General features: G+C 67.0%; 210 protein-coding genes and 1 tRNA gene (2 of these 211 cut by a window edge). 104 read left to right on the forward strand and 107 right to left on the reverse strand.

All coding sequences use genetic code 11. The annotated features are described in order from the left end of the window. Positions 1-1,404, forward strand: the 3' portion of a protein-coding gene (locus DM450_RS15045; RefSeq protein ID WP_142636092.1) for a bifunctional metallophosphatase/5'-nucleotidase. The gene continues 363 nt to the left of window position 1, outside the view; only the last 1,404 of its 1,767 coding nucleotides appear in the window; its start codon lies beyond the left edge, outside the window; it ends in the stop codon at positions 1,402-1,404. 214 nt (positions 1,405-1,618) lie between these two features. Here the strand turns inward: DM450_RS15045 and DM450_RS26255 are convergent, their stop codons facing one another. The 4 genes from DM450_RS26255 to lgt are packed head-to-tail and all read right to left on the reverse strand — an operon-like array spanning position 1,619 to position 4,104. Beyond that, positions 1,619-1,861 (reverse strand): hypothetical protein, encoded by a 243-nt coding sequence (locus tag DM450_RS26255; RefSeq protein WP_260609899.1) that lies wholly within the window; start codon positions 1,859-1,861, stop codon positions 1,619-1,621. Then, positions 1,858-2,127, reverse strand: a complete 270-nt coding sequence (locus DM450_RS26260) for a hypothetical protein (RefSeq protein ID WP_260609900.1) — start codon at positions 2,125-2,127, stop codon at positions 1,858-1,860. Before DM450_RS26260 ends, DM450_RS26255 begins: the two co-directional genes overlap by 4 nt. Positions 2,128-2,143: 16 nt before the next feature. Next, entirely contained in the window at positions 2,144-3,196 is a 1,053-nt protein-coding gene (locus tag DM450_RS15055) for a class I SAM-dependent methyltransferase (protein WP_260609901.1), read from the reverse strand. Further along, the gene (gene lgt / locus DM450_RS15060) at positions 3,193-4,104 is read right to left on the reverse strand and encodes a prolipoprotein diacylglyceryl transferase (RefSeq protein WP_142636094.1); all 912 of its coding nucleotides are present in this window, start codon (positions 4,102-4,104) and stop codon (positions 3,193-3,195) included. Before lgt ends, DM450_RS15055 begins: the two co-directional genes overlap by 4 nt. A gap of 185 nt (positions 4,105-4,289) precedes the next feature. Between lgt and DM450_RS15065 the strand changes: the two genes are divergently transcribed. From DM450_RS15065 to DM450_RS15075, 3 genes are all read left to right on the forward strand, one after another. Next, positions 4,290-7,040: a [protein-PII] uridylyltransferase gene (locus tag DM450_RS15065; protein ID WP_142636096.1), complete on the forward strand. Its 2,751-nt coding sequence runs from the start codon at positions 4,290-4,292 to the stop codon at positions 7,038-7,040. A 96-nt stretch (positions 7,041-7,136) separates the two neighbouring features. Further along, on the forward strand, positions 7,137-8,345 hold the full coding sequence (locus tag DM450_RS15070; RefSeq protein ID WP_142636098.1) for a patatin-like phospholipase family protein: 1,209 nt from the start codon (positions 7,137-7,139) through the stop codon (positions 8,343-8,345). Continuing rightward, complete coding sequence (locus tag DM450_RS15075; protein WP_142636100.1) at positions 8,342-9,124, forward strand: 3-hydroxybutyrate dehydrogenase; 783 nt, start codon at positions 8,342-8,344, stop codon at positions 9,122-9,124. Before DM450_RS15070 ends, DM450_RS15075 begins: the two co-directional genes overlap by 4 nt. A 159-nt stretch (positions 9,125-9,283) precedes the next feature. On the opposite strand, the gene gltX is transcribed toward DM450_RS15075, so the two are convergent. Then, positions 9,284-10,615 (reverse strand): glutamate--tRNA ligase, encoded by a 1,332-nt coding sequence (gltX, locus tag DM450_RS15080; RefSeq protein WP_142636102.1) that lies wholly within the window; start codon positions 10,613-10,615, stop codon positions 9,284-9,286. A 190-nt stretch (positions 10,616-10,805) separates the two neighbouring features. Here gltX and DM450_RS15085 point away from each other — a divergent pair, with 190 nt between their 5' ends. Both DM450_RS15085 and DM450_RS26265 read left to right on the forward strand, forming a co-directional pair. Then, positions 10,806-12,371, forward strand: coding sequence for a S10 family peptidase (locus DM450_RS15085; RefSeq protein ID WP_142636103.1), 1,566 nt, complete (start codon positions 10,806-10,808; stop codon positions 12,369-12,371). Positions 12,372-12,552: 181 nt separating this feature from the next. Continuing rightward, entirely contained in the window at positions 12,553-13,197 is a 645-nt protein-coding gene (locus DM450_RS26265) for a homogentisate 1,2-dioxygenase (RefSeq protein ID WP_260609902.1), read from the forward strand. Here the strand turns inward: DM450_RS26265 and DM450_RS15095 are convergent. From DM450_RS15095 to DM450_RS25875, 3 genes are all read right to left on the reverse strand, one after another. Continuing rightward, the gene (locus DM450_RS15095; protein WP_142636106.1) at positions 13,194-13,583 is read right to left on the reverse strand and encodes a winged helix-turn-helix domain-containing protein; all 390 of its coding nucleotides are present in this window, start codon (positions 13,581-13,583) and stop codon (positions 13,194-13,196) included. The genes DM450_RS26265 and DM450_RS15095 overlap by 4 nt on opposite strands. A gap of 16 nt (positions 13,584-13,599) precedes the next feature. Next, positions 13,600-15,255: an NAD+ synthase gene (locus tag DM450_RS15100; RefSeq protein WP_142636108.1), complete on the reverse strand. Its 1,656-nt coding sequence runs from the start codon at positions 15,253-15,255 to the stop codon at positions 13,600-13,602. Positions 15,256-15,456: 201 nt separating this feature from the next. After that, positions 15,457-15,633: a hypothetical protein gene (locus tag DM450_RS25875; protein ID WP_185928626.1), complete on the reverse strand. Its 177-nt coding sequence runs from the start codon at positions 15,631-15,633 to the stop codon at positions 15,457-15,459. 180 nt (positions 15,634-15,813) lie between these two features. On the opposite strand from DM450_RS25875, the gene DM450_RS15105 reads away from it, so the two are divergent. Genes DM450_RS15105 through metH form a run of 5 tightly spaced genes read left to right on the forward strand, consistent with a single transcriptional unit; the run spans position 15,814 to position 22,026 of the window. Then, positions 15,814-16,860 carry a metalloregulator ArsR/SmtB family transcription factor gene (locus DM450_RS15105; protein WP_142636110.1) on the forward strand — a complete coding sequence of 349 codons (1,047 nt, stop codon included), beginning with the start codon at positions 15,814-15,816 and terminating at the stop codon, positions 16,858-16,860. After that, positions 16,857-17,774 carry a methylenetetrahydrofolate reductase [NAD(P)H] gene (gene metF / locus DM450_RS15110; RefSeq protein WP_142636112.1) on the forward strand — a complete coding sequence of 306 codons (918 nt, stop codon included), beginning with the start codon at positions 16,857-16,859 and terminating at the stop codon, positions 17,772-17,774. The genes DM450_RS15105 and metF overlap by 4 nt, the downstream gene beginning before the upstream one ends. Further along, the gene (locus DM450_RS15115) at positions 17,774-18,838 is read left to right on the forward strand and encodes a homocysteine S-methyltransferase family protein (protein ID WP_142636114.1); all 1,065 of its coding nucleotides are present in this window, start codon (positions 17,774-17,776) and stop codon (positions 18,836-18,838) included. Before metF ends, DM450_RS15115 begins: the two co-directional genes overlap by 1 nt. Positions 18,839-18,845: 7 nt before the next feature. Beyond that, positions 18,846-19,379: a GNAT family N-acetyltransferase gene (locus DM450_RS15120; protein WP_142636116.1), complete on the forward strand. Its 534-nt coding sequence runs from the start codon at positions 18,846-18,848 to the stop codon at positions 19,377-19,379. Between the two features lie 22 nt (positions 19,380-19,401). Next, positions 19,402-22,026, forward strand: coding sequence for a methionine synthase (gene metH, locus DM450_RS15125; protein WP_142636118.1), 2,625 nt, complete (start codon positions 19,402-19,404; stop codon positions 22,024-22,026). 73 nt (positions 22,027-22,099) lie between these two features. On the opposite strand, the gene DM450_RS15130 is transcribed toward metH, so the two are convergent. After that, positions 22,100-22,375, reverse strand: a complete 276-nt coding sequence (locus DM450_RS15130; protein WP_142636121.1) for a hypothetical protein — start codon at positions 22,373-22,375, stop codon at positions 22,100-22,102. A gap of 346 nt (positions 22,376-22,721) precedes the next feature. Between DM450_RS15130 and DM450_RS15135 the strand changes: the two genes are divergently transcribed. Next, positions 22,722-23,915 (forward strand): cation:proton antiporter, encoded by a 1,194-nt coding sequence (locus DM450_RS15135; protein WP_142636123.1) that lies wholly within the window; start codon positions 22,722-22,724, stop codon positions 23,913-23,915. A gap of 65 nt (positions 23,916-23,980) precedes the next feature. Here DM450_RS15135 and DM450_RS15140 read toward each other — a convergent pair whose 3' ends face one another. Continuing rightward, positions 23,981-24,826 (reverse strand): SDR family NAD(P)-dependent oxidoreductase, encoded by an 846-nt coding sequence (locus DM450_RS15140; protein ID WP_142636125.1) that lies wholly within the window; start codon positions 24,824-24,826, stop codon positions 23,981-23,983. Positions 24,827-24,973: 147 nt separating this feature from the next. On the opposite strand from DM450_RS15140, the gene recQ reads away from it, so the two are divergent. Next, positions 24,974-26,761 (forward strand): DNA helicase RecQ, encoded by a 1,788-nt coding sequence (gene recQ / locus DM450_RS15145; RefSeq protein ID WP_260609903.1) that lies wholly within the window; start codon positions 24,974-24,976, stop codon positions 26,759-26,761. 3 nt (positions 26,762-26,764) lie between these two features. Here recQ and DM450_RS15150 read toward each other — a convergent pair whose 3' ends face one another. After that, on the reverse strand, positions 26,765-27,481 hold the full coding sequence (locus tag DM450_RS15150; RefSeq protein WP_142636130.1) for a glutathione S-transferase family protein: 717 nt from the start codon (positions 27,479-27,481) through the stop codon (positions 26,765-26,767). A gap of 92 nt (positions 27,482-27,573) precedes the next feature. Here DM450_RS15150 and DM450_RS15155 point away from each other — a divergent pair, with 92 nt between their 5' ends. After that, positions 27,574-28,026 (forward strand): YaiI/YqxD family protein, encoded by a 453-nt coding sequence (locus tag DM450_RS15155; RefSeq protein ID WP_142636132.1) that lies wholly within the window; start codon positions 27,574-27,576, stop codon positions 28,024-28,026. 202 nt (positions 28,027-28,228) lie between these two features. Here the strand turns inward: DM450_RS15155 and DM450_RS15160 are convergent, their stop codons facing one another. From DM450_RS15160 to DM450_RS15175, 4 genes are all read right to left on the reverse strand, one after another. Continuing rightward, positions 28,229-28,540 carry a GIY-YIG nuclease family protein gene (locus tag DM450_RS15160; protein WP_017503794.1) on the reverse strand — a complete coding sequence of 104 codons (312 nt, stop codon included), beginning with the start codon at positions 28,538-28,540 and terminating at the stop codon, positions 28,229-28,231. Positions 28,541-28,675: 135 nt separating this feature from the next. Next, complete coding sequence (locus DM450_RS15165; RefSeq protein ID WP_260609905.1) at positions 28,676-30,076, reverse strand: sensor histidine kinase; 1,401 nt, start codon at positions 30,074-30,076, stop codon at positions 28,676-28,678. Further along, entirely contained in the window at positions 30,073-30,759 is a 687-nt protein-coding gene (locus DM450_RS15170) for a response regulator transcription factor (RefSeq protein WP_142636134.1), read from the reverse strand. The genes DM450_RS15165 and DM450_RS15170 overlap by 4 nt, the downstream gene beginning before the upstream one ends. A 44-nt stretch (positions 30,760-30,803) precedes the next feature. Continuing rightward, the gene (locus DM450_RS15175) at positions 30,804-31,295 is read right to left on the reverse strand and encodes a PDZ domain-containing protein (RefSeq protein ID WP_142636136.1); all 492 of its coding nucleotides are present in this window, start codon (positions 31,293-31,295) and stop codon (positions 30,804-30,806) included. 176 nt (positions 31,296-31,471) lie between these two features. On the opposite strand from DM450_RS15175, the gene DM450_RS15180 reads away from it, so the two are divergent. From DM450_RS15180 to mprF, 3 genes are read left to right on the forward strand one after another with little or no spacing between them, the layout of a single operon-like run. Then, a complete protein-coding gene (locus DM450_RS15180) occupies positions 31,472-32,290 on the forward strand; it encodes an AcvB/VirJ family lysyl-phosphatidylglycerol hydrolase (protein ID WP_142636139.1) in 819 nt (272 codons plus the stop codon). Beyond that, positions 32,287-32,757, forward strand: a complete 471-nt coding sequence (locus tag DM450_RS15185; RefSeq protein ID WP_142636141.1) for a DUF2147 domain-containing protein — start codon at positions 32,287-32,289, stop codon at positions 32,755-32,757. Before DM450_RS15180 ends, DM450_RS15185 begins: the two co-directional genes overlap by 4 nt. After that, positions 32,754-35,342, forward strand: a complete 2,589-nt coding sequence (gene mprF / locus DM450_RS15190; protein WP_260609906.1) for a bifunctional lysylphosphatidylglycerol flippase/synthetase MprF — start codon at positions 32,754-32,756, stop codon at positions 35,340-35,342. Before DM450_RS15185 ends, mprF begins: the two co-directional genes overlap by 4 nt. A gap of 146 nt (positions 35,343-35,488) precedes the next feature. Here mprF and DM450_RS15195 read toward each other — a convergent pair whose 3' ends face one another. After that, positions 35,489-35,770, reverse strand: coding sequence for a hypothetical protein (locus DM450_RS15195; RefSeq protein WP_142636143.1), 282 nt, complete (start codon positions 35,768-35,770; stop codon positions 35,489-35,491). A 237-nt stretch (positions 35,771-36,007) separates the two neighbouring features. Then, the gene (locus DM450_RS15200; protein WP_142636145.1) at positions 36,008-37,462 is read right to left on the reverse strand and encodes a L,D-transpeptidase family protein; all 1,455 of its coding nucleotides are present in this window, start codon (positions 37,460-37,462) and stop codon (positions 36,008-36,010) included. 414 nt (positions 37,463-37,876) lie between these two features. Between DM450_RS15200 and DM450_RS15205 the strand changes: the two genes are divergently transcribed. The 3 genes from DM450_RS15205 (at position 37,877) to DM450_RS25880 (ending at position 42,707) form a co-directional block, all read left to right on the forward strand. Continuing rightward, positions 37,877-38,767, forward strand: a complete 891-nt coding sequence (locus DM450_RS15205; RefSeq protein WP_142636147.1) for a DMT family transporter — start codon at positions 37,877-37,879, stop codon at positions 38,765-38,767. A gap of 174 nt (positions 38,768-38,941) precedes the next feature. Further along, positions 38,942-41,614: an aconitate hydratase AcnA gene (gene acnA / locus DM450_RS15210; protein WP_142636149.1), complete on the forward strand. Its 2,673-nt coding sequence runs from the start codon at positions 38,942-38,944 to the stop codon at positions 41,612-41,614. 259 nt (positions 41,615-41,873) lie between these two features. Beyond that, on the forward strand, positions 41,874-42,707 hold the full coding sequence (locus DM450_RS25880) for a hypothetical protein (protein ID WP_185928627.1): 834 nt from the start codon (positions 41,874-41,876) through the stop codon (positions 42,705-42,707). 485 nt (positions 42,708-43,192) lie between these two features. Here the strand turns inward: DM450_RS25880 and ruvB are convergent, their stop codons facing one another. Genes ruvB through ruvA form a run of 3 tightly spaced genes read right to left on the reverse strand, consistent with a single transcriptional unit; the run spans position 43,193 to position 45,584 of the window. Continuing rightward, positions 43,193-44,236, reverse strand: a complete 1,044-nt coding sequence (ruvB, locus tag DM450_RS15220; RefSeq protein ID WP_142636153.1) for a Holliday junction branch migration DNA helicase RuvB — start codon at positions 44,234-44,236, stop codon at positions 43,193-43,195. A gap of 58 nt (positions 44,237-44,294) precedes the next feature. Next, entirely contained in the window at positions 44,295-44,915 is a 621-nt protein-coding gene (locus DM450_RS15225; RefSeq protein WP_142636155.1) for a hypothetical protein, read from the reverse strand. Positions 44,916-44,975: 60 nt separating this feature from the next. Continuing rightward, positions 44,976-45,584 (reverse strand): Holliday junction branch migration protein RuvA, encoded by a 609-nt coding sequence (ruvA, locus tag DM450_RS15230; protein ID WP_142636157.1) that lies wholly within the window; start codon positions 45,582-45,584, stop codon positions 44,976-44,978. Between the two features lie 116 nt (positions 45,585-45,700). On the opposite strand from ruvA, the gene DM450_RS15235 reads away from it, so the two are divergent. Continuing rightward, entirely contained in the window at positions 45,701-47,257 is a 1,557-nt protein-coding gene (locus tag DM450_RS15235) for a hypothetical protein (protein WP_142636159.1), read from the forward strand. Positions 47,258-47,298: 41 nt separating this feature from the next. Here the strand turns inward: DM450_RS15235 and ruvC are convergent, their stop codons facing one another. From ruvC to DM450_RS15250, 3 genes are read right to left on the reverse strand one after another with little or no spacing between them, the layout of a single operon-like run. Continuing rightward, positions 47,299-47,775 (reverse strand): crossover junction endodeoxyribonuclease RuvC, encoded by a 477-nt coding sequence (gene ruvC, locus DM450_RS15240; RefSeq protein ID WP_086492366.1) that lies wholly within the window; start codon positions 47,773-47,775, stop codon positions 47,299-47,301. 4 nt (positions 47,776-47,779) lie between these two features. Next, positions 47,780-48,130 carry a DUF3147 family protein gene (locus DM450_RS15245; RefSeq protein ID WP_142636161.1) on the reverse strand — a complete coding sequence of 117 codons (351 nt, stop codon included), beginning with the start codon at positions 48,128-48,130 and terminating at the stop codon, positions 47,780-47,782. A gap of 1 nt (position 48,131) precedes the next feature. Beyond that, positions 48,132-48,896 (reverse strand): YebC/PmpR family DNA-binding transcriptional regulator, encoded by a 765-nt coding sequence (locus DM450_RS15250; protein WP_142636163.1) that lies wholly within the window; start codon positions 48,894-48,896, stop codon positions 48,132-48,134. A gap of 211 nt (positions 48,897-49,107) precedes the next feature. On the opposite strand from DM450_RS15250, the gene DM450_RS15255 reads away from it, so the two are divergent. After that, on the forward strand, positions 49,108-49,842 hold the full coding sequence (locus DM450_RS15255; protein WP_142636165.1) for a type II CAAX prenyl endopeptidase Rce1 family protein: 735 nt from the start codon (positions 49,108-49,110) through the stop codon (positions 49,840-49,842). Positions 49,843-49,898: 56 nt separating this feature from the next. On the opposite strand, the gene DM450_RS15260 is transcribed toward DM450_RS15255, so the two are convergent. The 3 genes from DM450_RS15260 to DM450_RS15270 all read right to left on the reverse strand — a co-directional run bounded on the left by DM450_RS15260 (position 49,899) and on the right by DM450_RS15270 (position 52,049). After that, positions 49,899-50,135: a DUF2312 domain-containing protein gene (locus tag DM450_RS15260; protein ID WP_142636167.1), complete on the reverse strand. Its 237-nt coding sequence runs from the start codon at positions 50,133-50,135 to the stop codon at positions 49,899-49,901. A 139-nt stretch (positions 50,136-50,274) separates the two neighbouring features. Then, complete coding sequence (locus DM450_RS15265) at positions 50,275-51,534, reverse strand: methyl-accepting chemotaxis protein (RefSeq protein ID WP_260609909.1); 1,260 nt, start codon at positions 51,532-51,534, stop codon at positions 50,275-50,277. A 203-nt stretch (positions 51,535-51,737) separates the two neighbouring features. Then, on the reverse strand, positions 51,738-52,049 hold the full coding sequence (locus tag DM450_RS15270; protein WP_142636169.1) for a DUF1244 domain-containing protein: 312 nt from the start codon (positions 52,047-52,049) through the stop codon (positions 51,738-51,740). A gap of 77 nt (positions 52,050-52,126) precedes the next feature. Between DM450_RS15270 and pyk the strand changes: the two genes are divergently transcribed. Beyond that, on the forward strand, positions 52,127-53,602 hold the full coding sequence (gene pyk / locus DM450_RS15275; RefSeq protein WP_142636171.1) for a pyruvate kinase: 1,476 nt from the start codon (positions 52,127-52,129) through the stop codon (positions 53,600-53,602). 8 nt (positions 53,603-53,610) lie between these two features. Next, positions 53,611-54,240 carry a LysE family translocator gene (locus DM450_RS15280; RefSeq protein ID WP_142636173.1) on the forward strand — a complete coding sequence of 210 codons (630 nt, stop codon included), beginning with the start codon at positions 53,611-53,613 and terminating at the stop codon, positions 54,238-54,240. A 43-nt stretch (positions 54,241-54,283) separates the two neighbouring features. Here the strand turns inward: DM450_RS15280 and DM450_RS15285 are convergent, their stop codons facing one another. Further along, the gene (locus tag DM450_RS15285; protein WP_142636175.1) at positions 54,284-54,952 is read right to left on the reverse strand and encodes a YggS family pyridoxal phosphate-dependent enzyme; all 669 of its coding nucleotides are present in this window, start codon (positions 54,950-54,952) and stop codon (positions 54,284-54,286) included. On the opposite strand from DM450_RS15285, the gene DM450_RS15290 reads away from it, so the two are divergent. From DM450_RS15290 to DM450_RS15310, 5 genes are all read left to right on the forward strand, one after another. Further along, positions 54,951-55,514, forward strand: coding sequence for a thiamine phosphate synthase (locus tag DM450_RS15290; RefSeq protein WP_142636177.1), 564 nt, complete (start codon positions 54,951-54,953; stop codon positions 55,512-55,514). The genes DM450_RS15285 and DM450_RS15290 overlap by 2 nt on opposite strands. 86 nt (positions 55,515-55,600) lie before the next feature. Further along, positions 55,601-58,045: an FtsK/SpoIIIE family DNA translocase gene (locus DM450_RS15295; protein WP_142636179.1), complete on the forward strand. Its 2,445-nt coding sequence runs from the start codon at positions 55,601-55,603 to the stop codon at positions 58,043-58,045. A 178-nt stretch (positions 58,046-58,223) separates the two neighbouring features. Continuing rightward, positions 58,224-59,978: a cation:proton antiporter gene (locus DM450_RS15300; RefSeq protein WP_142636181.1), complete on the forward strand. Its 1,755-nt coding sequence runs from the start codon at positions 58,224-58,226 to the stop codon at positions 59,976-59,978. A 302-nt stretch (positions 59,979-60,280) separates the two neighbouring features. Beyond that, positions 60,281-61,288: a hypothetical protein gene (locus tag DM450_RS15305; RefSeq protein WP_142636183.1), complete on the forward strand. Its 1,008-nt coding sequence runs from the start codon at positions 60,281-60,283 to the stop codon at positions 61,286-61,288. Next, positions 61,255-61,998, forward strand: coding sequence for a GGDEF domain-containing protein (locus DM450_RS15310; protein WP_142636185.1), 744 nt, complete (start codon positions 61,255-61,257; stop codon positions 61,996-61,998). Before DM450_RS15305 ends, DM450_RS15310 begins: the two co-directional genes overlap by 34 nt. Here DM450_RS15310 and DM450_RS15315 read toward each other — a convergent pair. Next, complete coding sequence (locus DM450_RS15315; RefSeq protein ID WP_142636187.1) at positions 61,985-62,383, reverse strand: acyl-CoA thioesterase; 399 nt, start codon at positions 62,381-62,383, stop codon at positions 61,985-61,987. The genes DM450_RS15310 and DM450_RS15315 overlap by 14 nt on opposite strands. A gap of 188 nt (positions 62,384-62,571) precedes the next feature. Further along, entirely contained in the window at positions 62,572-64,665 is a 2,094-nt protein-coding gene (locus tag DM450_RS15320) for a S9 family peptidase (protein WP_142636189.1), read from the reverse strand. A gap of 51 nt (positions 64,666-64,716) precedes the next feature. On the opposite strand from DM450_RS15320, the gene DM450_RS15325 reads away from it, so the two are divergent. Together DM450_RS15325 and DM450_RS15330 are read left to right on the forward strand one after the other, a co-directional pair. Next, a complete protein-coding gene (locus DM450_RS15325) occupies positions 64,717-66,576 on the forward strand; it encodes an aminopeptidase P family protein (RefSeq protein ID WP_185928628.1) in 1,860 nt (619 codons plus the stop codon). 81 nt (positions 66,577-66,657) lie between these two features. Continuing rightward, complete coding sequence (locus tag DM450_RS15330; protein ID WP_142636191.1) at positions 66,658-67,059, forward strand: cupin domain-containing protein; 402 nt, start codon at positions 66,658-66,660, stop codon at positions 67,057-67,059. A gap of 6 nt (positions 67,060-67,065) precedes the next feature. On the opposite strand, the gene DM450_RS15335 is transcribed toward DM450_RS15330, so the two are convergent. Further along, positions 67,066-67,470, reverse strand: a complete 405-nt coding sequence (locus DM450_RS15335; RefSeq protein ID WP_142636193.1) for a hypothetical protein — start codon at positions 67,468-67,470, stop codon at positions 67,066-67,068. Positions 67,471-67,755: 285 nt separating this feature from the next. Here DM450_RS15335 and DM450_RS15340 point away from each other — a divergent pair, with 285 nt between their 5' ends. From DM450_RS15340 to DM450_RS15355, 4 genes are all read left to right on the forward strand, one after another. Further along, complete coding sequence (locus DM450_RS15340) at positions 67,756-68,493, forward strand: EF-hand domain-containing protein (RefSeq protein WP_142636195.1); 738 nt, start codon at positions 67,756-67,758, stop codon at positions 68,491-68,493. Between the two features lie 21 nt (positions 68,494-68,514). Continuing rightward, positions 68,515-69,252, forward strand: coding sequence for a response regulator (locus DM450_RS15345; protein WP_142636197.1), 738 nt, complete (start codon positions 68,515-68,517; stop codon positions 69,250-69,252). Positions 69,253-69,263: 11 nt separating this feature from the next. Further along, positions 69,264-70,742, forward strand: a complete 1,479-nt coding sequence (locus tag DM450_RS15350) for an ATP-binding protein (protein ID WP_260609914.1) — start codon at positions 69,264-69,266, stop codon at positions 70,740-70,742. Between the two features lie 74 nt (positions 70,743-70,816). Further along, on the forward strand, positions 70,817-71,998 hold the full coding sequence (locus DM450_RS15355; protein ID WP_142636199.1) for an ATP-binding protein: 1,182 nt from the start codon (positions 70,817-70,819) through the stop codon (positions 71,996-71,998). A 7-nt stretch (positions 71,999-72,005) separates the two neighbouring features. On the opposite strand, the gene DM450_RS15360 is transcribed toward DM450_RS15355, so the two are convergent. Next, complete coding sequence (locus tag DM450_RS15360; RefSeq protein ID WP_142636201.1) at positions 72,006-74,690, reverse strand: M1 family metallopeptidase; 2,685 nt, start codon at positions 74,688-74,690, stop codon at positions 72,006-72,008. A gap of 4 nt (positions 74,691-74,694) precedes the next feature. Then, the gene (locus DM450_RS15365) at positions 74,695-76,293 is read right to left on the reverse strand and encodes a helicase HerA-like domain-containing protein (RefSeq protein ID WP_142636203.1); all 1,599 of its coding nucleotides are present in this window, start codon (positions 76,291-76,293) and stop codon (positions 74,695-74,697) included. 162 nt (positions 76,294-76,455) lie between these two features. Here DM450_RS15365 and pabB point away from each other — a divergent pair, with 162 nt between their 5' ends. From pabB to arfB, 4 genes are read left to right on the forward strand one after another with little or no spacing between them, the layout of a single operon-like run. Beyond that, a complete protein-coding gene (gene pabB, locus DM450_RS15370) occupies positions 76,456-78,252 on the forward strand; it encodes an aminodeoxychorismate synthase component I (protein WP_142636205.1) in 1,797 nt (598 codons plus the stop codon). After that, entirely contained in the window at positions 78,252-79,421 is a 1,170-nt protein-coding gene (locus tag DM450_RS15375) for a pyridoxal phosphate-dependent aminotransferase (protein WP_142636207.1), read from the forward strand. Before pabB ends, DM450_RS15375 begins: the two co-directional genes overlap by 1 nt. A 1-nt stretch (position 79,422) precedes the next feature. Then, entirely contained in the window at positions 79,423-80,076 is a 654-nt protein-coding gene (locus DM450_RS15380) for an RluA family pseudouridine synthase (protein WP_142636209.1), read from the forward strand. Further along, positions 80,073-80,489, forward strand: coding sequence for an alternative ribosome rescue aminoacyl-tRNA hydrolase ArfB (gene arfB, locus DM450_RS15385; protein ID WP_142636211.1), 417 nt, complete (start codon positions 80,073-80,075; stop codon positions 80,487-80,489). Before DM450_RS15380 ends, arfB begins: the two co-directional genes overlap by 4 nt. A 96-nt stretch (positions 80,490-80,585) precedes the next feature. On the opposite strand, the gene DM450_RS25885 is transcribed toward arfB, so the two are convergent. The 5 genes from DM450_RS25885 to dksA form a co-directional block, all read right to left on the reverse strand. Continuing rightward, the gene (locus DM450_RS25885) at positions 80,586-80,759 is read right to left on the reverse strand and encodes a hypothetical protein (protein ID WP_185928629.1); all 174 of its coding nucleotides are present in this window, start codon (positions 80,757-80,759) and stop codon (positions 80,586-80,588) included. Next, a complete protein-coding gene (locus DM450_RS15390; RefSeq protein WP_142637989.1) occupies positions 80,759-81,148 on the reverse strand; it encodes a DUF4112 domain-containing protein in 390 nt (129 codons plus the stop codon). Before DM450_RS15390 ends, DM450_RS25885 begins: the two co-directional genes overlap by 1 nt. Positions 81,149-81,217: 69 nt before the next feature. Next, positions 81,218-82,822 (reverse strand): ABC transporter substrate-binding protein, encoded by a 1,605-nt coding sequence (locus DM450_RS15395; RefSeq protein WP_142636213.1) that lies wholly within the window; start codon positions 82,820-82,822, stop codon positions 81,218-81,220. Positions 82,823-82,899: 77 nt separating this feature from the next. Beyond that, positions 82,900-83,268, reverse strand: coding sequence for a PilZ domain-containing protein (locus tag DM450_RS15400; protein ID WP_142636215.1), 369 nt, complete (start codon positions 83,266-83,268; stop codon positions 82,900-82,902). Positions 83,269-83,568: 300 nt separating this feature from the next. Next, on the reverse strand, positions 83,569-84,027 hold the full coding sequence (gene dksA, locus DM450_RS15405; protein ID WP_142636217.1) for an RNA polymerase-binding protein DksA: 459 nt from the start codon (positions 84,025-84,027) through the stop codon (positions 83,569-83,571). 303 nt (positions 84,028-84,330) lie between these two features. On the opposite strand from dksA, the gene DM450_RS15410 reads away from it, so the two are divergent. Beyond that, positions 84,331-84,666, forward strand: a complete 336-nt coding sequence (locus DM450_RS15410) for a sel1 repeat family protein (protein WP_142636219.1) — start codon at positions 84,331-84,333, stop codon at positions 84,664-84,666. Here the strand turns inward: DM450_RS15410 and DM450_RS15415 are convergent. Genes DM450_RS15415 through DM450_RS15435 form a run of 5 tightly spaced genes read right to left on the reverse strand, consistent with a single transcriptional unit; the run spans position 84,663 to position 87,958 of the window. Then, positions 84,663-85,799 (reverse strand): GNAT family N-acetyltransferase, encoded by a 1,137-nt coding sequence (locus DM450_RS15415; RefSeq protein WP_185928630.1) that lies wholly within the window; start codon positions 85,797-85,799, stop codon positions 84,663-84,665. The two genes, DM450_RS15410 and DM450_RS15415, sit on opposite strands and share 4 nt — an antisense overlap. Further along, entirely contained in the window at positions 85,796-86,536 is a 741-nt protein-coding gene (locus DM450_RS15420) for a glycerophosphodiester phosphodiesterase family protein (protein WP_312846147.1), read from the reverse strand. The genes DM450_RS15415 and DM450_RS15420 overlap by 4 nt, the downstream gene beginning before the upstream one ends. Positions 86,537-86,546: 10 nt before the next feature. Next, complete coding sequence (locus DM450_RS15425; protein ID WP_142636224.1) at positions 86,547-87,020, reverse strand: RidA family protein; 474 nt, start codon at positions 87,018-87,020, stop codon at positions 86,547-86,549. Between the two features lie 27 nt (positions 87,021-87,047). Continuing rightward, a complete protein-coding gene (locus DM450_RS15430) occupies positions 87,048-87,680 on the reverse strand; it encodes an HAD family hydrolase (protein ID WP_142636226.1) in 633 nt (210 codons plus the stop codon). Further along, positions 87,677-87,958: a DUF3572 domain-containing protein gene (locus DM450_RS15435; RefSeq protein WP_312846179.1), complete on the reverse strand. Its 282-nt coding sequence runs from the start codon at positions 87,956-87,958 to the stop codon at positions 87,677-87,679. The genes DM450_RS15430 and DM450_RS15435 overlap by 4 nt, the downstream gene beginning before the upstream one ends. A gap of 57 nt (positions 87,959-88,015) precedes the next feature. Between DM450_RS15435 and DM450_RS15440 the strand changes: the two genes are divergently transcribed. From DM450_RS15440 to DM450_RS15455, 4 genes are all read left to right on the forward strand, one after another. After that, the gene (locus DM450_RS15440) at positions 88,016-88,378 is read left to right on the forward strand and encodes a response regulator (protein ID WP_142636230.1); all 363 of its coding nucleotides are present in this window, start codon (positions 88,016-88,018) and stop codon (positions 88,376-88,378) included. 168 nt (positions 88,379-88,546) lie between these two features. Beyond that, positions 88,547-88,786, forward strand: a complete 240-nt coding sequence (locus tag DM450_RS15445; protein ID WP_142636232.1) for an acyl carrier protein — start codon at positions 88,547-88,549, stop codon at positions 88,784-88,786. A gap of 11 nt (positions 88,787-88,797) precedes the next feature. Then, complete coding sequence (spt, locus tag DM450_RS15450) at positions 88,798-90,036, forward strand: serine palmitoyltransferase (protein WP_142636234.1); 1,239 nt, start codon at positions 88,798-88,800, stop codon at positions 90,034-90,036. Positions 90,037-90,070: 34 nt separating this feature from the next. Then, positions 90,071-90,856, forward strand: coding sequence for a GDSL-type esterase/lipase family protein (locus tag DM450_RS15455; protein ID WP_142636236.1), 786 nt, complete (start codon positions 90,071-90,073; stop codon positions 90,854-90,856). Between the two features lie 103 nt (positions 90,857-90,959). Here DM450_RS15455 and DM450_RS15460 read toward each other — a convergent pair whose 3' ends face one another. From DM450_RS15460 to DM450_RS15485, 6 genes are all read right to left on the reverse strand, one after another. Beyond that, positions 90,960-91,508 (reverse strand): NADPH-dependent FMN reductase, encoded by a 549-nt coding sequence (locus DM450_RS15460; protein WP_142636237.1) that lies wholly within the window; start codon positions 91,506-91,508, stop codon positions 90,960-90,962. Positions 91,509-91,611: 103 nt separating this feature from the next. Then, the gene (locus DM450_RS15465) at positions 91,612-92,682 is read right to left on the reverse strand and encodes a VOC family protein (RefSeq protein ID WP_142636240.1); all 1,071 of its coding nucleotides are present in this window, start codon (positions 92,680-92,682) and stop codon (positions 91,612-91,614) included. Positions 92,683-92,787: 105 nt separating this feature from the next. Further along, entirely contained in the window at positions 92,788-94,059 is a 1,272-nt protein-coding gene (locus DM450_RS15470; RefSeq protein WP_142636242.1) for an MFS transporter, read from the reverse strand. 174 nt (positions 94,060-94,233) lie between these two features. Next, a complete protein-coding gene (locus tag DM450_RS15475) occupies positions 94,234-94,470 on the reverse strand; it encodes a hypothetical protein (RefSeq protein WP_142636244.1) in 237 nt (78 codons plus the stop codon). After that, positions 94,470-96,053 (reverse strand): phytoene desaturase family protein, encoded by a 1,584-nt coding sequence (locus tag DM450_RS15480; protein ID WP_142636246.1) that lies wholly within the window; start codon positions 96,051-96,053, stop codon positions 94,470-94,472. The genes DM450_RS15475 and DM450_RS15480 overlap by 1 nt, the downstream gene beginning before the upstream one ends. After that, positions 96,050-96,862 (reverse strand): SDR family NAD(P)-dependent oxidoreductase, encoded by an 813-nt coding sequence (locus tag DM450_RS15485; protein ID WP_142636248.1) that lies wholly within the window; start codon positions 96,860-96,862, stop codon positions 96,050-96,052. The genes DM450_RS15480 and DM450_RS15485 overlap by 4 nt, the downstream gene beginning before the upstream one ends. A 96-nt stretch (positions 96,863-96,958) precedes the next feature. Between DM450_RS15485 and DM450_RS15490 the strand changes: the two genes are divergently transcribed. After that, positions 96,959-97,435 carry a helix-turn-helix domain-containing protein gene (locus tag DM450_RS15490; RefSeq protein ID WP_260609915.1) on the forward strand — a complete coding sequence of 159 codons (477 nt, stop codon included), beginning with the start codon at positions 96,959-96,961 and terminating at the stop codon, positions 97,433-97,435. 450 nt (positions 97,436-97,885) lie between these two features. Here DM450_RS15490 and DM450_RS15495 read toward each other — a convergent pair whose 3' ends face one another. The 4 genes from DM450_RS15495 to DM450_RS15510 all read right to left on the reverse strand — a co-directional run bounded on the left by DM450_RS15495 (position 97,886) and on the right by DM450_RS15510 (position 103,969). Then, on the reverse strand, positions 97,886-98,896 hold the full coding sequence (locus DM450_RS15495; RefSeq protein ID WP_260609916.1) for a LysR family transcriptional regulator: 1,011 nt from the start codon (positions 98,894-98,896) through the stop codon (positions 97,886-97,888). Positions 98,897-98,910: 14 nt separating this feature from the next. Then, entirely contained in the window at positions 98,911-99,831 is a 921-nt protein-coding gene (locus tag DM450_RS15500; protein WP_142636250.1) for an NAD-dependent epimerase/dehydratase family protein, read from the reverse strand. A gap of 276 nt (positions 99,832-100,107) precedes the next feature. Next, entirely contained in the window at positions 100,108-101,514 is a 1,407-nt protein-coding gene (locus DM450_RS15505; protein WP_142636252.1) for a sulfatase-like hydrolase/transferase, read from the reverse strand. Between the two features lie 4 nt (positions 101,515-101,518). Then, the gene (locus tag DM450_RS15510; RefSeq protein WP_260609917.1) at positions 101,519-103,969 is read right to left on the reverse strand and encodes a TonB-dependent receptor; all 2,451 of its coding nucleotides are present in this window, start codon (positions 103,967-103,969) and stop codon (positions 101,519-101,521) included. A 137-nt stretch (positions 103,970-104,106) separates the two neighbouring features. Here DM450_RS15510 and DM450_RS15515 point away from each other — a divergent pair, with 137 nt between their 5' ends. After that, complete coding sequence (locus tag DM450_RS15515) at positions 104,107-105,246, forward strand: FAD-dependent monooxygenase (protein WP_142636254.1); 1,140 nt, start codon at positions 104,107-104,109, stop codon at positions 105,244-105,246. Positions 105,247-105,302: 56 nt separating this feature from the next. Here the strand turns inward: DM450_RS15515 and DM450_RS15520 are convergent, their stop codons facing one another. The 3 genes from DM450_RS15520 to DM450_RS15530 form a co-directional block, all read right to left on the reverse strand. Further along, positions 105,303-106,016, reverse strand: coding sequence for an SDR family NAD(P)-dependent oxidoreductase (locus DM450_RS15520; protein ID WP_142636256.1), 714 nt, complete (start codon positions 106,014-106,016; stop codon positions 105,303-105,305). Continuing rightward, entirely contained in the window at positions 106,009-107,235 is a 1,227-nt protein-coding gene (locus DM450_RS15525) for an MFS transporter (protein ID WP_142636258.1), read from the reverse strand. Before DM450_RS15525 ends, DM450_RS15520 begins: the two co-directional genes overlap by 8 nt. A gap of 693 nt (positions 107,236-107,928) precedes the next feature. Continuing rightward, positions 107,929-109,956, reverse strand: coding sequence for a M3 family metallopeptidase (locus tag DM450_RS15530; protein WP_142636260.1), 2,028 nt, complete (start codon positions 109,954-109,956; stop codon positions 107,929-107,931). Positions 109,957-110,157: 201 nt separating this feature from the next. On the opposite strand from DM450_RS15530, the gene DM450_RS15535 reads away from it, so the two are divergent. Beyond that, positions 110,158-110,553, forward strand: a complete 396-nt coding sequence (locus tag DM450_RS15535; protein ID WP_260609918.1) for a hypothetical protein — start codon at positions 110,158-110,160, stop codon at positions 110,551-110,553. Between the two features lie 19 nt (positions 110,554-110,572). On the opposite strand, the gene DM450_RS15540 is transcribed toward DM450_RS15535, so the two are convergent. Then, positions 110,573-111,631, reverse strand: coding sequence for an LD-carboxypeptidase (locus DM450_RS15540; protein ID WP_142636262.1), 1,059 nt, complete (start codon positions 111,629-111,631; stop codon positions 110,573-110,575). A 97-nt stretch (positions 111,632-111,728) separates the two neighbouring features. On the opposite strand from DM450_RS15540, the gene DM450_RS15545 reads away from it, so the two are divergent. Further along, complete coding sequence (locus DM450_RS15545; protein WP_142636264.1) at positions 111,729-112,604, forward strand: TIGR00730 family Rossman fold protein; 876 nt, start codon at positions 111,729-111,731, stop codon at positions 112,602-112,604. A gap of 7 nt (positions 112,605-112,611) precedes the next feature. Continuing rightward, positions 112,612-113,115 (forward strand): GNAT family N-acetyltransferase, encoded by a 504-nt coding sequence (locus tag DM450_RS15550; protein ID WP_142636266.1) that lies wholly within the window; start codon positions 112,612-112,614, stop codon positions 113,113-113,115. A 4-nt stretch (positions 113,116-113,119) separates the two neighbouring features. Here DM450_RS15550 and thiD read toward each other — a convergent pair whose 3' ends face one another. The 3 genes from thiD to glmM form a co-directional block, all read right to left on the reverse strand. Continuing rightward, the gene (gene thiD, locus DM450_RS15555) at positions 113,120-113,869 is read right to left on the reverse strand and encodes a bifunctional hydroxymethylpyrimidine kinase/phosphomethylpyrimidine kinase (protein ID WP_142637999.1); all 750 of its coding nucleotides are present in this window, start codon (positions 113,867-113,869) and stop codon (positions 113,120-113,122) included. 80 nt (positions 113,870-113,949) lie between these two features. Continuing rightward, entirely contained in the window at positions 113,950-114,177 is a 228-nt protein-coding gene (locus tag DM450_RS15560; RefSeq protein WP_142636268.1) for a DUF1272 domain-containing protein, read from the reverse strand. Continuing rightward, positions 114,177-115,517 carry a phosphoglucosamine mutase gene (glmM, locus tag DM450_RS15565; RefSeq protein WP_142636270.1) on the reverse strand — a complete coding sequence of 447 codons (1,341 nt, stop codon included), beginning with the start codon at positions 115,515-115,517 and terminating at the stop codon, positions 114,177-114,179. The genes DM450_RS15560 and glmM overlap by 1 nt, the downstream gene beginning before the upstream one ends. Before the next feature lie 133 nt (positions 115,518-115,650). Here glmM and DM450_RS15570 point away from each other — a divergent pair, with 133 nt between their 5' ends. After that, positions 115,651-116,937 carry a dicarboxylate/amino acid:cation symporter gene (locus DM450_RS15570; protein ID WP_142636272.1) on the forward strand — a complete coding sequence of 429 codons (1,287 nt, stop codon included), beginning with the start codon at positions 115,651-115,653 and terminating at the stop codon, positions 116,935-116,937. A 12-nt stretch (positions 116,938-116,949) separates the two neighbouring features. Here DM450_RS15570 and DM450_RS15575 read toward each other — a convergent pair whose 3' ends face one another. After that, positions 116,950-117,558, reverse strand: coding sequence for an HNH endonuclease (locus tag DM450_RS15575; protein ID WP_142636274.1), 609 nt, complete (start codon positions 117,556-117,558; stop codon positions 116,950-116,952). Positions 117,559-117,800: 242 nt separating this feature from the next. Between DM450_RS15575 and gluQRS the strand changes: the two genes are divergently transcribed. The 5 genes from gluQRS to DM450_RS15600 all read left to right on the forward strand — a co-directional run bounded on the left by gluQRS (position 117,801) and on the right by DM450_RS15600 (position 120,842). After that, entirely contained in the window at positions 117,801-118,646 is an 846-nt protein-coding gene (gene gluQRS, locus DM450_RS15580; protein WP_142636276.1) for a tRNA glutamyl-Q(34) synthetase GluQRS, read from the forward strand. Continuing rightward, positions 118,643-118,876, forward strand: coding sequence for an HIG1 domain-containing protein (locus DM450_RS15585; RefSeq protein WP_142636278.1), 234 nt, complete (start codon positions 118,643-118,645; stop codon positions 118,874-118,876). The genes gluQRS and DM450_RS15585 overlap by 4 nt, the downstream gene beginning before the upstream one ends. Before the next feature lie 59 nt (positions 118,877-118,935). Continuing rightward, the gene (locus DM450_RS15590; protein ID WP_142636280.1) at positions 118,936-119,517 is read left to right on the forward strand and encodes a cob(I)yrinic acid a,c-diamide adenosyltransferase; all 582 of its coding nucleotides are present in this window, start codon (positions 118,936-118,938) and stop codon (positions 119,515-119,517) included. A 34-nt stretch (positions 119,518-119,551) separates the two neighbouring features. Next, a complete protein-coding gene (locus DM450_RS15595) occupies positions 119,552-120,421 on the forward strand; it encodes a 3-hydroxyacyl-CoA dehydrogenase family protein (RefSeq protein WP_260609919.1) in 870 nt (289 codons plus the stop codon). Positions 120,422-120,521: 100 nt separating this feature from the next. Continuing rightward, a complete protein-coding gene (locus tag DM450_RS15600) occupies positions 120,522-120,842 on the forward strand; it encodes a hypothetical protein (RefSeq protein WP_142636284.1) in 321 nt (106 codons plus the stop codon). A gap of 10 nt (positions 120,843-120,852) precedes the next feature. On the opposite strand, the gene DM450_RS15605 is transcribed toward DM450_RS15600, so the two are convergent. Both DM450_RS15605 and mutS read right to left on the reverse strand, forming a co-directional pair. Beyond that, positions 120,853-121,074, reverse strand: a complete 222-nt coding sequence (locus DM450_RS15605) for a hypothetical protein (RefSeq protein WP_142636286.1) — start codon at positions 121,072-121,074, stop codon at positions 120,853-120,855. Between the two features lie 24 nt (positions 121,075-121,098). Continuing rightward, a complete protein-coding gene (gene mutS / locus DM450_RS15610) occupies positions 121,099-123,696 on the reverse strand; it encodes a DNA mismatch repair protein MutS (protein ID WP_142638001.1) in 2,598 nt (865 codons plus the stop codon). A gap of 211 nt (positions 123,697-123,907) precedes the next feature. On the opposite strand from mutS, the gene DM450_RS15615 reads away from it, so the two are divergent. Then, positions 123,908-126,109, forward strand: a complete 2,202-nt coding sequence (locus DM450_RS15615; protein WP_409529365.1) for an NADP-dependent malic enzyme — start codon at positions 123,908-123,910, stop codon at positions 126,107-126,109. Positions 126,110-126,177: 68 nt separating this feature from the next. On the opposite strand, the gene DM450_RS15620 is transcribed toward DM450_RS15615, so the two are convergent. The 4 genes from DM450_RS15620 to DM450_RS15635 form a co-directional block, all read right to left on the reverse strand. Then, a complete protein-coding gene (locus tag DM450_RS15620; protein ID WP_142636290.1) occupies positions 126,178-126,894 on the reverse strand; it encodes a tRNA (guanosine(46)-N(7))-methyltransferase TrmB in 717 nt (238 codons plus the stop codon). 164 nt (positions 126,895-127,058) lie between these two features. Further along, positions 127,059-127,754 (reverse strand): response regulator transcription factor CtrA, encoded by a 696-nt coding sequence (gene ctrA, locus DM450_RS15625; protein WP_054441077.1) that lies wholly within the window; start codon positions 127,752-127,754, stop codon positions 127,059-127,061. A gap of 175 nt (positions 127,755-127,929) precedes the next feature. Next, entirely contained in the window at positions 127,930-129,351 is a 1,422-nt protein-coding gene (locus DM450_RS15630; RefSeq protein WP_142636291.1) for a putative O-glycosylation ligase, exosortase A system-associated, read from the reverse strand. Beyond that, on the reverse strand, positions 129,344-129,595 hold the full coding sequence (locus tag DM450_RS15635) for a hypothetical protein (protein ID WP_142636293.1): 252 nt from the start codon (positions 129,593-129,595) through the stop codon (positions 129,344-129,346). The genes DM450_RS15630 and DM450_RS15635 overlap by 8 nt, the downstream gene beginning before the upstream one ends. 66 nt (positions 129,596-129,661) lie before the next feature. On the opposite strand from DM450_RS15635, the gene DM450_RS15640 reads away from it, so the two are divergent. From DM450_RS15640 to DM450_RS15665, 6 genes are all read left to right on the forward strand, one after another. After that, the gene (locus tag DM450_RS15640; protein ID WP_142636295.1) at positions 129,662-130,900 is read left to right on the forward strand and encodes a TIGR04063 family PEP-CTERM/XrtA system glycosyltransferase; all 1,239 of its coding nucleotides are present in this window, start codon (positions 129,662-129,664) and stop codon (positions 130,898-130,900) included. Positions 130,901-130,939: 39 nt separating this feature from the next. Beyond that, positions 130,940-133,327 carry a hypothetical protein gene (locus tag DM450_RS15645; RefSeq protein ID WP_142636297.1) on the forward strand — a complete coding sequence of 796 codons (2,388 nt, stop codon included), beginning with the start codon at positions 130,940-130,942 and terminating at the stop codon, positions 133,325-133,327. Positions 133,328-133,594: 267 nt separating this feature from the next. Further along, positions 133,595-138,232: a glutamate synthase large subunit gene (gltB, locus tag DM450_RS15650; protein WP_142636299.1), complete on the forward strand. Its 4,638-nt coding sequence runs from the start codon at positions 133,595-133,597 to the stop codon at positions 138,230-138,232. A gap of 16 nt (positions 138,233-138,248) precedes the next feature. Then, positions 138,249-139,682, forward strand: a complete 1,434-nt coding sequence (locus DM450_RS15655) for a glutamate synthase subunit beta (RefSeq protein WP_142636302.1) — start codon at positions 138,249-138,251, stop codon at positions 139,680-139,682. Between the two features lie 188 nt (positions 139,683-139,870). Beyond that, positions 139,871-141,643 carry a methyl-accepting chemotaxis protein gene (locus tag DM450_RS15660; protein WP_185928631.1) on the forward strand — a complete coding sequence of 591 codons (1,773 nt, stop codon included), beginning with the start codon at positions 139,871-139,873 and terminating at the stop codon, positions 141,641-141,643. Between the two features lie 82 nt (positions 141,644-141,725). Further along, the gene (locus DM450_RS15665; RefSeq protein WP_142636306.1) at positions 141,726-142,034 is read left to right on the forward strand and encodes an antibiotic biosynthesis monooxygenase; all 309 of its coding nucleotides are present in this window, start codon (positions 141,726-141,728) and stop codon (positions 142,032-142,034) included. Here the strand turns inward: DM450_RS15665 and DM450_RS15670 are convergent. After that, a complete protein-coding gene (locus tag DM450_RS15670; protein ID WP_142636308.1) occupies positions 142,026-142,745 on the reverse strand; it encodes a uracil-DNA glycosylase in 720 nt (239 codons plus the stop codon). The two genes, DM450_RS15665 and DM450_RS15670, sit on opposite strands and share 9 nt — an antisense overlap. A 94-nt stretch (positions 142,746-142,839) precedes the next feature. Here DM450_RS15670 and DM450_RS15675 point away from each other — a divergent pair, with 94 nt between their 5' ends. From DM450_RS15675 to DM450_RS15695, 5 genes are all read left to right on the forward strand, one after another. Beyond that, complete coding sequence (locus tag DM450_RS15675) at positions 142,840-143,463, forward strand: ribonuclease D (protein WP_142636310.1); 624 nt, start codon at positions 142,840-142,842, stop codon at positions 143,461-143,463. A gap of 18 nt (positions 143,464-143,481) precedes the next feature. Continuing rightward, on the forward strand, positions 143,482-144,129 hold the full coding sequence (lptC, locus tag DM450_RS15680) for an LPS export ABC transporter periplasmic protein LptC (RefSeq protein WP_142636313.1): 648 nt from the start codon (positions 143,482-143,484) through the stop codon (positions 144,127-144,129). Beyond that, positions 144,126-144,635: an LptA/OstA family protein gene (locus tag DM450_RS15685; RefSeq protein WP_142636315.1), complete on the forward strand. Its 510-nt coding sequence runs from the start codon at positions 144,126-144,128 to the stop codon at positions 144,633-144,635. Before lptC ends, DM450_RS15685 begins: the two co-directional genes overlap by 4 nt. A gap of 109 nt (positions 144,636-144,744) precedes the next feature. After that, positions 144,745-145,176, forward strand: a complete 432-nt coding sequence (locus DM450_RS15690) for a hypothetical protein (protein WP_142636317.1) — start codon at positions 144,745-144,747, stop codon at positions 145,174-145,176. A 45-nt stretch (positions 145,177-145,221) separates the two neighbouring features. Continuing rightward, the gene (locus DM450_RS15695; RefSeq protein ID WP_142636320.1) at positions 145,222-146,988 is read left to right on the forward strand and encodes a right-handed parallel beta-helix repeat-containing protein; all 1,767 of its coding nucleotides are present in this window, start codon (positions 145,222-145,224) and stop codon (positions 146,986-146,988) included. 49 nt (positions 146,989-147,037) lie between these two features. Here DM450_RS15695 and DM450_RS15700 read toward each other — a convergent pair whose 3' ends face one another. From DM450_RS15700 to DM450_RS15720, 5 genes are all read right to left on the reverse strand, one after another. Continuing rightward, positions 147,038-148,438 carry a sugar transferase gene (locus tag DM450_RS15700; protein ID WP_142636322.1) on the reverse strand — a complete coding sequence of 467 codons (1,401 nt, stop codon included), beginning with the start codon at positions 148,436-148,438 and terminating at the stop codon, positions 147,038-147,040. Positions 148,439-148,579: 141 nt separating this feature from the next. After that, positions 148,580-149,638, reverse strand: coding sequence for a DNA polymerase III subunit delta (gene holA, locus DM450_RS15705; RefSeq protein ID WP_142636324.1), 1,059 nt, complete (start codon positions 149,636-149,638; stop codon positions 148,580-148,582). Between the two features lie 24 nt (positions 149,639-149,662). Beyond that, positions 149,663-150,157 carry an LPS assembly lipoprotein LptE gene (gene lptE / locus DM450_RS15710; protein ID WP_142636326.1) on the reverse strand — a complete coding sequence of 165 codons (495 nt, stop codon included), beginning with the start codon at positions 150,155-150,157 and terminating at the stop codon, positions 149,663-149,665. After that, complete coding sequence (leuS, locus tag DM450_RS15715; RefSeq protein WP_142636328.1) at positions 150,154-152,685, reverse strand: leucine--tRNA ligase; 2,532 nt, start codon at positions 152,683-152,685, stop codon at positions 150,154-150,156. Before leuS ends, lptE begins: the two co-directional genes overlap by 4 nt. A 136-nt stretch (positions 152,686-152,821) precedes the next feature. After that, positions 152,822-153,298, reverse strand: coding sequence for a DUF3576 domain-containing protein (locus DM450_RS15720; RefSeq protein ID WP_142636330.1), 477 nt, complete (start codon positions 153,296-153,298; stop codon positions 152,822-152,824). Positions 153,299-153,528: 230 nt separating this feature from the next. Between DM450_RS15720 and DM450_RS15725 the strand changes: the two genes are divergently transcribed. Together DM450_RS15725 and phbB are read left to right on the forward strand one after the other, a co-directional pair. Then, complete coding sequence (locus DM450_RS15725; RefSeq protein ID WP_260609920.1) at positions 153,529-154,392, forward strand: hypothetical protein; 864 nt, start codon at positions 153,529-153,531, stop codon at positions 154,390-154,392. A 202-nt stretch (positions 154,393-154,594) separates the two neighbouring features. Further along, positions 154,595-155,317, forward strand: a complete 723-nt coding sequence (phbB, locus tag DM450_RS15730) for an acetoacetyl-CoA reductase (protein WP_142636332.1) — start codon at positions 154,595-154,597, stop codon at positions 155,315-155,317. 55 nt (positions 155,318-155,372) lie between these two features. Here phbB and DM450_RS15735 read toward each other — a convergent pair whose 3' ends face one another. Together DM450_RS15735 and DM450_RS15740 are read right to left on the reverse strand one after the other, a co-directional pair. Next, positions 155,373-155,807, reverse strand: coding sequence for an HIT family protein (locus tag DM450_RS15735; protein WP_142636334.1), 435 nt, complete (start codon positions 155,805-155,807; stop codon positions 155,373-155,375). Positions 155,808-155,832: 25 nt separating this feature from the next. Next, positions 155,833-156,993 (reverse strand): CDP-alcohol phosphatidyltransferase family protein, encoded by a 1,161-nt coding sequence (locus DM450_RS15740; protein WP_142636335.1) that lies wholly within the window; start codon positions 156,991-156,993, stop codon positions 155,833-155,835. Positions 156,994-157,365: 372 nt separating this feature from the next. On the opposite strand from DM450_RS15740, the gene DM450_RS15745 reads away from it, so the two are divergent. The 3 genes from DM450_RS15745 to DM450_RS15755 all read left to right on the forward strand — a co-directional run bounded on the left by DM450_RS15745 (position 157,366) and on the right by DM450_RS15755 (position 160,200). Further along, the gene (locus tag DM450_RS15745; RefSeq protein ID WP_142636337.1) at positions 157,366-158,412 is read left to right on the forward strand and encodes a diacylglycerol/lipid kinase family protein; all 1,047 of its coding nucleotides are present in this window, start codon (positions 157,366-157,368) and stop codon (positions 158,410-158,412) included. A 106-nt stretch (positions 158,413-158,518) separates the two neighbouring features. After that, on the forward strand, positions 158,519-159,433 hold the full coding sequence (locus DM450_RS15750) for a hypothetical protein (RefSeq protein ID WP_142636340.1): 915 nt from the start codon (positions 158,519-158,521) through the stop codon (positions 159,431-159,433). Continuing rightward, entirely contained in the window at positions 159,430-160,200 is a 771-nt protein-coding gene (locus DM450_RS15755) for a nucleotidyltransferase family protein (RefSeq protein ID WP_142636341.1), read from the forward strand. The genes DM450_RS15750 and DM450_RS15755 overlap by 4 nt, the downstream gene beginning before the upstream one ends. 25 nt (positions 160,201-160,225) lie before the next feature. On the opposite strand, the gene DM450_RS15760 is transcribed toward DM450_RS15755, so the two are convergent. Next, positions 160,226-160,750, reverse strand: coding sequence for a DUF2141 domain-containing protein (locus DM450_RS15760; RefSeq protein WP_142636343.1), 525 nt, complete (start codon positions 160,748-160,750; stop codon positions 160,226-160,228). 323 nt (positions 160,751-161,073) lie between these two features. On the opposite strand from DM450_RS15760, the gene rpe reads away from it, so the two are divergent. The 6 genes from rpe to DM450_RS15785 all read left to right on the forward strand — a co-directional run bounded on the left by rpe (position 161,074) and on the right by DM450_RS15785 (position 166,522). After that, positions 161,074-161,736, forward strand: a complete 663-nt coding sequence (gene rpe, locus DM450_RS15765; RefSeq protein WP_142636345.1) for a ribulose-phosphate 3-epimerase — start codon at positions 161,074-161,076, stop codon at positions 161,734-161,736. A 135-nt stretch (positions 161,737-161,871) separates the two neighbouring features. Next, positions 161,872-163,713: a heparinase II/III family protein gene (locus tag DM450_RS15770; protein WP_142636346.1), complete on the forward strand. Its 1,842-nt coding sequence runs from the start codon at positions 161,872-161,874 to the stop codon at positions 163,711-163,713. Between the two features lie 111 nt (positions 163,714-163,824). After that, positions 163,825-165,417 carry a bifunctional phosphoribosylaminoimidazolecarboxamide formyltransferase/IMP cyclohydrolase gene (gene purH / locus DM450_RS15775; RefSeq protein WP_142636347.1) on the forward strand — a complete coding sequence of 531 codons (1,593 nt, stop codon included), beginning with the start codon at positions 163,825-163,827 and terminating at the stop codon, positions 165,415-165,417. A gap of 22 nt (positions 165,418-165,439) precedes the next feature. Beyond that, positions 165,440-165,649 (forward strand): hypothetical protein, encoded by a 210-nt coding sequence (locus tag DM450_RS15780; RefSeq protein WP_142636348.1) that lies wholly within the window; start codon positions 165,440-165,442, stop codon positions 165,647-165,649. 191 nt (positions 165,650-165,840) lie between these two features. Next, the gene (locus tag DM450_RS25890; RefSeq protein ID WP_185928633.1) at positions 165,841-165,990 is read left to right on the forward strand and encodes a hypothetical protein; all 150 of its coding nucleotides are present in this window, start codon (positions 165,841-165,843) and stop codon (positions 165,988-165,990) included. A 70-nt stretch (positions 165,991-166,060) separates the two neighbouring features. After that, a complete protein-coding gene (locus DM450_RS15785; RefSeq protein ID WP_142636350.1) occupies positions 166,061-166,522 on the forward strand; it encodes a Fur family transcriptional regulator in 462 nt (153 codons plus the stop codon). 46 nt (positions 166,523-166,568) lie between these two features. On the opposite strand, the gene DM450_RS15790 is transcribed toward DM450_RS15785, so the two are convergent. Continuing rightward, on the reverse strand, positions 166,569-167,051 hold the full coding sequence (locus DM450_RS15790) for a GNAT family N-acetyltransferase (RefSeq protein ID WP_142638005.1): 483 nt from the start codon (positions 167,049-167,051) through the stop codon (positions 166,569-166,571). A 527-nt stretch (positions 167,052-167,578) separates the two neighbouring features. Between DM450_RS15790 and dxs the strand changes: the two genes are divergently transcribed. Genes dxs through DM450_RS15805 form a run of 3 tightly spaced genes read left to right on the forward strand, consistent with a single transcriptional unit; the run spans position 167,579 to position 171,647 of the window. Continuing rightward, positions 167,579-169,501, forward strand: coding sequence for a 1-deoxy-D-xylulose-5-phosphate synthase (gene dxs, locus DM450_RS15795; protein WP_142638007.1), 1,923 nt, complete (start codon positions 167,579-167,581; stop codon positions 169,499-169,501). Positions 169,502-169,503: 2 nt separating this feature from the next. Beyond that, positions 169,504-170,826 carry an MFS transporter gene (locus DM450_RS15800; protein WP_142636352.1) on the forward strand — a complete coding sequence of 441 codons (1,323 nt, stop codon included), beginning with the start codon at positions 169,504-169,506 and terminating at the stop codon, positions 170,824-170,826. A 38-nt stretch (positions 170,827-170,864) separates the two neighbouring features. After that, a complete protein-coding gene (locus DM450_RS15805) occupies positions 170,865-171,647 on the forward strand; it encodes an alpha/beta hydrolase (RefSeq protein ID WP_142636354.1) in 783 nt (260 codons plus the stop codon). Positions 171,648-171,688: 41 nt separating this feature from the next. Here DM450_RS15805 and DM450_RS15810 read toward each other — a convergent pair whose 3' ends face one another. The 3 genes from DM450_RS15810 to DM450_RS15820 all read right to left on the reverse strand — a co-directional run bounded on the left by DM450_RS15810 (position 171,689) and on the right by DM450_RS15820 (position 176,070). Continuing rightward, complete coding sequence (locus DM450_RS15810) at positions 171,689-173,002, reverse strand: amidohydrolase (RefSeq protein WP_142636356.1); 1,314 nt, start codon at positions 173,000-173,002, stop codon at positions 171,689-171,691. Continuing rightward, positions 172,999-174,384, reverse strand: coding sequence for an amidohydrolase (locus DM450_RS15815; protein WP_142636357.1), 1,386 nt, complete (start codon positions 174,382-174,384; stop codon positions 172,999-173,001). Before DM450_RS15815 ends, DM450_RS15810 begins: the two co-directional genes overlap by 4 nt. 63 nt (positions 174,385-174,447) lie before the next feature. Next, a complete protein-coding gene (locus DM450_RS15820) occupies positions 174,448-176,070 on the reverse strand; it encodes a peptide MFS transporter (protein ID WP_142636358.1) in 1,623 nt (540 codons plus the stop codon). A gap of 293 nt (positions 176,071-176,363) precedes the next feature. Between DM450_RS15820 and DM450_RS15825 the strand changes: the two genes are divergently transcribed. From DM450_RS15825 to DM450_RS15835, 3 genes are all read left to right on the forward strand, one after another. Beyond that, entirely contained in the window at positions 176,364-176,645 is a 282-nt protein-coding gene (locus DM450_RS15825; RefSeq protein ID WP_142636360.1) for an integration host factor subunit beta, read from the forward strand. 201 nt (positions 176,646-176,846) lie between these two features. Further along, positions 176,847-176,931, forward strand: a tRNA-Leu gene (locus DM450_RS15830). Between the two features lie 225 nt (positions 176,932-177,156). Continuing rightward, on the forward strand, positions 177,157-177,822 hold the full coding sequence (locus DM450_RS15835; RefSeq protein WP_142636365.1) for a PilZ domain-containing protein: 666 nt from the start codon (positions 177,157-177,159) through the stop codon (positions 177,820-177,822). Between the two features lie 7 nt (positions 177,823-177,829). Here DM450_RS15835 and msrB read toward each other — a convergent pair whose 3' ends face one another. Genes msrB through DM450_RS15850 form a run of 3 tightly spaced genes read right to left on the reverse strand, consistent with a single transcriptional unit; the run spans position 177,830 to position 180,629 of the window. Then, on the reverse strand, positions 177,830-178,318 hold the full coding sequence (gene msrB / locus DM450_RS15840) for a peptide-methionine (R)-S-oxide reductase MsrB (protein WP_142636367.1): 489 nt from the start codon (positions 178,316-178,318) through the stop codon (positions 177,830-177,832). 41 nt (positions 178,319-178,359) lie between these two features. Further along, entirely contained in the window at positions 178,360-179,613 is a 1,254-nt protein-coding gene (locus DM450_RS15845; protein ID WP_260609922.1) for an ABC transporter permease, read from the reverse strand. Further along, the gene (locus tag DM450_RS15850; protein WP_142636369.1) at positions 179,610-180,629 is read right to left on the reverse strand and encodes an ABC transporter ATP-binding protein; all 1,020 of its coding nucleotides are present in this window, start codon (positions 180,627-180,629) and stop codon (positions 179,610-179,612) included. The genes DM450_RS15845 and DM450_RS15850 overlap by 4 nt, the downstream gene beginning before the upstream one ends. A 77-nt stretch (positions 180,630-180,706) precedes the next feature. On the opposite strand from DM450_RS15850, the gene queG reads away from it, so the two are divergent. Then, complete coding sequence (gene queG, locus DM450_RS15855; protein WP_260609923.1) at positions 180,707-181,780, forward strand: tRNA epoxyqueuosine(34) reductase QueG; 1,074 nt, start codon at positions 180,707-180,709, stop codon at positions 181,778-181,780. Between the two features lie 176 nt (positions 181,781-181,956). Here queG and DM450_RS15860 read toward each other — a convergent pair whose 3' ends face one another. From DM450_RS15860 to DM450_RS15875, 4 genes are all read right to left on the reverse strand, one after another. Beyond that, entirely contained in the window at positions 181,957-182,949 is a 993-nt protein-coding gene (locus DM450_RS15860; RefSeq protein ID WP_142636372.1) for an LLM class flavin-dependent oxidoreductase, read from the reverse strand. Next, positions 182,949-183,836 (reverse strand): hypothetical protein, encoded by an 888-nt coding sequence (locus DM450_RS15865; RefSeq protein WP_142636379.1) that lies wholly within the window; start codon positions 183,834-183,836, stop codon positions 182,949-182,951. The genes DM450_RS15860 and DM450_RS15865 overlap by 1 nt, the downstream gene beginning before the upstream one ends. Positions 183,837-183,854: 18 nt before the next feature. After that, the gene (locus DM450_RS15870; RefSeq protein WP_142636381.1) at positions 183,855-184,607 is read right to left on the reverse strand and encodes an alpha/beta fold hydrolase; all 753 of its coding nucleotides are present in this window, start codon (positions 184,605-184,607) and stop codon (positions 183,855-183,857) included. 135 nt (positions 184,608-184,742) lie between these two features. Beyond that, positions 184,743-185,051 (reverse strand): 1-deoxy-D-xylulose-5-phosphate synthase, encoded by a 309-nt coding sequence (locus DM450_RS15875; RefSeq protein WP_142636383.1) that lies wholly within the window; start codon positions 185,049-185,051, stop codon positions 184,743-184,745. A 712-nt stretch (positions 185,052-185,763) separates the two neighbouring features. Between DM450_RS15875 and DM450_RS15880 the strand changes: the two genes are divergently transcribed. After that, on the forward strand, positions 185,764-187,098 hold the full coding sequence (locus DM450_RS15880; protein WP_142636394.1) for a glycosyl transferase: 1,335 nt from the start codon (positions 185,764-185,766) through the stop codon (positions 187,096-187,098). A gap of 329 nt (positions 187,099-187,427) precedes the next feature. On the opposite strand, the gene DM450_RS15885 is transcribed toward DM450_RS15880, so the two are convergent. The 3 genes from DM450_RS15885 to DM450_RS15895 are packed head-to-tail and all read right to left on the reverse strand — an operon-like array spanning position 187,428 to position 188,233. After that, positions 187,428-187,616 carry a hypothetical protein gene (locus DM450_RS15885; RefSeq protein ID WP_142636396.1) on the reverse strand — a complete coding sequence of 63 codons (189 nt, stop codon included), beginning with the start codon at positions 187,614-187,616 and terminating at the stop codon, positions 187,428-187,430. Positions 187,617-187,622: 6 nt separating this feature from the next. Then, positions 187,623-187,814, reverse strand: a complete 192-nt coding sequence (locus DM450_RS15890; RefSeq protein ID WP_142636398.1) for a helix-turn-helix transcriptional regulator — start codon at positions 187,812-187,814, stop codon at positions 187,623-187,625. Next, entirely contained in the window at positions 187,811-188,233 is a 423-nt protein-coding gene (locus DM450_RS15895) for a hypothetical protein (RefSeq protein ID WP_142636400.1), read from the reverse strand. Before DM450_RS15895 ends, DM450_RS15890 begins: the two co-directional genes overlap by 4 nt. Before the next feature lie 373 nt (positions 188,234-188,606). On the opposite strand from DM450_RS15895, the gene thrS reads away from it, so the two are divergent. Both thrS and DM450_RS15905 read left to right on the forward strand, forming a co-directional pair. Further along, complete coding sequence (thrS, locus tag DM450_RS15900) at positions 188,607-190,619, forward strand: threonine--tRNA ligase (protein ID WP_142636402.1); 2,013 nt, start codon at positions 188,607-188,609, stop codon at positions 190,617-190,619. Next, entirely contained in the window at positions 190,616-191,290 is a 675-nt protein-coding gene (locus tag DM450_RS15905; RefSeq protein WP_142636404.1) for a spermidine synthase, read from the forward strand. The genes thrS and DM450_RS15905 overlap by 4 nt, the downstream gene beginning before the upstream one ends. Before the next feature lie 172 nt (positions 191,291-191,462). Here DM450_RS15905 and DM450_RS15910 read toward each other — a convergent pair whose 3' ends face one another. The 7 genes from DM450_RS15910 to DM450_RS15935 form a co-directional block, all read right to left on the reverse strand. Then, positions 191,463-191,681, reverse strand: coding sequence for a hypothetical protein (locus DM450_RS15910; RefSeq protein WP_142636406.1), 219 nt, complete (start codon positions 191,679-191,681; stop codon positions 191,463-191,465). 30 nt (positions 191,682-191,711) lie between these two features. Further along, entirely contained in the window at positions 191,712-192,053 is a 342-nt protein-coding gene (locus tag DM450_RS15915; protein ID WP_142636408.1) for a hypothetical protein, read from the reverse strand. Between the two features lie 29 nt (positions 192,054-192,082). Beyond that, the gene (locus DM450_RS15920; protein WP_142636410.1) at positions 192,083-192,970 is read right to left on the reverse strand and encodes a bestrophin family protein; all 888 of its coding nucleotides are present in this window, start codon (positions 192,968-192,970) and stop codon (positions 192,083-192,085) included. Further along, positions 192,967-193,209 carry a hypothetical protein gene (locus tag DM450_RS15925; protein WP_142636412.1) on the reverse strand — a complete coding sequence of 81 codons (243 nt, stop codon included), beginning with the start codon at positions 193,207-193,209 and terminating at the stop codon, positions 192,967-192,969. The genes DM450_RS15920 and DM450_RS15925 overlap by 4 nt, the downstream gene beginning before the upstream one ends. A gap of 210 nt (positions 193,210-193,419) precedes the next feature. Further along, on the reverse strand, positions 193,420-193,545 hold the full coding sequence (locus DM450_RS26270; RefSeq protein WP_260609924.1) for a hypothetical protein: 126 nt from the start codon (positions 193,543-193,545) through the stop codon (positions 193,420-193,422). 73 nt (positions 193,546-193,618) lie between these two features. Next, positions 193,619-194,599 carry an agmatine deiminase family protein gene (locus DM450_RS15930; RefSeq protein ID WP_142636413.1) on the reverse strand — a complete coding sequence of 327 codons (981 nt, stop codon included), beginning with the start codon at positions 194,597-194,599 and terminating at the stop codon, positions 193,619-193,621. Next, the gene (locus DM450_RS15935) at positions 194,596-196,305 is read right to left on the reverse strand and encodes a M28 family metallopeptidase (RefSeq protein ID WP_142636415.1); all 1,710 of its coding nucleotides are present in this window, start codon (positions 196,303-196,305) and stop codon (positions 194,596-194,598) included. The genes DM450_RS15930 and DM450_RS15935 overlap by 4 nt, the downstream gene beginning before the upstream one ends. A gap of 118 nt (positions 196,306-196,423) precedes the next feature. Here DM450_RS15935 and glnE point away from each other — a divergent pair, with 118 nt between their 5' ends. The 9 genes from glnE (at position 196,424) to DM450_RS15980 (ending at position 206,161) form a co-directional block, all read left to right on the forward strand. Further along, complete coding sequence (gene glnE / locus DM450_RS15940) at positions 196,424-199,144, forward strand: bifunctional [glutamate--ammonia ligase]-adenylyl-L-tyrosine phosphorylase/[glutamate--ammonia-ligase] adenylyltransferase (RefSeq protein ID WP_142636422.1); 2,721 nt, start codon at positions 196,424-196,426, stop codon at positions 199,142-199,144. Further along, positions 199,144-199,617 carry a peroxiredoxin gene (locus DM450_RS15945; protein WP_142636424.1) on the forward strand — a complete coding sequence of 158 codons (474 nt, stop codon included), beginning with the start codon at positions 199,144-199,146 and terminating at the stop codon, positions 199,615-199,617. Before glnE ends, DM450_RS15945 begins: the two co-directional genes overlap by 1 nt. 2 nt (positions 199,618-199,619) lie before the next feature. Next, on the forward strand, positions 199,620-200,426 hold the full coding sequence (locus DM450_RS15950) for a ferritin-like domain-containing protein (RefSeq protein ID WP_142636426.1): 807 nt from the start codon (positions 199,620-199,622) through the stop codon (positions 200,424-200,426). A gap of 146 nt (positions 200,427-200,572) precedes the next feature. Next, on the forward strand, positions 200,573-201,283 hold the full coding sequence (locus tag DM450_RS15955; RefSeq protein ID WP_242526310.1) for a M23 family metallopeptidase: 711 nt from the start codon (positions 200,573-200,575) through the stop codon (positions 201,281-201,283). A 172-nt stretch (positions 201,284-201,455) separates the two neighbouring features. Continuing rightward, positions 201,456-201,707 (forward strand): ribbon-helix-helix domain-containing protein, encoded by a 252-nt coding sequence (locus tag DM450_RS15960; protein WP_142636428.1) that lies wholly within the window; start codon positions 201,456-201,458, stop codon positions 201,705-201,707. A 118-nt stretch (positions 201,708-201,825) separates the two neighbouring features. Next, positions 201,826-203,187 (forward strand): M48 family metalloprotease, encoded by a 1,362-nt coding sequence (locus DM450_RS15965; RefSeq protein WP_142636430.1) that lies wholly within the window; start codon positions 201,826-201,828, stop codon positions 203,185-203,187. A 152-nt stretch (positions 203,188-203,339) separates the two neighbouring features. After that, complete coding sequence (locus tag DM450_RS15970; protein ID WP_142636432.1) at positions 203,340-204,038, forward strand: DsbA family protein; 699 nt, start codon at positions 203,340-203,342, stop codon at positions 204,036-204,038. Between the two features lie 73 nt (positions 204,039-204,111). Next, entirely contained in the window at positions 204,112-205,275 is a 1,164-nt protein-coding gene (locus DM450_RS15975; RefSeq protein ID WP_142636434.1) for a sensor histidine kinase, read from the forward strand. An 88-nt stretch (positions 205,276-205,363) separates the two neighbouring features. Next, on the forward strand, positions 205,364-206,161 hold the full coding sequence (locus tag DM450_RS15980; protein WP_142636436.1) for a LytR/AlgR family response regulator transcription factor: 798 nt from the start codon (positions 205,364-205,366) through the stop codon (positions 206,159-206,161). Between the two features lie 148 nt (positions 206,162-206,309). On the opposite strand, the gene DM450_RS15985 is transcribed toward DM450_RS15980, so the two are convergent. Then, entirely contained in the window at positions 206,310-207,116 is an 807-nt protein-coding gene (locus DM450_RS15985) for a 3'(2'),5'-bisphosphate nucleotidase CysQ (protein ID WP_142636438.1), read from the reverse strand. A gap of 189 nt (positions 207,117-207,305) precedes the next feature. Here DM450_RS15985 and sucC point away from each other — a divergent pair, with 189 nt between their 5' ends. The 5 genes from sucC to DM450_RS16010 all read left to right on the forward strand — a co-directional run bounded on the left by sucC (position 207,306) and on the right by DM450_RS16010 (position 211,532). Then, positions 207,306-208,508: an ADP-forming succinate--CoA ligase subunit beta gene (sucC, locus tag DM450_RS15990; protein WP_142636440.1), complete on the forward strand. Its 1,203-nt coding sequence runs from the start codon at positions 207,306-207,308 to the stop codon at positions 208,506-208,508. A 336-nt stretch (positions 208,509-208,844) separates the two neighbouring features. Beyond that, positions 208,845-209,591: an electron transfer flavoprotein subunit beta/FixA family protein gene (locus DM450_RS15995; protein ID WP_142636442.1), complete on the forward strand. Its 747-nt coding sequence runs from the start codon at positions 208,845-208,847 to the stop codon at positions 209,589-209,591. 28 nt (positions 209,592-209,619) lie between these two features. Continuing rightward, entirely contained in the window at positions 209,620-210,549 is a 930-nt protein-coding gene (locus DM450_RS16000; protein WP_142636443.1) for an electron transfer flavoprotein subunit alpha/FixB family protein, read from the forward strand. 95 nt (positions 210,550-210,644) lie between these two features. Beyond that, positions 210,645-211,208: a hypothetical protein gene (locus DM450_RS16005; RefSeq protein ID WP_142636445.1), complete on the forward strand. Its 564-nt coding sequence runs from the start codon at positions 210,645-210,647 to the stop codon at positions 211,206-211,208. Between the two features lie 78 nt (positions 211,209-211,286). Then, the gene (locus DM450_RS16010) at positions 211,287-211,532 is read left to right on the forward strand and encodes an energy transducer TonB (protein ID WP_185928634.1); all 246 of its coding nucleotides are present in this window, start codon (positions 211,287-211,289) and stop codon (positions 211,530-211,532) included. A 9-nt stretch (positions 211,533-211,541) separates the two neighbouring features. Here the strand turns inward: DM450_RS16010 and DM450_RS16015 are convergent, their stop codons facing one another. The 6 genes from DM450_RS16015 to DM450_RS16040 all read right to left on the reverse strand — a co-directional run bounded on the left by DM450_RS16015 (position 211,542) and on the right by DM450_RS16040 (position 219,326). Continuing rightward, a complete protein-coding gene (locus tag DM450_RS16015; protein ID WP_312846149.1) occupies positions 211,542-212,084 on the reverse strand; it encodes a GNAT family N-acetyltransferase in 543 nt (180 codons plus the stop codon). Continuing rightward, positions 212,081-213,301 (reverse strand): DUF445 domain-containing protein, encoded by a 1,221-nt coding sequence (locus tag DM450_RS16020; protein ID WP_142638015.1) that lies wholly within the window; start codon positions 213,299-213,301, stop codon positions 212,081-212,083. Before DM450_RS16020 ends, DM450_RS16015 begins: the two co-directional genes overlap by 4 nt. A 96-nt stretch (positions 213,302-213,397) precedes the next feature. Then, on the reverse strand, positions 213,398-216,847 hold the full coding sequence (locus DM450_RS16025) for an efflux RND transporter permease subunit (protein WP_142636449.1): 3,450 nt from the start codon (positions 216,845-216,847) through the stop codon (positions 213,398-213,400). A gap of 13 nt (positions 216,848-216,860) precedes the next feature. Beyond that, positions 216,861-218,078: an efflux RND transporter periplasmic adaptor subunit gene (locus DM450_RS16030; RefSeq protein WP_142636451.1), complete on the reverse strand. Its 1,218-nt coding sequence runs from the start codon at positions 218,076-218,078 to the stop codon at positions 216,861-216,863. 613 nt (positions 218,079-218,691) lie between these two features. Beyond that, complete coding sequence (locus DM450_RS16035; RefSeq protein WP_142636453.1) at positions 218,692-218,991, reverse strand: DUF1153 domain-containing protein; 300 nt, start codon at positions 218,989-218,991, stop codon at positions 218,692-218,694. Next, positions 218,991-219,326, reverse strand: coding sequence for a hypothetical protein (locus DM450_RS16040; RefSeq protein ID WP_142636455.1), 336 nt, complete (start codon positions 219,324-219,326; stop codon positions 218,991-218,993). Before DM450_RS16040 ends, DM450_RS16035 begins: the two co-directional genes overlap by 1 nt. A 173-nt stretch (positions 219,327-219,499) precedes the next feature. Here DM450_RS16040 and mnmA point away from each other — a divergent pair, with 173 nt between their 5' ends. Then, positions 219,500-220,684, forward strand: a complete 1,185-nt coding sequence (mnmA, locus tag DM450_RS16045) for a tRNA 2-thiouridine(34) synthase MnmA (protein WP_142636457.1) — start codon at positions 219,500-219,502, stop codon at positions 220,682-220,684. A gap of 46 nt (positions 220,685-220,730) precedes the next feature. On the opposite strand, the gene DM450_RS16050 is transcribed toward mnmA, so the two are convergent. After that, positions 220,731-221,624: an SPFH domain-containing protein gene (locus DM450_RS16050; RefSeq protein WP_185928635.1), complete on the reverse strand. Its 894-nt coding sequence runs from the start codon at positions 221,622-221,624 to the stop codon at positions 220,731-220,733. Positions 221,625-222,051: 427 nt separating this feature from the next. After that, entirely contained in the window at positions 222,052-222,423 is a 372-nt protein-coding gene (locus DM450_RS16055; protein ID WP_142636459.1) for a hypothetical protein, read from the reverse strand. A gap of 31 nt (positions 222,424-222,454) precedes the next feature. Between DM450_RS16055 and DM450_RS16060 the strand changes: the two genes are divergently transcribed. Beyond that, positions 222,455-223,636, forward strand: a complete 1,182-nt coding sequence (locus tag DM450_RS16060; RefSeq protein WP_142636461.1) for a serine hydrolase domain-containing protein — start codon at positions 222,455-222,457, stop codon at positions 223,634-223,636. 83 nt (positions 223,637-223,719) lie between these two features. On the opposite strand, the gene DM450_RS16065 is transcribed toward DM450_RS16060, so the two are convergent. Then, the gene (locus DM450_RS16065; protein WP_142636463.1) at positions 223,720-224,649 is read right to left on the reverse strand and encodes a cation diffusion facilitator family transporter; all 930 of its coding nucleotides are present in this window, start codon (positions 224,647-224,649) and stop codon (positions 223,720-223,722) included. A gap of 10 nt (positions 224,650-224,659) precedes the next feature. Continuing rightward, positions 224,660-224,897 carry the 3' portion of a pyridoxamine 5'-phosphate oxidase gene (gene pdxH / locus DM450_RS16070; RefSeq protein WP_142636465.1) on the reverse strand. 380 nt of this gene lie beyond the right edge of the window, so the window shows 238 of its 618 coding nt (coding positions 381-618); its start codon lies off the right edge, out of view; the stop codon is at positions 224,660-224,662.

Raw genomic sequence — 224,897 nt, forward strand, 5'->3', positions numbered from 1 at the left:
ATGAACCGCATCGGCCTCGAATTCAACGCGGTGGGCAATCACGAGTTCGACCGCGGCTGGCAGGAACTGAAGCGCCTCCAGGACGGCGGCTGCGCCAGGAACACCCGCTTCCAGCCATGCCAGCTCGAACAGTTCGAAGGCGCCCGCTACAAGTACCTCGCCGCCGCCACGGTGATGCCGGACGGTTCGACGCTGTTCCCCGGCACCGGGCTCAAGACCTTCGGCAGCGGCGATCGCAAGATCACCATCGGCTTCGTCGGCCTCTCGCTGAAGTCGATCCCCACCCTCGTCGCGCCGGACCGCGTGGCGGGCCTCAGGTTCGAGGACGAGGCCGAGACCATCAACCGCGCCGTGCCCGCGCTGAAAGCCGCCGGGGCCGATGCCGTGGTCGTGCTGATCCACCAGGGCCTGCGCTCCAAGGGCGCGGGCGATCCCAATGGATGCAACGAGGCAGCTGGCGACATCCAGCCGATCCTCGACCACCTGAACCCCGGCGTCGACGTGGTCGTCTCGGGCCACACCCACTGGGCCTATGTCTGCAACTATACCGCCAATGCCGCCGCCGGCCCGATCCTGCTGACCAGCGCGGGCGTCTACGGCAAGCTCGTCACCGACATCACGCTCGACTTCGACCCGGTCACGCACAAGCTGGTGAACCGCAAGGCGCACAACGTGATCGTCCAGTCGGAAGGTTATACTTCGGGCAAGGGGCCGGTTGCGACCACCACGGCCTTCCCGCAGTTCCAGCCGCGCGCCGATGTCTCGGCCTATGTGAAGCGCTACAAGGACGCCTCGCTGCAACTGGTCGAACGCCCGGTCGGCCATGTTTCCGGCCCGATGGAGAAGGAAAGCGAAGGCGGCGTCGGCGCCGGTGGTTCGCTGGGCGCGCTGATCGCGGATTCGCAGCTGGCCGCCACCCGCCAGTACGGCGCGCAGATCGCCTTCGTGAACCCCTTCGGCATCCGCACCTCGCTGGTGCCCGCTGCCGACGGCACTGTGACCTTCGGCCAGATCTACGCCGTCACGCCCTTCAACAACCAGGTGGTGACGATGACCCTGACCGGCGCCCAGATCCGCGCCACCGTCGAGCAGGGGCTGGACGATACCGGCGACAAGCAGGTCCTCGCGCCCAGCGAGGGGATGAAGATCGCCTTCGACATGCACCGGCCTTCCGGCGCGCGCGTGACCGCGATCACCCTCGGCGGCAAACCGCTCGATCCGGCGAAAAGCTACCGCGTCTCGGTGGTGAACTTCCTGGCCGAAGGCGGCGACGGCTTCGCGGGCTTCAAGGACGGCACCGAGCGGGTGAACGGTCCGATCGATATCGAGGCCTTCGAGGACTGGCTCTCGGCCGTGCCGATGCGCAAGGTGCCTGCGGAGGATCGGACGTCTCAGGCGAAGTAAAAGGGAAAAGCAGGGGGTTAATACCCCCTGCACCCCCAATACCGTCCAGGTCACGCGGACCAACAGCGTTGCGCGCCCATGGTGGCGCGGGGAGACTTATTGGCTGCGCCGCCAGGAGCGCACTACGGATAGGCGAGGCGCAACGAAGACGCTCCGAGGGTCTGGGGGATCTCCTGAGCTTGTCGCAGGGCCCCAGGACTTTCCTCTTTCCCTCTTAAGCCCCGAACAACCACCGCCCCAGCAACCGCCCAAAGGGAAACGTAAAGATCCCCGCGACCAGCAACGCGCCGATGACAAGACCCCGCACCGTGCGGCGATGGCGGGCAACGCGGTGGCTGCGAGCCGAAAGCACCAGCACCGGCACCATCACGATCACGAAGGCCGAGAGCAAGTGGATCACGCTGAACTCGCCGTTCCTGCCGCGAATGAACAGGCTGTCGATCGCGGTCGCCATCATCGCCCCGCTCCACACGTAGCCGAGCACGCGGTGCCGCCCGTCGCCGCGCCGCCGCCAGAGCACATCGGCGTCAGCGCCAGCGCGGTCAGCATCGTTGCCAGATGAAGCCAGACGATGCCGGGGATCTGCGCCCATTCCGCCCTGCCACGCATGACCGCGACGAGGATCACCGCCAGCATCACCAGCGAGAGAAGGCCCAGCATGCGTTCGAGCCGGTCGGGTCCTTTGAGTTGCTGTGCGGTTACGCCCTTGACCGTGTCGTGCATGATGCCCCCTGCTATTTCAGAACCCGGCGCCCTGCGGCCAGCCGGGCCCGGCGAGGCCCATCACCTTGAACAGACTGCCCATCTGCTCATCGCCGACCAACCGCTCCAATGCGGTCCTGATAGCATCGCCGTGCTGCGGCGCCGAAGCGGCAAGTTTCTCGGCCCGCATCGCGATGCCTAGCGCGTTCAGGAAAGCACCCTGGCTGATGGTACCGAGCCAGCGCGCACCACTCGCCTCCGCCACTTCGGCGGCCGTGGCGAAATCGACCAGGCAGGTGAGATCCGCCTCGCCGGGGCACAGGAAAGGATCGACCTTTTCGTGCGCGCGCAGCGCCTGCAGCGTCGATCCGGTCTGCTTTTGGGTGAAGCCATAGTCGATCAGCAGCGCGGTGCCGCCCTGCGCGGCAAGCCGGTGACCGATTTCCTGCACCGCCGCCGCCGCGCCCGGACAGGTCTCGAGGATCGTGCCTTCGGCGGCGTCCTGCCATTCCTCCGGCACCGCCGCATCCATCGGCTTGTCACCGGCAACCGGACGGAAGCGGTCTTCGGCCCAGTCGACCATGCGCTCGCGCCAGCCGTTTTCCGCTTTGACCAGCTGGCGCACCGGCAGCGCGTCGAGGAACTCGTTGCCGACCAGCAGCAGCGGCGCATCGGCCGGCAGGGTGCCGAGATCGTCGTGGAACTGCGCCTGGGGCACTGCCTCGCGCTGGAGCGCGCGCAGGGCGGTGGAGCCCTCGACGAAATGGACCTCGGGCGTCAGCCCGAACCGGGCCATCGTGCGCAGCGCATCGCGCGCCAGCGTGCCGCGGCCGGGGCCAAGCTCGACGTAGTGGACCTTGGGACTGCCCGCCCGGCTCCACATGTCGGCCAGCCAGAGGCCGATCAGTTCGCCGAACATCTGGCTGATCTCGGGCGCGGTGATGAAGTCACCCGCACTGCCGAGCGGATCCTTGCCCGCATAGTAGCGCGCGTTGGATTCGCCCATGTAGTGCAGCAGCGAGATCGGTCCGTAGGTCTGGATCAGCCGCCGGAAGATCTCGCCCAGCGGCTCGCCGCGATGCCGCGTCACGCCGCGACCGGTCGGCCGCTGGCGAGCGCCGGGCGCATCAGCGCGCGGGCGATCAGCATCAGGCCCAGCACGATCAGCGGGATCGTCAGCCACTGGCCCATCGACAGGCCGGTATGCTCGGCAAATTCGCGCAGCTGGGCATCGGGCTCGCGGAAGAACTCGACCGTGAAGCGCGCCGCCGCGATGCCGGTGGTGAAGACGCCGACCATGAGGCCCGGACGGAAGCGTGCGCGCGTCTTCCAGTACAGCGTCAGCATGATGATCATCATCGCCAGGCCTTCAAGCCCGGCCTCGTAGAGCTGGCTGGGGTGGCGCGGCAGCGGTCCGCCGTCGGGGAAGACCATCGCCCAGGGCAGGTCCGGATTGGTGACGACCCGGCCCCAGAGCTCGCCGTTGACGAAGTTGGCAAGGCGCCCGAACATCATGCCGAAGGGCACGCAGACCGAGATGTAGTCCGCCACGCGGATGAGGTTGAGCTTGCCGCGCCACGAGACCCAGGCCATCGCCAGCAGCACGCCGATCAGCCCGCCGTGGAAACTCATGCCGCCGTTCCACAGCGACATCAGCGCCTTGGGATCGGCCCAGAGGCTGGGAATGCCGGTATCGCCGCCGGTGTAGAACGTGGCGTAGCCAAGGCGTCCGCCGAGGATGATGCCGATCGTGCAGTAGAAGAACAGGTCGTCGGCGTGGCGCTGGGCGAGCGGCGCGCCGGCCCCCTTGATCATCCGCGTCAGGTGCCAGTAGCCCAGCATGATCCCCGCCAGATAGGCCAGCGAGTAGTAGCGCAAGGTGAAGAAACCGAGATCGATCCCCTTCCGCAGTCCCAGATTGACCCAGTAGATCGGCTGGTGCGCCGGAGTGCCGGGCACGGCCTGCGCGGCATCGGCGAGAAGGGAAATCAGCGACAAGTGCTCGACCTCGTATCTTGTGGCGCGTTCGGCCAGGCGGCGCGAACGGGTGCATTGCCGCGCCTTCTGGCATAGCCTTGGGGCGGTTGGTAGGCTCGTTTTAGGAACTTGCCGGCAAAATCGACGCTTGCGCCGCGCTGCGCTGCCTTTCCCTGCCCCTTTGGAACGACTAGATACCGCCTGACATGAGCGTGATCCGCATCCCTTCGCCCCGTTCCGTGATCGACCGCCGCGCGCTGGTCGAGGCCATCGAAGCCGTTGTCGCCAGCGAAAGCGCCGCCAAGGGCCGCAGGCAGATCGTCGAACTGCTGCGCACCGCACTGGAGGATGGCCGGGCCGAGATCGCCCGCCGCCTCGTCGCCAAGCCTTCGGCCGGGCACGAAGTGGCCGAGGCGCAGGCCTATCTGGTCGACCAGCTGCTGCGCATCATCCACGATCACGTCTCCACCCATGTCTATCCGGCGATGAACCGTTCCACCGGCGAGCGCCTGACGATCATCGCCGTGGGCGGTTACGGGCGCGGCGAGATGGCGCCGCATTCGGACGTCGATCTCGCCTTTGTCACCCCGATCAAGCAGACCGCCTGGTGCGAGCAGATCATCGAGGCGATGCTCTATTTCCTGTGGGATCTCGGGCTCAAGATCGGCCACTCCAGCCGCTCGGTGGACGACATGGTGCGCATGAGCCGCTCGGACCTGACGATCCGCACCGCCATGCTCGAAGGCCGCTACGTCTGGGGCGACCAGCATCTCTACGAGGAAGTGCGCGCGCGCTTCTGGCGCGATGTCGTTGCCGGGACCGAGCGGCAGTTCGTGGTCGAGAAACTGGCCGAGCGCGAGGAACGCCACAAGCGCATGGGCGACAGCCGCTATGTCGTCGAGCCCAACGTCAAGGAAGGCAAGGGCGGCCTGCGCGACCTGCACACGCTCTACTGGATCGGCAAGTACATCCACAAGGTGCGCGATCCCAGCGAACTCGTCGATGTCGGCCTGCTCACCCACAAGGAATACCGCGCGTTCCGCCGCGCCGAGAACTTCTTCTGGGCGGTGCGCTGCCACCTCCACACCATCACCCGCCGCGCCGAGGACCGGCTGACCTTCGACCTCCAGCGCGAAGTGGCGATGCGGATGAACTACGCCGATCGCCCCGGCAAAAGCGCGGTCGAGCGCTTCATGCAGATGTTTTTCCTGCAGGCGAAGGTGGTCGGCACCCTGACCGGCGTGTTCCTGGCCCAGCTCGACGAGCAGATCGCGAAGAAGCAGCCGCGCGGGCTGCTGGCGGGTTTCCGGGCCCGGCCGCGCATGGTCAAGGGATACAAGGTATTCGGCGGCCGCATCATGGCCCCGGCCGACACCTGGTTCGAGGCCGATCCGGTGCGCCTGATCGAGATCTTCGTGCTGGCCGACCGCGAGGGGCTCGAAATCCATCCCGAGACCATGCGCCTCGTCTCGCGCGATGCCGCCCTGATCAAGGATGAAGTCCGCCGCGACCCGCGCGCCAATGCGCTGTTCATGGAGCTGCTCACCAGCCGCAACAATCCCGAAACGGCGCTGCGTTCCTTCAACGAGGCGGGCGTGTTCGGCCGCTTCGTCACCGAATTCGGCCGCGTCAACGCGCAGATGCAGTTCGACATGTACCACCACTACACGGTGGACGAACACACGATCCGCGCCATCGGCCTGCTCTCGCGCATCGAGAAGGGCGAGCTCAAGCAGGACCATCCGCTCAGCCACGAGATCATCCACAAGGTCCGCTCGCGCCGCGCGCTCTATGCCGCGGTGCTGCTGCACGACATCGCCAAGGGCCGCGGCGGCGACCATTCCGAACTCGGCGCCGAGATCGCGCTCAAGCTGTGCCCGCGCTTCGGGCTGGACGAGGAGGAGACGGAACTTGTCTCCTGGCTGGTGCTGCGCCACCTGCTGATCTCCGCCACCGCGTTCAAGCGCGACTTGTCGGACGCCAAGACGATCAGCGACTTCGTCGCCGTGGTGCAGTCGGTGGACCGGTTGCGCCAGCTGACGGTCCTCACCATCGTCGACATCCGCGCGGTCGGTCCGGGCACCTGGAACTCGTGGAAGCGCCAGCTCATCACCGAGCTGTACGGCGCCGCCGAGGAACGCCTGCGCCTCGGCCACGTGGAATTCGGGCGCGAGAAGCGCGTCGCGGCGAAGAAGGCAATGGTGATCGCCCGCGACCCCGCCAACCAGGCACTGATCGAGGAGCTCGGCCCGCAGTTCGCCGATGCCTACTGGATCGCCGAGCCGGACGATGTGATCGCCCGCAACCTCGCCCAGTTCAGCGCCTCGCGCAACGAGCCGCTGTCGATCCTCAGTGAATACTATCCGGCGCGCGGGGCGACGCTGGTGACGGTGATCGCCTCCGACCACCCCGGCCTGTTCTACCGCATCGCCGGGGGCATCCATCTGGCCGGCGGCAACATCATCGACGCCCGCATCCACACGACGCGTACCGGCCGCGCGGTCGACAACTTCCTGATCCAGGACCCGCTGGGCCGCCCGTTCAGCGAGGATACCCAGCTCGCCCGCCTCAGCGCCTCGATCGAGAATGCCCTGGCCAACCGCATCAAGATCCTGCCCCAGCTGGTCGCCAAGCCCGATGCCCGGCCGCGCGCCGATGCCTTCGACGTGCGCCCGCGCGTGCTGGTGGACAACAAGGCCTCGAACCGGCTCACCGTGGTGGAAGTCAACGCCCGCGACCGCCCGGCGCTGCTCAACCGGCTGGCCCACGCCCTGTTCGAGAGCAAGCTGATGGTCCATTCCGCGCATATCGACACCTACGGCGAGCGCGCGGCGGACACGTTCTACGTCACCGACCTCTTGGGCGAGAAGCTGACCTCGACGAGCCGCATCAAGGCGCTGGAACGGCGCCTGCTGGAAGCGGCGAGCGAAGGTAACCTGACCGAGGTCGCCGCCTGACTTCGCTATAAAATTCATGCTTGAAAGGAACCGCGCGCGGGCCCACTTGTTGCCCACTTATTGCATCGCAACATCCCCATGCGCAGGACCCTGCCCATGAATGCCAGCAAGACCACCGCTTCCTTTGACGATCTGGGTGATCACCAGTCGGTCCTCGTCTTGCAGGGAGGCGGGGCGCTGGGGGCCTATCAGGCCGGTGTCTACGAAGCCCTGAGCGAAGCCGGTCACACACCGGACTGGGTGGCGGGCATCTCCATCGGCGCCATCAATGCCGCGATCATCGCGGGTAATGCGCCGGAAGACCGCGTCGGGCGGCTGCGCGATTTCTGGCAGGGCGTCAGCCGGGAACTGCTCTACAAACTGGACGTCGGCAACGGCTTTGCCCGCCGCGCCTTCAACGAGACGTCCTCCGCCTGGGCCTCCACTTTCGGCATTCCCGGTTTCTTTACCCCGCGCATTCCGACGCCCCTGCCCGAATGGCCCAGCGATATCGGCCGCCTGAGCTTCTACGACACCACGCCGCTGCGCCAGACCCTGCTCGATCTGGTCGATTTCGGCCGCATCAACCACGGCGAAACCCGCTTTGCGGTCGGCGCCGTCCACATGATGACCGGCAACTTCATCTACTTCGACAACCAGAGCGAGCGCCAGATCGGCCCCGAACACGTGATGGCCAGCGGCGCCCTTCCCCCCGGTTTCCCGCCGGTGGAGATCGACGGCGAATGGTACTGGGACGGCGGCCTCGTCTCCAACACCCCGCTGCAATACGTGCTCGACAACCGCAGCCCCTGCGAGATGACGGTGTACCAGGTCGACCTGTTCCCCTCGCGCGGGGTCATGCCCAAGACGATGGCCGACATCGCCCAGCGCGAGAAGGACATCCGCTTTTCCAGCCGCACGCGCATGAACACGGACCTGTCCAAGCAGCTCCAGAAGATGCGCGCCGCCGCCCAGCGCCTCTACCGCAAGCTGCCCGAAGAGCTGCGGGACGATCCCGACCTTGCCCACCTGCTCGGCTGCCGCCCGGCAGGGGCGGTCGCGGTCATGCACCTGATCAACCGCCCGCGCGGTTATGAAACCATGTCGAAAGACTACGAATTTTCACGAATGACGGTTACCGAGCACTGGGAGGCAGGCAAGGCCGACGCGCTCTGGTCGCTGGGCAAGCCGGACTGGACCGGGCGCCACCTGAAGCCCGACGAGATCATGACGTTCGACCTGGCGGCCGACCGCCCTGTCAACGGACACGGAACAAGAATGCCGAGGGTGCGGCCCGAGGGCACACAAGGAGAAGAGGTCACATGAAGCTGAAGGACAAGTCCTGCATCGTCACCGGCGCCGCCAGCGGCATCGGCAACGCGATCGCCCACAAGTACGCATCGGCAGGCGGCAAAGTGGCGATCGCCGACCTCAATCTGGACGCCGCGCAGAAGGCCGCCGACGATATCAAGGCCAGGTACGGCACCGAGGCCTTGGCCGTCGCCATGGACGTGACCAGCGAGGAGCAGGTGAACGCGGGTGTCGCCAAGGTGGTCGAGGCCTGGGGCACGGTGGACGTGCTGGTCTCCAACGCCGGAATCCAGATCGTCAACCCGGTGGAGCAGTTCGCCTTTTCCGACTGGAAAAAGATGCTGGCGATCCACCTCGACGGCGCCTTCCTCACCTCCAAGGCGGTGCTGCCGCACATGTATGCGCAGAAGTCTGGATCGATCATCTTCATGGGATCGGTCCACTCGAAGGAAGCCAGCCCGCTGAAATCCGCCTATGTCACCGCCAAGCACGGGCTGCTCGGCCTCAGCCGCGTGATCGCCAAGGAAGGCGGCAAGAAGGGCGTGCGTACCAACGTGATCTGCCCCGGCTTCGTGCGTACCCCGCTGGTGGACAAGCAGATCCCCGAACAGGCCAAGGAACTGGGCATTTCCGAAGCGGAAGTGGTGAGCCGGGTGATGCTCGGCCAGACCGTGGACGGCGAGTTCACCACCGTCGACGACATCGCCGAAGTGGCGCTGTTCTTTGCAGGCTTCGAGACCAATGCGCTGACGGGGCAGTCGCTGATCGCCTCGCACGGCTGGTTCATGGAGTAGGCGGGCCCGCGAGGCTCGAATCCACGGCTTTCAAAAAACCACTCCGTCGCCCCCGCGAAGGCGGGGGTCCCGCTTTCTTTCCGCGACCTTTCGTATGCCGCAAGAACAGCGGGATCCCCGCCTTCGCGGGGATGACGGGGTGGTTTATGTCGGGTTGGATCAAGCCACCGAACGCAGCCGCACCAAAGCCGCATCCCGGCCGATCAGCGGCAACAAGGCGCCCATATCCGGCCCATGCTCCATCGCTGTCAGCGCCAGACGCAGCGGCAGGAACAGCGCCTTGCCCTTGCGGCCGGTCATGTCCTTGAGCGCGCCGGTCAGCGCCTTCCAGATGGCCTGATCCCATTCGAGCCCGGCCAGCACATCGGCCGCCTGCGCAAGATAGGCCCGGTCTTCCTCGCCAAGGTCGGGCACCGCGACCGGCCCGGTCACGACGCTCCACCAGTCCGCCGCCTCGTGCACATGCGCAAGGTTGGGGCGCACCGCTTCCCAGCCCGCCGCGTCCATGCCCTCAGGCAGACGCGCCGCAACGGCCTCGAATGGCAGGGCGTGCACGACAGCGGCATTGACGCGCTCCAGTTCCGCCTCGTCGAAACGGGCGGGCGCGCGGCCGAAGCGGGCAAGATCGAAGGCCGATGCCAGCGCCTGTGCATCAAGCGACGGATCGACCGGATCGCTGGTGCCGAGGCGCCCGAGCAGCGCGACGACCGCCTGCGGCTCGATGCCCTGCTCGCGGAAATGGGCAACGCCCAGCGAACCAAGGCGCTTGGAGAGCTTGCCCTCGCTGCCGACCAGCAGCGCTTCGTGCGCGAAGGCGGGCACCGGCGCGCCGAGCGCGGTGAACATCTGCACCTGCGCGGCGGTGTTGGACACATGGTCCTCACCGCGCAGGATCTGCGTCACGCCCATGTCCACATCGTCGATGGCCGAGGGCAGCATGTAGAGCCACGAACCATCGGCGCGGCGGATCACCGGATCGCTGATCTGCGCGGGATCGAACTTCTGCGTGCCGCGGATGCCGTCCTCCCAGACGATCGGCTCCGCGTGGTCGAGCAGGAAACGCCAGTGCGGCAGGTCGCCGGCGGCGATCTTCGCGGCCTTTTCGTCCTCGCTCAGCGTCAGCGCGCCGCGATCGTAGATCGGCGGCAGCCCGCGCCCGAGCAGGACCTTGCGCTTCAGTTCCAGTTCCTGCGGCGTCTCCCAGCAGGGGTAGACGCGGCCCGCAGCCTTCAGCCGCTCGAACTCACGCTCGTAGAGGGCGAAACGGGCCGACTGGCGCTCCTCGCCCACCCACGCGATGCCGAGCCAGGCAAGGTCGGCGCGGATGCCGTCCACATATTCCTCTTTCGAGCGCGCCGCGTCGGTATCGTCGATGCGCAGCAGGAACTTGCCCCCTACCTGTTGGGCCAGCAGCCAGTTGTGCAGCGCCGTGCGGATATTGCCGACGTGAAGGTGCCCGGTGGGCGAGGGAGCGAAGCGCGTAACGGTCATGGCCAGCGCGATTACGGCGCGGCGCGGGCAAGGTCAATTTCCCGGCCCCCGGCAAGGCCCATGGCCGTCAGAAATGTATAACATATGCCTTGCAGGCCAGCGGCGATGCATTACCAATGCTTCCCGGTTCGCACCCTCCCGGTCGCTGGCGGTTCAGGCCATCGGCTCCCAGAAAATCAAAGGATTGTCCATGCGGCTCCCCGCAAAGCTGGCTTTCGCCTCCCTTCTCTCGCTGGCGCTCGTCCAGCCCGCCTTCGCCCAGAAGAGCGAGGCCCCCGACGCCGAAAAGCAGCACGCCGCCAAGGCCGCCGAAGCGGTTGCCAATGGTTGGGCCAGCGCCCCGGTCGAGGAACAGGCCAAGACCTCCAAGGGCTCGGTCACGGTCGACGGCAAGGCGATCGCCTACACCGCCACCGCCGGCACGCTGACCATCCGTGATGCGCAGGGCAAGCCCACCGCCAGCCTGTTCTACACCGCCTATACCGCGCCCGGTAAGCACCGCCCGCTGACCTTCTTCTACAATGGCGGCCCCGGCTCGGCGAGCCTGTGGCTGCGCATGGGCAGCTTCGGCCCCGAGCGCGTGCGCACCGCCGACCCGGTCGCCGTCGCGCCCGCGCCCTACGACGTCGGCCCCAACCCCGACAGCCTGATCGGCAGCACCGACATGGTGTTCATCGACGCGGTCGGCGCCGGTTACTCGCGCCCGCTCGGCGATGCCAAGCCCGCCGATTTCTACGGCGTCGATCAGGACGTCGATGCCTTTGCCAAGGCGATCTTCCGCTACGTCTCGAAGAATGGCCGCTGGGGCGACCCCAAGTACATCTTCGGCGAAAGCTACGGCACCACCCGCTCGGGCGCGCTGGCCTACCAGCTCGAGGATCGCGGCATGGCGCTGAACGGCGTGATCCTGCTCTCCTCGATCATGAACTACGGCGTGCGCCAGTCCGGCTACGACAACATCTACGTCGGCTACCTGCCGACTTATGCCGCCGTCGCCTGGTACCACAACCGCGTCGCCGATCGCCCCGCCACGGTCGAGGAATTCGTCGCACAGGCCCGCGAATTCGCCAATGGCGCCTATGCCAGCGCGCTCGCCAAGGGGCAGGACATTTCGCCTGCCGAACTCGATTCGGCGGCGCAGCAGCTCAGCCGCTTCACCGGCATTTCGGTGGACTACATCAAGCAGGCGAACCTGCGCCTCGACCTCCAGCGCTTCCGCAAGGAACTGCTGCGCGGCCAGCGCGAGACGGTGGGCCGCTTCGACGGTCGCTACCTCGGCGTCGATGCCGATGCGGCGGGCGAAGGGCCGGAATTCGACGCCTCGGACACCGCAATCAGCGGCCTCTACATCGGCAGCTTCCTCGACCTGCTGGGCGGCAAGCTCGGCTACAAGACCGACCTCGACTACCGCCTCAGCGCACGCGAGGGCGGTGCCTTCAACTGGGACTGGTCGCATGACGGCCCGGGCCGCGGCTATGGCAGCCACCAGAACGTCGCCGACGTGACGGTCGACCTGTCGAGCGCGATGCGCACCAACCCGCATCTGCGCGTGCTCTCGCTCAACGGCTACTACGACATGGCAACGCCGTTCTTCTCGACCGAGCGCGACCTCAAGCACATGATGCTGCCGGGCGAACTGCAGAAGAACCTTGAGTTCCGCTACTACCCGGCCGGTCACATGGTCTACCTGAACCCCGAGGCGCTGCACCAGATGCGCCTCGACATGCAGCGCTACTACGCGCAGGGCGCGCGCTGAGCGGCGCCCGCCGCAAGAGACCGCAAGACAACGAAGGGGTGGCCGCAAGGCCGCCCCTTTTGCCGTTTTCGGCCCGGATGCGGGCCGGATGCTTGAAGACCGCGTTTTGCGGCTGTCACCGCCGGCACGGATCGCTATATCCGAACTGACATAGCGTTATGCACAGCGCGAGGAGGGCTTCATGGTGACCACGGGCAAGTTGGCGGCTTCACGGGACGGACTGGCTGCGGCCGCGCTGCTGGCGCTGGCATGGTCCGGCAGCGCGCTCGCCCAGGAAACGAACGGGATGGGGCCCGTGCCTCCCACCATCGTGCCTCCCACCATCGTGCCCACAGCCGCTGTGCCCACAGCCATCGTGCCATCACCCATCGCCTGCCCAGCCGCCCCCGCCGCCCTTCCCGCCGAACTTTCCGGCTGGAACCGGCGCGTGCCGCTGGCCGCCGGGCGCGATAGCGCCGCCGCCGCGCGGGTGAACCCCGGAGCCGCGGTCGACGCCGCGCTCAGCCCCGCGCCCGACGTGCGTTATGCCCTTCCGCCCGAAAAGGCTGGCGGATCGACCGGCTTCGGCGGCCTCTTTGCCGTTACCGTGACCACGCCCGGACACTACCGCGTGGCGCTGGGCGCGGCGGCATGGATCGACGTGATCGCGGCCAGGCCCGCGACCGGCACCCACCGGGCGCTGACTTCGATCGCCCACGCCCATGGGCCCGACTGCTCGGGCATCCGCAAGATGGTCGACTTCGCGCTCGAACCGGGGGACTACCTCGTGCAGATCGCGGCCAGCCCCGACGCCGCGCTGCCGCTGCTCGTGACCCGGCTGCCCTAACCGGCCGGATCCGGCGCCCCGGGAAGCGGCGCCGCCCGCACCCCGCCGCGCAGCAGCGCGTATTCGTCCGAGGCTTCCACCTGGGCGATTCGCGCCTGCAGTGCCCGGTACTGTGCCAGCACCGCCTGCCCGGTCTGCGAAAGCCGGGCACCGCGATCCTTGCCGCCGCCCGCCACGGTTTCCACCAGCGGCGAGCGCCAGCAGCGGTTCATCGCATCGACCAGCAGCCAGGCCCGCCGATAACTCATGCCCAACGCCCGCCCCGCCGCCGAGATCGAGCCTTGCTGCGCGATGGCGGCCAGCAGATCGGCCTTGCCCGGCCCCATGGCGATTTCCTCGCCGCAATAGATCCGCGCGCGCAGCTTGAGAGTGGGGGTGGCGGACATTCTGATCCCTGTCGTTTCAGCCGCTGCGGAAGGCGTGGGTGATCGGATAGCGCCGGTCTCGCCCGAAATTCCGGGCGGTGAGCTTGACCCCCGGCGAGGCCTGGCGGCGCTTGTATTCGGCGCGGTGCAGCAGGCGCTCGACCGCCTGGACCGTCTCGCACACGAAGCCTTCGCGGACCAGCTGGTCGACGCTCTTGTCGTGTTCGACCAGCCCGACGAGGATCGGATCGAGCACGGCATAGTCGGGCAGGCTGTCCGAATCGCGCTGGTCGGGGCGCAATTCGGCGCTGGGTTCGCGCCCCAGCGTCGATTCGGGAATGACCGCCCGGGCCGGACCGCGGCCAATGCGCGGGACATGATGGTTGCGCCAGCGCGCCAGCGCAAAGACGGTCGACTTGTAGGCGTCCTTGAGCGGGTTGTAGCCCCCCGCCATGTCGCCATAGATCGTCGCGTAGCCCACGCTCATTTCGCTCTTGTTGCCGGTGGTCATCACCATCGGGCCGAACTTGTTCGACAGCGCCATCAACGCCGTGCCGCGAATCCGCGACTGGAGGTTTTCCTCGGCGATGTCGCGATTGGTACCCTCGAAACTCTCGCCCAGCATCGAATCGAACCCGGCGATCGCCTCGCCGATCGGCAGCACCGAATAGCGGATGCCCAGCGCATCGGCGCAGGCGGCGGCATCGTCGAGGCTCTGGCGGCTGGTGAAGCGCGAGGGCATCATTACCCCCCAGACCCGGTCCGCCCCCAGCGCATCGACGGCGATGGCCGCGCATGTCGCCGAATCGATCCCGCCCGAAAGCCCCAGCACGACGCCGGGAAACCCGTTGCGCCGCACATAGTCGCGCAGCGCCAGCACCATCGCGCAGTAGATGTCCTCCGGGTGGCCGGCGAGCGCCGCCTGCGCCCCGCGATCGCAGCGCCAGCCCTGCGCGGTGCGGGTCCAGCGGGTCTCGGCGACCTGCTCCTCCCAGTCCGCCAGCTGGACGGCCAGGCTGCCATCGCCGTTGACCACGAAGCTGGCGCCGTCGAACACCAGTTCGTCCTGCCCGCCGACGCGGTTGAGATAGGCCAGCGGCAGCCCGGTATCGACCGCGCGGCGCTTGGCCACCCCCTCGATCCTGAGGGCGTCCTTGTTGATCTCGTAAGGGCTGCCGTTGATGCAGATGAACATCTCGGCACCGAAATCGGCAAGATGGCGGCAGACCTCGCTGCGCCAGATGTCCTCGCAGATCGGCACCCCGATCATCGTTCCGCGCAGCACCACCGGCTCGGGCAGGGGGCCGGGCTGGAACAGGCGCATCTCGTCGAACGTGCCATAGTTGGGCAGCTCATGCTTCAGCCGCACCGCCTGGACCTTGCCCTGGTCGAGCAGGGCAACCCCGTTGTGCAGCGCACCATCAAGCACAAAGGCCGAGCCCACCAGCATCGCCGGGCCGGGCGCCGCGCTCGCCTCCGCAAGCGACTGTAGCCGCGCTGCAGCACGCTCGATCAGCGCCGGCTTGAGGATCAGGTCTTCGGGCGGATAGCCGATCAGGTGAAGCTCGGGGAAAACGACGAGGTCGCAATCGCGCGCCTGCTTGCGTGCCGCGAGCACCCCTTCGGCATTGCCGTCGAGGTCGCCGACCGACTGGTTGAGCTGCGCCAGCGTGATCCTGAGCGTATCGGGCATGCGCCGATTGATGCCCCGCGCAGGCCCCATGCGCAACTGCCGATGCGTCTGCGGCGGGCAATAAAAAACCCTCCCGTCGGGGAGGGCTTTTTCCGTCTTGCGACGGACTTTCCGGATGTTTCCCAGATCGTTGCCGATCCAGGCCGGAAAGCAACTGGGGGCCGGCGCTTCGCCGAGGCGATCGCCGGGCCCCCGGCCGGATTACTCGGCAGCCGCGGTAGCAGCGTCGGTCGCACCGTCGGTGGTAGCGGCCATGGTTTCTTCAGGAACGGTTTCAACCGATTCCGAAGTGGCGTCAGCGGCGGGCTTGTTGCCACCGCAAGCAGCGAGCGACAGAGCGGCAGCCGACGCGAACGCGGCAAAAGCAATCTTCTTCATGCGAATCCCCTTGCATTGTTTGGCGCACAGGCCAACGCTTGCAGGCAAGCCTGCGGGGCCATTCTTTAGACGAGACGATTGTGCAACGCAAATGGGAAGTAAGGGGGGCAAAACCGGCAGAAACCCTGAGGGTTGCACACATATAAAGATATCTTTATATGATCTGCCATGCAAATTCGCATGCAAATCGACCCCCTGCTGAGGGCTCTGTCCGAACCGACGCGGCTGCGCATGATGCGCCTGCTCGCGCATATGGAACTGGCCGTGGGGGAGCTTGCGCAAGTGCTCGGGCAAAGCCAGCCGCGTGTCTCGCGCCACATCCGCATCCTGTGCGAGGCCGGTCTCGCCACCCGCCGCAAGGAAGGCAGCTGGGTGTTCCTGCGCAGCGCGGTGAAGGACAATTCGGAGCCGCCGATGGGCGCCGCTGCCGCCCGCCTGCTCGACATTGCCGAGCGTGACGATCCGGCCTTTGCCGCCCGCTGCGCCGAGGATCGCCGCCAGCTCGCCGCCATTCGCGACGCGCGCGAAGCCAATGCCCAGGCCTATTTCGCCCGCCATGCCGAGGAGTGGGATACCCTGCGCCAGCTGCACGGTGCGGACGGCCCGGTCGAGGCGGCGCTGCTGGCCGCGCTGGGGCGCAGCAAGCTCGGCGGCCTGCTCGATGTCGGCACCGGCACCGGGCGCATCGCCGAACTGCTGGCGGGCAAGGCCAGCCACGTCACCGCGCTCGACAAGAGCCCCGAGATGTTGCGCATCGCGCGGGCGCGCTTGCAATCTTTGCCACCGGAACACCTCTCGCTGGTGCAGGGGGACTTCACCGCCCTGCCCTTTGCCGAGGCCGCGTTCGACACGGTACTTTTCCACCAGGTTCTGCACTACGCACAGGAACCCGCCACGGTTCTGGCCGAAGCCGCGCGCGTCACCCGGCCGGGCGGGCGAATCGCGGTGGTCGACCTCGCCGCGCACGAGCGCGAGGATTTGCGTGAGCGCCATGCCCACGCCCGCCTCGGCTTTGCCGACCAGCAGATGGCCTCGCTGCTGGCCGACGCGGGCTTTGCGCCCGACGTTCCGGTCACCCTGCCCGGCGATCCGCTCACCGTGAAGATCTGGACCGCGCGGCGCCTCGAAGCGGCCCCGCCCGCCCCCCTGCCAGATCCGGCGCCTGATCAGGCGCCTGATCCTGCAAACGACACCGAATCCAACGACAGAAAGACCGCGATCCCATGACGTCCGCTCAACGACCGGCTCTTGCCCCCGCCCTCGGGTGCCTGCCGGGCGACATTTCCGTCTCCTTCGAATTCTTCCCGCCCAAGACGGAGAAGATGGAGGAGCAGCTGTGGGACGCGATCACCCAGCTTGCCCCGCTGGCGCCCTCGTTCGTCTCGGTGACCTATGGCGCCGGTGGCTCCACGCGTGAACGCACCCATGCGACCGTCGCCCGCCTCGCGGCCGAGACGAATCTCGTGCCCGCCGCGCATCTCACCTGCGTGGGCGCCAGCAAGGGCGAGATCGACGAGATCGCCGACCAGTACTGGGAAGCGGGCGTGCGCCACATCGTCGCCCTGCGCGGCGATCCGCCGCCGAGCCAGGGCGGCGTCTTCACGCCCCACCCGGAAGGCTATGCCAGCGCCGCCGACCTGGTGGCCGGGCTCAAGGCCCGCCACGATTTCGACATCTCGGTCGCCGCCTATCCCGAAGTGCACCCCGAGGCAGCGAGCGCCCAGAGCGATCTCGACAACCTCAAGCGCAAGATCGACGCCGGCGCCAACCGCGCGATCACGCAGTTCTTCTTCTCGGCCGAAGCCTACTTCCGCTTCCTCGACAAGACGCAGGCCGCGGGCATCACCGCGCCGATCCTGCCCGGCATCATGCCGGTGACCAGCTTCGCGGCGATCCGCCGCATGTCGGGCAACACCGAGATTCCGGTCTGGCTGGAAGCCATGTTCGAAGGCCTTGACGAGCGCCCCGGTCCGCGCGCACTGGTCGCCGCGGTTGCCGCGGCCGACTTGTGCCGAAACCTCTACGAAGGCGGCGTGCGCGACTTTCATTTCTACACCCTCAACCGTGCGGAGCAGGCCTATGCGATCTGCCAGCTGCTCGGGTTGAGGCCGAAGTTGCAAGAATTGCGGGAGAGCGCATGATGAGCGCGCGTAAGACATTTCTCGAAGAGGCGGCCAAGCGCGTCCTCATCACCGACGGCGCCTTCGGCACCGAGATCCAGAACTGGAAGCTCTCGGAAGCCGACTATGCCGGCGATCTGGGCCTCGGCCACGACCAGAAGGGCAACAACGACATCCTCGCGCTGACCAAGCCCGAGGTGCCGGAATCGATCCACCGCGCCTATTTCGAGGCGGGGGCCGATATTGCCGAAACCAACACCTTCTCGGCCAACCGCATCAGCCAGGCCGACTACGGCGCCGAGCATCTGGTGCGCGAGATCAATGTCGAATCGGCCAGGCTCGCCCGCCGTCTGGCGGATGAGTACGAGGCAAAGGATGCCAAGAATGGTATTAGGCGGCCGCGCTTCGTCGCCGGCGCCATCGGGCCGACCAACAAGACGCTTTCGCTCAGCCCCGACGTCAACGATCCCGGCTACCGCGAGATCGACTGGGACACGCTGGTCGATGTCTACAAGGAACAGGCCGCTGCCCTTGTCGAAGGCGGCGCCGACTTCATCCTGATCGAGACCGTGTTCGACACCCTCAACGCCAAGGCCGGGATCATGGCGGTGCGCCAGCTTGAAGCCGAGCTGGGGCGTGAAGTGCCGATCATGCTGTCGATGACGCTGACCGACCTTTCCGGCCGCAACCTCTCGGGCCACACGGTCGAGGCGTTCTGGTACGCGGTGCGCCATGCGAGGCCGGTGACGATCGGGCTCAACTGCTCGTTCGGCGCCACCCAGCTGCGCCCGCACGTGAAGACGCTGTCGGAAATCGCCGATACCCTCATCATGATCTACCCCAACGCCGGCCTGCCCAACGAACTGGGCGCCTACGACGAGATGCCCGAGACGACCGCAGGCTTCGTCGGCGAATGGGCGGTGGCAGGCCAGGTCAACGTGCTGGGCGGCTGCTGCGGCTCCACCCCGGCGCATATCGCCGCCATCGCGAAGAAGGTGACCGGCATGGCCCCGCGCCACATCCCGGACCTCAAGCCCGAAACCAGGCTGGCAGGACTTGAACCTTTCGCGGTCGCGGCAGACTGAGGCGCGCATGAACGACATCCCCCTCTGGCGCATCCGCCAAGCCGGTCCCGACGATGCCGAAGCGCTGGCGCTGATCGGCGCGGCGACGTTCCTCGAAGCCTTTGCCGGTTCGGTCGACGGGCGCGGCATCATCGAGCATTGCCGCACCGCGCATTCTGCCGAGACCTACCGCGCCTATTTCGCCAGGGGCGCCAAGGCCTGGCTGGCGGAAGTGAAGCCGGGCGACGCGCCGGTGGGCTACGCGATGATCTGCGCCCCCGAACTCGACCAGGCCGAAGCGGGCGATATCGAGCTCAAGCGCATCTACATCCTCACCCGCTTCCAGGGCTCGCTGATGGCGGGCACGCTGATGCGCACGGTGGTGGAGGCCGCGGAAGGCTGCCGCCGCCTGCTGCTGGGGGTCAAGGACGACAACCTGCGCGCACTCGCCTTCTACGCCAAGAACGGCTTCGAACAGATCGGCAGCCGCCAGTTCGACATCGGCGGCCAGACTTATGACGACCTCGTGCTGGCGCGTTCGCTCGCGCCCGCGCAGGCCTGATACTCAACGAGAAGCAGACTCCATGACCTCGACCCCTTCCGGCGCCCGTTTCGTCAACATCGGCGAGCGCACCAATGTCACCGGCTCGGCCAGGTTCAAGAAGCTGATCATGGCGGGCGACTATCCCGCCGCGATCGAAGTGGCCCGCCAGCAGGTGGACAACGGCGCGCAGGTGATCGACGTCAACATGGACGAAGGCCTGCTCGACGCGGTCGCGGCCATGACCACCTACCTGAAGCTGATCGCTTCCGAGCCCGACATCGCCCGCGTGCCGGTGATGGTCGATTCGTCGAAGTGGGACGTGATCGAGGCCGGTCTCAAGTGCGTGTCCGGCAAGCCGATCGTCAATTCGATCTCGATGAAGGAAGGCGAAGAACCCTTCCTTGAGCATGCCCGCAAATGCATGAACTACGGCGCCGCCGTCGTTGTCATGGCCTTCGACGAAAAGGGCCAGGCCGACACCCGCGAGCGCAAGATCGAAATCTGCTGCCGCGCCTATGACTTGCTGACCGGCATCGGCTTCCCGCCCGAAGACATCATCTTCGACCCCAACGTCTTTGCCGTCGCCACCGGCATCGAGGAGCATGACCGCTACGGCCTGGACTTCATCGAGGCGGTGGCCGAGATCAAGGCGCGCTGCCCGCACGTCCACTTCTCGGGCGGCCTGTCCAACCTCTCGTTCTCGTTCCGCGGCAACGAGCCGGTGCGCCGGGCGATGCACTCGGTGTTCCTCTACCATGCGATCCCCGCCGGGCTCGACATGGCGATCGTCAACGCGGGGCAGCTCGACGTCTACGACCAGATCGACCCGGTGCTTCGCGAAGCCTGCGAGGACGTCATCATGATGCGCCGCCCGGGCGTGGGCGAGGACGGCAAGACCTCCACCGAGCGCCTGATCGAGCTGGCCGAAAGCTTCAAGGGCAAGGACGCCGTGGCCGAGAAGGCCGCCGAGGAATGGCGCGGCTGGGACGTGGCCAAGCGCATCGAACACGCGCTGGTGCGCGGCATCGACGCCCATGTCGTCGAGGATACCGAGGAAGCCCGCGCCGCGATCGCCGCGCGCGGCGGCCGCCCGATCGAGGTGATCGAGGGCCCGCTGATGGGCGGCATGAACGTCGTGGGGGACCTGTTCGGCTCGGGCAAGATGTTCCTGCCGCAAGTCGTCAAGTCCGCGCGCGTGATGAAAAAGGCGGTTGCCCACCTGATCCCCTTCATCGAGGCGGAAAAGGATGCCGGCACCAAGTCCAAGGGCCGCATCATCATGGCCACCGTCAAGGGCGACGTGCACGACATCGGCAAGAACATCGTCGGCGTCGTGCTCCAGTGCAACGGCTACGAAGTGATCGACCTCGGCGTCATGGTGCCCTGGAGCAAGATCCTCGAAGCCGCCGCCGAACATGACGCCGACATCATCGGCCTCTCCGGCCTCATCACCCCCTCGCTCGACGAGATGGTGACCGTGGCCGAGGAAATGCAGCGCGCCGGCATGACCATTCCGCTGCTGATCGGCGGCGCCACCACCTCCAAGGTCCACACCGCGCTGCGCATCGATCCCGCCTACGAGGGTCCGGTGGTCCACGTGCTCGACGCCAGCCGCGCGGTCGGCGTCGCCTCGCAGTTGCTGTCGGACACCCAGGCGGTGCCCTTCGTGGAGGCCACCGCCGAGGAATACGAAAAGGTCCGCATTGCCCGCGAAGGCAAGGGCCAGAGCGAGTTGCTCCCCATCGCCGATGCCCGCGCCAATGCCTTCAAGCCGGACTTTGCGCTCAAGCCCGCCGCACCGGCCGAGCCGGGCCTCCATGTCTTCGAGGACTGGGACCTGGCCGATCTTGCCGCCACGTTCGACTGGACGCCGTTCTTCCGCGCCTGGGAACTGGCGGGCAACTACCCGGCGATCCTGAACGACGAGGTGGTGGGCGAAAGCGCCCGCAACCTCTACGCCGATGCGCAGGCGATGCTCGCAAAGATCATCGACGAGAAGTGGCTCACCGCCAAGGGCGTCTGCGCCTTCTGGCCCGCCAGCCGCGATGGCGACGACGTGCTGCTTGCGGACGGCACGCGCATTCCGATGCTGCGCCAGCAGGTGAAGAAGTCGCGTGACCGCGCCAACTTCTGCCTGGCCGACTTTATCGACACCGAGGACGACTGGCTGGGCGGCTTTGCCGTCGGCATCCACGGCATCGAGCCGCATCTGGAACGCTTCCAGGCCGCGCACGACGACTATTCGGACATCCTGCTGAAGGCGCTGGCAGACCGCTTCGCCGAAGCCTTTGCCGAGCGTCTGCACAGCCATGTGCGCACCAGGCTCTGGGGTTATGCCCCGGACGAGCAGTTCACCAACGAAGCGCTGATCCGCGAGGAATATCGGGGTATCCGCCCGGCACCGGGTTATCCCGCCTGCCCCGACCATTCGCTCAAGCCGATCCTGTTCGATCTGCTCAAGGCCTCGGACAATGCCGGGATCGTGCTGACCGAAAGCCAGGCCATGCTGCCGACGGCGGCGGTTTCGGGCTTCTATTTCGCCCACCCGGAAAGTTCTTACTTCGGCGTCGCCCGCATCGGCCGCGACCAGCTGGAAGACTACGCCGGACGGCGCGGGGTCGATCTGGCCACCGCCGAACGCTGGCTGCGCCCGAACCTCGACTGACGGGACCCCGCGCCGATAGGGTCGCCGTGCCCGTCTCTCGTGACGGGCACGGCGTACTCGCGAACGGAGACGCTCAGTGCACCGCCGGGCGGTTCATGCCGGCGCGCCAGCGGGCGCGGTGGCGCTGGTAGGCCTCGCTGGTGGCGGTCCGGTCGACGCTCGACATCACGCCGAGCGCGGCGTCGAGGCCGTGCCGGGCCAGTTGATCGATCACCGCGCGTTCATCGTGCCCGGCCTCGCGGGCGAGCGTCTTGAGCACCCGCGCGGTCTCGGCAAACTCGATCTCGCCGAGCATCGCGACGCGGCATTCGTTGTGCGAAGTCATGGCCTCGCGCAGAAGACGACCCATCAGAATTCTCCCTTAGGTAGTGCGGCCGGCAAAACGCCGTAAATCGATTGCATTCGCCGTTGAGAGCCCTCTACCAGCCGCAGGTCGGCCCGGCGGCTAATGGCCGGCTCCGGACAAGCACGGAGGTTTTCGGCAGGGCGGATTAGCCATGACCGCCTTCCCCCGCCGGCCTGCCCCCCGAAAATCGCCTGCGCCCCGGGAAACCGGCCACATTTCTTCCCCGGCGAAGCGCCCCCGGGCGCCATCGCGGCCGTTGCGATTCGGCAGTTGTGCAGCCATGCATTGGCCCAAAGAACGAGCCGCCCCGCCCGACACGGGGAACCGGGCGGCGGGGGAAGTTGAAACAATGGGCCTGACTGAAACCTACCTGATCGCGCTGAGTGTGATCCTTGCCTTGCCATATCTGGTCTGGCGCCTGCTGCGCACCGAGCACTGGGCCCCGCTGGTGGTCGTGCAGATCATCGGCGGCATCCTGCTGGGACCGGGCGTGCTCGGCCACTTCGCGCCGGACTTCCACGGCTTCGTGTTCACCCCGCAAGTCATGACCGCGCTCAACGGCGTGGCCTGGTGGGCGGTGATGATGTTCGTGTTTGTGGCCGGGGTCGAACTGGACCTGTCGGACGCCTGGAAGCATCGCGGCGAAACCAGCCTGACCGCCGCCTGCGCGCTGCTGACGCCGCTGCTGTTCGGCTCGCTCGCCGCCGCCTTGCTGCTGAGGACCCCCGGCTGGATCGGACCGAAGGGCACGTATCCGCAGGCCGTGCTGGGCATCGGCATGGCCTGCGCGGTCACCGCCCTGCCGATCCTTGTGCTGCTGATGGAAAAGCTCGGCATCTTCCGCGCCCCGCTCGGCCAGCGCCTGCTGCGCTACGCCAGCCTTGACGACATCGCCATCTGGGGTGTGCTGGCGCTGATCCTGGTCGACTGGGAGCGCGTGGGACGGCAAGGCCTGTTCCTTGCCGGCTTCGCGGCCGCCTCGATGATCGTGCGCGCCCTGTTCCGCCGCCTGGACGAGCAGGACCGCTGGTATCTCTCGCTGATCTGGCTCGCGGTGACCGGCTTCGCGGCAGACTGGTCGGGCCTGCACTTCATGGTCGGCGCGTTCCTGGCGGGCGTGGTGCTCGACGCCCAGTGGTTCACCCGCGAGAAGCTCGACATGTTCCGTGAATTCCTGCTGCTGACGGTCATGCCGGTGTTTTTCCTCAGCACGGGCCTGCGCACCGACTGGGGAATAGGCGGCGCAATGGTATTCGGCGCGGCCTTGCTGTTCCTCCTCGCCTCCGTCTCGGGCAAGCTGGCGGGCGTCCACCTCGCCGGCAGGCTGCTCGGCTGGAAGCAGGGCGAGGCCTCGGTGATCGGCTGGATGCTCCAGACCAAGGCGCTGATCATGATCATCTTTGTCAACGTCCTGCTCGACAAGCAGATCGTCACCGCGGAGACGTTCACCGCGCTGCTGCTGATGGCGGTGATGAGCACGATGCTCACGGTGCCGATGGTCAAGCCGCGTCTGGCGCGGCTCGGCATCGGCGAAGATCGATAAGGCGGCATCCCAAGGACAGCACCGCAAGAAGGCCGGGATCACCGCCCCGGCCTTTTTTTTCGTTTTCAGGCGCCCGCCCGTCCGGCCAGCGCCTCCGCCGCCTGCCAGAACGCCTCGACAAAGGCGGCATCGCCGGCCAGCGGATTAGGCCGGCGCGGCGCCCGCTCGTACCAGTAGCCGCCGCTCGACCGTCCCGGCTCCTCGGCGCTCGCCAGCCAGATCACCGTGTCCGCCCCCTGCGCCGGCGTCAGCTTGGGCCCATCGGCGTAAGCGGCCTGCACGCTGCCGGGCGTATGGGCGAAGAAATTGCTGGCCACCGTGCCGGGATGCACCGAATGGGCGACGATACCGTCCCCTGCAACCCGCGCGGCCAGCGCCCGGGCATGGAGCACGTTGGCCAGCTTGCCGCTGCAATAGGCCGCCCCCGGACTCCAGTTGCCGAGGTTCTGGAGATCGCCGAGATCGATCCCGGGGATCATCTCGCTGCCGTCCGAGGCGGTGTTGACGATCCGCACGCTGCCCTGGGGTGCATCGGCCGCCGCCGCTCGCATCAGCGGCAGGAGCCGCGCCGTCAGCACGAAGGGGCCGAGGAAATTGGCCGCGTAGTTCGCCTCGAAGCCTTCCGCGGTCGTGACCTGCTCGCGCGCCATGCCGCCGGCATTATTGACCAGCACGTCGACACGGCCGGCCATGCCCGCGATCGCGTCGGCCAGCCGGTCCGCCTCGGCCAGCAGTGAAAGATCGCCGCGCAGCATCTCCACACCGGCGCCCAATTCCGCCTGCGCCGCCGCGCAGCGCGCCGCATCGCGGCCGATCCCGAGGACGCGAAACCCCTGCGCCGCCAAGGCCCGCGCCGTTTCCAGCCCGATGCCCGAACTTGCCCCCGTCACCACTGCCACGCGCTGCGTCATGCCTGCCTCTCCATTCATCGGGCTTGCCGTCCCGTTGCGCGATCCTGGCGAGCGCCCGGGCAAAATCGCAAGCGGATGAGGCGGAATCGGAGGAAATCATCGGCCAAGCGGTTTTCAGCGCCCCCTCCCTCTGCCATAAGCCCGGCCGTGCCCGACCCCGATCTTCTGCCTGATGCCCTTGAAGCGCTCCATGCGACCTTCGGGTTCTCCGCCTTTCGCGGCGTGCAGGAGCAAGTCGTCACCCGCGTGCTGGAGGGGCGCTCCACCCTGGCGGTGATGCCCACCGGCGCCGGCAAGTCCCTCACCTACCAGTTGCCCGCCGTCATGCGGGAGGGGACCTGCGTGGTCGTCTCGCCGCTGATCGCGCTGATGCACGACCAGCTGCGCTCGGCCACCGCCAACGGCATCCGCGCCGCCACCCTGACCAGCGCCGATGCCGATCGCGGCCAGACCATGGACCGTTTCCGCGCGGGCGAGCTGGACTTGCTCTACATCGCCCCGGAACGCGCCAGCCAGCCCTACTTCCGCGAACTGCTGGAACAGTCGCGCGTCGCCCTCTTCGCCATCGACGAGGCGCATTGCGTTTCCGAATGGGGCCACGATTTCCGTCCCGACTACCGGCTGCTGAAGCCGCTGCTCGATGCCTTCCCCACCGTCCCGCGCCTCGCGCTGACGGCGACGGCGGACCATCACACCCGTTCGGACATCCTTGCCCAGCTCGGCATCCCGGACGAAGGCCTGATCGTTGCCGGGTTCGACCGCCCGAACATCCGCTACGCCATCCGCCCGCGCGAGAATGCGATGCGGCAATTGAAGGCGGTGATGGACGAGAACCCCGGCCCGGGCATCGTCTATGCCCCCACCCGCGCCCGCGTGGAGCAACTGGCCGAAACCCTCGCCTCCGCCACCGGACGCCGGGTGCTGCCCTATCACGCCGGGCTCGATCCCGAAGTGCGCGCGCGCAATCAGGCGGCCTTCGTCGCCTCCGAAGACATGGTGATGGTCGCCACGGTCGCCTTCGGCATGGGCATCGACAAGCCCGACGTGCGGTTTGTCGCCCACGCCGGCATCCCCAAGTCGATCGAGGCCTATTATCAGGAAACCGGCCGCGCAGGGCGCGACGGCGACCCTTCGGTGGCGGTGATGTTCTGGGGCGCGGACGACTTCGCCCGCGCCCGCCAGCGCCTGTCCGAAGTCGATCCCTCGCGCCAGCAGAGCGAACGCCAGCGCCTCGATTCGCTGGCTGCCCTCGTCGAGACCGCCGAATGCCGCCGCGCCGTGCTCTTGCGCCACTTCGGCGAAACGCCCGCGCAGACTTGCGGCAACTGCGACAATTGCCTCGAACCCGCCGGTGTGGTCGACGTTACCGAACTGGCGCGCAAGCTGCTCTCGGCGGTCTACCGCACCGGGCAGAGCTACGGCCTTGGCCATCTCGAAAAGGTGCTTTGCGGCATCACCGACGACCGCGTGCTGCAACGCGGGCACGACCAGTTATCGGTCTTCGGCATCCTGACCGAGGACGAAAAGCCGCTGCTGAAATCGCTCGCCCGTGCGCTGCAGGCCCGCGGCAGCCTGCTGCCCACCGAGCACGGCGGGTTGTCGCTCGGCGGCGATGCCCGCGCGATCCTGAAGGGTGAGGCCGCCGTCGCCATCGTCGTACCGCCCAAGCGCGAGCGCAAGCGGCGCGGCGGCAGCAGCGATGCGGGCGCCAACCCGGTCGGCCATCCGCTGTTCGAGGCACTGCGCGCGCTGCGCCGCGATCTGGCCCAGCAGGCCGGGGTGCCGCCCTACGTCATCTTCCACGATGCCACCTTGCGCGAGATGGCCAATGCCCGCCCGGCAACGCTCACCGAAATGGGCGAGATCGGCGGCGTCGGTACCCGCAAGCTGGAAGCCTATGGCGAGGAATTCCTGGCGGTGATCCGCCAGCACTGAGAGTCAGTTTGTGTCAGCCCGGCCCTCGTAAACGGCGCGCTGGGCCGCAAAGGCGCGCTGGAACGCAGGCCGCGCCTCCCCCCGCGCGACATAGCCCTGCACGGTTTCATTACCGGCCAGCAGGTCAGACCCGCCCAGCCGCCGCAGAACCTGCACCATCATCAGGTCGCCCGCGCTGAAATCGCCGTCGAGCCATTCCGAACTGCCGAGGCGCATGGCGAGCTCGTCCAGCCGCGCGGCGATGCGCTCCTCGATCGAGGCGAGGCGGGCGGCGAACCAGGGCCGCTCCTGCTCGAACAGCAGGACCTCGGAGCGCTGGACGATCACCGGCTCCACCGTGCTGAGCGCGGCGAACATCCACATCACCGCCCGCATCCGCGCGTCACCATCCACCGGCAGCAAGCCGTGCTGGCTCGCCTCCTGGCGCCCCGCCTGCTGGCTTTGCGCCAGATGCAGCACGATGGCGCCGGATTCGAACAGCGCGAGATCGCCCTCTTCATACGTCGGGATCTGGCCGAACGGGTTGCGAGAGCGATGCGCCGGCTGCTTCATCTCCTCGAACGAGACGAGCCGCACGGTGTAGGGCCGGCCCACTTCCTCCAGCGCCCAGCGCACCGCCATGTCGCGCGCGAGCCCTCGGCCGCGATCCGGCGAGTGGGCAAAGGCGGTGATCGTCGACGGCTTCGGCACGTTCGGCTGCGGCACGTTCAGCTGCGTCATCGGCGGCGCTCCGGTTCCCCTGCATCATGCTCGGGAAGCGCAATTCCGGCAACCGGGTTCGTCATTTGCGCGAGGCTGGGTTATGAGGCCGCATGATCCGCATATTGATCGATGCCGACGCCTGCCCGGTGAAGGACGAAACCTACCGCGTGGCCGAGCGCACCAGAGTGCCGGTGGTGGTCGTGAGCAACAGCCCGATCCGGGTGCCGCAGAGCCCGCTCATCGCGCGCAAGGTGGTGAGCGACGCTTTCGATGCCGCCGACGACTGGATCGTCGAGAACACCGCGCCCGGCACCGTCGTCATCACCGCCGACATCCTGCTGGCCGACCGCTGCCTCAAGCTGGGGGCGGACGTCATCGCGCCCAACGGCAAGCCCTTCACCACGTCCTCGATCGGCGGCGCCATCGCCACCCGCGCGATCATGGCGGACCTGCGCGCCGGCGGCGACGTGATCGGCGGCCCGCCGCCGTTCAGCAAGGCGGATCGCTCGCGGTTCCTCTCCAGTCTCGATCAGGTGCTGGTAAAGCTGTTGCGGAAAGGCTGAGTGTCCCCCCCATCCTGAAGGCGCCAGAGAGCGGGGAACCGCAGCGCCACGCCGCCGGGGGCTTCGACAGGTTCGGCCTGAGCGGGTGGGGAGGTCGGCTTTGGGTGGGAAAGGGACTGTCGGGTTCGGATTTTCAAACACCAGTTGCTGATGCCAAATCCGCACCAAGATCTTCGTCATTCCCGCGAAGGCGGGAATCCAGTCAACGCAGCGCTTCGAAGCCAAAGTCGATGGCGAGATCGCGCCACTGTGGATTGCCTTCTTCGATCAACCTGAGCTTCCAGTCACGGTTCCATTTCTTGATCCGCTTCTCTCGCTGGATCGCGTGCTCCATTGTCGCGTGCATTTCGAACCACACCAGCAGTTTGGTTCCATAGCGGGCGCTGAAGCCATCGAAGTGTTCGCTGCGGTGCTGGGCGATGCGCTGGATCAGGTTCGAGGTGGTGCCGGTGTAAAGTGTGCCGTTTCGCGCCGAAGCGAGAACATAGACGGTGGGCGCGAAGGTCTCCTTCATTGCGAGGTTGCTACTGGATTCCCGCCTTCGCGGGAATGACGAATCGAGTGAACAATCGGCAAGCCATCCGGGTTCAACGAACGTCCGCAATGGGGCGAATCCGGAACGGCTGGTTTCGAATTGCCAATCGCGCTCCTACCCCGCCCCCAGCACCAGCCGCACCTCAAGCCCGCCGCCCGGCGCGTCGGTCAGTTCGACGCGGCCGTCGTGCAGCTTGGCCACCGCTTCCGCCAGCGCCAGCCCGAGCCCGGTTCCCGCCACCGAACGCGTCGGGTCCAGCCGGCCGAAGCGTTGCAGCGCGGCTTCGCGTTGCGCCTCGGGAATGCCCGGCCCGTTGTCGCGCACGCCCAGCACGACGTGGCCGTTGTGCCTTGCCGCAAACACCGTGATCGCATTGCCGCCCTGCGCATACTTCACCGCATTGTCGACAAGGTTGCCCAGCGCCTGCCCCATCAGCTCGCGGTGGAGCAGCACGGCAAGCCCCTCCGGTGCCTCGGCGGTGAGCGCGAAACCCTCGTCCTCGGCATAAGGCTCGTAAAGCGCGGCAAGGTCTTCGAGGAAGGGGCCGAGCGCGGTCTGTTCGAAGCGCTCGCGGCCGATCCCCGCCTCGGCGCGGCCGATCTGGAGCGCGGTGGTGAGGATGCGGGTCAGCGTGTCGGCCTCGGCCAGGGCGCGGTTCATCGCCGCTTCCGCGGCCGGATCGCGCGCCTCTACCGCCGCCTGTTCCAGCGCCGAGCGCAGCCGCGTGACCGGCGAGCGCAAGTCGTGCGCCAGCCCTTCGGCCACCACCCGCAGTTCGCCCACCAGCGTCTCGATCCGCGCCAGCATCCCGTTGATCTCGCCCGCCAGCTCATCGAAGGCATCGCCCGAACCGTCGAGCGGCACCCGCGCGTCGAAGGCCCCGGCGCCGACCCGGTGCGCGGTCTGCGCCATGTCGTGCACGCGCCGGCCGACAAGGCGCGAGGTCAGGAACGCCACCAGCATCGTCAGCGGCAGCGCCAGCAGCAGCGCCGCCAGCAGCGCCTGCTCGAAACTGCGCTGGAGCTTGAGGTCGCGCCCGGTCTCGACCCCCGCCAGCAGGGTCGAGCCGTCGGGCAGGCGCGCCTCCACCAGCGTCATCAGCTCGGGCTGGGAAAAGTCGCTGCGGTAGAGCGTGGTCGAGAACCAGTCGCCCTGCTGCCAGTCGCCCCGCACATCGCCGCGCGGCGGCAGCGCATCGAGGTTGCCGGTCACGCGCCGGCCGTCCGGCCCGGCCAGCAGCATCACCGGGGCGCGGCGGCCCTCGGCGCGCAGGCGGGTGTCGATGGTGGTGCGCAGCCCGGCCATGCCGCCGTCCTCGTAGGCGGCAAGCAGATCGTCGCGCAGGTCCTCGACCAGCGCGTGCTGCTCGTCGCGCACGCTCTGCTGGCTGGAGATCCACACGAAGGCCAGCACCCCGCCGGTGGCGACCAGCTGGAACAGCACGACCGGGACAAACAGGCGGAACGAGGTGGAGCGCAGCAGCCGCGCCGCCCGCCGCCGGAGCTTTTCCCTCAAGCCGAAAGGCCCAGCCGGTAGCCCGCCCCGCGCACGGTGTGGAGCAGCGGCGCGGCGCCATCCTCGTCGAGCTTGCGGCGCAAGCGGCTGACGTGGACGTCGATCACGTTGGTGCCGGGATCGAAGTGATAGTCCCACACCGCCTCCAGCAGCAACGTGCGGGTCACCACTTCGTCGACATGGCGCAGGAAATATTCGAGCAGACGAAACTCGCGCGGCTGCAGGTCAATCGCGCGGCTGCCGCGCTTCACCTTGCGGGCGAGCAGGTCCATCTCGAGATCGCCGCAGGACAGCCGCGTCTCCACGGCGCTCTGGCTGGCGCCGCGCTTCACCAAGAGCCGCACGCGGGCGAGCAGTTCGGCAAAGGCGAAGGGCTTGGTGAGATAGTCGTCCGCGCCCGACGTCAGCCCGGTCACGCGGTCGTCGGTCGAGCCCATGGCCGAAAGCACGATCACCGGCGTCTCGATGCCGCCCGCGCGCAGCGCGCCGAGCACCGACATGCCGTCCATCTGCGGGATCATCCGGTCCAGCACGATGGCGTCGTAGGTGCCGTCGCTGGCGAGGAACAGCGCGTCGCGCCCGTTGCCCGCCTTGTCGACCACAAAACCTTCCTCGGCGAACCCTTTCACGATGTAGGTCGCGGTGGCCTCGTCATCCTCGACCACCAGCAGCTTGTGCCCCATGCCTTGCTTTCCCGCCTCCGCCAGCATTTGCGTGCTCCGGCAGATCAGCGATTGCCGGGCTGCGGCGAACCGGCCAGGTCGATCCTGCGAACCGCGCCGAGATGCACCACATCGAGGTGCATAGGCCGTGCCCCGCGCTCAGACAACTCCTGCGCAAGGGTGGAAAACGAGCTGGCCTGCGCACCGTCCACATCGACGATGCGGTCGCCCACCACCAGCCCGGCATGTTCGGCATGGCCGTCCGAGCGCACCGAGGTGACGACCAGCCCGGGCTTGCCGTCGGGCAGGTCGTCGGCGGTGAAGTCCAGCACGCGGCGGCTCGCCTCGTCCTGCGCGGCGGTCTCGTGCACGGCGGCGGCATCGGGCCCGGCAAGACCGAAGTGGTGCTGCGCCCACAAGTCGCCCCAGGTCAGCGCCCCGGTCACCGCCAGCAGCGCCCCCAGCATCGGCAGCAGGTCGAGCACGCGGCGCTTCGCGTCGTAGGGGAAGCCGGGATCGACCTCGGGGCCGGTACGGACATCGTCTGCGTCGGTCATCTCTCGTCCAGTTCACGCCAGAGAGGGAGCGGGGCACGCGATCGTCGGATGCGCGAACCTTCCGCTCAAGCACACCCTTGAGCCTGACTATCGCAGGGTGACGCGGCAAAGTCACATTAAGGAAATTCCATGTTCGCTCCACCCTGCGGCAAGCCGGGGAGGTGCAGGCACGCACCATGAAAAGGGCTGCCTATTCCCCCCGCCTGACTTCCAACCTGGGCCCCTCCAACCTAGGCTGGCGCCAGCACCGCCGCCGGACCCGCTACGCGCTGGTTGCGGCGCTGGTGGCCGTACTCGGCGTGCTCGGCTGGCTGGCCTGGCTCGGCGCCTTCGACGCCAGCCCCTTGCGCGCGCTGGCCCCGCGCGGCGACAGCCGCAAGGACTATGCCGCCGTGCTGATCTCGGGCGACATGGGCCCGCGCGCGGGGATGGGTGCGCCGGTGGCCCAGGGGCTTGCCGACCACGGCGTCGCCGCCGTCTCGATCAATGCGCTGAACTACTTCCGTGTCCGCCGCAGCCCTGCCGAGGTGAGCGCGATCCTGGCGCAGGCAATCCGCCGGGCAATGGCGCTGGGGCACGTCGGCAAGGTGGTGGTGCTGGGCCAGTCGTTCGGCGCCGACATGGTCCATGTCGGCCTCGAGCACCTGCCGGCGGACCTGCGCGCCCATGTCGCCCTGGTGGTGCTGACGGTGCCCACGCGCACCGTGTTCCTGCGCGTCTCGCCGCTCGAATGGCTGGACCGGACTACGCCCGACGCCATGGCCATCACCAGCGCCCGCAAGCTCGACTGGGTGCCGGTGGTCTGCATTCGCGGCCAGCAGGAGACCGACAGCCTCTGCCCGCTGCTGCACCTGCCCCGCCTGACCCAGCTGGCCCTGCCCGGCGACCATTACCTCGAACATGACGCCGACCGGGTGTTCACCACCATCCGCACGGTGATCGCCGCCCATTTCCAGCCCGCGCACCTGACCCGCCTTCCGGAGCCTGCCCGATGATCCGCCGCCTGCTGACGCACAGCCGCGCCCTTACGCTCACCCTCAGCCTCAGCCTGACGCTCGGCGTGCTGGGCGCTCTCGCCTCGGCCTCTCCGGCCGCCGCCGTGCCAGGCGTCGCCGCGCAGCGCCTGCTGAACCCCTATGGCCGCTGGCTCAACCCGGCGGGCGACGTCGAGGTTTCGGTCGCGCCTTGCGGCACGCTGCTGTGCGGCACGGTGACCTGGGTCGGCGGACAGGCGCTGGCCGACGCCGCCGACGCCGGGGTCTCCCACCTCGTCGGCACCCAGCTGCTGCAGGGCTACCGGCGGCAGGACGCGGGCAACTGGCAGGGGCAGGTCTTTGTGCCCGACATGGGCTCGACCTTCTTCTCGCGCATCCACCAGCCGGACGACGGCCACCTCAAGATCAGCGGCTGCATCCTCCACGGCCTGCTGTGCAAGTCGCAGGTCTGGACGCGGCGACCGTGAACCGGCCCGCCCCCCTTTCACAGCTGAAACCGCTGGTCCATCGGCTGGCGGTTCCCGCGCAGCTGGTGCTGGCCGCCCTGATACTGGTGCTGGCGGGCATGAGCCTGCGCCACATGGCGATGCGGCTGGACCTCCACGCGGTGCTGCGCGATGCCCGCGCCCTGCCGGTCTGGCGGCTGGGGGCGGCATTGGCCTTCACCGCCGCAAGCTACCTGCTGCTGACGATCTACGACGTCATGGCCCTGCGCGCGATCAACAGGCCGCTGCCCTGGCGCGCCGCCGCGCTGGCCTCGTTCACCAGCTACACGCTGAGCCACAATCTCGGCTTCGGCATCATCACCGGGGCCGCCGCGCGGCTGCGCGTCTATGGCGCGCGCGGCCTCTCGACCGGAGAGGTCGCGCGGGTCACCGCGATTGCCGGGGTCACGTTCTGGAGCGGCGTGCTCGCCTCCGCCGCGCTGGCGCTGCTGGTCCACCGTCAGCCGCTGGTGGTCCCGGGCCATGTCCTGTCGCTGGCCATGCAGCACGCGGCGGGCGCCGGGTTGCTGGTCCTGCTCGTTCTCGCCGCCCTGCTCGGCAAGCGCTGGCACCTGCCCGGCCCCGGCGGCATGGCGCGCATGACCATGGCGGCGCTGGCGGACATCGCCACCGCCTGCGCCGCACTTTTCGTGCTGCTGCCTCCGGTACTGGCTCAGGGGGCCCCGGCGCTCTACGCCCCGCTGCTGCTCGCCTATGTGCTGGCCATCGTTGTCGCGCTGGTGAGCCACGTGCCCGGCGGCCTCGGCGTGTTCGAGGCCACGATGGTCGCGCTCTGCCCGCAAGTGCCGCCGGGCATGCTGCTTTCCGCGCTACTGGTCTACCGCATCGTCTATTACCTGCTGCCGCTCTGCGCCGCGCTGGTCTTGCTGCTGCACCACGAGCATGCCCGCTGGAAACGCCCGGCGGGCCTTGCCCTCAAAGCCGGCGAGACGATGCTCACCGCGCTGGCCCCGCGCGCGGTCGCGCTGCTGGTGTTCCTGGGCGGCGGCGTGCTGCTGCTTTCCGGCGCGACGCCAGCCCTGCCCGAGCGCATGGCCGCGATCCGGGGCCTCGTGCCGCTGCCGTTTGTCGAGGCCTCGCAGATCGCCGCCAGCCTTGTCGGCACCCTGCTGCTGGTCCTGGCCCCGGCGCTCTACCGCCGCCTCGACGCCGCCTTCCTGCTCACCCGCGCGCTCCTGGTGGCGGGCGCGGCGTTCTCGCTCGCCAAGGGGCTCGACTATGAGGAGGCGATGACCCTGCTGGCGGTCGCGGGGGTGCTGCAACTGGCAAGAGGCGGCTTCTGGCGGCGCACCGCGCTCACCACCGACGTGATGAGCGCCAACTGGATCCTCGCCATGGTGGCGACGATCACGCTGGTCATCGTGATCGGCTATTTCACCCAGACCTTCCCGGCCTATCGCGGCAGCCTCTGGTGGAAGTTCGCCTGGTCGGGCGATGCCTCGCGCTACATGCGGGCGAGCTTTGCCGTCGCCGTGGCGACCGGCGCCTTCGTGGTGCTGGCGCTGCTGCGCCCTTCGCGCCACTGCGGCCTGCCCGACGAAGGCCCGGTGGACGTGGACGAGGCGCTCACCCACGCGGTCCGCTCGGAATCGATGCTGGCGCTGACCGGGGACAAGCTGTTCCTGGCCGGCCCCTGCAACCGCAGCCTGCTGATGTACCAGGTGCGCGGCCATTCCTGGATCGTCATGGGCGATCCGGTGGGCGAGCAGGCGGACTGGCCCGAACTGCTCTGGCGCCTGCGCGAACGGGCCGACGCCAACCAGGGCCGGGTGCTGCTCTATCAGGTCACCCCCGCGGTGCTGCCCATCGCCATCGACATGGGCCTGCAACTGATGAAATACGGCGAGGAAGCCCGCGTCGACCTTGCCCACTTCTCGCTCGACGGCCCCGCCGCCCGCCCGCTGCGCCACGCCGTGCGCCGGGCCGAGCGGGAAGGCGCGGAGTTCTCCATCGTCCCCGCCGCCCGCGTGCCCGCGATCATGGGCGACCTGCGGCTGGTCTCCGACGAATGGCTGCGCGCCAAGGGCCAGCGCGAGAAAGCCTTCAGCGTCGGCCGCTTCGACGAGGCCTATATCGCCCGCTGCGACGTAGCGGTGGTGCGCAAGCAAGGGGCGATCGTCGCCTTCGCCAACCTGTGGAAGACGGCGGGGCGCGAGGAACTCTCGGTAGACCTCATGCGCCACCGCGCCGACGTGCCTTATGGCTGCATGGACTTCCTGTTCACCCGCCTGATGCTCTGGGGCCGGCAGGAGGGTTATGCCTGGTTCAACCTCGGCCTCGCGCCGCTGTCGGGCATCGAGGCCCGCCGCCTCGCCCCGACATGGGCGCGCGCGGCCGGCATGCTGTTCCGCCACGGCGCCGCATTCTACGGCTTCGAGGGCCTGCGCAACTACAAGGAGAAGTTCGCGCCCTTGTGGGAACCCCGCTTCATCGCCTGCCACGGCGGTGTCGCGACCGGCCGCGCGCTGCTCGACCTGCAAGCCCTGATCGGCGACGGGCGGAGTGCGGGGAAATTGCGCGCAGGGCAGCGCAAGACGGCGTCGTAAGCGCGCTTCCCAAATACCCCCGCCCACCCCGCTCATGCTGAGCGTGTCGAGGCATCGAGAGCCACAGCGCCCGGCCTCGGGGCCTTCGACAGGCTCAGGCCGGGCGGGATTGGAATGTCGGAGTTCGGGCGCGGCCCGGACGGCGGCTACCCCTCCCGCCGCTCGAACGAGACCGGCACGGCCAGCCTGAACGGCAGGTCGGGCGAGGCGATCCGCGATTCGGTGCCGTTGTCATGGATCAGCACCGCGCGGCCGACCCCCGGCGTTGCCACCACGGCGACCACGCTATCGACCCATTCGTGCAGCAGTGCCTTGGCACGGGCCAGTTCGGCCTCGGCGCGGGTGGTGGTGCCCGAGGCTTCGAGTTCGGCTTCGAGTTCGACGATCCGCGCGGTCGCCTCGCCGATGCGGTCGGTGTTCTCGCTCATGATCGGGGTTCCTCGGCAAACATCGTTCGCCTAGGTGGCCACCCCTGCCGGATGAGGCAAGGCCCCGGCAATCGCTGGCGCGTTGAGTTTTTGTCGGGTGCGCCATTCGCATCCGCGAATGGCTTGCGGCACCGGCCCTCTCCCCCACCCGACCACCCGACAATAGTACCCTATGGGTGGTCGGGTGGGGGAGTGGGCCGGTGCCGCCAAAATCCGCCTGCGGCGGATTTTCAAACCTTAAAGCGGGTTATCCAGCTTGATGACTTCTTCCTCGCTCGCGCGCTGGGTGGTCTTGAGCTGGCGCGGGGCGGCGAAGCTGTCGAGCACCGGCTTGTCGCGCGCATAGAGGTCGTTGAACGCCTTCAGCTCGCCGTCGATCGCGCGCGCGAAGGTGAAGTAGGTGAGGTAGACCGGGAAGGTCCGCGTCATCGCCACCTTGGTATATTCGCCCGAGCGCGAGATCTCGGCGGCTTCGGCGGCGGTCTTCTGCGCGCCGAGGATCGCCATCGTCATGCCCAGCTCCACTGCGCGTTCGGTGCGGATGCAGCCGTGGCTGAAGGCGCGCACGTCGGCGTTGAAGTACTGCTTGGACGGGGTGTCGTGCAGGTAGATCGCGTGGGGGTTGGGCATGTCGATCTTCATCAGGCCCAGCGAGTTGGTCGGCCCCGGCTGCTGGACAACGGTGATCACGCCGTCCGCGCTCTTGGTCGCCTTGTAGCCGGCCCGCTTGGCCCATGCCGGGTTGCCCAGCACCTTGGCGCCCAGCCCCTCGCCCTTGACGATCGACTGCGGCACCGTCCAGGTCGGGTTGAAGACGACCGCGCTGACCGTCTCGGCCAGCTGCGGCGTCGCGGTGCGGCCGGGCTTGCCGACCACCGTCTTGTAGCTGCGGATGATCCGGTTCTTCACCACGAGGCGCAGCTGGAACTCGGGAATGTTGGTCATCAGGTAGACATCGCCGAGATCGCGGGCGAGCCAGCGCCAGCGGTCCATGTTCGCCTGGATCAGCGCGCGGCGCGCCTTGTCGGCCACCGGAGTCGCATTGTAGGCGGCCTTGAGCGCGGCATAGTCCGGGTTGGTCGGCGCCAGTTCGTCCACCACGCCGGCAACGTCATGGTTCGACAGCGCCTGCGCCATGATCTGCGCGGTGGGCATGACGTCCTGATCGGGATCGACCGCGAACCACTGCACGCGCGCCGTCATCGGCGTGCGGCCATCGCGCAGGTCCTCGATCAGCCAGCCGAACACGCGGCTGGCGAGCTGGTCCAGCTCGTCGCCCTCGCCTTTGGCAATGGCCGCCTTCAGCGCGGCGGGCTGGTAATCGGCCGGGACCAGGCCTTCCTTGCCGATATAGCCGATGGTCTGGAGCAGCACCTTGGCGTCCGCCAGCGACCACGCCATCACCGGCTCGGCCAGCAGCGCGTCGGACTGGCCGGACGCGGGGGCCGCGAGCGGCACGACCGGCACCGCGGCGGTGGCTGCGGAAGACGTCGCCCTGGGCGCCGCCGTCCTGGCAGGCGCCGTCGCCGGCGCGGCGGGCAGGATCGAGGTCGGCGTCGAGAGCGCCTTCGCCTTCTGGCTGCTCTGGCCGGCGGCCGTGTCGGCCTTCTGCGCCGCTACCGGCTGCGCGAGGACGCCCGTCGCCGCGACAACCGCCAGAACGCTGCAACCGAACCGCTTGAAACTCGCCATCTTGTCCTGAACCTGCCTGTCGTGATGAACCCCGGGGGGACGGGGTGGGAAAGCGGCCCGCCAAGACCGCGTCAGAAATATCGCTTTGCCCCCAACTTACCCCATGTTCAAGGATTTCGCCTGACCCTGCGATGAATTGAGCGATGAATGGCGCGCTTCCCGAGAGTCTGTTTGGAAAATGCCCGCAAGGGCATTTTCATTGCGGCACCGGCCCACTTCCGTCCCGAAGAGCACGAAAAGGTCCGGGGGACCTTTTCGCTGAGGGGGCCTACCACCCGCAGGATACTACCAATGGGTGGTAGGGTGGGGGAGTGGGCCGGTGCCGCAAAATCCGCTTTCAGCGGATTTCCAAACAGACTCCGAACTGGATGGGACTTGCGCCCGCCCCAGCATGCGGCGAGAGGCAATGGCGTGATGCACGCGCCCGCCCCTGCCCCCCGCTCCCAGTTGATGCCCGTGCTGGCGGTCGTCGCGGGGATCGCCACGTTCAGCATGATGGACGCCGCCATCAAGGGCGCCTCGCTGGCGGTCGGCGTCTATAGCGCGCTGCTGTTTCGCAATCTTTTCGGCGCCTTGATGACGTTCCCGCTCTGGCTCGCCGCCGGCCGGCCAATGCCCAGCCGCCAGGTCCTCAAGGTCCATGCCCTGCGCGCGGGCATCACTTCGGCGATGGCCGCACTCTTTTTCTATGGCCTTGCACGAATTCCTATGGCCGAGGGAATCGCGCTCTCGTTCGTCTCGCCGATCATCGCCCTCTATTTCGCGGCGCTGCTGCTGGGCGAGACGATCCGCCGCCAGGCCATTGCCGCCTCGCTGCTCGGCGTGGTCGGCGTCGTGGTGATTCTCGGCGGAAAACTGGGCGGCGGCGCCTATTCGGGCGAGGCGCTGACCGGCACTCTGGCCGTGCTGGCCTCCTCGGTCTTCTATGCGGTGAACCTGGTGCTCCAGCGCAAGCAGGCGCTGCTGGCCAGCCCGGTCGAGGTGGCAATGGCGCAGAACCTCATCGTCACGCTGATTTTCCTCGTTTTCTCGCCGTGGTTCGCAGTCCTGCCCGAGGTCCGCAGTCTTGGCCTGATCGCCGCCGGCGCCGCCCTTGCCACCGCCGCCCTGCTGTTCCTCGCCTGGGGCTATGCCCGCGCCGAAACGCAAGTGCTGCTGCCGATCGAGTACACCGGTTTCCTCTGGGCCGCGCTGCTCGGCTGGCTGATGTTCGACGAGGCGCTGGGTTTCGCCACGGTTGCGGGCACATTGCTGATCGTTGTCGGCTGCTGGATTGGTGCAAGAAACGCAACGACCTCGACGTAGGTCTGCACCCAGCCCCCCTTGACCTCCGGCCCCGGAACGCGCATCGGCGGGGCCGCAGACTCCGCTTTGTCGCGATGCAGCACGGCACTCCTTTTCGGGACCTGGCCAGTTCGGTTCCGTCGAGGGGCCGCGCTATTGGCGACAGGCTCCATACAGAAGGGGATAAGACCCAAAATGACCCAGGTCGGACAGGATACGCTCGGTACCCGCAGCACCATGACGGTCGGCGACAAGCAAGTTGCCTACTACTCTCTCAAGAAGGCTTCCGAGAAGCTGGGCGACATCAGCCGCCTGCCGTTCTCGATGAAGGTGCTGCTGGAAAACCTGCTGCGCTTCGAAGACGGCGGCTTCACCGTCTCGACCGACCACGTCCAGGCGGTGGTCGACTGGCAGAAGAACCCCGTCACCGGTGAGGAAATCCAGTACCGCCCGGCGCGCGTCCTGCTTCAGGACTTCACCGGCGTGCCTTGCGTGGTCGACCTTGCCGCGATGCGCGACGCGATCGCCAAGCTCGGCGGCGACACCAGCAAGATCAACCCGCTGGTCCCCGTGAACCTCGTGATCGACCACTCGGTCATGGTCGACGAATTCGGTCACCCCAAGGCGTTCGAAGAGAACGTGGAGATCGAATACCAGCGCAACATGGAGCGTTACGACTTCCTCAAGTGGGGCTCCAAGTCGCTCGCCAACTTCTACGCGGTTCCCCCGGGCACCGGCATCTGCCACCAGGTGAACCTGGAAAACATCGCCAAGTCGGTGTGGACCAGCGAAGACCAGAACGGTGAAACCGTTGCCTATCCCGACACCTGCGTCGGCACCGACAGCCACACCACCATGGTCAACGGCCTGGGCGTGCTGGGCTGGGGCGTCGGCGGCATCGAGGCGGAAGCCGCGATGCTCGGCCAGCCGGTCTCGATGCTGATCCCCGAAGTCGTCGGCTTCAAGTTCACCGGCGAGCTGAAGGAAGGCGTCACCGCCACCGACCTCGTGCTGACCTGCACCGCAATGCTGCGCAAGCACGGCGTGGTCGGCCGCTTCGTCGAATACTTCGGCCCCGGCCTGGCCTCGCTGTCGCTGGCCGACCGTGCGACGCTCGCCAACATGGCCCCGGAATATGGCGCCACCTGCGGCTTCTTCGGCATCGACGACAAGACCCTCGACTACCTGCGCCTCACCGGCCGCGAGGAAGAGCAGATCGCCCTCGTCGAAGCCTATGCCAAGGAACAGGGCTTCTGGATGGAAGCCGGCGCTGCCGACCCGATCTTCTCCTCGACCCTCGAACTCGACATCTCGACCGTCGTGCCCTCGCTCGCCGGTCCGAAGCGTCCGCAGGACTGGGTTGCCCTTCCCGACGTCGACGACGTGTTCAACAAGGACATGGCCGAGACCTACAAGAAGTCGGCCACCCGCGTCCCCGTCGAAGGCAAGGACTTCGACATCGGTGACGGCGACGTCATGATCGCCGCCATCACCAGCTGCACCAACACCTCGAACCCGAGCGTGCTGGTCGCCGCCGGTCTCGTCGCCAAGAAGGCCGACGAGCTGGGCCTGAAGCCCAAGCCCTGGGTCAAGACCTCGCTCGCCCCCGGTTCGCAGGTCGTCACCGACTACCTCAACAAGGCCGGCCTGCAGTCGCACCTCGACAACATCGGCTTCAACCTCGTCGGTTACGGCTGCACCACCTGCATCGGCAACTCGGGCCCGCTCGCCGAACCGATCTCGAAGGCGATCAACGAGAACGGCCTGGTCGCCAGCGCCGTCATCTCGGGCAACCGCAACTTCGAAGGCCGCGTCTCGCCCGACGTGCGCGCCAACTTCCTGGCCTCGCCGCCGCTGGTCGTTGCCTACGCCCTGAAGGGCACCGTGGTGGAAGACTTCACCACCACCCCGATCGGCGTCAGCAAGGACGGCACCGACGTGTTCCTCAAGGACATCTGGCCGACCAACAACGAAGTGGCCGAGACCATGGCCACCTGCATGGACCGCCCGATGTTCCAGGCCCGCTATGCCGACGTCTACAAGGGCGACAAGCACTGGCAGGCGATCAACGTCACCGGTTCGGAAACCTACTCGTGGCGCGCCGGTTCGACCTACGTCGCCAACCCGCCGTACTTCGAAGGCCTGGAAATGACCCCGGCGCCGGTGAACGACATCATCGAGGCGAAGCCCCTGCTGATCCTCGGCGATTCGATCACCACCGACCACATCTCGCCGGCCGGCTCGATCAAGGCCGACAGCCCGGCAGGCCAGTGGCTGATGGAGCACCAGGTCGCCAAGGCGGACTTCAACTCCTACGGTTCGCGCCGTGGCCACCACGAAGTCATGATGCGCGGCACTTTCGCCAACATCCGCATCCGCAACGAAATGGTCCCCGGCATCGAAGGCGGCATGAGCCGCTTCGGTGAAGAGGTTCTGCCGGTCTACGACGTCGCGCAGAAGTACAAGGAGCAGGGCACGCCGATGGTGGTCGTGGCCGGCAAGGAGTACGGCACCGGTTCGTCGCGCGACTGGGCGGCCAAGGGCACCAACCTGCTCGGCGTACGCGCCGTGATCGTCGAGAGCTTCGAGCGTATCCACCGTTCGAACCTGGTCGGCATGGGCGTGCTGCCGCTGCAGTTCAAGGATGGCGACACCCGCCAGACCCTGGGCCTGACCGGCGACGACGCCTTCACGATCCTGGGCGTTGCCAGCCTCAAGCCGCGCCAGGACGTGGAAGTCCAGGTGACCCGTCCGGACGGCTCGACCTTCACCTTCACCGCGCTGTGCCGCATCGATACCGCCAACGAAGTGGAATACTTCAACAACGGCGGCATCCTGCAGTACGTGCTGCGCAAGCTGGCCGCCTGACCGGCCAGCCGCCTTACCGGCTCAAGAAGGAAGCCCCGTCCCGCGTTCGCGCGGGGCGGGGTTTTTTCTGGGCCTGGCGGGGCCTGACGCGGCCTGGCACGCTGCCGCCGGAACGAAAAAAAGGGGGAAGCGCCCCCCGACGCTTCCCCCTTCTTGCGAACCGCTCGCCCGGCCCTTCGGGCGGCGGCCCAGGCCGCCCTGACGCTCCCTCCGCCGATCTGGCGATCCGTCAGGCGGCCAGACGATCCGTCAGACGCGCTTGCGTCCCGCCAGCCGCTGGCGCGCCACCAGCGCGGCGGCGGCGGCGCCGAACAGCACCAGCATCGGCGGCGCCGGCACGTCGGTCGGCGGCGGCGTCTCGCCGCCCGGCGGCGGACCGCCGCTGGTCGTCGTGGTCGTGCCGCTGCTGCCCGACGAGGAGCCCGAGCTCGAACTGGAACCCGACGTCGATGACGAGGTGGAACCCGAACTTGAACTGGTGGAAGAACCGGAGGACGAACCCGACGAGGAGCCCGAGCTGGAACCGGTCGAAGAACCGGAAGACGAGCCCGAGGACGAACCGGACGAAGAGCTCGAACTCGACGAGGAACTCGACGACGAGCTCGAGGAGGAACTCGACGACGAACTGGTCGTCGAAGTCACGTTGCCCGAGGTTGTCGTGGTGGTCGAGGTGACGTTGCCCGAAGTCGAACTGGTCGACGTGACATTGCCAGAGGTCGACGTGGTGGTGCTGACGCCCCCGGTCGTGGTGGTGGTCGTGGTTGTCGTCGAGCCGCTCGACGTCTGCCCGTTCTGGGTATCGGTGGGCACGCCCGAGGTGGTGCCGGAGGTCGTGCCCGACGTGGTGCCCGAGGAACTCGACGTCGAAGTCGAACCCGAGGAGGTCGAGGTGGACGTCGAACCGGTGGTGGTCGAACTGATCACGACATTGCCGCCGCTCGATCTGCTGCCGCCAAAGAAGCCGCCGAAGAAACCGCCACCGAAACCGCCGCCGCTCGAACCGCCGCCGACCACCACCGGGGTGCCGGAGCAGCAGCCCGAAACCGGCGGGGCGACGGGCGGAACATATGTCGGCAGCGGGGCCATTTCGTAACGGGGGATCTCGCGCCGCGCGGTCAGCACCGGCTCCGGCGCCGGGCGCGGGATCACGCGCCGGGCGCGCCGGGGAATCGTGCGCTTGGCCGGCCGGGCGACTTTCGCCTGCTTGAGCTTGTGGTATTCGACGCCGCTCGCCTGCGTCTCGGCGACGTGGACAGCCCCGCCGCCGATGATCGCGCAGCCCGCCGCACAGGCAGACAGCTTCGCCAAGGCCATTCGAACCGACATAGCTTTCTCTCTTCGCTCCCTCCGGGCCGGCCGACCGCGACCATAAGTCGTGAAGGCCCGTTAGCGCTTACCAAGCGCAGATAGAAGTTAAGGGAACAATGGCATTCTCGCGAAAACGTGTCCCGGCCGGCGATAAACCGGGTTAGTTTTTGCGGTTGACAGCAATAGTGTGCCGATGCGGGACTGTTGCCGGCGGCTTCCGTAAGTTCTGCCGAAGCTTTTCACGGATCTGCAAAATCGCCGGACGCCGGCTCAGTCCCCCGGCGAATCGAACAGGCCGCCCTGCGGACCGCCTCCGCCCTGCTGCGGCGGGGCCATCCCGAGGTGCTGCCAGCCGCCGTCGTTGAGGCAGCGGCCGCGCGCGGTGCGGGCGATCAGGCCGAGCTGGATGAGGTAGGGCTCGATCACTTCCTCGATCGTGTCGCGCGGCTCGGAGAGGCCCGCCGCCAGCGTCTCGACGCCGACCGGGCCGCCCTTGTAGATGTCCGCGATCATCCGCAGGTACCGCCGGTCCTGCGCGTCGAGGCCGATCGAATCGACTTCCAGCCGGGTCAGCGCATCGTCGGCAATGGCGCGGGTGATGACGTCGGAGCCCGCGACATGGGCAAAGTCGCGCACGCGGCGCATCAGCCGCCCGGCCACGCGCGGGGTGCCGCGCGCGCGGCGGGCGATCTCGGTCGCCCCGCCCTTGTCCATGCCGATGCCGAGCAGGCCGGCGCCGCGGGTGACGACCTTTTCCAGTTCCTCCACAGTGTAGAACTGCAGCCTTACGGGAATACCGAAACGGTCGCGCAGCGGGGTCTGCAGCAGGCCCTGCCGGGTCGTCGCGCCGACCAGCGTGAAGGGCGGCAGGTCGATCCGCACCGAACGCGCCGAGGGCCCCTCGCCGATGATGAGGTCGAGCGCGCGGTCCTCCATCGCCGGATAGAGCACTTCCTCGACCACCGGATTGAGGCGGTGGATCTCGTCGATGAACAGCACGTCGCCATGCTCGAGATTGGTCAGCAGCGCGGCAAGGTCGCCCGCCTTGGCGATCACCGGCCCGCTGGTGGCGCGGAAACCCACGCCGAGTTCGCGCGCGACGATCTGCGCGAGCGTCGTCTTGCCGAGGCCGGGAGGGCCGAAGAACAGCGTATGATCCATCGCCTCGCGCCGCGACTTGGCGCTTTCGATGAAGACGCGAAGATTGTCCTTGGCCGCCGCCTGCCCGACAAATTCGGCCAGCGTCTTCGGGCGAAGCGCCGCATCGGCGTCCTCCGGCTGGCGGGACGAGGTGAGGATGGGATTATCGGTCACTTCAGGGACAAGGCTTTCACGTGGTTATGCAGTAATGACTGTACCGAGGCGCGCAACGTCATGTCCGGCCTCGTTTCAACCGGATTGCGATGCGAGGCCAAGTCAGAAGCGCAAAAAGAACAGCAAACGCGAACACTTCGCTAGTGCCTACATGCGCGCCCCACAACGGCGTACCACGGAAAAAATCGGGACCACCGATCTCACCTGCAACCGAGATGAGCAAGTGGGGCCCGACTACGAGCAGCCCAACGATTTCCAACACGCGCGGCGTGCGAGACAAGTCTCGCGGCACCGGAGTTGCGGCGGGATAGCGTCGCAAACGATCTTCAATATCGGCTGCGATACGCTGCACCTGTCGTGCATTCCAGAAATAGAGTGCCAATGGCCCACCGAACAGCATCAGCAAGATTATCAAACCTGAACCCGGAACGACCCTCGCAAACAACAACCCGAAGGCCAGAATGGACACCGGCAGGCCCCACGTGATGCGCCGCACCACGCGGCGCACGGGGATCATCCGATCCTCGAACTCATTCGCCAGCCGCAGCCAATCCAGACGCGGAACCATCACGCTGCCGGACTTGTCCGCCAAGGCATAGACAACCGTCTGTTTATCGATCCAGGTAGCCCGGTGGCGAAATCCCGTCCGTGCCAAACCGCTAGAAAATTCCGGCCCCATCGTCGCCTCCCGACTCACATGAAGAGAAAGGCTATCCGCGAGCGCTTAAGCTTTTGCCCATCAGCCCGCCGCCCTCTTCAGCGCCACGCGGACAAGATCGTTCAGGCCCGCCTCCTCGCCCAGTTCCTCCACCGCCTTGCCGACCGCCATTGCGGCGACCGCCGGCTTGAAGCCGAGGTTCTGCAACGCCGAGACGGCATCCGCGCTGGCATCGCCCGCAGGCGCAGCCACTGCCGCAAGACCGGGCGCGCCGGGCACGGAGGGCATGCCGCCCGCCTTGTCCTTGAGTTCGTTGACGATGCGGCTGGCCAGTTTCGGCCCGACACCGTTGGCGCGCGCGACCATGGCGCTGTCGCCCCCGGCACAGGCGCGCTGCAGTTCCTCGGTGGTCAATGCAGAAAGGATGGCGAGCGCGACCTTGGAGCCTACCCCCTGCACCGCCGTCAGCAGGCGGAACCAGTTGCGCTCCGCCCCGCTGGTGAAACCGATCAGGCGCTGGTCGGTCTCGGAAACCTGCATCTCGGTATGGACGACGACCTTGTCGCCCCGGATGCCGAGATGGTCGAGCGTACGCGCCGAACAATGGACAAGATAACCCACGCCATTGACGTCGATGATCGCCCAGTCGGGGCCGGTATCGTCGAGCAGGCCAGTCAGCTTTGCGATCATGGTTTGTTCCCCATGAGGCTCCTATGGCCGATGCCCGCCCGCGCGGCAAGCACGATCAGCAGCGCAATCGCGGCCCGCCCCATGACAGCGCGAATCGCCCATGCTAACGCGCAGCCATGGGGAAAGACGCCGGGGCCGCGCGGGCGGGCAATCGTTGGTCGTGGCCGGTTCTGGCGGCCTTGCCGGTCGCCATCGCCGCGGTGTGGCTGCGGATCGCGCATTTCTCACCGTTCGAGATCATGCACGCCGATGAGCTGATGCAATATCTCGAACAGGGCAATCGCCTTGCCACCGGGCGGGGCCTGGTTCCCTGGGAAGCGCATTACGGCTTGCGCGGCGCATTGATCGAACAATTCGTCGCCCTGTTCCTGTGGATGGGCCACCTGCTGTCCGACGAGCAGCTCTTTGCCGTCCGCCTTGCCCGGGCCGCCTTCGGCGCACTGACCTTGCTGACCCTTCCCGCCGCATGGCGGCTGGGCGCGCTTTCCTCGCGCCGACATGCGCTGGTCGCGCTGTTTGTCGCCTCGGTGTGGTGGGAAGCGGTGCTGTTCAGCGACCTGCTGCTTTCGGAAAGCCTGGCCAGCGCCCTGATCCTGCTCGCCGCCGCGCCGCTGCTGACCGATGACGACAGCTCCCGACACCGCCGGGCGAGCGACCTGTCCCTGCTGACAAGCGGCTTCCTGCTCGGCCTTGGCGTGCTGGCAAGACTGCAATATGCGCCCTTTGTCGCGGTGTTGGCCATCGCCGCGCTGCGGCTCGACTGGCGGCGCTGGCGGCCCGTGGTGCTGGGCGGGCTGGCCGCCGCTCTGCTGGGCGCAGCCAGCGATCTGGCCATGGGCCGCGTTCCGTTCGCGTGGATCATGGTCAACGTGGCGATGAACATCGGCCATGGGATCGCCTCCCGCTTCGGCGTTTCGGGGCCTTTCGCCTACCTGATCGGGCTCTACACACATCTGGCGCCGATCATGGTGCCGCTCCTGGTCGCCGCGCTGCTGGCCGGGCGGCGCTACTGGCCGCTGATGGCCGCCGCGACGGTCAACGTGCTGATCCACAGCATGATCGCCCACAAGGAATACCGGTTCATCTGGCTGTCCACGCTGACCGTCCTGATCCTGGCGGCGATTGCCACGGTGCGGCTCGCGGACCGCCTGGCAGAGCGCCGGGGCGGCATTGCCGGCCCTGCGGGAATTGCGATCGTCTGCCTTGCCTGGCTGGGCGCGTCGTTCGCCTCCGAATACAAGAGCGGGGGCTATCCGGCCTTTCGCGGCGGCGGCGCGGTTCCGCGGCTGGCGCTGCGGGCGCTGGACGATCCAGGCACCTGCGCCATCGCGCTGGACTTCGAAATCAAGGCGCATCTGGTGCCGGCGCTGCTGCCCCGGCCGGTGCCGATCCTGCTCGTCCCCACCGGCGGCAGGCCGCTGTCCGGCACGCGGGCTCCGGGATTGGCGCCGGAACTGGCACCAGGTCTGGCGCGGGGCGCCAATGCGCTGATCCTGGCCACGCCGGATACCGCCTTGCCCGGATGGCACCGCGAGGCGTGCGAGGCCATGGGCGACCAGCAGGCCTGCCTGTTCCGCCGCGAAGGAACCTGCGCCCCGGCGCCGCAATGGTCCTATCAGAAGATGATCGACATCGACGCGGGGCTGGACGCGGGGCTGGCGGGGCGGCCCTGACGCCTCTCCGGCCGTCCCCCTGCGCCATCGCTCCAAGCCGCCTAGCGGTGGCTTCCCAGCATGTTGGCGTGGGTGATGGCGACGGCAAGCGCGTCCGACGCGTCCTCGCCCGCCAGCTTCACGCCGGGCAGCAGCACTTTCAACATGTGCTGGATCTGTTTCTTGTCGGCGCCGCCGGTGCCGACCAGCGCCTTCTTGATGACCTTGGTGGAATACTCCGCCACCGGCAGACCCGCGCGCGCGATCGACAGCATGGCGACGCCGCGCGCCTGCCCCAGCTTCAGCGTCGACTGCGGGTTCACGTTGACGAAGACTTCCTCCACCGCGCCGGCATCGGGCCGGTGATGGAGGATCACGTCGGTCAGCGCCGCGTCGAGCTCGACCAGGCGCTCGGCCATGCCGGCCTTGGCATCGGTGCGGATCTGCCCGTTGGCGACATGGCTGAGACGGCTGCCGCTCTTGGCGACGATGCCCCAGCCGGTGCAGGTGAGCCCCGGATCGAGGCCGATGATGATCATGGGATCAGACCTTGAGGCCGAAGCGCGGGCCGAGATGCACCATCAGCAGGTAGAGCAGGACCGTCAGCACGCAGCCCGCCAGCAGCGAGAGCCAGAAGCCGATCCCGTGGCGCAGCAGCACCGGGATCAGCAGGAACATCGGCAGCGAGGGCAGCACGTACCAGAAGGTCGCCTGTGCATGCACGGCCATGTTCTCGGCATCGGGCCGGGCATGCCACAGGAGCATCATGCCCAGCACCGAGACCAGGGGAAGCGAGGCGACAAGCGCGCCCATCGCGGGCAGGCGCTTGCCGATCTCGGCGATCGCCACGATCATCGCGCCGGAGATCAGCGCACGGGCGATCAGGGCCAGCATGTCAGGCGAGTTTCGCCATGACCTCGTCGGAGATCTCGTAGTTGCCCCAGACGGTCTGGACGTCGTCGTCGTCTTCCAGCGTGTCGACCAGCTTCATCAGCGTGCCGGCGGTGTCGGCATCGACGTCGACCGAGAGGTTGGGCTTCCACGCGAGCTTCACGCCCTCGGCCTCGCCCAGCACCTTTTCCAGTTCGCGGGCGACTTCGTGCAGCGAATCGACCGAGACCCAGATCGAGTGGCTGCCCGGGTTCTCGTCGCCGTCGCCCATGTCGCTCTGGACGTCCTCGGCGCCGGCTTCGATGGCGGCCTCGAGGACCTTCTCCTCGTCACCCACCGAGGCGGGGTACTCGATCAGGCCGAGACGTTCGAAACCGTGCGAAACCGCGCCCGAGGCACCGAGGTTGCCGCCGTTCTTGGAGAACGCCGTGCGCACGTTGGTGGCGGTACGGTTGCGGTTGTCGGTCAGCGCCTCGACGATGAGGGCGACGCCGCCGGGGCCGTAACCCTCGTAGCGCACTTCCTCGTAGTTCTCGGCATCGCCCTTGCTGGCCTTGTCGATCGCGCGCTGGATGTTGTCCTTGGGCATCGACTGCGCCTTGGCGGCGTTGACCGCGGCGCGCAGACGCGGGTTCATGTCCGGGTCGGGCATGCCCATCTTGGCGGCCACGGTGATTTCGCGGCTGAGCTTGCTGAACTGCGCCGAGCGCTTCTTGTCCTGCGCACCCTTGCGATGCATGATGTTCTTGAATTTGGAATGGCCTGCCATGGGGTCCGCTCTTGCTTCGCTCGCCTGCCTGCCTGCTTGCGGCGATAACCGCGAGGGCCGGGCAGCGAGGTCCGTTGAATGATGTGTGCCAGATGACGCAGGGCGCGCCTTACAACAGGGCGGCACCCAAGGGCAACCGCCCGTTCCGCTTGCCTGCCCGAAGACGGATGGGCCAAAGGATTTGGCAAGAAAACTCCGCTAGCACACCGCCATGGCCACCCGGACCGACCCTGCCGCCGCTTCCCGTGCATCGACCCGTGCGCTTGCGCTCCTGCGAGAGCTGCCGGGATTCCTGAAAAGACCCGCGATCCTGACGCCGGTCGGCCTGCGTTCGCGCGAGGGGTGGGCCGCGCTGGGCGTGATGGCGCTGCTGCATGTCGCGGTGCTGCTGCTGGTGGTGCTGCCGCTGATCGGCCTGTGGCAGCAGGCCATGCACCTGCCGATGCCCGATGCCTTCGACAAGCTGCCCGCCGGCTGGCTGCTGCCGATCACGGTGCTGGTCGCGCCGATCGCGGAAGAAACGCTGTTCCGGGGCTGGCAGACGGGCCGTCCCCGCGCCTTGTGGCTGCTGCTCTGCGCGGTGCTGTTCGCGGGTCTGGCAGTCTATGCCAAGGCGCTGGCGCCGATGGTGCTGCTTGGGATGCTGGTGCTGCTGACCGGCGCGGCGCTTGGCGGCTGGATCGTGCTGCGCAAGCGTAGCGAACCGGCGGCGCTCTACCGCGCGGCCTATCCTGTGATTTTCTGGATCGCCGCGCTGGTCTTCGCCGGGGTTCACCTGATGAACTATCCGGCGGTGTCGGTGCCCATGCTGCCGATGGTGCTGCCGCAGCTCTGGGCGGCGCTGATGCTGGGCTTCACCCGCCAGCGCATCGGCCTGCCCGCCGCCATGCTCCAGCACATGGGCGCCAATGCGGCGACCATGGTGCTGGTGCATCTGGGAGGGTAAAATCCGGCCTCATACAGAGCGCCGGTACCGCTTCCCGGGCCGAAGCCCGGGCAACATCAATCGATGCCGAGCGCGGTCTTGTAGGTGTCGAGCAGCATGTCCATTTCGCGGCGGTCGTCCGGCTTCATCTTACGGATGCGGACGATCTGGCGCATGATCTTGACGTCGTAGCCGACCGCCTTGGCCTCGTTGTAGACGTCGCGGATATCGTCGCCGATGCCCTTCTTTTCTTCTTCGAGGCGCTCGACGCGCTCGATCAGCAGGCGCAGGCGATCGTCGGTGGTTTCGGCCATGGGGTTCGTGCTCCGGAACTAGGATGAATCGATTTGGCGGCGCTGATAGCGGCTGCGCGGGATTCGGGCAAAGCGCGGGCCTGTGGAAATCGCGCAAAGACTCCGGCGACGGGACAAGGCCCGCCGCCGGCAGGACCCGTCACGCCAGCCGGAACTCGCCCGCCTGGGCGCTGAGGCGCGAGATCTCGCTGTCGAGATTGAGCGCCGCGGCCGAAGTCTGCTCCACCATCGAGGCATTGTACTGCGTCGTGCGTTCCATCTCGCCGATCGCGGTGGTCACCTGGGTGATGGCGGCGGACTGCTCGCGGTTGTCGGTGGTCATGCGCTCCAGCAGCCGGTGGACCTTGCCCACCCCGTCGACAATCTCGACCAGCGCCGAATCGACCGAATTGACCGCCTCGACCGCACTGGCGACTTCCGACTGGGTGACGCCAAGCTGCTCGCGGGCATTGCGCGCCTCTTCCTCGGCCCGCATGGCAAGCGCCGAGACCAGATCGGCGACAACCGCGAACCCGCGCCCGGCCTCGCCCGCGCGGCCGGCCTCGACCGCCGCGTTCATCGCCAGCACCCGGGTCTGGAAGGCGATCTTGTCGACCCCCTCGATCACCGTGTCGATGCCCTTGGCGCAGCCCGAGACGCGGCCCATCGTCTCCACCGTCTCACCGGCAACCGCGCGGCCCTTGCCGACCAGCGCGATCACCCCGTCGGCACTCTCCAGCGTCTGCCCGGCGGCGACGGCGGTGCTCCTGAGGCGATCCTCCATCGAGACGATCGCAGCCGAGGTCTGCTGGAGGCTGGCGGCATTCGCCTCGGTACGGCGCGCGAGGTCGTCGGAGGCCTGGGAGATCTCGCTCGAGCCGGTGCGGATCGCCTGCGCGCGCACCTGCACCGCGCCGACAAGGTCGCGCAGCCGCCCGATCGCCTCGTTGAAATGGCTCTTGAGCTGGCTGAACTCGCCGGTGAATTCGGCGGTCACCTGGGCGGTGAGATCGCCGCGTGCCAGCTTTTCGAGCTGGGCGGTGAACTGTTCGACCATCGCGGCCTGATCGCGCGCGGTGATCCGCTGCTGGCGCGCGGTCTCGCGGAAGGTGAACATCGCCTGGGTCATGCGGCCCACGCAGTCGCGGTAATCGGTATAGTCCACCGGGCTGTCGAGGTCGCCCGCGGCCAGCCCCTCCATGCGCACCACGGTGGAGACATAAGGCACGCAGATGCCCTCGCGGCAGGCCATGCCGAAGAGCCAGGCGCCCAGCGTCAGCGCCAGCCCTGCGGGCAGGCCTATCACCAGCGGCAGCAGCGCCGCGCAGAGCACCGCCACCAGCATCGCGGCAGCCATGACCGTGAATGCGAACCAGGTTTTCTGCCGGATAGGGGCATGTTTGACGAACCAGTCGACCATCGGACGTTTCTCGCTTCAGGGGGATAGCTAGAAGTATGCCTAACTCGAATTATCGTACTTATAGGCCAGAACCCCGAAAACGCGGGGCTTCCCACTGATTTTTGCAGAAACTCTCGTTAGATTCGCTTTATCGGCGCCCCATCGGCAGCAGACCCGTTCCCCGCAGTCCGGCCCCCGCAGGCGCCCCCCGCAATCCGGCCTCCTCAGTGCCCGGGGGCGTTCTTCTTCAGGCTCTCCTCCATCCGCGCCAGCTGCTCAGGCGTGGCCTCGCTCTGGTATTTCGCCTTCCACTCCCCGAACGGCATGCCATGGATCACTTCGCGCGCGGCAGCCTTGTCGCCTGCAAAACCGGCGTCGCGGATCCAGTCGGCCAGGCAATTGCGGCAAAATCCGGCAAGCCCCATCAGCTCGATGTTCTCGGCATCGTGGCGCTGCTGCAAGTGCTTGACGAGACGGCGGAAAGCCGCTGCCGCCACGGCGTCATCAAGAGCGTCTATGGAGTTGTTTTCGTGCATGGCGGTTCGCTTGGTCCTTGGTTTGTCAGACAAGCTTTGCCATAGATCGCCCCGATACAGGAAGAGGCACACTGACCTTGGCAACCACTCCACCATTCCGTCGCTCGCCCCACCACCGCGGCATCAAGCGCCAGCGCAAGGTCAAGATCCTTGCCACGCTCGGCCCGGCGAGCCGTGACAAGGAAACCATCGAGAAGCTGCTGAAAGCCGGCGCCGATGCCTTCCGCGTCAACATGAGCCACGGCGATCACGACACCCACCGCGAAACCATCGCCAATATCCGCGCGGTGGAAAAGGACGCGATGCGCCCCATCGCCGTGCTTTGCGACCTGCAGGGCCCGAAACTGCGCGTCGGCACGTTTGCCGAGGGCAAGGCCTTCATCCGCCACGGCGCCCACTTCACGCTGGACCGCGATCCCACCCCGGGTGACGACAACCGCGTCTGCCTGCCGCATCCCGAACTGTTCGGCATCCTCGAGAAGGGACAGCGCCTGCTGATCGACGACGGCAAGCTGCGCCTCGTGGTCATCCGCGCCGAAGCCGATTCGATCCTGTGCTCGGCCGAAGTCGGCGGCGCGATCTCCGACCGCAAGGGCGTGAACGTGCCCGACGCGATCGTCCCGGTGCCGGCGCTGACCGACAAGGACCGCCGCGACCTCGCCTTCGCGGTCGAGCAGGGCGCCGACTGGATCGGCCTCTCCTTCGTGCAGCGTCCCGAGGACGTCGCCGAGGCCCGCCGCCTGATCGGCGGGGCCTGCGCGCTGATGTCGAAGATCGAGAAGCCTGCCGCGGTGCAGTCGATCGACGGCATCATCGAGCTGTCGGACGGCATCATGGTCGCGCGCGGTGACCTTGGCGTCGAACTGCTGCCCGAACAGGTGCCGCCGATCCAGAAGCACATCGTCGCCAAGACTCGCGCCAGCGGCAAGCCGGTGGTGGTGGCCACGCAGATGCTGGAATCGATGATCACCAGCCCCTCGCCGACCCGCGCCGAAGTCTCCGACGTCGCCAACGCCGTGTATGACGGCGCCGACGCGGTGATGCTCTCGGCCGAAACCGCCGCCGGTCAGTGGCCGGTGGAAGCGGTGACGATCATGGACCGCATCGCCGTCTCGGTCGAACACGATTCGACCTACCGCGAGCGTATCCACCTCGCCTCGACCCCGCCCGATCCGACCACCGCCGACGCGCTTTCCGCCTCCTGCGCGACGATTGCCGATACCCTGCCGATCGAGGGCATCATCGTCTTCACCGGCTCGGGCGGTTCGGCCCGCCGCGTCGCGCGCGAACGGCCCGCAGCGCCGATGCTGGTGCTCACCCCGACGCTCGCCACCGCCCGCCGCCTGGCGCTGCTGTGGGGCGCCCATACGGTGACCACCAAGGACATCGGCAGCTTCGAGGAGATGATCGCCAAGGGCAAGCGCATGGCGCTGCGCCACGGTTTCGGCGCTGCCGGAACCCGCCTCGTGGCGCTGGCGGGCGTGCCGTTCGGCGTGCCGGGCTCCACCAACCTGCTCCACGTCGTGACGCTCACCGGCAACGAACTGGACTGAGGACGCGGATGGCGCTTCACACCCTCTGGATCTTCGCCGTCGCGGTCTTCCTCCTGAGCGCGACGCCGGGCCCCAACATGCTCCACGTGCTCTCGCGCAGCGTGGAACTGGGCGTGAAGCGCACCCTCGCCACCATGGCGGGCTGCCTCCTGGGTCTCGTCACCCTGCTGGCCGCCTCCGCCGTGGGGCTGGGGGCGCTGCTCCATGCGCTGCCCGGGACCTTCACCGCGCTGCGCATTGCGGGCGCCGGTTATCTGCTGTTCCTGGCGGTCAAGGCATGGCGCGCGCCGGTTTCGGACGATGACGACGCGCTGCAGACCGTGCGGCCGGAGGTTTCGTGGCTGGCGCTGCTGCGCGGCGGTTATGCGATCTCGATCAGCAATCCCAAGGCCATCGTCTTCGCCGCCGCCTTCCTGCCGCAGTTCATCGATCCCGCCCGCCCGCAGGCACCGCAGTTCGCCATCCTGGTGGCGGTCTTCGCGGTGATCGAGGCGTTCTGGTACGCGGTCTATGCATTCAGCGGCCGCGCGCTCTCGCGCCATCTGGGCAAGGCCGGCGTCAAGCGGGCGTTCAACCGGCTGACCGGCGGGCTGTTCGCCGGGTTCGGCCTCTCGCTGCTGGCGTTCCGCGCAGCTTAAGCAAAAAAGATCCTCCCCCAGCGGGGGAGGAGCTTGGGTAACATCAGGCTGCGGCCCGCGCGCCGAACAGCGCGCTGCCCACGCGCACATGCGTGGCGCCCAGCATGATCGCCGTTTCGAAGTCCTCGCTCATGCCCATCGACAGGCCGGAAACCCCGTTGTCGGCGGCAAGCTTGGCAAGCAGGGCAAAGAACGGCGCCGCCTCGATGCCCGCCGGCGGCACGCACATCAGGCCCGCCAGCGGAATATCCGCGCCGCGCACTTCGGCCAGCAGGGCGGGCAGATCGGCAATCGCGCAACCGCCCTTCTGCTCTTCGGCGCCGATGTTCACCTGCACGAAGCACGGCACCCGGCGGCCCAGCTTGTCCATCGCCCTGGCCAGCGCCGTAACCAGCGAGGGCCGGTCGAGCGCGTGGATGCAGTCGAACAGCGCGACCGCGTCCTCGGCCTTGTTGGACTGGAGCTGGCCGACGAGGTGCAGCACCACATCGGGATAGGCCTCGCGCAGGGCGGGCCACTTGGCCTCGGCTTCCTGCACGCGGTTTTCCCCAAAGACGCGCTGCCCCTCGGCGAGGAGCGGCAGGATCGCCTCGGCGGGGTGGGTCTTGGAGACGGCGATGAGTTCGATCGCCCCGGGCGTGCGTCCGGCAATGGTGGCGGCGTGGGCGATCCCGGCGCGAACGGCCTGGAGAGGAGAAGCTGGCTGATCCATGGCGCGCTGCTATAGCGTCCCCGTGCCGAACCGCCAGCCACCTCTTGCGCCCGACATCTGGCTCGTCAGCGACGCCCGCAACGATGCCACGCTCGAAACCGCGCTCGCGCGCCTGCCGCGCGGATCGGGGCTGGTGCTGCGCCACTACCACCTGCCGCCTGCCGAACGCCGCATCCGTTTCGCGGTTTTGAAACGTATGGCCCGCCGTTTCGGCCACGTCATCGTGCTTTCCGGGACAGCCCGCGAAGCCCGGAAATGGGGCGCGGACGGGGCCTACGGCGCGGCGGGAAACCTCACCCATGGCCCCGCGATCCTGCGCCTCGTCACCGTCCATTCGCTGCGCGAACTCGCCCGCGCCCACCGCGCCCGCGCCGACATGGCCGTGGTCTCGCCGGTCTTCGCCACCCGCTCGCACCCCGGCGGCAAGACGCTGGGGCCGACGCGGTTTCGCCTCCTGGCGGCGCGCGCGCAGGTGCCGGTGATCGCGCTGGGCGGCATGACGGCGCACCGCGCCCGCACGCTACCTGCCCGCAAATGGGCGGCGATTCAGGCGTTTATCTGACCGCCCACAACCTTGTTCCCGATCCATTCTTGACGGCGAGTCCCCCGCCGACGCATTATATCGGGCCGAAATCAAGGGAATTTCCAATGGCGACACGGCCCCTCGCACCCGGACGGCGAATCGCCAAGCCGGACTGGCGCGCAGTGCTCAAGCGGTCCTTGCGCCGCGCGGGCGAGCTGGGCGGCGCCCTGCTGCTGTTCGCGGCGATGGCCTTCCTCACCCTCGCGCTGCTGAGCTACCACCAGACCGATCCCTCCGCCTCGACCGCCGCCGGCGGCCCGGCGGAGAACTGGATGGGCCCGGTCGGCGCCTGGGTGGCGGAGCGGGTGCTGTTGCTGTTCGGCCCGGTTTCCGCGCTCTTCGTGCCGCTGCTCTATGTCTTCGCCCGCAAGCTCTGGCTGCTGGTCGAGGAAGAGGACGGCGAGATGGAGCCTTCCAACCAGCGCTGGTGGCGCCCGGTCTTTGTGCTGGCGCTGGCCATGGTGCTGATCGCCACGGTGCTCAGCCTCGCCTTCCCGCAGGCCGGCGCCACCGGCACCCTGCTCGGCCTCACCTATGTCCAGCCCGGCGGCACCCTGCCCGCCTCGATGGGCGGCATTTCCGGCCTGCTCGGCGCCTGGGTGATCGAGACGCTGACCGGCTTCCTGCCCGGCGTCTTTGCCTCCTGGGCGGCCTTTGCCATTTCCGTGCTCTGCCTTGGCGGCGGCCTGCTGCTGGCGGGCAGCGTGTTCGCCTGGGACTGGGGCCGCCTGCTGACCCTGCCCGGCCGCATCGGCCGCGCTTCCGCCCCCGGCGAGGCCTCGCCCCGCAGCGCCGAGAAGGAAAAGACCCGCGAGAAGGCGCCGAAGATCCAGTCCGCGCCGTTCATGGACGACGACTTCGACGACGCGCCGGTGGCCGCCGCTGCCCAGCGCGAACCGGCCAAGCCGCGCAAGGCACCCGAGATCAGCGATCCCAAGGCCGCCGCCACCCCCGCGCAGCTCAACATCGGCAACCGCCAGAAGGACATGTTCGACAAGTTCGCGCTGCCCGGGCTCGACCTGCTCAACGATCCGCCGCCCAACTCGCAGCCCAAGATCGACAAGCTCAGCCTCGAACGCAACGCGCGCCTGCTCGAAACCGTGCTGGACGATTTCAACGTCAAGGGCGAGATCACCGCCGTGCGCACCGGCCCGGTCGTCACCATGTACGAACTGGAGCCGGCCCCCGGCATCAAGGCCAGCCGCGTGATCGGCCTTGCCGACGACATCGCCCGCAACATGAGCGCGATCTCGGCCCGCGTCTCCTCGATTCCGGGGCGCACCGTCATGGGCATCGAACTGCCCAATGCCGACCGCCAGATGGTCTCGTTCAAGGAGATGGTCGCCTCCGAGGCTTTCGCCAGCCACAAGGGCATGCTGCCGATCATCCTGGGCAAGGACATCGCCGGCGAACCGGTGGTGGCGGACCTGGCGACGATGCCGCACTTGCTGGTCGCCGGTACCACCGGTTCGGGTAAGTCGGTCGGCCTCAACACCATCCTGCTCTCGCTGCTCTACCGCCTCACCCCGGCGCAGTGCCGCCTGATTCTCGTCGATCCCAAGGTGCTGGAACTCAAGAGCTACGACGATATTCCGCACTTGCTCTCGCCGGTCGTCACCGAGCCGCCCAAGGCGGTGCGCGCGCTGAAGTGGGCGGTCGAGGAAATGGAGCGCCGCTACCGCCAGATGAGCGAGATCAGCGTGCGCAACCTCGCCAGCTTCAACGAGAAAGTCCGCGCCGCCGCCGCCAAGGGCAAGCCGCTGGGCCGCCGCATCCAGATCGGCTTCGATCCCGAAACCGGCGAGGAGCTCTACGAAGATCGCCAGCTCGATTACGAGACGCTGCCGCAGATCGTGCTCATCGTCGACGAACTCGCCGACCTCATGGTCACCGTCGGCAAGGAAATCGAAGTGCTGATCCAGCGCCTCAGCCAGAAGAGCCGCGCGGCGGGCATCCACCTGATCATGGCGACGCAGCGCCCCTCGGTCGACGTCATCACCGGCGTCATCAAGGCCAACCTGCCGACCCGCGTGTCGTTTGCCGTCACCAGCCGCATCGACAGCCGCACGATCCTGGGCGAACAGGGCGCCGAGCAGCTGCTGGGCAAGGGCGACATGCTCTACAAGCCCAGCTCCGACCCGGTGAAGCGCGTCCACGGCCCCTTCGTCTCGGACGAGGAAGTCGAACACGTTGCCGATCACTGGCGCGCGCAGGGCAAGCCCGACTACGTCGATGCCGTCACCAACGAGCCGGAAGAAGGCTCGTTCGGCTTCGACGACCTCGACGCCACCGCCTCCGACCAGCCGGAAGAGCGCAAGTACCGCCAGGTCTGCCAGCTGGTGTTCGAGAACCAGAAGGTCTCGGTCTCCTGGCTGCAGCGCCAGATGGGCGTGGGCTACAACACCGCCGCCAAGTGGGTGGAGCGCATGGAGCAGGACGGCTACGTCGGCCCCGCCAACCACGTCGGCCGCCGCGACATCTACCGCGACGAGAACGGCGCGCCGCTCTAGGCACGGCAGGGGGGCGCCCGCAGCCCCGCCCCCCACACACAGCCCCCCAATGGCGCGCGGGAAGCGGGATTGGCGGGCAAGGTCAAGCCATCCCAACGCCAACCTACCAATTGCCCGCCAATAGCCCTACCCTGCCGCTTTGACGGCACCCCCGCGTCCCTGCCCCCGAAAGGCCCCGATGCAAGATCATTCCCAGGCATTCCTGCTGCGAGACGGCTTCCTGCTGCTCGGCACCGCGCTTGCCTTTGTCCTCCTGTTCCGCCGCCTCGGGCTGGGTGCCACGCTGGGCTACCTGCTCGCGGGCGCGATCCTCGGGCCTTCCATGCTCGGCCTTGTCGGCGATCCCGAGAACAAGCTGGGCATCGCGGAACTGGGCATCACCTTCCTGCTGTTCATCGTCGGCCTCGAACTCGCGCCCCGGCGCCTGTGGCGGATGCGCAGCGAGATCTTCGGGCTGGGCCTGCTGCAAGTGGCGCTCTGCGGGCTCGCCATCTCGGCCGTCATCTATGTCACGACCGGCTTCAGCATTTCCGCCTCGCTGGCGCTGGGGCTGCCGCTCGGCCTTTCCTCCACCGCGCAGGTACTGCCGATGCTGCAGGGCGCCGGCCGCCTGCACACCCCGTTCGGCGAGCGCTCCTTCGCGATCCTGCTGTTCCAGGATCTCTCGATCATCCCGCTGATCACGATCATCGCGGCGATGAACCGCAACCCGCACCTGCCCGAAGGCCCTCCCGGCTGGATCCTGGTGCTGGAAACGCTGGCCGCCATCGCCGGGCTGATCCTGGCGGGCCGCTTCGCGATTCGCCCGCTGTTCCGCCTGATCGGCAACCTCGGCGAGCGCGAGATGTTCGTGTTCGCGGCGCTGTTCACGGTGATCGCCTCGGCCGCCCTGATGCAGTCGCTGGGCCTCTCCACCGCGCTCGGCGCCTTCATCGCCGGGGTCATGCTGGCCGATTCCCCCTATCGCCACGAGCTGGAGGCCGACGTCGAGCCGTTCCGCACGCTGCTCCTGGGCCTGTTCTTCATGTCGGTGGGCATGATGCTCGACCTCTCGGCGATCGCCGAGCGGCCGCTGTTCGTGCTGGCCATGGCGTTCGCGCTGATCGCGGTGAAGAGCGGGGTGATCTTCCTCCTGGGCCTGGCCTTCCGGATGAACTGGCGCAGCGCGCTGGCGCTCGGCCTGCTGCTCAGCCAGGGCGGCGAATTCGGCTTCGTGCTGTTCGCCCAGGCCAGGGACGCCTGGCTGGTCGACCCCAGCGCCGCCAGCCTGTTCAGCGCCATCGTCACCCTCTCGATGGTCACCACCCCGTTCCTGATGATGGCCACCGCGCGCATCCGCGAGATGCCGACCTCCAAGGAAACCCGCGAAGGTCCCCGCCGCGACGGCGCCCGCGCGCTGGTGGTGGGGTATGGCCGCTTCGGCCAGACCGTGGCCCAGGTGCTGATCGCCGCCGAGATCGAGGTGACGTTGATCGACACCGACATCGAGATGATCGACGTGGCCGGCGGCTTCGGCGCCAAGGTCTGGTTCGGCGACGGCACCCGCATCGACCTCCTGCGCCAGGCCGGCGCCGGCGAGGCGCAGATGATCGTGTTCTGCATCGACGGCGACCAGCTTTCCGAAAGCTTCCTGCAGAACGTCCACCAGGCTTTCCCCGATGCCCGCATCCTCGCCCGCGTCTACGACCGGCGCACGATGATCCGGCTGATGGATGCCCCCGTCGCCTTCATGGTGCGCGAGGTCATGGAATCGGCGGTGGCGATGGCGCGCGAGGCGCTGGACGACCTCGGCCTCTCGCTCCAGCAGATCGACGCGGCAGAAAACACCTACCGCGCCAGCGACAGGGAGCGGCTGTCGATCCAGCACGAGACCGGCGACATCCGCGCCGCCCGCGACCGCATCATCACCCAGAGCCTGCGCGACGCCCACTGAGGGGTGGGCAAATGGTCCACCGCTTGCGTCAGCGCCGGTTTGAAAATGCCCGCAACGGCCGCTTGAGGGCCGCTTGAGGGCAGCACCGGCCCGCTCCGCCACCCGCCCGGACACCCGGACACCCGGACACCCGCGGGATGCTGGCGATGCGCGATCGGGTGGGGATGATCGGATGAATCGATAGCAGCTCGCGCCAGTCCGCCCGAAAGGGCGACGATTTCGTCGGTTTCCGGCAAGGTTGCGGAGCGGCAATCTGTCAGTATGTTAACCATATCTTGATCGAGATCGGCGATTGAGCAGCCATGTACCCGGGGGCCCTTTCCTATCTGTTCGGCGTGTGGGCAGCGGCCCTGGCCTTGCTGGCGCTGCCCGCTGCCGCCCATCCGCAACCCGCCTTTGCCCCGGGCTCGGTCTGCACCGCGCTTGCCGATAGCGGCGAATCGGCGGCCGCCCTCGCCCGCGATCCGGCGCGCTGGGATTGCAGCGGCAGGACCTGGCCGATCGCCGGCGGCATGGCGAGCTTCGTGCGGATCGACATGGCCGGACACCGGCAAGTGCCCGGCGAAACGCTCAATACCCGCCTGACCGGCTTCACCGCGCTGTCGGTCACCGCCCTCGGCGCGGATGGCCAAAGCGCGACCCGGCCGATCACCGAGCCGGATCTGCACCTCGCCTCCACGTCCTGGACGATGGAGATGCCGCTGCCGCGCCTGGCATCGGGAGAAGCCCCCGGCGCCTACGTGCTCAAGGTGGTGAACCCGCGCCACAAGGGGCTGCTGTCCGATGCCGTGATCGCCGCGCCGGCGGACGAGCGCGCGGTCGGCAACGACGCGCTGATCCTCGCCGCGCTCTGCGGGCTGATGATCATGCCGCTGGTGCTCAATTTCGCGATCTTCCGCGTGCTGCGCCAGCCTTTCGCGCTCTGGCATGCGCTGGGCGTCTTTGCGATGCTGATGCAGACGGCGGTGGGCAGCGGCCTCATCAACCGCTTCGTCTCGCTCTCGCTGACGCAGATCTGCGCGCTCTCCTCGCTCAGCTGGAGCCTGATCATCATCGGCGCCTCGCGCTTCTTCGACGACCTGCTCGAACCCGGCATGCTCGACCGGCAGCACAAGCGGCTGCTGCTGGCGGCTATCCCCTGGGTGCTGTTCTGGGCGCTCTACTACAACCTCGCCTCCGGCCCGCTGCTCGCCAGCGCGGCGATGCTCTATTACGCCTCGTTCCTGCCGTTCATCCTGCTGCTGGGCTGGACGATGACCAGCGCGGCAGCCGCACCGTGTGGTTCCAGATCGTCGGCTGGGCCCCGCTGATCGGCATGGGCCTGTTCCGCATCGTCTCGATGCTGGGGGCCACCGATGCGCCGCTGGGGCTGATGACGCTGCAGCACGTCTCCATCGCCTTCGAGGTGCTGGTGACCACGCTGGGCGCGGCGGACCGCTTCATGGCGCTCAAGGACCAGCGCGACCGCGCGCTGACGCAGGCGCGCATGCTGGAAAGCCTGGCCGAACGCGATCCGCTGACCGGGCTCTACAACCGTCGCGGCTTCGAGGAGCGCTACAGCCGCCTGGTGCTCGAAGGCTTCGACACGATGGCGCTGATCGATCTCGACCATTTCAAGTCGATCAACGACACCCGCGGCCATGCGACCGGCGATGCGGTGCTGCGCGCCGTCGCGGTGGCGCTGATGCCGGACGAGGACACCGTGGTGGTGCGCATCGGCGGCGAGGAATTCCTGATGTTGCTGCGCGGCACCGGCGCCGCCGAGCGTGCCGAACGCCGCCGCCAGGCGATCCCGGCGCGCATCGCCGCCGAAGTGCCGCTACTCGACCGGCCGGTGACCGCCAGCATGGGCCTGGTCACCAGCGCTCCGGCGATGCGCTTCAACGACCTCTACCGCCAGTGCGACCGCCTGCTCTACGAAGCCAAGGCGGCGGGGCGAAACCGCACCGTGAGCAAGAGTTTCGCGGCAATCGCGCAGTCGCCCTCGCTTCTCGAACAGACCGTCGTCAGCCTGCACTGAAGCGTTCGGCAACCTCGGGCGGCACGCGCATGATGCGGCCGGTTTCCTTGTCGATCATCGCCCACGTGGTCTTGGCCGCGACGATGACCTTGCCCGCCTCATTGCGGAACTCCACGCGCCGGTCGAACCGCGCGCCGCTGGGGCCTTCGGGAATGAAGGTCTGCGCCGCCACGCTCTCGCCCTCGGTAATGTTGCCGCGATAGTCGATCTCGTGGCGGGTCACGACCCAGACGTATTTCTCGACCTGCTCGGGCGTGGCGCCGGCCTCCCAGTGCGAGACGGCGATCGCCTCCATCCACTGCACCCACACGGCATTGTTGACGTGGCCCATGACGTCGATGTCATGGGCCGTCGCCGTGAAGGTCATGGCAAAGCGGTCGCTCATGTCTTTCTCCTGATCGAAAATGCCCATCCGGGCATTTTCGTGCGGCACCGGCCCACGCCCGTCCCGAAGAGCACGAAAAGGTCCGGGGGACCTTTTCGCTGAGGGGGCCGACCACCCACGAGTGTATCCTGATGGGTGGTCGGGTGGGGGCGTGGGCCGGTGCCGCAAAATTCGCGTTCAGCGAATTTTCAAACCTGCAATTGCCAGAGGATGAAGGCGAATTCCTCTGCCGTTTCCTTGAGACTCTCGAACCGGCCCGACTTGCCGCCGTGGCCCGCGCCCATGTTGGTCTTGAGGATCAGCTCGTTGCCGTCCGTCTTCACCTCGCGCAGCTTCGCCACCCACTTGGCCGGCTCCCAATAGGTCACGCGCGGATCGTTGAGGCCGGCGGTCACCATCAGCGGCGGATAGGCCTGCGCCTTGACCTGGTCGTAGGGCGAATAGCCGAGGATCTGCTCGAAGGCGGCCTTGTCCTCGATCGGATTGCCCCATTCCGGCCATTCGCCCGGCGTCAGCGGCAGGGAATCGTCGAGCATGGTGTTGAGCACGTCCACGAAGGGCACATGCGCCACCACCGCGCCGAACAGCGCGGGGTCCGAGTTGATCACCGCGCCCATCAGTTCGCCGCCCGCCGAGCCGCCCGAGATCGAGATCCTGCCCGCCTCGGTAAAGCCGCGCGCGACGAGGCCGCGCGCGCAATCGACGAAGTCGTTGAAGGTATTGGTGCGCTGCTCCAGCTTGCCCGCCTTGTACCAGGCCCGGCCAAGGTCGTCGCCGCCGCGGATATGAGCGATGGCATAAGCGAAGCCGCGGTCGACGAGGCTGAGCCGGGTGGTCGAGAAGCCCGGATCGATCGAGATGCCGTAAGCGCCGTAGCCGTAGAGATGCAGCGGCCCCGCCCCGCCCCCATTCGTCGTGGCGCGGTCGCGGCGATAGACCACCGAGACCGGCACCATGGTGCCGTCGCGCGCCGGGATCTCCAGTCGCTCGGTGGCATAGAGCGAGGCGTCATAGCCCGAGGGGATTTCCTGGACCTTGAGCACCTCGAGCGTGCGCGCGGCGACATCGTAGTCGTAGACGCTGGAGGGGCTGACCATCGATTCGTAGGTCAGCCGCAGGCTTGTCACGTGCCATTCGGGATTGTTGGCAAGGCCCGCCGAATAGCTCGCCTCGGGGAACACGATCGGCTCGACGCGGGCGGGATCGTCGTAGTAGCGCACCTCGATGCGGTCGAGCCCGGCCCCGGCACCAACCGTCTTGCGGCCCTCGGTGACGTAGAAGTCGCGGAACAGCTCGGCGCCGGTCAGGTAGAATTCGTCGCTGCCCGCGATCAGCGTTGTCCACGTGCCGGGATCGGCGAGCGGCGCCGTGGCGAGGCGGAAGTTCTCGTGCGTGTCGTTGGTGTGGATGTAGAGCACGCCCTCGCGCTCATCGACATCGTACTCGACGCCCTTCTCGCGCGGCTTGACCAGGATCTGCTCGCCCAGCGGATCGTCGGCGCGGACCATGCGGCATTCGCTGGTCTCGTGATCGCTGGTGCCGATCAGCAGCCACTGCTCGTTCGACGAGAGCGAGGAACCGACGCGGAAACCCTCGTCGTCCTCGTGGTAGAGTTCAACGTCGCTGTCGAGCGGCTGGCCCAGCCAGTGCAGGCGGGCATTGTCGGTCCGCCACTGCTCGTTGGCAAGCGAGTAGACGAGCGCCTTGTCGTTCGCGGCCCAGACCAATGCCGAAAGGGTTCCGGGAATCTCGTCCGCCAGCAATTCGCCGGTGGTCAGGTCCTTGATCCGCGCGGTGAAGCGTTCGGAGCCGTTGTCGTCCACCGAATAGGCCAGCAGCCTGCCGTCCGCGCTGGTGGAGATCGCGCCGAGGTTGAAGTAGTCCTTGCCCGCGGCCAGCGCCACTTCGTCGAGGATCAGCTCGTCCGGACCGCCAGCGACGGGCCTGCGCCACCACTTCTTGTACTCGGCGCCTTCCTCGAACTCGATCCAGCAGAGGTAGTCGCCGTCCTTCTGCGGCACCGACTTGTCGGCTTCCTTGATGCGCGCGCGCATTTCCTGGAACAGCGCGTCGATCTTGCCCTGCTGGCCGGCCATGCAGTGTTCGAACCACCGGTTCTCGGCTTCGAGATGCGCCAGCACGTCCTTGTCGGTGACTTCGGGATAACCGGCATCGCGCAGCCATGCGTAATCGTCCTCGACGGTCACGCCGTGGCGGGTGAAGCTGTGCGGCTTCTTCGCCGCCTGTGGAGGACCCGAGAGGGTCTGGGTGGAATCTGCCATGCGCACGATCTATGTTGCCTGCATGACCCCCGCAAGCCGGATACCCCGAACATGTTGATGAATACCCACGAGGCGCGGCTCGATGCCCTGCGTCAGGAACTGAAGTCGCGCGGCCTCGACGGCTTCGTGATCCCGATTTCCGACGAGCACATGAGCGAATATGTCGGCGCCTATGCCCAGCGCCTCGCCTGGCTCACCGGCTTCGGCGGTTCGGCCGGTACGGCCGTGGTGCTGACCGATGCCTCGCTGCCCTCGGCCGCCGCGATGTTCGTGGACGGGCGCTACACCCTGCAAGTGCGCGAGCAGGTGAACGGCCAGTTCTACGCCTATGAAAGCGTGCCGCAGACCAGCCCGGCCCGCTGGCTGGGCGAGAATGCGCCCAAGGGTGCCAGGATCGGCTACGACGCCTGGCTCCACGGTTCCAAGTGGGTGGACGCCGCCAGCGCCGCGCTGGCCGCGCGCGGGGCCACGCTTGTCCCGGTCGAAGGCAATCCCATCGACGCGATCTGGCAGGACCAGCCCCAGCCCTCGCCCGCGCCCGCCGAAGTGCATGACGACGCCTTCGCCGGCGAATCGAGCAAGGCCAAGCGCGCCGCCGTGTCCGAATGGCTGACCGCGCAGGGCCTCGACGCCACGGTAATCTCGGCGCTCGATTCGATCGCCTGGCTGCTCAATCTGCGCGGCACCGATGTGGAGCGCACGCCGGTTGCGCTGTCTTACGTCGTCGCCCATGCCGACGGCACCGCCGACCTCTACATCGCCGAAGAGAAAGTGACGCCCGAACTGCGCCACCACCTCGGCAATGCCGTCACCGTGCGCCCGCGCGCGGACTTCGTGGCGGGCCTCAAGACGCTTGGCGGCAAGCGCGTCTCGATCGATCCCGACAATGCCGTGGCCGCGATCTTCGAAACGCTGAAGGCAGCGGGCGCCACCGTGGTCGAGCAGCGCGATCCCACCATCCTGCCCAAGGCGGTGAAGAACCCGGTCGAGCAGCAGGGCCAGCGCGATGCCCAGGCAATCGACGGCGTGGCGGTGACGCGTTTCCTCCACTGGCTCGCGGTCGAAGGCCCCAAGGGCGAAGTGACCGAGATGAGCGCGGCGGCCAAGCTGCTGGAATTCCGCCAGCGCTGCGGCGACTTGCGCGACCTCTCGTTCGACACGATTTCGGGCGCGGGCCCTAATGCAGCCAGCCCGCACTACCGCGTGTCCGAGGAATCGAGCCTCAGGCTGGAGCCGGAAAGCGTCTACCTCGTCGATTCGGGCGGCCAGTACCCCTGCGGCACCACCGACATCACCCGCACCGTCTGGATCGGCACGATGGAGCACCTTGGGGAAACGCCGGGCAAGACCTCGCTCCACGAAGTGAAGGACCGCTTCACCCGCGTGCTCAAGGGCACCATCGCCATCGACCGCGCGGTGTTCCCCAAGGGCACCAACGGCAGCCAGCTCGATACCCTGGCGCGCCAGTTCCTGTGGTCGGTCGGGCTCGACTATGCCCACGGCACCGGCCACGGCGTCGGCAGCTTCCTCTCGGTCCACGAAGGCCCGCAGCGCATCGCCAAGGCGGCGGGCGGCCAGGCCGGCACGATGCAGGAACTGCTCCCCGGCATGATCCTCAGCGACGAGCCGGGCTACTACAAGGCCGGCGAATACGGCATCCGCATCGAGAACCTGGTACTGGTCGAGAAGCGCGAATTCGAGGGTTCGGACGGCGAGTACCTCGGCTTCGAGACGCTGACGCTTGCGCCGATCGAGCGCCGCCTCGTCGATACCGCGCTGCTCAGCGCGGACGAGACGGCGTGGTGGAACGCCTACCACGCCCGCGTGCTGCAAGTGATCGGCCCGCAGCTGTCCGCGCCCGAGGATGCGGCGACGCTGGCCTGGCTCAAGGTCCAGTGCGCGCCTCTCTGAGCTTGGCCCCTCTGACCTTGTAGGCGAGAGCCCACAGCGGTAGCGTCCTTCCGGCAAGCGCTTTGCCGGAAGGACGCGCCGATGACCGATCAGCCTCCAGACCTCAGGACCCATCCCGTCCACCTCGGCCTCGGCGCCCGGGCGGAGCAGCAGCCTGCCTTTACCGGCATGGAGTGGTACGCCGCCTACTCGACCCGCACCGCCGCGGACGGCGCCGAAGGGCGGCTGGTCTCGATGCACGATTTTGCCGAAAGCTGGACATCGTGGGAAATGCACCCCATGGGCGACGAACTGGTGGTGTGCCTGTCCGGCGAGATGACGCTGCATCAGGAGCTGCGCGATGGCACGCAGCGGTCCGTCACGATCACCGCAGGCCAATATGCGATCAACCCGGCGGGGGCTTGGCACACCGCCGATGTCTCCGCCCCAGCCAGCGCCGTGTTCATCACCGCCGGCGAAGGCACCGAGCATCGTCCGCGATAGCCGACGTCAGCGCTGAGACCTTCGCTCCCAGACACGCTCAGCGAGAAAAACCAGCGCCACGAAGGCGAGGTAGTCCGGCCAGATCAGTTGGATCAAGAATTTGGAGCCCGCGATTTTCATTGGTATCACAACGAAAATCAACGCAGCTAAGTGCAAGGTGATCCAACCCATCATGAGCGGCGCGAACCACTTCCTGGAGCGATAATCTCGAAAACCCGTCACGCAGATTGTGATGGACGCCACCATAACCCCCGCAATCTCGGCTGCGCCTACGGTGGCGAACTGACCCACTATAACGGCGACAGCGGTCCCTAGCACTACCGCAAACAACCCTTGCCATGCTGTCAATCGCTTCTCAGCCGGTTGACCTTCCATGTACCCGCGCGCCCTCTCGCTGTTCACCTGCAGCAAATTAGCTACCCTCCTGGCTGCCCGCAATGTCAGCCGGTTCGGGAGAACGGAGGGAGTCGCAGTGGAATTGGCCAAGGCCGGCTGCTGGCAGCGCTCTTGGCTTGCATCTTGCCGAGCAGCCAGCCAGACTTGTGACAATTGACGACAAACTATCCGCAAAGCGGCACATCTGCGCGACAAGCACGGGATAGAACGAGGCTCAGAAAGCTGCGGGGCAGTTCTTCCCCCTCCCTTCCCCGCCTCGCGGCTTTCGCCGGAATCGCTTGCAGGAGTGAGAGAGCAGACATGACGCGCCACCTGACCAAGTTTGCCATCGGCCTCTCCGCCGCGGCGCTCGCCATCGGTGGCATCGCCGTTGCAAAGGCTCCCGACACGCCGCCTCCGCCGCCCGAAGACGGCTTCCACATGGACGCCAACGGCGACGGCACCGTCACCCGCGCCGAAGCGCAGGCCGCCGCCGAGGCGCGCTTCGCCCGGCTCGACGTCAACAAGGACGGCAAGCTCGACAAGGCCGACCGTGAGGCCCGCCGCGCCCAGATGCGCGAAGAGATGTTCAAGCGCCTCGACACCAATGGCGACGGCATGATCTCGAAGGCAGAATTCCTCGCCGATCGCGGCCCGGAAGGTCGTGGTCCCGAAGGACGGCCCGACATGCCGCCCCCACCGCCGGAAGGCGGTCCTGACATGGCCCCGCCGGAAGGCGGTCCGGATGCACAGGCCGCGCCCGGCAAGCATGGCCCGCGCGGTCACGGCCCCCGCCGTCATGGTCCCCGCATGGGTGGGCATTTCGGCGGCCCCGGTTCGATGGGGGCTCCGATGGCCCGCATGGGCGATGGCGGCAGGGACGCCGCGGTCACCAAGGCCGAATTCATCGCCGCCGCCCTCAAGCGCTTCGATGCCATGGACACCAACAAGGACGGCAAGGTCACGAAGGAAGAGCGCCAGGCCGCCCATCGCCAGATGCGCGGGCAGCGCCGCGGCCCGCCCGAAGGCCCGCCGCCCGCCCCGAAGCCGGCCAGCTAAGCGCCGCCCGAACGGATAGAAATGACGACCGACACCACCACTGCCCGCCTGCTCCTCGTCGACGACGAGTCCGCGCTTCGCGAACCCCTGGCCGAGTACCTCTCGCGCCAGGGGTTTGCCGTAAGACAGGCCCAGAGCGCCGCCGAGGCCCGCAATCTGCTGCGCGACGAGAAGCCCGACCTGGTCCTGCTCGACATCATGATGCCCGGCGAGGACGGCCTCTCGCTGTGCCGCCACCTCGTCGAGGCGCAGGACGTGCCGGTGATCTTCCTCACCGCCCGCGGCGAGGCGACCGATCGTATCGTCGGCCTCGAGATCGGCGCCGACGACTATGTGGTGAAGCCCTTCGAACCGCGCGAACTGGTCGCCCGCATCCGCTCGGTGCTGCGCCGCGCCGCCCGCATCGCCGCGCCCGCGACGGAGAACGAGATCTTTGCCTTCGAGACCTGGCAGCTCGATCCGCTCAAGCGCCGCCTCACCGATGCCGAAGGCGCCTCGGTGGCGATCTCCTCGGTCGAGTTCCGCCTGCTCATGGCCTTCCTCGAACATCCCCGCCAGGTGCTCAACCGCGACCGCCTGCTCGACATGGTGCAGGGCCGCGAGGCGCACCTGTTCGACCGTGCGGTGGACAACCAGGTCAGCCGCCTGCGCCGCAAGATCGAGGTCGATTCGCGCAACCCGCAGTTGATCCAGACGGTCTGGGGCGGCGGCTACATGCTCGCCGCCGACGTGCGCCGCATGCCCGCCCCGGCGGAATGAGCCCGGCCCCCATGCCCCCATCCCCCGTGCTCCCGTCCCGCCTGAAGATCCTGCGCCCGCACAGCCTGATGGGCCAGATGCTGCTCGCCGTCGCCGCGGCGCTGCTGCTGGTGCAAGGGCTCGGCACCTTCCTCGTCTACCGCGCCCAGCGCGAAGGCTACGAGGCGGGCATGAACAATGCCGCGGTGTTCCGCCTGATCATGGAGACGCGCGGCCCCCGCGGGCTGGTGCGCCGCCAGAACGCCCGCCCCGGAGACACCCCGGGCGGACCGCTCTCCGGGCCGCCGCCCAAGGGCTACCACCTCGAATACAGCACCCGCTCCCCGGTCCTGCCCGGCGAGGCGCGCGACCGCGACGCCGAGACCGAACTGACCAGGATCCTCGCCGACCAGGACTTCACCGTCCGCGAGGTGGTGGTCGTCCACCGCGCCGCCGGGCAGGACCGCTACGCCCGGCGCGGCCTGCTGCGCCGCGCCGCCAGCTTCGGCCTGCCGCCCGACGAGGTCTCCGGCCTCTTGCGCTCCAACCTCATGGTGGTGGGCGTGCGTACCAGCGACGAGGGCAGCTGGATCATCGCCCGGGTGCGCGGCCCGCGCCCGGAAAACGTGCTGCTGGGGCCGATCCTGATCCAGACGATCAGCATCTACGTGGTGCTGATGGTGGCGGTGGCGCTGATCCTGCGCCGCATTACCCGCCCGCTCGCCGCGCTTACCCGCCGGCTCGAACGCTTTGCCGCCACGCAGGACCTCGACGGCCAGCTCGCCCCTTCCGGCCCCGAGGACATGCAGCGGCTGATCGTGGCCCACAACGCGATGGAATCGCGCATCGCCGCCCTGCTCGACGAGAAGGACGTGATGCTCGGCGCCATCGGGCACGACCTCAAGACCCCGCTGGCGGCTTTGCGCGTGCGCATCGAATCGGTCTCCGACGATGTCGAGCGCGGCCGCATGGCCAGCACCATCGAGGACATCGTGCGCACCCTCGACGACATCCTCTCGCTGGCCCGCGTCGGCCGCCCGAGCGACCCGCTGGAACGCACCGAGCTCTCGGCGCTGATGTTCTCGGTGATCGAGGAATACGAGGACATGGGCGAGCCGGTCGAAGTGGACGAGACCGAACGCATCGCGCTGGAACTGCGCCCGACCTGGATCCGCCGCGCACTACGCAACCTGATCGGCAACGCCCTGCGCTACGGCCAGCGCGCCCGCGTCTCGCTCTCGCGCGAAACCACGCCGGGGGGCCGCAGCGCCGTGATCGTGATCGACGACGACGGCCCGGGCATCCCCGAGGACCAGATCCACGCGATGATGAACCCCTTCACCCGCGGCGACCCCTCGCGCAACAGCGCCACCGGCGGGGCGGGCCTCGGCCTCGCGCTCGCCCGCGCGATCGCCGAACAGCACGGCGGCGCGCTGGTGCTGGCCAACCGACTGGCGGCGGACGGCACGGTCGAGGGCCTCAGGGCCAGGGTCGAACTGCCGGTGGGGTGAGCCCCGATTGACCTTTAGGGAATTATGCATGAGTATATCATCACCACGCTATACTATGCCCTAAAGAGATAAACATGGACCCGGTTCGAAATCCGTTTGCGCCCGGAGCAGGCTCTCAGCCGCCGGAGCTGGCCGGCCGTGAGGAAATCATCACCACGGCGGACACCGCCTTGCAGCGCGTCCTGCTGGGCCGCCCCGCCCAATCGCAAATGCTGCTCGGCTTACGCGGAGTGGGAAAGACCGTTCTTCTCAACAAGATCGAACAGATCGCTGAAGAACGCGGATACCTGACCTCGTTCATCGAAGCCCCGGAAGACCGCAAACTCGTCGATCTGCTTTACCCCAAGATCCATCAGGTTCTGCGAAAACTGTCCCTCGTCGAAGCCGCCAGAACATCCACGCATAACGCGCTAAGGGCGCTGCGCAGCTTTGCTAGCGCCTTCAAGATCAGCGTCGGAGACTTCGAAGTCTCCGTCGATCCGGAACCCGGCGTTGCCGACAGTGGCAATCTCGAATACGACATCACCGAACTCTTCCTGAAAGTCGGCGAGGCAGCAAAAGCGGCCAGTCGCGGATGGGCGTTGCTGATCGACGAAGTGCAGTACCTTTCGCCGGACGAACTGGGTGCCCTCATCGTCGCCATTCACCGGATCAATCAGAAAGGCTTGCCGGTCCTGCTGTTCGGTGCCGGTCTGCCTGCCATCGCAGCATTGTCGGGCGATGCAAAGTCCTATGCGGAGCGGTTATTCGTCTTCCCCAAGATCGACGCCCTGCCCAACGCCGCAGCGGCGAATGCGATACGTCAGCCAATCGAGGAGGAAGGGGAAACGATCAAACCCGACGTGCTGGATACCATCGTCGCATTGACACGTGGATATCCCTATTTCCTTCAGGAGTGGGGCTATCAGGTCTGGAATGCCTCGCCGGAATCACCGATCGCGATTACTTGCGTAGAAGCGGCGGAAAAGGAGGCGCTGCGTCGGTTGGACGAAGGCTTCTTCAAAGTCAGGATCGACCGTCTGACGCCAAAGGAAAAGGAATACGTGATTGCCATGGCCCGATTGGGGCCGGGGCCATACCGATCCTCGGACGTGGCTGAAGTGCTGGGTGAAAAACTGACGACCCTTGGCCCCCGGCGCGCGCAGATCATCGCGAAAGGCATGATCTACAGCCCGGCGCATGGGGATATCGCCTTCACGGTCCCGATGTTCGACGAGTATCTCAAGCGCCACTGGATCCCCGTCGGATCGAATTGAGCGCCCCCTACTTCATCGCCACGAAATCCGCATCGATCTGGCTACCCACCAGATCGTCCAGCAACCCGCAATTGCGCACCCGCTCGCTGGCGCGCGCGAGTTCCAGAGCGCCCGAAGTTCCCGCAAGGCTCGGCCCGAAGTCGCGGGTGATCCGTTCGGCCTTGTCCACCGAGCAGTAGCGGCCCAGCAGCTGCGGCAGGCGGGTGGCGAAGAACGGGCCGCCGCTGGCGCTCACCAGATCGTCGAGATGGGCAAGCGCCCACTGATAACCGATGTCGCGCGTGGCGCTGCGGGCCATGATGCCGTCGAGGAAACTCAGCCGCTCGCCCTCGCGCAGGCGCGGGTCCTTGAGGTCCAGCAGCCATGACGCCAGCTTCACGTCACCGGTGCGCGCCGAGGCCGCCAATGCGGCCGGGCGGAACACCGGATCGTCCGAAGACAGCGCCCTTTCCACCAGATCGCGCGCGGCCCCGCCGCCCTCCTCGCCGCCCGCCTTGTCGGCCGCCCGCTTGAACAGGTAGACGTCCAGCGCATGGTCCATCCATGCCGGGTCCAGCGCGGCCCCGTCCCCCCTGAGGTAAGCCTCCATCGCCTGTGCCATCTGGTCGCGCAGCTTGCCGCCCCGGCTGGTCGCCAGCAGCGCCTCCACCACCTGCACCCGGCGCTGGATGCGCGCGGGCGCTTCGTGGGCATAAATGCCCGCACGCGGATCGAAGCCGTCTTCCTTGAGCAGCGGCATATAGAGCCGCTCGCGCAGCAGATTGAACCCGAGCCGCCCGCGCCCGGTGACAAGGCCCTGCATGACATAGCGCGACAGCGCCTCGAACGGCGCATCGGCGGCATGGGGATCGGGATGGCGGATCAGCGCTCGGGCCAGGAGCGCCATCTCCGAGACATTGCCGCGCCCGCCGCGGATCGAGGCATCGAGCGAATCGACCAGCGACAGCGCCTCGCCCGAGGGCAGGCTACCGGCTCCGGCGATCAGCGACTGCCAGTGCCCGGCGGTCAGTTCGAAACGGTAGTATCCGGCCCCGCCCGCATTGGGGAACACCGGGCCGCTGCCGGGTACGGTGAAGGACTGGTTCGGCCGGTCCATGATCGTGCAAGTGATCTGCGCGCCCCGGCGGAAGCACAGCGGGATGATCCACTTGCCCGGCGGCGGGGCGATGCCCGCGGTGGTGTAGCGCAGCTGGGTCACCGCCACATGGTCGCCCTGCTGGCGCAGCGCCAGCAGGGGCACGCCCTGCTGCTCCACGAAGCTACGCAAGGCGGGCACCAGCCGGGGATCGCCCGCGACTTCGGCCAGCGCGGCGAAGAAATCGTCGCTGGTGGCATTGCCGCCCCGGTGCGCGGCGATGTAGCGGCGCACCCCCTCGCGAAAGCGATCCTCGCCCAGCCAGGCGGCAATCATCGCGACGACCTGCCCGCCCTTGCCGTAGGTGATGGCATCGAAGGCGGAATCGATCTGGTCGCTGGTTTCGATCGCCTGCCGCACCGGGCGCCCCGCCACCAGCGCATCGGTCTCCATCGCCGCGAACCCGGTCTGCAGGGCGTCACCGGCAATGCCCAGCTCCGGTCGCCACGCATCGCCCATGCGGTAGCCGATCCAGTTGGCGAAGCTCTCGTTCAGCCAGATATCGTCCCACCAGGCCGGAGTGACGAGGTCCCCGAACCACTGGTGCCCCAGTTCGTGGCCGACGATGGTGCCGAACTGGCGCTGCTGCGCAACCGGGGCGGCGCCGTCCATCACCAGGATGTCGTCGCGGTAGAGGTCGGCGCCGGGGTTCTCCATGGCGCCGGGCAGCACCGGGCTGGTGATCTGGTCGAGCTTGGGAAAGGGGAACGGCGCGCCGAAAAAGTCCTCCAGCTGGCGCACGATGCGCGCGCTGCCATCGAGCGCAAAGGCCAGCTTGCCGGCGTTCTGGCGGGTGGAGACGATCCGCAGCGGCAGCGGCGCCGCCCGCTCGGCGCTGGCCGGGACGGAGCCCTCCAGCACGGCGAACGGCCCTACCATCACCGCCAGCAGATAGGTCGGCAACGGCAGGCTGGGCGCGAAGCGGTGCACGGCAAGGCCGTTCTCGGTCGTGGGCGCGCCCATCTCGGGCGCATTGCTGATCGCGGTGAGACCGGGCGGCGTGCGCAGGGTCAGCGTGAAGGGTGTCTTGAAGCCGGGCTGGTCGAACCCCGGGAAGGCGGCGCGGGCGTCGATCGACTGGAACTGGCTCCAGACGTACCAGTCGCCCTCGACGTTGACGCGGAACAGGCCGGAAGGCCCATCGGCAAAAGCCGCGCTGTAATCGAGAGTGAGCGTCAGGGGGCCGGCGGCGAGGTCACGGTCAAAAGAGACCTCGGCCAGACCGGTGGCATCGAGCTGGCGCCAGTGGCCGGTCAGCGTTTCCCCGCCGATCCGCGCGGTGACCGCGGTGACATCGAGGTCGCGGCCGTGCAGGTACAGTCCAGGTGCGTTTCTGGTCACCTTCAGGTCGATCTCTACCCGGCCTGAAAAACGCGGTTTGCCCGGATCCAGCGTCAGATCGAGGCGGTAGGCGGTCGGCTGCACACTGTCGCCGAGCCGCCCGAACGGCAGGTCCGGCGCGGCCTGCGAAACGATCGGCACCGCCTCCTGCGCCCAGCCCCGCCCCGGCGCCAGAAGCAGTGCCGAAAGCAGCGTCAGGAAGCGGATAAATGTCATCAAATCAACGCATAAGCCCGCCGATCAGGTTGCGCGCGAAGCGCCCGAGGCCGGGAAATCCGATCGCCTTGCCAAGCGCGTCGCCCACCGTTCCCGCCGCCGCGCTCGCCGCCGAAGCCTGCGGATTTGCGCGGCTCTTCTTGCCCTGCATCGACTGCGCGAGGATCGATCCCGCGCTCGCCGCCGCCGCGCCCGCCGCCGCCTTGGCCACCTTGCCGCCAAGCCCGTCCCACAGGCTGGGGCTCCTGCGCTCCTGCTTGCCGACCTCGGCAGCCCCTTTTTCCGCCACTTCCTGCGCCGTTGCCGCGGCATCGGCGGCCTTGGCGGCCAGCACTTCCTCGGCGCTCTCACGGTTGACGGGCGTATCGTACTTGCCCTGACAGGGGCTGATCGACTGGATGATCGCCCGCTCCCTGGGCTCCACCGGCCCCAATCGCGAGCGCGGCGGCGCGATCAGGGTGCGCTGTACCACCGTGGGCGCGCCCTGATCGTCGAGCGTGGAAACCAGCGCTTCGCCGACCTTGAGCTCGGTGATCGCTTCGACGACGTTGAGCGCCGGATTGATGCGGAACGTATCTGCCGCCGCCTTGATCGCCTTCTGGTCGCGCGGGGTAAAGGCACGCAAGGCATGCTGCACGCGGTTGCCCAGCTGGCCGGCGATTTCCTCGGGAATATCGATGGGGTTCTGCGAGATGAAGTAGACGCCCACGCCCTTCGAGCGGACCAGGCGAACCACCTGCTCGACTTTGTCCTGCAGCGCCTTGGGCGCATCGTCGAACAGCAGGTGCGCCTCGTCGAAGAAGAACACCAATTTGGGTTTTTCGGGATCGCCGACCTCGGGCAGCACCTCGAACAGCTCGGACAGCAACCAGAGCAGGAAGGTGGCGTAGAGCTTGGGGCTGCGCATCAGCTTGTCGGCAGCCAGGATGTTGATGTAGCCGCGCCCCTTGTCGTCGCAGCGGATGAAATCGGCGATTTCCAGCGCCGGTTCGCCAAAGAACTGCGCCGCGCCCTGGCTGTCGAGCGCCAGAAGCTGGCGCTGGATCGTGCCGACGCTGGCCTTGGTGATATTGCCATATCTGGCGGAAAGCGCCGAAGCATTCTCGGCGGCATGGGCCAGCATCGCCTGCAGATCGGGCAAGTCGAGCAAGAGCAAGCCCTGCTCGTCGGCATAACGGAAGACGACGTTGAGCACGCCTTCCTGGGTGTCGTTGAGATCCATCAGCCGCGCCAGCAGCAACGGCCCCATTTCGGAGATCGTGGTGCGGACGGGATGCCCCTGCTCGCCGTAAATGTCCCAGAAAATCGCCGGATTGTCGGAATATCCATAGTCCGTCAGGCCGATTTCCCTGGCCCGCGCTTCCAGCACGGCAGCATTCTTGAACTGCGGGCTGCCGGACATCGAGATGCCGGAAAGATCGCCCTTCACGTCGGCCAGGAACACCGGCACGCCGGCGGCGGAAAACTGTTCGGCAATGGTCTGGAGCGTCACCGTCTTGCCGGTACCCGTGGCCCCGGCGATCAACCCATGGCGATTGGCACGCCCAAGGCGCAGGACCTGCCGTTCACCATTGGCACCGAGCCCCAGGAAAATCTCTTCCATTCATGCCTCCTTGCACCGATCGAGAGTGATAGAACGCGCCTTGGACAAGGGCGAGAGGGATTTTGGGTGAGCCGCCACTTGATCGCCGGGAGGGAAGGCGTCGCTCGCGAGAAAGCGCACTGGTCTCGCCGGTGCCGGGGCGCTAAAGGCGCAGTCCGAGCCATGCCCCAACCCTTCATCCTTTTCGACGACGCCCGCCAGGAAGGCGCGGCCGACGCGCGGATCTACCGCGATCCGGTGGAGATCGTCCTCGCGCGCAGCGAACAGGACGTGCTCCCCGCGCTTGCCCGGATCGAGGAACTCTCGGCCGCCGGCCTGCATCTGGCCGGCTACCTTGCCTACGAGGCAGGGCAGGCGCTGGAGCCGCGCCTTGCCGGCCTGCGCAAGCCTGAAGGCCCGCTGGTCTGGTTCGGCGCCTTCGAAGGCTTCGAAACCGTTCCCGCCAAAGACATTGCGCGCTGGCTGGCCGAAAACGCCGCCCCCGGCCCGGTCGGCATCGGCCCGCTCGATCCGCTGGTCTCCACCGGACGCTACACCCAGGCCTTCAACGCGGTTCACGGCGCCATCGAGGCTGGCGACATCTACCAGGCCAACCTGACCCTGCCGCTGGAGGGGCCGTGGCACGGCGATCCGCTGGCGCTCTACGCCGCGATCCGTCCCGCTGCCGCGGCCGGATATGGCGCACTGATCTGCGACGGAGCCGGGTGGCTGCTCAGCTTCTCGCCCGAACTGTTCTTTGCGCTCGACGATCGCACCGTGACAGTCCGCCCGATGAAAGGCACGCGCCCGCGCGGGCAGGATGCCGCCGAGGACGCATTGCTGCGCGAGGATCTGGCCGCCAGCACCAAGGATCGCGCAGAAAACCTGATGATCCTCGACCTCATGCGCAACGACCTGTCGCGCGTGGCGGAAGCGGGCAGTGTCCGCGTGGAGCAACCTTTCGCGATCGAGAGCTACCCGACCGTCCACCAGATGGTCTCCACCGTCCACGCCCGCCTCTCACCCGACAAGGGCGCCGTCGATCTGCTGCGGGCCCTTTTCCCCTGCGGATCGATCACCGGCGCGCCCAAGATCCGGGCGATGGAACTGATCACCGAGGTCGAACGCCACGCGCGCGGGCCCTATTGCGGCTCGATCGGTTTCATCGAACCCTCTGGCGATGCCGCGTTCAATGTGGCAATCCGCAGCTTGCGTCTGTCACCGGATGCCAAGGGCACTTCGGGCCGGGCCACGCTCGGCGTCGGTTCGGCGGTGGTCGCCGATTCACAAGCGCTTCCCGAATGGCGGGAATGCCTGGTCAAAGGGGGTTTCGTGCGAGATTCGGCAGGGGCGCGTTCGCCCGCCAGTTTCGATCTTGTCGAGACGATGCGTTTCACGCCCGAAGAGGGCATCCCGCTGCTGGAACTCCATCTGGAGCGGGTCCGTACCAGCGCCGAGGCACTGGGCTTCGGTTTTGACCGCCATGCCGTGCGCAATGCGATCCAGGCGCTCTGCTTCGATGCCGATGCGCCTGCCAAGCTGCGCCTGGTCACCGCCCGCAGCGGCGCCTATGCGCTGGAACTGGCCGAATTGCCGGAAACCTTTGAAGGGCCGGTAACCGTCGGCGTGCTGCCGCTTCCGGTCGATAGCGGCGACTGGCGGCTGCGCCACAAGACCAGCGATCGGGGATTCTACAATTCCGGCCTGGCCATCGGGAAAAAGGCGGGGGCTCAGGAAGTGCTGTTCCTGCGCGACGACGGCCTCGTCACCGAAGGCAGCTTCACCAGCCTCTTTGTCGAGCGCGACGGCATGCTGCTGACGCCGCCCGCCGCGCTCGGCCTGCTGCCCGGCGTACTGCGCCGCTCGCTGATCGAGCAGGGCCGCGCGACCGAGGCCGAACTGACGCTGGACGATCTCGCGGACGGGTTCCTGATCGGCAATGCCCTGCGCGGCCTGATGCCGGCCCGGCTGCTCACCTGATGCATACCTCCACCGCCCTCGCCCGCATCGCTCCCTCGGGGACAACCGCGATGACCGACCGCGCGATCGAACTGCGCGAAGCCGGCATCGACGTGATCTCGCTTTCGGTCGGCGAACCCGATTTCGATACCCCGCCCCACGTGATCGAGGCTGCTAAGGTGGCGCTTGACGGCGGGCAGACCAAGTACACCGCGGTCGGTGGCACCTCGCAGCTGAAGCAGGCTGCCGCGCTGCACTTCAAGCGTGACCTCGGCATCGAGGTTCCGCCGTCGCAGGTCACTGTCAGCGCCGGCGGCAAGCAGGCGATCTTCCACGCGATGCTGGCGACGGTCAGCGAAGGCGACGAGGTGATCGTGCCCTCGCCCTGGTGGGTCAGCTATCCCGAGATCGTGCGTTTCGCGGGCGGCAAGGTCGTGCCGCTGCGCACCTCGCCCAAGGACAACTTCCGCTTCACCCCTGCCGACCTCGAAGCGCAGATCGGCCCGCGCACGCTCTGGGTGCTGCTCAACAGCCCCGGCAACCCGACCGGCGCCTATTATCCCGAGGACATGCTGCGCGGCATCGGCGAAGTGCTGCGCCGCCACCCGCGCGTGATGGTGCTGTCCGACGATATCTACGCGCCCATCAACTATACCGGCCGGCCGCATGTGACGCTGGCAAACCTCTGCCCGGATCTGGCCGACCGCATCCTGACCGTCTCCGGCGTGTCCAAGAGCCACGCGATGACCGGCTTCCGCATCGGCGTCGCCGCCGGGCCGCAATGGCTGATCAAGGCGATGGAAAAGCTCCAGTCGCACGCCTCGGGCAATCCCTGCTCGATCAGCCAGGCCGCCGCCGTCGCCGCCTTTGCCGGGCCGCAGGACTTCCTGGCCGCATGGCGCGAGCGGTTTCGCCAGCGGCGCGACATGGTGGTTTCCGCGATCAACGCGATTCCCGGCCTGTCCACGCCCTCGCCCGATGGCGCGTTCTACTGCATGATCGACGCCGCTCCGCTGATGGACCGTTTCGACGGCGACGACGTCAAGCTGGCGCTGCACCTGCTGGAGCACGGCGTGGCGCTGGTCCCGGCCTCGGCGTTCGGCGGCCAGAACGGTTTCCGCATCAGTTTCGCCGCGGATGACGCGCGGCTCGAAGAAGCGCTCCGGCGCATAGAGAAAGCATTGACGTAACATGGAACTGGAAATCCTCTTCGAGGACGGCGAAGCGCTGGTCATCGACAAGCCCGGCGGCCTGCCGCTCGATACGCCGCGTGCCGGCGGGCCGAGCCTCGAAGACCGGCTGGACGAGCTGAAGCTGGGCTTCCATCGTCACCCCGCGCCGGTGCACCGGCTCGACCGCGACACTTCGGGCTGCCTGTTGCTGGCCCGCAACCCCAAGGCCCTGAAGCGCTTTTCCGCCGCTTTCGAGGAAAAGCAGGTCCAGAAGCGCTACCTCGGCATTGTCGCCGGCACGCTGGAGGAAGAGGAAGGCACGATCGCGCTCAACCTCTCCAAGGTCAGCACCGCCAAGGATGGCTGGCGCATGATCCCGGCCAAGAAGGGCAAGCCCGCCGTCACCCACTGGCGCAAGCTGGACGAGAAGAACGGGTTGACCCTCGTGGAATTCCGCCCCGAAACCGGCCGCACCCACCAGATCCGCGTCCACGCCGCGTCCGGCCTTGGCCACGCGCTGCTGGGCGATCCGGTCTATGGTTCCAGCAAGGGCGCGCCGCGCACGATGCTCCACGCGGCGGGCCTGACCGTGCCGCGCGGCGACAAGGAGCCGATCATGGCCGTGGCGCCGCTGCCCAAGGACTTCGCCGCGCTCGGCTTCAGCGATGAATGAGCGAGATTGAAGCCACGATAGACCGCGCCCAGGCCCTGGCGAGCGAAAGCTTCATCGCCGCCTCCGGGCCGGGCGGGCAGAACGTCAACAAGGTGGCGACGGCGGTCCAGCTCAGGATCAACGTCTATGCGCTGCGACTGGCGCCGCCCGTCTTTGCACGGCTGAAGGAACTGGCGGGCAGCCGCATGACCTCGGGCGGGGAGCTGATGTTCACCGCCCGCCGCTTCCGCACCCAGGAAGCCAACCGCGCCGATGCCCGCGAACGTTTGGCGCAAATGCTGCGCGACGCCTACAAGCTGCCCGAAAAGCGCGCCAAGAGCCGGCTCAACCGAGTGGGCAAGGAACAGCGGCTGAAAGGCAAGAAGCTGCGCGGTTCGGTCAAGGCCGGTCGCGGCAAGGTCAGCTTCGACTAGAGCGTTCTCTAAGCAGGTGGGATCACCTTGCGACCTTTAAAACGTTTAAATCCAAAACATTAGAGAAATTGGTCCGATGCGATCGGACCAATTTCTCTAAGATCCTGTCGCGACATCGGAGGGCGCCTCGGAAGGCCGCGTATCGAACATCTCCGCCGCCTGATCGAGCGCCCTTGCCTCGTCCGAAGTAACGGGCGCCGGCACCGGGTCCGAAGAACCGCAGCCCGCCAGAGGCAGCGCCAGCGCTACCAGCCAGAAACGCACTTTCATCAACCCTCGATCACCCGTGCATGAGGGTAATGCCTGGCGATGTGCTTGCGGATGATCTTCAGGTTGCGTGTGTTCGAGCGGAACAGGAAATCGAAGGCGTCACCCACCACCGGGATCGCGCCGAGCAGCGTATCGACACCGACATTGGCGGTCATGCGCGCCAGTTGCCACTTCGACATGCCAAGGTTGCGCGCCTCCCAGACGAGGTACATGCCCAGCAATGCCGAAACCACATCGCCCGCCACCGGCACCAGTCCAACCACCGCGTCGAGCCCGACCTTGCGGCGCAAGCCTGGGATGGTGAAGGCGTTTTCAAGCACACGCTCGAGCATTTCCACACGGCGGGTGACGGAAACCGGATCGTTCCCCAGCGGGAACTCCAGGTCCATGCGGCGGGCAGAAGTCAGTCCAGTCGCCAAAACTTTCGCACTCCTCGAACGGCAACAGCGCCGTCAGACTTATTTGGGCACCCAGGCCAGCGGCATCAAGGGGTGCCAGCCCCAGGTGTTCGGCGCGAAGCCATCGACACTGCCACGCACCAGCGACCAGCGGATCGGCGTTCCGAACGGAATGAAGACGTTGGCAGCAGTCAGCTCCGCTTCGGCTTCGGTCAGCAGCGCCGCGCGGTCCTGCGGCGTCGCGGCGCTGGCGGCCTCGACAGCTCGTGCATCGGCTTCGGCCGAACAGAGCCCTCGCCGTTCGGCGCAGGACAGCCGGTTGAGGAACCAGGCCGCGCGGGGATAACGCGCCACGTCATCGATCAGCACGAGGTCGGCATCGCGCGCATCCTTGTCGCCGCTGCGCACGAGGCGCAGCCCGATCGCGGACAAATCGGCGGACAGGCGCTCGAACAGAGTATCGCTGCCCTCGCCCTGCGGCAGCCAGACGACCAGACCCGGCGCATGCTCGGAAAGCGCCGCCGGTTGCGGCGTATTGCCGCCGCGTGACAGCAATCGTTGCAAGGGCCGCTTGGGCGCATCGGCCTTCGGCGACGAGACCGGCGCAGCAGGCTGGCCGCCTTGCTGCGCCTGCCAGCGCCTGACCCGCGCCGCCGCGACAGCGCGGCGCTCGTCAAGCGACTGGTTGCCCCAGCGCTCCCCGATGGTGCCGAGATCGCCATCGAGGCTGGGGCTCACCACCCGGGTCGTCGGCGACCAGCCCCCCAGGCTGAACGGGGCAATCAAGCCATCGCGGTCGATCGCCATGGCGATGGCCTCGCGATTGGCGGGATCGGCGAGGAAGCCGTGATTGTTCATCACCTGCAATCCGAACAACCCCACGACCGGATCGACCTGGATGGTGCCGCGCAGGATGCCCACCGAACGGGTGAGCGGGAAGTCCTGGATCTCGCCGCCCATGACAATATCGACGGCACCGTCATTAAAAGCGGCAACGGCTTCGGGGCCGGACACCGCGCGCAGGTCCACGCGGCGGGTTCGCTGCGCCCAGTTCTCGATGGCGGGCAGCCCGAGATGCGCCGGATCGATCGGCGTGAGCCGCGCCGCGCCCCGGTCCCGCTCAAGCCGCATCGGCCCGGCACCGCGCTGCTTGTGCACGAGCCCGAGTTCAGGCTGCGCCAGCAGTTGCAGGAGATAGGGCATCGGCCGGGCAAGGCGGATCTCGATGACCCGCCCGGCCATCGCCCGCACTTCGTCGATCCCGCCAAGATCAAGCGCAAACGGCGTATCGCGCGTGTCTTCCAGCGCCTTGTCGATCGCCTGCTTGGCCGATGCGGCAGTGAGCGGATCGCCCGAGAGCCAGTTGCCGTCGCGCAGGCGGAAAATGTAGCTCAAGCCATCGTCGGTGACGATCCAGCGATCGGCCAGCGCCGGAATGACGCGCCCCTTCTCGTCGAACGAGACCAGCCCTTCGCTGGTCGAGGCCCGCACCAGTTGCTCGGCCAGCGGTGCGCTGCGCCCGGTGCTGAAAGGGTCCGCCGGATCGCCGATAGCAGCCACGCCGAGCGCCGAATTGCTGGCCGATCCGCACCCGGCGAGCGCCAGCACCGCCGCAAGGACGCCTGCCTGGATGCCTCTTCGCGATGGGATATTGTCAGCCGGCATGAGTATGGGCCTAGTCGATTTCCCCCGGCCGGCAAATGGCAGGCACCGCCATTACGGCAAAAACCGCGATCGGCGTGTCAGATCTTGCGCAGCGCGCCGGTTTCAGGGGAATAGCGGGCCTCGTGGTTGCGCACGAAACGCGGCGTGGCGTCTTCGGCCGCGGCCACCGTCACCCGCGCCAGCTTGGGATCGATCTCGCCACTGAAGGCCACCCCGAAGCGATTGTCCTGTACCCAGGCAACCGCCCCCTCGACCCAGCCAATGTTGCGAATGTTCACCTTCACGAGCGTGCCGCGAACCACCCGGACGCTGCCTTCGCCCATCATGCCGCCGGGAGAAAGATTGCGAACCTTGATCCGCGCTTCGCCGTCCAGGCCATCGACGCGCAGGTCAGCCATGAGAAACAGGCTGTCGCGTGCGATCTGTCGATTTTCAGCTTCGCTCATCTACTCTCGTCCGGTAATCGAGGCGGCCGTCGAACGTCGTGCAAGACGCGGCGGACGCAAATACCCGGCGAGCCTAACACGAATGTTCGCTCGTTCTAAGGGGCAGTCACCAAGAAAGCCTTAATGATGCGGACCGATCACCGGCCCGCGACGCGGCCCCAGACCGGGTACCACGCGGACACGAACCGTGCAGACACGGTTAAAAGTGAGTCATCCGCGATACGCGGCATCGCGCAAGCGGCCCTGGATCGACGAACGGCCCGCTGCCCCCGGCTGCGGGCCGTTCGTCGATCAGGCGCCTCAATCGTCGCGCGAAACCTTTTCGCGGCGCTCATGCGCTTCCTGGGCTTCCACCGTCATCGTCGCGATCGGACGCGCTTCCAGACGGCCGAGGCCGATCGGTTCACCCGTCACTTCGCAGTACCCGTATTCGCCTTCCTCGATCCGGCGCAGCGCCGAATCGATCTTGGCGATCAGCTTGCGCTGCCGGTCGCGGGTGCGCAGCTCGATCCCCCAGTCGGTCTCGCTCGAAGCGCGATCGTTGAGGTCGGGCTCCCGGATCGGACCGTCCTGAAGTTGGGCCAGGGTGCCGGCCGATGCATCGAGGATCGATTTTTTCCAGGCGAGCAGCAGGCGCCGGAAGTAGTCCTGCTGCGAATCGCACATGTACGATTCATTCTCGGCAGGAATATAGGAACCGCCAAGCATGCGCTTGGCCTTGGCGAGGACATCAATTTCGTCAGATAGGGCCGTTGCCATCCAGAGAATCTCCGCACGAATCGCCCCGGCCCGCCTACGCCCTGCGGCCCCGGATTTTTCCAGTGACCTCCCGGCAAACCGTGGTGGGGCGGCCTATAAGGCCGGTATTCTACCGGCACAAGGACATAACCCGAGCCGTCCACAAAAAACCTGAACGGCTGTTCGATAACAGAGCGGAATATACCGGAACCGCAAGAGCAAGGTTTTTCGATTGATCGTTAACGCTTTGTTGACCATGAATCGGTCAGCTTGTCCCCATCGCAAGACCGAACCTCGGTCCAATGCAAACGGGGGTATCAGACGATGGGCACTGTCTGGATCGATTCACTGGGTTTCGCCGCGCAGGAAGCGGACATCGCCGCCGAGGACCTGCTGGTGGCCGATTGCCTCGCCGCTGCCGCTCGCGGCGATACCTCGGCTTACTTCGACCTTGGCGTCGCCTACTCGACTGGCAGCCACGGCGTCGGCTGCGACCTCGTCGAAGCACACAAGTGGTTCAACCTCGCTGCCGTTGCCGGCCATGAGGAAGCTCCGGCCTGCCGCGCGGAAGTCGCCGACGAAATGACCGCATGCGAGATCGCCGAGGCCCAGCGCCGCGCCCGCGAATGGCTCTGCGCCACCACCCCCAAAGCGGCTTAATCCTTGCGGAACGGCGTGCGCTCGCCCAGCCAGATCTGGTCCTGCGCGATGCCCGCCCGTTCCTGATCGAGATAGTCGGCAATGGCCGCGCGCAGGCCTTCGTGGGCGATATAGTGCGCTGAAACCGTGCGCACCGGTTCATACCCGCGCGCCAGCTTGTGGCCGCCCTGGGCGCCTGCCTCAACCCGCGAGAGGCCCAGCGCAATGGCGGCATCGATGGCCTGATAGTAGCACAGTTCGAAGTGGAGAAACGGCCTCTCCACCAGCGCGCCCCAGTAGCGGCCGTAGAGCGCCTCCTCGCCGATGAAGTTCAGCGCTCCCGCCACGGCCTTGCCCTCGATATAGGCCATGACCAGCAGGATGCGGTCCGCCATCGTCTCGCCCAGCCGCGAAAACGCTTCGCGCGTCAGATAGGGCTGGCCCCACTTGCGCGCACCGGTATCCTGGTAGAACGCCCAGAACGCGTCCCAGTGCTCCTCGCGCACATCCACGCCGGTGAATGTGCGGATCTCGACGCCTTCCTGCGCTTTCTCGCGCTCCTTGCGGATATCCTTGCGCTTGCGCGAGGATAGCGCGCCGAGGAAATCGTCGAAGCTGACATAGCCGCGATTTTCCCAGTGAAACTGGATATCCTCGCGCAGCAACCAGCCCGCGGCCTCGAAGGCTGGGACTTGCCCGGGCGCGATGAACGTCGCGTGGGCGGAGGAAAGGCCGTGCTGGTGGCACAGCGTTTCGGCGGCACGCAGCAGCGGCAGATGGAGTTCGGGATGCACCGTGAGCAGCCGCGGCCCCGTGGCTGGGGTGAACGGCACCGCGATCTGGAGCTTGGGGTAATAGGCGCCGCCCGCCCGGTGCCAGGCATCGGCCCAGGCATGGTCAAAGACATATTCGCCCTGGCTGTGCTCCTTGAGATAGGCCGGAAGCGCCGCGGCAAGACGGCCGTCCGGCCCCGCGATGGTGATCGGCACCGGGCTCCAGCCACTGCCTTCGCCGACACTGCCAGAGACTTCCATCGCCGAGAGAAACGCATGGCTGACAAAGGGATTGCCGCCGCCGCTCAATGCATCCCACTCGTCCGCCGGCAACGAGGTCACGCTGCCGCTGATCCGCGCGGTAAAATCGCCTTCGCTCACGCCAGTTCCTCGTCGCATTGCTCGAAGATCGCGGCATCGGCATGGTGGCGGACCCGCTCCTGGTGTTCGGGGCTGCGCACGGTCCAGCTCGCCACCGGCAAACCGCGGTCGCGCTGGGCGCGGGCAAAGCGGCTCGGCAGGTCGTGGACGTCATAGGCCAGGAAATCGGGCCGCGCCTGCCACAAGGCCAGATGGCGGCGGATCTTGCCGGGCAAGGCGCGGTCCTCGCCCTCGCTGACGATCAGCCCCCGCACGGTCAGCGGTGAATGGATGCGAAACCAGCGCGAGACGCGGGGATCGAAGCTCATCACCGCACAGTCGCCGGCATAGCCCTCAAGCACCCGCCGCACCGCCAAGCACAGGGCGGCGATCCGCACCCCGGGGCCGGACTTTATCTCGATAAGAACCGGAACCCGCCCGCCCACGCGGTCAAGCACGCGGCGCAGGGTGGGGACCGTCTCCTCGCTGCCGGTCAGCGTGACCGCTCCGAGCTGGGCGGCGCTGCGGCGGGAAATCGGTCCGCTCTCGCCGGTCAGGCGGTCCAGCGTGGCATCGTGGAACACCACCGGGGTTCCATCACCCGCCCGCTGCACGTCCAGTTCGATGCCAAACTGGCCCCGCAGCGCCGCATCGAATGCGGCAAGCGAGTTTTCCGGGATACCCGCGCCGTGCAGGCCCCGATGCGCATAGTCGCGTGCGCCGATCCACCCGACCCGCCGGGGGTCGGGGGCCGGCACCAGCCATCGATCAATCGAGGCGAGCAGCACGAAGCGTCACGATGGCGTCCACTTCCACGGCAGCGCCGAGCGGCAGCACCGGCACGCCGACAGCGCTGCGGGCATGCTTGCCGGCATCGCCGAATACCGAGACCATCAGTTCCGAAGCGCCGTTGGCGATCTTGGGCTGGTCGGTGAAATCGCCGGTCGAGTTGACGAAGGCGCCGAGCTTGACCACGCGCTCCACGCGGTCGAGCGAGCCGAGCGCGGCCTTGAGCTGGGCCAGGATCATCAGCGCGCAGGCCTGCGCCGCCTCGACGCCGGCGTCAAGGCTCACGTCCTCGCCCAGACGGCCGGTGACGAGCTTGCCGCCGACGAAGGGCAGCTGGCCCGAGACATAGGCGGTGTCGCCGGCGATCACCACCGGCACATAGGCGGCAACCGGAGCGGCGGCTTCGGGCAGCGTCAGGCCAAGGGCGGCAAGGCGGGTTTCGGCTTCAGTCATGATGGAACGGTTTCCTGTCAGTTTGGATCAGTGGGGGGTGTTGTCGGTCAGCCAGTCGAGCAGCCACGGGGTGGCGCTCTTCCAGTCGTCGATTCGCGCATGGGCATGTCCCGCCGCATGGGCGCAGGCGATATGCGGCGCCAGCAGCGGCTCCGCGCAAAGATGCAGGCGGCCGATTTCCGGCGCGAACTCGGCTACCGAGCCGTGATGCTGGGCCAGATCGTCGATGAACACCGCGCGGCTGGGCGCATATTCCTCGAGGATCGCCTTGAGCGCCGGGCCTTTTGGTCCTTGGTTCGTGTAGACCCTGAGGTGGACACCGTGGTCGGCCAGCTGGCGCTGGCGGGCGTCCTGCCGGAAATCCATGAGATTGGTGAGCACCACCACATCGGCATGTTCACCGATCGCGCGAATCGCGTCCATCGCGCCTTCCACGGCGGTCTGGCGATGCATCTGGCCATCGAAGAACTTGTTGAGCAGCGACCACATCTCGGCCTGTTCAAGCAATTCACCCGAGGCAGTGCGGCGCATCGCGCTGGAAAAGTCCCCGCGTGACATGTCGAACGTGACGCCCTCGTCCTCGGCCAGCCAGTCGCGGAAGTGGCTGACCATGTAGAGCAGCACTTCGTCGCAGTCGGTGATCAGCAGCGGACGGCTCATCGGCCGATCCTCTGACGGGCGGCGGCCAGTTCCTCGGGCTTTACGCCCAGCACGTCGGCGGCGGCGACAAGGTCCGGCTCGTGCGCACAGAGAAAATCGAGCACCGCCGTCAGCGTGCCGATCTCGCCCAGCGAGGTGCGCAGATGATCGGGCGTCAGGCCGGTCAGCGCCAGGAATCGCTCGGCACGATCGCCGTCGCCCAGCACCCAGCCCAGCGCGTGGAGCGCCAGCGTTTCGGCATCCTGCGATGAGGAAGGGGAACTTCCGAGAATTGTCAGCCTCGCTTGCCTGTCCTAGAGCGGCGGTTCAGCCACTAGATGGGGTTCAGGCGCGGAATGGCAAAGCGAATCCTTGTTGTCGAGGACAACGACCTTAACCGGAAGCTCTTTTGCGATGTTCTCACGAGTCAGGGCTTCTCGGTGGAGCCGGTCGCGGACGGGCTCCACGCGCTCGACAGGGCGCGCGAATTCGTACCCAACCTCGTCATCATGGACATCCAGTTGCCCAATGTCTCGGGCCTGGACCTGATCGAGGCGGCCAAGAAGGACGCGGTCCTGCGCACGATCCCGGTGCTGGCCGTCACGGCCTATGCCGGCAAGGGCGACGAGGAGCGCATCCGCGAGGCGGGGGCCGAAGGCTATCTCGCCAAGCCGGTCTCGATCGGTCCCTTCATGCAGGCCGTCCGGGCGCTGGTTTGACCCTTCCCGCACGCGTTCCGGGCGCTGGTTTGGCCCTTCCCGCAAGCGTTCCGGGCGCTGGTTTGCCCCTTCCCGACGCGCCCGTGCTTGACTTTACCCCCCGCCGCCGCTTTTGCGCCGCAATTATCGGCCAGAGCGCCGACCGAAATTACCGGAGTTGAAATGACCATGGACCGCGCAGAGACCTCGGCCCGCATCGCCGCGCTGATCGAACCTTTCAACAAGAAGGGCATCGAGATTACCGACGCGACCCGCTTCACCGACGATCTCGAATTCGACAGCCTGACCGTGATGGACTTCGTTGCCGAAATCGAAGACGGCTTCGACATCATCATCTCGATGAACCAGCAGGCCGAGATCGAGAACTACGGCCAGCTCGTCGACGCCGTGGTCAAGCTCCAGGGCTGAAGGATTCTGCGATGACCGACATGCTCAGCGATAACGAGACGCAAGGCGCAACCGACCTGTTCAGCAAGTTCGATCCGCTGATCGAGATGCGCAAGGGCCTGCTCTCCACCGGCGTGACCGATCCGTTCGGCCTCGTCATGGAAAAGGTGATCTCGCCCACCGTCGCAATGTGCAACGGGCGCGAGACGATCCTGCTCGGCACCTACAACTACATGGGCATGACCTTCGACCCCGACGTCATCGCCGCGGGCAAGCAGGCGCTGGACGACTTCGGTTCCGGCACTACCGGCAGCCGCGTGCTGAACGGCACCTACGCGGGGCACAAGGCGGTCGAGGAAGCGCTATGCGACTTCTACGACATGAAGCACGCCATGGTGTTCTCGACCGGCTATCAGGCCAACCTCGGCATCATCTCGACCATCGCCGGCAAGGGCGATTACATCGTGCTCGACATCGACAGCCACGCCTCGATCTGGGACGGCTGCAAGATGGGCGACGCCGAAGTCGTGCCGTTCAAGCACAACGACATCGAGGCGATGGAAAAGCGCCTGCGCCGCATTCCCGAGGGCGCGGGCAAGCTGGTCGTGCTGGAAGGCGTCTACTCGATGCTGGGCGACATCGCCCCGCTCAAGGAAATGATCGCGGTCGCCAAGAAGTACGGCGCCATGGTGCTGGTGGACGAAGCGCACTCGATGGGCTTCATCGGCCCCAACGGCCGCGGCGTGGCCGAGGACCAGGGCTGCCTTGACGATGTCGACTTCGTGATCGGCACGTTCTCCAAGTCGGTCGGCACCGTCGGCGGCTTCTGCGTCTCGAACCACCCCAAGTTCGAGATCATGCGCCTGGTCTGCCGTCCTTACGTCTTCACCGCCAGCCTGCCGCCCAGCGTTGTCGCCACCGCCGCGACTTCGGTGCGCAAGCTGATGCACGCCGCCGACAAGCGCGCGCACCTCTGGGAAAACTCCAAGGTCCTGCACAAGGGCCTGACCGATGCCGGCTTCCAGCTCGGCACCGAGGAGCCGCAGAGCGCGATCATCGCCGTCATCATGCCCGACCTCGAACGCGGCGCGATGATGTGGGAAGCGCTGCTGCACGAGGGCCTCTACGTGAACCTCGCGCGTCCGCCGGCGACCCCTGCCAACATGACGCTGCTGCGCTGCTCGCTCTGCGCCGAGCACTCGGCCGAACAGGTCCAGCAGATCATCGGCATGTTCACGCGTGCGGGCAAGACGGCCGGCATTCTCGGCTAAGCCGCGCTTGCGCGATCCAGGCAAAGGCCCGGGCATGACGGTGCGGCTGCGCATCGTCGTGCCCGGGCTTTTGCTTGTGGGGCTGGGATTGGGGCTGGTCGGCCACAGTGTCTGGAAAGACCAGCGCCGCGCCCGCCTTGTCGGGCTGACCGACAGCGCCTGCAGCCCGGCGGGCCGCTCGATCACCGGCAGCGACTACGACGACTGGGGCGGCCTGTGCTTCTACCGCGCCGCCAACACCGCCCTTCGGCGCGAGGGCCTGCATCCCGAAGTCGTGATGATCGGCGATTCGATCACGATGGGCTGGCCGACGCTGGGCACGCAAGTGGTCAATCGCGGCGTCGGCGGCCAGACCAGCAGCCAGATCCTGCTGCGTTTCCGGCAGGACGCGCTGGACCTCGGCCCGCGCATCATCCACCTCATGCTCGGCAGCAACGACGTGTTCGGCCTGACCGGCCCGGTCACGCTGGACCAGATCGACGGCAATGTCCGCACCATGGCCGAGCAGGCACGGCGGCACGGCGCGGTGCTGATCCTCGGCACGCTGCCGCCCTCGAAAGGTTTCGGCGGCCTGTTCGCGCCCGACCCAGGCCCCGCCATCGCCCGGGTCAACCAGCGCCTGAGCCAGATCGCCCGCCAGGAAGGGCTGGTCCTTGCCGACTACCACGCCGCCCTGGCGCGTCCCGACGGATCGATCCGCGAAGAGCTGTTCGTCGACGGCATCCACCCCAACGCGGCGGGTTATGCGGCGATGCAGCCGATCTACCGCGCCGCGCTTTCGGAGGCGGAACGACGCCGCAGTCAGGCCGCGACGCCGTAAGGCCGCCTCCGAGACTATCTGGAAATTCGCAAAAAGCGCATTTCGCGGCACCGGGCCGGTGCCGCCACGAAAATACCCGTTCGGGCATTTTCAAAACAGCCTCTCACCCCTTGTGGCGATCGACCAGCGCGAGGAAGTTCTCCAGCCAGCCGCCGACGAACCCGGCCGACTGCTCGCCGATGGTGCCTTCAGGCGTGATCAGCCCGTCCTTCCACTGGATGAACGCCTCGGGCGCGCCGAGCGTGGGCATGTCGAGATAGGCCAGCACGTTGCGCAAGTGCTGCTGTGCCAGCGCCGAGCCGATGGCACCGATCGAAACACCGATCACGCCCGCCGGCTTGCCCGCCCAGACGCTCTGCCCATAAGGGCGCGAGGCATGGTCGATGGCGTTCTTGAGCACGCCCGGGAACGACCGGTTGTATTCCGGCGTCACGAAGATCACGCCGTCCGAACCGGCAATGAGCGCCTTGAGCGCCGTGACCGGCTCGGCCTGATCGGCATCGTCGTCCTGGTCGTAGAGCGGCAGCGAGCCGATGTCGGCAAAGGTGAATTCATGGCCCTCACCCGCCGGCAGGCGGATCAGCGCTTCCGCGAACTGGCGGTTGAACGATCCTGCGCGCAGGCTTCCGACGACAACGGCGATCTTCGACATGACGACTCCTTACGGCTACTGGCTGCCGCGCGGCACTATCCCTGCAAATGGTAGCCTTTGGAAGTCCCCATAAAATGAGGGAAGTGCTGCCCGTCATCTGCCGTCAGATCGCGTGTTCGTCGTCCTCGGTCAGTTCGCCCAGCTTGCCCTCGGCGGGCTGCTTGCCCGGCTTGTGCTTGCGGTGCGCCTCGAAGCTGGCGCGGTCGGCATCGAACGTCATGTCCCAGGGAATGTTGTCGCCCCGGAAGATCGGCGGGGCATTGTTCGACCACAGCAGCGAGCCGAAGCGGAAGTCCCAGGCCCGCGGCACCCAGTTCTCGTCGAGATAGTCGGTATCGGCGTGATACTCGGCCTCGCCCGCCTTGCCGGGCATGTCGCAGTAATAATAGATCGCGCTGGAAATGCGGTGGCGCGAGATGCCGCCCGAGCTGTTCATGCTCTCGTTCTTCCAGCCCTTCGCCTCCATGATGTTGGCGCCGAGCATGACTTCGTCGATGTCGTCCATGCCGAAGGCGATGTGCATGAACTTGAAGTGGTCGGGGGCGATGGGAAGGTCGCAGTTCACCCAGAAGATCGAGTGGTGCTCATAGGTGCCGCCCGCGCGCGCGAAGATGCCGACGCCCTTCGAATGGTCGACATAGTGGAAGCCGAAGTGGCGCTCGTAGAACTCGAAACTGCCGACGTAATCGGGCGAGAAGAACACCACGTGGTTGATCGTCTTGGGCACCGCCCGCTGGCGCCAGATGCGGTGCTGGTTGAAGCGCGGATAGCTGGCGGGGGTGTTGACCGGGCTCGCTTCCGAATGGAACGCCCGCTTGGCCCAGACGCGCAGGGCGATCGGCTGGCCGTCGGGGCAGACGGCGTGGACGGTGCCGTCGGCATCGCGCGTCACCGCCACTTCCGAGGCGAGGCTGGCGGCGATTGCCTCAAGGTTGTCGGCACTGTCGACGCCCCAGACGGTTTCCTTGAGGCCGTCGCCGGGGAACGGGTCCGGGCTCGGCAGGCGGGCGTCGCCGTGGCGCAGCACGATCAGCCGGCTGCCCGAGGCAAGGCGGAACACCGCCTCGTCCTCGCCCGCGCGTTCCATCGGCAGGCCGAAATCGGTCCAGAACCGTGCGTGCTCGGCCACGTCGGCGACGCCGAACAGGACGCTCTCTACTCCCAGAATGCTCATGCTTGTCTCGATCCTGACTTTTCCAGAGCTCGGTTATGACCGGCAGGATGAGCCAGGAAAAACGCATGGAATCGGATCGCAGCTATCGAGCGCGCCGAATTGGCGTCAGGTGGAAAACGCCGCCTCGGTATGGCGCGGCACCCAGAGCAGGCCGACCAGGCTGAGCACGGCGGCAAGCGAGATGTAGAGGCCGACGAACAGCACCCCGCCCCTGTCCACCAGCCCCTGCGCCACCGCCGGCGCAAAACCGCCGCCGAGAATGCCGCCGACGTTGAAGGCGATCGAGGATCCCGTGTAGCGCACCCGCGCATCGAACAGCTGCGGCAGCAGCGAGGCGAGCGGGCCATAGACAAAGCCCATGGTGAACAGGCCAAGCGAGAGGAACGCGGCGATGGCGGTGAGCGATCCGGCCGCGAACATCGGGCCCATCAGCAGGCCGACAACGATGGCGCCCGCACTGCCCGCGATCAGCACCGTGCGCGAGGTCCAGCGGTCCGCCGCATAACCGGCCAGCACGATGCCCACGGCCATGAACAGGATCGCGAAAAGCTGCACGCCAAGGAACGCCTGACGGTCGTAGCCGAGCGTCGTGGTGCCATAACCCAGCGCAAAGGCGGTGGTGAGGTAATAGATCGCGAAACAGGCGACGACCGCGAACGTGCCCGCCAGCGTCTGGCGCAAGTGGGTGCGGAACAGCTCGATGATCGGGATCGCCTTGGGCTGCTCGCCGTGCGTGGCCGCAAAGGACGGGGTTTCCGCGAGGCGGAAGCGGATCCACAGGCCGAGGCCGACCAGCACCGAACTCAGCAGGAACGGGATGCGCCAGCCCCAGCGCACGAAATCGCTTTCGGACAGGGTCAGGCTGAGCACGAGGAACAGGCCGTTCGCCGCGATGAAACCCACCGGCGCCCCCAGCTGCGGGAACATGCCGAAGCGCGCGCGCCAGCCCGGCGGGGCATTCTCCACCGCCAGCAGCGCCGCGCCGCCCCATTCGCCGCCAAGGCCAAGGCCCTGGGCAAAACGCATCAGGCAGAGCAGGAACGGCGCGATCCAGCCCGCGCTCTCGTAAGTGGGCAAAAGACCGATGGCGACCGTCGCCCCGCCCATCAAGAGCAGCGAGGCGACCAGCGTCGACTTGCGGCCGATCCGGTCCCCGAAGTGGCCGAACAGCGTCGCCCCCACCGGGCGGGCGACAAAGGCCACGCCGAAACTGGCATAGGCGGCAAGCTGCTGGATCGAGGCGGAATGGGCCGGGAAGAACAGCGGCCCGAACACCAGCGCGGCGGCGGTGGCGTAGACGTAGAAGTCGTAAAACTCGACCGCGGTGCCGACCAGGCTGGCGGTCAGGATGCGCGCATGACGGCGGTATGCGTTCACCGGCCCGCGCCTTTAGCCACGCGGTTGCCCCGATCTGCCGTCACTTGCGCTGTCCTTTTCGAAAATTGCGAATCGGAGCGGACTTACGGCAATTGTTGCAGGAGTACACCCGCGCTCGCGCATTTTTCGCAGGATGCAGAGGCGCAGGCGCGCAGCTTGCGCCTCTGCCCCATGTCAGCGCCCCTTGCGGAACAGCAGGCTGAGGATGAACAGGATCGTCCTGGCATCCAGCAGCTTGAGCGCCGCGCGCGCTTCTTCCGGCGTCACTTTGGCGACCATCGGCATCGCCCCGAAGATCTTGCCGCGGATCATCAGGTTGTCGCCGTCCCGCTCGATCCGGCGCACCGCCATCAGTTCCTTGTCCTGCGCATCGAGGATGCGCATTACCGGGGCCTTCTTGTTCTGCGCCATCATACCGCTCCTGCGCAAACCTTGTCGAATTCGATGTCGAGGTCGTCCATCATCTGGATCGCCGTCGCCCGGCCCGCGCCGAACACGCCGCCGCCCGGGTGCATGAACGGCCCGACGAGATAGAGCCCCTCGATCTGCGGCACCCGCAGCGAACCGAGGTCCGGCGTCGGCCGGTGTCCGACCGACTGGTAGAAGAACGGTGCGCAGCCGTGGATGTCGCCCTTGAGGAAGCTGGCCGGGCTGTCCCGCTCGTGATCGACGGGGGAGCGGATCAGGCGGCCGGTGATGTTGGCATCATCGAGGTTCGCGTAGAACTTGCGGTACTGCGCCAGCGCCTTGTCGGCGATCTCTTCCTTGCGTTCGTCCCACGAACCCGGACCATCGGGCCAGAGGTCGTAAGGCGCAAAGTTCACCCCGTAGAACACACCCGCGCCTTCGGGCGCCCGGCTGGGATCGAAGATCGTGTTGTCGCCGCCGGCGATCAGCCGTTCGGACACTTCGCCGCGCCGCAGCTTGTCGTACTCCAGCAGCATGTCGCGCATGGTGTAGAAGTCCATCAGCTCGGTCATCATGGCATTGGCGTCGTTGCCGACCTTCAAGCGCAGCCGCTCCTTCAGGGTCAGGTGCGTGAGGTTGATCGAGAAGGTGGACTGCGTCACCCGCTCCGCGCGCTGAAGCACCGGCTCGGGCGTTTCGGCCACGAACTTGCGCAGCACATGCGGATGAATCGCGCCGATCACGCCGTCTTTCGCCATGAAAGTCTCGCCATCCACCAGTTCGAGGCCGGTGGCCTTGCCGCCGGATACGATCACCCGGCGCACTTCGGCGTTGCAGCGCACTTCGCCGCCGAAATGCTCGATAGCGCGGACCAGCGCGTGGGAAAGCTGGCCGGAGCCGCCCTTCGGCATCGAGCAGCCATAAGCGTGGATGATCCCCGGCATCAGGAAAGCGCCCATGCCGGTGCCCAGTTCGTCGGGCATCTGCAGGTTCTCGGTGACCATGCGCACGATGTGGAGGCGCAGCAGGTCGCTCTCGAAATACTGGTTCACCACGTCGAGCGCCGAGCGCTGCATGACGTCGAGCAGGAAGCGCCCTTCGTCGGACTGGTCCATCATCGCCACGAAGGCGCCCATCGGGAACGGCGGGGCGTAGAGGCCGGACATGAACATCGGCAGCGCCGCCATCGAGGCCGTGGCGAACTTGCGATAGGCCTCCGCATCCTTGGGCGAGAAGGCTGCGATTTCCTCGCAGGTGCGGTCCAGATCGCGCCAGGAGCGCACCATGGTCCCGTCTTCCCAGATCGAGGCGTGGGGCAGTTCGGGATAGATATATTCGAGGCCGAACTTGCCGAGCAGGCCCAGCTCGTCCTCGCGCAGCATCGGGTTGCCCTGGATCATGATGTGCACGTTGGAGTGCTCGTCATGCCAGAAACCCGGCTGGATCAGCTCACGCGTGGAAACGCCGCCGCCGTAGTGGGCTTTCCGCTCCAGCACGATCACCTTCTTGCCCGCCTTGGCCATGTAGGCGGCGGCGACGAGGCCGTTGTGCCCCCCGCCCATGACGACCACGTCGTACTGGCTCATGCATGCTCTCCCGAAAAGAAGGCCCGGAACCGTGCGATTCCGGGAACGTGGCTGGCGCAGCCGCCATCGGCGACCAGCACCTGGCCCGTGATGTTGCGGGCCGCGTCGGAGGCGAGGAAGGCCACCGCCTCGGCAATGTCCTCGGGCGCGCCGAGGCGGTCGCGCAGGGTTTCCTCCTCCACCGCCTGACGCAGCACCGGCGGGAAAGCCTCGCGCAGCGCCGGGGTCATCGTCATGCCGGGGGCGACGGCGTTGCAGCGCACGCCATGAACGCCGTGGCTGGCGGCGATGGCGCGGGTCATCTGGATCACCGCCGCCTTGGAGGAGGAATAGGCCGCCTGAATCATGTGCCCCTGCAATGCGAGGTTACTGACGGTGTTGACGATATTGCCGCCACTTGCCCGCAAATGCGGCAGGGCGGCGCGGCAGGCGATCATCGTGCCGCGCACATTGACCGCGTAAGTCCGGTCCCAGAGTACGGTGGCCATGTGCTCCACATCGCCATCGGCCTGCGCGATGTCCGGGCCGAGCAGTGCCGCGTTGTTGTGCAGCACGTCGAGCCTTCCGAACTGGGCCACTGTCCGTGCGATCATCGCCTCTATCGAGGTTTCCTGCTCCAGATCGAGGTGCACCGCGATGGCATCGGGCAATGTCGCGGCCAGGTCCTCGGCTGCGGAAAGGGCAATATCGGCGATCACCACTTTTGTCCCGCGCGCGGTCAGCAACCGGGCGGTGGCGCCGCCGATCCCGCCGGCTCCGCCGGTGATGACGGCAACCTTGCCATCCATTCTCGTCGCATCTGCGACCATCGCACTCTCCCGGAATTGACCTTGTTTGATCCCGGCATAAAGTGCCTCCCGATGGATGGAAGACGGCACTTTTTTGTGCCCATTACGGGGTAATTCGTGGAACCGCTGGACCTGCCGGGGCTGCGCGCCCTGGCCGATGAAATGGCGCGTCATGGCCACGAGCGGGAGGCGCCCGCGCGCGCGGTCATGGCCATGCTGGGGGACCGCTGGACCACGCTGATCCTGCTGGTGCTGGGCGAGGGCGAAATGCGCCATGCCGACCTCAAGCGCGTGGTTGCGCAGCTATCGTCCGAGCAGGCGATTTCGCAGCGGGTGCTGACGCTGAAACTGCGCGCGCTGGAACGCGACGGCTTCGTGCTGCGCAGCGTCAGCGCGGACGTGCCGCCCAAAGTCGCCTACCGGCTGTCAGGGCTGGGGGAGGACCTGTTCGCCAGGGCGCGCGGGATGATCGACTGGATCAATACCCGCTCGGACGCGATTCACGAAGCGCGGGAGCGTTACGATCGCGAGCATGGGCGCGAGCATGGGCGCGAGCATGGGCGGGAGCATGGTCGAAATGGCGAGTTCGACTGACTCGCCATCCGCCACACTTCAGGCCAGCCCCACTCGATCCACCTCTACCCAAATCACTCCGTCGCCCTCGCGAAGGCGGGGCCCCGCTTCCTTCTGCGACCTCTCACATGCCGCACGATAAGCGGGATCCCCGCCTTCGCGGGGATGACGAATTTGGGGTTGAGGGGCCGGGTACGCAGCAGGCCTAGGCGGCGTGGACAAATTCCGCATTGCCACGGCTGGAGACAAAAGCCGTCAATTCAAGAAGGTGAGGCGCAGGAGTATGTCGATACTTCCAGCCGAGCCGACGCCGAAGGGACGGCTTTTGCCTCCAGCCCCGTAGGGGTTGCCCTGCAAGCTGCGCCAGCAGCGTTGCTCCGCCTTGAAAGAGGCCCGCTCTTCCTGCGGCTTCGCGCCTTGCTGGCGCAGCTTGCAGGGCAACCGTGGCAATGCGGAATTTGTCCACGCCGCCTAGAGCGGCTTGTTGTTCATCCGGAACGCATATTCGATCCGCTCGCGCTCGTTGTCCTCGCGCTGGGCGGGATCGATGGGCACGACATTGCCTGCTCTGCCACTTCGCTGGGCGACGGCTTCCAGCTTCTCCACCACCCAGCGCAGCCCGGCGTCGTTGGAGTTGGAGATATGCCACTGGATCGCCTCGCGGATCGGCGGGAAGCTGAAGGGCATCTCGCGCATGACCAGCGGCAGACTGCGCACAAAAACCTCGGCCATGCGGCGGTGAACGGTGGCGATGCGGTTGCTGTTCATCACCAGCCCGACAATCGACAGGAAGCTGGGCGCCACCACTTCCACCCGGCGCTGCTGCTTCTGGCGGCGCATGAACCAGTCGTCGAACGCGGGTACCTGCGCCTTGCCGAAACGCGCGGTGACGTGGCCGAGTTCGAAGTACAGTTCGCGTGTCATCGGCCCCTGCAAGGCCGGATTGCCCTCCCAGCCGAGCACCACGTAGTCATCATCGAACAGGATCTGGCTGGGATGATCAGTGGAGATGGCGTAATCGATGGTCAGCAGGAGGTCGATGTACCCGCGTTCCAGCGCATCGACCGGGGTGTCGTGCATCGGCTGGATTTCGAAACGGATGCCGGGGGCCTCGCTCGAAATCTCGGCGATGGCATCGGCCAGCAGGACCTGGGTGGAATAGTCCGATGCCATGATGCGGATCTGGCGTTCCGCGGTGGCGGGATCGAACGGCGGGGCAACGGTGATGGTCGAGCGGATCTGCTCGAGCACCGCGCGCACCGGTTCGATCAGTTCCTCGGCCCGGGCGGTGAGGATCATGTGGCGGCCCTTCACCACCAGCAGCTCGTCCCCGAAGTATTCGCGCAGGCGTCCCAGCGCGCTGGATGTGGCCGATTGCGAGAGGCACAGCTTGTCCGCCGCCAGCGACACGCTGCGCTCGGTCAGCAGCGCATCGAGGGCCACCAAGAGATTGAGATCGAGCCGACCGAACCGCATTGCCATCTCCCACGCGCTCCTTACGAGAGGGTTCGCAGGGCGCTTTGGGCGAGCATAGCAAGATCGCCATCATGCGCAAAACCCGCCTTTTCCGCCGCCGGAGTGGAGAGCGGCGGCTGCGCGGCAAAGGCTGCCTCCAGTGCGGCATCGGGCTCGTAGCGGACCAGATCGGGCGAGACGCCGCACTGCCGCGCGATCTCCGCGGCCAGATCGCCCATCGTCACGCGCAAGGCTGGCAGCGTCACCGCGCGGGTCGGCGGCAGCAGCGCGGTGTCGAGCCTCAGGGCATGGATGAAGTTGCGGGCCACGCATTCCAGCGATTCCGCCCAGATCGTGCCCTCCGCCGAGACCGGGCAGATGAACGCCTCGCCCGCCTTCAGCGCATGGAACAGGTTCGACATGAAGGCGGACTTCATGCCCGAAGGCCCCTTGGGCCGCGCGAGAATGCCGGGCAGGCGCACCGTCACCCCGTCGATCAGCCCGCGATTGGAGAATAGGGCCACGGCATGTTCCATCATCGCCTTGTGCCCGCCGTAGATCATTTTCGGCGAAAGCGGCGTGGCATCGTCCACTTCGGCGGGCAGCGGATCGCCGTAGACCGCGATGGAGCTGGCATAAGCCACGCGCAGGCCCGGCGTGAGCGCACTCGCCTCCAGCAGCAGGTCGTACATCGCATCCACGTTGATCCGGCGCGAGGCCACCGGATCGGCCTCCGCCGCGCCGCCCGGAACGGTGGCGAGATGGACCAGCGCATCGCAGCCATCGCCCAGCGCCTCGGCCCGGACTGAGGCGGCGCCGAGATCACCCTCGACCGCGCGGGCGCCCTCAGGAATGCCGACGCCATGGCTGTCGATCCCGACGACTTCATGTCCGGCATCGAGCAAGCCATGGACGAGTTGCCGGCCGACAAAACCGCCGGCTCCGGTCACGAGCACTTTCACATCGATCTCCCTAGGTCGTAAACGCATAAACGGCACCATCGAGGCGCCCAAATGGCGAACAGCTCGGGCCGAAGTTGCCGCCGGGCGGGCTGGTTACCCGTCCAAGGCCGCTTCGGTTCGAGATGGAAGCCATTTGGGCGCCCCTTCGGGGTTTGCCCAAAATGGCCCAGCGCTGCGTCGGGAAGTCTTGAAATATCGACATATTCCAGCGCCTTCCCTCCTGCCGCTGAGCCATTTTGCCTCAAACCTCGATGGTGCCGTTTATGCGTTTACGACCTAATATCGGTCAGAGTAGGCCTTGCGCACGTCTTCGGAGTATCCATCGACGCGGTACGGCAGCATCCGGGCGTTCCAGCCGTCCCACAGGGCCTTCAGTTCGGCCAGCTTTGCGGGCTGCGCGGCGGCGCGCTCGGCCCGTTCGTGCTCGTCTTCGGCGAGGTTGTAGAGATGCTCCTTCCCGCCGATCTTCACGTATTTCCAGTCACCCTGCCGCACCGCCGCCTGCTCGTTGGCCTTGAAGCGCCAGAACAGGGTGCGCGGAACCGGGGCGGCCTTGCCGGTCAGTTGCGCCGAGAGATCGACGCCATCGAACGAGCCCGCCCCGGCGACATTGCCGCCCGCCATCGTCAGCAACGTCGGCAGGAAATCCATCGAGGCCATGACCTGATCGGACAGCGTGCCCGGTGCGATATGCCCCGGCCAGCGCATCAGGATCGGCACGCGGATGCCGCCTTCCAGCACTTCGCCCTTGTGGCCGATGAAGGGCCATGTCTCCGAGAACCGCTCGCCGCCGTTGTCGCTGGTGAAGACAACGATGGTGTTCTGCGCCTTGCCGGTGCGTTCCAGCGCGGCGAGCACCTTGGCGACGTTCTGGTCCATCGCCTCCACCATTTCCTTGTACTTGGCGAGGTTGCCGCCTTCGTAGTGGAAGGAATTGGGGAGGGTTTTGGCCGCCGCCGCATCCTCGCGCCCTTCCCAGGGCCAGTGCGGGGCGTTGAAGTGGAGCGAGAGAAAGAACGGCCTGTCGCCCGCGCCCTCGATGGTGCGAACCGCCTCGTCCCCGAACAGGTCGGTGAGATAGCCGTCGCGCTGCTGGGGCGCGTTGTCCTGCGCGAGGCCGATGCCCTGGTCCTTGCCGCCCATCACCATGTGATGCCGGAAATAGTCCGCCGCGCCTTCGACCACGCCAAGGAACTCGTCGTATCCGTGCTGGAGCGGGCCATGTTCGGGCGGTTCGCCCAGATGCCACTTGCCGATCAGCTTGGTGTGATACCCCCGATCGCGCAGGACCGAGGCGATGGTCGGCCGGTCCAGCGGCACGCCGATATGCGGCGGCGCGCCGGGGCCGAGCGGTTCCTCGATACCGATGGCAAAGCGCTGAGCATAGCAGCCGGTCAGCAGCGCCGAGCGCGTGGGCGAGCAGATCGGCGTGCTGGCATAGCCCTGCGTCAGCCGCACGCCGTCACGGCCGAGGCTGTCGATCGCGGGCGTGCGGATCGCGTGCGAGCCGGTGGCGGAAAGGTCCGCGTAACCGAGGTCGTCGGCCATGATGTAGACGATATTCGGCCGGTTTGGAGGGGGAGCCGGGCGGGCAAGCGCCCTGCCCGGCCCTGCAAGCGCGACGAGTGCACTCGTCGCGCCCAGCCACCCCAGCACTCTGCGACGGTCTGCAGGTATCCCCATGCCCTCAGAATTCCGCCGAGAGACGCAGGCCGTACGTACGCGGCGCGGTATAGCGTGCCACTGCAAAGCCGATCGGCGAGGATTGCGGTGTCGCGATCCGGCGCTTGTTCTCGATGTTCTGGACAAAGGCACCGATGGAAAGGCCGCCATCGGACAGGCGCAGCGCCAGATTGGCGTCGGTCAGCCAGTACGAACGGATCTTCTCGAAATCGAGATACTCGAATGCGCCATACTGCGAGGAGCGCCACGAGGTGTTGACCCCGGCAACCAGTTCGTAGCTGTCGCCGAGCGGCACGATCTGCTCGAGGCCCAGATTCACCGTCCATTTCGGCGAATAGAGCAGCGGACGGCCCGAACAGTCGAACGCGAGGATCGCGGTGCCGTCGGTCAGGGTGTCGCCGGTGGCGCTCGACGGGCAGTTGATGTTGTTGCGCGGCGAGGCGGTGGTGAGCGTCAGCTGCTTGTACTCGGTATCAAGGTACTGGACCTTGGCCGAAAGCGTGGTGTTGTGCATGGGCTTGGCCATGAAATCGACGTCGAAGCCCTTGATGTCGGCCTTGCCCGCATTGTCGATCGTGTTGATCAGCACCGAGTCCGGCGAGACCGTGAAGTAGTTGATCTGCTGGTCCTTGTACTTCCAGTAGAACGCCTCGACGTTGAGCTGGATCTTGTTGTTGAAGAAGCGGTTCTTCGATCCGATCGTGTAGGCGGTGATGAATTCCGGCTTGTAGCTGGGATTGCCCTCGGAAAGCTGGAAACCGCCCGCGCGGTAGCCGCTCTCGACCGTGGCATAGAGCAGCGAATCCGGGGCCACGTCGTACTCGGCGCCCGCCTTCCAGGTCACCCGGCTGTAGCTGCCCGATTCGACCACCGGGTAATACGTCTTCTGGATGATGCCGACACCGTTGGTCAGGTTGTAGAACTGGCCGTTGGGCTCGTCGGTGCTGCTGGCATCGATGAAGCCATTGGCGATCAGCCAGTTCACCGTGTCGCCGGTGGAAGTGAAGTTCGGGAAGTGCGGCAGCGCGCCCGGATTGGCGCAGCCCGCCGCGAACGAGGCCGGCGGCGTCGTCGGCGGCAGGCCGCCGCAATAGACGATGAAGTTGTTGATGATGCCGTCGATCGACTTGTGGTCATGGGTATAACGCAGACCGCCGATCAGGCGGAACGCGTCGGTCAGGTGCGCGGTCAGCTGGCCGAAGGCCGCGTACGATTCGGTCTTGTGGGTATAGTGCTGGATCGGCAGCACGAATTCCTGGTTGTACTCGCCGGTGTTCTGGATCTTCTCGTTGAAATAGAAGCCGCCAACCACGTAGTCGAACATGCCCACTTTGCCCGCCAGACGGGTTTCGAGGCTGGCCTGACGGTCATGCTCGTCGGTGTAGGCGGTGTTGAACGCCGGGCCGTAGAAGAAGCTGGTGGCATCGGCCTTGCGATAGGCGGGCAGCACCGTCAGCGTGCCGATGCCGGTATCGAGCGTGATCTCGGCATTGGCGCCCCAATAGGTGTTGTCGGTCATCTGCTGGCGGTTCATTGCATCGAGGAAACCGAAGCCCGGCGCGCCCAGCGAGGTCTGGCGGAAGGCGTTGGCGGCATCGGTGTTGAAGCCCTCCGACTTGCCGAGACCCGATGCCGTGAAGGTGAAGCCCGATGCCCCCGGCGTGAACGAGCCGATATAGCTGCCCCCCGCGCCGACACCGCCGACGTGGGTGTAGTCGCCGCCCAGGCGCACGCTCAAGGTGTCGGTCGGCTCCCACAGCAATTGCGCACGAACGCCCGTACGGTCGAGATCGTCGCTGCCGTCCTTGTTGTAGCCGTCATGATACTGGCGGGTGCCGGCAACACGCAGCGCGGCGTTCTCACCGATGGCGAGGTTGGCATAGCCCTCGACGCTCACCGCGTCGTAATTGCCGGCCGAGAGCGTGAAGCCGCCCTTGTTCTGGCCCAATTGCGGGCGGTTGGGAATGATGTTGACCGCGCCGCCGGTGGCATTGCGGCCATAGAGAATGCCCTGCGGCCCCTTCAGCACTTCGACGCGGGCCAGGTCATAGAACGCCGCCCCGAACGCGCCCGCTGCACGCCCCAGCACGACGCCGTCGTAGCTCGGCGTCACGGCGGGATCGTTGTAGCTGGAGTTGGTGACGTTGCCGACGCCGCGCAGGAAGATCGAGGTGTTCGAGCCGCCGCCATTGGTGACGGTGAGCGCGGGAACGACCTTGTTCAGCGCATCGGCCTGGGTGACGCCCGACTGGATGAGATCGTCTCCCCCCACCGCGTCGATGGCGATGCCCGCGCGCTGCATCGATTCCGAGCGGCGCTGGGCGGTGACGATGATGTCGCCGATGCCGCCATTGTCGGTGCTGGCCTGCGGCGCTGTCGCGCTATCCTGCGCCATGGCCGGTGCCGCCAGGACAATGGCAGACAGGCAGACGGATTCCAGAAGCCCTTTGCGCACGATGATCCTCCCAAATATGCTGTGTTCTTGGCATCGGGCTAACCAAGCCGCGCTCCGGCGTCACACCGATTGTATCGATAGGCACGCATCCACAGTTCGGATTTGTCTGAAACCGCCGCCTCGCTAGTCCTCGATGCATGACACGGGAGAGCATCAGCAGCATCGCCACGGCACTTGTCGTGGGCGGAGGGATCGGCGGCATGGCGACGGCCATCAGCCTTGCGGAGCGCGGCGTCAGGGTGGACCTGATCGACCTCGACCCGGATTGGCGGGTCTACGGCGCCGGCATAACCATCACGGGGCCGACCTTGCGCGCCTATCGGCGGCTCGGCCTGCTGGACGAGATCAAGCAGGCCGGCGCGATCACCACCAAGACGCGGCTCTATCGCTACGACGGCACGCTGATGCAGGTGCTGGACGAGCCGGTGATCGAGGAAGGCCTGCCGGCCACCGGCGGCATCATGCGCCCGGTGCTGCACCGGATCATGCAGACCCGCGTGAAGGCGCTGGACATCCCGGTGCGCCTCGGCGTGACCGTAACCGCACTCGAGAGCGACGATCAGGGTGTCGATGCGACCTTTTCCGATGGTTCCACCGACCGCTACGATCTGGTGATCGGCGCCGACAGCGTCTTTTCCGCCGTGCGCGAACTGGCCTTCCCGCACATGGCCCCCGCCCAGCCGACCGGACAGGGCTGCTGGCGGATCTCGATCCGCAAACCGCCCGGCCTCAGCGAAAGCGAATTCTTCCTCGGGACCGATACCCCCTGCGGGATCACCGCATGCAGTCCCGACAACGTCTATATGTGGATGCTGACCGCCCATGAGGAGCGCGAGCGCTTCATGGACGAAGAGGAACTCTACACCACCCTCAAGGAACTGCTCGCCCCGTTCGGCGGCAATGCCGGCTGGATTCGCGACAATATGACGCGCGAGGACTGGATCAACTACCGTCCGCTCGCCGCCGCCTTGCAGCCGCGTCCGTGGTCGAGCGGGCGGGTGGTGCTGCTGGGCGATGCCGTCCATGCGACGACCCCGCACCTCGCCTCGGGCGCGGGCATGGCGGTCGAAAGCGCCATCGTGCTGGCGGAGGAACTCGCCGCTGCCGACACCGTGGGCAAGGCCCTCGCCGCCTATGAAGAGCGCCGCTTCGACCGCTGCCGCTTCATCATCGAGAGCAGCATCGGCATCGGCCGCCTGCAGATGGAGCATCGCCCGCCGCAGGAGCACGCGGCGCTGCTGGAAACCGCACTGGCCCGTCTGAACGAGCCGTTCTGATGCCAAAAGGAAGGCGGGGAATTCTCCGCCTTCCTCGTTTCACGATGGTGTCGATCTCACCACGCCGTCGCCCCCGCATCGATGGGAATATCGGCCCCGGTGACGTAGCGCGCCTCGGCGCTGGCCAGCCAGCAGGCGGCCCAGGCGATGTCCTCCGGCTCGCCGAGACGCTTGAGCATGTTCTTGGCGAGCACTTGCTGCTCGAAGGCCGGATCGGCGGCGAGGTGGCGCGCGGTGGCCGCCGTCCTGATGAAGCCCGGCGCGATGGTGTTGGCGCGGATGCCGTGAGGCGCGCCCTCCATGGCCAGTTGCCGCGTCATCGCCAGAACCCCGCCCTTGCCCGCGCAGTGCGCCAGCGCCGGAGAGCCTTCCAGCGCATGGCGCGCATTGGCCGAGGCGAAGTTGATGACGCTCGCCGAGCCGCTCGCCCTGAGCCACGGCCAGGCCGCGCGAGTGGCGAGGTAGACGATGTCCAGCTCGCCGGTCAGCGTCCTTTTCCAGTCGGCGTAAGAGAGGTCCTCGATCCAGCCGAACACGGCAAAGGCGGCGGCGTTGACCAGCACGTCGATGCGGCCATGCTCGGCGCCGATGCGGGCGAACAGCGCCTGCGTCTGCGCCTCGTCGGTGAGATCGCAGGTCTCGTCGGCGCCGGACAGGTCGACGCCGATCACGGCCGCGCCCTCCTGCCGGAATATCCGGGCAACGCCCTCGCCGATGCCGTTCCCCGCTCCGGTGACGATGGCCACGCGGCCCTTGAGGCGATCAGCCATGGGCCACCTCCAGCTTGTGGTTTCCATTCATGCGCGAGGCGATCAGGGCAATGATCACCCCGCCCAGCGCCGCGAGCGAAAGCGTCATGAACGCGCCCAGCAGCCCGCCGGTATGCTGCCCGGCAAAGGTCACCACCAGCGGCGAGAGGAACTGGCCCAGCGCAAAGGCCGATTGCCAGAACCCGGTGCCGCGCCCGCGGATCTCGAACGAGAGGATCGACATCGACCACACCAGCAGCGTCGGCAGCAGCAGGCCCGCGCCGATCTGGTTGATGAAGCAGCCGATCAGGAAGCCCGGCACCGCGCCCGCCTTGCCCATCAGCGCAAAACCCAGCGAGAGCAGCGCGAACTCGATCAGCAGCAATCGCCCGACCGGCCACTTCGGCCCGATCCGCGAATAGAGGAACGTGCCCAGCGGCACCCCGATCGAGGCGAGAGACGTCAGGAACCCGCGCTCCGCCGGGCTGGTCAGCCCCAGTGCGGCAAGCCCGCTCGGCGCCTGGATCTGCACGGTATAGAAAAACACCGAACCGTAGATGGTGATGAGCACGATCATCGCCATCTTCGCCCAGGGAAAGCCCGCCCACGACAGATTACGGGGCGGCACATCGGCTTCGTCATCAGGATGGGCCGCGCTTGCAGGCTCCCCCGAGGGCTCCCACGTGAACTTGAAGACCAGCGCGAACATCACCAGCGCCGAGGCATAGGCCCAGAACGGCGTGCGCCAGCCGCTCTCGCCCATCGCGCCGCCGAGGTTGAAGAACAGCAGCGCCGACATCGAGGCAAAGGCGGTCTGCGCCGCCAGCCAGCGGTCGCGCGCGGCGCCCTTGTAGTAATCGCCGATCATTGTCGTCGAGAGCACGTAGATCAGCGCTTCCGCAATGCCAACGCCCACGCGCGAAATCAGGATATGGGTCAGATCGTGCAAGAACACCGGCATCACGCCGACCACGGCATAGAGCAGGAACGAGAACAGCAGCAGGCGCCGCCGCCCGAAGTAGTCGCCCATGATCCCCGCCACCGGGCACAGCAGCGCCACGCAGAGCGAGGGCAGCGTCAGGATCATCGGCACCCAGTATTCATGGTTCGGCACCGAGGAAAACTCGGCCATCAGATCCGGCACGATCGGCGTCAACAGCACGATCGCCATCGTCGTCAGCGTGATCGGCAGCAGCAGCGATATACCGGTCATCCAGCCGGCCTGGTGATGTCGAACCATTCTCTCCCTTTCCACGCCCTTGTTCCTGGCCCGTTACTGTCGGGTCCTGAAGGCATCCCGCACCGTGCATGACGCGGAATTTGGACCTCGCCGTTGTCGGCTGCCGGGCGGCCAAGTCCAATCGATTATGCGGGAGAGTAGGTATTTGCAGCGTGGTTAGGCGGGGGTGGGGTAAGTTTGTCCGAGCAATCGACTTCTTCGCCGGCAACGGACTTTCCGGATACGCCCCAAAGTAGATGTTCGTTGAACCCGGATGGCATGCCGATTGTTCACTCCATTCGTCATTCCCGCGAAGGCGGGAATCCAGTAGCAACCTCGCAATGAAGGCAATCCGCAGTGGCGCGATCTCCCCACCGGCTTTGGCTTCGACGCGCTGCGCTGACTGGATTCCCGCCTTCGCGGGAATGACGAAGTTCTGGGTGCGGATTTGGCATCAGCAACTGGTGTTTTGAAATCCGAACCCGACAGTCCGCTCCCAACCCAAATCAGCTCCACCTGACAGTCGTGGCATCAGCCTAAACAGCCGTCTCTGTCACCGCATGGCCGACAGACCTTTCCGCTTCAACCTCACCATGGGCGCGCCGCGCCTAGGCAGCGCGCAAGGATAGCGCTCCGAGGGTCCGGGGGATCATCCCCCGGAATCTTCTCTTTTTGAAACCTTCAGCCAGCCTCACACGCCGGGATGACGAACCCTCAGGCCAGCAGCCCGCGCCGCTCCAGCAGCGCGGTGACATCCGCGTCGCGTCCACGGAAGGCGCGGAAGCTGTCGGCCGCCGGGCGGGTGGCGCCGCGCGAGAGGACTTCCTCGCGGAAGGCGTCGCCCGTCGCGCGGTCCACCACGCCCGCTTCCACGAACTTGCCGAAGCCGTCCGCCGCCAGCACTTCGGCCCAGAGGTAGCTGTAATAGCCCGAGGCATAGCCGCCCGCGAAGACGTGGCTGAAGGCGTGGGGGAAGCGGTGCCATTCGGGTGGGTGGACGACCGCCACTTCCTCGCGCACCGCCTCGATCACTTCCATCGGGTCGCTGCCCATGGTGCCGAGGTGGAGCAGGAGGTCAAACAGGCCAAACTCGATCTGGCGCAGCACAAAGAGGCCCGACTGGAAGCGGCGGGCGGCGAGCATCTTCTCGAACAGTTCTGCGGGCAGCGGCGCGCCGCTGCGGTAATGGCCGGACATGCCGGTGAGCACTTCGCGGTCCCAGGCGAAGTCTTCCATCAGCTGGCTGGGCAGTTCGATGGCGTCCCACTCGAAACCGCTGGTGCCCGCCACGCTCGGCCGGTTGACGCGGGTGAAGAGGTGGTGGAGGCAGTGCCCGGTCTCGTGCAGCAGCGTTTCCACTTCGGTGTGGGCCAGCAGCGAGGGGGTGTCGCCGCCCTTGGGCGCGAAGTTGCAGGTGAGGTAGGCCACCGGCACGCGTGCGGTGTTGCCTTCGGACAGGCGCGGGCGGGCCTGCGCCATCCAGGCGCCGCCCTGCTTGCCCTGCCGGGCGTGGAGATCGAGGTAGAGCCCGGCGATCACCGCGCCCTGCTCGTCCGCCACATCGTAATAACGGGCATCGGCGTGCCAGAGCGAAACGCCGGTCCGCTCGATCAGGGTAATGCCGAAGAGGCGCCCGAGCAGCACCTGCCAGCCCGCCAGCACGCGCTCGACCGGGAAGTAGGCGCGCACTTCCTGCTCGTCGACGGCAAAGCGCGCCAGCTTGATGCGGTTGGCAACGAAGGTCAGGTCCCAGGGCTGGAGATCGGCGATGGCGAGGTCCTGCGCGGCAAATTCACGGGCGGCGGCAAGGTCGCGTTCGGCCCCGGGGCGGGCGCGGGCGGCCAGATCGCGCAGGAAGTGCAGCACCTCGCCCGCATTCGGGGCCATCTTCGTCGCGAGCGAGAGTTCCACCGGATCGGCAAAGCCCAGCAAGGTGGCCGCCTCGCGCCGCAGTTCGAGGATGCGGGCGATACGCTGCGTGTTGTCGAACTCCCCCGCATTGGGCCCCTGGTCGGAGGCGCGGGTGCCGAAGGCGGTATAGACACGCTCCCTGAGGCCGCGATCCTCGGCAAACGTCAGCACCGCGTTGACGCTGGGCCACTGCAGCGTGACCACCCAGCCTTCCAGCCCCTTGGCGGCGGCATTGGCGGCAAACATCTCCATCGCCGCTTCGGGAATGCCGGCCAGGACGGCGGCATCGGTAACGTGCTCGCTCCAGGCATCGGTCGCGTCGAGGACGGCGGCGGAAAAGGCATTGGAAAGGCCCGCCAGCTCCATCGAAATCTCGGCAAAGCGCGCGCGCTGCCCGGCCGGCAGGGCAACGCCGGAGAGGCGGAAGCTGCGCAGCATGTGCTCGACCGCGGCCCGGTCGGCAGCGGAGCGCCCGGCAAAGCCGGGGCTGCTCTCCAGCGCGGCGATCACTTCGTAGAGGTCGTGGTCCTGGAATACCGCCGTCATCACTTCGACGATGCGCTGCTGGCCGGCGGTATGGGCCTCGCGCAGTTCGGGGGTGTTGGCCACCGACTTGAGGTGCGAGACCGCCGACCACAGCGCGTCCAGCGCGGTATCGGCCGCTTCGAGCGGCAGCCAGGCCGAATCGAAATCGTCCGGCTTGTCCGCCACGATCCGCGCCACGGCCGCCTGCATGTCCGCCAGCGCGGTTTCCAGCGCGGAGGCAATCGCCTCGCTGGTCAGCGCGGCATAGTCGGGCAGGGCAAGGGGATCGAGCAGCGAACGGGCCATCAGGTCTTTTCCGGTTGTCATGACGATGGGAAACTAGGGATGCGAGCGGCGAGGTTAAACCCCCTGGCATCAGGAACGCACTCCGATCCCATGCGTTTCCCCCGGAAGAGTGCCTAGGCGCCCGGAAGCGGGGACGCAGGAAAACCGCGCTATTCTTGCGCGCAACAGGCAGCATCAACACGCGCGAGGTCGGATCGCATGGTGGAGTACCGGAGACCGCACAGCCCGCAGATTTCCCCCGAGACTGAGGGCCGCGAGACTGAGAACCTCGATCAGGAACGCCGCGATCCGCGCGCGGTCGTGGAGATCATGGCGACGTTCCGCCATGATCTCACCAGTTCCACCGTGGTACTCAAGGATCTGACCCGCTTCGGCGCCCGGATCGAAGGCATCGGGGCGTTGAAAACCGATGAAGCGGTCAGCCTGGGATTGCCCGGCTGCCGTCCGGCGCTGGCTTTCGTGGCCTGGTCTGACGGGCACGGCACCGGGCTCGAATTTGCCGATCCGCTGGACGGCGCGGTTTATGCCGATCTTGTCGCGCGTTACGGCCTCGGCAGCCTGACCAACCCCACGCTGGGGCGGCATTTCATCAACTGACGCCCCTCAACTGCCCCCCTCAACCAACTGCCGCTTCGAGCAGGCGCATGGTGCCGGTATCGGCGTCGATCTCCACCGGCAGGCCCACCGGCACGCTGTCCTGCGCGGCGATATGACCGATCTGGAGCCCCTGGAACGCCGGAACCTTGAGCCCGCCGAACTGGCGGTCGAGCACTTCGTAGATGGTGAAGTTGGAAAAGCCGCCGTCGGGGTTGGTGCAATGGGTGCACTGGCCAAAGACAATGCCCGCCACCTTGTCGAACACCCCTGCCAGCGCCAGCTGGGTCAGCATGCGGTCGATGCGGTATTCGGATTCGTTGGTGTCTTCCAGGAACAGCACCGCGCCGGTGAAGTCGGGCAGGTAGGGCGTGCCGACCAGCGCCGAGAGCACCGAGAGATTGCCGCCCAGCAGCTTTCCGCGCGCCTTGCCGCCGCGGAAGGTGCGCAAGTCCTTGCCGCGTCCGGCCAGGTTGAGGCCGGTGCCTTCGGGCACCTGCCAGGTCGGCGTCGCCCCCTCGAAAGCGAGCGCGTGGAAGTTCGCCCAGGCCGCCGGCGGCCAGGAGGCCGAGGCGTTGGGGCCGTGGATGCTGGCAACGCCGGTGCGTGCCGCGAAGGCGAGGTGCAGCGCGGTATTGTCGCTGAATCCGACAAACAGCTTGGGGGTCCTCGCGATCCTCGCATAGTCGAGCAGCGGCAGGATCCGCGCGCAGCCCCAGCCGCCGCGCACCGACATCACGCCGCGCACGTCAGGGTCGGCAAACATCGCCATCAGGTCATCGGCGCGCGTCCGATCCGAGCCGGCCAGATAGCCCTCGCGCTCCAGCATGTGCGGTGCGGGCCGGGGCACGAGACCCATGGCACGCACGCTCGCCATGACCTGCTCCAGCCCGAAGCGGTCGCCGATGAAACCGGCCGGGGCCACCAGCCCCAGCACGTCGCCCTCGCGCAGGCGCGGCGGCTTGACCAACCGGGGCGCGGGGGCTGCGGAAAACGCGGGCCATGCCGGCAGCGCCGCCGAAGCCGCGCCAATGCCAAGACCGGCCAGTGCCGCGCGGCGGGTGAGGGTCGAATTCGTCATGCCCCGCACGCTACGCGCGCCAGTCTCTTGCATGCAACCGCAAGCGGCCTAGATATTTGTGCTTTCTCCCGCCGCGTCCTGCGGCCAAGGTACCCCGATGAGCGATACTGAAGACACCAAAGTCACCAAGCGCCGGTTCTACAAGGCCGAGCAGGAAGCCTCCTTCGCCGATGCGCAGGAAGGCACGCTGCAGACGCAGAACCCCTCCTACCGCCTCGCCTTCCAGGACACCGAGTTCCTGCTGCGCGACGAGCTGCGCCCGGTCCGCTTCCAGCTGGAACTGCTGAAGCCCGAGATGCTGCTCGAAGAAGCCAACATCGGCTCCACCCTGGTGATGTACGGCTCCGCCCGCATCCCCTCGCCCGAACAGAGCGATGCCGTGCTGGCCCGCGCCACCACCGACGAAGAAAAGAAAGTGGCCGAGCGCCTTGTCGCCAAGGCCAAGTATTATGAAGTGGCGCGCGAACTCGCCCAGATCGCCAGCAAGTGCGCGGTCGTGGAAAAGGGCATGCGCCAGTTCGTGGTCTGCTCGGGCGGCGGCCCCTCGATCATGGAAGCGGCCAACCGCGGTGCCCGCGAAGTCGGCGCCGAGACGCTGGCGCTCAACATCGTGCTGCCACACGAGCAGGCGCCCAATCCTTACGTGACGCCGCGCCTCTCGTTCCAGTTCCACTACTTCGCGCTGCGCAAGATGCACTTCCTGCTGCGCGCCCGCGCGGTGGCGGTGTTCCCGGGCGGCTTCGGCACCTTCGACGAATTCTTCGAACTGCTGACGCTGATCCAGACCGGCAAGATGAAGCCGATGCCGATCCTGCTCTACGGCCGCGAATTCTGGGAACGCGTGGTCAATTTCGAGGCGCTGGCCGAGGAAGGCGTGATCAACAAGAGCGATCTCAAGCTGTTCCACTGGTGCGAAACCGCCGAGGAAGGCTGGAAGGTCGTGCGCGAGTTCTACGACCTCGACTGCGGTTGACCGCATAATGGGGGCGCAGCTTCGCACCGAAAGGCTGCTGCTGCGCCCTGCCCTTGCCCGCGATGCCGGAGCGCTTCACGCGATCTTCGTGCAGCCCGAGGCCATGGCCTACTGGTCGCGCCCGCCCCATGCCGAGATGGCCGAAACGCACGACTGGCTGGCCGGGATGATCGCGATTCCCCCGGACCAGGGCGAGGACTTCATCGTCACGCTGGACGCGCGGGTGATCGGCAAGGCCGGCTTCTGGCGCTTTCCCGAGATCGGCTTCATCCTCGATCCCGCGTTCTGGGGGCAAGGCTATGCGCAAGAGGCGCTGGAAGCGGTGATCGGCCGCGCCTTTGCCGTACACCGCCTCCCGCATGTCACGGCCGACGTCGATCCGCGCAACCGGCGCTCGCTGGCCTTGCTCGCCCGGCTGGGTTTTCAGGAAACCGGCCGCGCGGCGCGGACATGGCACGTCGGCGGCGTCTGGTGCGACAGCATCTACCTGCGGCTGGACGCTCCCGAATAGTCCCTTAGCGCATCGCGTGATGGCCGAGCGGGCCGTTCCCGGCGCCAAAGCCCGGGGCAGCCAGCAAGGCGCCGCGCACGAAGCCGCGCGCCTGCTCGATAGCCGAAACCAGATCGTCGCCGCGCCCCATGTACGTCGCTATGGCGCTGGAAAAGGTGCAGCCGGTGCCATGGCTGTGGCGCGTCTCGATACGCGGGGCCGTCCATGTCAGCGGGGCTTCTCCCGGACGGACAAGGCGATCCTCGACCAGTGGCCCATCGGCATCGCCGCCCTTGGCGATATAAGTCACGCCGCGCGCCGCCATGCCCTCGTCCCCGCCCAACACGGCCAGTTCGGGGACATTGGGCGTCGTCAGCGTGGCCAGCGCCATCAACCGCTCGAACCCGGCGATGGTCTGCTTGTCGGCAAGAATCGAGCCGCTGGTGGCGATCATCACCGGGTCGAAGATCACCGGCACCGCCAGCGCCTCGAGCCGTTCGGCCACGACACGGGCGATCTCCGGGCTGCCGAGCATGCCGATCTTCACGGCATCGACGCCGATATCGCCGATACAGGCATCGATCTGCGCCGCCACCATTTCGGGCGAAAGCGCCGCCACGTCCGTCACCCCGCAGGTATTCTGCGCGGTGATCGCGGTGATCGCGGTCATGGCATAACCGCCCAGCACGGTGATCGTCTTGATGTCGGCCTGAATGCCCGCCCCACCCGAGGAATCGGAACCGGCGATGGACAGGATGCGGGCCGGCGGCGTCATGAGCGGTGTGGTCATGGCCAAGGCTGATGGCAGCACCGGCGCGCTTCGACAAGTTCTGCCGCTGGCGCGCCGCTACGGCATCAGCCCTTGAAGCGCCGTTCCTTGGAAGGCGGCGCGGAATCGAAGTGCTGCTTCGCCCGCGTCGGCCGGTCGACCAGTTCGCCGCCGCAATTGGGGCACAGGTCGTCCAGGGCATCGGCGCATTCGACGCAGTAGGTGCATTCGAAGCTGCAGATGAAGGCGCCGGGCGCCTCCGCCGGAAGGTCGGTGCCGCAGCGTTCGCAATCGGGACGCATTTCCAGAGCCATTATGCAGCAGCCTCTTCCACGGCGGCGCAGATCGAGGCGACCGCCGCCTCGACCTCACCGGCATTGTCCCCTTCCGCCATGACGCGGATCACCGGCTCGGTGCCCGAGGCGCGGATCACCAGGCGCCCCTTGCCCTCGAGCGCGGCCTCGGCCTCGGCGATCACCGCCTTCACGCGGTCTGCCTCCAGCGGCTTGCCTCCACCGAAACGCACGTTGCGCAAGAGCTGCGGCACCGGATCGAACAGGTGCAGCATCTCGCTCGCCGGCTTGCCCGACTGGACCAGCGCGGCCAGCACCTGCAGCGCCGCCACGGTACCGTCGCCGGTGGTCGCATGGTCGAGCAGGATCATGTGGCCGGACTGTTCGCCGCCGACATTGAAACCTCCCGCGCGCATCCGCTCCAGCACATGACGGTCGCCCACCTTGGTGCGCTCCAGCGTCAGGCCCTGTGCGTTCAGATAGCGTTCGAGGCCGAGGTTCGACATGACCGTCGCCACCACGCCGCCGCCGCGCAGCGCGCCGCGCGCGGCCAGCTGGGTGCCGATCAGCGCCATGATCTGGTCACCGTCGACCGTCTGGCCCTTCTCGTCGACCACGATCAGGCGGTCGGCGTCGCCATCGAGCGCGATGCCGATGTCCGCGCCCGAGGAGACCACGGTCTCCTGCAAGGCCTCGACATGGGTGGAGCCGCACTTGGCATTGATGTTCTTGCCGTTGGGCGAAACGCCGATCGGCACGACTTCCGCGCCCAGTTCCCAGAACGCGGACGGGGCCACCTGATAGGCCGCGCCATTGGCGCAATCGACCGCGATCTTGAGACCGTCGAGACGGATCGCCTCGGGCAGCGAGCGCTTGACGGCGTGGATGTAGCGGCCGCGCGCGTCGTCGATGCGGCGGGCCCGGCCGATTTCCTCGGACGCGGCGAGCGGAATGTCCTGCCCCAGCATGGCCTCGATCGCCAGCTCATCCTCGTCGGAGAGCTTGAAGCCGTCGGGGCCGAACAGCTTGATGCCGTTGTCCTCGTAAGGGTTGTGGCTGGCCGAGATCATCACGCCGACATCGGCGCGCAGTTCGCGGGTCAGCAGGGCGACCGCAGGCGTCGGCATCGGACCGAGCAGGACCACGTCCATGCCGACGCTGGTGAAACCGGCGACCATCGCGTTTTCCAGCATGTAGCCCGACAGGCGGGTGTCCTTGCCGATCACCACGCGGTGCTTGTGGGTACCGCGCAGGAAGCGGGTCCCGGCGGCCTGGCCGACCTTCATGGCAATGGCGGCGGTCATCGCGCCCTGGTTGGTGCGACCGCGGATACCGTCGGTGCCGAAGAACTGTCTGCTCATGACCTGCCCTCTTGGAGACCATTTCGTGAATGGGGTATGACGCGGGCTCATACCCAAGCCTTGGGCAAATTGCCATGCGCCCCCGTCATCAGTATGAACAACCAGACGAAGGTCGCAAATTCCCAGGAGCCCGATGCATAGCCCCAGCCCCAAGGCCGCCGAAAGCAGTGCCTCTCGCATCCCCGAGATCCGCGTTCCCGGCACCCTGACGCTGATCGGCCTTGTCGCCGGACTTGTCCTCGGCCTCGTACTGGCCGGCAATCCCATGGCGGTGCCGATCCTCGAAGTGGCCGGGCCGATCGGTTCGCTGTGGCTGCAGGGCTTGCAGATGACCATCCTGCCGCTGGTGGCGGGACTGCTGTTCACCGGCATCGTCGAGACCATCGCGGTGGCGAGCGCGGGCGCCATGGCCCGCCGCACGCTTGGCACCATCATCGGTTTCCTCGCCCTGAGCGCGACGCTGGGCGCGGTGCTGATGCCGATCCTGCTGAAATTTTTCCCGATTCCCGCCGGCGTGCAGTTCGCCCACCCCGAAGACCCCGGCAAGGTTCCCGGAATTGCCGACTTCCTTTCCTCGCTGATGCCGGAAAACGTGATCTCGGCCGCCGCCGCCGATGCGATGCTGCCGGTGATCGTCTTTGTCGCCCTCTTTGCCATCGCCTCCACGAGACTGGCCGACGAACCGCGCCGCCTGCTGGCGGTGCTGTTCGAAGGGCTTGCCGGGGCGATGATGGTGGTGATCGGCTGGGTGCTGAAGCTGGCGCCGATCGGCGTCTTCGCCCTGGGCTTCGGCCTCGGCGTGCGCAGCGGCGGCGCCGCGCTCGGTGCGCTGGCCCACTACATCGTCCTGGTCGTCAGCGTGGGCAGCGTGATGATGATCGCGGGCTACCTGATCGCGGTATTTGCGGGGCGGCGCTCGCTGCCGGCCTTCGCCGCCGCCATCCTGCCCGCGCAGATCGTCGCGATCTCGACCCAGTCCTCGATCGCCACGGTCCCGGCGATGCTGGCATCCAGCCGCAAGCTCGGCGTCTCGGCCACCACGGCGGAATTCGTGCTGCCGCTCGCCGTCACCCTGTTCCGCGCCACCGGCCCGGCGATGAACATGGCGGTAGCCGTCTACGCGGCGAAGCTGGCGGGCGTCGAACTCACCGGCGGCGCGCTGGTCGCCGGCGCGCTGGTGGCCTTTGCTACCACGTTCGGCGCGGTCTCGCTGCCGGGCACGATCAGCTTTGTCTCCTCGATCGGGCCGATCGCGGCCGCCATGGGGGTGCCGCTCTGGCCGCTCGGCGTGCTGGTGGCGGTGGAAGTCCTGCCCGACCTCATGCGCACGGTGGGCAATGTGACGATGGACGTGGCGCTGACGACTGCGGTCGATTCAAGCGTCGATGCCGACAAGGAAGAGGCCGAGACCCTGCACTGAGGCAAACCCTCGTCAGGCTTCCAGTTCGATGTCCCAGTAAAGCCAGTCCCGCCAGGTTTCGTGCAGGTAGTTGGGCGGGAAGGCGCGGCCGCGTTCCTGCAATTGCCAGCTGGTCGGGCGGATCGGCGCGACCAGCGGCGGCATGTTCGCCTGCCTGGGCGTGCGCCCGCCCTTCTTGAGGTTGCAGGGGGAGCAGGCGGTAAGGATGTTTTCCCAGCTGGTCCGGCCGCCCAGACGGCGCGGGATCACGTGGTCGAACGTGAGCTGATGGGGAGAGCCGCAGTACTGGCAACTGAAGCGGTCGCGCAGGAACAGGTTGAAACGGGTGAAGGCCGGAAATTCGGAAGGCTTCACATATTGCCTGAGGGCAATCACCGAGGGAATCTGCATCGACCAGCTGGGCGAGTGGACCACCCGGTCATAGCTGGAGACGATATCCACCCGTTCGAGACAGATCGCCTTGATCGCGGTCTGCCAGGGCCAGAGGCTCAGCGGGTAGTAGGAAAGCGGCGTATAGTCCGCATTGAGCACCAGCGCAGGACAGTCCGAAAGACTTCGGGAGGGATCTTCCTCCGCGCTGCGGAACCGGGCCGCGCGCTCCATCAGCTCCGATCTGAGCATGGCCTCCTGTCGCAGGCTGTCATTGCGGTTTCATGGCAACGCATGGGTTTCTTTGCAGCATTATCGCGAGTCGGCGTCAAGCCGCTTCGGGGCTGGCCCCATACAACAATCCACAGCTTCACCACAAGGATTCCACAGATCACCCACAGGCGGCCCACACTTTGCACACACCTTCCCCCACGGTTATCCACAAAGTTGCAAACACTTGCGGAGCCATGCCCAGCGGCTAGGGAGAGCAAACGATGATCCGCACCCGCTTTGCCCCCAGCCCCAACGGCCCGCTGCACCTTGGCCATGCCTATGCCGCCATGGTCGCGCACGATCTTGCCCGCGCGCAGGGCGGCGAATTCCGGCTGCGGATCGAGGATATCGACGGCGAACGCAGCCGCCCGGAATTCACCGAGGAATTTTTCCGCGACCTCGAATGGCTCGGCCTTGGCTGGGACGGCGAGGCCGGTTTCCAGTCCCGGCGCCTCTATGGCTACGTCGAGGCCGGAGAGCGCCTCAAAGCCATGGGCCTGCTCTACCCCTGCCGCTGCACCCGCGCCGAGATCGCCGCTGCCGCCACCCGGATGGGCCCTGATGGCCCGGTCTATCCCGGCACCTGTCGCCACAAGGCGGTCGATCCCCAGGGCGCCGCATGGCGGCTTGACGTCACCCGCGCGCTGGACCTTACCGGCCCGCTCGAATGGCGCGACGAACGCGCCGGCCCGCAGCCCGCCGCGCCCGCAATTTTCGGCGACGTCGTGCTGCTGAGGAAGGACCTGCCTGCCAGCTACCACCTTGCCGCCACGCTCGACGACGCGGCGGACGGCATCACCCTCGTCACCCGCGGCATGGACCTGTTTCCGGCCAGCCATGTCCACCGGCTGCTGCAAGCCCTGCTCGGCCTGCCGGTGCCGGTCTGGCACCATCACCCGCTGCTGGTGGAGCCCGACGGGCGCAAGCTGGCCAAGCGGCGCGGCTCCCCCTCGCTGGGCGATCGCCGGCGCGCGGGCGAGGACGGCACAGCCATCGTGGAGGCGCTCCGGCAGGGGCGCTTCCCGGCTGGCATTTCGCTCGGCACGGGCGTAGACCTGTCGGCATGAGCACCATTCTCGTCTCCATCATCATCCTTCTGGTGATCATGGTTGTCGTCAGCCTCGTGCGCGGCATCGTCGCTTTCATGCAAGGCACGAAGGAAGACCTCAATCGCGATCCCGGCGCCACCGGCCCGACCGCGAACCAGCTTCTGCAGAACAAGATGATGTTCAACCGCATCAAGTACCAGGCCGCCGCCGTGCTGGTCTGCGCGATCCTGCTGGCGATGGCGCGCTAGGCCGCACCCGGTTTTTGCCGCCCGAATCCGCCAGCCTGCGGATTTCAAAGGACCCCACCTTGGTAAAGCTCAACAAGATCTACACCCGAACCGGCGACGACGGCACCACGGGCCTTGTCGACGGTTCCCGCCTGCCCAAGCATGCCGCGCGCATGGAAGCGATCGGCGCGGTGGACGAGACCAACTGTGCCATCGGCCTTGCCGTCTGCGCGCTGACGGAAACGCCGCATGCCGCCGTGCTCACCCGCATCCAGAACGACCTGTTCGACCTTGGCGCCGACCTCGCCACACCCAAAGACCCTGGCGGTGACGATTTCACTCCGGGTGAGATGACCCTGCGCGTGGTCTTCCCGCAAGTCACCTGGCTGGAAGGCGAGATCGACGCGATCAACGCCCATCTCCAGCCGCTCAGGAGCTTCATCCTGCCGGGCGGCAGCGAGGCCGCCGCGCGCGTCCACATCGCCCGCGCCTCGGCCCGCAAGGCAGAGCGCGCCGCCGTCGCCATGGCCGCCGAAGTCCCCGCCAATCCGGCGGCGCTGTGCTACCTTAATCGCCTCAGCGACTATCTTTTTGTCCTCGCCCGGGCGGTCAATACCAATGGCGCGGACGACGTGCTTTGGGTGCCCGGCCAGAACCGCTAGGCGCCCGTTCCATAACAACGTGAGGAGTTTGGCAGTGCGCAAAGTCGGAATCATCGGCGCGGGCATCATGGGCTCGGGCATCGCCCAGACCGTGGCGGGCAAGGGCATGGACGTGATCCTTTCCGATATCTCGGTCGAGAACGCCGAGAAGGGCAAGGCAGGCATCGCCAAGGGCCTCGCCCGACTGGTGGCCAAGGAAAAGATCGCCCAGGCCGATGTCGACGCGCTGCTGCCCCGCATCACCACCGCGGGCGACTATTCCGGCATGGCTGACTGCGATCTCATCATCGAGGCCGCGACCGAGCGCGAAGACATCAAGCTGAAGATCTTTGCGGCCGTGGGCGAAGTGCTCGGCGCCGATGCCATCCTTGCCTCGAACACCAGTTCGATCCCGATCACCCGCATGGCCGCCAGTTCGCCCGACGCCGCGCGCTTCTGCGGGCTGCACTTCTTCAACCCGGTGCCGGTCATGGGCCTGGTCGAAGTGATCCCCGGCCTTGCCACCTCGCCCGAAACCACCGCGCGGATGAAGGCCTTCGGCGAGGCGCTGGGCAAGACCGTGGTGCTGGCGGGCGATGCGCCCGGCTTCGTGGTCAACCGCATCCTCTGCCCGCTGCTCAACGAGGCGATCTTCGTGCTGGGCGAAGGGCTCGCCTCGGTCGAGGATATTGACGCGGGCATGCGGCTCGGCGCCAATCACCCGATGGGCCCGCTGACGCTGGCCGATTTCGTGGGCCTCGATACCCTCTACGAGATCATGAAGGTGTTCCTCGCCACCACCGGCGATCCCAAGTACCGCCCCGCGCCGCTGCTCCAGAAGTACGTCGAGGCGGGCTGGTACGGCCGCAAGTCCGGCCGAGGGTTCTACGACTATTCGGGCGAAGTGCCGGTCCCGACGCGCTGACGCACGTCTTTGCGACGCAAAGCCGCGCTTTGCGTCGCAAAGGTCCAAGACCGGAACCGGGGCGATCCCTTAGCCGTTTAACCGGCAAAGGAGACTCGCCATGATCGACCGTTCCGACGATTCCGCACCCGAAACCTTCAATCCCGAACAGGACGACGAGGAAGCGCAGGCCCAGTCGGTCGCCGAAGCGGCACAGGGGCGCGCCACCGATGCGCTTGGCCTCGAGGACAGCAACAAAGCGAAGGGCGGCATCGCGGACGAAGATGACGCCGAGGACCTCGTCGACCACATGAACCAGATGGACACCAGCGGCGTCATCGACATGTCCGCCTATCGCGGCGAGGAGACCATGGACGACCTCGAAGACCGCTATGGCCGCGAAAACGCCGCGGACGAGGATTTCGCGGACGACGATAGCTGATCGCGCAAAATCAGTTCGGCGCGGGGTCCTTGGCCCAGGGGTTCTTGTGTGCCGCCTGCTGCTGCGCCCCGGCCCGCGCCGCCACACTTTCGGCAAACTGCGTGACCGAATCGTCGTCATCGCCGCCGTCCGGGGATGGCACCGTGCAATAGGCGGTCGTCAGGATACTGGCCGCCCAGAACAGCGCGTGCCAGCGGCTCTTGAAGACATTCCTGATCTTGGGCCCGAACATGCGCGTGAACCTAGCGCAATCCGGTTAAGGTTCCGTGCCCGCCTCGCGCTTGAGGTCGTAGAGGATTTCCAGCGCATCGCGCGGGCTCAGCGCATCGACGTCCATCTCGCGCAGCTTGTCGCGCAGGACGTCGCACTGTTCCTCATGGGCGTCCTGCGCCGCCGCGAAGAGCGGCAGGTCGCCGAGGCCAGCGGCAAGCCCCCCGGTTTCCGCGCGGCCCTTTTCCAGCTTTTCCAGCACCGACTTGGCGCGGCTGATAACCTTGGGCGGCACCCCGGCGAGGCGCGCGACGGCAAGGCCGTAGCTGCGATCCGCCGGCCCCTCCGCCAGTTCGTGGAGCAGCACCAGATCGCCCTTCCACTCGCGCGCGCGGACGTGATGAAGTGACAGCGCCTCGCAGGTTTCGCCCAGCCGCGCCATCTCGTGGTAGTGCGTGGCGAAAAGACAGCGGCAGCGGTTGGTCTCGTGGACGGCTTCGGCCACCGCCCATGCCAGCGCCAGACCGTCGTAGGTCGAAGTGCCGCGCCCCACTTCGTCGAGGATGACAAAGCTGCGGTCGGTCGCCTGCGCCAGAATGGCGGCGGTTTCCACCATCTCGACCATGAAGGTCGAACGCCCGCGCGCAAGGTTGTCCGACGCGCCGACGCGGCTGAACAGGCGGTCCACCATGCCGATCCGCGCCGACCTGGCGGGCACGAAACCGCCCGCCTGCGCCAGCAGCACGATCAGCGCGTTCTGGCGCAGGAAGGTCGACTTACCGCCCATGTTGGGGCCGCCGATCAGCCAGAGCCGGTCATGGCTGGCAAGCCGGCAATCGTTGGCGACAAAACGCTCGCCCTGAACCTTCAGTGCGGCCTCGACCACCGGGTGACGGCCGCCTTCGATCTCGAGCGAAAGGCCATCGACCACTTCGGGGCGGGCCCAGCCGCCCTCGACCGCGCGCTCAGCCTGTCCCGCCGCCACGTCGAAACGCGCGAGCGCCGCCGCGGTACGGGCAATGGCATGGCGGGCGGCCACGGCCTCCGCCACCAGTTCCTCGAAATGCGCGTCCTCCGCGGCAAGCGCATGGGCGCCCGCCTCGGTGATGCGGCTTGCCTCTTCATGCAGCGCGAGCGCGTTGAAGCGCATCGCGCCGGCCATGGTCTGGCGGTGCGTGAATCCGCTGTCCGGCTCCAGCAGCTTGTCGGCATGGCGCTGCGGCACCTCGATGAAGTAGCCGAGCACGTTGTTGTGCTTGATCTTCAGCGCGGCGACGCCGGTTTCCTCGCGGTACTTTGCCTCCAGCGCGGCGATCGCGCGGCGAGCATTACCCGAGGTGACGCGCAGCTCGTCGAGGGCGGCATCGTAGCCACTGGCGATATAGCCGCCCTGCCCGCGCTCGGTCGGCGGGGTTTCCACCAGCGCCTGCGCGAAGTGATCGACGAGCTGCGCATGACCGCCGAGTTCGGGCATCAGCCGGTCCAGCAGCACCGGCAACCCGTCGATCTGCGCCAGCCGCTCGCCGATGCGGCGCGCGCCGGCAAGACCGTCGCGAAGCTGGCCGAGATCGCGTGGGCTGCCGCGCCCCGCCACCACGCGCCCCAGCGCGCGGCCGACATCGGGCAGCGCCCGCAATGCCGCGCGCATATCCTCGCGCAGCAGGGCGTCGTCATGCAGCCACTCGACCATTTCGAGACGCTCGGCAATCGCGTGACGGTCGGTCAGCGGGGCGGAAAGGTCTTCGGCCAATTGGCGCGCACCGGCGCCGGTGACGCAGCGGTCGATCGCCTCGACCAGACTGCCCTTGCGGCCGCCCTGCGACGATTCGAGAATTTCGAGACTGGCCCGCGTCGCCTCGTCCATTGCCAGCACAGCATCACTGCTGCGCGCCTCGGGCGGCAGCAGCAGCGGCAGCTTGCCCCGGCCGACATGGTCGAGATAGGCGATCAGCCCGCCCGCCGCCGCCAGCATGGCGCGGGTGAACGCGCCGAACCCGTCAAGCGTGGCGACGCCGTGGACCAGCTTCAGCCGCTCCTCGCCGCCATCCGAGGAGAACTCGTGCGCGGAACGGCGGATCGCGCCTTCCGGCGTCAGTTCCCAGCCATCCGGCACCACCAGTTCACGCGCGCCCAGACGCGCCAGTGCCGCGCCCAGCCGGTCGGGCAGGCACTCTTCCAGTTCCATGCGGCCGGTGGAGATATCGCAGGCGGCAATGCCGACGACGCCGCGCACCTCGCAGGCCGCCGCCAGCACATTGGCGCGGCGCGGCTCCAGCAGCGATTCCTCGGTCAGCGTCCCCGCCGTCACGAAACGCACGATGTCGCGCCGGACCAGGGCCTTGGATGCCCGGCCTTCCTTGCGCGCGCGCTCCTTGGCCTCGGCGGGCGTTTCGGTCTGCTCGGCAATCGCCACCCGGCACCCGGCCTTGATCAGGCGGGCAAGGTAGCCCTCGGCGGCGTGCACCGGCACACCGCACATCGGGATCGGCGCACCGCCATGTTCGCCGCGCGTGGTGAGTGCAATATCGAGAACCTGGCTTGCGGTTTTCGCATCGTCGAAGAACAATTCGAAAAAATCGCCCATCCGATAGAACAGCAGGCAGTCGCCCGCCACCTCTCGCAAGGCGAGGTACTGCGCCATCATCGGGGTCGCGGCGGCGGTATCGGTCGTGCTGCTCATGGCCATGAGCGTTAGCGCCGCGCCTTGCCCCTTGTGAAGCGGCGCAAACACGCCTTTCCCCTATCGCGTGGCGCAAACATTCGATAGGGCCCGTGCCAAATCCGGGAGAAACCGCTTGTCCGAGAAGCCCAAGATCCAGTTCACCGAGCGTGAGGCTCTGTTCTATCACAGCACGATGCGCCCCGGTAAGATCGAGATTGTTGCGTCCAAGCCCATGGCCACGCAACGCGACCTCTCGCTTGCCTATTCCCCGGGTGTCGCCGTGCCGGTCCAGGCAATCGCCGACAACCCCGCCACCGCCTACGACTATACCGCCAAGGGCAACCTCGTCGCGGTGATCTCGAACGGCACCGCGATCCTGGGCATGGGCAACCTCGGCGCGCTGGCCTCGAAGCCGGTGATGGAGGGCAAGGCCGTCCTCTTCAAGCGCTTCGCGGACGTCGATTCCATCGACATCGAGCTCGCCAGCGAGGACACCGACGCGCTGATCGAGGCCATCGCCATGATGGAACCCAGCTTCGGGGGGATCAACCTCGAGGACATCAAGGCGCCCGAGTGCTTCATCATCGAGCAGGCCCTGCGCGAACGGATGAACATCCCGGTCATGCATGACGACCAGCACGGCACCGCGATCATCGCCGCCGCCGGTCTCATCAACGCCTGCCTCATCACCGGCCGCAAGCTGGACGAGATCAAGGTCGTGGTGAACGGCGCCGGGGCCTCGGCGCTGGCCTGCACCGCGCTGATCAAGTCGATGGGCGTGCGCCACGAAAACGTGCTGGTCTGCGACACCAAGGGCGTGATCTATCCGGGCCGCGAGCGGGTGGACCAGTTCAAGTCGGCCCATGCGGTGAAGACCGACAGGCGCACGCTGACCGAAGCGCTTGTCGGCGCGGACGTCGTTCTCGGCCTCTCGGCCAAGGGCGCGATCACGCCCGACATGGTCAAGTCCATGGCGCCCGAGCCGATCATCTTCGCAATGGCCAACCCGGACCCGGAAATCACCCCGCCCGAAGCCAAGGCAGTGCGCCCCGACGCCATCGTCGCCACCGGCCGTTCGGACTATCCGAATCAGGTCAACAACGTGCTGGGCTTCCCCTTCATCTTCCGCGGCGCGCTCGACGTTTCGGCCACCGCGATCAACGAAGAGATGAAGATCGCCGCTGCCAAGGCCATTGCTGAACTGGCGCGCGAGCAGGTCCATGAGGACGTTGCCGCCGCCTACGGCGAAGCGCAGCAGTTCGGCCGCGACTACATCATCCCCGCGCCGTTCGACCCGCGCCTGATGGAAGTGGTGTCGATGGCGGTCGCCAAGGCGGCGATGGATTCGGGTGTCGCCACCCGTCCGATCGAGGACTTCGAGGCCTATCGCCACCAGCTCAAGGCGCGCCTCAACCCGACCACTTCGGTGCTGACCCGCGTCTACGAGCAGGTCAAGGCCAACCCCAAGCGCATGATCTTTGCCGAGGCCGACAACGAAGTCGTGCTGCGCGCGGCGATCCAGTACCGTGATTTCGGCTATGGCGAACCGATCCTGGTCGGCCGGACCCAAGTCATCCTCGACAAGATGGCCGAACTGGGCGTGCCCGATCCGGACAGCTTCCGCATCGAGAACTCGATGGTGTCCGAGCATGTCGCGCCGATGGTGGAGATGCTCTACGAGCGCCTCAAGCGCCGCGGCTTCCTGCAGCGCGACGTGCAGCGCATGGTCAATACCGACCGCAACATCTTCGCCTCCGGCCTACTCAAGCTGGGCGTGGGCGACGCCATGATCACCGGCATGACCCGCCCCTTCGCGCAGACCATCAAGGAAGTGCGCCGGGTGCTGGATCCCGCCCCGGGCAAGCTGGCCTTCGGCATCCACATGCTGGTCGGCAAGAACCACACCGTGTTCATGGCCGACACCACGATCAACGAGCGTCCGAGCGCCGAGGAACTGGCGGTTATCGCCAAGGAAACCGCTGCCGTCGCCCGCCGCCTCGGCCATGAGCCGCGCGTCGCCTTCCTCAGCTACTCGACCTTCGGCAACCCCTCGGGCAAGTGGCTGGAGCAGACCCGCGAGGCGATCCGCATCCTCGACGAGGAGCAGGTCGACTTCGAGTACGAGGGCGAAATGGCCCCCGACGCGGCGCTCAATCCGAAGATCATGGCGCTCTATCCCTTCAGCCGCCTCTCGGCGCCGGCCAACGTGCTGATCATGCCGGGCCTGCAGTCGGCCAACATCTCGGCCAAGCTGCTCAAGGAAATCGGCGGCACCACCTCGATCGGGCCGATGCTGATCGGCGCCGAGAAGCCGGTGCAGATCGTGCCGATGACCGCGATCGCGCCCGATGTGCTGACGCTGGCGGCCCTCGCCGCCGCCGGGATCACCGGGTAGGGCAAAAAGAAAGGGGCTCCGGTTTCGGAGCCCCTTTTCCTATCAGCGTGGGCCGCGAGCCGGGCCGATCACTTGCGGCGGTAGCGGAAGTACCAGATCTCGTGCCCGTAGACCGTGCGCGCCTTGACCGCGTAGCGTGTTTCCGGCCAGCCGCCGGGACGCACCTGGAAGTCGCCCGGCTTCTCGCAGAGCCATTCGAACTGGTCGGTATGGCGCTGCATGACCATCAGCGCATGACGCACGTAGACGGCGTGATCGGTGCCGAAACGAAACTCGCCGCCGGGCTTCAGCTTGGCCGCGAACATGTCGACCGGGCCGTCGTTCATCATGCGGCGCTTGGCATGGCGGGCCTTGGGCCAGGGGTCGGGATGCAGCAGATAGAGCATCGACAGCGAACCGTCGGGAATGCGGGACAGCACTTCCAGCGCATCGCCGTGGTGGATACGCACGTTGCCGATCGGCGGATGCGCACCATTGTCGCCGGCCACATGGGTCAGCGCCTGGGCGACACCGTTGATGAACGGCTCGGCACCGATGAAGCCATGGTCGGGCAGCATGTCGGCGCGCTCTGCCATATGCTCGCCGCCGCCGAAGCCGATCTCGAAATGGAGCGGCCGCTCGTCGCCGAACAGCAGCGCCGAGGTCACCGGGCCTTCGAGGGGCACCGCGATGCGCGGCAGCAGATTGTCGACCAGGGCCTGCTGGCCGGCGCGCAGGGGCTTGCCCTTGGCGCGGCCGTAGAGGCGGTTGAGCGTGGTCGGATCGCCGGATTTGTGAGCCGTCATGGGGCGGCGCACTGACACCGATGCGCTTCAAGGTCAACGCCGGTAACGCTGGCGCCGTTGCCGTTCGGGGCCTTGGAAACCGAAACGGCCCGCCCCGAGGGGCAGGCCGTTCCATTCTTCATGCTTGGGGAAAGCAGAAACAGGTGCGGACGTCCGGCGCCCGGTCAGGCAACGTCCTGAAGCTCGTCCGGGTCGCGCAGCACGTAGCCGCGGCCCCAGACGGTCTCGATGTAGTTCGCGCCTCCGCAGGCATGCGCCAGCTTCTTGCGCAGCTTGCAGATGAAGACGTCGATGATCTTGAGTTCGGGTTCGTCCATGCCGCCATAAAGGTGGTTGAGGAACATTTCCTTGGTCAGCGTGGTGCCCTTGCGCAGCGAGAGCAGCTCCAGCATCGCATATTCCTTGCCGGTCAGGTGCACGCGGGCGCTGTCGACCTCGACCGTCTTGGCGTCGAGGTTAACCACCAGCTTGCCGGTGCGGATGACCGACTGCGAATGGCCCTTCGAGCGGCGGACAACGGCGTGGATGCGCGCGATCAGTTCTTCGCGGTGGAACGGCTTGGTCACATAGTCGTCCGCGCCGAAGCCGAACGAGCGGACCTTGGAATCCATCTCCGAAATGCCCGAGAGGATCAGCACCGGCGTCTGCACCTTGGCAACGCGCAGCTTCTTGAGCACGTCGTACCCGTGCATGTCGGGCAGATTGAGATCGAGCAGGATGATGTCGTAATCGTAGAGCTTGCCGAGATCGAGGCCTTCTTCACCCAGGTCGGTGGAATAGACGTTGAAGCCTTCGGCGGTCAGCATGAGTTCGATGGCCCGCGCGGTGGTGGGTTCGTCCTCGATCAACAGCACTCGCATGGGATGCCCCCCTAAGTTGCCCGTCAGCCCGTCGGCGTAAACCCGGCCTAAACGGACATTGCCGCGTATTAACCATATGAGCAATGAAGGTTAAAGGTTAATTTGCCGTTAATGGCAAACCTTGCGCCGAAGCGGATCGACTCTAGCGAGAATCCTTTAGGGGCGAAGCCGTGGATTACGGCGCCAGGGGCTCCGAAACGGGGGCTTCCCGGCCGGTTTTCATCGGCACCCCGCCGTGACGCGCCTCGCCAGGCCGGACAAGCGGCATCGGCCGCCGCGCCCGTCCGCGCGATTCTTCGATTCGCCGCAGATAGCTCCACAGGCCGCACTGCAGGCCGACCAGCATCAGGATGAACGGCTGGAACGCGATGCCGACGAAGAGCGAGCCGATCAGATAGACGATCTGCGCCAGTTGCAGCGCCACCGCCAGCGGCGCCGCCCAGGCCTCGTCCTCCCCCGTGCGATCCTTCCAGCGGCGGCGAATCAGTTCCATCTGCACCAGGCCGGAAAGCTGCAGCGCGATCCACAGGAAGAAACCCGGGAAACCCTGTTCGCCCAGCATCTCGAAATAGCTCGAATGGAAGGCGCGTCCCTGCTCTACCACCCGCGTGCGGGTGACCGTGGTGGTCGCGCCCACCGTATGTGCCGCGACCGTATCGTATTCGACCTTGCTGGCGATGTTGACCACGAAGCCACCGCCCGCCGGATGGTGCTTCACATAGTCCCAGGTCCATTTCCACACGCCGATTCGCGTGCCGGCGGACTGGTCGGACTGGTGGTTCTCGATCGTGCCCATGCGGGCCATGAACGACTGCGGCAGGAACGGCACCGCCACCACCACCGCCAGCGCCATGCCCGCACCGATCAGCAGCTTGTGCCGGGCGGTGCGTAAGTAGAACAGGCATAGCACGCCGAGACAGACCAGTCCGGTGCGCGCCTGGGTGCCGACCGGGATCAGCGCGCAGGCAAAGATCAGCGCCGCCGCGAAGAGCCTGACCCGCCAGTCGGGCGGAAAGATCGTGCCGTAGCGGCTCAGCCAGAGGATCAGCGGAATGATCGCGATCGCCACGCTCGACAGGATCGACCCCTCGTAAAGCCCGGTGTTGTTCTCGACAAAGATCCTGAGCGCGCCGTAACCGCCACCGCCCATCGCCGTCTTGATGCCGCCGTCGATGATCAGCGCGCTGGCCGCAAGGACCATGACCAGCGCCACTGCCTCGATTCTCAGGCGCGTGCGCAAGGTGAGCGGCAGGAAGATCGCGAAGACCAGCGCCTTCCACACCCAGGCCCACTTCTCCTGCGCGGCCTCGGGATAGACCGCGGTGAAGGTGGTGAGCGCACAGTAGACCAGCAGCGCCAGCAGCAGCCCCTGCCGCAGCGTGAAGCGCATGTCGCGCTTGTCGTCGAACAGCAGCCAGCCGCCGAACGCCGCGCCGAACGCCATCAGCGAGACCGGCAGGTGCGCCAGGATCCCCCAGGAAATGATCTGCGGCGAGACGATGTCGACATAAAGATAGCAAAGCACCCAGAGGAACGGGCGCCGGAAGCCGAGGGCGAGGAAAATGAAAAGAAAGCCGGTGAGGCCGAGATCAAGCATGCCCGTCCCCTGCCGCAGGACGGGTCCCGCCTTCCTGAGCGGCTGCACCATCCGATCGCGGCCACTGCATGCCCTTGCGCGAGGCTCCACGCGAAGAATGCCGCCGGGCGTTACCGGCCCGGCCTTCGGCATCCCCCGCCTGCTGGTCACCCCCCTCTTCGTCGAGTTCCGGCCGCAACAACAGCCGCCAGGCGGCCAGCGCCAGCAGGCCATGGGCCAGGACAAGAGCAAAAATGTCGACCATAGGCCCAGTGCCCTATCATCAGCGGGTTGACGCGACGTTAAGCGTTATGTGCTAGGTATTCCGCGCATGACCAGGATTCTCCACGTCCTCGACCACTCGCTGCCGCTGCACAGCGGCTACACCTTCCGCACCCGTGCGATCCTGAAGGCGCAGGAAGCCATGGGCTGGGAAGTGCGAGGGGTAACCGGATTGCGCCACACCGCCAAGGGCGCGGATCTGGAAGAGGCCGATGGACTGCTGTTCCATCGCAGCACCGGGGATGCAGGCACCCTTCCGCTCTGGCGCGAATGGCGCGAGATCGGGGTGCTGGAACAGGGCATCGAAGCGGCGATCAGCATCTGGCGCCCGGACGTGATCCATGCGCATTCACCCGCCTTGTGCGGGGCGGCAGCCGTGCGGGTGGCGAAACGCCACGGCATCCGCTGCGTCTACGAGATCCGCGCGTTCTGGGAAGATGCCGCGGTCGGCAACGGCACCGGCAGCGAAGGCTCGCTCAAGTACCGGCTCACCCGCGCGCTCGAAAACCGGGTAGTCGCCAGAGCCGATGCGGTGGTGACGATCTGCGAGGGCCTGCGCGCCGACCTCGTCGCGCGCGGGACGCCCGCCGGGAAGATCACTGTCGCGCCCAACGGCGTCGACCTCTCGCTGTTCGGCGCGCCTGCCGCGCGGGATGGAAACCTCGCCCGCGAGCTTGGCTTCGAGGTCGACGGCCGTGCCTGCCCGGTGATCGGCTTCATCGGCAGCTTCTACGATTACGAAGGCCTGGACGACCTGATCGCGGCCATGCCCCTGCTGCTGGCCCGCCAGCCGGATGCGCGGCTGCTGATGGTCGGCGGCGGCCCGCGCGAGGAACACTTGCGCGCCCAGGCCCAAGCCTCGCCGGCGGCCCATGCCATCCGTTTCATCGGCCGCGTACCGCATAACGAGGTGGAGCGCTATTACGCGCTCTGCGATGTCATGGCCTATCCGCGCAAGCAGAGCCGCCTGACCGACCTTGTCACCCCGCTCAAACCGCTCGAAGCCATGGCGCAGGGCAAACTGGTCGCGGCCAGCGCCGTGGGTGGCCACCGCGAACTGGTCGAGCACGACAGGACCGGCATCCTGTTCCCGCCCGACGATCCCGCCGCCTGCGCGCAGGCGCTGGCCGACCTGCTGGCCGCGCCCGAGAGCTGGGAGCGCCTGCGCGAGGCGGGGCTCGATCATGTCCGCAGCGGACACGACTGGGCTTGCAATGTCGCCCGTTATCGAGACGTTTACCAAATCCTGCCACTCGAAAGGACTCGAAGCGGGCTCGCCGTTGCCTGAGCGACGGGACGAAAGCGGAATTTGCACGGGATGATCAAGGTGGCGAAGCAAGAACGTAAGTCACAGGGCGCGGGAAACCAGCCGATCACGCGCCACCCGCTGTTTCCGGCCATTGCCGCGCTCTGGGTGGCCGCGCTGTTCGGGCTTGGCAGCATGGTGCTGAGCCCCGCCACGATCGAACGGCTGGTCGGCGCGACCGGGCTGTCCTCCCTCGTTCCCATGGCCGCTCCTCCGCTGGGCGTGACCGCCCGGCTGCTGGTCGCCCTGGCGCTGACCGGCCTCGGCGCGCTGGTCGGCGTGGTCATCGGCCTGAGGCTGGCGCGCGGCGGCAGCGGTGAGGGCAATGCCCTGGCCGACACTTCGACGGAAACCTCGGCCGAAACTGAGGATGCCGCCCCAGTCATTGCAGCGACGCCCGTTGCAGTTCCAGGACGCCTGGCCTCGTTGGCCGGGCGTCGGCGGGGCCCCGAAACCGTGCGCGAAGCGGAACCGGCGCCGACGCCGGCCAGCCTGGCAAACAACATGACCGCGCCGCAGATCCTCCAGCTGGCCGAGTTCGATCTCGATGGGCTGCCTGCCCAGGTCGAGGATGATGCGGACGATACGGACTACCAGGCTCTCCCCGCAGAACCGGCCGCTCCCCGCGTGCCTGACCTTGAAGACACTGACGTCGCGCAAGTCGACGCCGCCACCGTGCCGCTTGGGGACCAAGGTCCAGAGGCGGAAGCGCCGCTGACCGGACCGGCGCCTTCCCAGACGGACGCGATCGAAACACCTGCGGCCCTTGCCCCAGCCTTCTCATCTACGGCCTTCTCTCCCGCAGCCTTTTCTCCCGCGGCCTTTTCTCCCGCGGCTTGGGCGGACAGCGGCCACGACAGGGACGATCAGGCCAATTTCACGCCGCTCTCCGCGCCGCTGACGGCAGCGCCGCTGTTCGAAACCTATCTTCACAGCGAAACCGCACCGCACGACACACTCGCCCGCGAAACGGAACCGCAAGACACAGCGTTTCCCGAGCCGGAACCGGAACCCTCGACGACGCCCACGCCTGACCAGACCCTGACGGCGAGCGCGGCAGAACGCATCTCCAGGGCTCCGCTCGACGCGCTCAGTCAGGTCGAACTGCTCGAACGCCTGGCACTGGCGATGGAGGAGCAGCGCCGCAAGCTCTCGCTGACCCCGCCTGCACCGCTAACGGTGGTGGCTCCCGCCATTGCGGACGCCCCGCCCGCCGACCGCGAAGGCCTGGCCGCAGATCCCCTGGCAGGCATCACGGCGCCGAACGTCCCGGCTGCTACCGACAGCGCCGCTGACGGCAGGCCCGCCAACGGCATCGCTCCTGATGACGCGCCCTCGGACCCCACGCCCCCTTACGGCCCTTCGGTTGCGCGCCTGGCCGCGATCAGCGCCGCCATGGGCCTGGGCACGCATCTCGATGCAGGGCTGGACGGCGGCCTGCCCCAGAGCCCCACAGCAGCCCCCTTCGCGCCGCCGCCCTTTGCCCGCACACCGTTTTCCGGACCGGGCCTTGCGGCACGCACCGAGGTACTGGCCGGCCGCATCGAGGCGGCGCAACCGCTGGAAGACGATTTTGCCCTCGGCGACGCGCCCGAGGCAGCGGCCGGCGTCGGGGGCTGGCAGGCCGTGACCGGCGGCGAAGCCGAAGCCGAACTCGAAACTTATGCCGCCGAGATTGCGGACGGCGGCTCTCTCCTTGGCGAAGCTGCCGACGATGCTGCCAGTAGCGTTGTCTCGCCGCTGTTCCCCTCGGCAAGGATCACGCCGATCCCGGCCAAGCTGCGTCCGGTCGGGCTCGCCTCCTTCGACCAGCAGGACGAGGACGACGTTCTTCCCGGCTACATCCCTCCGCGGCACATTGCCCTTGCCCCGCAGCCGGTCGCCACGCCGGTGGAAGCGGCCATGCCCACGCCGGTGGAAGCGGCACTTGCCTCCGCGCTCGAGGAGCGGCCGATGGCCGGCCTCGCCGCAGGCCATGACTTTGTCCCGGCCCCGGCCGAAGATGAGGATGAAGAGGAAGGCACCGCGCTGGCCTTTGGCGAGGACGAGGACTTTGCCGAGGATGGCGCCGACATCGTCGAGGAAGACGTCCTCGAAGAAGGCTACTCCTCGCTGCTGAGCATGCAGCGCCGCATCGAACCACGCCCGGGTTTCATCGCCCTGGACGATGAAAGCGAAAACGAAGGCGAAAACGGGGCCGGTCACCCGGGCCCGCGCCCGGCCGAAGCCGTGAACGAAACCGCCACTGCAACAACCGCAACCCACATCGACGCGGCACCGGCCTTCATGGCTCCTGCGCAACCTGGTGCCCGCCTGTTCGACCCGCCCGGTCGCCCGGACCCCGCCGAAACCGAAAAGGCCCTGCGCGCAGCGCTCGCGACGCTGCAGCGCATGAGCGGCTCGCACTGAAAGCCAGGCCCGGCGGACGGAACCACCCCCGTCCGCAAACGTTTTCAGCGCGAGCGCTTATCCAGCCGCACAACAAAATTCCCTTTTTTACCGTGTCAACGCACTAAATCTGCGCGAGGACGTTCGTTCGCAGTTGCAAATGCGGTCCGTAATCGTCATGGGGGCGCTTAGGGGACACCACGGCGAATTTTGGCCGCGCGCGATTCGCGCGTGTCGAAGCGAGGCGCTCGGTGTGAACCCCGGACAACGACAGGATGGGTTTTATCGATGGGATTTCCTAAGCCCCAGGGCCTTTATGATGCGCGTAATGAACACGATGCCTGTGGTGTGGGTTTTGTTGCCCATATCAAAGGGAACAAAAGCCACGCCATTATTACCCAGGCACTGGAAATCCTTAAAAATATCGACCACCGCGGGGCGGTAGGCGCCGACCCGCTGCTGGGTGACGGTGCCGGCATCCTCACGCAGCTTCCCGACCAGCTGTTCCGCGGCTGGGCCGCCGCCACCGGCGTCGAGCTGCCCAAGGCGGGCGACTATGCCGTGGCCATGTGCTTCCTGCCGCAGGACGAAGCCTGCCGTGACCTGATCACGCAGACTTTCGAGAAGTTCATCGCCAAGGAAGGCCAGACCCTGATCGGCTGGCGCGACGTGCCGGTGACGCTCGACGGACTTGGCAAGACCGTGCTCGAATCGATGCCGGTGATCCGCCAGTGCTTTGTCGGCCGCGGCTCCAACTGCGCCGATCAGGACGCGTTCGAGCGCAAGATCCTGGCAATCCGCAAGCAGACCCAGAACCCGCTCAAGGCAATGGCCGAAAAGCATGACATGCCGGGGCTCACCGAGCTCTACATGCCCAGCTTCTCGACCCGCACGATCGTCTACAAGGGCCTGCTGCTGGCGACCCAGGTCGGCTCGTTCTACGACGATCTGCGCAATCCCGAGTTCGTCTCGGCGCTCGGCCTCGTCCACCAGCGGTTCTCGACCAACACCTTCCCGAGCTGGAAGCTGGCGCACCCGTTCCGCTTCATGGCGCACAACGGCGAGATCAACACCGTTCGCGGCAACGTGAACTGGATGAATGCCCGCCGCCGCACCATGGAATCGGAGCTGCTGGGCGCCGATCTCGACAAGATGTGGCCGCTGATCCCGCACGGCCAGTCGGACACCGCGTGCCTCGACAACGCGCTGGAACTGCTGCTGGCCGGCGGTTACTCGCTGAGCCACGCGATGATGATGCTGATCCCCGAGGCATGGGCGGGCAACCCGCTGATGACCCCGGAACGCCGCGCGTTCTACGAGTATCACGCCGCCCTGATGGAGCCGTGGGACGGCCCGGCCGCCGTGGCCTTCACCGATGGCCGCCAGATCGGCGCCACGCTGGACCGCAATGGCCTGCGCCCCGCGCGCTTCCTCGTCACCGACGATGACCTGTGCGTCATGGCCTCGGAATCCGGCGTGCTTCCGATCAAGGAAGACAACATCGTGCGCAAGTGGCGCCTCCAGCCCGGCCGCATGCTGCTGATCGACTTCGAGCAGGGTCGCATCATCGAGGACGAGGAAATCAAGAACCAGCTCGCGGGCGAGGAGCCCTACGAGAAGTGGCTTGAAATGGCGCAGTACAACCTCGCCGACCTCGACGTGATCGAACCCGAACTGGCCCAGCTTCCGGAACCGACCGGCTCGCTGCTCGATCGCCAGCAGGCCTTCGGCTACACCCAGGAAGACACCTCGCGCTTCCTCGAGCCGATGGCCGTGGCAGCCGACGATCCGCTCGGCTCGATGGGCACCGACACGCCGATCCCGGTGCTGTCGAACCGCTCGCGCCTGCTCTACGACTACTTCAAGCAGAACTTCGCGCAGGTCACCAACCCGCCGATCGATCCGATCCGCGAGGAACTGGTCATGAGCCTCGTCTCGATGATCGGCCCGCGCCCGAACCTGCTGGGTCATGACGCCGGTGCGCACAAGCGCCTCGAAGTCAGCCAGCCGATCCTCACCGACGAGGACCTGGCCAAGATCCGCTCGGTCGAGGCTGCGCTGGACGGCGCGTTCCGCACCGAGACCATCGACATGACCTGGGACGCCTCTGCCGGCGCCACCGGTCTGGAGATGGCGATCAAGGAAATGTGCTGGGCGGCTACCGAGGCCGTGCTGGCGGACAAGAACATCCTTGTCCTGTCCGACCGTGCCCAGGGCCCGGACCGCATCCCGATGCCGGCGCTGCTGGCGACGGCTGCCGTCCACCACCACCTCGTCCGTCAGGGACTGCGCATGCAGACCGGCCTCGTGGTGGAAACCGGCGAGGCGCGTGAAGTCCACCACTTCTGCGTGCTCGCGGGCTTCGGCGCGGAAGCGATCAACCCTTACGTCGCGTTCGAGACGATCGAGGACATCCGCTCCCGCAAGAACCTGCCGGTGACCGCCGAACAGGCGCGCAAGAACTACATCTACGCGATCGGCAAGGGCATCCGTAAGGTCATGTCCAAGATGGGCATCTCGACCTACCAGTCGTACTGCGGCGCCCAGATCTTCGACGCGGTCGGCCTGTCGAGCGCCTTCGTGGAGAAGTACTTCACCGGCACCGCCACCACCATCGAAGGCGCCGGGCTGACCGAAATCGCCGAAGAGACCGTCCGCCGCCACGCTTCGGCCTATGGCGACGATCCGGTCTACGCGAACATGCTCGACGTCGGCGGCATCTACGGTTCGCGCGTGCGCGGCGAGGAACATGCCTGGACGTCGGAGAACATCGGCGCGCTCCAGCACGCGGTGCGCGGCAACGTGCCCGAAAAGTACCGCGAGTTCGCGCAGTCGATCAACGACCAGTCCAGCCGCCTGCTGACCATCCGCGGGCTGATGGACTTCGTGCCCGGTGCCTCGGTGCCGCTCGACGAAGTCGAACCGGCCAGCGAAATCGTCCGGCGCTTCGCCACCGGCGCGATGAGCTACGGCTCGATCTCGTGGGAGGCGCACACCACGCTGGCGCTTGCCATGAACCGCATCGGCGGCAAGTCGAACACCGGTGAGGGCGGCGAGGATCCCAGCCGCTTCAAGCCGCTGCCCAACGGCGATTCAATGCGTTCGTCGATCAAGCAGGTCGCCTCGGGCCGCTTCGGCGTCACCACCGAGTACCTCGTCAACGCCGACGACATCCAGATCAAGATGGCCCAGGGCGCCAAGCCCGGCGAAGGCGGCCAGCTGCCCGGCGACAAGGTCGACAAGACGATCGGCGCGACGCGTCACTCGACGCCGGGCGTCGGCCTGATCTCGCCGCCGCCGCACCACGACATCTACTCGATCGAGGACATCGCGCAGCTCATCCACGACCTCAAGAACGTGAACCCCACGTCGCGAGTCTCGGTCAAGCTGGTGTCCGAAGTCGGTGTCGGCACCGTGGCCGCAGGTGTCTCCAAGGCGCGTGCGGACCACATCACGATCTCGGGCTACGAGGGCGGCACCGGCGCTTCGCCGCTGACCTCGCTGACCCACGCGGGTTCGCCCTGGGAAATCGGCCTTGCCGAAACCCAGCAGACGCTGCTGCTCAACAACCTGCGCAGCCGCGTGGTGGTTCAGGCCGACGGCGGCCTGCGCACCGGACGGGACGTGGCCATCGCGGCACTGCTCGGCGCCGACGAGTTCGGCTTCGCCACTGCCCCGCTGATCGCGGCCGGCTGCATCATGATGCGCAAGTGCCACCTGAACACCTGCCCGGTCGGCGTCGCCACCCAGAACCCGGTGCTGCGCGCGCGCTTCACCGGCCAACCGGAACACGTGATCAACTACTTCTTCTTCGTGGCCGAAGAGCTGCGCGCGATCATGGCGGAACTGGGCTTCCGCACGCTCGCGGAGATGGTCGGCCGCGTCGACCGCCTCGACATGAAGAAGGCGATCACCCACTGGAAGGCCAAGGGTGTCGACCTGTCCAAGGTGCTCTATCAGGCCCCGCTGGGCGACAGCCCGTCGCTCAACTGGAGCCAGACGCAGGACCACGGTCTGGAGCACGCTCTCGACAACGTGCTGATCGAAGCCGCCGCCGACGCGCTGGACAAGCGTGAGCCGGTGCGGATCGAAAAGCCGGTGATCAACGTCAACCGTACCGTGGGCGCCATGCTTTCGGGCGAAGTCGCCCGTCGCTACGGCCATGCCGGCCTGCCGGACAACACGATCAACGTGAAGCTGACCGGCGTTGCCGGGCAGAGCTTCGGCGCCTGGCTTGCCCACGGCGTCACGCTCGACCTGACCGGCGACGGCAACGACTATGTCGGCAAGGGCCTGTCGGGCGGCCGCGTGATCGTGCGCCAGCCGGGCCACGTGAACCGCGACCCGCTGCAGAACATCATCGTCGGCAACACCGTGCTCTACGGCGCGATCTCGGGCGAGGCCTTCTTCAACGGCGTCGCCGGCGAACGCTTCGCGGTGCGCAACTCGGGCGCCGTCACGGTGGTCGAAGGCTGCGGCGATCATGGCTGCGAGTACATGACCGGCGGCGTGGTGACCGTGCTGGGCAAGACCGGCCGCAACTTCGCGGCGGGCATGTCGGGCGGCGTTGCCTACGTCTATGACGAGGACGGCCAGTTCGAGAAGCTGTGCAATCCCGCCATGGTCGATCTCGTGAAGTTCTCGGCCGAAGCCGACGAGGAAGACGGTGCCGGCCGTCCGCAGCAGCGGACCAACGGCGTCCACGACCTCGGCATGGGCGACATGCTGCGCCACGACGCGGAACGCCTGCGCGTACTGCTCGAACGGCACCACCTGCACACCGGCTCCAAGCGGGCCCGTGCGCTGCTCGACGACTGGGCGACCACTGTGTCGAAGTTCGTCAAGGTGATGCCGCGCGACTACGCCAAGGCTCTCCGCCAACTCGAGGCCGAGCGGCTTGAAGCCGCTTCGGTGGCCGCAGAATAATTCGAAGGTAATAGAAATGGGCAAGGAAACCGGCTTCCTCGAACTGGACCGCCAGGATCGCACCTATGGCGACAAGGCCGAGCGTCTGACGAACTACAAGGAGTTCGTCGTTCCGCTCTCGGCCGAGACGCTCAAGAACCAGGCCTCGCGCTGCATGAACTGCGGCGTGCCGCACTGCCACACCGGCTGTCCGGTCAACAACATCATCCCCGACTGGAACCACCTGGTCTACGAGGACGACTTCAAGAACGCGCTGGAAGTCCTCCACTCGACCAACAACTTCCCCGAGTTCACCGGCCGCATCTGCCCCGCCCCGTGCGAGGCGGCCTGCACGCTGAACATCATCGACCAGCCGGTCACCATCAAGTCGATCGAATGCGCGATCGTCGACAAGGGCTGGGCCGAAGGCTGGATCACGCCGAAGGTCGCGGCCAAGCGCACCGGCAAGTCGGTGGCGGTCGTGGGTTCGGGCCCGGCGGGTCTGGCCGCGGCCCAGCAGCTGGCCCGCGCCGGCCACTCGGTGACGGTGTTCGAGAAGAACGACCGCGTCGGCGGGCTGATGCGCTACGGCATTCCCGACTTCAAGATGGAGAAGCACCTCATCAACCGCCGCATGGTGCAGATGATGGCCGAAGGCGTGGAGTTCCGCACCTCGGTCGAAGTCGGCGTGACGGTTTCGGTGGCTTCGCTGAAGGAAAACTTCGACGCCGTGGTCTTTGCCGGCGGTGCCGAGGATCCCCGTCCGCTGAACATCCCCGGTTTCGAACTGCCGGGCGTGCGCTTCGCGATGGAATTCCTGACCCAGCAGAACAAGCGCAACGCAGGCGACGACGAAATGCGCGCCGCTCCGCGCGGCACGCTCTCGGCCACCGGCAAGCACGTCATCGTCATCGGCGGCGGCGACACCGGTTCGGACTGCGTCGGTACCTCCAACCGCCAGGGCGCGGCTTCGGTCACGCAGCTGGAAATCATGCCCAAGCCGCCGCTGCACGAGAACAAGGCGATGTCCTGGCCGAACTGGCCGCTCAAGCTGCGCACCTCGTCGAGCCACGAGGAAGGCTGCGAGCGTGACTGGGCGGTGCTGGCCAAGCGCGTCATCGGCGACAACGACGTCACCGGCCTCGAATGCGTCCGCGTCGAGTGGAAGGACGGCAAGATGCAGGAAGTGGCCGGCAGCGAGTTCACGCTCCAGGCCGACCTGATCTTCCTCGCCATGGGCTTTGTCGGTCCGCGCAAGGCGGGCATGCTCGACCAGTCGGGCGTCGACCTGGACGCACGCGGCAACGTCAAGGCGACCATGGCCGACTACCGCACCAGCGACCCGGCGATCTGGTCGTGCGGCGACATGCGCCGTGGCCAGTCGCTGGTGGTCTGGGCGATCCGCGAAGGCCGCCAGTGCGCGCGCGCGGTGGACGAGGCGCTGATGGGCGTTTCCGAACTGCCGCGCTGATCGGCACAGACATGGCACCGGTCGCTCGACCGGTGCTGCAAGAGGGGCGCCCCCACGGGAGCGCCCCTTTTTGTGTCCGGAGCGACCATGGCCTTACTGCCATTCCCCTAGCCCCTCGAAAGCGGCCGATTCATCGGGAGCGCTTAGCCTCGCTGCCGTTGCCGAGGCTGTCGAGGGCGGACACAGAAATGATAAGGGACCAGTCCAAACGGATTGGCCGGCTGCTTGTAGGGCTGGTGGCGCTCGCCATCGTCATCGCCGGCTTCAGCACCTACAAGATCCGCTTCGGCGGTCCGATCCAGGCGAAACATGCGCTTCAGGACGAGATGCTCGCCGATATCCTGCCGCCGCCCGCCTACGTGGTGGAACCCTATCTCGACGCCACCCTGGCCGTGAACGATCCCGCCCAGGCCCCGGGCCGGCTGGAAGAGCTGGCCCGGCTCCAGGCCGAGTTCCGCGACAGACAGGCCTATTGGCGCGATACGCCGCTGCCGCCGGACGTCGAACCGCAAATGACCCGGGTAATCGCCACCGCCGCCGCATTCTGGGAGGCGATCGACCGCCAGTTCGTACCGGCGGTGCGCGCGCGCGACAAGCAAGCCGTGGAGCGCGTGCATCGAACCATCCTGACCCCGCTCTACCACCGCCAGCACGAGGAGGTGGTCAGGCTGGTCGACATGTCGCGTGCCTATTCGGCCCGCGAACTGCAGCGTGACATGCTGCTGACAACCGCTTCGCTTGCCCTCAGCGCGCTGATCGCGCTCGGTGTAGCCGCGGCGATCGGCTGGACCGCCGCGCAGGCGCAATCCCGTGTTGTCCGGCCGCTCGAAGATGCGAGGCTGGCCTTCGGCGAGCTGGCCGCGGGAAGGCTGGAAACCGCGATCCCTGGCCTCGATCGAACCGACGAACTCGGCGCGATGGCGCGGGCAATGGACGTGTTCCGCCGCGCCGCCATCGATAACCGCGACGCAGAATCCGCGCAGCACGATCTTGTCGAGACACTATCCAGCGGCCTGCGCAAACTGGCCGACAAGGACCTGGAGGCGCAGATTCACGACAGCTTCCCTGCCGATTACGAGCAGGTGCGCCAGAACTTCAACGCCGCCGTCGCAGCGCTGGCCGACGCCATGGCAACCGTCGGGACGGGATCGGGCAATCTGTCGCGCACCATCGTCGAAATCCGCATGGCCACCGACGACCTTTCCGCGCGCAACCAGCAGCAGGCCGCCAATCTCGAGGAAACCGCCGCTTCGATGCAACTCGTCAGCAACCGCGTGCGCGAGAGCGCGGCCACGGCGACGCGGGCACGAAGCGCTGTCACCCAGGCTCATGCCCAGACCGGCGAGAGCGCCGGGGTGGTCCAGCAGGCGGTGACCGCCATGGCCGCGATCGAATCGTCCGCGCAGGAGATCGGCACCATCGTCGATGTGATCGACTCGATAGCCTTTCAGACGAATCTGCTTGCCCTCAATGCCGGGGTCGAAGCGGCACGTGCGGGCGATGCCGGCAAGGGCTTCGCCGTTGTCGCCGCCGAAGTCCGCGCGCTGGCGCAGCGTTCGGCGGATGCCGCCCAGAACATCAAGCTGCTCATCGCCAGGAGCGCCGAACAAGTCGGCGCAGGTGTCGCCCTCGTCTCCGAAAGCGGCTCGCGGCTGGGCGAGATCGCGGCCCGCATCGCCGAATTGAACGACATGATTGCCGCCATGGCCCAATCGGCCATGGATCAGTCGACCGAACTCGACCAGGTCAGCACCGCCATCAGCGAACTCGACCGGGTCACCCAGCGCAATGCCGCGATGGTCGAGCAAACGACCGCCGCGACCCGCGAGCTGGAAAGCGAAGCGCATACCCTGACCGCGCTGATGGCGCAGTTCCGCACCCAGCGCGGCATTGGCCATGCCGGATCACTGCCCGCGCCCGACTCGCGCACCGAAATCCGCAGGCTGCAACCTGCGGCCTGAATCCGTCCCGGCGTTTCCTGCCACGCAGGCTTGACCCACCCGCCATGCAGACCGATTCTCCGGCAGTTACGGAGACGAGGCCATGCTTCTCGAAATTGCGGAAATCGACGTCCGCCCAGGATCGGAACCGGCGTTTGCCCAGGCCATGCGCGGGGAAGGGGTCGGCCTGCTGGCCAGTTGCGACGGCGTGATCTCGGTGCAGTTCGGCCAGGGCGTCGAACATGCGTCGCGCTTCGCCTTCAACGTCGTGTGGACCTCGCTCGAGGCGCACGAAGCAGCTCGCAAGCTGGATGCCTTTGCCCGCTTCCGCAACCTGTTCGGCGATCTTGCCATCGGCGGGACCATGCATCACTTCGAGATGGATGCGCCGGTGGCCGGCAGTTCAGCCTGAACGGGCGGCGTTTACCGGCACTTGCCAGTCGATCCGGCCCCGTCCGTGGGCTTCGAGAAAGGCATTGGCCTGGCTGAAATGGCCGCATCCGAAAAAGCCCGCATAAGCCGAAAGCGGGCTCGGGTGCGGCGCGGTCAGGACAAGGTGATGGCTCGAGCCCAGCCCCGCCACGCGCATCGCCTTTTTCCGGGCATGGCTGCCCCACAGCAGGAACACGCAAGGCTCCGCCCGGGCGGCGACTGCCGCGACCGCCGCATCGGTGATTGCCTCCCAGCCGCGTTTCTGGTGTGAACCGGGCTGCCCGGCCTCGACGGTGAGCGCATTGTTGAGCAGCAGCACGCCCTGGCGTGCCCAATGCTCCAGACTGCCGTGCCCCGGCGCGATCACGCCGCAATCGCTCGCCAGTTCCTTGTAGATGTTGACCAGCGAAGGGGGCACTTTAACCCCCTCCATCACCGAGAACGCCAGTCCATGCGCCTGCCCGGGGCCATGATAGGGATCCTGCCCCAGGATCACGACCCGCACCTCGTCCAGCGCCGTGAGTTCCAGTGCCCGCAGCCACTGCCCGGCGGGGGGATAGATGGTCTTGCCGGCCCGCGCCTCGGCCTCGAGCCAGCCTGCCAGCCGGCGCGACTCGGGGCTCGCCAGCACCGGGGCCAGCGCCTCTGCCCAGGCAGGAGGCACCCCTTGCATGGCCTCGGCTGCTTCCATCGCTGCGCTACTCCCGATTTGTCCGCATCTGACCGTCCACAAGGGCATCCGCCCATTGCGAAAAGCCAGCCCAGTCCCTAAGCATTTCCGGACTATGGCTGTCTATCTCCACGAAGAAGATCTCCCCGAAGGCGTGCTCGCGCCCGGGCCCGTCGCCGTCGACACCGAAACGATGGGACTGATCACCCCCCGCGACCGGCTTTGCGTGGTCCAGATTTCCGATGGCAAGGGTGACGAACATCTCGTCCGCTTCGCCCCGGACAGCGCCTATGACGCGCCGAATCTCAAGGCCGTGCTGGCCGATCCGGCTCGCCTGAAGCTCTACCACTTCGCCCGTTTCGACCTCGCCGCGATCGAACACTACCTCGGCGTCGTCGCCGCTCCGGTGTTCTGCACGAAGATCGCCAGCAAGCTGACCCGCACCTACACGGACCGTCACGGTCTCAAGGATCTGGTGCGCGAGCTGCTGGGCAAGGAAGTCTCCAAGCAGCAGCAGTCGAGCGACTGGGGCGCGGCAGAGCTGACCGACGCGCAGAAGGACTATGCCGCCTCGGACGTGCGCTACCTGCACGCCATGCATGAAATCCTCGTCGTGCGTCTCGCGCGCGAGCATCGCACCGAGATCGCGCAGGCCTGCTTCGACTTCCTGCCCGCCCGCGCGAAGCTCGACCTCGCCGGCTGGCCCGACCACGACATCTTCAGCCACGAAGCCGCCTGAGCCGGAGAGCACGCGCGCATGTCCGAAGACGCCATCCAGATCCGCAACCGCCGGCGGCACTTTGCCGCTCCCGGTGGCTCGCATGATCGCCTGGTGGGCTTCCTGGCCAAGGCGCTGCCCACCGGCATTGGTCTGATCGCCGCCGTGATGATCCTGGTGCCACTCTCGCCGCGCGGCGAGATCAGCTTCCTGCTCGATCGCAACAAGGTGGCGGTGACCGGCGAGCGCGTGGCCGTGTCCAACGCCGCCTATCGCGGGCAGGACAAGGCCGGACGAGACTTCCTGGTCACGGCCGGAACCGCGGTGCAGCACGCGCCAGACGTCCCCGTGGTCGAAATGCTCGACCTCGTCGCCAAGATGAACATGAAGGATGGTCCCGCCAACATCGCCGCACCGCGCGGGGCCTACAACTTCGATGCCGATACCATGAAGGTTGACGGCCCGGTCAATTTCCAGGGCGCCGGTGGCTACAACATGACCACCAGCCAGGTGAACATCGACATCAAGCAAAAGACCGCGGTGGCAACCGGCGGAGTTTCGGGAGCCGTTCCCAACGGCACCTTCACCGCCCAGACCATGCACGCCGACCTCGACAACCGCGTCGTTACGCTCGAAGGCAATGCCCGGATGCGCATGACGCCCGGCAAGCTCAGGATCCCGCAATGAACTTCCGCTCCGGCCTTTTCCGTACCGCGATCGCCGTGCCGGTCCTCGGCCTGGCCGCTCTTGCCGCCTCGCAGCAGCTCGGCGCCCAGGTCTTCTCCGGTCACGACACCAATGCCCCCGTCGATTTCGGTGCCGACCGGATCGAGATGCAGGACAAGCAGAACCGCGTGATCCTGACCGGCAACGTCGACATCAAGCAGACCGACTTGCGCATCCGCGCCGCCCGCACGGTGATCGACCTTGCCGATGCCAAGCAGCTCAAGGTCAATCGCATGACTGCCAGCGGCAGCGTCGTGGTGACGCGCAATGACGAGACCGCCACCGGCGATAACGCGATCTACGATTTCAACCAGCGCATCATCACCATGGTCGGCAATGCCACGCTCAAGCGCGCCGGCGGCGATACGCTGCGCGGGGGGCGCTTCGTGATCGATCTCAAGAGCGGGGTCTCTTCCGCTTCCGGCGGCCGCGTCACCGGCACGTTCAACGTTCCCAAGAAAAAGTAAGTTCATCGTTGCCGGACAAAAGTCCGGCATCACGAAAGAATTTTCCTACACGCATCGATCTGCGTATCTGGATTCGGGCCTTCTTCTCTTCCCTTGGAAAGGAGTCCCGATGTCCAGCAATCCCATTACCGTGCCCAGCGGATACGCCACTGCCTTCGCGATCGGCTTTGCCGATGCCGCCAGCGGCAATCTCTCCATCGTCGACAGCGGGCGCCCGCTTCCCGTGTCGCCCATTCGTGCCGCCGCCTCCGCCCCGCTGACCGGCAGTACAGCCGCTTCGGGCACCTTCGGCCCGTTCACGCCGATCCCGGAGCGGCCGGTCTTCATCAGCCTGAGTGGCACCTGGCAAGGCACGGTCTCTCTGCGGCGTTCGCTCGACGGGGGGCAGACCCTGCTGCCGCTCACTCTCGGCGGTCAGGCCTGGGCCACCTTCAGCGCCAACGCCTGCGAGCCGCTCTGGGAAGAGCACGAAGACGGGGCGACCTTGTTCCTCGCCGTCACGCTGACCAGCGGCACAGTGAGCTACCGCCTCTCGCAGTAAGCAGAGGCTCGCCTCCCTCCCCATCTTCCAGATCCGGAGACACGCATGTCCCAAGATTTCCTTGCCCGCGGCATGGCTGCGGCGCAGCGCCGCGACCTTGCCTCGACTCAAGCCGGTCAGGGTGCCGCACTGATCGGCACCGAGGATGGCCGCACGGTCACCGCCTGCCTCGCCGACCTCAAGGGAGCCCTGACGCTCAAGGCGTTCGGCGCCCGGGGGGACGGCACCACATCCGACCATACCGCCCTGCTCTCGCTGTCGAACCGCTCGGACACCATCATCGTCCCGCCCGGCAACTACCTCATCGACAACAGCACCGTCCGCCAGATCAACTACTTTCGCGGCAGGCTGATCTGCTCGCCGGGCGTGACGTTCACGTTCACCGACAAGAGTCAGCGCGGCCTTCACTTCTATGGCGGATCGCCCAAGCTGTCCGGACTGCGGCTCACCACCCGCGATGCACCGCTCAGCCGCGAACTCAACGCACCGATGCTCTGCATCGACGAGGCCAGCGACGTCGTGATCGACGATCTCGAGGTCGTGCGCTCAGCCGGCGCGGGAGCGTTGTTCCGCCTTTGCTCCGGCTTCCAGGGATCAAACATCCGCATCCGCAACACACTGGCGGACGGGCTGGACTTCTTCAATTCGAGCAAGATCGCGCTGACCAATTTCCTTTCGGAAAACACCGGCGACGACGGCCTGGCGTTTCTTTCCTACACGTCGCTGGCGCAGTCCTACGACATCGTCGCGCGCAACATCATCGTGAAGAACAGCGATACCCGCGGCATCAGCGTGGTTGGCCCGGAGCGCGTGATCATCGATGGTTTCACGGTGGAATCGACGCGCGGGACCGGCGTAATCGTCTACCAGGACACCGCGAACGGCCTGCGTCAGCCGGGCAATGTGAAGATCTCGAACGGCATCATCAAGGATGCCGGACAGCGGCTCGTTTCCGGCACCTACAGCGGCAATCGATACGGGATCGAGATCGCCAATTGCGGCGACGCCGACTTCCTCAACATCCACATCGAGAATTGCGCCGCGTCCGGCTTCGTCTCGTCCAACACGCAGCCATCCGTGCTCACCAGCCGCAACGTCCGGGTCAAGACAAGCGGCGACAAGGGCTTCCACGTTTCGGTACCCAGCGGCGGGGCCTGGCACCATGATGGCTGCGAAACGATCGACACGCAGGGACACGGCTTCAATTCCACGGTCGCGGTGGGCGGCATCATGACTTTCGGCACCCGCATCGTCCGGCAAGGCGCAATGGCCGGGGGCGGCAACGGCGTCAACAATCGCGCCATATCCGACAGCATCGGCGGCGCGGTGGCGGGACGATCGACTGTGATCATCGACAACCAGGCGGCCAACACCGGCTACATCTACTACAACGATGGCAATGGCAACGGCAGCGTGGGCGACTTCGACTTCACCACCTCGAGCGGTTATTACGCCTTCCAGCAGAACGCCAACAACATAGCGCTCCAGGGCATCCGGCGCAGCAAGCGCAGCAACCAGCTCACGCAAGTGTCGGGCAGCATCGCGCTGAGCGGCACGCGCGGCGAACAGGACTACTTCACAACCGCTGCCCTGACCGGCGCGCTCGACATCGTGCTGCCCACCTTCGGCCTCTGGCACAACGCCGAGTTCTCGCTATCCCGCTTCGACACGAGCGGCAGCTATGCGGTCACCTTCAAGTCGGGAAGCACCACGATTGCCGCGATCGAAGCCGGCGGCAATCCGGCAAAGATGGTGGTGCGCTACGACAGCGTGAACAACCTGTGGCGCAAGGCCGGTCGATACGATCTCTGAAACAGGCTGGAACCAGTGCGCCCCGGCAATGGGCGCACTGTACCCGCCGTCAAAATGCGCGATCGTGCACAAGCACGCGCAGCGTGAGGAACACGATCTGGATATCCCGCAGGATGGTCCAGCCCTCGAGATACTCGAGATCCGACTGGAGACGGTTGACCAGGTCGGATTCCCGATCGGTGGCGCCGCGATACCCGCGCACCTGGGCCAGGCCCGAAAGCCCGGGCTTCAGCGAATGGCGCTGCCAGTAACGAAGGTCGACTTCCCAGAACAGCTTGTTGCCGGCCAGCGAACCGGTTGCGTGGGGGCGCGGGCCGACCACGCTCATATCGCCCAACAGGACATTGAGCAGCTGCGGCAGTTCGTCGATGCTGGTCCGGCGGATGAAACGGCCGACAGCAGTGATCCGCTGGTCGTCCTTCGAGGCCGACTGATTGCCATCCCGATCGCACAGCGCCTGCGTCATCGAGCGGAACTTGTACATGTTGAAGAAGCGGTTGCCGCGACCCATGCGGCGCTGGGTGAAGAACACCGGCCCGCCGTCCTGCAGCTTCACCGCCAGGGCCACCGCGATCATCAGTGGCGAGAGCGCCAGAACTGCGATGCCCGCGAAAGTGACGTCGAACAAGCGCTTGATCGCCCGCTCACGCAGGCCCAGCGGCCCTGCCGATACCAGCAGCAACCCGTGGTTGGCAGTGACGCGCGCGCCCTGGGCGCCGAGGCGGGCCACTTCATCATCGAGCACTTCACCGTCGACATTGGCGCCCTTGAGGATCATCGCCCATTCCATCCGGCGATCCGCCGGGCAACTGATGATGACCCTGTCGATGTTGCGCAGCGCCAGCCCGAGCCGGTCGAGCGCATGGGGATCGGTAAGGTCGGCACGCAAGCCCATGGCTGCCGCCGAAATCCGGATCGCGCCGGGCAGACGCAATTGCGGGCCGCCGTCATCGATGATCAGTTCGTTGATGACGTTCGATCCGCAGCGCCAGGTGACGAAACTGCGCAGTTGCAGCCGGGACCAGGCCATCAGGACCAGCGCCAGGATCGCTCCGCCGCTGAAGGCGCCGCGCGAGGCCTCGCTCGACGATTTCATCAGGAACTGCACAAAGACGACCACCGCCAGCGCAACAAGCATCGCCACTTGTGCCCGCAGCACCCCGCGCCAGCCTTCGCGCAACGAGAGGGTCGAATAGGAACCGTTGTACAGCGCCAGGGTCAGGAAGATCGGCAGCAGCACCTGGGCGTACACCAGCGAACGCGAGGCGCCGTCGGCGGTATCGTAGAGCAGGCCGGCCAGCCCGAATCCGACCAGCACCGCCGCCATGTCACCGACGATCAGCGCCAGATAGCATTGCAGGCGTCGCCGCTCGAGCGAGGGGGCAACCAGGAGGTCATCGGCTTCAGACCGCTGCCCTGCTTGTTGCGTCACTGAAAAAGGCGCGTTCACCCGTTCAACACTCCCCATTGCCGAACCTACGCTGTCCGCTTTGCCAAAGTTCTGCCTCAGCCGCTGCGAACCATGCCCTGTTGCAGCGCAATACGTATATTACCTTAGTGCCAGGACAGGCAATGGGAAAAGACCTTAGGGCTAAGACGTTCTATTTGTCCGATGTTCAACATCGAGACACGCGATTCTGGCGATTTCGAGCAATCCGCGCGCAAGAAGAAGTTCTGCATCCTGACTATTGGCAAGAAGTGTTTGATGCAATGCAACAAGTCGGGCCACCAGACGTTCGAGCCGGGGGCCGCGCCATATGCGCAATTGCACCGTCAACACCGGCTTGTCTTTCCAGAACACGCGCCGCGCGGCCGATTCTGCTTCGAGCACGGCGCCGACGTCGCCCCCCCGGCCGAGACGGGCGTTGAGGCCGGCAAGCTGCGCGGCCCGGCGCTCGAATGCCAGCAGCAGGCCGACCGGATTGATGCTCATGTCATGCAAGCGCTTCAGTTCGGGCCCGATCGCGCTGCGTTTGCCCCCCAGCACGGCGTCGACCAGCGGCGCGAAGTCGTCGTCCTCGGTGGAAGCGCCGATGGCGTCGAGATCGGCCGAAGTGACCGGCCGAGGCGTTTCGGCGCTGGCATCGAGGTAGAGAGCAAGCTTGTTGACTTCCGAGCGCGCCAGCCGGGTGTCGAGGCCCGAGGCCCGCGCGATCCGTTCGGCCAGTTCGCCCCCCATCTTGAGTCCGGCCCCGTTGGCCATCGTGCGCACCGCGCCGGTGACCGTGCCGAGATCGGGGGCGTGGAACATCACCGCCAGCCCGTCATTACGCGCGGCCAGCAACTTGGCGGTGCGGGACTTGTCGGTGGCGCCGGTGGCGACAATCACCACCGGATAGGATTCGACCGGGTTCTCGATAAGGATCTGCACGGCATCGTGCGCCTCGTCGCCTTGCGCGCGGACCCAGATATGCCGGGCAGTGCCGCCGAACAGCGAATTCGAGCGCGCCTCATCTCCCAGCCGGACCGGATCCTTGCGCAGTTCCGCGCCCGCCATCTCGACACGCTCGCCGGGATCGGCAAGCAGCGAGACGATCCTTTCCGCCGCATCGCTTGCCCCGGCTTCGTCGGGGCCACAGAAGAAGAAGACCCGGGCCTGCTGCGCGGCGCGCGCCGCCATGCCCGCAAAGTCCTTGCGCGTGGCCTTCACGAAAGAGCCGCCATCAGCAGCGCGTCATTGCCGCGTATCGCCCCGCAGCCGCAACGCGACCCCGGTAACGATGCGCGTGGCGACGTCCTTGGAGAGATTCTCGAGCGCGGTCTGTTCCGCCGCGATCGTCGCATAGTCCGACGAGACGACGTCGATGCCCGCATCCGAAGCCGCCGTCGCATCGAGCACGATCTCGCCGGTGGAGGTATCCACCAACTGATAACGCGCGCGCAGGGTCCGGCGTTCGCGTCCGATCGTATCGTCCGAAAGCAGCGCGAAGCCTTCCAGCTTGTCGTCGAGGCGGACATCGAGCCGGTACCTCGGGGTGACGCCCTTGTCGGAGCCGAGCTTGTCGACCAGCGCATTGCGCACCAGCCAGCCGGCCCGCCCCTCGATCGCGGCGACCTGCACATCGGCAAGGCCGCGCGCGACAGCACCGTTGCCTCCCCCCGCATACATCGGGGTGAGGCCGCAGCCGGAGAGCAGCAGGGCTCCGAAAAGGACGCTCAGACGCTTCACGCGACGAGATTCACCAGACGGTCGGGTACGACGATCACTTTCCTCACCTCGGCACCATCGAGTGCACGCTGCACTTTCTCGCTGGCAAGGGCAAGCGCTTCAAGCTCTTCCTTCGACGTGCCCTTGGCCACGATCAGGGTATCGCGCAGCTTGCCCTTCACCTGAACGGCCACGGTCACCTCGTCCTCGACCAGCAGCGCCGGATCGACTTCGGGCCATGCCGCCTGCGCCACGAGACCTTCCCCGAAAGTCGCGAAGGCTTCTTCGGCGAGGTGCGGCATCATCGGCGAGACGAGCAGCAGAACCGTGCGGATCGCGTTCGAGCGGCTGGCCGAAGGGGCAGCCTTCTCGACCGCGCCGGTCAGTTCGTAGATGCGCGCCACGGCCTTGTTGAAGCCCAGCGATTCGATGTCCGAGGCAACAGCGGCCACCGTCTGGTGGACCTTACGGTCGATTGCCTTGTCCTCGCCCTCGGCCGCAGCGTCGTACTGGGCGAACAGACGCCACAGGCGCTGGACGAAGCGGCCGCAGCCCTCGATGCCGGCTTCAGACCAGGGCAGGTCGCGCTCGGGCGGGCTGTCGGACAGCATGAACCAGCGGATCGCGTCGGCGCCGTAAGTCGCGACGATCTCGTCGGGGTCGACGACGTTCTTCTTCGACTTCGACATCTTGATAACGCGGCCGACTTCGACAGCGGCACCGTCAGCCTTCAGCGTCGCGCCATCGGAGGTGCGGTCGATCTCGCTCGGGGCGAAGTAGATGGGCTGGCCATTGGCCGCGTTGACGCGCGAATACGTCTCGTGCGTGACCATGCCCTGCGTGAACAGGCTGGCGAAGGGCTCCTTCACCTCGACCTTGCCGATGCGGGCCAGCGCGCGCGTCCAGAAGCGGGCATAGAGCAAGTGCAGGATCGCATGCTCGATGCCGCCAATGTACTGCTCCACCGGCAGCCATTCGGCGATCTTCGCCGGATCGAACGGACGATCCTCGGGCTGGCTGGCGAAGCGCAGGAAGTACCACGAGGAATCGACAAAGGTGTCGAGCGTGTCGGTCTCGCGGCGGGCGGCGTGGCCACACTTCGGACAATCGACATGCTTCCAGGTCGGGTGGCGCACCAGCGGATTGCCGGGGGTCGAAAAATCGACGTCCTCGGGCAGGGTGACCGGCAGGTGCTTCTTGGGCACCGGCACCACGCCGCAAACCTCGCAGTGGATGAACGGGATCGGCGTGCCCCAGTAGCGCTGGCGCGAGACGCCCCAGTCGCGCAGGCGCCACACGGTCTTGCCCTCGCCCCAGCCTTCCGCCTCGGCGCGCGCGATGACCGCGGCCTTGGCGTCCTTCACGGCCATGCCGTTGAGGAAGTCGGAATGAACGCAGACGCCGTCACCGGCCTCGGATTCGCCGTCGAACGGCTTGTCGGCATCGGCCTCGCTCGCCGCGACGACGCGCAGGATCGGCAAGCCATACTTGGTGGCGAATTCGAAGTCGCGCTGGTCGTGGCCCGGAACGGCCATGACCGCACCGGTGCCGTAGTCCATCAGCACGAAGTTGGCGATAAAGACCGGCAGGTCGGCGCCGGTGAACGGATGCTTCGCCTTGATGCCGGTATCGAAGCCCAGCTTCTCCGCCGTTTCCAGTTCGGCCGCAGTGGTGCCGCCCTGCTTGCACAGCGCGATGAAGTCCTCGACCTCGGGGCGGCCGACAGCAGCCGCCTGCGCGATCGGGTGATCGGCAGCGACGGCCACGAAGCTGGCGCCGAAGATCGTGTCCGGACGGGTCGAGTAGACTTCCACCGAGCCGATGCCGCCAATTTCTGCGGTCAGATCGAACGTGAACTGCAGGCCTTGCGACTTGCCGATCCAGTTTTCCTGCATCGTGCGGACCTTCTCGGGCCACTTGTCGAGGGTGGAGAGGCCTTCCAGCAGCTCGTCGGCAAAGTCGGTGATCTTGAGGAACCACTGGGAGAGCTTGCGCTTCTCCACCAGCGCGCCCGAGCGCCAGCCGCGCCCGTCGATCACCTGCTCGTTGGCGAGCACGGTCTGGTCGACCGGATCCCAGTTGACCGCCGATTCCTTGCGGTAGACCAGGCCGTTTTCATAAAGATCGATGAACAGCGCCTGCTCGTGGCCGTAGTATTCCGGCTCGCAGGTGGCGATCTCGCGGCTCCAGTCCAGCGCGAAGCCGAGGCGCTTGAGCTGCGCCTTCATGTTCGCGATGTTCTCGCGCGTCCAGCCGCCCGGGTGCACGCCCTTTTCCATGGCCGCGTTCTCGGCGGGCATGCCGAAGGCGTCCCAGCCCATCGGGTGGAGCACTTCGTGGCCGGTCATGCGCTTGTAGCGCGCCAGCACGTCGCCCATCGTGTAGTTGCGCACGTGGCCGATGTGGATGCGCCCCGAGGGATAGGGGAACATCTCAAGCACGAAGCTGCGGGGCTTCGACGAGGTATCGTCAGCCTTGAAGCACTGGGCTTCGTCCCACGCAGCCTGCCAGCGCGTGTCCGCCTGAGCCGGGTCGAACCGCTCGGTCATTTCTATCAAGTCTCCTGCGGAACCTTATTGGTTCCGGGTTTTGCGGCACCGGCCCACGCCCCCACCAGACCTCCCGCTCAGTGTATCCTAGATGGGAGGTCGGGTGGGGGCGCGGGCCGGCGCCGCGCCAAAACTGTTATCCGCCGATGGAATCGCGGCGCAGGTCACGGGCGCGGGTGAGGATGATGTCCTCGAGCTTCTGCACGGTCGCCGCCTGGACCGGTGCCGGCGCCCAGGCGCCGTTCGACGCGACTTCGCGCTGCGCGGTCACCCGCAGGGCATCGGCGCGCAGGTCCTTGTCGAGGATCATGACGGTGACCTTGACGCGCTCGTTCGGTTCCTTGGGATTGGTGTACCAGTCGGTGACGATCACGCCGCCGGCGCTGTCCGACTGGAGCAGCGGCATGAACGAGAGCGAATCGAGGCTGGCGCGCCACAGGTAGGAATTGACACCGATGGTGGTCACCATCGAAGGCGCGGACGCGGCAGACTTCGCCTGCTTCTGCTTCCGGCCGCCACCGCAACCGACCAGCGCAAGCGCCGCCACGGCGCAGAAGCCCGCGGTCGCCAGTGATCGAGCGGTGAAGAGGCCCTTGTCGGTGCTGCCTGTCATTGTCGGTTCCCAGTTCCTGTCTTGGCGTAGAGCGGCCGGACGTTCCGGCGATTTGCCATCCATCGCCTCTATAGCCGCCGTTGCCGGGGCGGCAAGTGCGGCCGCATCGGCTCGGCACGCTAAACTGCACGCCGGCTAAACGCTTCATGAACGCGGACCTGCCCACTTGCCGGCCCCGGCGCACGCCCCCTCTCCCTTAGTCCATCATCCTGTGTTAAGGTAAGGCAGTGATGATGACCACGACTGCCGATCGAGTTTCCAGCCCCTCCCCGAAGAAGGAGGAGATGCACGTTCTCTCGGCACGGTCACGGAAGGGCATCGAGGGTACCACGATGGAAATGCAGCGCGCACGCTCGTCGAAAGGCAGCATGAAAGCCGGCATCATGCTGGCTGGTTGCGTAGGCGTGCTGGCGCTGCCCAGCGCGGTCCTGGCCTTTTCCACCTCGTTCAAGGGTATCGGCGGGCGCAACCCGGCGGTCGATTCGCTCGACCCCGACACCTCGTCGGAAAACCTCTCGCGGGTGATCGCGATGCGCTCACTGGGCAAGGAACAGCCGTTCCCGTTCACCCCGGCCGGCACGCCCAATCGGCCGGACCGTGCAGTCACCGTGGCCGTGCGTGTCGATTCCGAGGCGGCCAAGTCGATCATCGTCGTGCACAACCGCCTGCAGGTGGCGCAGGCGGACAATGACGTCGGCCGCCTCAGGATCGCGCCCGCCGCCTTCAACCTCGGCGTCTCGCGCGGTTACCAGAATTTCTCGGCGGACACCGCACAGCAGCAGCCGGTCGGCCACGGCATCGCCGACGCGCCCGAACTGCGCAAGTTCAGCCTTGCGGCCGGCCCCGCCGACAGGAACGATTCGCGCTTCAGCACCCGCATCTCGATCGACGAGAAGCGGGCCGCCGGGCGCGCCCCGCACACCTTCACGAGCGAGGCAGGCGAAGTCGACCTCGGCGGCGCCTATCGCCTCACCAAGAACATCGATGTCACCGCCGGCCTGCGCTACTCGCAGGACCGCGAGCGCCTTGTCCCGCTGACCGATGGCAAGCAGGATTCCCAGGCGATCTACGTGGGCACCCAGTTCAAGTTCTGACCCCGTCGCGCTCGGGCGCCCGCAAGAGCCGGCTTCCCGAGCGCCTGTTGGCGCCCTCCGATTGAGCGCCATGCAATCGCGATTGCGCTTGTATCAATCATTTCGGCGCAAATTGCGCACCGGGGCGACAGGCTCCGACTTGCCCTCGTCATGTGCATTTCATAGCCTGCCCTTGGTGGATGCACTAAGCGAAAGGCTTGATATGGCGCGTGTTGCGATCGTTACCGGCGGAACCAGGGGTATCGGCGAGGCAATTTCCCTCGCCCTCAAGGAACGTGGACATACCGTAGTTGCAAATTACGCCGGCAATGAAGAGAAGGCCAAGGCCTTCACCGAACGCACTGGCATCCCCGCCTACAAGTGGGACGTAGGCGATCACGAAGCCGTTCTCGCGGGCGTAGCCGAAGTGACGGAAACGCACGGCCCGGTCGATATCGTCATCAACAACGCCGGCATCACCCGCGACGGCGTGCTGCACCGCATGACGTTCGACGACTGGAACGACGTCATGCGGATCAACCTGGGCGGCTGCTTCAACATGGCCAAGGCCACGTTCCCCGGCATGCGCGAGCGCGGCTGGGGCCGCATCGTCAACATCGGCTCGATCAACGGCCAGGCCGGCCAGTACGGCCAGGTCAACTATGCCGCGGCCAAGTCCGGCATCCACGGCTTCACCAAGGCTCTGGCCCAGGAAGGCGCCAAGTACGGCGTCACCGTGAACGCCATCGCGCCCGGCTACATCGATACCGACATGGTCGCCGCGGTGCCGGCACCGGTGCTGGAGAAGATCGTCGCCAAGATCCCGGTCGGCCGCCTCGGCACCGCTTACGAGATCGCCCGCGGCTGCGCCTTCCTCTGCTCCGAGAACGCCGCCTTCGTCACCGGATCGACGCTGTCGATCAACGGTGGGCAGCACATGTACTGAGGAAGCCGGACCGGCGCGCCACCAGCGCGCGCCGGTCCGCTCCGGTCCATCCGGCTCAGGCGGCCGCGAAGGCCTGCCCGAGCCATGCGGCCAGTGCGGCCAGATCGTCGCCCTCGAGGGCCACCGCGTGGCCAAGGTCAGGTACCTTGGGCCAGCCGCAATCGACGAACTCACGCCCCTGCCACTCGCGCGCGCCCTCGTAGCGAGGAATCACGTGGAAGTGGACGTGGGGGTCCACCATCATCAGCATCAGGTAATTGAGCCGGGCATAATCGACAGCGCCGGCCAGCGCCGCCTCGATCGCGGCACTCACCCGCTTGAGCTCGGCATGCGCCTCGACCGGCAGATCGCCAAACGCGGTCGCCTCGGACCTGGCCGCCAGCACCAGCGAACCCAGCGTCGGCTGGGCCGGGCGGGCCAGCACCAGCCAATGCTCGAACTCGGCCACCAGGCTGGCCGGATAGCCGAACTTCTCGATCGTCGCGTTCATGATTGCCGTCTCCGTGTCGGGCCGCTCAGGCGTCCGCAAGCCAGGAGGTGATCCTGCCGCCGCGCGCCCGCACAATCCATGCCTGCACCAGCCGTACCGCGTGGATCAGGCAGGAAATCGCCGTCCACCAGGCCACCGCGACAAGGCCAAGGTCGGGGCGCGCGAAAACCATCGCCACGAACAGGATCACCATGTTGGGATTGCGCCGCGCGGTGATCAGCCGGAACTGGCTGTCGAAGCGCTGCCAGACGTGGATGTGCATCGTCCCGTTCTGGCGCATGAACACGCCCTCGATCAGGCGCTGGACAACATAACCGCCCTGAATCGCCCCCTGGACCCACCAGAAGGTGGCCGTGTCATAGGCCAGCCCCCAGGTCGCCAGGCCGGTCGCCCAAAACCACCACCAGAACGGAGGATGGACGAGGTCCATGCCGTGGTCGAACACGTTGCCCCAGGCCGAGGACGTGATCGTGCAGCGCGCCAGCTTGCCGTCGACAGTATCGAGCACCATGAACACGAGACCGAGCGCCATGCCCAGCCAGTAGTGGCCATAGGCAAACAGCACCGTGGCGACGACGCAGAACACGGCACCCACCGACGTCACCATGTTCGGCGTGATGTGCAGCTTCGCGCAAACCCGCGTCAGCACCAGCGCCCATTCCGGCCAGAGGTACTTGGTCAGCACGTCGGTCACGCCCTTATAGGCGCCGAAGTAGCTGGCCCGCTCGATCGGGCGCACGGTCTCGCGCGTCAGCGCCATCAGGAATGGCGTCTCGCGCTTGCGCAGTTGCTTGTTCTCGATCGTCGGACCGCTTTCGAACGCAACGACATCGAGCCCGGCCGAATCGCTGAGCTCCGACCCGGTGCGCATCGCCTGCACGATTCGCGCGGCCTGCTCGCCATCGGCGGCATGGGCGAGCGCGGGAACGCCGCCCAGCGTCAGCACCATGCCGGGTTTGGCAGAAATGTGGCGGAACCATGCCGGGTCCCAGGCGAAGGCCGCGTTCGACAGAACGGCAGGGCCATTGCCGAGACTGCCGGCAGCCGCATCCGCGGTGACAAAACCGTTCGCGCGGGCGATCCGCCCGACCCGTTCGGTCATGGTAAGTCCCCATAGTTTCACGGGGTTATCGCCGACCGTGACAATGACCGGCGCGATTTGGGAGGAAGAAGACGTGGAAACCATGCCTCTGGCGTTAGTCTTTAAGCGGCGATTTGGGAATGCGCTAAGAGCCCGATTGGAAATTCGCGGAAAGCGAATTTCGCGGCGCCCGCCCACTCCGCCACCCGGGCGCCCATCGGCAGTATCCTGTAGGCGGCCGGGTGAGGGAGTGGGCTGGCGCCGCTCTCAAAATGCCCTTTCGGGCATTTTCAAACAGATTCTAAAGTGCCCCGCGTTTCCGCCCCGGCTTTCGTGACCCGCCAGAGGCTTGCAGGAAATGCGCAACGAGTTGCTTCAATTTCAACCCCTCATAAAACCGCCATGGAACTGTAACTTGAATGTGTCATGGAATGTTTCTTGGTGATTTCCGGGGCAGGCAGCACTACATAGGGCCCCGTGTACGGAACCATCTACGAATTCGAGACGCTGCCGCAGGTCGGTGAGCAAGGCCCGCGCAGGATCGCACGCCCCGGACGACAGGCTCGTCGCGGGCGGTCGGTCCCGCTCGTGGGCATCATCCGCAATCCCCGCAGCCACCGCAACAAGGGCCATGCGCCCGAGATGGCGGATTGCTCCAACATCCTGACCGAGACGCCGCGCACGCGCAGCGCCCTCTACAGCGTGCTGGAAGGTTTTGCCCAGCGCGGCATCGACTACCTCGTGGTCGACGGCGGCGATGGCACCGTGCGCGACGTGCTGACGTGCGGCGCCGAGATCTTCGGTGACCAGTGGCCCACGTTCATCGTCCTGCCCAAGGGCAAGACCAATGCGCTGGCGATCGACCTCGGCCTGCCCAATCACTGGTCGCTGGCCGAAGCCCTGGCCGCCGCCCACAAGGGCCATACGCTGTCCCGCCGGCCGCTGCGCATTTCCTCGCGCGATGGCAGCAACGGCTGCGTGCAGGGCTTCATCCTGGGCACCGGCGCCTTTGCGCTCGCCACCGAGGCCGGGCAGGAAGCGCACCGCCGCGGTGCCTTCAACAGCTTCGCGGTCGGCCTGACAGTGCTCTGGGGCATCATCCAGACCCTGTTCGGCCGCACCGGCAATCCCTGGCGTTCGTGCACCCCGACCCGCCTGATCGACCACCACACCGGCAGCGACCTGCCTTACGACGGCCCGGGCGATCCGCATGAGCGGTTCATGACCGTGGCCACCACGTTCGAGCAGTTCCCGCTCGGCGCGCGGCCGTTCGGCCGCCACGTCGCCCCCGGCATGAAGATGGCGGTGATCGACTGGCCGGTGCGCTGGGTGGTGGCACTGCTGCCGCTGATCATGATGTTCGGCCTGGCCGGGCGTTTCCTCGAGAAGCGCGGCACCCACCGCTTCGCCACCAGCGCGGTCGATCTCGACATCGGCGGCCCGTTCATCCTCGACGGCGAGGCTTTCCCCTCGGGCGACTACGTGCTTGAGGAAGGGCCGCAGATCACCTTCGTGGTGCCCTGAACTCCACGCGAAAGATGTTTCACCCGCAACCGGCCCGCGCTTTCGGGCCGGTTTGTTTTTCGCCCCCCGTTGATTTCAGGGCCATCCTGCCCGAGAGCGTGAAGCCATGAGCGAAGATCTCGAAGGACGCGTGCGCGGCGCGCTGGAACGGCAGGTCGTGCCCGAGGTCCGCGCCTTTGCCCGAAAGCTCGCCGAAGCGGCGCCGGGCACTGCCGCCGTACTGTTCTACGGCTCGAACCTGCGCACCGGCTCGCTCGAAGGCGTGCTGGACTTCTACGTGCTTGTCGATGGCCCGCAGGTCGAGAAGATCTGGCCCCGCGTCAGCTATCATGAGTGGGACCGCGAAGGTGTGACCCTGCGCGCCAAAGTGGCGACGATGGCGCTGGAAACGTTCCGCGCCGCCGCTGCCGGCGAACTGGTCGACACCACGATCTGGGCTCGCTTCGTTCAGCCCAGCGCGCTGGCCTGGCAGCGCGGCCCCGCCGCCGCCGAAACCGTGGCAGACGCGGTGGCAGGCGCGGCCCGCACCGCCGCCCGCCTTGCCGTCGCGCTCGGTCCCGAGAAAGGCACGGCCGAAGATTACTGGCGCGCCCTGTTCCGGGCGACTTATGCCGCCGAATTCCGGGTCGAGAAGGCCGGCCGCGAGGATTCGATCCTCTCGGTCAATCAGGTCCATTTCGACGGTCTGCTGCCGCTCGCCCTCACCGCCGAGGACATCCGCTTCGAACGCCAGAGCGACGGCACGATCCGGCCCGACCTGCCCCGCCCCCGGCGCGAGGCGCTGCTGCGTTGGTGGGCACATCGCCGCCGCATGGGCAAACCCTACAATGTCATGCGCCTGCTCAAGGCCTCGACCACGTTCGACGGGGCCGCGCGCTATGCCGCGTGGAAGATCGAGCGCCATACCGGCGTGCCGGTGACGGTCACGCCCTGGCGCGAACGCCATCCGGTCCTCGCCGCCCCCGGCGTGCTCTGGCATGTCTGGCGGACAAAACGAGCCATGGAGCGCAAGTCCGCATGATCTCTCCCGCCCCCGTCCTCCCGGCCGCGCTGATTCTCGCCGGATCGCGTCCCGGCGCTCCCGATCCGGTCGCTGCCGCCGAGGGTCTGAGCCACAAGGCGCTGGTCGGGATTGCCGGGAAACCCATGCTTGCCCATGTCGTCGCCGCCTTGCGCGATGCCGGGGCCGAGCGCATCGCCGTGGTCGCCAACGACCCGGCTGTCATCGCGCTGGCCGAAACCCTGGGCTGCGAAGTCCTGCCTGCCGCGGCGGGGCCAAGCGCGAGTGTCGCCGCCGGCTTTGCCGCGCTTGGGGCACCGATGCTGGTCACCACCTCGGACCACGCTCTGCTGCGCGGCGAATGGGTGCGCGACTTCCTGCAAGACACCCCCGAAGATGCCGACGTCGCCGTGCTGCTGGCCGAACGCGGCCGCATCGAGGCGGCCATGCCCGGCTCGAAGCGCACTTACTTGCGCTTTGCCGATGGCCAGTGGTCGGGCTGCAACCTGTTCCTGCTGAAAACAGCGCAGGCCGCCAAGGCAATCGAGACCTGGAAGCTGGTCGAGGCCGACCGCAAGCGTCCCTGGCGGATTGCCGCCAGGCTGGGGATCGGCATCCTGCTCGGTTATGCGCTGGGCCGCCTGACACTGGCCGCCGCCCTTGCCCGGCTCGGTTCGAAGATCGGCGTCAAGGCCCGCCTCGTCGCCGCGCGCGACGGTCTGGCTGCGGTCGACGTCGACAAGCCTTCCGATCTTGTCGACGCCCGCGCCATCCTCGGCCGCAGGTAAAGGCGAACCCGCGGCAATCCATCCGTTACATGTAGCGCATCTGCACCCGGATCGATTTCACCTCGTCGCCCACCGCCACGCCGACCTTGGTGTAGCTCGGCTTGCCAAGGTTGAAGATGCTGATCGAGGGGTTGTTCGACATCGCCCCGCCATCGGTGCTGATATCGGTCTTGCCATTGCCGTTGACGTCATGACGCACGGCAACGCCGTAAGTGCCGCCGGACGGCAGCGGCAGGCAGAACGTCATCGTCCCGGCGCGCGCGGGCACCTCGATCCGCGAGATCCACTTGCCCGACTGCAGCCACTCGGCCGAAGTCGCGCGGTAGCTCTGGACACGAACCGTCCCCTGCGAGGCCTTGATGCCGTCAACCGTGACGAGCATGGCCGGCCCGGCACCGGCCCGGCACTTGCTCATGTCGTTGCGAATCTCCTCGTGACCGCGCACGGCTGCCCCGGCCGAGACCGCCAGGCCCAGCACGCCCAGTACCGCAGCGGCAACCGGGAGACGGCGCACCCAGCGGCGCGCGGGCAGCGAAGACTTCACGTTCATAACTGGCCTCATCACACATCACGATGCGCCTGCGCCGGTTCCGGTCGCCATGCGACCGCCCGGACCTTGCGCCATTTCACGCCGCGAATTGGCGCCAAGGCCGTGAATGCACTCTGAATTGCCAATTCACAATCGGTGAAGCCGCAAGCCCGGCCGCCGCGATTCCCCTCGAGATTGCCCGGTAAAGCGCAATCTCGCCTTTCCCGCGCGGCCTTCCCGATCTATGGGGCCGCTCCATATCGCGTGTGGAAAACGGCCCGCCGCCTTCTTGTCGCCACTAGATGTGGTGTCTTATTCATTGTTGCCGAGGAGTTCCCGTTTCCATGACCGTGCCGCTGATTTCGCCTTCGATCCTCTCCGCCGACTTTGCCCGCCTGGGCGAGGAAGTCCGCGCGATCGACGAGGCCGGTGCCGACTGGATCCATGTCGACGTGATGGACGGCCACTTCGTGCCCAACATCACCATCGGCCCCGCCGTCGTGAAGGCGCTGCGCCCGCACTCGGCCAAGGTCTTCGACGTCCACCTGATGATCTCGCCGGTCGACAGCTATCTCGAAGCCTTCGCCGATGCCGGCGCGGACTACATCACCGTCCATCCCGAAGCCGGTCCGCACATCCATCGCACCGTGCAGACGATCAAGAACCTCGGCAAGAAGGCCGGTGTCTCGCTCAACCCGGCCACGCCCGCCAAGATGCTGGACTACCTGATCGACGATATCGACCTCGTCCTGATCATGAGCGTCAACCCCGGCTTCGGCGGCCAGAGCTTCATTTCCAGCCAGCTTCGCAAGATCGAGGCCGTGCGCAAGATGATCGACAAGTCGGGCCGCGACATCCGCCTCGAAGTCGACGGCGGCGTCGATGCCAGGACCGCGCCGCTGTGCGTGGCCGCCGGTGCCGACGTGCTGGTCGCGGGTTCCGCCACCTTCCGCGGCGGCCCCGGCCAATATGCCGCCAATATCCGGACGCTCAAGGGACTGGACTGACCATTGGCCACACGCTCCCATCCGCGCGGCAAAACCGGACATCCGGGCGCGGAGGGGAGCAACCGGCTGGTCACAGGCGCGTTGTCGGGGAGCCCGGGATCGGCGGGAGGGGAGGAAAGTGCAGTGGACAGGGGTATGACATCGACCGTCTCGCCGGCTGACGACGCGCTGGCTGACGACGCCCCGGCCTCGGCCACCGCCGCCGTTCGTCCCGCGAGCCCCTTCGACGCGGCCGAGGCGCAGCCCCGCTACGAGACAGGACGCCAGCTGGCGCTCGCCGATTTTTCGACGCCCGCCGCGGGCGCCGCCGACCGCTTCATCCGCTTCGCCTACCGCCTTGGCGTTCCCGCGACGATGCTGACCTCGCCGATCGGCCGCAAGCCGCGCACCCGCCTGCTGGCCACCGTCAACAACACCGTGCCCGGCAACGGCGCGGCAGGGACGGCGCTGCGAGCCGGTCACTTCCTGATCCACGGTGCCAGGACACCGATCGCCCAGGTCGATTATGCGGGCGCTGCGCGGGTCACCCCGCCGCTCGAACGCGTGGTGCACAGCTTTGCCTGGCTCTCCGACCTCGAGGCCTGCGCCCCGCGGGAACAGTGCACGGCCGTGGCCGAGCGCATCCTCACCGCATGGCTCCAGGCCAATCCCGCCCCGCCGGCCAAACCGGGCAAGGGGCCGGCATGGGCAGTGGGCAATACCGGCATGCGGCTGATGAACTGGATGGTGCACGCGCCGCTGATCCTTTCCGGCGACAAGGCCTTGCGCAACCGCACCCTCGCCCACATCGCCGCCACCGCGCGCTGGCTCGACCGGCGCGTCCACAATGCCGAGGACGGGCTTGCCGCCGTCGCCGGCTGGTGCGCGATCATCGCCGCCGGCCTGCTGCTGCCGGACGGCCGTCCGCGCCGTCTCTACGGCGAGGCGGGGCTGATCAAGGCGCTGGGCGATCTGATGGGCGACGATGGCGGCGTGCTTTCGCGCAGCCCGCTCGCGCAGATGGAGGCGATCGCCCTGCTGGTGCGCCTGCGCAACTGCTATCACGCGACCCGCAAGGACCCACCACCGACGGTCGAGCGCGTGGTCGAGATGCTGGTCCCGCCGCTCCTGGCGCTGACCCACGGCGACGGTTCGCTGGGATCATGGCAGGGCGGCTGGGCGGTCAGCGCCGAGGACGTGGAAGGACTGGTTCAGGCCAGCGGCGTGCGCACCCGCCCGCTGCGCGACGTGCGCCAGTGGGGTTACCAGCGCGTCTCCGCGCATAAGGCGATCCTCCAGTTCGACACCGCGCCGCCGCCGCTGCCCGGCCATGCCCGCTACGGCTGCGCCTCGACGCTGGCTTTCGAACTGTCGCAGGGCAAGCACCGGCTGATCGTCAACTGCGGCGGCGCCGCCAGCGGCGGCGGGCTTGTTCCCGTGCGGCTGGAGCAGGCCCTGCGCGCCACCGCAGCGCATTCCACGCTGACACTCGACGATGCCAATTCCACCGCGATCCTCATCAACGGCGCGATCGGCTCGGGCGTCAGCGAGGTCGATGTCGACCGCAAGTCGCTGGTGCAGGAGAACGGCGGCAATGCCACGCGCCTCGAAGCCAGCCACAACGGTTATGCCGCCCGCCACGGCCTCACCCACCGCCGCATCCTGATCCTGCGCGACGACGGCAGCGAACTGCGCGGCGAAGACGTGCTGCTTCCGGCGGGACGCAAGGGCAAGCGCGGCAAGGTCGGCTTCTCGATCCGCTTCCACCTGGGACCCGAGGTCGAGGTGGCGCCCACCGCCGACGGCCAGGGCGCGGCACTGACCCTGCCCGACGGCAGCTACTGGCAGTTCCGCAGCACGGCGGGCGACGTTGCCATCGAGGATTCGCTCTGGGTCGACGGCATGGGGCGCCCGCAGGCCACGCAGCAACTGGTGATTCAGGGCATGGTCTCGCGCGGCGGCGGAAACTTCGGTTGGCTTCTCAAGAAAATGCGATAGTTTCGGCCGGGATACGCCACCCGTTGTGGCTTACCCACCTTGCGGCATCGCCCCTGTGGACCTAGAGGGCGCGCAAATCTTTGCCCGCCCTATTCGCAAGAGGCTTCACCGATGACCGATATCGTTCCGATCCGCCGCGCATTGCTTTCGGTTTCCGACAAGACCGGCCTCGCCGATCTCGGCAAGGCGCTTGCCGCGCGCGGGGTGGAGCTGGTTTCCACCGGCGGCACCGTCAAGGCGCTGCGCGACGCCGGCCTCGAGGTGAAGGACATTTCGGACCTCACCCATTTCCCCGAAATGATGGACGGCCGCGTCAAGACGCTGCACCCCAAGGTCCACGGCGGCCTGCTGGCGGTGCGCGACAATCCGGAACACGCCAAGGCCATGGCCGATCACGAGATCGGCGCGATCGACCTCGTCGTCGTCAATCTCTATCCCTTCGAAGCGACCGTCGCCAAAGGCGCCGACCGGGACGAGATCATCGAGAACATCGACATCGGCGGCCCGTCGATGGTGCGTTCGGCCGCGAAGAACCATGCTTTCGTCGCCATCGTCACCGATCCCAAGGACTATGCCGGCCTGCTTGCCGAGCTGGAAACGACCGAGGGCGGCACCACCCTGTCGTTCCGCAAGCTGCTCGCCGCGCGCGCCTACGCGCAGACCGCCGCTTACGATTCGATGATCTCGCAGTGGTTCGCCTTTGCCGATCAGGGCCTCGAGTTCCCCGAGATGCTCAGCGTCAACGGCCGCCTCGCCACCACGCTGCGCTATGGCGAGAACCCGCACCAGAAGGCCGCGCTCTACACGCCGGTCGGCCCGTTCACCAAGGGGCTGGCCCAGGGCGAGCAGGTACAGGGCAAGGAACTGTCCTACAACAACTACAACGATGCCGACGCCGCCTTCGAACTCGCTGCCGAGTTCAAGGGTCAGGACCCGGCCGTGGTCATCGTCAAGCACGCCAACCCCTGCGGCGTGGCGCAAGGCTCCAGCCTGCTCGAAGCCTGGCAGGGCGCGCTGGCCTGTGACGACGTTTCGGCCTTCGGCGGCATCGTTGCGGTGAACACCACGCTCGACGGTCCGACCGCCGAAGCGATCTGCCAGATCTTCACCGAAGTCGTCGTCGCCCCCGATGCCGACGAGGAAGCCCGGGCGTTCTTCGCCAAGAAGAAGAACCTGCGCCTGCTGCTGACCGGAGGCCTCCCCGATCCGCGCCGTCCCGGCCTGACCGTGAAGCCGATCACCGGCGGTCTGCTGGTGCAGGGCCGCGATGCCGGTGCCATCGGCCTTGATGACCTCAAGGTCGTGACCAAGCGCGCGCCGACCGAGCAGGAACTCAAGGACTGCCTGTTCGCCTGGACCGTGGCCCGCCACGTCAAGTCGAACGCGATCGTCTATGCCAAGGACGGTGTCACCGCCGGCATCGGCGCGGGTCAGATGAACCGCCGCGATTCCTCGCGTATCGCCGCGATGAAGGCCGCCGAAGCCGCCGAGAAGTTCGGCTGGACGCAGGCGCGCACGGTCGGCTCGGCCGTCGCCTCGGACGCATTCTTCCCCTTCGCCGACGGCCTGCTGGCCGCCGCCGAGGCGGGCGCGACGGCCGTGATCCAGCCGGGCGGCTCGATCCGTGACGAGGAAGTCATCGCCGCTGCCGACGAGGCCGGTCTGGCGATGGTCTTCACCGGCATGCGCCACTTCAAGCACTGATAGGACCGGGAGGAAGGCGCGCATGGGGGTAGACTGGCTCGGACCGCTGGTTGCCCTCGCCTTCCTCATCGGCATGGCCGCATCGGCCGTGCTGGTGCGGCTGGGCAAGGTTCGACGCACGCCGCAAATCATGCTGGCGCTGGCGCTGCCGTTCGGCTGCGCGGTTCTCCCCATCACGATACTGGTCATCGCTTCGCTGGGATGGGGTGCGATCGGCGCATTTCTGCGCTGAAATTCGTCCGAAACGGGTTCCATTGCCGAACGACAATGACGGAAATGGGGCAGTTCCCGCGATTCAGCGCGGCATCCGAACCGTTCGTCGCACAACGCCTCACAGGTCGTCGATATTCACTCGACGGAAAGGCGAATCGGGCCAAGGGGCGTCACGCAATTTTCGTGAACCACTGGATAGCTGAACCGATCATGGGACTTTTCAAGGCCGACTTCTACCGCTTCTTCGCTCTCGGCTTCGCCGGCGGCGCGCTGCTGGTGTTCGGCGCCATGGGAATCGGCAACCACGCGCTCACCGAAAGCCTGGTGCCCCCGGCCCAGGCGGCATCGCTCCAGCACTGATCATGCCGGGAGCATCCGCAGGGATGTTCTTGCGATTGCGTCGCGGCCGGCGAGCCCCCATATGGGCCGCATGGCAAGTGCGCACAAACATCACGAACACTCGGGCGAGGGCCTGATCGAAGAGGCTCGCTCCGTCCTGCTCGCCGCCGGCGAGCAGTGGACGGAAATGCGCGCCGACGTGTTTGGCGCGCTCGCCCAGCGCGAACGCCCGGCCTCGGCCTACGATCTGGCCGAAAGTGTCTCGGCGCTGCGCGGCAAGCGGGTGGCGCCCAACAGCGTCTACCGCATCCTCGACCTCTTCGTGCGCACCAACCTCGCCCGCCGGGTCGAAAGCGCCAATGCCTACCTCGCCAACAGCCATCCCGGCTGCCAGCACGACTGCATCTTCCTGATCTGCGATGTCTGCGGCCAGGCCGTCCATATCGACGACGACGCCCTGACCGGAGCGCTGGTCGCCGCCGCGAGGCAGGCCGGTTTTGCCGATGTGCGCCCGGTCGTCGAACTGCGCGGGACCTGCGCCGCCTGCAGCTGACGGCGCCGGGGCGGAAGCAAAGCCCCACCCCCGCACAGTGCCTAAATCAAAACGCCTTGCGCATTCGGGCCAACGGCACCGGCGCGCCGCCACGATCGTCCTCGATTCTTTCGATCACCTGGTAGCCGGCGACTTCGTAAAGCGGTTCGCCCGAGCGCGTGCCCATCAGTTCACAGCTGGCAAACCCTTCCTTGCGCGCCTGCGCCTCACAGTGCGCCAGCAGCGCCCGGCCGATGCCGCGGCGGGCAAAAGCGGGATGGGTGTACATCGCCCGCACCCGCGCGGCCTCGCTGGCAGGATCGAGCAGACGCGGCTCGCGCAGGCCCGCACTGTGGTCGCCCCCATAAAGCGTCGCACGCCGGCTCCAGCCGCCGCAGCCGACGATCTCACCATCGAGTTCGGCGGCAAAGTAGGTGCCGTCATCCACCAGCTGGCGGTCTAGGCCCATGACCGCGCGGCTCGATTCGATCTGCGCGGGATCGAGAAACCCCTGCTGCAAGGTGCCGATGGCGGCATCCATGATCGCCATGAGGCGCGGCAGGTCGCCCTGGGTCGCGGGGCGGATCGAAAGGACTGTCGATGACTCGATCGAGGACGGCAACGAGAGGCTCCTGAGACTTGGGGGGAACGGCTAGATGGCAGCTTTGCCGCTCCCCCGCCACCCTTGAGAAAGACCTCAAGACGGGGGGCAGGCCGAGCATATGGCGATCGGGATCGGGGAACCCGCAGACCGTTACGCCCCCGCCGGGCGCCGTATGCGGACGCCGCTGGTACCCCGGCACGCCGGCCAGCCGCATCGCCGCGCCATCGCCCAAGCGGAAGATCGCTGCAAAGTCGTGTTCCGCGATTACCGGCAGCTCCACCGGCAGCTCCAGGGAATCCGCGCGGAATGCGCCGGGGTTGGCCCAATCGACCGTGCGTACGAAGGCAATCGGCCGGGCACCGTTCAACGGAATCATGGGGACCTGCGGCGCATATTCCTGTATCGCGGACCATTCGCCGCCTAAGGCGCAGCGAAAATTCGACACCAGAACCACTCCCGTGTACACGACACCCATGACAGCCAACCCGGCAACACCGCTTCTCGATACCGTCGATACGCCTGACGACCTGCGCAAGCTGAAGCCCGCGCAACTTCGCCAGCTGGCCGACGAACTGCGCACCGAAATGATCTCCGCCGTCGGCCAGACGGGCGGGCACCTTGGCTCGGGCCTTGGCGTGGTCGAACTGACCGTCGCCATCCACTACGTGTTCGACACGCCGGTGGACCGCCTGATCTGGGACGTCGGCCACCAGGCCTATCCGCACAAGATCCTCACCGGACGGCGCGACCGCATCCGCACGCTGCGCCAGGGCGGCGGGCTTTCGGGCTTCACCAAGCGCTCCGAAAGCGAGTACGACCCCTTCGGCACCGCGCATAGCTCCACCTCGATCTCGGCCGCGCTCGGTTTTGCCGTCGCCAACAAGATCAAGGGTGCACCCGGTCGCGGCATCGCCGTGATCGGTGACGGCGCGATGAGCGCGGGCATGGCCTATGAGGCGATGAACAACGCCGAGCAGGCGGGCAACCGCCTGATCGTGGTGCTGAACGACAACGACATGTCGATCGCGCCGCCGGTCGGCGGGCTGTCGGCCTATCTGGCGCGTCTCGTCTCTTCGGGCCGGTTCCTCGGCCTCAGGGAACTTGCCCGCAAGTTCGCCCGCCGCCTGCCGCGCCCGCTGCACATGGCCGCGAAGAAGACCGACGAATTTGCCCGCGGCATGGCCATGGGCGGCACCCTGTTCGAGGAACTGGGCTTCTACTACGTCGGCCCGATCGACGGGCATGACCTCGACGCGCTGATTCCGGTTCTGGAAAACGTGCGTGACGCAGGCGAGGGCCCGATCCTGGTCCATGTCGTGACGCAGAAAGGCAAGGGCTATGCCCCGGCCGAGGAAGCGGCCGACAAGTATCACGGCGTACAGAAATTCAACGTCGTCACCGGCGAGCAGGCCAAGGCGCCCGCCGGTCCGCCCAGCTATACCGGCGTCTTCGCCAAGGCGCTGGTGGCCGAGGCGGAGCGCGATCCCACGATCTGCGCGATCACCGCGGCCATGCCCTCGGGCACCGGACTCGACACGTTTGCCCGGCAGTTCCCGGACCGCATCTTCGATGTCGGCATTGCCGAACAGCACGCGGTTACTTTCGCCGCCGGGCTGGCCGCCGAAGGCATGCGCCCGTTCTGCGCCATCTATTCCACCTTCCTGCAGCGCGCCTTCGACCAGGTGGTGCATGACGTCGCCATCCAGAACCTGCCGGTGCGCTTCGCGATCGACCGCGCCGGTCTGGTCGGCGCCGACGGTGCCACCCACGCGGGCTCGTTCGACATCACCTATCTGGCAACGCTGCCCAACATGGTGGTGATGGCCGCCGCCGACGAGGCGGAACTGGTCCACATGACGCACACCGCCGCGCTCTACGATGCCGGCCCGATCGCTTTCCGCTATCCGCGCGGCAATGGCGAAGGCGTGGCCTTGCCCGAAACTGCCCAGCAGCTGGAAATCGGCAAGGGCCGGATCGTCCGCGAAGGCTCGAAGGTGGCGCTTCTCTCGCTGGGCACCCGCCTCGGCGAAGCACTGAAGGCGGCCGACACGCTGGAGGCCAAGGGTCTTTCCACGACCGTCGCCGACCTGCGGTTTGCCAAGCCGCTCGACACCGACCTGATCCGCAAGCTGATGCTCAGCCACGAAGTGGTCGTCACGGTGGAAGAAGGCGCCATCGGCGGTCTCGGCGCGCATGTGCTGACCATGGCGAGCGACGAAGGGCTGACCGATGCGGGCCTCAAGATCCGCACCATGCGCCTGCCCGACGTGTTCCAGGACCACGACAAGCCCGAGGCACAGTACGACGAGGCGGGCCTCAACGCCCCGCAGATCGTCGATATCGTGCTCACGGCGCTGCGGCACAACAGTGCCGGCGTGAACGAAGCACGCGCCTGAACGTGGATAGCGGCGCTGTCGTCTCTCCGGCGGCAGCGCCGGTAACCGGCATAAGCGACTCGACGAGGCTGCGCGCGATCCTGGCGGGATCGGCGGGCAACCTCATCGAGTGGTACGACTTCTACATCTACGCCTTCACTGCGCTCTATTTCTCGCCCGCCTTCTTTCCCAGGAGCGACCAGCTGGTGCAGCTGATGGCGACCAGCGCGATCTTTGCGGTCGGTTTCCTGCTGCGCCCGATCGGCGGCTGGTTCTTCGGCCGCTATGCCGATCGCCACGGCCGGCAGAGCGCGATGGTGCTCTCGGTCATGATGATGGGCGCAGGCGCGCTCTTGATCGCGGTGCTGCCGACTTTTGCGCAAGTGGGCATCCTCGCCCCGATCCTGCTCCTGATCGGCCGCATGGTGCAGGGCTTCTCCACCGGCGGGCAATACGGTACCGCCGCGACCTATCTCAGCGAGATCGCCGGACGCAGGCGCCGAGGCTTCTGGTCCTCGTTCCAGTACGTCACCCTGGTCGGCGGGCAACTCTGCGCGACGGTGGTGATCGTGCTGCTGCTGCAGGTGCTGAGCAAAGCCGAGATGGCGGCATGGGGCTGGCGCGTCGGCTTCCTGATCGGCGCGGTGGGCGCACTGGCCATCGTCCTGTTCCGCCACCACATGCACGAGACCGCCAGCGCCGAAGACCGCGCCGGCGAGACATCCGGCAGCCTTGCCGAACTGTTCCGCGTGGCAACCCGCCCGTTCCTGATCGTGGTCGCGCTGACGGCGGGCGGCAGCCTGTCGTTCTATACATTCACCACGTACATGCAGAAGTACCTGGTGCTGACGGTGGGGCTCTCCAAGGAGGTCGCGACCAGCCTGATGCTGGGTGAACTGGCGCTGTTCATGGTGCTGCAGCCGCTGATGGGCCTGCTCTCGGACCGGATCGGGCGGCGCAACAACATCCTGATCTTCGCCGTGCTGGCGACCGTCTGCACGGTGCCGATCTTCACCGCGCTGGCAGGCGCCAAGGCGGTGGGCCCGGCCTTCCTGCTGGTGCTGGCGGGGCTCGTCATCAACAGCTTCTACACGTCGGTCAGCGGGTTGTTCAAAGCCGAGATGTTCCCGACCCACGTCCGCGCGCTGGGCGTCGGCCTTGCCTATGGCGTCGGCAATGCGCTGTTCGGCGGCACCGCCGAGAACGTTGCGCTGGCGTTCAAGTCGGCGGGCCACGAAAGCCTGTTCTACTGGTACGTCTCGGCGATCGGCGCGGTGTCGCTGGTCGCCGCCTTCCTGCTCAAGGACAGTCGCCGCGACAACCTGCTCGACCGGCTGACGGTGTGACCACGGCCACTGCCCGAGCGACATTCCGAAAACATCCCGTGCTGACGGCGCTGCTGGCCCTCTTCGGACTCTACGCCGCGGTCGTGCTGGCGCTGTTCGCGGCGCAGCGGGCAATCCTCTTCCCGGCCCCCAAAGGCCCATCGCAAATCCCCAGCGGATTCGAAAAAGCCGAACTGCACACGCGTGACGGACTGACGCTCACCGCCGCATGGCGCCCCGGAGCCCCCGGCAAGCCCACGGTTCTGTTCTTTCATGGCAATGGCGACAGCCTGCCCGGCGCCGCCGTCGCAACGCAGGGCCTGAGCAAGGCTGGATATGGACTGCTGCTGGCCGACTACCGCGGGTATGCCGGCAATCCCGGCAATCCCACGGAGGCCGGACTGATCGCCGATGGCCATGCCGCGCTCGCCTTCCTGACCCAGCGCGGCATCGCACCGCGATCAATCGTGCTGATGGGGGCCTCGCTGGGAACCGGCATCGCGACACGACTGGCCAGCGAGACGCCGCCCCGGGCTTTGGTGCTCGTCTCGCCCTTCACCAGCCTTCGCGACGCGGCGGCCGACGCATTGCCCTGGGTTCCGGCGCGCCGGCTTATCCGTGATTCCTTCGAAAGCGCCGCCCTCATGCCCGACGTGAAGGCCCCCGTCCTCGTGCTCCATGCGCGGGACGACCCGGTGATTCCCTTTGAACAGGGTGAGGCGCTTGAACGGGCGGCGCACGATGGTCACCTGATCCCGTTCAGCGCTTACGGCCATCAATTGCAGTTCACGGCCCCCGCGCAGGACGCCGTGCTGAACTGGCTCGCCGCCCGGAGGCTGTAAACACCCCGGACCACGGTATATGCGGCCCGGGGCTAGGCATCTTACCAGTCGTAAGCTTTGGGCAGGTAAGTGCGATCGAGGCTCCTGTAGCGTTGGCGCAGGCGGCTCTGGTGATTTTCGAGCGGCTGCTTGACGCCGTCGATGAACACTTCGAGCGGGGCCGATGACAGTTCCAGCGGATCGCCGTCCCAGATCACCACGTCGCCAACGGCGCCGGGCGCCAGAACACCGGCCCGAACTCCGCCATTCTTGCCGCCCATGCCGCTGATATCGGCAGGCACCGAGGTGATCGCGGCAAAGGCCTCGCCCCAGGTCAGGCCCGCGGCGCCCGGCAACTTGCCGAGAGCGACGAGGTTGCCCGCCTCCTGCGGTGCATAGCGCGGCTGGTTGGAGGTATTGAACATGCCGATGGCGACCTTCACCCCCGCCTTCTTCATGCGCCCGACGTTGGACTGCGTCGCCGCCAGCGCCTCGAACGCAGAGGGCAGGTCGCGCAGCGGCATCGTGATCACCGGCACCTTGGCCGCAGCGATGTCGCCCGCCACCAGCCAGCCCTCGGTCGCGCCGACCAGCACGAGGTCAAGCTTGGGGAACTCGCTCTTGAGCGCCAGCACGCTGCGGATGTCGGAGGCCCGCTCGACCCCGACGTAGAGCGGCTGCCGGCCGTCGATCACCTGGGCCAGCGCCGCAGCGTCGGCACGGGTCAGCAGCGCATCCGGGCTGCGCGCGGCATTGGGCGAAGCGGCCACCTCGCGTGCTTCCCGCAAGGCATTGCGCAGCGCGACATGGGCGGCCACGCGGCTGCCACCGGCCAGCCTGGCGCCCTGCTCGCCCAGTTGCACGAACTGGAAGGCGCGCGCCTTGGTCACCGCATCGGGATCGGCGCCGAGGTCGATCACCGCGCCTTGCCCGGCGAAGATCGAATGGCCGTTGTAAGGCGAGACCGTCGCGCGGGTAACGCCGCCTTCGCGGCTGACGGCGATATGCTCGCTGTCCGGATTGACCGCCGGGCTGACGTCAAGCGCGGCATTGAACGGGCTTTCGTCCGCCTCGCTATCGTTGCTGTCCTTGACGCCCTCGACATCGAGCAGGCCAAGGTCGGTGACGGCGGCGAAGAGGCCGGGCGTCACCCACTTGCCGGTGCCGTCGATGCTCTGGACACCGGCGGGAACGGCCACGCCCGCACCGGCGGCAACCACCTTGCCGCCGCGCACGACGACGGTGCCGTGCTCGATAGGCGCGGAGCCGTCACCCGTGGCGACAGTGGCGTTGGTGATCGCGAAGTCCTGCGCAAAGGCGGCAGGCGAGAAGGCGGCCGCCGCGAGCGCGGCCGCGATGATGGCGCGGCGGCTCATTTCACATCTCCTTCACCGGGCTGGCCCAACTCGAAATCGCTGACCGGGCGGCGCTTGGGGTCCATCGCGTCGAACAGCAGGGCGCCGTCCACCCAGACCTTCTCGGGGCGGGAATAGACCGAGAGCGGATTGCCGTTCCACAGCACCACGTCAGCCATCTTTCCGGATTCGAGGCTGCCGGTCCTGTCGCCGATGCCCATGGCCTTGGCGGCGTTGTAGGTGAACCAGCTCACCACCTTGGCGTCGGGAATGTCGATGCCGATGCGGCGGCCGTCGGCCTGCGCCTTGGCGGCTTCCTGGTTGAGGCGCTGGATGCCGTTCTCGTCGTCCGAATGGATCACCACGCAGGTGCCGGCATTGGCCAGCAGCGCGGCGTTCTCGGGAATGCCGTCATAGGCTTCCATCTTGAAGCCGTACCAATCGGCCCAGACGGCGGCGCAGATGTCGTTCTCGCGCAGCAGGTCGGCGATCTTGTAGGCTTCGACCGCGTGGTGGAAGGCGGTGACCTTGTAGCCCATCTCCTTGGACATATCGATCACCTGCGCCATCTCGTCGGCACGGTAGCAGTGGTTCTGGACAAGGATCTCGCCCTTCAGCACGCCTTCCAGCGTGTCCTTGCCAAGATCGCGGTCGGCATGGTCGCCGTCCATGTACTTGCGCGCATCGATCCAGGCCTGACGGTCCACCGAGAAGTTGCCCATGCGGGTCGATGGCTTCTGACCCTTGCCGCCATAGACCCGCTTGGGGTTCTCGCCGCAGGCCATCTTCAGCGCATAAGGCGCGCCGGGGAACTTCATGCCCTGCACGGTGATCGAGGGCACGTTCTTGAGCGTGACCGCGCGGCCGCCGATGAGGTTGCCTGAACCCGGGAGGATCTCCAGCGTGGTGACGCCGCCATTGGCCAGCGCGCGGGTAAAGCCGGGGTCCTGCGGCCAGACCGAATGCTCGGCCCAGACGTCGGGCGTGGTCGGGCTGGTCATCTCGTTGCCGTCGGACAGCGCATCGACGCCGGGCGAGGGATAGACGCCGAGGTGCGAATGGATGTCGATCACGCCCGGGGTCACGAACTTGCCGGCGGCGTCGATCTTCGTGAAACCGTCGGGGATCGCCATGTCGGCGCCGCCGATGCCGACCAGCTTGCCGTCCTTGAACAGCACCACGCCGTTCTCGATCCTGCCGCCGCGCCCGTCATAGACGGTGGCGCCGACCAGCGCCGTGGCCGTGCCCGGATAGGGCTTGTAGGTGGACGGATAAGGATTGGCGGCGATCGGGGCCGGCTTCTTGTCCTCTTTTTTTGCATCGACGCTGTTCGCGCTCAGGGTGAGCGCGGTGCCCAGCACGAGCAGCGACGTCCAGCGCCGCAATCCCGGCGATTTGGTCATCTTGAATTCCCCTGTTGTGAAACCGGCCCGGAAACGCTGTGTTTCCGGGCCGGGTTGAATGTGTCAGTGTGCCTTGAGCGTTGGATGGGCGCCGGCTTCCTGCGCCTCCAGCCCGATCTCGGAGGATCCCTCCAGCTCGATGTCCTTCAGCGTATCGACGTGCATCCAGCGCTTCACCAGACGGGCGACGAGGATGACCGCGACGCCGATGCCCACGACCCACCAGCCGATGGTGCCATAGATCGCGACAGTGCCTTCACGGGTCATCGCGCCATGTTCGCCGCCGGTTGCCTGGCCGATCATGCCGGCCACGAAGTTGCCGCCGGCGGTGGCGAAGAACCACGCGCCCATGATGAAGCTGGCGAGGTGGCGGGGGGCCAGGCGGTTCATCGCGCTGAGGCCCACCGGCGAGAGGCAAAGCTCGCCCAGCGTGTGGAACCAGTAGATCAGGAAGATGAAGAACACCCCGACCTTGGCACCCTGCCCGGCAACCGCATCGCCCCAGACCAGCGACACGAAGCCGAGGCCGACCAGCACGAGGCCGAAGCCGAACTTGGCCGGGGCCGAAGGCTCCACCTGCTTGCGGCCGAGCGTGCGCCACAGCCAGGCCAGGATCGGCGCGAAGGTGACAATAAAGATCGGGTTGACCGCCTGGAACAGCGAGGTCGGCACGCCGCCACGCTCCACGAAGCGGTCGGTGAACAGCGAGAGCGAGCCGCCCGCCTGTTCGAACAGACCCCAGAAGATCGGCTGGAACGCCAGCAGGAAGATGATCGCGAAGATGCGCTCACGCGGTTCCTTGGGCATGCGGAAGGCTTCGACCAGCAGGTAGCCGAGCAACGCCACGGCCGAGATCAGCAGCAGCGTGCCGACGATCGCCTGGAACTGGATCAGCGCCCAGAGCACCGCGACCGAGGCCGTACCGATGACGTAGAGCGACCATTCGCGCTTCTTCGTCAGCGGCCCCGGGGCCTCGCCGCGGCCGTTGAGCGCGGGCTTGCCGACGATGAAGATGATCAGGCCCAGCACCATGCCGATGCCGGCAAGGCCGAAACCGTAGCCCCAGCCGATCGTCTCGCCGAGATAGCCGACCAGGATCGTGCCCAGCGCGGCGCCGGTGTTGATGCCCATGTAGAACAGCGAATAGGCGCCGTCGCGGCGCTCGTCGGTGAGCTTGTAGAGCTGGCCGACGATCACCGAGATGTTCGCCTTGAGGAAACCCGAGCCGACGATGATGAAGGCAAGCGCCAGCCAGAACACGTTGATCGTGGGATCGCTCTGCCCGCCGGTGCCCTCGAACGCCATCAGCACGTGGCCGAAGGCAAGCAGCACACCGCCGAACAATACGGCCTTGCGCTGGCCGAGATAACGGTCGGCGAGATAGCCGCCCAGCACCGGGGTGATGTAGACGAGGCTGGTATAGGCGCCGTAGATCAGGTTCGCCTTGCCGTCATCGAACAGCCAGTGCTTGGTGAGATAGAGGATGAGCAGCGCGCGCATCCCGTAGTACGAGAAGCGTTCCCACATCTCCGTGTAGAACAGCACGAACAGGCCGCGCGGGTGGCCTACCACTTCCTGGCTCTTGCGCGAGGCGATGACGCCGCCGATGGCCAAAATGGCGAACAGCAGGACCGCGCCGATCGCGCCGACCCAGTCCCCCTCATTCCAGGTTCCGATATCCTTCATGCGCCCTCTTGTGCATCTTTCACGGCCGCCCGTAGCGGCAAAGAGCGCGACGTTAACGGGCAAATCGGCGCTGTAAATGGGCGAAAGCACCCGCGGCACCGTGCCGTCCCGGCCGCGGCCCCCGAGTCGCAGGCCGATCCGGACTCATCCTGTCGTAGCATTGCGCGAAATGGCCGGTGATGGCATTTTCCCGAACAAGCTTGCCCAAGTCACACGAAATATTGTGATTCGAGCGTGGCCTGCGGATTTTTTCCGGCGGAAATTTTTCCCGCTGGCTCTAGGGAAGGTGCGCAATGATCAGATCCGAACTGCTGCAAGCCCTGTCCAAGGAAAATCCCGAACTGCGCGGGGAAGACGTCGAACGTGCGGTCGATACCTTCTTCGACGAGATCGCCCAGCGCCTTGCCGATGGTGGCCGGGTGGAACTGCGCGGCTTCGGCGCCTTCTCAACCCGTCATCGCGACAGCCGCAAGGGCCGCAACCCGCGCACCGGTGAAAGCGTGGAAGTGCCCGAAAAGCGGGTGCCCTACTTCAAGCCGGGCAAGGAAATGCGCGCGCGCCTCAACGTGGACTGAAAGGCACCTAGGGGTACCTGAAACGCACCTGAAACGCACCTGGGCGGGACATGGCCTGTGCCGCCAGCCATTGATGTCCGTTTCACGCGTGTATTCCCAAGGGCTATCCTCACGATAGCCCTTCGCCACTGTTGCTCCTGTCGCTTCAATCTGTCAGATCGCCCCTCACATGCGCGGCAGAGTGCGTGAACGATGCGCTGTGCGGGCGTGGCGGAATGGTAGACGCCGGGGACTTAAAATCCCCTGATCCTTGATCGTGCGGGTTCGAGTCCCGCCGCCCGCACCAGTTCTTCCCGCACCTGTTATCCCCCGCACTCCTCCTTCCCGTACTGGCCCTTCGCGTAATGGCCCTTCGCGCCGCCCTTTACGCTTCGGTAACGTTCCTGCCGGTACGCAGGACATCGACCGCTTAGCTCCTTCTGATACCGATTCCCGGCCCTGGCGGTTCGGCGATGCTGGTTTGCGCCCCAGCCGGATCTCCGGCCCGGGCAGAAAAAGGGTGCCTCGCGACATGATTTCCGCAGATCGCCAGCCGGATGATGGCCCGCCCCCGGCGGATAGCCCGAGCTCCGGCGATTCCGCCCCGGAGCAGCGCGTCCAGCCGCGGTTCGCACTGCTGCTGCGGCAAGCCAAGCTGCTGGCCGACGGCTGCGAATACCTGTGCATCGTGCGCGACGTCTCGGAAAGCGGGGTCAAGCTCAAGCTGTTCCATCCGCTGCCGCCGCTGCGGCCCGACAGCAGCGGCTTTGCGCTGGAAATCACCACCGGCGAGAGTTTCCCGATCGCATGCGTCTGGGAACAGGAAGGCGAGGCGGGCTTCCGTTTCACCGCCCCGGTCGACCTCCTGCGCTTCATCGCCGAGGCCGGTCCTTTCCCCAAGCGCCCGGTCCGCCTCAAGGTCGAGCACCCGGCGCTGATCGCCTTCGCCGGTCAGGAACACTTCGCGATGATCCAGGACCTGTCCCGGCAAGGCGCCGGGATCGAGACCGAGCAGCTGCTCGCCATCGGCCAGAAACTGCGCTTCAGCGCCCGCGAACTGCCGCATTTCGACGCCACCGTGTGCTGGCGCCAGCATCCTGCCTATGGACTGGTCTTCGACCAGTTGCTGAGCCTCGAACAGCTCGCCTTGCGCACCTATCGCATCCAGCATCCGCTCGCCCCGCTGGCGGGCGAATGATCCCCTCTCACCCGGCCCGGAACGTCATCGCCGCCCCGTTCATGCAGTAGCGCTTGCCGGTCGGCGGCGGGCCGTCATCAAAGACATGGCCAAGATGCCCGCCGCAGCGCGCGCAGTGGACTTCGGTGCGCGGCACGCCGATCGCGTAGTCCGTCGCGGTCTCGATCCCGCCGGGCAGCGGCTTCCAGAAACTGGGCCAGCCGGTATGGCTGTCGTACTTGGTGGCCGAGGAAAACAGCGGATGGCCGTCCGCCGCGCAGAGGAACGTGCCCTTGCGGTGCTCGGCATTGAGCGGCGAGGAGAACGCGCGTTCGGTCCCCTGCTCGCGCAGCACGTGGAACTGCGCCGGGGTCAGCCGCCGCCGCCATTCGGCGGTGCTGAAGCGCACCGGATAGTCCTTGGCCTCCGCCGCACTGCCGCAGGCCGAAAGCACCGGCAGTGCGGCCCCCGCTCCCAGCCAGCCGAGTATCTGACGACGAGTGGACCGCAGCATCATCGCGCCTCTCCCGAAATATCCGCCAGGCTTAGCGGATATTTTCAGTTCGATGCAGTCTGCTCTCCGGTTACACGCCTGCGCCCCCAGCGCCGCTTGCGCAGGCGCGCCGGGCCCGACTTCATCACCCGCGAGCGGAACAGCCGCGCGCCGATGCGCACCAGGATCAGCACCCAGAGCGCCTGCCAGCCGATCGCCAGCACATGCGGCATCAGCGCCGGGTCCTGCGCGCCGCGCGCCAGCATCGCGAAAGGCGAGCTGAACGGGAACAGCATCGCCGCCTGTTCCATCAGGCCGCCGGGCTGGGTCATCGCGAAGCTGGCGAAAAAGAACACCATCAGCTGCAGCATCGTCACCGGCATCGACAGCGTCTGCACCTCGCGCACCGTCGAGGCCATCGAGCCGATCGAGAGGAACACCGATCCCAGCAGGAGATAGGCCATGGCAAAATAGACGACGCCCAGCGCGACCAGCAGCGGCCAGCCGACCGCCGGTTCGGGCAGCGCCGGGAACAGCGGCCCATGCGCCAGATAGAGCAGCCCCGCCGCCCCCGTCCATGTCGCGATACCGACCAGCGAGACGCCCAGCATCGCGAAGAGCTTGCCGAAAAACACCGAATCCATCGGGATGGCCGCAGCCAGCACTTCGATGATCTTGTTGCCCTTTTCCTCGACGAGGTTGGACAGCACCATGCCCGCCAGCATCATCGTCAGCAGGAACAGCATCATCTGCGCGCTCTGCGCCGTGGTCAGGCGCCCGCGCCGCTCGCTCGCGGTGCTGGTGGCGGCCACCCGCAGGGCGACTTCGGGATAGGCCAACGCCTCGCCCGAACGGGCCTGCGCCGCCAGCATCGAGACCGGCCCGCGCCAGTCATGGATCAGGCCTTCCGGCCCGGTCAGCACCGGCATGGCAAGGTTGCCCGAGAGCACGGCGGCGACATTGCCCTTCTTCGCCGCCAGTTCCCGTGCGGTATCGACCGATTCGCCAGGGCCAAGCCGCCGCAGCACCACCAGCCCCGGCAAGGCATCGCCCGCAACCGGCGCCAGCCGCGCCCGCGCCGCGCCGAGCGCATCGATATCGGCGCCGCGCATGACGACCCCGAGCTGCGGCTGCTCCGCGCTCGCCTGTACCCGCGCGCCGACACTGCCCGCCAGCCCGCCGACGATCACCGGGAACAGCGGCCCCAACAGGAAAAAGAAGAAGCTGCGGCTGAACAGGATCGCCGTGAAATCACGCCGCGCCACCACCCAGGCCGCCGCCAGCACCGAAAGTCGGCCGGTCCGCATGGAATCGTTCATCGGCGCGGCTCCTGGCCCTGGTCCTGTTCCGGGCTTTCCTCCAGCGCCCGCGCCGCCGCCTCACCGGCGATGGCGACAAAGGCATCGTGCAGCCCGGCCCGCTCGATGGAGAGCGAGAGGATGCCCGCATCGCCCTCGATCAGCGCGCGCAGCAGCGGCTCCACGCCGGTTTCGGGCAGCGAGAAGGTCCAGAACGCGCCTTCGCTGCGGGCGTCCGCTGGCAGCGCGGCCCGCCACGCCCCCTCTCGCGCGCGGGTTTCCAGCCGCACCTGCGGGCGGATCCGGTCGCGCGCGACATCGACCGGCCCCGCGAAGGGCACCTTGCCGCCGGCAATGATCGCCACATCGTCGCAGAGGCGCTCGGCATGGGCGATGACGTGGGTGGAGAAGATCACGGTTGTCCCGTCTTCGGCAAGTCCGCGCATCATCCGCTCCAGCTTGCCCTGGTTGAGCGCATCGAGCCCGGAAAACGGCTCGTCGAAGATCACCAGCTTCGGGCGGTGGACCAGCGTGCCGAGGATCTGCACCTGCTGCGCCATGCCCTTGGAAAGCTGCCGGATCTGCCGCTCCGCCGCATAACCGAGGCCGTGGCGTTCGAGCAGTTCGTGCGCGCGGCGGCGCCCTTCCTTCAGCGGCAATCCGCGCAGCGCGCCCAGAAAGGCGATCGCCTCGGTGGCCTTCATCGCCGGGTAGAGGCCGCGCTCCTCGGGCAGATAGCCGATGGCGTGGGCCACGTCGTGCGGCCGCTCCGCCCCCAGGATGCGGCGCGTGCCCGCGTCCGGGTCGATGATGCCGAGCAGCATGCGCAGCGTCGTTGTCTTGCCCGCGCCGTTGGGGCCGAGAATGCCGTAGACCGCGCCCACCGGCACCCGCAGGTCGACCCCGTCGACGGCCGTGAACCCGTCGAAGCGCTTGACCAGCCCGCTCGCCTCGATCGCAAGGGGACGCGGATCGACGTGCGCCGGATCGGCTCCCTCATTGCTGGCCACGGGCCAATCTCCTAGTGCGATGTTCATCAAGGCCGTCTACCCCCATCCCGTGAACCGGAGCATCCGCAAGCTTGGTTAACAACCCTCTAAGTGATTTGACCCCCTTGGACTTGTTAAAGGGTGATCTGGAAGCGCAGGCCCGCGCACTGGGCTTCTGCGCCTTCGGAATCGCGTCCGCCGAAGAGGACCCCGAACGCGCCGCCCGTCTCGATTCGTGGCTGGAGGCGGGCATGTACGGATCGATGGAGTGGATGGCCGACCGCGCCCACCATCGCCGCTCCCCCCAGGGCCTGTGGCCCGAGGCCCGCCGCGTCATCGCGCTGGGCATGAGCTATGCTCCGGCGTCCGACCCGCTGCAGCTGGCCGAAGTGCCAGACGTGGGCCGCATCTCGGTCTATTCGCAGGGCGCCGACTATCACGATGTGGTGAAGAAGGCGCTCAAGCACCTCGCCCGCTGGCTGGTCGAGGAAGCGCGCAAGCGCGGGCTGGGCGAGGCCGGGGTCAAAGTCTTCACCGATACCGCCCCGGTCATGGAAAAGCCCCTCGCCGCCGCCGCCGGGCTGGGCTGGCAGGGCAAGCACACCAATGTGGTGAGCCGCGAGCATGGCTCCTGGCTGTTCCTCGGCGAAATCTACACGACACTGGACCTGCCGCTCTCCGCGCCCGGCCGCGACCGCTGCGGATCGTGCCGCGCCTGTCAGGACGCCTGCCCCACCGCCGCCTTCCCCGCCCCCTACCGCCTCGATGCACGGCGCTGCGTCAGCTACCTCACCATCGAGCACAAGGGGCCGGTGCCGGAGGAATTCCGCGCGGCGCTGGGCAATCGGATATACGGCTGCGATGACTGCCTTGCCGTCTGCCCGTGGAACAAGTTCGCCGAGACCGCCCACACCATCAAGGCCTTCCTCCCCCGCGCCGAACTGACCGCGCCGCAACTCGGCGATCTACTGACACTGGACGATGCGGGCTTCCGCAAGCTGTTCTCCGGCTCGCCGATCAAGCGGATCGGGCGGAATCGCTTCGTGCGCAACTGCCTCTATGCGGCGGGCAACAGCGGGCGGGCGGCGCTGCTGCCGTTGGTTGAGGCGCTGTGTTCGGATGAGGATGAAGGGGTGGCGGATGCGGCTGTTTGGGCTTTGGGGAGGTTGAAGGAAGAAAGGGGAAGTCCTGGGGGATGATCCCCCAGACCCTCAAAACGTCTACCTCGCGCCCTGCCTATCCGCAGTGCGCTCCCTGCGGCGCAGCCAATTAGTCTCCCGACGCACCGATGGGCGCGCAACGGATAGCGCAGGGGACCACGGAGACGGTAATGGGGGTGCAGGGGGGCTATGCTCCCCTGCTTAATCCTTCTTCCTCAGGCCTTGACGCCTGCCATGGCCCCCATAGCCAGTTCCAGCGACCGCACTTGCGCATCCGGGTCGAACATCGCGCCCGAGACGATCAGTTCGTCCGCCTGCGTACGCTTCTGGAAGGCGAGGATTTCGTCGCGCACTTTCGCCGGGGTGCCGATCGCGCTGACCGAGCGGACTTGCGCCAGCATCGCGCGGGCCGAGCCGGGCAGGCTTTCGCGGTAGTCGCGGATCGGCGGCGGCATCTTGCCGGGCGTGCCGGTGCGCAGGGCGACGAAGCTCTGGTCGGTGGAGGAGGCGAGGTAGTGGGCTTCCTCGTCGCTGTCGGCGGCGTAGACGTTGATGGCGGCCATGAAGTGCGGCTTGTCGAGCACTTTGCCGGGCTGGAAGCGTTCGCGGTAGATGCGCGCGGCTTCGTCGAGCATGGCCGGGGCAAAGTGCGAGGCGAAGGCGTAGGGCAGGCCCAGCATCGCCGCCAGCTGCGCGCCGAAGGTGCTGGAGCCCAGGATCCACATCTCGACATCGGCGCCGACCGCCTGCGGCGAGGAGACCCCGCCCACCGCCTGTCCGGCAAAGCGGGCCTGCAGTTCCGCCACGTCCTGCGGGAAATGCTGCGAGGCGCCGACGATGTCCTTGCGCAGCGCATTGGCAAGGCGCCCGTCGGCGCCCGCCGCGCGGCCGAGGCCAAGGTCGACGCGGCCGGGGAACAGCGCGGCCAGCGTGCCGAACTGCTCGGCGATCACGTAAGGGGTATGGTTGGGCAGCATGATGCCGCCCGCGCCGATGCGGATGGACTCGGTCGCCGCGCCGATATGGGCGAGCACGACCGAGGTGGCGCCGCCCGCGATCCCGTCCATGCCGTGGTGTTCGGCCACCCAGTAGCGTTTGTAGCCGGCCTTTTCGGCGACTTGCGCGGTGCGGGCGGAGATCGCCAGCGCCTGGGAGACTGTGCCGCCTTCGCGGACGGGGACAAGATCGAGAACAGAGAGTGGGAGCATTATCTGGCCTTTGCGGGGGGCGCCTTGGCGTCGGAACCGAGTTGGGTGAGGTAACCCCTGGCGGTAGCCGCCTGCAGGCTGTCCGGGCTGGTGGCGACAACCGAGTTCCAGCTGCGCCGCGCCGCCTCGTTGCGGCCCGCAAGCACGGCGATGACGCCTGCCTCGAGGCCGACTTCGGGATCCTGCGGGGCCAGCGTGGCGGCCTGCTCGATCTGGGTCTGCGCCTCGATCAGCTTGTTCTGGCGGCGCGAGAGGGTGGCGGAGAGCAGCCAGGCCTGGGCATTGGCAGGATCGGCGGCGCGGGCTTCGGCCAGCGCGTTACCGGCCTCGTCCGGCTGGCTGAGCGCCACCAGCGCCCGCGCGCGGTCCAGCGCGATCGAGGCGAGCAGTTCCTTGTCCTCGGTCTGGCGGGCATCGGCGGCGGCAGGGGCGAGCAGCGAGAGCGCATCGCCCGGCTTGCCGTCGGCCAGCGCCGCGCTGCCCGCCATCGCGCCAAGCCGCGCGCGGCTGGGATGGTCTTCGAGATCGGCCGCGTCGCGCGCCTGGACAAAGGCGGTGCGCGCCTCGCCCCAGCGGTCAAGCTGGGAAAGCGCGGCGCCGAGGCAGAGCCCGGCGCGCACGCGGGCACGGCCCTGCGCCTCGGCCATGGCCTTGCGGGCGATCTCGGCGGAACCGGCGGGATCGGATTCGACCGCCAGCATGCAGCCGGTGTTCGATTCGGGAATGGCGGGCCCTGCTGCCTGCGCCGCCTGCTCGGCACGGCGCTTGCGCTCCTCCTCCATCTTCTTCTCGACGATCTCCTTGGGGAGCTGCGAGGCGTAAGGGCTGGCGATGCCCGCCGCATCGACATTGGCTTGCATCAGGAGGAGGGGAAGCAGCAGGGGCATGGGGGGATGGTCTCCGGGTCAGGCCGCCGGGTTGCGGGCGAGGACCAGCTCGGCCACGCTGCGCAGGAGCAGGTGGATGTCGGCATCGCGCGAGAGGCGGTGGTCGCCGTCCTTGATGAGAGTCACCTGCACCTCGGATGAACGCAGCTTTTCGGCCAGCCGCACCGCGATTTCCCATGGCACGTCATCGTCGCGCTGGCCGTGGAGCAGGCGCACCGGGCCGTCGAAGGGAATGACCTTGTCCAGCATGAGATTGGCCTGCCCGTCGGCCCAGAAGCCGGGGTGGGTGGGTGTGGGTTCGGGGCCATAGGGATTGTCTTCCCAGATCGTCTCGCCATCGGCGAGAACGTTCTTGTCCATCTGGGCAATACCCCATTCGGTAAAGTCCGGCGCGGCAGCAATGCCGACCATGCCCTTCACGCGGTCTCCCAGCTTCTCGGCAACCATCAGCATCAGCCAGCCGCCCATCGACGAGCCGACCAGCAGCACGTCACGCAAGTTCGCCGCCTCGATCAGCGCGATCACCTCGTCCCGCCAGCGGCTGAGCGTGCCATCCTCGAAAGCGCCGGGGCTCTGGCCGCAGCCCGAATAGTCGAGCAGCATGCAGGCGCGGCCGCTGGCCACCGCCATGTCGAACAGGGCCGCGGCCTTGCTGCCGGTCATGTCGGACATGTAGCCGGGCAGGAACACGATCGTCGGGCCGAGGCCGGGCGTGAAACGATGGGCGATCTGACGCCCGTCGGGCATCTCGTGGAAACGAAGTTCGGTCATGCGCGCGATAGTTGGGGGCACGGACCGGCGGGGGCAAGAGGCCAGGCGGGAAAGAAGGGCGGATGGTCGTGGCTGCTTTTAGGGATTTTCATCCTCATGCAGGCGCTCCGGATTCGCCCCAAAGGGGACGCTTGGTCAGCCTTGTCCTCGAATGTCTCGCCAATATTCCCGCTCAACCTCGGGATCAATTTCAACAGGCATCGAGCCTCCGTACAAACGATCTGCGCCGTCCTTGCGTGGGCCAGAAATCCAGAATTGGTCGCCTGTTTCGACATCGAAGTAATTCGCTTTGAACCCGCTTCCGTCGAGTGATTGAAATACCCTGCCATTGTAATGGATCGATCGTCCCGACTTCGAGAACGTAACCCTCCCGATCCGGGCCGCACCATTGAGGCCTTCGGATTTATCCTCGATATACATGATGCGCGTCTTGGATTTTGACATGCCTCGATCTTAGCTATCGGGCATTTTAAGGCAACGGCTGCAAACCACCCATGTCGGCCATTTGGGAGGCAGAGGGTTGTGGTCCGTAGCAGCCTGTCCGGTATGCGCGGCTCACGAATAAAAGTGGTCGGACCGTTCACGCCCCCTTGCGGACGTTTGTTGAGCCCGGATGGCTTGCCGCTTGTTCACTCCATTCGTCATTCCCGCGAAGGCGGGAATCCAGTAGCAACCTCGTAATGAGGGACACTCGAAGGCAATCCGCAGTGGCGCGATCTCGCCACCGGCGTTGGCTTCGAAGCGTTGCGTTGACTGGATTCCCGCCTCCGCGGGAATGACGAAGATCTGGGTGCGGATTTGGCATCGGCAACGGGTGTTTTAAAATCCGAACCAGACGGTCGGCTTCCCACCCAAAGCTGCCCTCTCCACCCGCTCAGGCTGAGCTTGTCGAAGCCCCCGCGAGACGTGGCGCAAGGCAGACGTTCCGAGGGTCCGGGGGATCTCCTGAGTTTATCGAAGGGCTCCGGAATCTTCCCTTCCTTTCTTCTGAAACCGTCCGCCTGACCCGCAGCGATCCCGGCTTCTGCCGCGATGACGGAGATCTGCGGGATGGTCGAAGCCCATTTCCCGCTCCCCCCCGTCCCAACGGTTGCCCCCGAAGCGCCGAACCGCGTAAGGCGATGTTAAAGCACCTCCCTCAGGATGCCGCAGCATCATGTCCGCGCAGATTCTCGATTTTCCGACACGTCCCGGCCGGCTGGCCCTGCGACTCGAATGGTTCGCCACCGAGCGGTCGGTGCTGCTGGCGATCTGGGCGCTCTATTTCGCGCTGCGGGTGGCGGTGCTGTTCATCGACCTGGTGCCGACTTCGGATGCCGAGTGGTATTTTTCCCGTGCGGCGAGCCTTGCCGCCGGGCGCGGGTATCTTGGCAATGACGGGGCGCCGACCGCGTTCTGGCCGGTCGGCTGGCCGGCGGTGCTGGGTTTGGCGTTCAGCCGGTTCGGTGCCTCGGCGGTGACGCTGGGCGTGTTCAACCTCGTCTCCTCGCTGCTGATCGGCGGGCTGACGCTGGCGCTGGGGCGCCGCCTGTTCGCCAGCGAGGCGGCGGCGCGGCTGGCGCTGCTGCTGCTCGCGGTCTATCCCAATGCCATCGGCTACGTGCCGCTGGCGCTGACCGAGGTGTTCTACACGCTGCTGCTGATGGCGGGGTGCTGGGCGGTGATCGTGCGGGAAAACCGCTGGCAGCTGGTCGGCGCCGGGCTGGTGTTCGGCCTGGCCACGCTGGTCAAGGCGCAGACGCTGGTGGTGGTGCCGCTGCTTTTCGCGATCGACTGGCTGCGGATGAAGCCGATGGGCAAGCGCCTGCCCGGCCTCGTGCTCGACGCTCTGGTGGTGCTGGCCGCCGCCGCCGTGGTGATCGCGCCCTGGACGGTGCGCAACCGGGTGGAGCTGGGGCACTGGGTCATGGTCTCGACCAATGGCGGCTACACCTTGCTGACCGGCAACCACGACCGCGCCAATGGCGACTATTCACCCGATGCGCCGGTGGTGGACCGCCTGATGGCGCGCGGCGATCTCGACGAGGTTGCCCGCGACGGCGAGGCACGGCGGCTGGGCATGGCGTGGATCAGGCAGAACCCCGGAAAGTTCCTCGCGCTTGCCCCGCGCAAGCTGGCGCGGCTCTGGCTGCCCGATGGCGAGGCGGAATGGGCCTATCAGGGCGGCGCGCCGGGGTATGCCGGGGCCGAGGGGGTCTACCGCGCGGTGCGCTGGATCAACCAGGGCTATTACGGGCTGCTGATGCTGGGCTTCGCGCTGGCGCTTGCGGTGATGACCCTGCGCCGCCGTCATGACCGCACGCGCTGGGCGGGCTGGTGGCTGCTGCCCTATGGGCTGGCGCTCTATCCGACCGCGATCTGCCTGGTGTTCTCGGGCCAGTCACGCTTCCACTATCCGGTCATGCCGTTCGTGTGCATGGCGGCGGCATGGGTGGTGGTGGCGGCGCTGGAGCGGCTGGCCTGGCGCAAGCGCCGCGTGACGGTTCACTGAGCGGGCGATCGAAACTTCGCAAAAAGCGAATCTTGCAGCACCAGACCAACCGTGGCCCAACCCCTAGGTCGTAAACTCATAAACGGCACCATCGAGGTTTGAGGCAAAATGGCTCAGCGGCAGGAGGGAAGGCGCAGGAATATGTCGATATTTCAAGACTTCCCGACGCAGCGCTGGGCCATTTTGGGCAAATCCCGCAGGGACGCCCAAATGGCTTCCATCTCGAACCCAAGCGGCCTTGGACGGGCAACCAGCCCGCCCGGCGGCAACTTCGGCCCGAGCTGTTCGCCATTTGGGCGCCTCGATGGTGCCGTTTATGCGTTTACGACCTAGAGCAGAACGGGTCCGATCACGCGAACGATGATGGTGGTGCCGGTGGGCGCGCCGCGCTCCGCCGTCTCATGACGGGCGGACAGGCTTTCGTGCAGCGCACCGAGGCCAAGGCCAAGCGCCGCCACGATAGCCACCCACGCGCCGATCCTGCGCCCGCGTCCTGACAGGCCCGCCCGCCCGATCATCGTCCATCACCCCTTCTGGAATATGTCCTCGATCCTCATATCAAAGATCTCGGCGATGCGAAATGCCAGAGGCAAGGAGGGATCGTAACGCCCCGTCTCGATGGCGTTGACGCTCTGGCGGCTGACGTCCAGCCGCTCGGCGAGATCCTGCTGGCTCCAGCCGCGCCGGGCGCGCAGGTCCTTGAGGTGGTTCTTCATGCCGGGCAGTGGGCGCCCATGGTCAGGCGATTGAACAGCATCCCGACAAACAGCCCCAGCGCCCAGAGCGGGAAGACAAAGAACAGCGCCAGCCTGGGCACCGTGGGGGCGAACAGTTCGAGCAGCCCCCAGACACTACAGACGGCCAGGGTGAATGCGGTCGCCACCAGGAACTTGCGAATTTCCAGCATGCGCAAGTACTCGTCCTCAAGCTCGACCAGCAAGCGCCCCATCGCCCAGACCCAGCCGACAACCGCCAGCCCCGGCAGCAGGGCCAGGCCGATCGTGCGGGCATCGGCCGGCGCATGGTCGGGAATCAGCCGCACCGCAAGCGCGATCGCCCCGACATAAAGCAGGCTCAGCGGCAGCATCCGGCGAAGATAGCGGCGATAGGCGGGGTTCTTGCGAAAGGTCGTCATGTCGAAAACCACTCCGGTCCGCGCCGGAGCAGCCCGGCGGTCATGTAAAGCAAACTTGTCACCCCGCATCATTGGAGTCAAGCGTCCTTTACATTCACAATGACGGGATGACATCCCGGCCGGCAATCGCTACATTCGCGGCGATGACGCAGCTGTGCACCACCACTGGCACGACCACTACCACCACCCGGCGCTCCCGGGGACGGTGGGTCGCGGCCTGAGCAGGCAGCCACCGTCGCCCGGGGTTCGGGCGAGCGGCGTCTCTTTCCCGAATCGAGCGAATTTCTAAGGCGCAAAAGCTTCACCCGCGCGCGCGCCTGTGCCATTGGGCCACAAAATCGGCGCGCAGCCGGAAACCGGAAAGACGAGTTCGATGTCCGAGATGTTCAAGATCAGCCTGCCCGACGGTTCGGTTCGCGAGATGCCGCAAGGCTCCACCCCTGCCGACGTCGCCGCCGCCATCGGCCCCGGCCTTGCCAAGGCCGCGCTTGCCGCAAAGATCGACGGCGAACTGGTGGACCTCAGCCGCCCCTTCACCGGCGATGCCAGCCTCGCGCTCGTCACCAGCCGCGACGAGGACGAGGCGCTGGACCTTGCCCGTCACGACTTTGCCCACGTCATGGCCGAAGCGGTGCAGGCGCTGTTCCCCGGCACGCAGATCACCTTCGGCCCTTCGACGGCGGACGGTTTCTACTACGACTTCGCGCCCAATCCGGAGCGCGGGCCGTTCACCGACGAGGACTTGCCGGCGATCGAGGCGGAGATGCGCAAGATCATCGCCGCCGACAAGCCGCTGCGCCGCGAGGTGTGGGACCGCGAGACGCTGATCAGCCGCTGGAAGCAGCAGGGCGAGAACTTCAAGGCCGAATGGGCCGCCGAACTGCCGGGCGACGAGCCGCTGACCGTCTACTGGTCGGGCGAGGACTGGCTGGACATGTGCCGCGGCCCGCACCTGCCCTCGACCGGCAAGCTGGACCCGGCCGCCTTCAAGCTGACCCGCGTTTCCGGCGCCTACTGGCGCGGCGACCAGAACAACGCGATGCTCAGCCGCATCTACGGCACCGGCTGGCTCAACAAGAAGCAGCTGGCCGCGCACCTCACGCGCCTCGAGGAAGCCGCCAAGCGCGACCACCGCAAGCTCGGCAATGAGATGGACCTGTTCCACCTCCAGGCCGAAGCGCACGGTTCGGTGTTCTGGCACCCCAAGGGCTACGTGATCTATCGCGCGCTCGAGGATTACATGCGCCGCGCCGTCAGCCAGGCCGACTGCAAGGAAGTGAAGACGCCGCAGGTCATGGACGCGCGGCAGTGGGAAGCCTCGGGCCACTGGGGCAAGTACCGCGAGAACATGTTCGTCATCCCCGACGAAGTGCCCAACACCGAGGATGACGGCCCGATCATCTCCAACGACGCGCAGTGGATGGCCTTGAAGCCGATGAACTGCCCGGCGCACGTCTTGATCTTCAAGCAGGGCATCAAGTCCTACCGCGACCTGCCGCTGCGCATCGTCGAGAACGGCTGCTGCCACCGCAACGAGCCGCACGGCGCGCTGCACGGGCTGATGCGCGTGCGCCAGTTCACGCAGGACGACGGCCACATCTTCTGCCGCGAAGACCAGATCGTCAGCGAAGTGCAGGCCTTCTGCGAGATGGCGGACCGCGTCTACAAGGACTTCGGCTTCACTTACGCGATCAAGCTGGCGCTGCGCCCGGACAACCGCATCGGCACCGAGGAGCAGTGGGACAAGGCCGAAGCCGAACTGCGCGACGCCGTCGTGCGCGCCGGCCTCGCCACCGAGGAGTATGGCTGGGAAGAACTGCCCGGCGAAGGCGCGTTCTATGCGCCCAAGCTGGAATGGCACCTGACCGACGCGATCGGCCGCACCTGGCAGGTCGGCACGATCCAGTCCGACCGCATGCTGCCCGAACGCCTCGACGCCCACTACATCGGCGAGGACGGCGAAAAGCACCGCCCGGTCATGCTGCACCGCGCGATCTTCGGTTCCTACGAGCGCTTCATCGGCATCCTGATCGAGCACTTCGCCGGCAAGCTGCCGGTCTGGCTCGCCCCGGTCCAGGCGGTCGTCACCACGATCGTCTCCGATGCCGACAGCTATGCGCAGGAAGTCTCGCAGAAGCTGAAGGCCGCCGGCGTGCGGGTCGAGACCGACCTGCGCAACGAGAAGATCAACTACAAGGTGCGCGACCACTCGCTGAAGAAGGTTCCGCATCTGGTGGTGGTCGGCAAGCGCGAGGCCGAGGAAGGCACCGTCGCCATCCGCACGCTGGGCGCCGAGCACCAGAAGGTCATGTCGCTCGACGACGCCATCGCCATGCTCAGGACCGAATCCACCGCGCCGGACCTGCTTGAAGGTCTTCCGGCATGATTCGCCGCGAGCTGATCGACACCGCGTGGATTCCCGATGGGGAGAAGCTGGAGCTCTACAAGCACGATTCCGATTACATGATCGTGCTGGGGCACAACGAGCTGATGTCCACGCGCAAGTGGGGCAGCGAGGAAGCCCTCGCAACGATGGCTTACGAGCGCATCAAGGGCATCACCAAGCGCCCCCACTTCCTGATCGGCGGCTACGGCATGGGCTTCACGCTGCGCGCCGCGCTGCGCACGCTGCCCGAGGATTCGAAGATCACGGTCGTCGAACTGGTGCCCGAGATCATCGAATGGGCCCGCGGGCCGATGGCGGAGCTGGCGCAGGGCTGCCTCGACAATCCGCGCGTCAATCTGGTGATGGGCGATGTGGCGCACGTGATCGACGGATCGCGCGCCGCCTACGATGCGATCCTGCTCGACGTCGACAATGGCCCCGACGGGCTGGTGCGCGAGGACAACAACGTCATCTATTCCAAGGCCGGCCTGCGCGCGGCGCGCAATGCGCTGACCCCGGACGGCGTACTGGCGGTCTGGTCGGCGGGCGCCGATCCCGCCTTCACCCGCCGTCTGGAACGCGCCGGGTTCAAGGTGGACGAAGTGAAGGTGCCCTCGCGCAGCAACGGCAAGGGACCCAAGCACGTGATCTGGTTCGCCACGCCGGAGTGATCCCGGCGGGCGGATCTCCGCACCCGACGTCACCAATTCCAATACTTGCGTCGCCCCCGCGAAGGCGGGGGCCCCGCTTCCTTTTCGCCCCGCCTCAAGAAAAAGCGGGATCCCCGCCTTCGCGGGGATGACGGGAAGAGGTTAGACTGGATTGTTTGAAACGTCCGGATAGTCAGCCCGGCAGGGTGCGATCCCCGCGCGCCCGAATCCGTCGCGCCTTGGCCCTTCCGGCCGCTGCCACCAGAACACTGGTGCTCAGCAGAATGCCCGAAACCAGCATGCCGACGGCGACCAGTCCGGGCGGGCTGAAATCGGTGCGGGCGTCGAGTTCCGCCCATTTGCCCAGCCGTATGCTGGCGCGGGCGGTCTGGCGATCCTTGGAAAGACGCATCACGGCTCCTTAGCGCGAGTTGCGCAAAGGTTAGCCCTCCTGCGCCAGCCGATCCAGCCAGGCCTGCGCCTGCCTGGGCTCCCCCACCGCATGCGAGGATACCGGCCCGCGCGCGGCGAGGAATTCGGCGTGGAGCGCAAACGGCTCCATATCGAGCTGATCGCGCAACTCGTCGATCTCGTCGGCGAGGTCGGCAAGGCCGTCCACCAGCGGCGCGGCCTTGGCGCGGGCCTGCTTGTCCTTGTTGTGGCCGAACAGGCCCCATTGCCCCGCCGCCGTCACCTTGAGCGCCGCGACCAGCGCGGCGCGATATTCGCTTTCGAGTTCGGCGCGGCGGGTGTCCATGCGCTCAAGACGGTCTATTTTGGCCATGGACCGCCTCTAGAGCGTTTTGGGCGCAATCACCACAGGATGCCGTGCTTGTCCGGCAGGATCGGCGGCGGCGCTTCCTCGCCGATCGACTGGAGCAGGTCGATCTCGATGGTGCGGCACATGGCGTTCAGCGGCAGGTCGTGCACCGTATTGGCGAAGGGATCGACCAGATCGTCGCCGATGGCCAGCACCGCCAGGAACATCACGCCCGCCAGCGTCGAGCCCAGCGGCGTCGCCACGCCCAGCGTCTCGACCAGGCCGATCGGCAGCAGGATGCAGAACATGTGGGTGAAGACGGTGGGGAAGAAGCGGTACTGGTACGGCAGCGGCGTGTTCTTCAGCCGCTCCATGCCGCCCTGGGCATTGGCGATGTCCACCAGCACGGCTTCCATCTGCGTCTGCTGGATGGTGTCGATCCAGCCCCTGCGGCGGGCCTCGTCGATGCGGCGGCCGGTATCGTCGAGAATGCCGTTGGCGACATTGGTGCGTTCCAGCGATTCGTCCGCATCCCCGCGCGAGAGCATGCGCAGCACTTCGGCGTCGGGCTTGATGCGGCGCAGCTGGCAGCGCAGCGCGTTGACGTAGGCAATCTGGCGCAGCACCACCCGGCGCTTCAGCTCGGTGGCTTCCGGATCCGGCATGAAGTTGCGGGCACTGCGCGCGATGTTGCGGCTGGCATTGATCATCAGCCCCCAGAGGCCGCGCCCTTCCCACCAGCGCTGGTAGGCGGAATTGCTGCGGAAGCCGAGGAACAGCGCCAGTGCCGAGCCGAACAGCGTCACCGGCAGTTCGGGCGCATGGAACGGCAGCATGAAGTACGTCACCGTGACGATGACGTCCCAGACGAACAGCAGGGTAATCGGCTTCCAGATCTCGCGCAGGATCTGGACGGGTTGCAGCGAAGGGGTAACGATCATCGGTTGATGGATTCCTCCACGGCAGTCGTCGCCTTATCCTTGACGGGGATGGCCGTCTTTGTGGTGGCGGCATGAGAGAGCGCGACCGAGGTTCCCGAAACCGGCCGCAGGGTGAACCATTCGGCCCTGTCGACGGCGACCAGGAAGCCCAGCACGCCCAGGCCGAACAGCAATAGCAGAAAATTCCCGATCAGCGATTGGCGAAGACGCGCCCGCTCGGCTTCGGTCGTGGGTTGCATGGGGTATCTCCAGTTCAAGTCGCGTGAACGCCTAGATTGGGAGACGATGATTTCGTTTGCATCGACCAATCGTGACAATTCATTGCTGCATCGCAGCAGACACGATGTGCAGTGCAGCAGAAACGATAAGACGCAATCGGGTGCGTCAAAACATTTTGAAACAGAATGGAAAGTTTTCCGGCGCGTGTGCCGAGAGCACATTCCCGCCGATCAGAAGGGCAGTTCGGCCCTGGCGAGAATCAGCGCCAGTGCGCAGCCGCACACGACCATGGCGCGCAGAATCTCCGCCGGAACGGCGGGACGGGCGATGGGGGCAAGGGCAAGAATGCGGGCCATGAAAGCAGTCATGCGCCGGACAAGGTTGCCAATCGGTTAAGGCGGCGGGGAGCGCGCGGCTCCCCGCCGTTTGTCACGTCGAGGGCATCTGCTGGCTGGAGCAGTGGAACGAGCCGCCACCGGCCAGAACCGCATCGGCCATGACGCCCACGGTCTCGCGATCGGGGAACAGTTCGGCGATGGCGGCAATGCCGTCCGCGTCGTGCTCGGTGCCGTAGATCGGCACGACCACGAGCTTCGAGGTGATCGCGAAGTTCATGTAGCTGGCCGGCTCGATCCGGCCGTCCGACTCGACCCGGCCCGGCGAGGGTACTTCGCGCACGGTCACGCCCATCGCCTCGGCGCGGGCCTTGGCATCGGCGTAGATCGCGGCGTTGGGATCGTTTACCCCGGTCGCGCGCGGCAGCGCCAGCACGTTGGGCGCCACGAAACGCGCCAGATTATCGACATGGCCGTCGGTATGGTCGTTGATCAGGCCGTCGCCCAGCCACAGCACACGGTCATAGCCCAGATCGCGCTTGAGGCGCATTTCCAGATCATCGCGGCTCAGGTGCGGGTTGCGGTTGGGGTTGAGCAGGCACTGTTCGGTGGTGGCGACGAGGCCGGTGCCGTCGCCGTCCAGCGCGCCGCCTTCCAGAATCCAGTCGGAAGTTTCCACCTCCAGCCCGGCATCGCGCGCCAGTTCCGCGCCGATTTCCTGGTCCCCGTCCATCAGGTACTTGCCGCCCCAGCCGTTGAAGCCGAAGCGCATGGCCTTGAGCGCGCCCGTGCCGTCAGCACAGACCAGCGGCCCGGTATCGCGCAGCCAGACGTCGCCATAGCGGCGCACTTCCAACTTCACCTTCGACGAGACGAGCGAGGCCGCGCGCACGCGGTTGGCCTCGTCGCGCACGATCAGGCGCACTTCCTGGCCCGATTCGGCCACGGCCGAGGCAAACTCGGCCATCTGCACTTGCGCGGCTTCGAGAAAGCCCGGCCATTCCACCGGATCATGCGGGAAGCCGATCCAGATCCAGTCCTGCGGATGCCATTCGGGGGGAAGGGCGAACGTCACTTGTGGCAGCCTCCTTGAGCCGCCGCGCAAGCCTTGTCGCGGATCGCGCGGAATTCGTCGGTTTCGTGCCAGTTCGGCCAGAAGTCCGAATCGGCGAGCGTGCGGCCGAGCCGATAGTAGAGCCCCGCGCTCTGGGCAATGCCGTCCCAGTTCCAGCTGTCCGAGTATTCGTCCTTGGGGCCGTGGTAGCGGTTCGAGTTGTAGTCCTCGCTGGCCGCGTCGCCTGCGGCCTTGCCGCCGTCCACCCAGTCGGTGCTGGCGGCGATGTCGAACATCGGCACCCCGCGCTTGGCCATCGAGAAGTGGTCGGAGCGGTAGTAGTAGCCGCGCTCGGTGTGTTCCTCGGGCGCTTCGGTCAGGCCCTCGTCGATCAGTTCATCACGGAAGATCGCGGTAAGGTCGGACTTGTCGCCCCCGGTCATCGCATAGGAGCGCGTGCGGCTGCCCGGCATCAGCGCGTCCATGTTGACGCCGCCGACCGTGTGGTCGAGCGGGTAGACCGGGTTGGCGGCATAAAATTCCGAACCGAGCAGGCCCGATTCCTCCAGCGTCACCGCGACGAAGACCTGGCTGCGCGCGGCCGGACCGGCCTTTGCATTGGCCTCGGCGATGGCGGCCAGCGCGGCGACGCCGGTGGCATTGTCGACCGCGCCGTTGCAGATGCCGTCGCCGGTCTTGTCCGGCGTGCAGTGGCCAAGGTGGTCCCAGTGCGCCGAATAGAGCACGTATTCATCCGGGTGCAGCTTGCCCGGCAGCACGCCGACGACATTGTGCGAGGTGGAGCGGCGGATGGCGTTGTCGAAGCCGAGGCTGACCTTCAGGCCCAGCGGCACCGGCTTGAAGCCCTTGTGCCTTGCCGCCGCCGACAGCGCGGCGAGATCCTGGCCCGAAGCCTTGAGGATCGCCTCGGCTACCGGCTTCCGGACCCAGCCGTTGGCGACGGTCTGGTCCATGTCGTCGTTCGGGGTGGCGACGCGGTACTGCGCGCCGGTCCAGCTCGAATTGACGACGTTCCAGCCATAGGCGGCGGGGAACGTGTCGTGCACGATCAGCGCGGCGGTCGCCCCCTGACGCGCGGCTTCCTCGAACTTGTAGGTCCAGCGGCCGTAATAGGTCATGCGGCGGCCCTTGAACGGGCCTTCCTCGGTAGCCGCGTCATAGTCGGCATCGTTGACCAGGATGACCGCGGTTTTCCCGTGCATGTCGATCCCGGCATAGTCGTTCCAGCCCAGTTCCGGGGCATTGATGCCGTAGCCGACGAAAACCAGTTCGCTGTCCTTGATGCGGGTCTGCGGCGTCACGCGGTAGCTGGCGGCCACATAGTCGTCGCCGAACCTGAACGAGAGCGGCACCTTGCTGCCCGTCACCGTCAGCGCGGAATGGTTGCTGCCGGTGATCTCCACGGTCGGCACGTCCTGCAGCCACTGGCCCTTGTTGCCCGGCTGGAGCCCGGCCTTCTGGAAGGACGCGATGATGGTGTCGAGCACCTTGGGCTCCGCACTCGTGCTGGGCGCGCGGCCTTCGAAGTCGTCGGAGGACAGCGTCTTCACCAGCCCCTTCATCGTCTCGACCGAAAGCTGCGGGGCCGGCTCGGCGGTCATCGGCGGCGGCGGCAGGGCGGTGCCCTTGGGCAGCTTGGGCGCGGCCACGGCGGCCGTGCCGAGGCACAGCGCAGCAGTGGCGAGCAGGGAAGCGGTGCGTTTCATTGTCTGGGCGGACCTGTTGTATTTTGGGATGACCGGCCTCGTGCCAGAGGCAGGCGGCAGGCACAAGGCGAAGCCGACGCACTTGCCCTCGCGCTCTCGCTTGGGCAGGAACCCCGGCATGGATGCCCACCTGCAAGCCGACTGGACCGGCGCGATCGAACGCGCCCGCGCCCATGCCCCTTACCTCGCCTCGCTGCTGGACCGCCATCCGGATCTTGCCGCGCTGCTGGCCGCGGGCAAGGGCGAGGAGGCGCTGGCCTTCGCCCGCACGGCCGGCGGCGGCACCGACGATGTCGGCATCGCGCTGAGGCGCGAGAAACAGGCCATGGCGCTCGCCCTCGGCATCGGCGACCTGGCCGGGGCCTTCCCCTTGCTGCGCGTCACCGGCGAGCTTTCGGCGCTTGCCGACCGCGCACTCGACGGCGCCATTGCCGAAGGTATTCGCCGCCGCGTGCCCGATGCGGAGCCTGCCGGTTTCCTTGCCCTCGCGCTCGGCAAGCATGGCGCGGGCGAACTCAACTACAGTTCGGACATCGATCCGATCCTGCTGTTCGATCCCGAACTGCTGCCCCGCCGCGAGCGCGACGAACCGGGCGAGGCCGCCCAGCGCGTGGCCCGCGCGGTGGTGGAAACGCTCGGCAAGGTTACCGACCACGGCTACGTCTTCCGCATCGACTTGCGCCTGCGCCCGGCTTCCGAAGTCAGCCCGCTGGCGATCTCGATCAACGGCGCGCTCAGCCATTACGAATCCTCCGCGCTGGCCTGGGAGCGCGCCGCCTTCATCCGCGCCCGCGCCTGTTCGGGCGATATTGCCGCGGGCGAGGCCTTCCTTGCCGCGATCCGCCCTTTCGTCTGGCGCAAGAGCCTCGACTTCGGCGCGATCGCCGAGATCGGCCGCCTCACCGCGCAGATCCGCGCCAACACGCGCGGCAGCGCCACGGTCGGCCCCGGCTTCGACCTCAAGAAAGGGCGCGGCGGCATTCGCGAGGTGGAATTCTACGCGCAGACCCACCAGCTCATTCACGGCGGCCGCAACCCCGCGCTGCGCCTGCGCGGCACCCGCGCCACGCTGGAGGCGCTGGCGGACGCCGGGCTGGTCCCTGCCGAGGACGCCCGCCTGCTGGGTGAAAGCTATGACCGCCTGCGCACCATCGAACACCGCCTGCAGATGGTGCAGGACCAGCAGACCCACGCCCTGCCGATGCGGCCCGAGGCGCTGGACGCCGTGGCCCGGCTCGACGGGCTGCCCGATGGCGAGGCCCTGCTCGGCGAACTGCGCGCGATCACCGATGCCGTGGGCGAACGCTACGATGCGCTGGTCATGGCGAACACCCCGCTTGGGCCCACCACGCAAGTCGCCATGCCCGCGCAGGATGACTTGCGCGACGAACTGGCCGGACTCGGGCTTGCCGAGGCCGAAACCATGGCCCAGCGCGTCGAAGGCTGGCTTTCCGGCGGCATGCGGGCACTGCGTTCGGACGCGGCGCGGGCTGCTTTCGCGTCCGTGCGCGCCGATCTCTTCGCCGCACTGGCCGCCGCGCCGGAGCCGGAGCGCGCCTTTGCCCGCTTCGAGAAGCTGCTCAACAACCTGCCTTCCGCGATCAACCTGTTCCGCCTGCTGGAAGCACGCCCCGCACTGCTGGAGCGGCTGGCGCGCATCCTCAGCCTCGCACCCACGCTGGCCGATGCGCTGGCCCGGCGCGCCGACCTGCTCGACCCACTGATCGACGCCAGCGCCTTCGACCTGCCCGGTCCGGTGGAGGACCTGGTGGCCGAGTTCAGCCAGTTCGAGGCCGGCGCCGACTACGAACAGAAGCTGGGCACCGTGCGCCGCAAGGTCGGCGATCGCCGCTTTGCCCTCGGCGTCCAGCTGATCGAGGGCGCCAACGACCCGCTCGACATCGGCCATGCCCTCGCCCGCATCGCCGAGGCCGCGCTGGTGGTGCTGACCGAGGCGGCGCTGGCGGAATTCCGCGAGGTCCACGGGCACGTCGCCGGCAGCGAACTGGTGGTGCTCGGGCTTGGCAGGATGGGCGGCGGCGTGCTCACCCATGCCTCCGACCTTGACCTCATCTACCTGTTCACCGGCGAATTCGCGGGCGAATCGGACGGGCGGCGGCCCCTGGGCGCCACGCTCTACTACAACCGCCTGTCGCAGCGGGTGACCGCCGCGCTCTCGGTGCCGACCGCCGAGGGCGCGCTTTACGAAGTCGACACCCGGCTGCGCCCCTCGGGCGAACAGGGACCGCCCGCCGCCAGCCTAGACAGCTTCACCCGCTACCAGCAGGAACAGGCCTGGACCTGGGAACACATGGCATTGTGCCGGGCCCGCGCGCTTTACGGTTCGGCCGCGGCGCGCGGCGAACTTGGCGCGGTGATCCGCAGCGTGCTCGCCGCCCCGCGCGGGCAGGACAAGCTGAAAACCGACGTGCTGGACATGCGCGCGAAGATGGCCGGGCACAAACCCGCCAAGGGCCCGCTCGACGTCAAGCTCATGCGCGGCGGGCTGGTCGACCTCGAATTCCTCGTCCACTTCATCCAGCTCGGCACCGGGCGCGGCCTCGATCCCGATCTCGGCGCGGCGCTGCAGTTGCTGGTCGCGGACGGGCTGCTGCCCGCCACGCTGGTGGAGGCGCATGACGTGATGACCCGCCTGCTGGTGGCCGGACGGCTGTTTGCCCCCGATACCCAGGTGCCGGGCAAGCCCTCCTGCATGGCGCTGGAACGCGCCTGCGGCTATGGCACCTGGCAAGACCTTGAAGCCGCCCTTGCCCTCTCCCGCGCGCACGTCGCCGCGAGCTGGCGCGAGACCTTCGGCGAAACACTGGAGATCCTGTGATGACCACCCGTCCCGCCGCCGGCGACCCGTTCCCCGACATCGCCCTGGAAACGCCCGAAGGCGGCAGCGTGAAGGCTTCGGACTTTGCCGGCCGCAAGCTGGTGGTGTTTTTCTATCCCAAGGACAACACCCCCGGCTGCACCACCGAGAATCTCGACTTCTCGGCCCTCAAGGGGGAATTCGACGCGGCCGGAGTCGCGCTGCTGGGCGTCAGCAAGGATACGGCGAAGAAGCATCAGAACTTCATCGCCAAGCACGACCTCAAGGCCCCGCTCGCCAGCGATGCCGAGGAAGGCGGCTTGTCCGACGCGCTCGGCATCTGGACCGAGAAGCAGAACTATGGCCGCACCTACATGGGCATGGTCCGCACCACTTACCTGATCGGCCCGGACGGCACGATCGCCCGCGTCTGGGACAAGGTGAAAGTGAAGGACCACGCCGCCCAGGTGCTGGAGGCCGCCAAGGCGCTCTGACCATGTCCTCTCCCCTGCCCGGCGTTGCCGCCGCCATCCGCGAAGTGCTGCTCGAACGCGATCCCCGCACCAAGGTCATGGCCACCCGCAAGGTCGCCCGCGACTGGCGGCTGGGTCGCCTCGCTTATGCCTTCGATGTCGCCATGCCCGACGAACCGGGCCGCCCCGACGCGCCCGAACTGCTGCCGCCGGGCCGCATGCCCAAGCGCGGCAAGGGCGGTTCGCAGCGCGGGCGGATCGCGCTCTGGCACGCCCTGGCGCATATCGAATTTGTCGCCATCGACCTCGCGCTCGACATGGCCGGGCGCTTCGGCGGCGAGATGAATCCCGGTTTTGTCGGCGACTTTCTCTCGGTCGCGGCCGACGAGGCGCTGCACTTCGCGCTGATCGACCGGCACTTGCGCACGATGGGCAGCCACTACGGCGCGCTTCCCGCGCACAGCGGCCTGTGGGAAGCGGCCGGCAACACCCGGCACGACGTCGCCGCGCGGCTCGCGGTGGTGCCGATGGTGCTCGAGGCGCGCGGGCTCGACGTCACTCCGGCGACGCTCGAACGGGTCCGCAACCTTGGCGACGAACGCGGCGCACGCATCCTCGAGAGAATCCTTGACGACGAAATCCGGCACGTCCGTTTCGGATCAACACATTTCGCCGCATGGGCCGAAACGATGAATGGAGAGCCTGCCGACCTCTGGAAAACCCTTGTTTCCCGCCATTTTGGCGGCGCCGTTAAGCCACCGTTCAACGACTCGGCGCGCCTCGCTGCCGGTTTATCGCGGGATTTCTACCTTGGGGTTGTCTGTCAGTAATCGATCGGCATAACTCCAACTCGCGAGACGGCGGGGGGTTCCGACCATCTCTAAAACTAGGGTTCGCGGCGCGCCTCACGGTGCGCCAGTGATAAATACAAGCGTCGTGTCCTTTGCGGATTTCGGCGGATAACAAGGTATTACGAGTGGTCGTCACGAAACTCATTGCCAAGTTCCGCACGGTAACCGCCACGGTTGCGTTCGCGGGTCTTTCCCTGGCAGCCCATCCCGCCATGGCCAACAGCGCCGCCGCCGACATCTCGGGCCCGCAGCGCGCCGCCCAGTCGGCCAGCCAGTCCGCCAGCGGCGGTGAGGACGAACAGTTCCGCACCCTCTTCAGCTCCTGGCAGAATTACGAGGAAACCGGTCTTGCCGCCGCCAAGGCCAAGCCCGCGATCCCCGGCACCGCCCGCCTTTCGGGCGTCGCGGTTCCCTCGCGCACCCCGCTGGAAGGCCTGAAGCTCACCAGCAGCTTCGGCATGCGCGAACACCCCATTTTCGGCGGTCGCCGCGCCCACAAGGGCATCGACCTTGCCGCTCCCATCGGCACCCCGATCTACGCAACCGCTGACGGCGTTGTCGGCAAGGCTTCGTGGTTCGGCGGCTACGGCCTGTTTGTCGAACTGGAGCATGGCGGCGATCTCGAAACCCGCTACGGCCACATGTCGCGCCTTGCCGTTGCCGAAGGCCAGATGGTCCACAAGGGCGAGGTGATCGGCTACGTCGGCACCACCGGCAATTCGACCGGCCCGCACCTCCACTACGAAGTCCGCGTCGACGGCCAGGCCGTGAACCCGATCCCCTACATGCAGGGCGATCGCATGGCCGCTGCCGACAAGACCGAAATCGGCGGCTGATCACACAAGTTTCAAACCGGCCAGAGACTGCGGGAGAGACAGTCCGGTCAACGGGTTTGGAGAGGAGGGAAGAGGCGGCTTCACGGCCGCCTTTTCTTATGGCGGTGGGTTTTCTCATGCCGGTTTTTCCGCCCCTATGACTGATCGCGCTTCCCCGCTAGCGTGACGGGTGATGACTTCGCCCTATCACCCTCCCATCAAGCGTTCGGTCGAGATCGCCGGGCACAAGACCTCGATCAGCCTCGAACCGGTGTTCTGGGACATGCTGCGCGCCGCCGCCGCCGAAGCCGGCGTTCCCGTCAACGCCCTCGTCGCGCGGATCGATGCCGAGCGGCTCGAGGCCGAAGTGCCGCCCGGCCTGGCCGGAGCGATCCGCGTCTGGCTGGTGTCGCAGCCCCGGGAGTCCGCTTCCCCGCTTGCCTGAGCCCGGCGGCACGCTAGGGTAGTTTCAGGCCCGATGCTTCAGGCCCGATGCTTCAGGCCCGATGCTTCAGGTCCGGTGCTTCAGCCCCGGTTCAGCGCGAGAGGTTTCAACAGCTTCCATGTCCTTCGCGCGTCTTGCCGCACTGGCCCTGAGCGTCCTTGCCCTGATTGGCTGGTCCGCCACCCCGGCGGCCGCCCAGTCGATCCTGCGCGACGCCGAGACCGAGGCCCTGCTCAAGGACATGGCCCGCCCGCTGATCGTCGCCGCCGGGCTCGATCCCGCCCATGTCGACATCGTCCTCGTCAACGATCCCTCGGTGAACGCCTTTGTCGCCGGCGGGCAGGCCGTCTACGTCAATTCGGGCCTCATCAACGAGGCCGACAAGGCCGCCCAGGTGCAGGGCGTGATCGCCCACGAACTGGGCCACGTCACCGGCGGCCATGCCGTGCTCAACCAGGGCGCGAAAAGCGCGACCAGCATCTCGCTGCTCTCGCTGCTGCTGGGCGCGGCCGCCGCGGCCGCCGGCGGCGGCGAGGCGGCGATGGGCGTCATCATGGCCGGCCAGTCCGCCGCCATGGGCAAATACCTGGCCTATACCCGCTCGCAGGAAGCCTCGGCGGACGCCGCCGGCGCGCAGTATCTTTCGGCGGCCGGGATCAGCGGGCGCGGCTCGCTGGAGTTCTTCCAGAAGCTCCAGAACCTCGAATTCCGCTACGGCTACCGCCCGCAGGACGGCGACGAGTTCTACTCCACCCACCCCCTCACCGGCGACCGTATCCAGACCCTGCAGGACACCTACGAAAAGGATCCGGCCTGGACCAGGCCGGACGATCCCAAGATCCAGGCCCGCTACGTGCGCATGAAGGCCAAGCTGTTCGGCTATCTCGCCGAGCCGCGCGACGTGCTGCGCGTCTATCCGCTGACCGACAATTCGGTGCCTGCGCACTACGCCCGCGCCTATGCCTGGCACCGCCAGTCGGAAATGGACCGCGCCACCGCCGAGGCCGACGCCCTGCTGATGACCGATCCCGACGATCCCTATTTCCTTGAGCTCAAGGGCCAGATCCTGCTCGAATCCGGCCAGCCGAACGAAGCGCTGGTCCCCTTGCGCAAGGCCACCGAACTGACCGGCTACCAGCCGCTGATCGCCACCCTGTTCGGCCACGCCCTGATCGCCACCGAAGATCCCCAGCACTTCAAGGAAGCCGAGACGGTGCTGCGCAACGCCGCCGCGCGCGACCGCGAGAATCCCTTCACCTGGTACCAGCTCGGCACCATCTACGCCGCCAACGGCGACATGCCCCGCGCCCGCCTCGCCAGTGCCGAGCAGCAGTCGCTTTCCGGCCAGATGGACGCCGCACTGATGAACGCGCAGGCCGCCGAGGCCGGGCTCAAGCAGGGCACGCCCGACTGGCTGCGCGCGCAGGACATCGAGATGGAAGCGCGCGGCGCACTGGAACGCGACAAGAAGCGCCGCTAGAGACCGCATTTGAAAATTCGCGGCGCGCGAATTCTGCCCGCACCGGCCCTCTCCCCCATCCGACCACCCCGAAGCATGCCCGGACGGGTAACCGGGTGAGGGAGAGGGCCGGTGCAACGACCGACACAGACAGTACGGGACAAACGAAAAGCATGGGTATTGGCACCAGGATCGCCGCAACGCTGGCCGGCCTTGCAGTGGTGGGCGGCGGCGTGTGGTTCGCCGGTCCGACGATCGCCGGGCACGTGATTCACGACTATCTCGTCACCAATCCCGAAGTGCTGAACGAGGCGATGGACGCCCTCCAGCGCAAGCAGGCCAAGGCCCAGCTGGCAGGGGTCAGGCAAAGCGTGGAGACGCCCTTCCCCGGCGCCGTGCTGGGCAATCCCAACGGTGCCGTGACCCTGGTCGAGTTCACCGACTATGCCTGCGGCTACTGCCGCCGCAGCCTGCCCGACGTGGCCCAGCTGCTCGCCAAGAACCCGGACCTGCGCATCGTCGTGCGCGAACTGCCGATCATCAGCCAGCACAGCGCCGCCGCCGCGCGCATGGCGCTCGCCGCGGCCGAGCAGGGCAAGTACCATCCGTTCCATGACGCCATGTTTGCCGCCGGCCAGCTCGATCCCGAATCGATCGAGGCCGCGGCCAAACAGGCCGGTCTCGACATGGAGCGCGCCCGCAAGGTCGCCGCCAGCCCGGTGGTCGAGCAGGAACTGAGCCGCAATGTCGACGTGGCGGGCCGCCTCGGCTTCTCGGGCACCCCGAGCTGGATCGCGGGCGACCGCATGATCTCCGGCGCGGTCGGCTTCGAGCAGCTGTCGCAGGCGGTGAACGAGGCGCGCGGGAGCTAGGTTTCCGCATCTGACCCGACATCATATCTTAGGCGGATTTACGCTGCGGGCGCTTTTCGTCTAGAAAGCCCGCATGTCCGTCTTGCCGATCCAGCCCATCCCCTTCTTTGCCGACAAGGACAAGGCGTTCTGGCGCCTTCAGGCCGTGGGCTGGAGCGGGGCGATGCTGCTGCGCACGATGTCGGCGATCGCCAACAACCAGCCGATCGCCTTCCTCGTGCTGGTGCTGATCGCCACGATCACCGGCTTCTCGATCTCGCTGGTGCTCTCGGTCATCTACCGCGCGCTGTTCCGCAAGCGCGCGCTGGTCACCTGGGGCCTGACGTTCCTCGCGCTGTCGATCGCGGTCGGCCTGCATTCGTTCATCGACGCCTGGGTGGTCTCGCTGTGGCGCGCCGATGGCGACACCAATTTCACCGGCCTGTTCCTTGGCGTGTTCTACCTCGACGCAACGCTGCTGGGGGCCTGGACCGCGCTCTATTACATGGTCAACTTCTACCTCCAGGTGGAAGAGCAGAACGACCAGCTGATCCAGCTGGAGAACCAGGCGACACAGGCCCAGCTGGCCATGCTGCGCTACCAGCTCAACCCGCATTTCCTGTTCAACACGCTGAACTCGATCTCCACCCTGGTGCTGCTCAAGCAGACCGAGCCGGCCAATGCGATGCTCAGCCGGCTCTCCTCGTTCCTGCGCTACACGCTGATCAACAAGCCCTCGGCGCGGGTCACGGTGGCGACCGAGGTGGAGACGCTCAAGCTCTATCTCGACATCGAGCTGATGCGCTTCGAGGAGCGCCTGCGCACCACCTTCCAGATCGATCCCGCGACCGAGACCTGCCTGCTGCCCTCGCTGCTGCTCCAGCCGCTGGTCGAGAATGCCATCAAGTATGCCGTGACCCCGCAGGAGACCGGAGCCGAGATCACCGTGGCCACGCAGCTCGTCGGGCCGATGCTTCGCATCACCGTCTCGGATACCGGGCCGGGCTTGCAAACGCCGACGACCGACAACAGGTTGTCGGGCATGACCTATGATGGAGGGGAGCCGGTATCCACCGGCGTCGGCCTGTCGAACATCCGCGATCGCCTCAGCCAGGCCTACGGCGAGAACCACCGCTTCGAGACGGTGGAGCCCGTCGAAGGCGGCTTTGCCGTGCTGATCGAATTTCCCGCGGAACGCCAGCCCTCCCTCGAGGACATTGCAGAACCCCTGCGCCAGCCCGCTCTCGTGGGGCGATGATACGCCGGGCGATGAATCAAGGTCCGATCTCGTCGGGCGTGAAACAATTTTGGCTCCCATGCGTTTGCGGGGCCGGAGAACGTAACACATGACCATTCGCACTATCCTCGTCGATGACGAGAAACTCGCGATCCAGGGCCTTCAGATCCGTCTGGAGAAGTATCCGGACGTCGAGATCATCGACACCTGTTCCAATGGCCGCGAAGCCATTCGCAAGATCAAGACCGAAAAGCCCGACCTTGTCTTCCTCGACATCCAGATGCCCGGTTTCGACGGTTTCTCGGTGGTCAAGGGCGTCATGGAAATCGAACCGCCGCTGTTCGTCTTTGTCACCGCCTACCAGGAACACGCCGTGCGCGCCTTCGAAGCCAACGCCGTGAACTACCTGATGAAACCGGTCGACGAGGCCAAGCTCGACGACACCCTCGCCCGCGTGCGCCAGCGCCTTGCCGAAAAGCGCTCGGCCGACGAGGCGGAAAAGCTCAAGACCGTGCTGGCCGAAGTCGCCCCCGACGCGGTCGACGCGATCCCCGAGGAAACCGACCCCAACGCGGACCGCTACGAAAAGCTCATCAACATCAAGGATCGCGGCCAGATCTTCCGCATCGACGTCGATTCGATCGAGCATATCGAAGCGGCCGGCGACTACATGTGCATCCGCACCGCCGACAACTCGCTGATCCTGCGCGAGACGATGAAGGACCTCGAACGCCGCCTCGACCCGCGCGTGTTCCAGCGCGTCCACCGCTCGACGATCGTCAACCTCAACCAGGTCCGCCAGGTGAAGCCGCATACCAACGGCGAATGCTTCCTGGTGCTCGATTCGGGCGCGCAAGTGAAAGTCAGCCGCTCCTACCGCGACGTGATCGCGCGGTTCGTGCACTGAGGTTTCGCGCGGACACGATTCCTTACAAACCGTGCCGTCGCCCCCGCTCTCGCGGGGATGACGGCTCAGAGGCTGTTTGGAAAATGCCCATGAGGGCATTTTCAGATGCGGCGCGCCTTTGAATCAGGCCTTGATTCAGGCGCGTCGTTCAGTCTTTCGGCCCCACCGAGAACCGCGCCGCACGTTCCGCCAGCCGCTCCACCGCGGCCCCGTGGATCGCCCGCGACGTGCAGAGCACGCCGAACGCGCGCGGGTCGTGCTTGTTGTAGTTGAGCGGCTGGCCGAAAGCATCGGTCACTTCCGCCCCGGCCTCGCGCGCGATCAGACCGGCGGCGGCGATGTCCCATTCGAACCCCCAGCGCAGCGTGGCGAGGATGTCCGCCTCGTCGGCGCCGACCATCGCCATGCGCAGCGCAATCGAATTGGGCTGGTCGACCAGCACCAGGTCCGCATCCTCCGCCGCCAGCTTCTTGGCCGGCACCCGCGCGCCGGGCAGCGTCTCGCGCTGGCTGGCGCTCAGCCGCACGCCGTTGCGCCATGCGCCCTTGCCCGCCTCGGCGAACCAGAACTCGCCGCCGGCCTCGCGCGCCCGCGCCGGGGCGTAGAGGTAGCCGAGCAGCGGCCGCCGCGTGTTCACCAGCGCCACCGAGATCGCCCAGCCGCTCCTCCCGGCAATAAAATCGCGGGTGCCGTCGATCGGATCGACCAGCCAGACCAGTTCGTGCGCGGTGCGGTGGTGCGAGTCGGCGGTTTCCTCGGAGAGCCAGCCCGCCGAAGGCAGCAGCGCGGAGAGTTCGCGGCGCAGGAATTCGTCCACCGCCAGATCGAGCGTGCAGACCGGGCTTCCGGGGTCTTTTTCCCAGTGTTCAAGCACATGCCCGTCCCCCGGCCAGCCGGCCAGGGCGATGCGGCCTGCCTCGCGGACGATGGCTTCAAGTCTGTCGCGGTCGATCATGCACCAGCCTGCGGCTTCGGGACGGACGGTTTGGGATGCGCGGTCAGCGGAATTGCAGCCCTCGCAACGGTGTCCTTGCGCGAGGCAACGGGACTTTTCAAGCGCGCGGGGATGTGCTTATGCGGCCCGTAAAGTTCGGGGCTCCCCGCGCCGTTTCCACGGACACTCCAGCAGAAAGCGATTTCAGCGATGAACATTCACGAATACCAGGCGAAGGAACTGCTTGCGAAGTTCGGCGTCGGCATCCCGGCCGGCATCCCCGCGCTCACCGTTGAAGAAGCGGTTGCCGCCGCCAAGCAGCTGCCCGGACCGCTCTATGTCGTGAAGGCCCAGATCCACGCCGGCGGGCGCGGCAAGGGCAAGTTCAAGGAACTCGGCCCCGACGCCAAGGGCGGCGTGCGCCTTGCCAAGTCGGTTGAGGAAGTCGAGGAATTCGCCAAGGAAATGCTCGGCAACACCCTCGTCACCGTGCAGACCGGCGAAGCCGGCAAGCAGGTGAACCGCCTCTACGTGACCGACGGCGTCGACATCGCCAACGAATACTACCTGTCGATGGTCGTCGACCGCGCTTCGAGCCGCGTCGCCATGATCGTCTCGACCGAAGGCGGCATGGACATCGAGGATGTTGCCCACAACACCCCCGAGAAGATCACCACCGTCACCATCGACACCGCTGCCGGCTTCCAGGCCCACCACGGCCGTGCCGTTGCCTTCGCCCTGAAGCTCTCGGGCGAACTCAACAAGCAGGCGCAGAAGATCGCCAAGCAGCTCTACGAAGCCTTCGTGGCTCTCGACTGCGACATGCTCGAGATCAACCCGCTCGTCGAAACCAAGGACGGCAACCTGCTCGTTCTCGACACCAAGATGAGCTTCGATTCGAACGCCCTCTACCGTCACCCCGACGTACAGGCCCTGCGCGACGAGACCGAGGAAGATCCGGCGGAAGTCGAAGCCTCGAAGTACGACCTGGCCTACATCAAGCTCGATGGCGACATCGGCTGCATGGTCAACGGTGCCGGCCTCGCCATGGCGACGATGGACATCATCAAGCTCAACGGCTCGTTCCCGGCCAACTTCCTTGACGTCGGCGGCGGCGCCACCAAGGAAAAGGTGACCGCGGCGTTCAAGATCATCCTGCGCGATCCCAACGTGAAGGGCATCCTCGTCAACATCTTCGGCGGCATCATGAAGTGCGACGTCATCGCCGACGGCATCGTTGCCGCCGCGAAGGAAGTGAACCTCTCGGTTCCGCTCGTGGTTCGCCTCGAAGGCACCAACGTCCAGCAGGGCAAGGACATCCTGGCCAACTCCGGCCTGCCGATCGTCCCCGCCAACGACCTGGGCGATGCGGCCAAGAAGATCGTGGCAGAGGTCAAGAACGTCGCCGCCTGATAGGCGCCGTTTCTTGGATCTTTCGCGATCCCGTATCGGATAATGCAGCGGCGGGGGTTTTCGGGCCCCCGCCGTTTTGCGTTTGATCGCTAGACAAAACGCATTCGCGTGAAGCCGACCTTTGCGGCGTCATAGTAATTCTCGGCCACCGATTTCTGCCGGGGCGATGCGCATTTTCGCGGATTTGCGCTATGGCACACGCCGTGATCCCACCCTGGGCTCATCTCGTCGCCGGCGGGGCTTGACGTATACGTCAATTGCCTATTAGGCGTGCCTTGAGTGGATTTAATCGAGCGGCTAAACAGGCCGCGCCTGAAACTGAGAGGACCCGATCAGATGAAGATCCTCGTGCCCGTAAAGCGGGTGATCGACTATAACGTAAAGCCGCGCGTGAAGGCGGATGGAACGGGTGTTGACCTGGCCAACGTCAAGATGAGCATGAACCCGTTCGACGAGATCGCGGTCGAAGAAGCCATCCGCATCAAGGAAGCGGGCAAGGCTGAAGAGATCGTCGCCGTCTCGGTCGGCCCGGCCAAGGCGCAGGACACGCTGCGCACCGCGCTCGCCATGGGCGCCGACCGTGCGATCCTGATCGAGACCGACACTGAGGTTGAGCCGCTGGCCGTCGCCAAGATCCTCAAGGCGATCGTCGCCGAAGAGAATCCCGGCCTCGTGATCCTCGGCAAGCAGGCGATCGACGACGATTCGAACCAGACCGGCCAGATGCTCGCCGCGCTGCTGGGCCGCCCGCAGGGTACGTTCGCCAGCAAGGTCGAAATCGATGGCGATCACGTTGCCGTGACCCGCGAAGTCGATGGCGGTCTGGAGACCGTCAAGCTGGCGCTGCCCGCGATCGTCACCACCGACTTGCGCCTCAACGAGCCGCGCTACGCTTCGCTGCCCAACATCATGAAGGCGAAGAAGAAGCAGCTCGATGTGAAGACCGCCGCCGATTACGGCGTCGACGTGGCCCCGCGCCTCAAGACCCTCAAGGTCTCGGAGCCGCCCGTCCGCTCGGCCGGTATCGAGGTCGCCGACGTCGATGGCCTCGTCGCCAAGCTCAAGGAACTGGGCGTCGCCTGAGGGCACAGCCCGGGAAGGATTTGAAACGATGAAGACGCTCGTTTGGGTCGAACACGACAACGCGTCGGTCAAGGACGCAACGCTCCACACCGTCACCGCTGCCGCCAAGCTGGGTGAAGTCCACCTGCTGGTCGCGGGCTCGGGCTGCCGTGCCGCCGCCGAGGCTGCCGCGAAGATCGCCGGCGTCGCCAAGGTGCACCTGGCCGACAACGCCGCCTACGAACACGCGCTGGCCGAAAACGTCGCGCCGCTGATCGTCGAGCTGATGGGCCACCACGACGCGTTCCTGGCGCCCGCCACCACCACCGGCAAGAACGTCGCCCCGCGCGTCGCCGCGCTGCTCGACGTGATGCAGCTGTCGGACATCCTCTCGGTCGAGGGCGAGAAGACCTTCACCCGCCCGATCTATGCGGGCAACGCCATCGCCACCGTCGAAACGAGCGATGCCAAGCTGGTGATCACCGTGCGCGGCACCGCCTTCGACAAGGCCGCTGCCGAGGGTGGTTCGGCTGCCATCGAAGACGTCGCAGGTGCCGGTGACGCGGGCCTGTCCAGCTTTGTCGGTGCCGAACTCGCCAAGTCGGAACGCCCGGAACTGACCAGCGCCAAGGTGATCGTCTCGGGCGGCCGCGCGCTGAAGGACTCGGAAACCTTCGAACAGGTCATCATGCCGCTTGCCGACAAGCTCGGCGCCGCCGTCGGTGCCTCGCGCGCGGCGGTGGACGCGGGTTATGTGCCCAACGACTACCAGGTCGGCCAGACCGGCAAGATCGTGGCTCCCGAAGTCTACATCGCGGTGGGCATCTCGGGCGCGATCCAGCACCTTGCGGGTATGAAGGATTCCAAGACCATCATCGCCATCAACAAGGACGAGGACGCACCGATCTTCCAGGTCGCCGACGTCGGCCTCGTGGCGGATCTGTTCAGCGCCGTGCCGGAGCTTACCGGCAAGCTCTGAACGGCGCTAAAGGCCTGAAAACAAGAACCCCGGCGCTTGCAGCGTCGGGGTTTTTCGTAGCATCCGCTTGTCGAAACGGGGGCCAAACGACAGTGATGAAACCGATCCGGAATGCTCTTGCCCTGGCTGGCGTGCTCGCGCAGCTGGCCTGGCCCGCCGCACCGGCCGTGGCCGCAGCCGCGATAGCGACTGAAACCGAGCTCGAGCCGGCTTCACCGTGGAGCATCGATACGGCCGACAATTCCTGCCGCCTGCGCCGTATGTTCGGCACCTCGCAGGCGCCCGTGCTGCTCCAACTGTCGGCTGCTTACCCCGGTACATCCTTCGAATTCCGCCTCTACGGCGCGCCGGTAAAGCAGCTTCTGCCCGACGACGACGCCACCGATAGGCTGCTGGTCGATTTCGGAATCGGCGATCCCACCAGGGTCAGGGGCCTGGCCGGGAGCAGCAATGCCACGGCCGGCCTGCTGGTCTTTGCGACAAAGCTGCCCACACTCGGCGATTCCTACGAAGTTCGCGACTTCGATCCGGCTTTCCTCGAACAGTCGTCCCGGATGGCCTTTGCGAGCGCGGATCATCGCATTACCCTGAACACCGGAAACCCTGCTGATGCATTGGCGGCCATGTCCGAATGCACCACCGCGCTGGTGGCCCGTTGAGGGCTGGACCCGAAAACCCAGGCCAGCCTGTCCAGACCGGCGGCCCCGAAGGACAAGGCCAGCTTCACACGCAGGATTTTGTCGATCCAGTACCCCGTCGCCCAGGCCCGCGCCGGCAAGGGAGGGCGCGTCGATGTGCTCGTCTTGCTCGACAGCAACGGCTCCGTGACGAAGTGCATGGTGCCCAACGCGATCGGACATTCGGCCTTTGGCGAAACGACGTGCGCAGCCATCATGAAAGTGCCGTTTGCACCGGCGCTGGACAAGAACGGAACGCCGGTCCCCTCCTTCTACGGTATCAGTGTGCTGTTCCTGATCGGATGAACCCGGCTCTCAGGCCTTGCAGACCAGCCGCTCGTAGAGATTGATCGCAGCGCCCCGTCCTTCTTCCGGCTCATGGCGCCCATATTGAACGAAGCCGAGCCCATCAGCCACACGCTCCGACGCCACGTTGCCGTCCTCGATCATGCAGGCAATGCGGCGTGGGCCGTGGGCCTCGTCGAACCATGCAATCGCGGCACGCATGACTTCCTGCGCCAGCCCCTGGCCCCAGCAGTCCTGACGGACGATCCAGCCCGCCTCGGGCGTATCGTCCATGCCCTTGCCGAAGCCGCGCCAGCTATGGAACACGCCGCAGTTGGCGATGAGGTCACGCTCGCCGGGACGGCGTACATAGAAAGTGCCGTAGCCATAGAGCGCCCAGCTGCCGGCGTTGCGGCCGAGCCGGTTGAACTGGTCCATCGGATCGGGGCTGGCGGGGCCCAGGAAGCGGCGCATGTCCTCGTGGGCGAGCAGCTTGCAAAGCCCCTCCAGATCGTCCGCAGTCGGCTTCCACAGTTCGAAACGCGCGGTCTTGAGAAAGGGGCCCTGCGTCACAGCAATTGCTCCGCGCCGTGGATGCACAGGCCGAACAGGCCGCCGACCAGAGTGCCGTTGATGCGGATGAACTGGAGGTCGCGGCCCACCGCGCCTTCGATGCGATCGGTCACGGTGCGGGCATCCCAGCGTTTCACGGTTTCCGACACCAGCCGCACGATCTCACTCCCATAACGCGAGGCGACGCCGACCAGGGTGCGGCGCGCGAAGCGGTTGACCATGTATTGCAGCTTGCGATCCTCGCCAAGGGCCTCTCCCAGCTGCGAAAGACTCTCGCCCAGCGCGCCCGAGAGCGCCTTGTCGGGATTGCGCACGGCCTTGAGCAGTCCGGCCCGGGCGCGTTCCCACATGCCGTCGATCCACGCGCCCATCGCCGGGTTTTCGAGGAGGTCGGTCTTGATGCGCTCGACCCGCGCCTGCATCTCCGGATTGTGCCTGAGGTCCTGCGCGAGTTTCACCAGCGCCTCGTCCACTTTGGCGCGCAGCGGATGGTCGGGCTGGACGATCACTTCGGCCAGCAGCCGGTAGGCCCCGTCGAGCACGCCGTTGGCCAGCCGCTCGTCCAGACCCGTCCAGCGCATGATGGTGTTGGCGCGCTGGTGGATCATCTCGCGGATCATCGGCTCGTTGGCCTCGATGGCCTCGCCGATCTTGCGCAGCACGCTTTCGAGGACCGGCAGGTGCCGCCCTTCGGCAATCGCGTTCTCCAGCATCTGGCCCAGCAGCGGCGCCGCGTCGATCTTCTCGATCTGGCGGCGCAGCCCGGCTTTCACCATGCCGCCCATTTCCTCGGGATCGAGCGATTCAAGCACGTCGCCGACAAGCTGCGCCGCCCCGGCGCGGATGCGCGACTGCTCCTCGCGGCGGGGATCGGCGAGGAAGCCGCCCAGGCTGGCGGCGATGTTGAAACCGTTGAGCCGGCGGGCGACGACTTGCGGCGTCAGGAAATTGTCGCGCAGGAACGCCGCCATCGAATCGGCGATACGGTCCTTGTTCTCGGGGATGATGGCGGTGTGCGGGATCGGCAGGCCCAGCGGATGGCGGAACAGCGCCGTCACCGCGAACCAGTCCGCCAGCCCGCCGACCATCGCCGCCTCGGTGAACGAAATCGCATAGCCCAATGGCCCGCCCCATTCGGGGTGGTCCATCAGCAGCCGCTTCAGCACGACAAAGGCCGCCGCCATGAACAGCAGCAGCCCCGTCGCGAACAGGCGCATGCGCCGCGCCTTGTCCGCCCGATCAAGGTCTCGCCTTACCACTCGAATGCTACGCATGGGCAGCGGCAAGGTTCCTCCCGAGATCCAGGTTTCCGCTCATTCGGCAGCGATCGGCTGCGGCAAGGGATCGTGGCCATGGTCCAGTCCGTGCCCGGCCGCGTGCGCGTGGTGGGGCTCGAAGGTCAGCAGCTTGCGCCGCAGCCACGGCCCGATCCGCTTTTCGAAACCATCGGCCAGACTGAAGGCCGCCGGCACGATGACCAGCGTCAGCATCGTCGAGAGCACCAGGCCGCCGATCACCACCAGTCCCATCGGCGCGCGGAACGCCCCGTCGCCCGAAAGCGAGAGTGCGGTCGGGATCATGCCGGCGGTCATCGCCACGGTGGTCATGATGATCGGCTGCGCGCGCTTGTGCCCGGCGTCCATGATCGCCGCGAGCTTGTCGACCCCCTTCTCCATCTCCTCGATGGCAAAGTCGATCAGCAGGATCGAGTTCTTGGCAACGATGCCGAGCAGCATCAGGATACCGATGTAGACCGGCATCGAGATCGGCTGCCCCACCGCCGCCAGCGCCAGCAGGCCGCCCAGCGGTGCCAGCAGGAGCGAGGCCATGTTCACCAGCGGCGAGACAAACCGCTTGTAGAGCAGCACCAGCACCGCAAAGACCAGCATGATGCCGCTGATCACCGCGATGATGAAGTTCATGATCATCTCGCCCTGCCACTTGTCCTCGCCCACCGGCGCGTTCGAGACGCCCAGCGGCAGGTTCTTCATGATCGGCAGGTTCTGGATCTTCTCCATGATCGGGCCCTTGACCTGGCCTTCGCCAAGGTCGGCACCCACGAAGATGCGGCGCGACTGGTTGTAGCGCTGGATCTGCGTCGGCCCGGCGCCGAAGCGGATTTCGGCGACCCGCTTGAGCGGCACCGAGCCGCCGCTGGCGGTCGTCACCGGCAGGTTCTCGATCGTCGAGAAGTCACGGCGATCGGCACGGTCAAGAATCACGCGGATCGGCACCTGGCGGTCCGAGAGCGAGAACTTGGCCGCATTCTGGTCGATCTCGCCCAGCGTGGCGATCCGGATCGTCTGGCTGAGCGCGGCAGTGGTGACGCCAAGCTGGGCCGCAAGGTCGGTACGCGGCACGATCACCAGTTCCGGACGCTGGAGGTCGGCGGCGATGCGCGGGGCGACAACGCCGGGGATCGTGCGCATCTGCTCCACGAGCGTCTGCGCGGTCTTGTTGAGCAGCACCGAATCGCTGCCCGAAAGCATGACCGAGATGTCGCGTCCGCTGCCGAAGCCGCCCGACTGGGTGGCAAAGCTCACGCGGGCGTCGGGGAAGGCCTGGAGCACCGGCGCCATGCGGCGCTCGAACTCGATGCTGCTGGCCTCGCGCTCGTCGGCGGGCTTGAGCGCGATGTAGAGCGTTGCCCTTGCCTCGCGCGACGCCTCGAGGATGTGCTTCACCTCGCTCTGGCCTTCGAGCAGCCGCGTCACGCGGTGCGCGACCTTGGCGGTATCCTCGATCGTGGTGCCGGGGACCAGCTCGATGTTGACGCGGCTGGTATCGTTGTTGGTGTTCGGATTGAACTGCTGCGGCAGCCCCGCAAGCAGCGCGAACGTGACGACCAGCGCATAGATGCCCATGCAGAAGGCATAGAAGCGGTGATCGTGCATGCGGGCGATCACGCGGTCGGTGAAATAGCGATACCAGCGGCCGAAAGCGCCCACGAACCACGCCAGCCAGCGCAGCACGAAGCCGAGGACATAGATCGCCACGGGAATGCCCAGCGGCGCGGCCACCGCGGCCAGCACAAAGGCCGCACCCTTGAGACCAAGCGCCCCCAGCCCCTTCTGCACGCCGAGGAAGACCAGCGTCGCCAGTCCGCCGCCGGCCGCCAGCAGGGCGACAAAGGCAAGCGCGGCGCAGACCGGATACCACCAGCGCAGCGGCTGGCGCACCAGAGCAGCCTTGCGGCGATGCGCCTCGCGGCTGTCGAGCGTCCAGGCGAGGACCTTCATGTAGAAGTCCATGGCCTTGCCGCCGCCATGCTCGGCATGGCCGTGCGCCTTGAGGAAGTAGGCCGCGACCATCGGCGTGATGAGACGCGCGACGGCAAGGCTCATCAGCACGGCCACCACCACGGTGAAGCCGAAGGGCTTGAAGAACTGGCCCGAGATGCCCGGCATCAGGCCCACCGGCAGGAACACCGCGACGATCGAGAACGTGGTGGCGACAACCGCCAGCCCGATCTCGTCGGCGGCGTCGATCGAGGCCTGGTAGGCCGACTTGCCCATGCGCATGTGGCGCACGATGTTCTCGATCTCGACGATCGCGTCATCGACCAGCACCCCTGCCACCAGGCTCAGCGCCAGCAGCGAGAGGAAGTTCAGCGTGAAGCCGAGCATGTCCATGAACCAGAACGTCGGGATCGCCGAAAGCGGGATCGCGATCGCCGAAACCAGCGTCGCCCGCCAGTCGCGCAGGAAGAAGAAGACGATGATGATCGCCAGCACCGCGCCCTCGACCAGCGCCTCCATCGAGCTGGTGTACTGGCCCTTGGTATAGTCGACGTCGGAGAACAGCCGGGTGATGTGGATGCCCGGGTTGTCCTTCTTGATCTTGTCGATCGCCTTCATCGCCTCGTTGTAGACGGTGAGGTCCGAGGCGCCGAGCGAGCGGCTGAACCCGAAGGTCACCACCTCGCGCCCGTTCAGGCGGGCGATGCGCGTGGGTTCGGAATAACCGTCGTAGACGTGCGCGATATCGGCAAGCTTGATCTGGCGGCCGCTGCCCAGGTTGATGCGGGTCTGCGACAGCGCATAGGCATTGCGCGCATTGCCGAGCACGCGGACCGACTGGCGCGAACCGGCGATCTCCGCCTGGCCGCCCGCGGCATCGGTGTTGACCTGGCGCAGCACGGTGTTGACGTCGCTGGCGGTGACGCCGAGCGCGACCATGCGCTGCGGATCGACGACAACCCGCATCTCGCGGTCGACGCCGCCGTTACGCTCGACCGAGGCCATGCCCTCGATCGCCAGCAGGCGCTTGGCGATGGTATCGTCGACGAACCAGGAGAGCTGCTCCATGGTCATGTCGTCGGCGCTGACCGAGAAGTAGGCGAGTTCGGTGCTGTTGGCCTCGAGCTTGGTCACGACCGGTTCGAGGATGCCTTGCGGCAACTGGCCGCGCACCTGGTCCACCGCGTTCTTGATCTGGTTGGTGGCGACGTCGGGATCGGTGCCGATCGAGAACAGCACCACGGTCAGCGAATTGCCTTCCGAGGCGGTGGACTGGATCTCCTCCACCCCCGGGACCGAACGCACCGCCCCTTCGACGATCTGGGTGATCTGCGTCTCGATCTCGGTCGGGGCCGCGCCCGGCTGCGAGATGCTGACCCGCACGCCCGGGAACTGGATGTCGGGCATGTTGTTGACGTCCATGCGCATGAACGCAACGACGCCCGCGATCATCACAGCGATGAAAAAGACGATGGGAATGATCGGATTGCGGATCGACCAGGCCGAGACATTGCGAAGGCTCATCGCGCGAATCCCGTCAGTCGGCCTTGGCGGCAGAGACAAGCTGGGGCTTGACCTTGTCGCCGTCGTTGAGGAACCCGCCGGCGCGCAGCACGACCTTCTCGCTGCCCTGCAGGCCCGACTTCACGACGATCCCCCTGGGCGTGACGATGCCGGTCTGCACCGGCTGGCGGTGCACCACGTTCCTGGCATCGACGACATAGACGAACGAGCCCTTGTCGTCGTTCTGGATCGCCGATTCCGGAAGCAGGGGCGCATCCACCGCGCCGCTGCCGATGGCCGCGCTGGCAAAGCCGCCGGGGCGCAGGGCCGGATTGTAGGCAAGCAGGATGCGCGCGACGCCCTGGCGGTTGTTCGGGTCGATCACCGGCGAGACCTGCCAGACATGGCCGATGAAGGTATCCTTCGAGCCGACCGGCGTCACCCGCGCTTCGGCGCCAACGCCGATGCGCGACAGGTCATCCTCGCTGAGCTGGGCGAGCAGTTCCATCTCGCCTTCCTTGGCGAGGCGGAACAGCACCGCGCTGCCGCCGCCGACCACCTGGCCCTGCTCGACGTTGCGTTCGAGCACGAGACCGGCCGCGGGGGCGACGATGTTGAGCCGCGCTGCCTGCGCCTGAAGCTGGCCGAGCTGCGCGCGGGCGACACGCACTTGCGCATTGGCGGAATCGCGCGTCGCGGTCAGCCGGTCGATGTCCGCTGCCGAGATGAAGCCGCGATCGACCAGCTTGAGCGCGCGGTCGAGGTTGGCCTGGGCGAGACGGGCATCGGCCTGGGCCACCGAGATCTGCGCGGACTGCCCGGCCTGCTGCTGGGTCTGCACCGAACGGTCGACCACCGCGAGAACCTGGCCCTGACGGACCCAGTCACCCGGCTCGACCAGGACCGAGCGGACCTGCCCGCCCTCGCCGACCGAACCGACCGGCATGTCGCGGCGCGCCGCCAGCGAGCCGGTGACGGAAATCTCGCCCTGCACCGGCACCCGTCCGGGCACCACCACGGTCACCGCCGGGGTCTGCGCGTCGGCATCCTTGGGGCTTTCGGCCTCGCCACCCTTGTGCACCGCGAACCAGATGCCGATCACCGCCACGGCGGCGGCAACGATGATCCAGAGCCACTTGCGCGAGGGACGCTCCTGTTCGGCATCGCCCGTCGGCGGCCCTGCCTCCAACCTGCTGTCGGACATGGCCACCTGCGCGTTCTCCCCGGAATCAATTCTGCTGTCGTAATTCATCTTCACCGCAAGCCCTGCGACCGCCCCCTGAACACGCTCCGATCTGCCGCCATGGAATAGCCCCCATGCCTCATCCCTCGAACCGTGCCGCCGCACAGGCGCGAGGCACCAAGCCACGCGCCGCCCAGCGACGGAAAAAACATGCGAAACGACATATACCTGCGACAGAAGCGAGGCAATCGACTGTCGGCCTGCGGCTAACCATGATCGACCAGCGTCGAGCGCCTAGGCGGCGTGGACACATTCCGCATTGCCACGGTTGCCCTGCAAGCTGCGCCAGCAAGGCGCGAAGCCGCAGGAAGAGCGGGCCTCTTTCAAGGCGGAGCAACGCTGCTGGCGCAGCTTGCAGGGCAACCCCTACGGGGCTGGAGGCAAAAGCCGTCCCTTCGGCGTCGGCTCGGCTGGAAGTATCGACATACTCCTGCGCCTCACCTTCTTGAATCGACGGCTTTTGTCTCCAGCCGTGGCAACGCGGAATGTGTCCACGCCGCCTAGTCACCGGCGGGAAGGGCCCGGCGGCTTTAGGGAAGCGGCGGAAGTAAAACGCAAAACGGCGGCGAACCGGAGTTCGCCGCCGTTTGCATGGGCTGAGGGAGCCTGGTCAGCGTCCGGATCAGTACTTCTGCTGACGCTCGTAAAGATCGCGGTAGTGCTGAATGCGCGTGACGCGCAGCCCCTGCATGCCCGACCGGTCGACCGCGCGCTGCCAGGAAGCGAACTCCTCGAGGGTAAGCTTGTAGCGTTCGCACACTTCATCGATCGTGAGCAGCCCGCCGTTGACGGCCGCGACGACTTCCGCCTTGCGGCGCACTACCCAGCGCGTGGTGTTCGGCGGCGGCAGCGAGTCGAGCGTCAGCGGCTCTCCAAGCGGCCCGATCACCTGCGCGGGACGTATCTTCTGGTTCTCGATCATCAACACCCTCGTGCACCGGTGCTGCGTCCGCCGGTGACGGATGCGAAACTGACTACCCTGGACTTGCGAATGGTTAAATCATTTGGGTTAATGGTTGGTTCCCCGCCGTCATAAGCATGAATCACATTTGCCGCGGGCTTGGCAAAGCTGCCGCAACCCGGGACACGTGCCGCCGAAGGCTCGGCGTCGAGCACCGCACGCAGATCGTGTGCAGCGAAAAGTCGGGAACGCAAGGCAAACCAGTCGATCGGAACGAAAGCCGGGATGAACTCCTCGCCGTCGCGACCAGACGCATGCCCTGCTTTGCAGGTTTCATGTTCAAAAGCGATGTTCATGCGCCCTGCTTACATCAGGGGTAGTCAAAGGACGGTAAAAGCCCTCTTTACCGATTCTTTACCTTGATTAACCGTCGCACACGTCGCTTCGTCCCGCCCCGGCGTTTCCCCGTCGCCACCTGGTCGTGCAAGAACGGTAGGATTCTCGGGCATCCCGCTGTATGGGGCAGGCCATGACCGCCCTTTCCGATCTTGCCGGACTGGTGGCCGGCCTCGACCCCGCCGACCTGTTCCAGCTCCCCGCGCCCGTTAACCTTCGGCGCATCGTCGTCGCCATGTCCGGCGGCGTCGACAGTTCCGTCGTCGCCGCGCTGGCCGCCGCTACCGGCGCCGAGACCATCGGCGTCACCCTCCAGCTCTACGACTATGGCGCCGCCACCGGCCGCAAGGGCGCCTGCTGCGCCGGCGACGACATCCGCGACGCCCGCGCCGTCGCCGACAGCCTCGGCATCGCCCATTACGTCTTCGACCACGAGAGCCAGTTCCGCGAGGACGTGGTCGAGCGGTTTGCCGACGACTACATGGCCGGCCGCACGCCGATCCCCTGCATCCGCTGCAACATGGGGCCCAAGTTCACCGACCTGCTGACGATGGCGCGCGACCTCGGCGCCGACTGCCTTGCCACCGGCCACTACGTGCGCCGCGTGATGGGTCCGGCCGGGGCGGAACTGCACCGCGCCGCCGATCCGGCGCGCGACCAGAGCTATTTCCTCTACGGCACCACCGAGGCCCAGCTCGATTTCCTGCGCTTCCCGCTGGGCGGCCTGCCCAAGACCGAGACGCGCCGGCTGGCCGAAGCCGCCGGCCTGCGCAACGCCGCCAAGCCCGACAGCCAGGACATCTGCTTCGTGCCGGACGGCGATTATGCCAAGGTCGTCACCAAGGTCCGCCCCGAAGGCAATGCCCCGGGCCCGATCGTCCATGCCCTGACCGGCGAGGAACTGGGCACCCACCGCGGCATCATCCACTACACCGTCGGCCAGCGCCGCGGCATCGAGATCGGCGGCCAGCCCGAGCCGCTCTACGTCACCCGGATCGAGGCCGAAGGCCGCCGCGTCGTGGTCGGCCCGCGCCGCCTGCTGGGCGTTGCCGCCGCCCGCATCACCGAGACCAACCGCATCGGCCCGCTGCCCGAAGGGCCGCTGACCGCCAAGGTCCGCTCGCTGGCCAAGCCGGTAGCGATCACGCTCGACGGGCCGCTGGGCGAAGGCGCGGACACGACGATCCGCTTCCACGATCCCGAATACGGCGTTGCCCCCGGACAGGCGGCGGTGATCTATGCGGGCGACCGCGTGGTCGGCGGCGGCTGGATCGAGGGCACCACCCCGGTGGAGAGCCCCGAGCACGTGGCCGCCTGAGGGAAACCGGCGATGCGCGGGACTTCCTGCGCATCGCCGTCCGGCGTTACTGCACGCCCAGGAACGGTACCGGGCCCGATCCGCTGTAGGTCGGCAGCTTGCCGTCCCACTTCTCCACCGCGCGCATCCGCACAATCTTCGGATTGGTGCGGATCGCCTCGGCCTCGACCTGGATCGCTTTTGCATCGCCTTCGGCCTTGGCGATCCGCGCTTCGGCATCGGCCCTGGCCGTGGCGACATTGGCCTGCGCGGCGAGCGCGGCCTGTTCGTTGGCGATCTTGGCGTTGATCTGCTCGAGCACCCGGTCGGGCACACCGATGTTGCCCGCCCAGTAGACCTGCTCGACCTCGAGCCCCACCGGCGAGAAGAACGCCTGGACCCGGCGCTGCGCGGTCTGGATCAGTTCCGCCTTGTGATCGCCGTAGATCTGCTCGACGCCCAGCTGCGCCGCGCGCTCGACGATGGCATTGCGAATCGCGTTGCGCATCGGCCCGGCAATGATCTGGTCCATGTCGGTGCGGTAGCGCTGGAACAGGATCGGCGCCTTGCGCGGATCGATATGATAGCTCACCGCCACGTCGGCCTTGAGCGAGAGCCCGTTTTTGTCCTGGAAATTGAAGCTCTCGTCGGTCGGGCTCTGCTCGGTGGCATTGCCCGTCCAGGTATAAGTCCGCGTGAACACCGGATACTCGTAGATATGCGTGCCGGGAGGCGCGAGGTACCAGCCCACGCCCAGCGCATCGGGCGAAACCCCGCCGGCTATGTTGTTGACGCGGATGCCGACGTTGCCCGGTTGCACCCGCGCCACGCTGGACGACACCACCAGCCCCGCCGCGATCACGCCGACCACCAGGCCGCCGCGCCCGACCAGGCTGCGCAAGGCGCGCCCCAGCCCCCTCAGGCGGCGCGTGCTGTCCTGTTCGCTGTCGAGATAACCCATCCATCTTCTCCTTGCGGGAAGAACCGCTCCCCTGTCGTTGCCGATCGACGGCAAGCAGGCAGGGCGCTGCGGCGATTGAGCCGGTGCCAGCCGGGCAGGACGCGGGAACCGCCTTGCGGCGGGGCGCCTTTTCCGGCGGCGATCGTTTGTCGGGTGGGTTCGGGGTCGACGGATGCGCGGGAACTGCCCGAAGGCAGCGCGCGCAGGCGAGGACGACGAAAGCAACAGCCAAAAATCGCTGCGTACAATGGATGCGGGAGCATCCTGCACTGGACCTAAAGCTCAAGCCGTAACGCCGCTACACCTGCTCCTTCATGGAAATTGCCGTTTCGACAGGCATGAATCTATCGCAACCGTAGCGGCCCGCAAGGGAAACCGGATGGCAATGATTGCATTCGGCGCAACCCGATTGCAATCCTTGCACGCGTCAGCGCGTCCAGGGCTCCAGCTGGCAGCCGCGATCGGGGGCAAACGTCGCGGTCTGGCTGGCCAGAAGCGGCACGCTGGCCTTCACCGCATGGCCTTGCGCATCCTCGGAAAGCGAGACCAGACCAGCCACGCGGCCCAGTCTGGCCGCCGCCAGATCGCCCTTGCACGAACCGATGTCCCGCTCGGACACGAATCGGCACACGCAGCCGGTGCGCGCGGCGAACGCGGTGGCGACGATCGCCTGCCCGCGCAGCCCCGGCCAGGCCATGGCCAGCAACGCAGCCAGCACCAGCGCCGCCAGCAGCAGGGCATAGCGCAGCCACCGCGCCGACGGCCTGTCCCCCGCCCTGTATGTTCCGGCTGTTGCCATCCGTTCGCGCCTCGCACATCACACCCGCGTCATGCCGGTGCGCCGCCCTCCCCATATCCTCGCCTTCCTCATGGTGCCAGTCCTGCTGGCACCGCTCTCGGGCTGCGGAAAGTCCGAGCCGGACGGCCCTCCCCCGCCAAGCGCGGAATCGCAGGCCGCCATTCACGACGATGGCGGCGCCCCGCGCGAATCGCTCGGCCGCGCGATCGACGGCCTGTTCGATGAGACCGAAGTCGGCCGCACCGATGCCCTGCTGATTTTCAAACGCGGCTCCATCGCGGTCGAGCGCTATGGTGCCGGAATCAAGCGCGATACCCGCCTGCAAGGCTGGGGCATGGGCCAGTGCGTGACCGCGCTGATGATCGGCCAGCTGGTCAGCGACGGCCGGTTGCGGCTCGACGAATCGGCGCCGATCCCCGAATGGCAGCGCCCCGGCGACCCGCGCGGCGAGGTTACCTTGCGCCAGCTCCTGCAGATGCGCTCCGGCCTGCGCCACGAGGAAAGCGGTCCGCCCGCATCCGAGCCTGCCTCCGAAATCGCCCGCCAGTCCGACCGCATGCGCATGCTGTTCCTCGACGGGCGCGACGACATGGCCGCCTATGCCGAGGCGCAGCCGCTCGAAGCCCGGGCCGGCACGGTGTTCGAGAACAGCGCGGCGACGCCGGTGATTCTCTCCGATCTTGCCGCCCGCGTGCTCTCCCCCGATCCCACGCCCGACCGCCGCCGCGTCGCGGTGGGCGAATACCTGCGCAACCGGGTGCTGCTGCCGCTCGGCATGAATTCGACGCTGGTGGGGTACGATCTCAAGGGCACGATGATCGGCTCGGCCATGGTCCATGCCTCGGCGCGCGACTGGGGCAAGCTGGGCGAGTTCCTGCGCCACACCGGATCGGTGCAGGGCGCACAGGTGCTGCCGCGCCGCTGGGTGCAGTTCATGCTTTCCCCCTCCCCGCGCAATACCGCCTATGGCGCCGGGGTCTGGCTCAACCGCGCCAAGGCCAGCGAGGCCAAGGGCGAGGGCGGGGCAACGCTGTTCCCCGGCATGGCGCCGGCCAATGCCTTCGCCTGCGTGGGCGAATATGGCCAATACGTGATCGGCTCGCCCGACCAGTTGCTGACGGTAGTGCGCCTTGGCGAAAGCGACCGCGCGCAGGAAACCGAACTGCACGACCGGCTGGGCAAGCTGCTGGCGATGTTCCCGGGCGGGGTCTGAGATTCTCTATCGCGCCAATGCCCCCGGGGCATTTTGTGGCGGCACCAGCCCGCGCCCCCAGCCGGTCTTGCGGACAACCGATCCTAATCCATCGTCACGCGAATCGGCGGCAGTACGTCCTTGCCCGCCGGACCGATCTCGTCGACCAGCCCTTCCGGATCGGGGTGGATCAGGATCTCGAGATCCGGGAACACCGCGTGAAGCCGGTCCTCGATCGCGTCCATGACCTTGTGCGCCTCGCGCACGGTCATCTCGGCATCGACCCAGACGTGGAACTGCACGAAGTCCCTGTTGCCCGATGTGCGCGTGCGCAAGTCGTGAACGCCGGTGATGTCCGGGTTCTGCGCCAGCACTTCGAGGAAACGCTGCTTCTTCTCGGCCGGCCATTCGTGGTCCATCAGCTGGTCGAGCACGGCCTGCGATGCGCCCCATGCCCCCCAGGCCAGCCACGCGGCGATGCCCAGCCCGAACAGCGCGTCCGCCCCGGCCAGCCCCGCGTAGTTCTCCAGCACCAGGGCGACGATCACCGCGATGTTGAGCAGAAGGTCGGACTGGTAATGCACGCTGTCGGTATGAATGGCGATGCTGCGGGTGCGGCGGATCACGTGGCGCTGCCAGGCGACCAGCGCCAAGGTCACCACGATCGCCACCGCCGAGACGGCGATGCCGCCCTCGGCCCCTTTCACCTCATGCCCGGAAACCCACTGTTCGACCGCGCGGCTGGCGATGCCCAGCGCCGAGATCGAGATCAGCACGATCTGGAACAACGCCGCGATCGCCTCCGCCTTGCCGTGGCCGAAGCGGTGCTTGTCGTCCGCCGGCTGCGCCGCGATCCACACGCCGAGCAAGGTCGCCAGACTGGCGACAAGATCAAGCGTGGTGTCGGCCAGGCTGCCGAGCATCGCGGTCGATCCCGTGCTCCAGGCCGCCCAGGCCTTGAGCGCGAGCAGCACGGCGGCCGCGCCGATGCTGGCAAAGGCGGCGCTGCGGGTGAGGAAGGCGTGGTCGCTCATGCCGGGCCGGTCAGGGATAGAGCAGCGAGCTGGTCCAGCCCGCCGGAGCCGCCTCGTCGCGCACGAAGCGGCGGCGTTCGTGGAGCCGGAAATCGCGGTCGTGCCAGAACTCGATGGCCGAGGGGACCACGCGGTAGCCGGTCCAGTGGCGCGGGCGTTCCACCGCGCCGCCTTCGAACCGGCCGCGGACCTCTTCGTAGCGGGCCAGGAAGGTCTCGCGGCTGTCGAGCGGGGCCGACTGGTCCGAG

The organism is Sphingomonas sp. IC081, assembly GCF_006874585.1.
Lineage (GTDB): Bacteria > Pseudomonadota > Alphaproteobacteria > Sphingomonadales > Sphingomonadaceae > Novosphingobium.

Bases quoted from the DNA above. Each gene is read 5' to 3' on its own strand.
- rpe (WP_142636345.1), top strand. From the start codon at position 161,074: ATGACCGTGCCGCTGATTTCGCCTTCGATCCTCTCCGCCGACTTTGCC.
- metH (WP_142636118.1), top strand. From the start codon at position 19,402: ATGACCTCGACCCCTTCCGGCGCCCGTTTCGTCAACATCGGCGAGCGC.
- gluQRS (WP_142636276.1), top strand. From the start codon at position 117,801: ATGATCCGCACCCGCTTTGCCCCCAGCCCCAACGGCCCGCTGCACCTT.
- DM450_RS15695 (WP_142636320.1), top strand. From the start codon at position 145,222: ATGTCCCAAGATTTCCTTGCCCGCGGCATGGCTGCGGCGCAGCGCCGC.
- DM450_RS15945 (WP_142636424.1), top strand. From the start codon at position 199,144: ATGACCACCCGTCCCGCCGCCGGCGACCCGTTCCCCGACATCGCCCTG.
- DM450_RS15600 (WP_142636284.1), top strand. From the start codon at position 120,522: ATGATCGACCGTTCCGACGATTCCGCACCCGAAACCTTCAATCCCGAA.
- DM450_RS16035 (WP_142636453.1), bottom strand. From the start codon at position 218,991: ATGATCGAGAACCAGAAGATACGTCCCGCGCAGGTGATCGGGCCGCTT.
- mutS (WP_142638001.1), bottom strand. From the start codon at position 123,696: ATGATGGCGCAGTACCTCGCCTTGCGAGAGGTGGCGGGCGACTGCCTG.
- DM450_RS15445 (WP_142636232.1), top strand. From the start codon at position 88,547: ATGGACCGCGCAGAGACCTCGGCCCGCATCGCCGCGCTGATCGAACCT.
- DM450_RS15075 (WP_142636100.1), top strand. From the start codon at position 8,342: ATGAAGCTGAAGGACAAGTCCTGCATCGTCACCGGCGCCGCCAGCGGC.
- DM450_RS15540 (WP_142636262.1), bottom strand. From the start codon at position 111,631: ATGACGAATTCGACCCTCACCCGCCGCGCGGCACTGGCCGGTCTTGGC.
- DM450_RS15175 (WP_142636136.1), bottom strand. From the start codon at position 31,295: ATGACCGACGCAGACGATGTCCGTACCGGCCCCGAGGTCGATCCCGGC.
- DM450_RS26265 (WP_260609902.1), top strand. From the start codon at position 12,553: ATGGTGACCACGGGCAAGTTGGCGGCTTCACGGGACGGACTGGCTGCG.
- DM450_RS15825 (WP_142636360.1), top strand. From the start codon at position 176,364: ATGATCAGATCCGAACTGCTGCAAGCCCTGTCCAAGGAAAATCCCGAA.
- DM450_RS15915 (WP_142636408.1), bottom strand. From the start codon at position 192,053: ATGGCCAAAATAGACCGTCTTGAGCGCATGGACACCCGCCGCGCCGAA.
- DM450_RS16025 (WP_142636449.1), bottom strand. From the start codon at position 216,847: ATGAGCCTTCGCAATGTCTCGGCCTGGTCGATCCGCAATCCGATCATT.
- DM450_RS15635 (WP_142636293.1), bottom strand. From the start codon at position 129,595: ATGGTCGACATTTTTGCTCTTGTCCTGGCCCATGGCCTGCTGGCGCTG.
- DM450_RS16040 (WP_142636455.1), bottom strand. From the start codon at position 219,326: ATGAACATCGCTTTTGAACATGAAACCTGCAAAGCAGGGCATGCGTCT.
- DM450_RS15505 (WP_142636252.1), bottom strand. From the start codon at position 101,514: ATGGGGATACCTGCAGACCGTCGCAGAGTGCTGGGGTGGCTGGGCGCG.
- DM450_RS15995 (WP_142636442.1), top strand. From the start codon at position 208,845: ATGAAGATCCTCGTGCCCGTAAAGCGGGTGATCGACTATAACGTAAAG.
- DM450_RS15270 (WP_142636169.1), bottom strand. From the start codon at position 52,049: ATGCACGAAAACAACTCCATAGACGCTCTTGATGACGCCGTGGCGGCA.
- glnE (WP_142636422.1), top strand. From the start codon at position 196,424: ATGGATGCCCACCTGCAAGCCGACTGGACCGGCGCGATCGAACGCGCC.
- DM450_RS15475 (WP_142636244.1), bottom strand. From the start codon at position 94,470: ATGGCGCAGAACAAGAAGGCCCCGGTAATGCGCATCCTCGATGCGCAG.
- gltB (WP_142636299.1), top strand. From the start codon at position 133,595: ATGGGATTTCCTAAGCCCCAGGGCCTTTATGATGCGCGTAATGAACAC.
- DM450_RS15890 (WP_142636398.1), bottom strand. From the start codon at position 187,814: ATGAAGAACCACCTCAAGGACCTGCGCGCCCGGCGCGGCTGGAGCCAG.
- DM450_RS15235 (WP_142636159.1), top strand. From the start codon at position 45,701: ATGGGGAAAGACGCCGGGGCCGCGCGGGCGGGCAATCGTTGGTCGTGG.
- DM450_RS15920 (WP_142636410.1), bottom strand. From the start codon at position 192,970: ATGATCGTTACCCCTTCGCTGCAACCCGTCCAGATCCTGCGCGAGATC.
- DM450_RS15790 (WP_142638005.1), bottom strand. From the start codon at position 167,051: ATGGCGATCATGGATGCCGCCATCGGCACCTTGCAGCAGGGGTTTCTC.
- DM450_RS15905 (WP_142636404.1), top strand. From the start codon at position 190,616: ATGATTCGCCGCGAGCTGATCGACACCGCGTGGATTCCCGATGGGGAG.
- DM450_RS15895 (WP_142636400.1), bottom strand. From the start codon at position 188,233: ATGACGACCTTTCGCAAGAACCCCGCCTATCGCCGCTATCTTCGCCGG.
- DM450_RS15585 (WP_142636278.1), top strand. From the start codon at position 118,643: ATGAGCACCATTCTCGTCTCCATCATCATCCTTCTGGTGATCATGGTT.
- DM450_RS26270 (WP_260609924.1), bottom strand. From the start codon at position 193,545: ATGGCCCGCATTCTTGCCCTTGCCCCCATCGCCCGTCCCGCCGTTCCG.
- DM450_RS15860 (WP_142636372.1), bottom strand. From the start codon at position 182,949: ATGCTCCCACTCTCTGTTCTCGATCTTGTCCCCGTCCGCGAAGGCGGC.
- spt (WP_142636234.1), top strand. From the start codon at position 88,798: ATGACCGACATGCTCAGCGATAACGAGACGCAAGGCGCAACCGACCTG.
- DM450_RS15750 (WP_142636340.1), top strand. From the start codon at position 158,519: ATGAGCGAAGATCTCGAAGGACGCGTGCGCGGCGCGCTGGAACGGCAG.
- DM450_RS15300 (WP_142636181.1), top strand. From the start codon at position 58,224: ATGCAAGATCATTCCCAGGCATTCCTGCTGCGAGACGGCTTCCTGCTG.
- DM450_RS15665 (WP_142636306.1), top strand. From the start codon at position 141,726: ATGCTTCTCGAAATTGCGGAAATCGACGTCCGCCCAGGATCGGAACCG.
- DM450_RS15655 (WP_142636302.1), top strand. From the start codon at position 138,249: ATGGGCAAGGAAACCGGCTTCCTCGAACTGGACCGCCAGGATCGCACC.
- DM450_RS15260 (WP_142636167.1), bottom strand. From the start codon at position 50,135: ATGGCCGAAACCACCGACGATCGCCTGCGCCTGCTGATCGAGCGCGTC.
- DM450_RS15785 (WP_142636350.1), top strand. From the start codon at position 166,061: ATGGCAAGTGCGCACAAACATCACGAACACTCGGGCGAGGGCCTGATC.
- DM450_RS15085 (WP_142636103.1), top strand. From the start codon at position 10,806: ATGCGGCTCCCCGCAAAGCTGGCTTTCGCCTCCCTTCTCTCGCTGGCG.
- sucC (WP_142636440.1), top strand. From the start codon at position 207,306: ATGAACATTCACGAATACCAGGCGAAGGAACTGCTTGCGAAGTTCGGC.
- acnA (WP_142636149.1), top strand. From the start codon at position 38,942: ATGACCCAGGTCGGACAGGATACGCTCGGTACCCGCAGCACCATGACG.
- DM450_RS15130 (WP_142636121.1), bottom strand. From the start codon at position 22,375: ATGGGTCGTCTTCTGCGCGAGGCCATGACTTCGCACAACGAATGCCGC.
- DM450_RS15460 (WP_142636237.1), bottom strand. From the start codon at position 91,508: ATGTCGAAGATCGCCGTTGTCGTCGGAAGCCTGCGCGCAGGATCGTTC.
- DM450_RS15780 (WP_142636348.1), top strand. From the start codon at position 165,440: ATGGGGGTAGACTGGCTCGGACCGCTGGTTGCCCTCGCCTTCCTCATC.
- DM450_RS16020 (WP_142638015.1), bottom strand. From the start codon at position 213,301: ATGCGCCTGTTCGCGACGGGGCTGCTGCTGTTCATGGCGGCGGCCTTT.
- DM450_RS15770 (WP_142636346.1), top strand. From the start codon at position 161,872: ATGACATCGACCGTCTCGCCGGCTGACGACGCGCTGGCTGACGACGCC.
- DM450_RS15670 (WP_142636308.1), bottom strand. From the start codon at position 142,745: ATGGAAGCAGCCGAGGCCATGCAAGGGGTGCCTCCTGCCTGGGCAGAG.
- DM450_RS15440 (WP_142636230.1), top strand. From the start codon at position 88,016: ATGGCAAAGCGAATCCTTGTTGTCGAGGACAACGACCTTAACCGGAAG.
- DM450_RS15960 (WP_142636428.1), top strand. From the start codon at position 201,456: ATGACTTCGCCCTATCACCCTCCCATCAAGCGTTCGGTCGAGATCGCC.
- DM450_RS15285 (WP_142636175.1), bottom strand. From the start codon at position 54,952: ATGGATCAGCCAGCTTCTCCTCTCCAGGCCGTTCGCGCCGGGATCGCC.
- DM450_RS16005 (WP_142636445.1), top strand. From the start codon at position 210,645: ATGAAACCGATCCGGAATGCTCTTGCCCTGGCTGGCGTGCTCGCGCAG.
- DM450_RS15135 (WP_142636123.1), top strand. From the start codon at position 22,722: ATGGGCCTGACTGAAACCTACCTGATCGCGCTGAGTGTGATCCTTGCC.
- DM450_RS15065 (WP_142636096.1), top strand. From the start codon at position 4,290: ATGAGCGTGATCCGCATCCCTTCGCCCCGTTCCGTGATCGACCGCCGC.
- DM450_RS15140 (WP_142636125.1), bottom strand. From the start codon at position 24,826: ATGACGCAGCGCGTGGCAGTGGTGACGGGGGCAAGTTCGGGCATCGGG.
- DM450_RS26260 (WP_260609900.1), bottom strand. From the start codon at position 2,127: ATGCACGACACGGTCAAGGGCGTAACCGCACAGCAACTCAAAGGACCC.
- DM450_RS15105 (WP_142636110.1), top strand. From the start codon at position 15,814: ATGCAAATCGACCCCCTGCTGAGGGCTCTGTCCGAACCGACGCGGCTG.
- DM450_RS15810 (WP_142636356.1), bottom strand. From the start codon at position 173,002: ATGAGCCGCCGCGCCATCATCGCGGCCGCGCTCGCGGCGGCCGCCTTC.
- DM450_RS15330 (WP_142636191.1), top strand. From the start codon at position 66,658: ATGACCGATCAGCCTCCAGACCTCAGGACCCATCCCGTCCACCTCGGC.
- DM450_RS15350 (WP_260609914.1), top strand. From the start codon at position 69,264: ATGCCCCCATCCCCCGTGCTCCCGTCCCGCCTGAAGATCCTGCGCCCG.
- DM450_RS25875 (WP_185928626.1), bottom strand. From the start codon at position 15,633: ATGAAGAAGATTGCTTTTGCCGCGTTCGCGTCGGCTGCCGCTCTGTCG.
- DM450_RS15360 (WP_142636201.1), bottom strand. From the start codon at position 74,690: ATGACATTTATCCGCTTCCTGACGCTGCTTTCGGCACTGCTTCTGGCG.
- DM450_RS15155 (WP_142636132.1), top strand. From the start codon at position 27,574: ATGATCCGCATATTGATCGATGCCGACGCCTGCCCGGTGAAGGACGAA.
- DM450_RS15375 (WP_142636207.1), top strand. From the start codon at position 78,252: ATGCATACCTCCACCGCCCTCGCCCGCATCGCTCCCTCGGGGACAACC.
- DM450_RS15815 (WP_142636357.1), bottom strand. From the start codon at position 174,384: ATGACCAAATCGCCGGGATTGCGGCGCTGGACGTCGCTGCTCGTGCTG.
- thrS (WP_142636402.1), top strand. From the start codon at position 188,607: ATGTCCGAGATGTTCAAGATCAGCCTGCCCGACGGTTCGGTTCGCGAG.
- DM450_RS15250 (WP_142636163.1), bottom strand. From the start codon at position 48,896: ATGGCAGGCCATTCCAAATTCAAGAACATCATGCATCGCAAGGGTGCG.
- DM450_RS15755 (WP_142636341.1), top strand. From the start codon at position 159,430: ATGATCTCTCCCGCCCCCGTCCTCCCGGCCGCGCTGATTCTCGCCGGA.
- DM450_RS15295 (WP_142636179.1), top strand. From the start codon at position 55,601: ATGGCGACACGGCCCCTCGCACCCGGACGGCGAATCGCCAAGCCGGAC.
- glmM (WP_142636270.1), bottom strand. From the start codon at position 115,517: ATGAGCAGACAGTTCTTCGGCACCGACGGTATCCGCGGTCGCACCAAC.
- DM450_RS15820 (WP_142636358.1), bottom strand. From the start codon at position 176,070: ATGAAGGATATCGGAACCTGGAATGAGGGGGACTGGGTCGGCGCGATC.
- DM450_RS15325 (WP_185928628.1), top strand. From the start codon at position 64,717: ATGTTGATGAATACCCACGAGGCGCGGCTCGATGCCCTGCGTCAGGAA.
- thiD (WP_142637999.1), bottom strand. From the start codon at position 113,869: ATGACGCCGCCGGCCCGCATCCTGTCCATCGCCGGTTCCGATTCCTCG.
- DM450_RS15690 (WP_142636317.1), top strand. From the start codon at position 144,745: ATGTCCAGCAATCCCATTACCGTGCCCAGCGGATACGCCACTGCCTTC.
- arfB (WP_142636211.1), top strand. From the start codon at position 80,073: ATGAGCGAGATTGAAGCCACGATAGACCGCGCCCAGGCCCTGGCGAGC.
- DM450_RS15485 (WP_142636248.1), bottom strand. From the start codon at position 96,862: ATGGTCGCAGATGCGACGAGAATGGATGGCAAGGTTGCCGTCATCACC.
- DM450_RS15200 (WP_142636145.1), bottom strand. From the start codon at position 37,462: ATGGCGAGTTTCAAGCGGTTCGGTTGCAGCGTTCTGGCGGTTGTCGCG.
- DM450_RS15675 (WP_142636310.1), top strand. From the start codon at position 142,840: ATGGCTGTCTATCTCCACGAAGAAGATCTCCCCGAAGGCGTGCTCGCG.
- DM450_RS15195 (WP_142636143.1), bottom strand. From the start codon at position 35,770: ATGAGCGAGAACACCGACCGCATCGGCGAGGCGACCGCGCGGATCGTC.
- DM450_RS15400 (WP_142636215.1), bottom strand. From the start codon at position 83,268: ATGAGCGAAGCTGAAAATCGACAGATCGCACGCGACAGCCTGTTTCTC.
- DM450_RS15980 (WP_142636436.1), top strand. From the start codon at position 205,364: ATGACCATTCGCACTATCCTCGTCGATGACGAGAAACTCGCGATCCAG.
- DM450_RS15550 (WP_142636266.1), top strand. From the start codon at position 112,612: ATGGGGGCGCAGCTTCGCACCGAAAGGCTGCTGCTGCGCCCTGCCCTT.
- DM450_RS15985 (WP_142636438.1), bottom strand. From the start codon at position 207,116: ATGATCGACCGCGACAGACTTGAAGCCATCGTCCGCGAGGCAGGCCGC.
- DM450_RS15170 (WP_142636134.1), bottom strand. From the start codon at position 30,759: ATGGGGCACAAGCTGCTGGTGGTCGAGGATGACGAGGCCACCGCGACC.
- DM450_RS15430 (WP_142636226.1), bottom strand. From the start codon at position 87,680: ATGAGCCGTCCGCTGCTGATCACCGACTGCGACGAAGTGCTGCTCTAC.
- DM450_RS16030 (WP_142636451.1), bottom strand. From the start codon at position 218,078: ATGAATTACGACAGCAGAATTGATTCCGGGGAGAACGCGCAGGTGGCC.
- DM450_RS16060 (WP_142636461.1), top strand. From the start codon at position 222,455: ATGCCGGTGCGCCGCCCTCCCCATATCCTCGCCTTCCTCATGGTGCCA.
- DM450_RS15835 (WP_142636365.1), top strand. From the start codon at position 177,157: ATGATTTCCGCAGATCGCCAGCCGGATGATGGCCCGCCCCCGGCGGAT.
- DM450_RS15575 (WP_142636274.1), bottom strand. From the start codon at position 117,558: ATGCTCAGATCGGAGCTGATGGAGCGCGCGGCCCGGTTCCGCAGCGCG.
- DM450_RS16065 (WP_142636463.1), bottom strand. From the start codon at position 224,649: ATGAGCGACCACGCCTTCCTCACCCGCAGCGCCGCCTTTGCCAGCATC.
- DM450_RS15925 (WP_142636412.1), bottom strand. From the start codon at position 193,209: ATGCAACCCACGACCGAAGCCGAGCGGGCGCGTCTTCGCCAATCGCTG.
- dxs (WP_142638007.1), top strand. From the start codon at position 167,579: ATGACAGCCAACCCGGCAACACCGCTTCTCGATACCGTCGATACGCCT.
- DM450_RS15265 (WP_260609909.1), bottom strand. From the start codon at position 51,534: ATGGTCGACTGGTTCGTCAAACATGCCCCTATCCGGCAGAAAACCTGG.
- DM450_RS15640 (WP_142636295.1), top strand. From the start codon at position 129,662: ATGACCAGGATTCTCCACGTCCTCGACCACTCGCTGCCGCTGCACAGC.
- DM450_RS15850 (WP_142636369.1), bottom strand. From the start codon at position 180,629: ATGAACATCGCACTAGGAGATTGGCCCGTGGCCAGCAATGAGGGAGCC.
- DM450_RS15365 (WP_142636203.1), bottom strand. From the start codon at position 76,293: ATGGAAGAGATTTTCCTGGGGCTCGGTGCCAATGGTGAACGGCAGGTC.
- DM450_RS15340 (WP_142636195.1), top strand. From the start codon at position 67,756: ATGACGCGCCACCTGACCAAGTTTGCCATCGGCCTCTCCGCCGCGGCG.
- DM450_RS15845 (WP_260609922.1), bottom strand. From the start codon at position 179,613: ATGAACGATTCCATGCGGACCGGCCGACTTTCGGTGCTGGCGGCGGCC.
- DM450_RS15115 (WP_142636114.1), top strand. From the start codon at position 17,774: ATGAGCGCGCGTAAGACATTTCTCGAAGAGGCGGCCAAGCGCGTCCTC.
- DM450_RS15290 (WP_142636177.1), top strand. From the start codon at position 54,951: ATGGCGCGCTGCTATAGCGTCCCCGTGCCGAACCGCCAGCCACCTCTT.
- DM450_RS15480 (WP_142636246.1), bottom strand. From the start codon at position 96,053: ATGAGCCAGTACGACGTGGTCGTCATGGGCGGGGGGCACAACGGCCTC.
- DM450_RS15395 (WP_142636213.1), bottom strand. From the start codon at position 82,822: ATGCCGGCTGACAATATCCCATCGCGAAGAGGCATCCAGGCAGGCGTC.
- DM450_RS15380 (WP_142636209.1), top strand. From the start codon at position 79,423: ATGGAACTGGAAATCCTCTTCGAGGACGGCGAAGCGCTGGTCATCGAC.
- DM450_RS25885 (WP_185928629.1), bottom strand. From the start codon at position 80,759: ATGAAAGTGCGTTTCTGGCTGGTAGCGCTGGCGCTGCCTCTGGCGGGC.
- DM450_RS15315 (WP_142636187.1), bottom strand. From the start codon at position 62,383: ATGAGCGACCGCTTTGCCATGACCTTCACGGCGACGGCCCATGACATC.
- DM450_RS15875 (WP_142636383.1), bottom strand. From the start codon at position 185,051: ATGTCAAAATCCAAGACGCGCATCATGTATATCGAGGATAAATCCGAA.
- DM450_RS15620 (WP_142636290.1), bottom strand. From the start codon at position 126,894: ATGACGGCTCACAAATCCGGCGATCCGACCACGCTCAACCGCCTCTAC.
- lptC (WP_142636313.1), top strand. From the start codon at position 143,482: ATGTCCGAAGACGCCATCCAGATCCGCAACCGCCGGCGGCACTTTGCC.
- DM450_RS15455 (WP_142636236.1), top strand. From the start codon at position 90,071: ATGACGGTGCGGCTGCGCATCGTCGTGCCCGGGCTTTTGCTTGTGGGG.
- DM450_RS15970 (WP_142636432.1), top strand. From the start codon at position 203,340: ATGGGTATTGGCACCAGGATCGCCGCAACGCTGGCCGGCCTTGCAGTG.
- DM450_RS15245 (WP_142636161.1), bottom strand. From the start codon at position 48,130: ATGCTGGCCCTGATCGCCCGTGCGCTGATCTCCGGCGCGATGATCGTG.
- DM450_RS15760 (WP_142636343.1), bottom strand. From the start codon at position 160,750: ATGAACGTGAAGTCTTCGCTGCCCGCGCGCCGCTGGGTGCGCCGTCTC.
- DM450_RS15560 (WP_142636268.1), bottom strand. From the start codon at position 114,177: ATGGCTCTGGAAATGCGTCCCGATTGCGAACGCTGCGGCACCGACCTT.
- purH (WP_142636347.1), top strand. From the start codon at position 163,825: ATGACCGATATCGTTCCGATCCGCCGCGCATTGCTTTCGGTTTCCGAC.
- ruvC (WP_086492366.1), bottom strand. From the start codon at position 47,775: ATGATCATCATCGGCCTCGATCCGGGGCTCACCTGCACCGGCTGGGGC.
- DM450_RS15495 (WP_260609916.1), bottom strand. From the start codon at position 98,896: ATGGCAATGCGGTTCGGTCGGCTCGATCTCAATCTCTTGGTGGCCCTC.
- mnmA (WP_142636457.1), top strand. From the start codon at position 219,500: ATGACCGCCCTTTCCGATCTTGCCGGACTGGTGGCCGGCCTCGACCCC.
- DM450_RS15630 (WP_142636291.1), bottom strand. From the start codon at position 129,351: ATGCTTGATCTCGGCCTCACCGGCTTTCTTTTCATTTTCCTCGCCCTC.
- DM450_RS16000 (WP_142636443.1), top strand. From the start codon at position 209,620: ATGAAGACGCTCGTTTGGGTCGAACACGACAACGCGTCGGTCAAGGAC.
- DM450_RS15070 (WP_142636098.1), top strand. From the start codon at position 7,137: ATGAATGCCAGCAAGACCACCGCTTCCTTTGACGATCTGGGTGATCAC.
- DM450_RS15605 (WP_142636286.1), bottom strand. From the start codon at position 121,074: ATGTTCGGGCCCAAGATCAGGAATGTCTTCAAGAGCCGCTGGCACGCG.
- DM450_RS15735 (WP_142636334.1), bottom strand. From the start codon at position 155,807: ATGAACGCGACGATCGAGAAGTTCGGCTATCCGGCCAGCCTGGTGGCC.
- DM450_RS15255 (WP_142636165.1), top strand. From the start codon at position 49,108: ATGGCCACCCGGACCGACCCTGCCGCCGCTTCCCGTGCATCGACCCGT.
- DM450_RS15570 (WP_142636272.1), top strand. From the start codon at position 115,651: ATGCATAGCCCCAGCCCCAAGGCCGCCGAAAGCAGTGCCTCTCGCATC.
- DM450_RS15150 (WP_142636130.1), bottom strand. From the start codon at position 27,481: ATGACGCAGCTGAACGTGCCGCAGCCGAACGTGCCGAAGCCGTCGACG.
- DM450_RS15345 (WP_142636197.1), top strand. From the start codon at position 68,515: ATGACGACCGACACCACCACTGCCCGCCTGCTCCTCGTCGACGACGAG.
- DM450_RS15280 (WP_142636173.1), top strand. From the start codon at position 53,611: ATGGCGCTTCACACCCTCTGGATCTTCGCCGTCGCGGTCTTCCTCCTG.
- DM450_RS15465 (WP_142636240.1), bottom strand. From the start codon at position 92,682: ATGAGCATTCTGGGAGTAGAGAGCGTCCTGTTCGGCGTCGCCGACGTG.
- DM450_RS15160 (WP_017503794.1), bottom strand. From the start codon at position 28,540: ATGAAGGAGACCTTCGCGCCCACCGTCTATGTTCTCGCTTCGGCGCGA.
- DM450_RS15975 (WP_142636434.1), top strand. From the start codon at position 204,112: ATGTCCGTCTTGCCGATCCAGCCCATCCCCTTCTTTGCCGACAAGGAC.
- DM450_RS25890 (WP_185928633.1), top strand. From the start codon at position 165,841: ATGGGACTTTTCAAGGCCGACTTCTACCGCTTCTTCGCTCTCGGCTTC.
- DM450_RS15720 (WP_142636330.1), bottom strand. From the start codon at position 153,298: ATGACAGGCAGCACCGACAAGGGCCTCTTCACCGCTCGATCACTGGCG.
- DM450_RS15530 (WP_142636260.1), bottom strand. From the start codon at position 109,956: ATGGCCCGTTCGCTGCTCGATCCCCTTGCCCTGCCCGACTATGCCGCG.
- DM450_RS15725 (WP_260609920.1), top strand. From the start codon at position 153,529: ATGATGACCACGACTGCCGATCGAGTTTCCAGCCCCTCCCCGAAGAAG.
- ctrA (WP_054441077.1), bottom strand. From the start codon at position 127,754: ATGCGAGTGCTGTTGATCGAGGACGAACCCACCACCGCGCGGGCCATC.
- DM450_RS15880 (WP_142636394.1), top strand. From the start codon at position 185,764: ATGTCCGCGCAGATTCTCGATTTTCCGACACGTCCCGGCCGGCTGGCC.
- DM450_RS15615 (WP_409529365.1), top strand. From the start codon at position 123,908: ATGCGCCCCGGTAAGATCGAGATTGTTGCGTCCAAGCCCATGGCCACG.
- DM450_RS15660 (WP_185928631.1), top strand. From the start codon at position 139,871: ATGATAAGGGACCAGTCCAAACGGATTGGCCGGCTGCTTGTAGGGCTG.
- DM450_RS15320 (WP_142636189.1), bottom strand. From the start codon at position 64,665: ATGGCAGATTCCACCCAGACCCTCTCGGGTCCTCCACAGGCGGCGAAG.
- DM450_RS15205 (WP_142636147.1), top strand. From the start codon at position 37,877: ATGCACGCGCCCGCCCCTGCCCCCCGCTCCCAGTTGATGCCCGTGCTG.
- DM450_RS15120 (WP_142636116.1), top strand. From the start codon at position 18,846: ATGAACGACATCCCCCTCTGGCGCATCCGCCAAGCCGGTCCCGACGAT.
- DM450_RS15935 (WP_142636415.1), bottom strand. From the start codon at position 196,305: ATGAAACGCACCGCTTCCCTGCTCGCCACTGCTGCGCTGTGCCTCGGC.
- DM450_RS16050 (WP_185928635.1), bottom strand. From the start codon at position 221,624: ATGGGTTATCTCGACAGCGAACAGGACAGCACGCGCCGCCTGAGGGGG.
- gltX (WP_142636102.1), bottom strand. From the start codon at position 10,615: ATGACCGTTACGCGCTTCGCTCCCTCGCCCACCGGGCACCTTCACGTC.
- DM450_RS15910 (WP_142636406.1), bottom strand. From the start codon at position 191,681: ATGCGTCTTTCCAAGGATCGCCAGACCGCCCGCGCCAGCATACGGCTG.
- msrB (WP_142636367.1), bottom strand. From the start codon at position 178,318: ATGATGCTGCGGTCCACTCGTCGTCAGATACTCGGCTGGCTGGGAGCG.
- dksA (WP_142636217.1), bottom strand. From the start codon at position 84,027: ATGGCAACGGCCCTATCTGACGAAATTGATGTCCTCGCCAAGGCCAAG.
- phbB (WP_142636332.1), top strand. From the start codon at position 154,595: ATGGCGCGTGTTGCGATCGTTACCGGCGGAACCAGGGGTATCGGCGAG.
- DM450_RS15685 (WP_142636315.1), top strand. From the start codon at position 144,126: ATGAACTTCCGCTCCGGCCTTTTCCGTACCGCGATCGCCGTGCCGGTC.
- DM450_RS16055 (WP_142636459.1), bottom strand. From the start codon at position 222,423: ATGGCAACAGCCGGAACATACAGGGCGGGGGACAGGCCGTCGGCGCGG.
- DM450_RS15180 (WP_142636139.1), top strand. From the start codon at position 31,472: ATGAAAAGGGCTGCCTATTCCCCCCGCCTGACTTCCAACCTGGGCCCC.
- DM450_RS15305 (WP_142636183.1), top strand. From the start codon at position 60,281: ATGTACCCGGGGGCCCTTTCCTATCTGTTCGGCGTGTGGGCAGCGGCC.
- DM450_RS15520 (WP_142636256.1), bottom strand. From the start codon at position 106,016: ATGGCTGATCGCCTCAAGGGCCGCGTGGCCATCGTCACCGGAGCGGGG.
- DM450_RS15355 (WP_142636199.1), top strand. From the start codon at position 70,817: ATGGACCCGGTTCGAAATCCGTTTGCGCCCGGAGCAGGCTCTCAGCCG.
- DM450_RS15950 (WP_142636426.1), top strand. From the start codon at position 199,620: ATGTCCTCTCCCCTGCCCGGCGTTGCCGCCGCCATCCGCGAAGTGCTG.
- pabB (WP_142636205.1), top strand. From the start codon at position 76,456: ATGCCCCAACCCTTCATCCTTTTCGACGACGCCCGCCAGGAAGGCGCG.
- DM450_RS15410 (WP_142636219.1), top strand. From the start codon at position 84,331: ATGGGCACTGTCTGGATCGATTCACTGGGTTTCGCCGCGCAGGAAGCG.
- DM450_RS15965 (WP_142636430.1), top strand. From the start codon at position 201,826: ATGTCCTTCGCGCGTCTTGCCGCACTGGCCCTGAGCGTCCTTGCCCTG.
- DM450_RS15185 (WP_142636141.1), top strand. From the start codon at position 32,287: ATGATCCGCCGCCTGCTGACGCACAGCCGCGCCCTTACGCTCACCCTC.
- DM450_RS15100 (WP_142636108.1), bottom strand. From the start codon at position 15,255: ATGCCCGATACGCTCAGGATCACGCTGGCGCAGCTCAACCAGTCGGTC.
- DM450_RS15545 (WP_142636264.1), top strand. From the start codon at position 111,729: ATGAGCGATACTGAAGACACCAAAGTCACCAAGCGCCGGTTCTACAAG.
- DM450_RS15515 (WP_142636254.1), top strand. From the start codon at position 104,107: ATGACACGGGAGAGCATCAGCAGCATCGCCACGGCACTTGTCGTGGGC.
- DM450_RS15865 (WP_142636379.1), bottom strand. From the start codon at position 183,836: ATGCCCCTGCTGCTTCCCCTCCTCCTGATGCAAGCCAATGTCGATGCG.
- ruvA (WP_142636157.1), bottom strand. From the start codon at position 45,584: ATGATCGCAAAGCTGACTGGCCTGCTCGACGATACCGGCCCCGACTGG.
- DM450_RS15870 (WP_142636381.1), bottom strand. From the start codon at position 184,607: ATGACCGAACTTCGTTTCCACGAGATGCCCGACGGGCGTCAGATCGCC.
- DM450_RS15525 (WP_142636258.1), bottom strand. From the start codon at position 107,235: ATGGTTCGACATCACCAGGCCGGCTGGATGACCGGTATATCGCTGCTG.
- leuS (WP_142636328.1), bottom strand. From the start codon at position 152,685: ATGACCGAGCGGTTCGACCCGGCTCAGGCGGACACGCGCTGGCAGGCT.
- DM450_RS15885 (WP_142636396.1), bottom strand. From the start codon at position 187,616: ATGATCGGGCGGGCGGGCCTGTCAGGACGCGGGCGCAGGATCGGCGCG.
- DM450_RS26255 (WP_260609899.1), bottom strand. From the start codon at position 1,861: ATGATGGCGACCGCGATCGACAGCCTGTTCATTCGCGGCAGGAACGGC.
- metF (WP_142636112.1), top strand. From the start codon at position 16,857: ATGACGTCCGCTCAACGACCGGCTCTTGCCCCCGCCCTCGGGTGCCTG.
- DM450_RS15225 (WP_142636155.1), bottom strand. From the start codon at position 44,915: ATGGGGCCGGAATTTTCTAGCGGTTTGGCACGGACGGGATTTCGCCAC.
- DM450_RS15095 (WP_142636106.1), bottom strand. From the start codon at position 13,583: ATGTCCGCCACCCCCACTCTCAAGCTGCGCGCGCGGATCTATTGCGGC.
- DM450_RS15390 (WP_142637989.1), bottom strand. From the start codon at position 81,148: ATGGACCTGGAGTTCCCGCTGGGGAACGATCCGGTTTCCGTCACCCGC.
- DM450_RS15740 (WP_142636335.1), bottom strand. From the start codon at position 156,993: ATGGTTTCCACGTCTTCTTCCTCCCAAATCGCGCCGGTCATTGTCACG.
- DM450_RS15425 (WP_142636224.1), bottom strand. From the start codon at position 87,020: ATGACTGAAGCCGAAACCCGCCTTGCCGCCCTTGGCCTGACGCTGCCC.